Origin of the sequence: Stenotrophomonas sp. STK16_22 (genome assembly GCF_051984505.1) — a bacterium.
In the GTDB taxonomy this organism is placed as follows: domain Bacteria; phylum Pseudomonadota; class Gammaproteobacteria; order Xanthomonadales; family Xanthomonadaceae; genus Stenotrophomonas; species Stenotrophomonas maltophilia_A.
Window position 1 is genome coordinate 881,691 of record NZ_CP196972.1, and the last position, 224,100, is coordinate 1,105,790.

At 66.2% G+C, this 224,100-nt stretch carries 209 protein-coding genes, 14 tRNA genes and 1 other RNA gene (2 of these 224 running past the window's edge); 133 read left to right on the plus strand and 91 right to left on the minus strand.

Going from position 1 to position 224,100, the window contains the following annotated elements; genetic code table 11:
• The 20 genes from rplP to ACSYAO_RS04070 all read left to right on the plus strand — a co-directional run.
• Positions 1-304 carry the 3' portion of a 50S ribosomal protein L16 gene (gene rplP, locus ACSYAO_RS03975; RefSeq protein ID WP_004154486.1) on the plus strand. It extends 110 nt beyond the left edge of the window, so the window shows 304 of its 414 coding nt (coding positions 111-414); its start codon lies beyond the left edge, outside the window; the stop codon is at positions 302-304.
• Positions 304-489, plus strand: a complete 186-nt coding sequence (gene rpmC / locus ACSYAO_RS03980; protein ID WP_004154487.1) for a 50S ribosomal protein L29 — start codon at positions 304-306, stop codon at positions 487-489. The genes rplP and rpmC overlap by 1 nt, the downstream gene beginning before the upstream one ends.
• Before the next feature lie 11 nt (positions 490-500).
• A complete protein-coding gene (rpsQ, locus tag ACSYAO_RS03985; RefSeq protein ID WP_004154489.1) occupies positions 501-770 on the plus strand; it encodes a 30S ribosomal protein S17 in 270 nt (89 codons plus the stop codon).
• Between the two features lie 11 nt (positions 771-781).
• On the plus strand, positions 782-1,150 hold the full coding sequence (gene rplN, locus ACSYAO_RS03990) for a 50S ribosomal protein L14 (protein ID WP_004145357.1): 369 nt from the start codon (positions 782-784) through the stop codon (positions 1,148-1,150).
• Between the two features lie 16 nt (positions 1,151-1,166).
• Positions 1,167-1,484, plus strand: coding sequence for a 50S ribosomal protein L24 (rplX, locus tag ACSYAO_RS03995; RefSeq protein WP_004154490.1), 318 nt, complete (start codon positions 1,167-1,169; stop codon positions 1,482-1,484).
• Between the two features lie 11 nt (positions 1,485-1,495).
• A complete protein-coding gene (gene rplE, locus ACSYAO_RS04000; protein ID WP_004154491.1) occupies positions 1,496-2,038 on the plus strand; it encodes a 50S ribosomal protein L5 in 543 nt (180 codons plus the stop codon).
• Positions 2,039-2,056: 18 nt separating this feature from the next.
• Positions 2,057-2,362: a 30S ribosomal protein S14 gene (gene rpsN / locus ACSYAO_RS04005; protein WP_005408209.1), complete on the plus strand. Its 306-nt coding sequence runs from the start codon at positions 2,057-2,059 to the stop codon at positions 2,360-2,362.
• A 259-nt stretch (positions 2,363-2,621) separates the two neighbouring features.
• Entirely contained in the window at positions 2,622-3,020 is a 399-nt protein-coding gene (gene rpsH / locus ACSYAO_RS04010; protein ID WP_005408210.1) for a 30S ribosomal protein S8, read from the plus strand.
• An 18-nt stretch (positions 3,021-3,038) separates the two neighbouring features.
• Positions 3,039-3,563, plus strand: a complete 525-nt coding sequence (gene rplF / locus ACSYAO_RS04015) for a 50S ribosomal protein L6 (protein ID WP_005408211.1) — start codon at positions 3,039-3,041, stop codon at positions 3,561-3,563.
• An 80-nt stretch (positions 3,564-3,643) separates the two neighbouring features.
• Positions 3,644-4,003 (plus strand): 50S ribosomal protein L18, encoded by a 360-nt coding sequence (gene rplR, locus ACSYAO_RS04020; protein ID WP_024957318.1) that lies wholly within the window; start codon positions 3,644-3,646, stop codon positions 4,001-4,003.
• Between the two features lie 161 nt (positions 4,004-4,164).
• A complete protein-coding gene (rpsE, locus tag ACSYAO_RS04025; protein ID WP_005408213.1) occupies positions 4,165-4,707 on the plus strand; it encodes a 30S ribosomal protein S5 in 543 nt (180 codons plus the stop codon).
• The gene (gene rpmD, locus ACSYAO_RS04030) at positions 4,700-4,891 is read left to right on the plus strand and encodes a 50S ribosomal protein L30 (protein WP_005408214.1); all 192 of its coding nucleotides are present in this window, start codon (positions 4,700-4,702) and stop codon (positions 4,889-4,891) included. Before rpsE ends, rpmD begins: the two co-directional genes overlap by 8 nt.
• 6 nt (positions 4,892-4,897) lie before the next feature.
• Positions 4,898-5,341 carry a 50S ribosomal protein L15 gene (gene rplO, locus ACSYAO_RS04035; protein WP_004154498.1) on the plus strand — a complete coding sequence of 148 codons (444 nt, stop codon included), beginning with the start codon at positions 4,898-4,900 and terminating at the stop codon, positions 5,339-5,341.
• A 7-nt stretch (positions 5,342-5,348) separates the two neighbouring features.
• Positions 5,349-6,716 carry a preprotein translocase subunit SecY gene (gene secY, locus ACSYAO_RS04040; RefSeq protein WP_005408215.1) on the plus strand — a complete coding sequence of 456 codons (1,368 nt, stop codon included), beginning with the start codon at positions 5,349-5,351 and terminating at the stop codon, positions 6,714-6,716.
• A gap of 347 nt (positions 6,717-7,063) precedes the next feature.
• A complete protein-coding gene (gene rpsM, locus ACSYAO_RS04045; RefSeq protein ID WP_004154500.1) occupies positions 7,064-7,420 on the plus strand; it encodes a 30S ribosomal protein S13 in 357 nt (118 codons plus the stop codon).
• Between the two features lie 11 nt (positions 7,421-7,431).
• Positions 7,432-7,821 carry a 30S ribosomal protein S11 gene (gene rpsK, locus ACSYAO_RS04050; RefSeq protein WP_004145443.1) on the plus strand — a complete coding sequence of 130 codons (390 nt, stop codon included), beginning with the start codon at positions 7,432-7,434 and terminating at the stop codon, positions 7,819-7,821.
• Between the two features lie 15 nt (positions 7,822-7,836).
• Positions 7,837-8,466, plus strand: coding sequence for a 30S ribosomal protein S4 (gene rpsD / locus ACSYAO_RS04055; RefSeq protein ID WP_004145446.1), 630 nt, complete (start codon positions 7,837-7,839; stop codon positions 8,464-8,466).
• Positions 8,467-8,521: 55 nt separating this feature from the next.
• Entirely contained in the window at positions 8,522-9,520 is a 999-nt protein-coding gene (locus ACSYAO_RS04060; RefSeq protein WP_010483975.1) for a DNA-directed RNA polymerase subunit alpha, read from the plus strand.
• A 191-nt stretch (positions 9,521-9,711) separates the two neighbouring features.
• Complete coding sequence (gene rplQ, locus ACSYAO_RS04065) at positions 9,712-10,095, plus strand: 50S ribosomal protein L17 (protein WP_005408217.1); 384 nt, start codon at positions 9,712-9,714, stop codon at positions 10,093-10,095.
• Between the two features lie 186 nt (positions 10,096-10,281).
• Positions 10,282-10,788, plus strand: coding sequence for a disulfide bond formation protein B (locus tag ACSYAO_RS04070; RefSeq protein WP_049463317.1), 507 nt, complete (start codon positions 10,282-10,284; stop codon positions 10,786-10,788).
• A 95-nt stretch (positions 10,789-10,883) separates the two neighbouring features.
• Here the strand turns inward: ACSYAO_RS04070 and ACSYAO_RS04075 are convergent, their stop codons facing one another.
• A complete protein-coding gene (locus ACSYAO_RS04075) occupies positions 10,884-13,010 on the minus strand; it encodes a TonB-dependent receptor (RefSeq protein ID WP_049463316.1) in 2,127 nt (708 codons plus the stop codon).
• A 221-nt stretch (positions 13,011-13,231) separates the two neighbouring features.
• Between ACSYAO_RS04075 and ACSYAO_RS04080 the strand changes: the two genes are divergently transcribed.
• Positions 13,232-14,623: a class II 3-deoxy-7-phosphoheptulonate synthase gene (locus ACSYAO_RS04080; protein ID WP_049421673.1), complete on the plus strand. Its 1,392-nt coding sequence runs from the start codon at positions 13,232-13,234 to the stop codon at positions 14,621-14,623.
• A gap of 442 nt (positions 14,624-15,065) precedes the next feature.
• On the opposite strand, the gene ACSYAO_RS04085 is transcribed toward ACSYAO_RS04080, so the two are convergent.
• A protein-coding gene (locus ACSYAO_RS04085; protein ID WP_440566552.1) for an IS3-like element ISStma2 family transposase occupies positions 15,066-16,417 on the minus strand; the annotation gives its coding sequence in 2 pieces (ribosomal slippage) (positions 15,066-15,970 and positions 15,970-16,417; 1,353 coding nt in all).
• Between the two features lie 227 nt (positions 16,418-16,644).
• On the opposite strand from ACSYAO_RS04085, the gene ACSYAO_RS04090 reads away from it, so the two are divergent.
• On the plus strand, positions 16,645-17,832 hold the full coding sequence (locus tag ACSYAO_RS04090; RefSeq protein ID WP_219631326.1) for a mechanosensitive ion channel family protein: 1,188 nt from the start codon (positions 16,645-16,647) through the stop codon (positions 17,830-17,832).
• A gap of 56 nt (positions 17,833-17,888) precedes the next feature.
• Here the strand turns inward: ACSYAO_RS04090 and ACSYAO_RS04095 are convergent, their stop codons facing one another.
• From ACSYAO_RS04095 to typA, 3 genes are read right to left on the minus strand one after another with little or no spacing between them, the layout of a single operon-like run.
• Positions 17,889-19,511, minus strand: a complete 1,623-nt coding sequence (locus ACSYAO_RS04095) for an amidase (protein ID WP_049401441.1) — start codon at positions 19,509-19,511, stop codon at positions 17,889-17,891.
• Between the two features lie 41 nt (positions 19,512-19,552).
• Positions 19,553-20,020 (minus strand): DUF2127 domain-containing protein, encoded by a 468-nt coding sequence (locus ACSYAO_RS04100; RefSeq protein WP_049422416.1) that lies wholly within the window; start codon positions 20,018-20,020, stop codon positions 19,553-19,555.
• Between the two features lie 11 nt (positions 20,021-20,031).
• Positions 20,032-21,879 carry a translational GTPase TypA gene (gene typA, locus ACSYAO_RS04105; protein WP_049455386.1) on the minus strand — a complete coding sequence of 616 codons (1,848 nt, stop codon included), beginning with the start codon at positions 21,877-21,879 and terminating at the stop codon, positions 20,032-20,034.
• A 274-nt stretch (positions 21,880-22,153) separates the two neighbouring features.
• Between typA and ACSYAO_RS04110 the strand changes: the two genes are divergently transcribed.
• From ACSYAO_RS04110 to ACSYAO_RS04140, 7 genes are all read left to right on the plus strand, one after another.
• Entirely contained in the window at positions 22,154-22,645 is a 492-nt protein-coding gene (locus tag ACSYAO_RS04110; protein ID WP_004153629.1) for a peptidylprolyl isomerase, read from the plus strand.
• 118 nt (positions 22,646-22,763) lie between these two features.
• A complete protein-coding gene (locus tag ACSYAO_RS04115; RefSeq protein ID WP_004153634.1) occupies positions 22,764-23,750 on the plus strand; it encodes a malate dehydrogenase in 987 nt (328 codons plus the stop codon).
• A gap of 158 nt (positions 23,751-23,908) precedes the next feature.
• Complete coding sequence (locus ACSYAO_RS04120) at positions 23,909-24,523, plus strand: RluA family pseudouridine synthase (RefSeq protein ID WP_049463326.1); 615 nt, start codon at positions 23,909-23,911, stop codon at positions 24,521-24,523.
• A gap of 511 nt (positions 24,524-25,034) precedes the next feature.
• A protein-coding gene (locus ACSYAO_RS04125; RefSeq protein ID WP_329916253.1) for an IS3-like element ISStma2 family transposase occupies positions 25,035-26,386 on the plus strand; the annotation gives its coding sequence in 2 pieces (ribosomal slippage) (positions 25,035-25,482 and positions 25,482-26,386; 1,353 coding nt in all).
• Between the two features lie 230 nt (positions 26,387-26,616).
• On the plus strand, positions 26,617-28,497 hold the full coding sequence (gene prpE, locus ACSYAO_RS04130) for a propionate--CoA ligase (RefSeq protein ID WP_049461267.1): 1,881 nt from the start codon (positions 26,617-26,619) through the stop codon (positions 28,495-28,497).
• A gap of 216 nt (positions 28,498-28,713) precedes the next feature.
• Positions 28,714-29,217: a hypothetical protein gene (locus ACSYAO_RS04135; protein WP_049461269.1), complete on the plus strand. Its 504-nt coding sequence runs from the start codon at positions 28,714-28,716 to the stop codon at positions 29,215-29,217.
• 46 nt (positions 29,218-29,263) lie between these two features.
• The gene (locus ACSYAO_RS04140) at positions 29,264-30,319 is read left to right on the plus strand and encodes a suppressor of fused domain protein (protein ID WP_049461270.1); all 1,056 of its coding nucleotides are present in this window, start codon (positions 29,264-29,266) and stop codon (positions 30,317-30,319) included.
• A 67-nt stretch (positions 30,320-30,386) separates the two neighbouring features.
• Here ACSYAO_RS04140 and ACSYAO_RS04145 read toward each other — a convergent pair whose 3' ends face one another.
• The 5 genes from ACSYAO_RS04145 to ACSYAO_RS04165 all read right to left on the minus strand — a co-directional run bounded on the left by ACSYAO_RS04145 (position 30,387) and on the right by ACSYAO_RS04165 (position 36,098).
• Positions 30,387-30,998, minus strand: coding sequence for a glutathione S-transferase N-terminal domain-containing protein (locus ACSYAO_RS04145; RefSeq protein ID WP_014036113.1), 612 nt, complete (start codon positions 30,996-30,998; stop codon positions 30,387-30,389).
• Positions 30,999-31,082: 84 nt separating this feature from the next.
• On the minus strand, positions 31,083-31,541 hold the full coding sequence (locus ACSYAO_RS04150) for a cell wall hydrolase (protein WP_004154513.1): 459 nt from the start codon (positions 31,539-31,541) through the stop codon (positions 31,083-31,085).
• 297 nt (positions 31,542-31,838) lie between these two features.
• The gene (locus ACSYAO_RS04155; RefSeq protein WP_049461271.1) at positions 31,839-33,869 is read right to left on the minus strand and encodes an NADPH-dependent 2,4-dienoyl-CoA reductase; all 2,031 of its coding nucleotides are present in this window, start codon (positions 33,867-33,869) and stop codon (positions 31,839-31,841) included.
• Between the two features lie 376 nt (positions 33,870-34,245).
• Positions 34,246-34,875, minus strand: coding sequence for a membrane protein YczE (yczE, locus tag ACSYAO_RS04160; protein ID WP_049463677.1), 630 nt, complete (start codon positions 34,873-34,875; stop codon positions 34,246-34,248).
• A gap of 203 nt (positions 34,876-35,078) precedes the next feature.
• Positions 35,079-36,098: a zinc-binding alcohol dehydrogenase family protein gene (locus ACSYAO_RS04165; RefSeq protein ID WP_049463678.1), complete on the minus strand. Its 1,020-nt coding sequence runs from the start codon at positions 36,096-36,098 to the stop codon at positions 35,079-35,081.
• Positions 36,099-36,455: 357 nt separating this feature from the next.
• Between ACSYAO_RS04165 and ACSYAO_RS04170 the strand changes: the two genes are divergently transcribed.
• From ACSYAO_RS04170 to ACSYAO_RS04185, 4 genes are all read left to right on the plus strand, one after another.
• Entirely contained in the window at positions 36,456-37,547 is a 1,092-nt protein-coding gene (locus tag ACSYAO_RS04170; RefSeq protein WP_010483958.1) for an OmpA family protein, read from the plus strand.
• A 218-nt stretch (positions 37,548-37,765) separates the two neighbouring features.
• A complete protein-coding gene (locus tag ACSYAO_RS04175) occupies positions 37,766-38,272 on the plus strand; it encodes a hypothetical protein (protein ID WP_049463430.1) in 507 nt (168 codons plus the stop codon).
• 20 nt (positions 38,273-38,292) lie between these two features.
• Positions 38,293-39,102 carry a pseudouridine synthase gene (locus tag ACSYAO_RS04180; RefSeq protein WP_049463432.1) on the plus strand — a complete coding sequence of 270 codons (810 nt, stop codon included), beginning with the start codon at positions 38,293-38,295 and terminating at the stop codon, positions 39,100-39,102.
• Between the two features lie 84 nt (positions 39,103-39,186).
• The gene (locus tag ACSYAO_RS04185; protein ID WP_049463434.1) at positions 39,187-39,522 is read left to right on the plus strand and encodes a hypothetical protein; all 336 of its coding nucleotides are present in this window, start codon (positions 39,187-39,189) and stop codon (positions 39,520-39,522) included.
• A gap of 84 nt (positions 39,523-39,606) precedes the next feature.
• On the opposite strand, the gene kbl is transcribed toward ACSYAO_RS04185, so the two are convergent.
• Positions 39,607-40,815, minus strand: coding sequence for a glycine C-acetyltransferase (gene kbl / locus ACSYAO_RS04190; protein ID WP_049463435.1), 1,209 nt, complete (start codon positions 40,813-40,815; stop codon positions 39,607-39,609).
• A gap of 198 nt (positions 40,816-41,013) precedes the next feature.
• Between kbl and ACSYAO_RS04195 the strand changes: the two genes are divergently transcribed.
• Positions 41,014-41,709: a TorF family putative porin gene (locus ACSYAO_RS04195; protein WP_049463438.1), complete on the plus strand. Its 696-nt coding sequence runs from the start codon at positions 41,014-41,016 to the stop codon at positions 41,707-41,709.
• Positions 41,710-41,895: 186 nt separating this feature from the next.
• Here ACSYAO_RS04195 and tdh read toward each other — a convergent pair whose 3' ends face one another.
• Positions 41,896-42,918, minus strand: coding sequence for an L-threonine 3-dehydrogenase (tdh, locus tag ACSYAO_RS04200; protein ID WP_010483949.1), 1,023 nt, complete (start codon positions 42,916-42,918; stop codon positions 41,896-41,898).
• Between the two features lie 313 nt (positions 42,919-43,231).
• On the opposite strand from tdh, the gene ACSYAO_RS04205 reads away from it, so the two are divergent.
• The 7 genes from ACSYAO_RS04205 to ACSYAO_RS04235 all read left to right on the plus strand — a co-directional run bounded on the left by ACSYAO_RS04205 (position 43,232) and on the right by ACSYAO_RS04235 (position 51,867).
• Positions 43,232-45,394 carry a S46 family peptidase gene (locus ACSYAO_RS04205; RefSeq protein WP_049463439.1) on the plus strand — a complete coding sequence of 721 codons (2,163 nt, stop codon included), beginning with the start codon at positions 43,232-43,234 and terminating at the stop codon, positions 45,392-45,394.
• A gap of 248 nt (positions 45,395-45,642) precedes the next feature.
• On the plus strand, positions 45,643-46,287 hold the full coding sequence (locus ACSYAO_RS04210; RefSeq protein ID WP_010483945.1) for a histidine phosphatase family protein: 645 nt from the start codon (positions 45,643-45,645) through the stop codon (positions 46,285-46,287).
• A 41-nt stretch (positions 46,288-46,328) separates the two neighbouring features.
• On the plus strand, positions 46,329-47,600 hold the full coding sequence (gene folC, locus ACSYAO_RS04215; protein ID WP_049463441.1) for a bifunctional tetrahydrofolate synthase/dihydrofolate synthase: 1,272 nt from the start codon (positions 46,329-46,331) through the stop codon (positions 47,598-47,600).
• 81 nt (positions 47,601-47,681) lie between these two features.
• Positions 47,682-48,710 (plus strand): SPOR domain-containing protein, encoded by a 1,029-nt coding sequence (locus tag ACSYAO_RS04220; RefSeq protein ID WP_049463442.1) that lies wholly within the window; start codon positions 47,682-47,684, stop codon positions 48,708-48,710.
• 46 nt (positions 48,711-48,756) lie between these two features.
• The gene (locus ACSYAO_RS04225; protein ID WP_049463446.1) at positions 48,757-49,536 is read left to right on the plus strand and encodes a CvpA family protein; all 780 of its coding nucleotides are present in this window, start codon (positions 48,757-48,759) and stop codon (positions 49,534-49,536) included.
• 30 nt (positions 49,537-49,566) lie between these two features.
• Positions 49,567-51,033, plus strand: coding sequence for an amidophosphoribosyltransferase (gene purF / locus ACSYAO_RS04230; RefSeq protein ID WP_032129068.1), 1,467 nt, complete (start codon positions 49,567-49,569; stop codon positions 51,031-51,033).
• 9 nt (positions 51,034-51,042) lie between these two features.
• Complete coding sequence (locus tag ACSYAO_RS04235; RefSeq protein ID WP_049422611.1) at positions 51,043-51,867, plus strand: ferritin-like domain-containing protein; 825 nt, start codon at positions 51,043-51,045, stop codon at positions 51,865-51,867.
• Positions 51,868-51,934: 67 nt separating this feature from the next.
• Here the strand turns inward: ACSYAO_RS04235 and ACSYAO_RS04240 are convergent, their stop codons facing one another.
• Positions 51,935-53,392: a DUF2235 domain-containing protein gene (locus tag ACSYAO_RS04240; protein ID WP_049462830.1), complete on the minus strand. Its 1,458-nt coding sequence runs from the start codon at positions 53,390-53,392 to the stop codon at positions 51,935-51,937.
• 225 nt (positions 53,393-53,617) lie between these two features.
• Here ACSYAO_RS04240 and ACSYAO_RS04245 point away from each other — a divergent pair, with 225 nt between their 5' ends.
• Complete coding sequence (locus ACSYAO_RS04245) at positions 53,618-54,871, plus strand: zinc-dependent metalloprotease (RefSeq protein WP_032129071.1); 1,254 nt, start codon at positions 53,618-53,620, stop codon at positions 54,869-54,871.
• Positions 54,872-54,958: 87 nt separating this feature from the next.
• Here ACSYAO_RS04245 and lpxH read toward each other — a convergent pair whose 3' ends face one another.
• From lpxH to ACSYAO_RS04295, 10 genes are all read right to left on the minus strand, one after another.
• The gene (lpxH, locus tag ACSYAO_RS04250; RefSeq protein ID WP_049462831.1) at positions 54,959-55,705 is read right to left on the minus strand and encodes a UDP-2,3-diacylglucosamine diphosphatase; all 747 of its coding nucleotides are present in this window, start codon (positions 55,703-55,705) and stop codon (positions 54,959-54,961) included.
• Between the two features lie 67 nt (positions 55,706-55,772).
• Entirely contained in the window at positions 55,773-56,312 is a 540-nt protein-coding gene (locus tag ACSYAO_RS04255) for a phosphatase PAP2 family protein (protein WP_049400923.1), read from the minus strand.
• Positions 56,293-57,438, minus strand: coding sequence for a glycosyltransferase family 4 protein (locus tag ACSYAO_RS04260; protein ID WP_049462832.1), 1,146 nt, complete (start codon positions 57,436-57,438; stop codon positions 56,293-56,295). Before ACSYAO_RS04260 ends, ACSYAO_RS04255 begins: the two co-directional genes overlap by 20 nt.
• A gap of 145 nt (positions 57,439-57,583) precedes the next feature.
• Complete coding sequence (locus tag ACSYAO_RS04265; RefSeq protein ID WP_049462833.1) at positions 57,584-60,508, minus strand: TonB-dependent receptor domain-containing protein; 2,925 nt, start codon at positions 60,506-60,508, stop codon at positions 57,584-57,586.
• Between the two features lie 337 nt (positions 60,509-60,845).
• Positions 60,846-63,815, minus strand: coding sequence for a TonB-dependent receptor domain-containing protein (locus tag ACSYAO_RS04270; RefSeq protein WP_049400921.1), 2,970 nt, complete (start codon positions 63,813-63,815; stop codon positions 60,846-60,848).
• A 306-nt stretch (positions 63,816-64,121) separates the two neighbouring features.
• Positions 64,122-65,648, minus strand: coding sequence for an exopolyphosphatase (gene ppx, locus ACSYAO_RS04275; protein WP_010483920.1), 1,527 nt, complete (start codon positions 65,646-65,648; stop codon positions 64,122-64,124).
• Between the two features lie 373 nt (positions 65,649-66,021).
• Positions 66,022-68,109: a polyphosphate kinase 1 gene (gene ppk1, locus ACSYAO_RS04280; protein ID WP_049462834.1), complete on the minus strand. Its 2,088-nt coding sequence runs from the start codon at positions 68,107-68,109 to the stop codon at positions 66,022-66,024.
• Positions 68,110-68,113: 4 nt separating this feature from the next.
• Positions 68,114-69,445, minus strand: a complete 1,332-nt coding sequence (phoR, locus tag ACSYAO_RS04285; RefSeq protein WP_032129078.1) for a phosphate regulon sensor histidine kinase PhoR — start codon at positions 69,443-69,445, stop codon at positions 68,114-68,116.
• A gap of 106 nt (positions 69,446-69,551) precedes the next feature.
• Entirely contained in the window at positions 69,552-70,241 is a 690-nt protein-coding gene (phoB, locus tag ACSYAO_RS04290) for a phosphate regulon transcriptional regulator PhoB (RefSeq protein ID WP_005408258.1), read from the minus strand.
• 116 nt (positions 70,242-70,357) lie between these two features.
• On the minus strand, positions 70,358-72,058 hold the full coding sequence (locus ACSYAO_RS04295; RefSeq protein ID WP_180838317.1) for a M48 family metalloprotease: 1,701 nt from the start codon (positions 72,056-72,058) through the stop codon (positions 70,358-70,360).
• Between the two features lie 88 nt (positions 72,059-72,146).
• Between ACSYAO_RS04295 and grxC the strand changes: the two genes are divergently transcribed.
• From grxC to ACSYAO_RS04325, 6 genes are all read left to right on the plus strand, one after another.
• Positions 72,147-72,437, plus strand: coding sequence for a glutaredoxin 3 (grxC, locus tag ACSYAO_RS04300; protein ID WP_049400919.1), 291 nt, complete (start codon positions 72,147-72,149; stop codon positions 72,435-72,437).
• Positions 72,434-72,826, plus strand: coding sequence for a carboxymuconolactone decarboxylase family protein (locus ACSYAO_RS04305; protein WP_004146041.1), 393 nt, complete (start codon positions 72,434-72,436; stop codon positions 72,824-72,826). Before grxC ends, ACSYAO_RS04305 begins: the two co-directional genes overlap by 4 nt.
• Before the next feature lie 361 nt (positions 72,827-73,187).
• Positions 73,188-74,192: an isocitrate dehydrogenase gene (locus ACSYAO_RS04310; protein WP_032129081.1), complete on the plus strand. Its 1,005-nt coding sequence runs from the start codon at positions 73,188-73,190 to the stop codon at positions 74,190-74,192.
• Positions 74,193-74,437: 245 nt separating this feature from the next.
• Complete coding sequence (locus ACSYAO_RS04315) at positions 74,438-75,181, plus strand: cysteine hydrolase family protein (protein ID WP_049462835.1); 744 nt, start codon at positions 74,438-74,440, stop codon at positions 75,179-75,181.
• Between the two features lie 53 nt (positions 75,182-75,234).
• Positions 75,235-76,143, plus strand: a complete 909-nt coding sequence (locus ACSYAO_RS04320; RefSeq protein ID WP_049462836.1) for a LysR family transcriptional regulator — start codon at positions 75,235-75,237, stop codon at positions 76,141-76,143.
• A gap of 25 nt (positions 76,144-76,168) precedes the next feature.
• Complete coding sequence (locus ACSYAO_RS04325) at positions 76,169-76,918, plus strand: sulfite exporter TauE/SafE family protein (protein ID WP_032129085.1); 750 nt, start codon at positions 76,169-76,171, stop codon at positions 76,916-76,918.
• Between the two features lie 56 nt (positions 76,919-76,974).
• On the opposite strand, the gene ACSYAO_RS04330 is transcribed toward ACSYAO_RS04325, so the two are convergent.
• Both ACSYAO_RS04330 and ACSYAO_RS04335 read right to left on the minus strand, forming a co-directional pair.
• Positions 76,975-78,209 (minus strand): IS3 family transposase gene (locus ACSYAO_RS04330; RefSeq protein WP_223224739.1). Its coding sequence is split into 2 segments (ribosomal slippage): positions 76,975-77,858 and positions 77,858-78,209, totalling 1,236 coding nucleotides; the frame shifts between segments, so codons are not numbered across the junction.
• Between the two features lie 111 nt (positions 78,210-78,320).
• Positions 78,321-79,079 (minus strand): Bax inhibitor-1/YccA family protein, encoded by a 759-nt coding sequence (locus tag ACSYAO_RS04335; protein ID WP_049461430.1) that lies wholly within the window; start codon positions 79,077-79,079, stop codon positions 78,321-78,323.
• A 180-nt stretch (positions 79,080-79,259) separates the two neighbouring features.
• On the opposite strand from ACSYAO_RS04335, the gene ACSYAO_RS04340 reads away from it, so the two are divergent.
• Positions 79,260-79,336, plus strand: a tRNA-Pro gene (locus ACSYAO_RS04340).
• Positions 79,337-79,375: 39 nt separating this feature from the next.
• A tRNA-Arg gene (locus ACSYAO_RS04345) sits at positions 79,376-79,452 on the plus strand.
• Between the two features lie 326 nt (positions 79,453-79,778).
• Here the strand turns inward: ACSYAO_RS04345 and ACSYAO_RS04350 are convergent.
• Together ACSYAO_RS04350 and ACSYAO_RS04355 are read right to left on the minus strand one after the other, a co-directional pair.
• On the minus strand, positions 79,779-80,270 hold the full coding sequence (locus tag ACSYAO_RS04350) for a hypothetical protein (protein WP_162292252.1): 492 nt from the start codon (positions 80,268-80,270) through the stop codon (positions 79,779-79,781).
• A 9-nt stretch (positions 80,271-80,279) separates the two neighbouring features.
• Positions 80,280-81,200 (minus strand): hypothetical protein, encoded by a 921-nt coding sequence (locus tag ACSYAO_RS04355; protein WP_032129316.1) that lies wholly within the window; start codon positions 81,198-81,200, stop codon positions 80,280-80,282.
• 437 nt (positions 81,201-81,637) lie between these two features.
• Here ACSYAO_RS04355 and ACSYAO_RS04360 point away from each other — a divergent pair, with 437 nt between their 5' ends.
• From ACSYAO_RS04360 to ACSYAO_RS04445, 18 genes are all read left to right on the plus strand, one after another.
• Positions 81,638-81,862 (plus strand): hypothetical protein, encoded by a 225-nt coding sequence (locus ACSYAO_RS04360; RefSeq protein WP_049461432.1) that lies wholly within the window; start codon positions 81,638-81,640, stop codon positions 81,860-81,862.
• A gap of 168 nt (positions 81,863-82,030) precedes the next feature.
• Positions 82,031-82,107: transfer RNA gene (locus ACSYAO_RS04365), tRNA-His, on the plus strand.
• A gap of 79 nt (positions 82,108-82,186) precedes the next feature.
• Positions 82,187-82,262, plus strand: a tRNA-Lys gene (locus tag ACSYAO_RS04370).
• Between the two features lie 198 nt (positions 82,263-82,460).
• Positions 82,461-82,536 (plus strand) — tRNA-Lys (locus tag ACSYAO_RS04375).
• Between the two features lie 229 nt (positions 82,537-82,765).
• Positions 82,766-83,131, plus strand: a complete 366-nt coding sequence (locus tag ACSYAO_RS04380) for a hypothetical protein (RefSeq protein WP_049463492.1) — start codon at positions 82,766-82,768, stop codon at positions 83,129-83,131.
• A 139-nt stretch (positions 83,132-83,270) separates the two neighbouring features.
• Positions 83,271-83,355: transfer RNA gene (locus ACSYAO_RS04385), tRNA-Leu, on the plus strand.
• A 189-nt stretch (positions 83,356-83,544) separates the two neighbouring features.
• On the plus strand, positions 83,545-84,840 hold the full coding sequence (tig, locus tag ACSYAO_RS04390) for a trigger factor (RefSeq protein WP_049400909.1): 1,296 nt from the start codon (positions 83,545-83,547) through the stop codon (positions 84,838-84,840).
• Positions 84,841-84,916: 76 nt separating this feature from the next.
• Positions 84,917-85,543, plus strand: a complete 627-nt coding sequence (clpP, locus tag ACSYAO_RS04395; protein WP_004146318.1) for an ATP-dependent Clp endopeptidase proteolytic subunit ClpP — start codon at positions 84,917-84,919, stop codon at positions 85,541-85,543.
• A gap of 126 nt (positions 85,544-85,669) precedes the next feature.
• Positions 85,670-86,959 carry an ATP-dependent Clp protease ATP-binding subunit ClpX gene (gene clpX, locus ACSYAO_RS04400; RefSeq protein WP_049463494.1) on the plus strand — a complete coding sequence of 430 codons (1,290 nt, stop codon included), beginning with the start codon at positions 85,670-85,672 and terminating at the stop codon, positions 86,957-86,959.
• 143 nt (positions 86,960-87,102) lie between these two features.
• The gene (gene lon / locus ACSYAO_RS04405) at positions 87,103-89,553 is read left to right on the plus strand and encodes an endopeptidase La (RefSeq protein WP_049422624.1); all 2,451 of its coding nucleotides are present in this window, start codon (positions 87,103-87,105) and stop codon (positions 89,551-89,553) included.
• A gap of 217 nt (positions 89,554-89,770) precedes the next feature.
• Positions 89,771-90,043, plus strand: coding sequence for an HU family DNA-binding protein (locus tag ACSYAO_RS04410; protein ID WP_004146343.1), 273 nt, complete (start codon positions 89,771-89,773; stop codon positions 90,041-90,043).
• 11 nt (positions 90,044-90,054) lie between these two features.
• A tRNA-Val gene (locus ACSYAO_RS04415) sits at positions 90,055-90,129 on the plus strand.
• 26 nt (positions 90,130-90,155) lie between these two features.
• Positions 90,156-90,232, plus strand: a tRNA-Asp gene (locus ACSYAO_RS04420).
• Between the two features lie 85 nt (positions 90,233-90,317).
• Positions 90,318-90,394: transfer RNA gene (locus ACSYAO_RS04425), tRNA-Asp, on the plus strand.
• Between the two features lie 87 nt (positions 90,395-90,481).
• Positions 90,482-90,558, plus strand: a tRNA-Asp gene (locus tag ACSYAO_RS04430).
• Between the two features lie 106 nt (positions 90,559-90,664).
• Positions 90,665-90,741 (plus strand) — tRNA-Asp (locus tag ACSYAO_RS04435).
• Positions 90,742-90,926: 185 nt separating this feature from the next.
• A complete protein-coding gene (locus ACSYAO_RS04440) occupies positions 90,927-92,882 on the plus strand; it encodes a peptidyl-prolyl cis-trans isomerase (RefSeq protein WP_049461399.1) in 1,956 nt (651 codons plus the stop codon).
• 112 nt (positions 92,883-92,994) lie between these two features.
• Positions 92,995-94,229, plus strand: a protein-coding gene (locus ACSYAO_RS04445) for an IS3 family transposase (protein WP_223224739.1) whose coding sequence is annotated in 2 segments (ribosomal slippage) — positions 92,995-93,346 and positions 93,346-94,229 — 1,236 coding nt in all. Because the reading frame shifts where the segments join, the coding sequence is not laid out codon by codon here.
• 185 nt (positions 94,230-94,414) lie between these two features.
• Here ACSYAO_RS04445 and ACSYAO_RS04450 read toward each other — a convergent pair.
• Positions 94,415-95,614: a lytic transglycosylase domain-containing protein gene (locus ACSYAO_RS04450; RefSeq protein WP_049463741.1), complete on the minus strand. Its 1,200-nt coding sequence runs from the start codon at positions 95,612-95,614 to the stop codon at positions 94,415-94,417.
• Positions 95,611-96,375 (minus strand): hydroxyacylglutathione hydrolase, encoded by a 765-nt coding sequence (gene gloB / locus ACSYAO_RS04455; protein ID WP_049463320.1) that lies wholly within the window; start codon positions 96,373-96,375, stop codon positions 95,611-95,613. The genes ACSYAO_RS04450 and gloB overlap by 4 nt, the downstream gene beginning before the upstream one ends.
• Positions 96,376-96,386: 11 nt before the next feature.
• On the opposite strand from gloB, the gene ACSYAO_RS04460 reads away from it, so the two are divergent.
• The 3 genes from ACSYAO_RS04460 to dnaQ are packed head-to-tail and all read left to right on the plus strand — an operon-like array spanning position 96,387 to position 98,233.
• A complete protein-coding gene (locus ACSYAO_RS04460) occupies positions 96,387-97,031 on the plus strand; it encodes a hypothetical protein (protein WP_049463321.1) in 645 nt (214 codons plus the stop codon).
• A gap of 13 nt (positions 97,032-97,044) precedes the next feature.
• Complete coding sequence (gene rnhA, locus ACSYAO_RS04465) at positions 97,045-97,497, plus strand: ribonuclease HI (protein ID WP_032129326.1); 453 nt, start codon at positions 97,045-97,047, stop codon at positions 97,495-97,497.
• A 4-nt stretch (positions 97,498-97,501) separates the two neighbouring features.
• Positions 97,502-98,233 carry a DNA polymerase III subunit epsilon gene (gene dnaQ, locus ACSYAO_RS04470; RefSeq protein ID WP_032129327.1) on the plus strand — a complete coding sequence of 244 codons (732 nt, stop codon included), beginning with the start codon at positions 97,502-97,504 and terminating at the stop codon, positions 98,231-98,233.
• A 69-nt stretch (positions 98,234-98,302) separates the two neighbouring features.
• On the opposite strand, the gene ACSYAO_RS04475 is transcribed toward dnaQ, so the two are convergent.
• A complete protein-coding gene (locus ACSYAO_RS04475; protein WP_262220702.1) occupies positions 98,303-99,007 on the minus strand; it encodes a PP2C family protein-serine/threonine phosphatase in 705 nt (234 codons plus the stop codon).
• Between the two features lie 164 nt (positions 99,008-99,171).
• On the opposite strand from ACSYAO_RS04475, the gene ACSYAO_RS04480 reads away from it, so the two are divergent.
• Positions 99,172-99,262: transfer RNA gene (locus ACSYAO_RS04480), tRNA-Ser, on the plus strand.
• Positions 99,263-99,544: 282 nt separating this feature from the next.
• Positions 99,545-99,949 (plus strand): DUF6165 family protein, encoded by a 405-nt coding sequence (locus ACSYAO_RS04485; RefSeq protein WP_046982834.1) that lies wholly within the window; start codon positions 99,545-99,547, stop codon positions 99,947-99,949.
• An 18-nt stretch (positions 99,950-99,967) separates the two neighbouring features.
• On the opposite strand, the gene ACSYAO_RS04490 is transcribed toward ACSYAO_RS04485, so the two are convergent.
• A complete protein-coding gene (locus ACSYAO_RS04490; protein WP_134951056.1) occupies positions 99,968-101,014 on the minus strand; it encodes a glycosyltransferase family 9 protein in 1,047 nt (348 codons plus the stop codon).
• A 20-nt stretch (positions 101,015-101,034) separates the two neighbouring features.
• On the opposite strand from ACSYAO_RS04490, the gene ACSYAO_RS04495 reads away from it, so the two are divergent.
• The 3 genes from ACSYAO_RS04495 to ACSYAO_RS04505 are packed head-to-tail and all read left to right on the plus strand — an operon-like array spanning position 101,035 to position 102,937.
• A complete protein-coding gene (locus ACSYAO_RS04495; RefSeq protein WP_049400634.1) occupies positions 101,035-101,784 on the plus strand; it encodes a 3-deoxy-D-manno-octulosonic acid kinase in 750 nt (249 codons plus the stop codon).
• Positions 101,784-102,551, plus strand: a complete 768-nt coding sequence (locus tag ACSYAO_RS04500; RefSeq protein ID WP_134951057.1) for an MBL fold metallo-hydrolase — start codon at positions 101,784-101,786, stop codon at positions 102,549-102,551. Before ACSYAO_RS04495 ends, ACSYAO_RS04500 begins: the two co-directional genes overlap by 1 nt.
• The gene (locus ACSYAO_RS04505) at positions 102,548-102,937 is read left to right on the plus strand and encodes a nuclear transport factor 2 family protein (RefSeq protein WP_134951058.1); all 390 of its coding nucleotides are present in this window, start codon (positions 102,548-102,550) and stop codon (positions 102,935-102,937) included. The genes ACSYAO_RS04500 and ACSYAO_RS04505 overlap by 4 nt, the downstream gene beginning before the upstream one ends.
• Positions 102,938-103,015: 78 nt before the next feature.
• On the opposite strand, the gene ffs is transcribed toward ACSYAO_RS04505, so the two are convergent.
• Positions 103,016-103,112, minus strand: an RNA gene (gene ffs / locus ACSYAO_RS04510) — signal recognition particle sRNA small type.
• Positions 103,113-103,412: 300 nt separating this feature from the next.
• Here ffs and ACSYAO_RS04515 point away from each other — a divergent pair.
• Positions 103,413-103,730: a DMT family transporter gene (locus ACSYAO_RS04515; RefSeq protein WP_197655724.1), complete on the plus strand. Its 318-nt coding sequence runs from the start codon at positions 103,413-103,415 to the stop codon at positions 103,728-103,730.
• A 357-nt stretch (positions 103,731-104,087) separates the two neighbouring features.
• Positions 104,088-114,989 (plus strand): autotransporter-associated beta strand repeat-containing protein, encoded by a 10,902-nt coding sequence (locus tag ACSYAO_RS04520; RefSeq protein ID WP_262220704.1) that lies wholly within the window; start codon positions 104,088-104,090, stop codon positions 114,987-114,989.
• Positions 114,990-115,046: 57 nt separating this feature from the next.
• Here the strand turns inward: ACSYAO_RS04520 and ACSYAO_RS04525 are convergent, their stop codons facing one another.
• Entirely contained in the window at positions 115,047-115,490 is a 444-nt protein-coding gene (locus tag ACSYAO_RS04525) for a GNAT family N-acetyltransferase (RefSeq protein WP_197655726.1), read from the minus strand.
• A 75-nt stretch (positions 115,491-115,565) separates the two neighbouring features.
• Complete coding sequence (locus tag ACSYAO_RS04530; protein ID WP_440566574.1) at positions 115,566-116,753, minus strand: DUF3667 domain-containing protein; 1,188 nt, start codon at positions 116,751-116,753, stop codon at positions 115,566-115,568.
• Between the two features lie 645 nt (positions 116,754-117,398).
• Between ACSYAO_RS04530 and ACSYAO_RS04535 the strand changes: the two genes are divergently transcribed.
• The 3 genes from ACSYAO_RS04535 to ACSYAO_RS04545 all read left to right on the plus strand — a co-directional run bounded on the left by ACSYAO_RS04535 (position 117,399) and on the right by ACSYAO_RS04545 (position 120,053).
• Positions 117,399-118,433 (plus strand): Fic family protein, encoded by a 1,035-nt coding sequence (locus ACSYAO_RS04535; RefSeq protein WP_081352366.1) that lies wholly within the window; start codon positions 117,399-117,401, stop codon positions 118,431-118,433.
• Positions 118,434-118,656: 223 nt separating this feature from the next.
• Positions 118,657-119,349, plus strand: a complete 693-nt coding sequence (locus ACSYAO_RS04540; RefSeq protein ID WP_197655728.1) for a hypothetical protein — start codon at positions 118,657-118,659, stop codon at positions 119,347-119,349.
• Between the two features lie 365 nt (positions 119,350-119,714).
• Entirely contained in the window at positions 119,715-120,053 is a 339-nt protein-coding gene (locus ACSYAO_RS04545; RefSeq protein ID WP_152593484.1) for a hypothetical protein, read from the plus strand.
• Positions 120,054-121,294: 1,241 nt separating this feature from the next.
• Here ACSYAO_RS04545 and ACSYAO_RS04550 read toward each other — a convergent pair.
• Positions 121,295-121,387: transfer RNA gene (locus tag ACSYAO_RS04550), tRNA-Ser, on the minus strand.
• A gap of 162 nt (positions 121,388-121,549) precedes the next feature.
• On the opposite strand from ACSYAO_RS04550, the gene dnaX reads away from it, so the two are divergent.
• The 4 genes from dnaX (at position 121,550) to ACSYAO_RS04570 (ending at position 125,092) form a co-directional block, all read left to right on the plus strand.
• The gene (gene dnaX / locus ACSYAO_RS04555) at positions 121,550-123,598 is read left to right on the plus strand and encodes a DNA polymerase III subunit gamma/tau (RefSeq protein WP_262220705.1); all 2,049 of its coding nucleotides are present in this window, start codon (positions 121,550-121,552) and stop codon (positions 123,596-123,598) included.
• A gap of 6 nt (positions 123,599-123,604) precedes the next feature.
• Positions 123,605-123,925, plus strand: coding sequence for a YbaB/EbfC family nucleoid-associated protein (locus ACSYAO_RS04560; protein ID WP_005408298.1), 321 nt, complete (start codon positions 123,605-123,607; stop codon positions 123,923-123,925).
• Between the two features lie 141 nt (positions 123,926-124,066).
• Entirely contained in the window at positions 124,067-124,666 is a 600-nt protein-coding gene (recR, locus tag ACSYAO_RS04565) for a recombination mediator RecR (RefSeq protein WP_032127775.1), read from the plus strand.
• Positions 124,667-124,732: 66 nt separating this feature from the next.
• Positions 124,733-125,092, plus strand: a complete 360-nt coding sequence (locus ACSYAO_RS04570) for a histidine triad nucleotide-binding protein (RefSeq protein WP_014646179.1) — start codon at positions 124,733-124,735, stop codon at positions 125,090-125,092.
• 98 nt (positions 125,093-125,190) lie between these two features.
• Here ACSYAO_RS04570 and ACSYAO_RS04575 read toward each other — a convergent pair whose 3' ends face one another.
• The 4 genes from ACSYAO_RS04575 to ACSYAO_RS04590 are packed head-to-tail and all read right to left on the minus strand — an operon-like array spanning position 125,191 to position 129,557.
• Entirely contained in the window at positions 125,191-125,718 is a 528-nt protein-coding gene (locus tag ACSYAO_RS04575) for a Slp family lipoprotein (RefSeq protein WP_032127773.1), read from the minus strand.
• Positions 125,715-127,664 carry a transglutaminase TgpA family protein gene (locus tag ACSYAO_RS04580; protein ID WP_107431406.1) on the minus strand — a complete coding sequence of 650 codons (1,950 nt, stop codon included), beginning with the start codon at positions 127,662-127,664 and terminating at the stop codon, positions 125,715-125,717. Before ACSYAO_RS04580 ends, ACSYAO_RS04575 begins: the two co-directional genes overlap by 4 nt.
• A complete protein-coding gene (locus tag ACSYAO_RS04585; RefSeq protein WP_032127771.1) occupies positions 127,657-128,580 on the minus strand; it encodes a DUF58 domain-containing protein in 924 nt (307 codons plus the stop codon). Before ACSYAO_RS04585 ends, ACSYAO_RS04580 begins: the two co-directional genes overlap by 8 nt.
• A 23-nt stretch (positions 128,581-128,603) precedes the next feature.
• Positions 128,604-129,557, minus strand: coding sequence for an AAA family ATPase (locus tag ACSYAO_RS04590; RefSeq protein ID WP_032127770.1), 954 nt, complete (start codon positions 129,555-129,557; stop codon positions 128,604-128,606).
• A 42-nt stretch (positions 129,558-129,599) separates the two neighbouring features.
• Here ACSYAO_RS04590 and ACSYAO_RS04595 point away from each other — a divergent pair, with 42 nt between their 5' ends.
• Positions 129,600-131,435 carry a glycosyltransferase family 39 protein gene (locus ACSYAO_RS04595; RefSeq protein ID WP_197655730.1) on the plus strand — a complete coding sequence of 612 codons (1,836 nt, stop codon included), beginning with the start codon at positions 129,600-129,602 and terminating at the stop codon, positions 131,433-131,435.
• 98 nt (positions 131,436-131,533) lie between these two features.
• Here ACSYAO_RS04595 and ACSYAO_RS04600 read toward each other — a convergent pair whose 3' ends face one another.
• Positions 131,534-132,103 carry a Maf family protein gene (locus tag ACSYAO_RS04600; RefSeq protein ID WP_197655731.1) on the minus strand — a complete coding sequence of 190 codons (570 nt, stop codon included), beginning with the start codon at positions 132,101-132,103 and terminating at the stop codon, positions 131,534-131,536.
• A gap of 113 nt (positions 132,104-132,216) precedes the next feature.
• On the opposite strand from ACSYAO_RS04600, the gene ACSYAO_RS04605 reads away from it, so the two are divergent.
• The 14 genes from ACSYAO_RS04605 (at position 132,217) to ACSYAO_RS04670 (ending at position 143,607) form a co-directional block, all read left to right on the plus strand.
• Positions 132,217-132,726, plus strand: coding sequence for a YceD family protein (locus tag ACSYAO_RS04605; protein ID WP_197655732.1), 510 nt, complete (start codon positions 132,217-132,219; stop codon positions 132,724-132,726).
• Positions 132,727-132,833: 107 nt separating this feature from the next.
• Positions 132,834-133,028: a 50S ribosomal protein L32 gene (rpmF, locus tag ACSYAO_RS04610; protein WP_004154640.1), complete on the plus strand. Its 195-nt coding sequence runs from the start codon at positions 132,834-132,836 to the stop codon at positions 133,026-133,028.
• A gap of 91 nt (positions 133,029-133,119) precedes the next feature.
• Positions 133,120-134,097 carry a beta-ketoacyl-ACP synthase III gene (locus ACSYAO_RS04615; protein WP_032127766.1) on the plus strand — a complete coding sequence of 326 codons (978 nt, stop codon included), beginning with the start codon at positions 133,120-133,122 and terminating at the stop codon, positions 134,095-134,097.
• 77 nt (positions 134,098-134,174) lie between these two features.
• On the plus strand, positions 134,175-134,957 hold the full coding sequence (locus tag ACSYAO_RS04620) for a hypothetical protein (RefSeq protein WP_032127765.1): 783 nt from the start codon (positions 134,175-134,177) through the stop codon (positions 134,955-134,957).
• 135 nt (positions 134,958-135,092) lie between these two features.
• Positions 135,093-136,037: an ACP S-malonyltransferase gene (gene fabD / locus ACSYAO_RS04625; RefSeq protein ID WP_032127764.1), complete on the plus strand. Its 945-nt coding sequence runs from the start codon at positions 135,093-135,095 to the stop codon at positions 136,035-136,037.
• Between the two features lie 82 nt (positions 136,038-136,119).
• A complete protein-coding gene (gene fabG / locus ACSYAO_RS04630) occupies positions 136,120-136,863 on the plus strand; it encodes a 3-oxoacyl-ACP reductase FabG (RefSeq protein WP_004146899.1) in 744 nt (247 codons plus the stop codon).
• 152 nt (positions 136,864-137,015) lie between these two features.
• Complete coding sequence (gene acpP / locus ACSYAO_RS04635) at positions 137,016-137,255, plus strand: acyl carrier protein (RefSeq protein WP_005415509.1); 240 nt, start codon at positions 137,016-137,018, stop codon at positions 137,253-137,255.
• A gap of 143 nt (positions 137,256-137,398) precedes the next feature.
• On the plus strand, positions 137,399-138,661 hold the full coding sequence (gene fabF / locus ACSYAO_RS04640; RefSeq protein WP_049463472.1) for a beta-ketoacyl-ACP synthase II: 1,263 nt from the start codon (positions 137,399-137,401) through the stop codon (positions 138,659-138,661).
• Between the two features lie 134 nt (positions 138,662-138,795).
• The gene (locus ACSYAO_RS04645; RefSeq protein ID WP_197655733.1) at positions 138,796-140,160 is read left to right on the plus strand and encodes an aminodeoxychorismate synthase component I; all 1,365 of its coding nucleotides are present in this window, start codon (positions 138,796-138,798) and stop codon (positions 140,158-140,160) included.
• Positions 140,161-140,371: 211 nt separating this feature from the next.
• The gene (mltG, locus tag ACSYAO_RS04650) at positions 140,372-141,433 is read left to right on the plus strand and encodes an endolytic transglycosylase MltG (RefSeq protein ID WP_049400647.1); all 1,062 of its coding nucleotides are present in this window, start codon (positions 140,372-140,374) and stop codon (positions 141,431-141,433) included.
• Complete coding sequence (tmk, locus tag ACSYAO_RS04655; protein ID WP_197655865.1) at positions 141,430-142,095, plus strand: dTMP kinase; 666 nt, start codon at positions 141,430-141,432, stop codon at positions 142,093-142,095. The genes mltG and tmk overlap by 4 nt, the downstream gene beginning before the upstream one ends.
• On the plus strand, positions 142,092-143,048 hold the full coding sequence (locus tag ACSYAO_RS04660) for a DNA polymerase III subunit delta' (protein WP_197655864.1): 957 nt from the start codon (positions 142,092-142,094) through the stop codon (positions 143,046-143,048). The genes tmk and ACSYAO_RS04660 overlap by 4 nt, the downstream gene beginning before the upstream one ends.
• Positions 143,045-143,398 (plus strand): PilZ domain-containing protein, encoded by a 354-nt coding sequence (locus ACSYAO_RS04665; RefSeq protein WP_004146965.1) that lies wholly within the window; start codon positions 143,045-143,047, stop codon positions 143,396-143,398. The genes ACSYAO_RS04660 and ACSYAO_RS04665 overlap by 4 nt, the downstream gene beginning before the upstream one ends.
• 134 nt (positions 143,399-143,532) lie before the next feature.
• Positions 143,533-143,607 (plus strand) — tRNA-Val (locus ACSYAO_RS04670).
• An 84-nt stretch (positions 143,608-143,691) separates the two neighbouring features.
• Here the strand turns inward: ACSYAO_RS04670 and ACSYAO_RS04675 are convergent.
• Positions 143,692-144,255 (minus strand): hypothetical protein, encoded by a 564-nt coding sequence (locus ACSYAO_RS04675; protein ID WP_149908904.1) that lies wholly within the window; start codon positions 144,253-144,255, stop codon positions 143,692-143,694.
• A 288-nt stretch (positions 144,256-144,543) separates the two neighbouring features.
• Here ACSYAO_RS04675 and ACSYAO_RS04680 point away from each other — a divergent pair, with 288 nt between their 5' ends.
• The 4 genes from ACSYAO_RS04680 to ACSYAO_RS04695 all read left to right on the plus strand — a co-directional run bounded on the left by ACSYAO_RS04680 (position 144,544) and on the right by ACSYAO_RS04695 (position 149,296).
• Positions 144,544-144,924 (plus strand): tautomerase family protein, encoded by a 381-nt coding sequence (locus ACSYAO_RS04680; RefSeq protein ID WP_049463481.1) that lies wholly within the window; start codon positions 144,544-144,546, stop codon positions 144,922-144,924.
• Positions 144,925-145,115: 191 nt separating this feature from the next.
• A complete protein-coding gene (locus ACSYAO_RS04685; protein WP_149908928.1) occupies positions 145,116-145,511 on the plus strand; it encodes a DUF2946 family protein in 396 nt (131 codons plus the stop codon).
• Between the two features lie 129 nt (positions 145,512-145,640).
• Positions 145,641-147,779, plus strand: a complete 2,139-nt coding sequence (locus ACSYAO_RS04690) for a TonB-dependent receptor (RefSeq protein ID WP_197655854.1) — start codon at positions 145,641-145,643, stop codon at positions 147,777-147,779.
• Between the two features lie 11 nt (positions 147,780-147,790).
• Positions 147,791-149,296, plus strand: a complete 1,506-nt coding sequence (locus ACSYAO_RS04695) for a PepSY domain-containing protein (RefSeq protein ID WP_197655853.1) — start codon at positions 147,791-147,793, stop codon at positions 149,294-149,296.
• 9 nt (positions 149,297-149,305) lie between these two features.
• Here ACSYAO_RS04695 and ACSYAO_RS04700 read toward each other — a convergent pair whose 3' ends face one another.
• Both ACSYAO_RS04700 and ACSYAO_RS04705 read right to left on the minus strand, forming a co-directional pair.
• Positions 149,306-150,439 (minus strand): MFS transporter, encoded by a 1,134-nt coding sequence (locus ACSYAO_RS04700; protein ID WP_149908902.1) that lies wholly within the window; start codon positions 150,437-150,439, stop codon positions 149,306-149,308.
• 11 nt (positions 150,440-150,450) lie between these two features.
• A complete protein-coding gene (locus tag ACSYAO_RS04705) occupies positions 150,451-151,227 on the minus strand; it encodes a DeoR/GlpR family DNA-binding transcription regulator (RefSeq protein WP_100437429.1) in 777 nt (258 codons plus the stop codon).
• Between the two features lie 159 nt (positions 151,228-151,386).
• Between ACSYAO_RS04705 and smqnr the strand changes: the two genes are divergently transcribed.
• A complete protein-coding gene (smqnr, locus tag ACSYAO_RS04710) occupies positions 151,387-152,034 on the plus strand; it encodes a SmQnr family pentapeptide repeat protein (RefSeq protein ID WP_032127748.1) in 648 nt (215 codons plus the stop codon).
• A gap of 3 nt (positions 152,035-152,037) precedes the next feature.
• Here the strand turns inward: smqnr and ACSYAO_RS04715 are convergent, their stop codons facing one another.
• Together ACSYAO_RS04715 and ACSYAO_RS04720 are read right to left on the minus strand one after the other, a co-directional pair.
• Positions 152,038-152,712 carry a class I SAM-dependent methyltransferase gene (locus tag ACSYAO_RS04715; protein WP_100437430.1) on the minus strand — a complete coding sequence of 225 codons (675 nt, stop codon included), beginning with the start codon at positions 152,710-152,712 and terminating at the stop codon, positions 152,038-152,040.
• A gap of 87 nt (positions 152,713-152,799) precedes the next feature.
• Positions 152,800-153,498 (minus strand): glutathione S-transferase family protein, encoded by a 699-nt coding sequence (locus ACSYAO_RS04720; protein ID WP_100437431.1) that lies wholly within the window; start codon positions 153,496-153,498, stop codon positions 152,800-152,802.
• A gap of 115 nt (positions 153,499-153,613) precedes the next feature.
• On the opposite strand from ACSYAO_RS04720, the gene ACSYAO_RS04725 reads away from it, so the two are divergent.
• Positions 153,614-154,558: a LysR substrate-binding domain-containing protein gene (locus ACSYAO_RS04725; RefSeq protein WP_100437542.1), complete on the plus strand. Its 945-nt coding sequence runs from the start codon at positions 153,614-153,616 to the stop codon at positions 154,556-154,558.
• Here the strand turns inward: ACSYAO_RS04725 and ACSYAO_RS04730 are convergent.
• Positions 154,497-155,876, minus strand: coding sequence for an aminotransferase-like domain-containing protein (locus ACSYAO_RS04730; RefSeq protein ID WP_100437432.1), 1,380 nt, complete (start codon positions 155,874-155,876; stop codon positions 154,497-154,499). The two genes, ACSYAO_RS04725 and ACSYAO_RS04730, sit on opposite strands and share 62 nt — an antisense overlap.
• A 133-nt stretch (positions 155,877-156,009) precedes the next feature.
• On the opposite strand from ACSYAO_RS04730, the gene ACSYAO_RS04735 reads away from it, so the two are divergent.
• A complete protein-coding gene (locus ACSYAO_RS04735) occupies positions 156,010-156,873 on the plus strand; it encodes a DMT family transporter (protein ID WP_100437433.1) in 864 nt (287 codons plus the stop codon).
• A gap of 39 nt (positions 156,874-156,912) precedes the next feature.
• On the opposite strand, the gene ACSYAO_RS04740 is transcribed toward ACSYAO_RS04735, so the two are convergent.
• Positions 156,913-157,848 (minus strand): LysR substrate-binding domain-containing protein, encoded by a 936-nt coding sequence (locus tag ACSYAO_RS04740; protein ID WP_100437434.1) that lies wholly within the window; start codon positions 157,846-157,848, stop codon positions 156,913-156,915.
• A gap of 107 nt (positions 157,849-157,955) precedes the next feature.
• Between ACSYAO_RS04740 and ACSYAO_RS04745 the strand changes: the two genes are divergently transcribed.
• Entirely contained in the window at positions 157,956-159,473 is a 1,518-nt protein-coding gene (locus ACSYAO_RS04745) for an MFS transporter (RefSeq protein WP_197655659.1), read from the plus strand.
• Here the strand turns inward: ACSYAO_RS04745 and ACSYAO_RS04750 are convergent.
• The 3 genes from ACSYAO_RS04750 to ACSYAO_RS04760 form a co-directional block, all read right to left on the minus strand.
• Complete coding sequence (locus ACSYAO_RS04750) at positions 159,457-161,547, minus strand: TonB-dependent siderophore receptor (RefSeq protein ID WP_100437435.1); 2,091 nt, start codon at positions 161,545-161,547, stop codon at positions 159,457-159,459. The genes ACSYAO_RS04745 and ACSYAO_RS04750 overlap by 17 nt on opposite strands.
• A gap of 99 nt (positions 161,548-161,646) precedes the next feature.
• Complete coding sequence (locus tag ACSYAO_RS04755) at positions 161,647-163,032, minus strand: sensor histidine kinase (protein ID WP_100437436.1); 1,386 nt, start codon at positions 163,030-163,032, stop codon at positions 161,647-161,649.
• On the minus strand, positions 163,010-163,693 hold the full coding sequence (locus ACSYAO_RS04760) for a response regulator transcription factor (RefSeq protein WP_100437437.1): 684 nt from the start codon (positions 163,691-163,693) through the stop codon (positions 163,010-163,012). Before ACSYAO_RS04760 ends, ACSYAO_RS04755 begins: the two co-directional genes overlap by 23 nt.
• Positions 163,694-163,845: 152 nt before the next feature.
• Between ACSYAO_RS04760 and ACSYAO_RS04765 the strand changes: the two genes are divergently transcribed.
• Positions 163,846-165,030, plus strand: a complete 1,185-nt coding sequence (locus tag ACSYAO_RS04765; RefSeq protein WP_100437438.1) for an efflux RND transporter periplasmic adaptor subunit — start codon at positions 163,846-163,848, stop codon at positions 165,028-165,030.
• A gap of 4 nt (positions 165,031-165,034) precedes the next feature.
• Complete coding sequence (locus ACSYAO_RS04770) at positions 165,035-168,136, plus strand: efflux RND transporter permease subunit (RefSeq protein ID WP_100437439.1); 3,102 nt, start codon at positions 165,035-165,037, stop codon at positions 168,134-168,136.
• A gap of 270 nt (positions 168,137-168,406) precedes the next feature.
• Here the strand turns inward: ACSYAO_RS04770 and ACSYAO_RS04775 are convergent, their stop codons facing one another.
• A complete protein-coding gene (locus tag ACSYAO_RS04775) occupies positions 168,407-168,811 on the minus strand; it encodes a GFA family protein (protein ID WP_049421554.1) in 405 nt (134 codons plus the stop codon).
• A gap of 171 nt (positions 168,812-168,982) precedes the next feature.
• Between ACSYAO_RS04775 and ACSYAO_RS04780 the strand changes: the two genes are divergently transcribed.
• Both ACSYAO_RS04780 and ACSYAO_RS04785 read left to right on the plus strand, forming a co-directional pair.
• Positions 168,983-169,957 (plus strand): Lnb N-terminal periplasmic domain-containing protein, encoded by a 975-nt coding sequence (locus ACSYAO_RS04780; protein ID WP_100437440.1) that lies wholly within the window; start codon positions 168,983-168,985, stop codon positions 169,955-169,957.
• Positions 169,957-171,978 (plus strand): esterase/lipase family protein, encoded by a 2,022-nt coding sequence (locus tag ACSYAO_RS04785; protein WP_049463618.1) that lies wholly within the window; start codon positions 169,957-169,959, stop codon positions 171,976-171,978. The genes ACSYAO_RS04780 and ACSYAO_RS04785 overlap by 1 nt, the downstream gene beginning before the upstream one ends.
• Before the next feature lie 38 nt (positions 171,979-172,016).
• Here the strand turns inward: ACSYAO_RS04785 and ACSYAO_RS04790 are convergent, their stop codons facing one another.
• Complete coding sequence (locus tag ACSYAO_RS04790; protein WP_100437441.1) at positions 172,017-173,438, minus strand: MFS transporter; 1,422 nt, start codon at positions 173,436-173,438, stop codon at positions 172,017-172,019.
• 29 nt (positions 173,439-173,467) lie between these two features.
• Here ACSYAO_RS04790 and soxR point away from each other — a divergent pair, with 29 nt between their 5' ends.
• Positions 173,468-173,902 carry a redox-sensitive transcriptional activator SoxR gene (soxR, locus tag ACSYAO_RS04795; RefSeq protein ID WP_071228048.1) on the plus strand — a complete coding sequence of 145 codons (435 nt, stop codon included), beginning with the start codon at positions 173,468-173,470 and terminating at the stop codon, positions 173,900-173,902.
• A 73-nt stretch (positions 173,903-173,975) separates the two neighbouring features.
• Here the strand turns inward: soxR and ACSYAO_RS04800 are convergent, their stop codons facing one another.
• Positions 173,976-174,578 (minus strand): short chain dehydrogenase, encoded by a 603-nt coding sequence (locus ACSYAO_RS04800; protein WP_100437442.1) that lies wholly within the window; start codon positions 174,576-174,578, stop codon positions 173,976-173,978.
• 100 nt (positions 174,579-174,678) lie between these two features.
• On the opposite strand from ACSYAO_RS04800, the gene ACSYAO_RS04805 reads away from it, so the two are divergent.
• Positions 174,679-175,554, plus strand: coding sequence for a LysR family transcriptional regulator (locus ACSYAO_RS04805; protein ID WP_100437443.1), 876 nt, complete (start codon positions 174,679-174,681; stop codon positions 175,552-175,554).
• A 59-nt stretch (positions 175,555-175,613) separates the two neighbouring features.
• Here ACSYAO_RS04805 and proC read toward each other — a convergent pair whose 3' ends face one another.
• On the minus strand, positions 175,614-176,435 hold the full coding sequence (gene proC, locus ACSYAO_RS04810; protein WP_100437444.1) for a pyrroline-5-carboxylate reductase: 822 nt from the start codon (positions 176,433-176,435) through the stop codon (positions 175,614-175,616).
• Between the two features lie 18 nt (positions 176,436-176,453).
• Positions 176,454-177,131, minus strand: coding sequence for a YggS family pyridoxal phosphate-dependent enzyme (locus ACSYAO_RS04815; RefSeq protein WP_100437445.1), 678 nt, complete (start codon positions 177,129-177,131; stop codon positions 176,454-176,456).
• An 87-nt stretch (positions 177,132-177,218) separates the two neighbouring features.
• Between ACSYAO_RS04815 and ACSYAO_RS04820 the strand changes: the two genes are divergently transcribed.
• The 3 genes from ACSYAO_RS04820 (at position 177,219) to ACSYAO_RS04830 (ending at position 180,663) form a co-directional block, all read left to right on the plus strand.
• Entirely contained in the window at positions 177,219-178,256 is a 1,038-nt protein-coding gene (locus tag ACSYAO_RS04820) for a type IV pilus twitching motility protein PilT (RefSeq protein ID WP_006422551.1), read from the plus strand.
• Positions 178,257-178,335: 79 nt separating this feature from the next.
• Positions 178,336-179,499: a PilT/PilU family type 4a pilus ATPase gene (locus ACSYAO_RS04825; RefSeq protein WP_049400675.1), complete on the plus strand. Its 1,164-nt coding sequence runs from the start codon at positions 178,336-178,338 to the stop codon at positions 179,497-179,499.
• A 180-nt stretch (positions 179,500-179,679) separates the two neighbouring features.
• On the plus strand, positions 179,680-180,663 hold the full coding sequence (locus ACSYAO_RS04830) for an aldo/keto reductase (RefSeq protein ID WP_100437446.1): 984 nt from the start codon (positions 179,680-179,682) through the stop codon (positions 180,661-180,663).
• 55 nt (positions 180,664-180,718) lie between these two features.
• Here the strand turns inward: ACSYAO_RS04830 and ACSYAO_RS04835 are convergent, their stop codons facing one another.
• Positions 180,719-181,618: a LysR family transcriptional regulator gene (locus ACSYAO_RS04835; protein ID WP_049463612.1), complete on the minus strand. Its 900-nt coding sequence runs from the start codon at positions 181,616-181,618 to the stop codon at positions 180,719-180,721.
• A gap of 302 nt (positions 181,619-181,920) precedes the next feature.
• On the opposite strand from ACSYAO_RS04835, the gene ACSYAO_RS04840 reads away from it, so the two are divergent.
• The 3 genes from ACSYAO_RS04840 (at position 181,921) to ACSYAO_RS04850 (ending at position 183,480) form a co-directional block, all read left to right on the plus strand.
• Entirely contained in the window at positions 181,921-182,133 is a 213-nt protein-coding gene (locus ACSYAO_RS04840; protein WP_049400678.1) for a DUF4287 domain-containing protein, read from the plus strand.
• A gap of 96 nt (positions 182,134-182,229) precedes the next feature.
• Positions 182,230-182,679, plus strand: coding sequence for a GNAT family N-acetyltransferase (locus ACSYAO_RS04845; protein WP_100437447.1), 450 nt, complete (start codon positions 182,230-182,232; stop codon positions 182,677-182,679).
• A 93-nt stretch (positions 182,680-182,772) separates the two neighbouring features.
• A complete protein-coding gene (locus tag ACSYAO_RS04850) occupies positions 182,773-183,480 on the plus strand; it encodes a YitT family protein (RefSeq protein WP_032130182.1) in 708 nt (235 codons plus the stop codon).
• A 73-nt stretch (positions 183,481-183,553) separates the two neighbouring features.
• Here the strand turns inward: ACSYAO_RS04850 and ACSYAO_RS04855 are convergent, their stop codons facing one another.
• Together ACSYAO_RS04855 and ACSYAO_RS04860 are read right to left on the minus strand one after the other, a co-directional pair.
• On the minus strand, positions 183,554-184,096 hold the full coding sequence (locus ACSYAO_RS04855; RefSeq protein ID WP_049400680.1) for a DNA-3-methyladenine glycosylase I: 543 nt from the start codon (positions 184,094-184,096) through the stop codon (positions 183,554-183,556).
• Positions 184,093-185,880, minus strand: coding sequence for a DUF4153 domain-containing protein (locus ACSYAO_RS04860; protein WP_100437448.1), 1,788 nt, complete (start codon positions 185,878-185,880; stop codon positions 184,093-184,095). The genes ACSYAO_RS04855 and ACSYAO_RS04860 overlap by 4 nt, the downstream gene beginning before the upstream one ends.
• 91 nt (positions 185,881-185,971) lie before the next feature.
• Here ACSYAO_RS04860 and ACSYAO_RS04865 point away from each other — a divergent pair, with 91 nt between their 5' ends.
• From ACSYAO_RS04865 to ACSYAO_RS04875, 3 genes are read left to right on the plus strand one after another with little or no spacing between them, the layout of a single operon-like run.
• Entirely contained in the window at positions 185,972-186,538 is a 567-nt protein-coding gene (locus ACSYAO_RS04865) for a YqgE/AlgH family protein (protein WP_004147177.1), read from the plus strand.
• Complete coding sequence (ruvX, locus tag ACSYAO_RS04870) at positions 186,531-187,025, plus strand: Holliday junction resolvase RuvX (protein ID WP_100437449.1); 495 nt, start codon at positions 186,531-186,533, stop codon at positions 187,023-187,025. Before ACSYAO_RS04865 ends, ruvX begins: the two co-directional genes overlap by 8 nt.
• A 15-nt stretch (positions 187,026-187,040) precedes the next feature.
• Complete coding sequence (locus ACSYAO_RS04875) at positions 187,041-187,991, plus strand: aspartate carbamoyltransferase catalytic subunit (protein ID WP_032130186.1); 951 nt, start codon at positions 187,041-187,043, stop codon at positions 187,989-187,991.
• Between the two features lie 88 nt (positions 187,992-188,079).
• Here the strand turns inward: ACSYAO_RS04875 and ACSYAO_RS04880 are convergent, their stop codons facing one another.
• From ACSYAO_RS04880 to ACSYAO_RS04960, 17 genes are all read right to left on the minus strand, one after another.
• Positions 188,080-188,571: an REP-associated tyrosine transposase gene (locus tag ACSYAO_RS04880; RefSeq protein ID WP_071228058.1), complete on the minus strand. Its 492-nt coding sequence runs from the start codon at positions 188,569-188,571 to the stop codon at positions 188,080-188,082.
• Between the two features lie 172 nt (positions 188,572-188,743).
• Entirely contained in the window at positions 188,744-189,562 is an 819-nt protein-coding gene (locus tag ACSYAO_RS04885) for a prolyl oligopeptidase family serine peptidase (protein ID WP_049421538.1), read from the minus strand.
• Between the two features lie 70 nt (positions 189,563-189,632).
• Entirely contained in the window at positions 189,633-189,899 is a 267-nt protein-coding gene (locus ACSYAO_RS04890; protein WP_010483664.1) for a hypothetical protein, read from the minus strand.
• 59 nt (positions 189,900-189,958) lie between these two features.
• Complete coding sequence (mgtE, locus tag ACSYAO_RS04895; RefSeq protein ID WP_010483662.1) at positions 189,959-191,320, minus strand: magnesium transporter; 1,362 nt, start codon at positions 191,318-191,320, stop codon at positions 189,959-189,961.
• Positions 191,321-191,514: 194 nt separating this feature from the next.
• Positions 191,515-193,284 (minus strand): phosphoenolpyruvate--protein phosphotransferase, encoded by a 1,770-nt coding sequence (gene ptsP, locus ACSYAO_RS04900; RefSeq protein WP_100437450.1) that lies wholly within the window; start codon positions 193,282-193,284, stop codon positions 191,515-191,517.
• Between the two features lie 2 nt (positions 193,285-193,286).
• Positions 193,287-193,556, minus strand: coding sequence for an HPr family phosphocarrier protein (locus ACSYAO_RS04905; protein ID WP_005408385.1), 270 nt, complete (start codon positions 193,554-193,556; stop codon positions 193,287-193,289).
• Positions 193,549-193,941, minus strand: a complete 393-nt coding sequence (locus tag ACSYAO_RS04910) for a PTS sugar transporter subunit IIA (protein ID WP_049462131.1) — start codon at positions 193,939-193,941, stop codon at positions 193,549-193,551. Before ACSYAO_RS04910 ends, ACSYAO_RS04905 begins: the two co-directional genes overlap by 8 nt.
• 391 nt (positions 193,942-194,332) lie before the next feature.
• Entirely contained in the window at positions 194,333-195,217 is an 885-nt protein-coding gene (gene rapZ / locus ACSYAO_RS04915) for an RNase adapter RapZ (protein WP_032130190.1), read from the minus strand.
• Between the two features lie 27 nt (positions 195,218-195,244).
• Complete coding sequence (gene hprK, locus ACSYAO_RS04920; protein ID WP_005408388.1) at positions 195,245-196,195, minus strand: HPr(Ser) kinase/phosphatase; 951 nt, start codon at positions 196,193-196,195, stop codon at positions 195,245-195,247.
• On the minus strand, positions 196,192-196,644 hold the full coding sequence (locus ACSYAO_RS04925) for a PTS sugar transporter subunit IIA (RefSeq protein ID WP_032130191.1): 453 nt from the start codon (positions 196,642-196,644) through the stop codon (positions 196,192-196,194). Before ACSYAO_RS04925 ends, hprK begins: the two co-directional genes overlap by 4 nt.
• A 21-nt stretch (positions 196,645-196,665) precedes the next feature.
• Complete coding sequence (hpf, locus tag ACSYAO_RS04930; protein ID WP_004147311.1) at positions 196,666-196,983, minus strand: ribosome hibernation-promoting factor, HPF/YfiA family; 318 nt, start codon at positions 196,981-196,983, stop codon at positions 196,666-196,668.
• 58 nt (positions 196,984-197,041) lie between these two features.
• Positions 197,042-198,475 carry an RNA polymerase factor sigma-54 gene (locus ACSYAO_RS04935; protein WP_100437451.1) on the minus strand — a complete coding sequence of 478 codons (1,434 nt, stop codon included), beginning with the start codon at positions 198,473-198,475 and terminating at the stop codon, positions 197,042-197,044.
• 40 nt (positions 198,476-198,515) lie between these two features.
• Complete coding sequence (lptB, locus tag ACSYAO_RS04940) at positions 198,516-199,235, minus strand: LPS export ABC transporter ATP-binding protein (RefSeq protein WP_049400688.1); 720 nt, start codon at positions 199,233-199,235, stop codon at positions 198,516-198,518.
• Positions 199,235-199,786 (minus strand): lipopolysaccharide transport periplasmic protein LptA, encoded by a 552-nt coding sequence (gene lptA / locus ACSYAO_RS04945; RefSeq protein WP_071228063.1) that lies wholly within the window; start codon positions 199,784-199,786, stop codon positions 199,235-199,237. The genes lptB and lptA overlap by 1 nt, the downstream gene beginning before the upstream one ends.
• Before the next feature lie 103 nt (positions 199,787-199,889).
• A complete protein-coding gene (gene lptC, locus ACSYAO_RS04950; RefSeq protein ID WP_100437452.1) occupies positions 199,890-200,465 on the minus strand; it encodes an LPS export ABC transporter periplasmic protein LptC in 576 nt (191 codons plus the stop codon).
• Positions 200,462-201,010 (minus strand): KdsC family phosphatase, encoded by a 549-nt coding sequence (locus tag ACSYAO_RS04955; RefSeq protein ID WP_049398160.1) that lies wholly within the window; start codon positions 201,008-201,010, stop codon positions 200,462-200,464. The genes lptC and ACSYAO_RS04955 overlap by 4 nt, the downstream gene beginning before the upstream one ends.
• A gap of 66 nt (positions 201,011-201,076) precedes the next feature.
• Complete coding sequence (locus tag ACSYAO_RS04960; RefSeq protein WP_100437453.1) at positions 201,077-202,078, minus strand: KpsF/GutQ family sugar-phosphate isomerase; 1,002 nt, start codon at positions 202,076-202,078, stop codon at positions 201,077-201,079.
• Between the two features lie 54 nt (positions 202,079-202,132).
• Between ACSYAO_RS04960 and ACSYAO_RS04965 the strand changes: the two genes are divergently transcribed.
• The 3 genes from ACSYAO_RS04965 to ACSYAO_RS04975 are packed head-to-tail and all read left to right on the plus strand — an operon-like array spanning position 202,133 to position 203,982.
• On the plus strand, positions 202,133-202,363 hold the full coding sequence (locus ACSYAO_RS04965) for a BolA family protein (protein WP_005408396.1): 231 nt from the start codon (positions 202,133-202,135) through the stop codon (positions 202,361-202,363).
• 21 nt (positions 202,364-202,384) lie between these two features.
• Entirely contained in the window at positions 202,385-203,656 is a 1,272-nt protein-coding gene (gene murA / locus ACSYAO_RS04970; protein ID WP_071228066.1) for a UDP-N-acetylglucosamine 1-carboxyvinyltransferase, read from the plus strand.
• A complete protein-coding gene (locus tag ACSYAO_RS04975) occupies positions 203,653-203,982 on the plus strand; it encodes a hypothetical protein (RefSeq protein WP_032130368.1) in 330 nt (109 codons plus the stop codon). Before murA ends, ACSYAO_RS04975 begins: the two co-directional genes overlap by 4 nt.
• Positions 203,983-204,104: 122 nt before the next feature.
• Here the strand turns inward: ACSYAO_RS04975 and ACSYAO_RS04980 are convergent, their stop codons facing one another.
• From ACSYAO_RS04980 to purM, 7 genes are all read right to left on the minus strand, one after another.
• Positions 204,105-204,788 carry a DUF3108 domain-containing protein gene (locus ACSYAO_RS04980; RefSeq protein ID WP_100437454.1) on the minus strand — a complete coding sequence of 228 codons (684 nt, stop codon included), beginning with the start codon at positions 204,786-204,788 and terminating at the stop codon, positions 204,105-204,107.
• 2 nt (positions 204,789-204,790) lie between these two features.
• Complete coding sequence (locus ACSYAO_RS04985; protein ID WP_197656013.1) at positions 204,791-205,615, minus strand: DUF3108 domain-containing protein; 825 nt, start codon at positions 205,613-205,615, stop codon at positions 204,791-204,793.
• 67 nt (positions 205,616-205,682) lie between these two features.
• Complete coding sequence (gene purN / locus ACSYAO_RS04990; protein WP_100437456.1) at positions 205,683-206,342, minus strand: phosphoribosylglycinamide formyltransferase; 660 nt, start codon at positions 206,340-206,342, stop codon at positions 205,683-205,685.
• Entirely contained in the window at positions 206,339-207,001 is a 663-nt protein-coding gene (locus ACSYAO_RS04995) for a DUF2238 domain-containing protein (protein ID WP_049398166.1), read from the minus strand. The genes purN and ACSYAO_RS04995 overlap by 4 nt, the downstream gene beginning before the upstream one ends.
• A 41-nt stretch (positions 207,002-207,042) precedes the next feature.
• On the minus strand, positions 207,043-207,465 hold the full coding sequence (locus tag ACSYAO_RS05000) for a hypothetical protein (protein ID WP_032130364.1): 423 nt from the start codon (positions 207,463-207,465) through the stop codon (positions 207,043-207,045).
• Positions 207,462-207,950, minus strand: coding sequence for a hypothetical protein (locus ACSYAO_RS05005; RefSeq protein WP_100437457.1), 489 nt, complete (start codon positions 207,948-207,950; stop codon positions 207,462-207,464). The genes ACSYAO_RS05000 and ACSYAO_RS05005 overlap by 4 nt, the downstream gene beginning before the upstream one ends.
• Before the next feature lie 22 nt (positions 207,951-207,972).
• On the minus strand, positions 207,973-209,031 hold the full coding sequence (gene purM / locus ACSYAO_RS05010) for a phosphoribosylformylglycinamidine cyclo-ligase (protein WP_100437458.1): 1,059 nt from the start codon (positions 209,029-209,031) through the stop codon (positions 207,973-207,975).
• A gap of 99 nt (positions 209,032-209,130) precedes the next feature.
• On the opposite strand from purM, the gene ACSYAO_RS05015 reads away from it, so the two are divergent.
• The 3 genes from ACSYAO_RS05015 to hda are packed head-to-tail and all read left to right on the plus strand — an operon-like array spanning position 209,131 to position 212,143.
• Positions 209,131-210,270 (plus strand): DUF2066 domain-containing protein, encoded by a 1,140-nt coding sequence (locus tag ACSYAO_RS05015; protein ID WP_032130361.1) that lies wholly within the window; start codon positions 209,131-209,133, stop codon positions 210,268-210,270.
• Positions 210,267-211,436: an AI-2E family transporter gene (locus tag ACSYAO_RS05020; protein WP_032130360.1), complete on the plus strand. Its 1,170-nt coding sequence runs from the start codon at positions 210,267-210,269 to the stop codon at positions 211,434-211,436. The genes ACSYAO_RS05015 and ACSYAO_RS05020 overlap by 4 nt, the downstream gene beginning before the upstream one ends.
• Complete coding sequence (hda, locus tag ACSYAO_RS05025) at positions 211,436-212,143, plus strand: DnaA regulatory inactivator Hda (protein ID WP_032130359.1); 708 nt, start codon at positions 211,436-211,438, stop codon at positions 212,141-212,143. The genes ACSYAO_RS05020 and hda overlap by 1 nt, the downstream gene beginning before the upstream one ends.
• Positions 212,144-212,711: 568 nt before the next feature.
• Here the strand turns inward: hda and murU are convergent.
• The 4 genes from murU to ACSYAO_RS05045 form a co-directional block, all read right to left on the minus strand.
• Positions 212,712-213,422, minus strand: a complete 711-nt coding sequence (gene murU / locus ACSYAO_RS05030) for an N-acetylmuramate alpha-1-phosphate uridylyltransferase MurU (protein WP_100437459.1) — start codon at positions 213,420-213,422, stop codon at positions 212,712-212,714.
• Positions 213,419-214,444 carry an aminoglycoside phosphotransferase family protein gene (locus tag ACSYAO_RS05035; RefSeq protein ID WP_100437460.1) on the minus strand — a complete coding sequence of 342 codons (1,026 nt, stop codon included), beginning with the start codon at positions 214,442-214,444 and terminating at the stop codon, positions 213,419-213,421. Before ACSYAO_RS05035 ends, murU begins: the two co-directional genes overlap by 4 nt.
• 64 nt (positions 214,445-214,508) lie before the next feature.
• Positions 214,509-214,778: a GlsB/YeaQ/YmgE family stress response membrane protein gene (locus tag ACSYAO_RS05040; RefSeq protein WP_049398791.1), complete on the minus strand. Its 270-nt coding sequence runs from the start codon at positions 214,776-214,778 to the stop codon at positions 214,509-214,511.
• A gap of 70 nt (positions 214,779-214,848) precedes the next feature.
• Positions 214,849-216,342, minus strand: coding sequence for a M20 family metallopeptidase (locus ACSYAO_RS05045; RefSeq protein ID WP_010483606.1), 1,494 nt, complete (start codon positions 216,340-216,342; stop codon positions 214,849-214,851).
• Between the two features lie 199 nt (positions 216,343-216,541).
• Here ACSYAO_RS05045 and ACSYAO_RS05050 point away from each other — a divergent pair, with 199 nt between their 5' ends.
• The 4 genes from ACSYAO_RS05050 (at position 216,542) to ACSYAO_RS05065 (ending at position 219,692) form a co-directional block, all read left to right on the plus strand.
• Positions 216,542-216,868 carry a ComEA family DNA-binding protein gene (locus ACSYAO_RS05050; protein ID WP_012510302.1) on the plus strand — a complete coding sequence of 109 codons (327 nt, stop codon included), beginning with the start codon at positions 216,542-216,544 and terminating at the stop codon, positions 216,866-216,868.
• A 352-nt stretch (positions 216,869-217,220) separates the two neighbouring features.
• Complete coding sequence (locus tag ACSYAO_RS05055; RefSeq protein WP_049398792.1) at positions 217,221-218,306, plus strand: L,D-transpeptidase; 1,086 nt, start codon at positions 217,221-217,223, stop codon at positions 218,304-218,306.
• 17 nt (positions 218,307-218,323) lie between these two features.
• Positions 218,324-219,049 (plus strand): murein L,D-transpeptidase catalytic domain family protein, encoded by a 726-nt coding sequence (locus tag ACSYAO_RS05060; protein ID WP_004147404.1) that lies wholly within the window; start codon positions 218,324-218,326, stop codon positions 219,047-219,049.
• Between the two features lie 34 nt (positions 219,050-219,083).
• The gene (locus ACSYAO_RS05065) at positions 219,084-219,692 is read left to right on the plus strand and encodes a HutD/Ves family protein (RefSeq protein ID WP_100437461.1); all 609 of its coding nucleotides are present in this window, start codon (positions 219,084-219,086) and stop codon (positions 219,690-219,692) included.
• Positions 219,693-220,032: 340 nt separating this feature from the next.
• On the opposite strand, the gene ACSYAO_RS05070 is transcribed toward ACSYAO_RS05065, so the two are convergent.
• The 5 genes from ACSYAO_RS05070 to ACSYAO_RS05090 form a co-directional block, all read right to left on the minus strand.
• Positions 220,033-221,637: a sulfite reductase subunit alpha gene (locus tag ACSYAO_RS05070; RefSeq protein WP_100437463.1), complete on the minus strand. Its 1,605-nt coding sequence runs from the start codon at positions 221,635-221,637 to the stop codon at positions 220,033-220,035.
• Positions 221,634-222,605, minus strand: coding sequence for an FAD:protein FMN transferase (locus tag ACSYAO_RS05075; protein ID WP_100437544.1), 972 nt, complete (start codon positions 222,603-222,605; stop codon positions 221,634-221,636). Before ACSYAO_RS05075 ends, ACSYAO_RS05070 begins: the two co-directional genes overlap by 4 nt.
• A 55-nt stretch (positions 222,606-222,660) precedes the next feature.
• Positions 222,661-223,464: a DUF4198 domain-containing protein gene (locus tag ACSYAO_RS05080; RefSeq protein WP_100437464.1), complete on the minus strand. Its 804-nt coding sequence runs from the start codon at positions 223,462-223,464 to the stop codon at positions 222,661-222,663.
• Between the two features lie 76 nt (positions 223,465-223,540).
• Positions 223,541-224,059: a DUF2271 domain-containing protein gene (locus ACSYAO_RS05085; RefSeq protein WP_004147429.1), complete on the minus strand. Its 519-nt coding sequence runs from the start codon at positions 224,057-224,059 to the stop codon at positions 223,541-223,543.
• A gap of 26 nt (positions 224,060-224,085) precedes the next feature.
• Positions 224,086-224,100 carry the final stretch of a PepSY-associated TM helix domain-containing protein gene (locus tag ACSYAO_RS05090; protein ID WP_032129249.1) on the minus strand. It continues 624 nt past the right edge of the window, so only the last 15 of its 639 coding nucleotides appear in the window; the start codon falls outside the window, past its right edge; the stop codon is at positions 224,086-224,088.

The window sequence follows — 224,100 nt, forward strand, 5'->3', positions numbered from 1 at the left end:
CGCACACGGTCAGCTGACCGCGCGTCAGATCGAAGCGGCCCGCCGCTCGATCAGCCGCTACGTCAAGCGCGGCGGCAAGATGTGGATCCGCGTGTTCCCCGACAAGCCCATCACCAAGAAGCCCATCGAAGTCCGAATGGGTTCTGGTAAGGGCAACGTGGAATACTGGGTGGCCCAGATCCAGCCCGGCCGCATGATCTATGAAATCGAGGGTGTTTCCGAGGAAGTGGCTCGCGAGGCGTTCCGCCTGGCCGCCGCCAAGCTCTCGGTCACCACCACTTTCGTGACCCGTACGGTGCGCTGATGGATATCAAAACTCTCCGTGAAAAGTCGGCTGACGAACTCAAGGCCCACCTGATCGACCTGCGTAAGGAACAGTTCTCTGTCCGTATGCAGCAGGTCACCGGCCAGCTGCCGAAGACCCACGACATTCGCCGGGTCCGCCGCGAGATTGCTCGCGTCAAGACCCTGCTCGGCAGCACGAAGTAAGGATGGCCGCTATGAGCGACAATACTGAAAAGAAGACGCTGCGCACGGTCGAAGGCCGTGTCGTCAGCAACAAGATGGACAAGACGGTTACCGTCCTGGTTGAGCGTCAGGTCAAGCACGCGCTGTACGGCAAGTACATCAAGCGCTCGACGAAGCTGCACGCCCACGATGCCGACAACGCCTGCAAGGAAGGCGATGTCGTCCGCGTGACCGAGATTGCTCCGATGTCCAAGACCAAGAACTGGCGCGTGGTGGAAGTCATCACGCGCGCGGCTGAATAAGGAGCTGAATCATGATCCAGATGCAGAGCTACCTTGACGTCGCGGACAATTCGGGTGCCAAGCAGGTGATGTGCTTCAAGGTGCTGGGTGGTTCCAAGCGCCGTTACGCCGGCATCGGCGACATCATCAAGGTCACCGTGAAGGATGCGATTCCGCGCGGCAAGGTCAAGAAGGGTGAAGTGTATGACGCCGTCGTGGTGCGTACCCGCAAGGGTGTGCGTCGCGCCGACGGCTCGCTGATCCGCTTCGACGGCAACGCTGCCGTTCTGCTGAACAGCAAGCAGGAGCCGATCGGTACCCGTATCTTCGGGCCGGTGACCCGTGAACTTCGTTCGGAGAAGTTCATGAAGATCGTCTCGCTCGCTCCCGAAGTGCTGTGAGCGACAGGAGATAATCATGGCTAACCGTATCAAGAAGGGCGACCAGGTTGTCGTCAACGCTGGCAAGGACAAGGGCAAGCAGGGCGAAGTCGTCCGCGTCGACGGCGACCGTGTGGTCGTCGCCAACGTGAACATCGTCAAGCGCCACACCAAGCCGAACCCGCAGGCAGGTGTTGCCGGCGGCGTGGTCGAGCGCGAAGCTTCGATCCATATCTCCAACGTGAATGTTCTGAACCCGGCTTCGGGCAAGGGCGAACGCGTTGGCTTCAAGGTGCTGGAGGATGGACGCAAACTGCGTGTGTTCCGCTCCAGCGGTGAGGCGCTCGACGCCTGAGGAATGAGAAGATGAGTTCCCGTCTCGAAAAGTTCTACAAGGACGAAGTGGTGCCGGCGCTGATGAAGCAGTTCGGCTACACCAATCCGATGGAAGTGCCGAAGCTGGTCAAGGTCACCCTGAACATGGGTGTCGGCGAAGCGGCCACCAACAAGAAGATCCTGGAAAACGCCGTCGGCGACATGACCAAGATTTCCGGCCAGAAGCCGGTTGTCACCAAGTCGCGTGTGTCGGTTGCGTCGTTCAAGATCCGCGATGGTTGGCCGATCGGCTGCAAGACCACGCTGCGTCGCCACAAGATGTACGAGTTCCTGGATCGCCTGATCAACATCTCGCTGCCGCGCGTGCGCGACTTCCGTGGTGTTTCCGGTCGTTCCTTCGACGGCCGCGGCAACTTCAACATGGGTGTGAAGGAGCAGATCATCTTCCCGGAAATCGACTTCGACGCTGTCGACGCGATCCGCGGTATGGATATCGCCATCACCACCACTGCGAAGACCGACGCGGAAGCGAAGGCGCTGCTGGCAGCGTTCAAGTTCCCGTTCCGTAACTGATCTGTCGAGGAAACCGAAATGGCAAAGACCTCCATGGTCAACCGCGACATCAAGCGGGAAAAGCTGGCAAAGAAGTACGCTGAAAAGCGTGCAGCTCTGAAGAAGATCGTGTCCTCCGTGGACGCGACCTACGAAGAGAAGATCGACGCCGCAACCAAGCTGGCCAAGCTGCCGCGCGATTCGTCGCCGAGCCGCCAGCGCAACCGTTGCGAGCTGTCGGGTCGTCCGCGTGGCGTCTACAGCAAGTTCGGCCTGGGCCGTAACAAGCTGCGTGAAGCCACCATGCGTGGCGACGTCCCGGGTCTGCGCAAGGCCAGCTGGTAATCCCAGCCGGCCCTGCGATCAGGCGCCCCTTCGGGGGTGCCTGAACCGGGCAGGGGAGGCATTCAGCTTTCCCGACGCAAAAAAAACCGAAGAGCCCGGCGCAAGCCGGGCTCTTTTGGCGTATACTCCCGCGTCTTGCCCTGTGCAGACGGGGTTGTAGGAGTGGGCTTTCGGCCCGCTGCAACAAGGGACCTGGCCCGTTTCCAGGAGACAACAGATTTTCGCGAAAGCGGATATCGGTGCACTCAAAGGTACTCATATGAGCATGACTGATCCCATCGCCGACCTGCTGGTCCGCATCAAGAATGCGGCCGCGGTTGGCAAGCAGACGGTGAAAGCCCCGTCGTCCAAGATCAAGGTTGCGATTGCCCAGGTCCTGAAGGACGAGGGTTACATCACCGACCTGCGCGTGACCCAGCTGGAAAACAACAAGTCCGAGCTGGAAATCGTGCTGAAGTATTTCGAAGGCAAGCCGGTCATCGCGACCCTGAAGCGCTTCTCGCGTTCGGGCCTGCGCCAGTACCGCGGCAAGAGCGAACTGCCGAAGGTCATGAACGGCCTGGGTATCTCCATCATTTCCACCTCCAAGGGCATCATGACTGATGCGCAGGCGCGCCAGCTGGGCGTCGGCGGCGAAGTCCTGTGCTTCGTGGCCTAAGGCGAAAGGAGTAGAACTATGTCCCGCGTAGCCAAGAAGCCGATCGACCTGGGTAAGGTTGAACTGAACGTCCAGTCGGACAGCGTCACCGCCAAGGGCCCGAAGGGCACCCTGTCGCTGGCCAAGCCGGCCGGTATTGCCATCAACGTCGACAACGGCGTTGCCACCCTGAGCACCGAGAACGCCGACCTGGTCGCACTGACCGGTACCGTGCGTGCGATCCTGTCCAACATGGTCAAGGGCGTGTCCGAAGGCTTCGAGCGCAAGCTGGAGCTGGTCGGCGTGGGTTACCGCGCTGCCATGCAGGGCAAGGACCTGAGCCTGTCGCTGGGCTTCTCGCATCCGGTCGTGTTCGTGGCGCCGGAAGGCATCACCCTGTCGACCCCGACCCAGACCGAGATCCTGGTCCAGGGCGCTGACAAGCAGGTCGTCGGTGAAGTTGCCGCCAAGATCCGTGCGTTCCGCAAGCCGGAGCCGTACAAGGGCAAGGGCGTGAAGTACTCCGACGAAGTCATCATCCGTAAGGAAGCCAAGAAGGCGTAAGTGCGAGTCCCTCGCAAGAGCCCGCACATCCTTGTGCGGACTCCTCAGGGAAAAGCCCAACCTTCAGCTTTCAAGGAATAATCAAAATGAACAAGAACATCGCCCGCCTGCGTCGCGCCAAGTCGACCCGCGCCCACATCCGTGAGCTCGGCGTCGCCCGCCTGTCGGTGCTGCGCACCGGCCAGCACCTGTACGCCCAGGTCTTCACCGCCGACGGTTCCAAGGTGCTGGCTGCTGCCAACACCACCCAGACCGACGTCATGGAAGGCCTGAAGAACGGCAAGAACGCCGACGCCGCCGCCAAGGTCGGCCGTATCGTCGCTGAGCGCGCCAAGGCCGCCGGCGTCGAGAAGGTTGCCTTCGATCGTTCGGGCTACCGCTACCACGGCCGCATCAAGGCCCTGGCAGAAGCCGCCCGCGAAGCCGGCCTGCAGTTCTAAGGGACAAGGGCAGGGGGCCATTGGCCTCCTGCCTGCCTGCTCGCCAGCCTGAGTGAGGCTGGACGGCGCCGCTCTTCTGCAGCGGCCCACCGGAACGCCGCGTCACGCCACAACCATAAGCGGCTTCGAGCCGTACATACCCAAACAACCAAGGAATCAACATGGCAGAAGAGCGTCAGCAGCGGGGTCGCGATCGCGACCGTAACCGCGAAGAGAAGATCGACGACGGCATGATCGAAAAGCTGGTCGCGGTCAACCGCGTCAGCAAGACCGTCAAGGGTGGCCGCCAGTTCACCTTCACCGCCCTGACCGTTGTCGGCGACGGCGAAGGCAAGGTCGGTTTCGGTTATGGCAAGGCCCGCGAAGTGCCGGTCGCCATCCAGAAGTCGATGGAACAGGCCCGCAAGAACCTGGTCAGTGTTGACCTGAACAACGGCACCCTGTGGCACACCATCAAGGATGGTCACGGCGCAGCCCGCGTGTTCATGCAGCCGGCTTCGGAAGGTACCGGCGTCATCGCCGGCGGTGCCATGCGCGCCGTGCTGGAAGCGGTTGGCGTGAAGAACGTGCTGGCCAAGGCCACCGGTTCGCGCAACCCGATCAATCTGGTGCGTGCCACCGTGAAGGGCCTGTCTGCTGCGCAGTCGCCGGCCCGCATCGCGGCCAAGCGCGGCAAGAAGGTGGAGGAACTCAACCATGGCTAATGAGTCCAACAAGACTGTCAAGGTCCGCCTGGTGCGTGGCCTGCGTGGCACCCAGTCGCGTCACCGCCTGTCGGTGCGTGCCCTGGGCCTGAACAAGCTCAACGATGTGCGTGAACTGAAGGACAGCCCGCAGGTGCGCGGCCTGATCAACAAGGTTCAGTACCTCGTCCAGGTTGAGGAGTAATCGACCATGACTCTGCGTCTCAATGAACTGAGCCCGGCACCGGGCGCCCGCACCGAGCGTACCCGCGTCGGTCGCGGTATCGGCTCGGGCCTGGGCAAGACTGCCGGCCGCGGCCACAAGGGTTCGTTCGCCCGCAAGGGTGGCGGCAAGATCAAGGCTGGCTTCGAAGGCGGCCAGACCCCCATGCAGCGTCGTCTGCCGAAGATCGGCTTCCGTTCGCCGATCGCCAAGGACACCGCTGAAGTGCTGCTGTACGCGCTGGACAAGCTGCCGGCCGGTGAGATCGACTTCGCCGCCCTGCGTGCTGCCAAGCTGGTCCCGAGCACTGCAAAGAAGGCCAAGGTCGTCGTCAAGGGCGAAGTGACCAAGGCGTTCACCCTGAAGGGTATCGCTGCCACGGCGGGTGCCAAGGCTGCGATCGAAGCTGCCGGCGGCAGCGTAACGGAGTAAGAAAATCATGGCGCAAGCTGGCATCGGTAACCTCGCGGGCGGAATGGGCAAGTTCACTGAACTTCGCCAACGTTTGCTGTTCGTCGTCGGGGCTTTGATCGTCTATCGCATCGGCTGCTACGTGCCGGTGCCAGGCGTCAATCCCGATGCCATGCTTGCCATGATGCAACAGCAGGGCGGCGGCATCGTGGACATGTTCAACATGTTCTCGGGCGGCGCCCTGCACCGTTTCAGCATCTTCGCGCTGAACGTGATGCCGTACATTTCGGCATCGATCGTGATGCAGCTGGCCGTGCACATCTTCCCCGCCCTGAAGGCGATGCAGAAGGAAGGTGAGTCCGGCCGCCGCAAGATCACCCAGTATTCGCGCATCGGCGCCGTGCTGCTGGCAGTGGTGCAGGGCGGCTCGATCGCACTGGCCCTGCAGGGCCAGGTCTCGCCGTCGGGCGCTCCGGTCGTGTACGCGCCGGGCATGGGCTTCGTGCTCACCGCCGTGGTCGCGCTGACCGCCGGCACCATGTTCCTGATGTGGGTCGGTGAGCAGGTCACCGAACGCGGCATCGGCAACGGCGTGTCGCTGATCATCTTCGCCGGTATCGTCGCTGGCCTGCCGGGTGCGATCATCCACACCTTCGACGCCTACCGCGACGGCAACATCCAGTTCATCCAGCTGCTGCTGATCGCCATCGTCGTGCTCGCCTTCACCTTCTTCGTGGTGTTCGTCGAGCGTGGCCAGCGCCGGATCACGGTCAACTACGCGCGCCGCCAGGGCGGTCGTAACGCGTACATGAACCAGACCTCGTTCCTGCCGCTGAAGCTCAACATGGCCGGCGTCATCCCGGCGATCTTCGCCTCGAGCCTGCTGGCGTTCCCGGCCACCCTGGCCATGTGGTCCGGCCAGGCTGCCAACCAGAGCAGCTTCGGCCAGGTCCTGCAGAAGGTGGCCAATGCTCTCGGCCCGGGCGAGCCGCTGCACATGATCGTGTTCGCTGCGCTGATCACCGGTTTCGCGTTCTTCTATACCGCGCTGGTGTTCAACTCGCAGGAAACCGCCGACAACCTGAAGAAGTCGGGCGCGCTGATTCCGGGCATCCGTCCGGGCAAGGCCACCGCCGATTACATCGATGGCGTGCTGACCCGCCTGACCGCAGCCGGCTCGGCCTACCTGGTGATCGTCTGCCTGCTGCCGGAACTGATGCGCACGCAGCTGAACGCCTCGTTCTACTTCGGTGGTACTTCGCTGCTGATCGTGGTGGTGGTGGTGATGGACTTCATCGCCCAGGTGCAGGCGCACCTGATGTCCCACCAGTACGAGAGCCTGCTGAAGAAGGCCAACCTGAAGGGCGGCAACCGCGGCGGTTTTGCCCGCGGCTGATTGGCCTGTTATACTTTCGTCTTCCTGACGTGATGGTCCCTCCGCTTCGCGGACTCCGGCCACACAAACGAAGGGCGGTCCCCGCAGCGGTTCCGGGTGGGGGTGTGATGAGGTGGTCCCGCGCTGGAGTAGCGCGGGCGGCCCCGGGGGAAACCCCAGGTCCAACCCCATCCGGCGCCGGAGCCTGGGCACACTCCCCAGGCCGGGTTCATGAAACCAATGGTTTCACGGGCTTCCATGTAAACCGGAACCTTGTTAGTATCGCTAGTTCACTTTTTTGATCCATCCTGCCGGATTGGCGTGCCCGAGGCGCGCTGTCGGCCATCACTCAGCTGGAGAACCGCGTCATGGCGCGTATTGCAGGCGTCAACCTGCCAGCCCAGAAGCATGTCTGGGTCGGGTTGCAAAGCATTTACGGCATCGGCCGTACCCGTTCGAAGAAGGTCTGCGAAGTCGCAGGCGTTGCTTCGACCACCAAGATCCGCGATCTGTCGGAGCCGGAAATCGAGCGCCTGCGCGCCGAAGTCGGCAAGTACATCGTGGAAGGCGATCTGCGCCGTGAGATCGGCATCGCGATCAAGCGCCTGATGGACCTGGGCTGCTACCGCGGCCTGCGTCACCGTCGTGGCCTCCCGCTGCGTGGCCAGCGCACCCGTACCAACGCCCGCACCCGCAAGGGTCCGCGCAAGGCGATCAAGAAGTAAGGGACTGAGAAATGGCTAAGCCCGCTGCTAAGACCAAGAAGAAGATCAAGCGCGTCGTCACCGACGGCGTTGCCCACGTCCACGCTTCGTTCAACAACACCATCGTCACCATCACCGACCGCCAGGGCAACGCTCTGTCGTGGGCGACCTCCGGTGGCGCTGGCTTCCGCGGTTCGCGCAAGTCGACCCCGTTCGCTGCCCAGGTGGCCGCTGAAAAGGCCGGTCGTGCTGCGCTGGACTACGGCGTGAAGTCGCTGGAAGTCCGCATCAAGGGCCCGGGTCCGGGCCGTGAGTCGGCCGTGCGTTCGTTGAACAACGTCGGCTACAAGATCACCAACATCATCGACGTGACGCCTATCCCGCACAACGGGTGCCGTCCGCCGAAGAAGCGTCGCGTCTAAAGGGAGCGATAAGAAATGGCTCGTTATATCGGTCCTACCTGTAAGCTCGCCCGTCGCGAAGGCGCCGACCTGTCCCTGAAGAGCCCGGCGCGTGCGCTGGACTCGAAGTGCAAGCTGGAGCAGAAGCCCGGCCAGCACGGCGCCACTGCCCGCAAGGGCAAGCTGTCCGACTACGCCACCCAGCTGCGTGAAAAGCAGAAGGTCAAGCGTATCTACGGCCTGCTGGAGCGTCAGTTCCGCAACTACTACAAGAAGGCCTCGACCAAGAAGGGCAACACCGGCGAGAACCTGCTGCAGCTGCTGGAAACCCGCCTGGACAACGTCGTCTACCGCATGGGCTTCGCCGTGACCCGTCCGGCTGCCCGTCAGCTGGTGTCGCACCGCGGCGTCACCGTGAATGGCAAGTCGGTCAACCTGGCTTCGTACCAGGTCAAGGCTGGCGACGCCATCGCTCTGTCTGAAAAGGCTGCCAAGCAGCTGCGCGTCCAGGAAGCCCTGACCGTCGCCGCCCAGCATGACCTGAGCCCGTCGTGGGTTGAAGTGGATTCCGGCAAGTTCACCGGCATCTTCAAGGCTGTTCCGGATCGTTCGGATCTGCCTGCGGACATCAACGAAGCGCTGATCGTCGAGCTGTATTCGAAGTAATTCACATTGGAGAGCCCCCGGCGACGGCCGGGGGTTCACTAGGAGAACCCGCAACATGACGGTTACCGCCAACCAGGTTCTGCGTCCTCGCGGTCCGCAGATCGAACGCCTTACCGACACCCGTGCAAAGGTCGTTATCGAACCTTTGGAGCGGGGTTACGGGCATACGCTGGGTAATGCCCTGCGTCGCGTGCTGCTGTCGTCCATCCCGGGCTTCGCCATCACGGAAGTCGAAATCGACGGCGTGTTGCATGAGTACACCACGGTCGAAGGTCTGCAGGAGGACGTGCTCGAAGTCCTGCTGAACCTCAAGGACGTGGCCATCCGTATGCACTCCGGCGACAGCGCCACCCTGTCCCTGTCCAAGCAGGGCCCGGGCGTTGTCACCGCTGCCGACATCAAGGTCGACCACAATGTGGAGATCCTGAACGGCGAACACGTGATCTGCCACCTGACCAAGGATACGGCGATCAACATGCGTCTGAAGATCGAACGTGGTTTCGGCTACCAGCCGGCTGCCGCGCGTCGTCGTCCGGACGAAGAAACCCGTGCCATCGGCCGTCTGGTCCTGGATGCCTCGTTCTCGCCGGTCCGCCGCGTCGCCTATGCCGTGGAAGCGGCCCGCGTCGAACAGCGTACCGACCTGGACAAGCTGGTCATCGATATCGAGACCAACGGCACCATCGACGCCGAGGAAGCCGTGCGCACCGCCGCCGACATCCTCAGCGACCAGCTGTCGGTGTTCGGTGACTTCACCCACCGCGACCGCGGTGCAGCCAAGCCGGCCAACAATGGCGTGGATCCGGTGCTGCTGCGCCCGATCGACGATCTGGAGCTGACCGTGCGTTCGGCCAACTGCCTGAAGGCTGAAAGCATCTACTACATCGGCGATCTGATCCAGAAGACCGAAGTGGAGCTGCTGAAGACCCCGAACCTGGGCAAGAAGTCGCTCACCGAGATCAAGGAAGTGCTGGCTCAGCGCGGCCTGTCGCTCGGCATGAAGCTGGAGAACTGGCCGCCGGCCGGTGTCGCCAGCCACGGCATGCTGGGCTGATATCGGTAATGCCTGAAGGCTCCACCGTTCGCGGTGGGGCCTTCAACGCAACACACCATGCCATGACGAACCCCAGGTTCGCGCGGCAGGTCGCCCAGGACGGGTGGCCAGGACCAACCGCAGTCCGCGCAGCAACGCCAGGATGGCGACAACGATCCGCACAGTCTCATCATTAACCAAGGAATATCACCATGCGTCACCAGAAGTCTGGCCGTAAGTTCAGCCGTACCAGCGCCCACCGCGAAGCGATGTTCAAGAACATGGCCGCCTCGCTGTTCAAGCACGAGCTGATCAAGACCACCCTGCCGAAGGCCAAGGAACTGCGCCGCGTTGCCGAGCCGCTGATCACCCTGGCCAAGGTCGACTCCGTCGCCAACCGCCGTCTGGCCTTCGCCCGCCTGCGCGACAACGAAGCCGTGGGCAACCTGTTCACCATCCTGGGCCCGCGCTACGCGAACCGTCCGGGCGGCTACCTGCGTCTGCTGAAGTGCGGCTTCCGCGCTGGCGACAACGCGCCGATGGCCTACGTCGAGCTGGTTGACCGTCCGGTCGTGGCCGAGGAAGTGGCCGAGTAATCGGACCGCTCCAAATGCGACACAGCGAAAGCCCGGCCTCTGCCGGGCTTTTGCGTTTCCGGGGGCGGATCCCTTTCCGCAGGACAGGGCTCTGACCCACACCGTTCCGACAGGCGTCACCTGTGGCGGTTCGAATGGCGCGCACTCTCGGTTACGCTTGGCGCCTGATCCATTCGAGCGTTGACGATGAATCCACTGCGCTGGCCCTTCCGCGCCCAGTTCTTCCTGGGCTTCCTGATCTGCGCGGGCCTGCTTGGCTACGCGATCTTCCTGCAGCTGAAGATGGGCCTGGAGCCGTGTCCGCTGTGCATCTTCCAGCGCCTGGCGTTCGCCGCGCTTGGCCTGCTGTTCCTGATCGGTGCACTGCATGGTCCGTCCAACCGCCCGGGACGCGCGACCTATGGCGTGCTGGCGTTCATTGCCGCCGCAGTGGGTGTCGGCATCGCCGCGCGCCACGTCTACGTGCAGATGCTGCCGCCGGAAATGGGGTCCACCTGTGGCCCGCCGCTGGCCTTCCTGAGCGAGACCATGGGGCCGCTGGAAGTGTTCCGCACGGTGCTGACCGGCACTGGCAACTGCGGCAACATCGACTGGACCTTCCTGGGTCTGACCATGCCGATGTGGTCGGGCGTGTGGTTCGTGCTGCTGGCGCTGTGGGCGCTGGTGGTGCCGCTGCGCAAGGTCAAGCGCTGAGGCAAGGTAGTGCCGGCCGCTGGCCGGCAACCTCGTGAACGACGGCAGCTTTCCCGTAGATGCCGGCCAGCGGCCGGCACTACCACGGTCCGTTCTCAGAAATCCTGCTGCAGGCTCAGGTAGGCGCCGCGGCGCGGTCCCCATTGCGGAGCGAACACGCCGACGCCACCGCCATCGCGCAGCTGGTAGCTGCGGTCCAAAGCGTTGATCACCGCCAGCTGCACGTGCAATGGATGGCCGCTGTCGGCATTGAAATCGTGCCCGGCGCTGAGGTTCACCTGCAGGTACGACGGCAGCTCGCCGCCGTTGGGTACGCCTTCGATGTCCGAACGCAGGCCGCTGCCGAACACGTAGTTTGCACCGATCCGGTTGTGTCCGGCGAAGGCGTAGCTGAGACCACCCGATGATGTCAGCTTCTGGTCGTGGTCGGGGTGGATCCAGTGGTTGGCCACATAGGCCAGCGCCTCGGGATCGAGGTTGTACTGGCTGGTGATGACATCCGTACCGATGGCTTTGTTCAGCGCGGCATTGAAGTAGGCACTGAACGGACCGTTGCTGTAGTCGGCACTGAACTCCAGACCACGGATGTGTCCGCGGCGGTAGTTGAAGGTCGAGTAGATGTAGGCGGCGCCGAACTGGCCTTCGTCCTGCAGGCGGGCGACGCGGCGGTCGTAAGCGTCCAGGCCCAGGGTCAGGTGTTCACCCAGCTGCTGCGAGACGCCGATGTCGTAGTAGTCGCTGCGCTCGGCCAGTGGCGTGTTGTTGCCGCCACTGGGTTGCTGGTTGGTGGTGCCGTCATACAGGGCGATATCGCTGCTGGCGATCAGCTCACTGGCCGGTGGCGTGAAGTAACGCGAGTAGCCGGCGTGCACGGTGGTGCTATCGCTGGCATTCCAGACCACGCCCACGCGCGGGCTGAGCTGGCCCTCGGTGCGGCCGAAGGCCTTGTAGCGGTCACCGCGCAGACCGTAGTTGACGGTCCAGTCGTCGCCGATCTTCCATTCATCCTGCACGTACAACGCCAGCGTGCTGGCATGGAAGGCGCTGTGGTCAGGAATCAGCAGCGGCGTGGTGCTGGACTGCTGGCCGCCGTCATCAACCGGGAACACCCAGCTGTTGCTGCTGGCCCGTGCGTTCTCGTAGTTGCCGTACAAGCCGTAGCGCAGCGTGTGGTCGTTGCCCAGTGGTGTGGAGAAGTCGGCCTGCAGGGTGTTGGCACGGTTGCTGCGCTGCACCTTCGAGGCGACGCCACTGAACACCAGATCGCCGACGACGTCCGGGTTGAACGCTGCATCGCTGTAGCGCTGCCCGGCCGATAGCTGGTACGCGGTGCTGCCCAGCGTGCCCTGCAGTACCAGCATGCCGAAGCGGGTGGTCTCGCGCTGGGTCTCATCCAGCTGGCTGGAATCGAAGGTGGTGGTGTCCAGGTAACCGAACTGCGGCGTCTGCCCTGGATTGACCGGAATCTGGAAACGGTTGTTGGCGAAACCGGCGAACACACTCAGGCGGGTGTTGTCGTTGACCAGGTAGGTCAGGTCGGCGAAGGCCTTGCCCTGGTGGGTATCGTCGTGCAGCGGCTTGCGCGAGTTGGTCGGATTCTCCAGGCCGACTTCGTTCTGGTCGTAGTTGCCGGTCAGGAACCAGCTCCAGCGTCCCTGGTTGCCCCACCAGGAGGCATTCGGGTTCACCTTGCCGAACGAGCCGGTGGTCAGTCCGGCGCTGCCACCGTTGCCCAGCTCGGCGCCATTGCGGGTGGTGATGTCGACCACCGCCGCGGTGCGCTCGCCGAACTGCGCCGGCAACGCGCCGTCCATCAGACGGATGCTCTTGATGGTGCGCGCATCCAGGGTCTGGCCGAAGCCGGAGATCGATTCGGGCAGCAATACGCCGTTGATGCGGTACTGCAGGTTGGCGTGGTCGCCGCGCACGTGCACGCCGCCATAGGAATCCTGGACCACGCCGGGGGCCTGCAGCAGTACCTGGCTGAGTGGTGCGGAGGCACCCAGCGGCTGCTTCTGGATGTCCTCGGCGGTGATCTGGTACTGGCTGCTGCCGATGTCCGGCGACAGCGTGTTGCGGGCCTGGTCGAGCTGGGCGTGGACGGTGACCGCATCCAGATCCTTGACGGACGAAGAGGTGTCGTCGGCTGCCGAGGCGAGGGCGGGCAGGCTGGCCAGGGCCAGGGCGAAGGTGATGCCGGTAGCGAGGGGCGAGGGCTTCATGGTGGGAGAGGTGGCGGCTGGATGTGGAAGGGGCCGGTCCATGACATGGAAGTGTTACTCCATAACAAAGCATGCGCCTGTCCCGGGCGGCTGACCATGCAGGATCTGGCCGCTGGCGTCGGCCTTTCTCTGCCGTTCAGGCGAGCAGGTCGGCCGGACCGGCCCTTTGCGTCAGCGGCCGGCTCTGCGACCATGACCGCCCCCCATCCCGGAAGTCTGCAATGAGCCTGTCCGCCGTTCCGCCCGTGCCCGATCCCGCCGCAGCGGCCACTGGCGCCGCCTGGTCGCCGGAGAGCTGGCGTGGCAAGACCGCGCTGCAGATGCCGACCTACCCGGACCCGGTGGCGCTGGACGCCGCTCTGCACGAACTGAAGCGGCTGCCGCCGCTGGTCACCTCCTGGGAAATCCTGGCGCTGAAGCAGCAGCTGGCCGAGGCGCAGGAAGGCAAGCGCTTCCTGCTGCAGGGCGGCGACTGCGCGGAGAACTTCAGCGACTGCGAATCGGGCACCATTTCCAACCGGTTGAAAGTTCTGCTGCAGATGAGCCTGGTGCTGGTGCATGGCCTGCGCCAGCCGGTGATCCGTGTTGGGCGCTTTGCCGGCCAGTACGCCAAGCCGCGTTCGGCCGATACCGAGACCCGCGACGGCGTGACCCTGCCCAGCTATCGCGGCGATGTGATCAATGCGCCGGCGTTCACCGAGGCGGCGCGCCTGCCGGATCCGAAGCGGATGCTGCAGGCCCACGCACATTCGGCGATGACCATGAACTTCGTGCGTGCGCTGATCGATGGCGGCTTCGCCGACCTGCATCATCCGGAGTACTGGAACCTGGAGTGGGTGCGGCATTCGCCGCTGGCCGCCGAGTACCAGAAGATGGTGGCGTCGATCGGCGATGCGGTGCACTTCATGGAAACCCTGGCCGGGGCCCGCGTGCACAACCTCAACCGCATCGACTTCTACACCTCGCATGAAGCGCTGCTGCTGCCCTACGAGCAGGCGCTGACCCGGCAGGTGCCGCGCCAGCAGGGCTGGTTGAACCTGAGCACGCATTACCCGTGGATTGGCATGCGCACGGCCGCGCTCGATGGCGCGCACGTGGAATACCTGCGTGGCGTGCGCAACCCGATTGCGATCAAGGTGGGCCCGTCGGTGACGCCGGACCAGCTGCTGCGCCTGATCGATGTGCTCAACCCGCATGACGAGCCCGGTCGACTGAGCTTCATCCACCGCATGGGTGCGGCGCAGATTGCCGAGAAGCTGCCGCCGCTGCTGGACGCGGTCAAGCGCGATGGCCGTCGCGTGCTGTGGGTGTGCGACGCGATGCATGGCAATACCGAAAGCACCGCCAATGGCTTCAAGACGCGCCGCTTCGACAACGTGCGTGGCGAAGTGGAGATGTCATTCGATCTGCATGCGGCCGCAGGCACGCGACTGGGCGGTGTGCACCTGGAGCTGACCGGCGAAGACGTGACCGAATGCACCGGTGGCGCGCGCGAACTGACCGAGCGTGACCTCGAGCGTGCATACCGTTCGACCGTGGACCCGCGGTTGAACTACGAGCAGTCGCTGGAGATCGCGATGGCGATCGTGCGCAAGCAGGAGCAAGTGCGGTAAGGGGGCTTCGGCAGGGCTTGCAGCCCTGCACCTGCTGACGCAACGGCAACGGCCGAAGCAACGACAACGGCATGCATTCCGTGGGATGGCGGGGTGGTATCGGAGTGCGGGGGCGCCGCAAGTACGTCCTTGTAGGCTTGGCAGCCGCATCCATGCGGCTGACACCCCGCACTCCGACACCGCCCCGCCTCTGACAGATTCCGGCGGCTGTTGGTAGGTGTCGACCTTGGTCGACACGGTAGATCCACGCCATGCGTGGATGCATTTCGATTCCAATTCGAAATATTCGATTCCGATGGAGATTCATCCACGCATGGCGTGGATCTACTGCAGATCGCAGAGATCTGTCGAAGGCGGGGTGGGTCCGGTTGCGGGAGTGTCCGCGGCATGGATGCCGCGGCCAAGCCCCCATGGTGAAGTGACCCCCGAGACTTGGACGGGGTCAGGCGGCCGATTGGGCCTGCTCCCGGTACTTTACCGGGCTCAGACCTTTCAGTTTCAGTTTGATGCGTTCTTCGTTGTAGTACTGGATGTATTCCACCAGCCCAGCCTCCAGACTCTCGAGGCTGTCAAAGCTGTTCAGGTAGAAGAACTCCGACTTCAGCGTTCCAAAGAAGCTCTCCATCGCCGCATTGTCCAGGCAGTTGCCGCGCCGGGACATGCTTTGCTTCAACGAGTGCTTTTCCAGCATGTGCCGGTAGTTTTCATGCTGGTACTGCCAGCCCTGGTCGGAGTGGATCATGGGGCGCTCATCCGGGGAAAGCTTCTTGATGGCCTCCTCCAGCATTTGACCCACCAGATCAAATACGGGCCGACGCTTGATCTGATAAGCCACGATTTCGCCGTTGTAGAGGTCCATGATCGGCGACAGGTACAGCTTCATACCCTGCACCTTGAACTCGGTCACGTCAGTCACCCACTTCTGGTTGGGCCGCTCTGCATGGAACTGGCGATTGAGGTCATTGCCAACCACAACATTGGCCGCCCCCTTGAAGGCCTGGTAGCGCTTCACACGCACCCGCGATTTCAGCCCCATCTCCCCCATCAGGCGCTGAACCCGCTTGTGATTGGTCCGATGGCCCTGATTGGCTAATTCCAGCGTCACCGTGCGATAGCCATAGCGCCCTTGGCTTTGATCGTAGATTGCACGGATGCGCTCGCACAGGGCTGCCTCATCCTGATCCGGATGGGCCAGGACATGGTTCTGGTAATAGAACGTACTGCGTGACAGCTCAGCTGCTTCGAGCAGAAGCGACAGCGTATGAACCTGCCTCAATCCTTGGACGGCTTGCGCTTTGCGTCCTGCGCCGCCTGCTCTTCCCGGATCAAGGCATCGAGTTTTTTTAGGTAGTCGGTCTCCGCACGCAGATAGGCGACTTCCTTGAGTAGCTCATCGCGGCTCATATCTTCAGGTGGCTTGGACGAACGGGTCTTCTTCATCGGCTTTCGGGGCGGCGGCGGAGGGGGTGCCAACGCTTGGGCACCGCCTTGAGCATACAGGCGCCGCCATCGCCCCACCGCGCCAGCATCGCCAATTTGAAAGTAGGTGGTGGCCTCGCGCCCGGACAGGCCGTCCTGGCTCATCTTCTCCAGGACAGCCAGCTTGAACGGGAGGTCATAGGACCGGGCCTGGCGATGAAATCCCCGCCAACCATGCAGCCGATAGGTCGCCACCCAGCGCCTGACCATGGAGAACTCCAGGCCGTGGCGACGGGCAATGGCTTTGACCGATGTGGAGGTCTTGCAGGCCTCTTTGGCGACCTGCAGTTTGAAACGCGCGTCGTATTTGTTCATGTATCCCTCGGGGTTGGATCTAGCGTCCAACTCCCGGGGGTCACTTCATGGACGGGTTTACGGCGTCTCCCGCAACCGGACCCACCCCGCCATCCCACGGAATGCCAGCCTCTGCTGTTGCTTGTGCTTCGGCTGTTGCTGTTGCTTCGGCTCGCAGCAGGTGCAGGGCTGCAAGCCCTGCCGACCAACACCCTTCTTACGAACGACTGACGTGACACTCATGCGTCATGCGCGAGGCTGTCCGCTTGGCTGTTCGAGTGGAGGTGGCAACGGTGCACTGGCAAAGCGCACAGGCCTACGCATGGCCGTTGGGATTGGCAGCAGTAGTGGGCGGTATCGGCGCGTGGCTGATCCTCTGGATCTACCATCGATTGAAAGGGCGTGATCGCCGGCGCGCACGCATCGGTCGCGTGCTCGGGTTGCCACTGGCCACCGCATGGCCGCTGCTGTTGTTGATTCCCGCATTGCAGGCCACGCCACTGCAGGATCCGGTGCTGGGCAACCTGCAGCATGTGCTGCACATCGCGCTGACCGCGTGCTTCATCTGGTTGCTGGTACGCGCGGTGGCGGCGGGCGAGCGCGCGATCCTGCGCAGTCATCCCATCGATGTCGCCGACAATCTGGAAGCGCGCCGCATCCAGACCCAGACGCGGGTGCTCAGCCGCGTGCTGATGGGCGGCATCATCGTGCTCGGCGCATCGCTGGTGCTGTTGACCTTCCCGATGGTGCAGAAGATCGGCACCGCGCTGCTGGCATCGGCAGGCCTGATCGGCCTGGTGGCGGGTATCGCGGCCAAGCCGGTGTTCGGCAACCTGATCGCTGGCCTGCAGATTGCGGTGACGCAGCCGATCCGGCTGGATGACGTGGTGATCGTCGAGGGCGAGTGGGGCCGTATCGAGGAGATCGGCAGCAGCTACGTCGTGGTCCGTATCTGGGATGAGCGACGGATGGTGGTGCCGCTGACCTGGTTCATCGAAAACCCGTTCCAGAACTGGACGCGGCGTAGCGCCGACCTGCTCGGTACCGCGTTCCTGTGGTTGGACTACCGTGCGCCGATTGCCGCGATCCGCGCTGAGCTGGAACGCATCTGCCGTGGCGAAGCGCTGTGGGATGGCCGGGTCTGCGTGACCCAGGTGACCGAGACCAGCGAGCGTGCGATCCAGGTGCGCCTGCTGGTCAGCGCGCGAAGCTCGGGCGATGCCTTCGATCTGCGTTGCCTGGTGCGCGAGCGCATGCTCGATTTCCTCGCGAGCGAGCATCCGCAGTCGCTGCCGCAGGTGCGTGCGCGGCTGCAACACGAAGATGAGCTGGATATGCCGCGCGGTCCACGTGCACGCACCGCGGATGTGCGTTCGCCGGGTGCTGAAGATGGTGAGGCGGCGATCGTGCCGGTGGAGCCGGAACCCGAGCGGTAGCGCCGGTCGCTGGCCGGCGACCTGGGATCTGCCGGCCAGCGGCCGGCACTACCGGATCACGGCTCGCCAGCGTCGATCAGTGCGTCGGTATCGAAGTGCGGTGGTCGCCGCGCGCGCGTGCGCTGCTCATAGGCGTAGGCCATCTCGATCAGCTTCGGCTCGCTCCAGGCGGTGCCCATGAACAGCAGACCGACCGGCAGACCATCGATCTGCCCCATCGGCACGGTGAGGCTGGGATAGCCGGCCACGGCGGCGGCGCTGTAGCTTTCACCGGGGAAGTCGTCGCCTTCGCTGCGGATCGGCCATGCCACGCCGGTGGTCGGCGCCACCAGCGCATCGAGCTGGTGGGCGGCGAGGGCAGCATCGATGCCTTCCGGGCCGGCCAGCCGGCGCGCATCGCTGCGGGCGCGGATATAGGCGGGGTCGGCCAGGCCGGCGGTGGCATCGGCCTCCACCAGCAGCTCCTGGCCGAACAGGCCCAGTTCCTGCTTGCTGTGCGCCTGGTTGAAGGCGATCAGTTCGGCCAGGCTGCGCAATGGTGCGCGGTGGGTGCTGAAATAGCGCTCCAGCCCGGCCTTGAATTCGTACAGCAGCAGCGTGCGCTCGGCCTCGGCCCAGGCGCCCTGGTTGGGCAGCTCCACCGGCACCACCACGGCGCCGGCGCGGCGCAGCTCGGTTGCCGCCTGTTCGATCAGTGGCGGCATGCCACGGTACTTCAGCAGGGGCGTCTGCAGCAGGCCGATGCGCTTGCCGCGCAGGCCCTGCGGGTCCAGTCGCGCGGTGTAGTCGTAGACCGCGCGGCCGGGCATGGTCGCGGTGGCCGGATCGGCATCGTCGCGGCCGGCGATCGCGGTCAGCACGGCGGCAGCGTCGGCGACGCTGCGTGCCATCGGCCCGGCAGTGTCCTGGCTGAAGGAAATCGGGATGATGCCCTCGCGGCTGACCAGGCCGACCGTCGGCTTCAGGCCGACCACGCCGTTGATCGCCGCCGGGCAGACGATGCTGCCGTCGGTTTCGGTGCCGATCGCCACGCTGGCCAGGTTGGCGGCCACGGCCACCGCGCTGCCGCTGCTGGAACCACACGGCGAATGGCTGATGCGATAGGGGTTGCGGGTCTGGCCGCCACGCGCGCTCCAGCCGGAGATCGAATCATTGCCGCGGAAGTTGGCCCATTCGCTGAGGTTGGTCTTGCCCAGCACCACCGCACCGGCGTCGCGCAGCCGGCGCACCAGGTAGGCATCGTCCGGACGGAAGCCCTGCAGGGCCAGCGAACCCGCACTGGTGGCCATCGGCGCGGCGTTGATGTTGTCCTTCAACAGCAGGGGAATGCCATGCAGCGGGCCGCGCAGGCGGCCGTCACGGCGTTCGCGGTCGCGCGCGGCGGCTTCCTTCAGGGCATCGGGGTTGAGCTCGATCACCGCGCGCAGGCGCGGCCCGGTGCGGTCCAGCGCGGCGATGCGCTGCAGGTAGGCCTGGGTCAGGGTGGTGCTGTCCAGTTCCCCGGCGGTCATCCGCGCCTGCAGGTCGGCGACATCGGTTTCGGCGTACGGGAACGGCACGTTGCGGCTCGCAGGTTCGGCCGCATGCGCGCTGGGCGTGGCCGGGCTGCAGCCAGCCGAAAGCAGCGCCGGCAGCGCGGCGAGCAGGCAGGTCAGCAGAGGCGGCAAGGACGGGCGCATGGGGCGGCTTGGTCGGCTCCAATCCCCAGTGTAGCCGGTGCTCAGCGGTGGCGCTTGCGCAGGTCGCGGGCGAGCACGTAGACCACGATCAGGTTGATCGCCAGGATCGTCCACGACGGCCAGCCGGGGTGGCGGATGATCGCGAAGATGTCGAAAGGCAGGTACAGGGCGGCGGTCAGGCAGCCCAGCCAGGAGGCCCAGGCCTTGGCCCGCCACAGGCCCCAGGCTTCGACCAGGTGCAGCAGGCCGTAGCCGATCATCCCCGCCGCGGCCAGGTGGACCGCGTCGGGGCTGATCATGTGCAGCAGCGAGGGCAGGGTGCCATGGTCCGGATCCAGGCTGAAACGCCGGATCAGGGCCATGATGCCGTGCCGTAGCGGCTGCGGTCCGAGCACTTCCAGCCCGGTGGCGGCCAACAGCGCCAGCATCGCCTTGCTCGCTTCGAGCAGGGCGATGACATGGAGACCCGGATGCCGGTGTGGATCCGGGTTGTAGCCGCTCAGGTTCACGGGGTGCTGGCTCAGCCGCCGCGCGAAGCCTTCTTGCGGTCGCTTTCGGTCAGGAACTTCTTGCGCAGACGGATCTCCTTCGGGGTGATCTCGACCAGCTCGTCGTCTTCGATGAAGTCCAGGGCCTGTTCCAGCGAGTACTTGATCGCCGGGGTCAGCTGGATCGCATCGTCCTTGCCCGAAGCGCGCATGTTGGTCAGCGGCTTGGTCTTGATCGCGTTGACGGTCAGGTCGTTGTCCTTGGAGTGGATGCCGACCAGCTGACCTTCATACACGTTGTCGCCTTCAGCAGCGAAGAGCTTGCCGCGCTCCTGCAGCGGGCCCAGCGAGTAGGCCGGCGTGGTGCCCGGCGCATTGGCGATCATCACGCCGTTGATGCGCTTGGCGATCGCGCCCTGTTCCTTCGGGCCGTAGTGGTCGAACACGTGGAACAGCAGGCCCGAACCCTGGGTCAGGGTCTTGAACTCGTTCTGGAAACCGATCAGGCCACGGGCCGGGATCGAGTATTCCAGGCGCACACGGCCCTTGCCGTCCGATTCCATGTTCTTCAGCTGGCCCTTGCGGGTGCCCAGCTTTTCCATCACGCCGCCCTGGTGGATTTCTTCGATGTCCACCACCAGCTGCTCGATCGGCTCCATCAGCTGGCCGTCGATTTCCTTGATGATCACTTCCGGGCGCGACACGGCCAGCTCGTAGCCTTCGCGGCGCATGTTCTCGATCAGCACCGACAGGTGCAGTTCGCCACGGCCGGAGACCAGGAACTTGTCGGCGTCTTCCAGCTGCTCGACCTTCAGGGCCACGTTGTGGACCTTTTCACGGTCCAGGCGGTCCTTGATCTGGCGGCTGGTCAGGAACTTGCCACCGGACAGGTCCTTGTTGCCGGCGAACGGCGAGTTGTTGACCTGGAAGGTCATCGAGATGGTCGGCTCGTCGACGGTCAGCGCCGGCAGCGCTTCCGGGAAGTCCGGTGCGCAGATGGTGTCGGAGATGGTCAGCTCCTGGATGCCGGAGATGGCCACGATGTCGCCGGCCTCGGCCGAATCCTGCTCGATGCGCTCCAGGCCCATGAAGCCCAGCACCTGCAGCACCTTGCCGTTGCGCTTCTTGCCTTCACGGTCGATGACCGCGACCTGCATGTTCTTCTTCAGGGTGCCGCGCTGGATGCGGCCGATGCCGATCACGCCCACGAAGTTGTTGTAGTCCAGCTGGCTGATGCGCATCTGGAACGGGCCTTCCGGGTCCACTTCCGGACGCGGCGCGTGCTGCATGATCGCTTCGTACAGCGGGGTCATGTCGCCATCGCGCACGGTGTCTTCCAGGCCGGCGTAGCCGTTCAGGCCCGAGGCGTAGACGATCGGGAAGTCCAGCTGCTCGTTGGTGGCGCCGAGCTTGTCGAACAGGTCGAAGACCTGGTCGATCACCCATTCCGGACGGGCGCCCGGACGGTCGACCTTGTTGACCACGACGATCGGCTTGAAGCCCATCGCGAAGGCCTTCTGGGTCACGAAGCGGGTCTGCGGCATCGGGCCGTCCATCGCATCGACCAGGATCAGCACGGTGTCGACCATCGACAGCACGCGCTCGACCTCACCACCGAAGTCGGCGTGGCCGGGGGTGTCGACGATGTTGATCCGGTTCTTGATGCCGGTCTTCTTGTCTTCCCAGGTGATGGCGGTGTTCTTGGCCAGGATGGTGATGCCGCGTTCCTTTTCCTGGTCGTTGCTGTCCATCACGCGCTCGGCGAGGACGGTGCGCTCGGACAGGGTGCCGGACTGCTTCAGCAGCTGGTCGACCAGGGTGGTCTTGCCATGGTCGACGTGGGCGACGATGGCGATGTTGCGAAGATTTTCGATGGACATACGAAAGGGGGCCAGTCGGCGCCGGATTTGGAAAAAGAAGTCCAACATTATACGTCGAACTTGACGATTCGCGAAAAGGTGGATTTCACACCCGTCATGGGGCCCATTCAGCTGGGGGGCCGTGGCGCCGGTCGAGGCCGCCTGGCCTACACCGCGGGGCACCCCGTCCCGTGGCTGAAGCCCGGATCTGCGCCCATGGTCGAAGCCGCCGCCGCCACGAGGCAGGTGTAAACTAGGTGGCTAGACGCGTTCCCCATCTGCATCAAGGATCTTCATGTCCCTCATCGCCACTTTCGACACCACCCAGGGCCCGATCAAGGTCGAGCTGTTCGCCGACAAGGCGCCGCTGACCGTGGCCAACTTCGTGAACCTGGTCAAGCACGGTTTCTATGACGGCCTGATCTTCCACCGCGTGATCGCCGACTTCATGATCCAGGGCGGCTGCCCGCAGGGTCGTGGCACCGGCGGCCCGGGCTACAAGTTCGAAGACGAGAAGAATGGCGTGAAGCACGAGGTCGGCTCGCTGTCGATGGCCAACGCCGGCCCGAACACCAACGGCAGCCAGTTCTTCATCACCCACATCAAGACCGACTGGCTGGACGGCCGCCACACCGTCTTCGGCAAGGTCCTGGAAGGCCAGGCCATCGTCGATTCGGTCAAGCAGGGCGACGTGATCCATTCGATCACCCTGGAAGGCGACGTCGACGCCGTGCTGGCCGCCCAGGCCGAGCGCGTCGCGGAGTGGAACAAGCACCTCGCCGCCTGATCCCCCTTCGAAACGGCCACCCTCGGGTGGCCGTTTCCCTGTTCCCCGCCGCCCGCCAGGCCTGCGTGGCCACGCCCGCGGCGTCCCATCAAACGCTTGCAAGCAAGAGGAAACCCCCATGAAAGCACCCGTTCGTGTTGCCGTGACCGGCGCCGCCGGCCAGATCGGTTATGCCCTGCTGTTCCGCATCGCCTCCGGCGAAATGCTGGGCAAGGACCAGCCGGTCATCCTGCAGCTGCTGGAACTGCCGGTCGACAAGGCCCAGGCCGCCCTGAAGGGCGTGATGATGGAGCTGGAAGACTGCGCCTTCCCGCTGCTGGCCGGCATGGTCGGCACCGATGATGCCGAAGTCGCGTTCAAGGACGCCGACATCGCCCTGCTGGTTGGCGCGCGTCCGCGTGGCCCGGGCATGGAGCGCAAGGACCTGCTGCTGGAAAACGCCAAGATCTTCACCGCCCAGGGCGCGGCGCTGAACAAGGTCGCCAGCCGTGACGTGAAGGTGCTGGTGGTCGGTAACCCGGCCAACACCAACGCCTACATCGCGATGAAGTCGGCCCCGGACCTGAAGCCGGAGAACTTCACCGCCATGCTGCGCCTGGACCACAACCGCGCGCTGAGCCAGCTGTCGACCAAGCTCGGCAAGCCGGTCGGTGGCATGGAGAAGCTGGTCGTGTGGGGCAACCACAGCCCGACCATGTACCCGGACTACCGTTTCGCCACCGCCGATGGTGCGTCGATCGCCGATGCGATCAACGACCAGGAGTGGAACGCCAACACCTTCATCCCGACCGTCGGCAAGCGCGGCGCGGCGATCATCGAAGCCCGTGGCTCGTCCTCGGCTGCTTCGGCCGCCAACGCAGCCATCGACCACGTGCGTGACTGGGTGCTGGGCAGCAACGGCAAGTGGGTCACCATGGGCGTGCCGTCCGACGGTTCCTATGGCATTCCGGAAGGCGTGATCTTCGGTTTCGCGGTGACCACCGAGAACGGCAAGTACACCCTGGTCAAGGATCTGCCGATCGACGACTTCAGCCAGAAGTACATCGACAAGACCCTGGCCGAGCTGGAAGAAGAGCGCGCCGGCGTCGCCCACCTGCTGGGCTGATGCAGGCGGTACCGGCTCCGGCCGGTACGTCTTCCATCGAGGTAGGTGCCGGCCGTTGGCCGGTACGTGATCCAGAAGGTAGGTACCGACCGTTGGTCGGTACGCAGCAACGGGGAAGCTCAGGCTTCCCCGTTGCTGTTTGAGGAATACAGGAACTGATGATCCACCTGCATTACATCGACGACGCGCTGCTGGTGGCCGAGAAGCCGGCAGGCCTGCTGTCCGTGCCTGGCCGCAGCGCCGAGAACCAGGACTGCGTGGTCGCGCGCCTGCAGGCGCTGTACCCGGATGCATTGACCGTGCATCGCCTGGACCAGGTGACCTCCGGCCTGCTGCTGCATGCGCGCGGCAAGGACATGCAGGTGGCGTTGTCGATGCAGTTCGAGCAGCGCCAGGTTGGCAAGCGTTACGAAGCGATCGTGGAGGGGCTGCTTGAAGGCGATGCCGGCGAAGTAGACCTGCCGTTGATCGTGGACTGGCCGAACCGGCCGAAGCAGATGGTCGATCACGAACGCGGCAAACCGGCGCTGACACGTTGGCACGTAATGGCACGTGATGTTGAAGCGCAGCGCACCCGCGTGGCGTTGGAACCGATCACTGGCCGCAGCCATCAGCTGCGCCTGCACATGGCCAGTCTCGGCCATCCCATCGTTGGCGATGTGCTGTATGACGCCGCGCCGGCGCAGCGTGTGCATCTGCATGCGCGCAGCCTGCGGTTCACCCATCCAGTGACGGGCGAGCCGCTCGCGTTCGAGTCCGCGACTCCGTTCTAGGGGTTCGGCAGGGCTTGCAGCCCTGCACCTGCAGAATCAACGTCAACGTCAGAAGCGGGCTATCCGTGGGTTGGCGGGACGGTGTCGGAGTGCGGGGACGCCGCAAGTACGTCCCTGTAGGCTTGGCAGCCGCATCCATGCGGCTGACACCCCGCACTCCGACACCGTCCCACCTTCGACAGGTTCCCGCGGCTGTTGGTAACTGCGGCTTTGTTCCGCGCGGCTGTTGGTAGGTGTCGACCTTGGTCGACACGATTTTCCTTTCAGATATCGAATGAATCATCCACGCATGGCGTGGATCTACCGTGTCGACCAAGGTCGACACCCACCAGAGCAGTCGACCAAGGTCGACATCTACCAGAGCAATACGCCTTTCCGACAGATCGCAGGAAACTGTCGAAGGCGGGGTGGGTCCGGTTGCGGGAGTGTCCGCGGCATGGATGCCGCGGCCAAGCCCCCAAGGTGAAGTGACCCCCGGGAGTTGGACACCAGATCCAACCCCGAGGGATACATGAACAAATACGACGCGCGTTTCAAACTGCAGGTCGCCAAAGAGGCCTGCAAGACCTCCACATCGGTCAAAGCCATTGCCCGTCGCCACGGCCTGGAGTTCTCCACGGTCAGGCGCTGGGTGGCGACCTATCGGCTGCATGGTTGGCGGGGATTTCATCGCCAGGCCCGGTCCTATGACCTCCCGTTCAAGCTGGCTGTCCTGGAGAAGATGAGCCAGGACGGCCTGTCCGGGCGGGAGGCCACCACCTACTTTCAAATTGGCGATGCCGGCGCGGTGGGACGATGGCGGCGCCTGTATGCTCAAGGCGGTGCCCAAGCGTTGGCACCCCCTCCGCCGCCGCCCCGAAAGCCGATGAAAAAGACCCGTTCGTCCAAGCCACCTGAGGATATGAGCCGCGATGAGCTGCTCAAGGAAGTCGCCTATCTGCGTGCGGAGACCGACTACCTAAAAAAACTCGATGCCTTGATCCGGGAAGAGCAGGCGGCGCAGGACGCAAAGCGCAAGCCGTCCAAGGATTGAGGCAGGTTCATACGCTGTCGCTTCTGCTCGAAGCAGCTGAGCTGTCACGCAGTACGTTCTATTACCAGAACCATGTCCTGGCCCATCCGGATCAGGATGAGGCAGCCCTGTGCGAGCGCATCCGTGCAATCTACGATCAAAGCCAAGGGCGCTATGGCTATCGCACGGTGACGCTGGAATTAGCCAATCAGGGTCATCGGACCAATCACAAGCGGGTTCAGCGCCTGATGGGGGAGATGGGACTGAAATCGCGGGTGCGTGTGAAGCGCTACCAGGCCTTCAAGGGGGCGGCCAATGTTGTGGTTGGCAATGACCTCAATCGCCAGTTCCATGCCGAGCGCCCCAACCAGAAATGGGTGACTGACGTGACCGAGTTCAAGGTGCAGGGCATGAAGCTGTACCTGTCGCCGATCATGGACCTCTACAACGGCGAAATCGTGGCTTATCAGATCAAGCGTCGGCCCGTATTTGATCTGGTGGGCCAAATGCTGGAGGAGGCCATCAAGAAGCTTTCCCCGGATGAGCGCCCCATGATCCACTCCGACCAGGGCTGGCAGTACCAGCATGAAAACTACCGGCATATGCTGGAAAAGCACTCGTTGAAGCAAAGCATGTCCCGGCGCGGCAACTGCCTGGACAATGCGGCGATGGAGAGCTTCTTTGGGACGCTGAAGTCGGAATTCTTCTACCTGAACAGCTTTGACAGCATCGAGAGTCTGGAAGCTGGGCTGGTGGAATACATCCAGTACTACAACGAAGAACGCATCAAACTGAAACTGAAAGGTCTGAGCCCGATAAAGTACCGGGAGCAGGCCCAATCGGCCGCCTGACCCCGTCCAAGTCTCGGGGGTCACTTCAAGGACGGGTTTACGGCGTCTCCCGCAACCGGACCCACCCCGCCATCCCCCAGGAAACCAGCTTCTGCTGTTGCTTCGGCCTCTGCAGGTGCAGGGCTGCAAGCCCTGCAGAACAAAACCCCACCCCCTACCAAGGTAGGGCGGCCCGCGCGCCAGCGCCGGACTATCCTCGAACCCATGACTTTGTCTGGGAGGGCTGCGTCATGAACTACGAGGAAACCTACCGTCGCTCGATCGACGAGCCGGAGGCCTTCTGGGGCGAGGAAGCCAAGCGCATCCATTGGCACAAACCGCCGCAGCAGGTGCTCGACTACAGCAACCCGCCGTTCCGGCGCTGGTTCGTCGGTGGTGAAACCAATCTCTGCTACAACGCCGTCGACCGCCACCTGGCCGAGCGCGCCGACCAGCTCGCGCTGGTCGCCATCTCCACCGAAACCAACAGCACCCGCGAAATCACCTATCGCCAGCTGTATCGCGAAGTGAACGACTTCGCCGCCGCACTCAAGCACCTCGGCGTCGGTCACGGTGACCGCGTGGTGATCTACATGCCGAACATGGCCGAAGCCGTGTTCGCGATGCTGGCCTGCGCGCGCATCGGTGCGGTGCACTCGGTGGTGTTCGGTGGCTTCGCCGCGCACAACCTGGCGCTGCGCATCGACGACGCCAAGCCCAAGCTGCTGATCGCGGCAGATGCCGGCATGCGCGGTGGCAAGCTGATTCCGTACAAGCCGATGGTCGATGCAGCCTGCGCCGAAGCCACGTCGCCACCGCCGCACGTGCTGATCGTGTCGCGTGGGCTGGATGCCGCCGAACCACGCGTGCCGGGCCGCGATGTGGACTACGCCGAGCTGCGTGCGCAGATCGGTGAAGTCGACGTGCCGGTGCAGTGGCTGGAAGCGAGCGAGCCGAGCTATCTGCTGTATACCTCCGGCACCACCGGCAAGCCGAAGGGCGTGCAGCGCGATGTGGGGGGCTATGCGGTGGCGATGGCGCAGTCGATGGAAACGGTGTTCGACTGCAGGCCGGGACAGGTGATGTTCTCCACCTCCGACGTCGGCTGGGCGGTCGGCCATTCCTACAACGTGTACGGCCCGCTGATCGGCGGCTGCACCTCGCTGCTCTACGAAGGGCTGCCGACCAACCCGGATCCGGGCATCTGGTGGGCGCTGTGCGAGCAGTACAACGTGCGCACGATGTTCTCGTCGCCCACCGCCATCCGCGTGCTGAAGAAGCACGACGCGGATTTCATCCATCGCCACGACCTGGGCGCGCTGAAGTACCTGTTCCTGGCCGGCGAGCCGCTGGACGAACCGACCGCGCACTGGATCAGCGAAGCGCTCGGCAAGCCGATCATCGACAATTACTGGCAGACCGAAACCGGCTGGCCGGCACTGACCCTGCTGCCGGGCCTGGAGATGAAGCCGGTGCGTTTCGGCTCGCCCGGGTTCCCCAATCTCGGCTACCGGATGAAGGTGATCGACGAGAACACCGGCGAGGAAGTGGCACCGGGGCAGAAGGGCGTGCTGGTGGTGTCGCCGCCGCTGCCGCCGGGCTGCATGAGCACGGTGTGGAACGACGACAGCCGTTTCCTGCAGAGCTACTTCAGCCACTTCAAGGAGCTGCTGTACAGCTCGCTGGACTGGGCGATCCGTGACGACGATGGCTACACCTTCATCCTCGGCCGTACCGACGATGTGATCAACGTGGCCGGCCATCGTCTGGGCACGCGCGAGATCGAGGAGGCTATCTCCAGCCATCCGCGCGTGGCCGAGGCGGCGGTGATCGGGGTCAAGGACGAACTGAAGGGGCAGGTGCCGCTGGTGTTCGTCACCCTCAAGCAGGGGCTGGATGGCGAGGATCCGGCGCCGGTGGTGGCCGAGATGATGGCTACGGTGACCACCTCGCTCGGCGCGGTCGCACGCCCTGCGCATGTGCACGTGGTCAATGCCTTGCCCAAGACCCGCTCTGGCAAGCTGCTGCGGCGCTCGCTGCAGGCGTTGGCCGAGCAGCGCGACCCGGGTGACCTGTCGACGCTGGACGACCCCAGCGCGCTGGAGGAGATCCGCCGCGCGCTGGGACGCTGACCCGGTAGTGCCGGCCGCTGGCCGGCACCCCCCATCAATCCCGAGGTTGCCGGCCAGCGGCCGGCACTACCCGCAGCACTTGCGCTAAGCTCGGCCTGTCATCGACCTGCAATACACGGTGCGCGCCGGGGAAGGCGCGTGCCGTCCGGGGATGGCACACAGGGGAGCGTGCCCGCCAGGGCGCGCCGGCATTGCGCATCGAGGGAGGGGGAGGCAATGGCTTTGCTGCACGCCAAGACGGCTGCAGGCCGTCAGGAAATCGAAGACCGTGGTCGGCGTCTGCCGGCGGCACTGCGTTCGATCCTGCTGATGGTCGACGGCCATCGCGATGACACTGAATTGCGCGGCCTGTTCGAAGGCCTGCGGGCACCGCCGGATGCACTGGAGCAGTTGGCCGCGCTGGGCCTGATTGAAGTGATCGGCGGAAGTGTCGAAACCGCACCGACGCGCAGCATCAGCACCGGCCGTGAACAGGACCCGGCGCTGTACCAGCAGCTGTACGACGCGATGAGTGAGGCCGTGCGTCGGCATCTGGGCCTGAAGGGCTATTTCATGCAGTTGAAGATCGAACGCTGCACCGATGCGCTGGCACTGGAGCGCCTGTGCCCGGAACTGCTGGCGGCGGTGGGCAAGGCGCGTAGCCCGGCATTGGCGCAGCGCTGGTGGCAGGAGACCCAGGCGGCCGTGGTCAATGGTGGCGGCGAGGTCGTGCAGGCCTGAGCCACCGCGTAAAGTGATCGGTTCACTTCCCCACAAGGAGTCCCGCGTGCAGGACGACCACGACGATACCGATACCCCCGGCTGGGACGCGATCAATGCGGCGCTGGCGCCGCTGTATGCCGGGCAGGAACCGCGTCACTTCGGCACCGCGCTTCCGTACACGCTCGGTGGCCAGGATCCGCTCGATGGCATCAGCGTGTACTGGGCGGATGCGCCGGTACCGCATTGGCATTACATCACCTACGGCTTCTCCGAGCTGTACGCAAAGGAGAGCAGTGATGCCACCGCCAGTGGCTATGGTTTCGAGCTGACCTTCCGCCTCGCTGCCGACGCCGGTGAGAACGCCGGCAGCACGCCACCGGTGTGGCCGATGAACCTGCTGCAGAACCTGGCGCGCTATGTGTTCGGCAGTGGCAACGTGTTCGAGGATGGCCACCACCTCAACGCCAACGGCCCGATCGCGTTGGAGACCAACACGCGCTTGTGCCATCTGGCCTTCGTCGCAGATCCGCAGTTGCCCGCACGCGACACCGCCAATGGCCACCTGCAGTTCCTGCAGCTGGTCGGGTTGACCGATGAGGAGATGGAAGCGGTCAAGCGCTGGTCGACGCGCGGCGTGCTGCAGGCGCTGCAACCGGCGATGCCGCTGTGGATCAGCGACCTGCATCGCGGCAACCTGCTGGAGGGTCCGGCACTGGCTGCACAGGTGCAGACCGGCAGCGAGCGCGAGGGCTCCAGCACCGGCATGCTGTTCATCGAGACGCTGGACTGGCGCCAGGAGGCGGGCGTCACCACCCTGGTGCTCGGTGCGGGCCAGGTGGCCAGCGTGTGCGAGCTGCTGCCATTGCGCCTGCGCCACGGCAAATCACTGGAACTGGTCAGCCGCGAGCGGCAGTGGGAATTCATTCCGGCCGCGCGCGGTCAAACCGGCGAGGTATCGGCCGACAGCGCGCGCTGGGCGTTGGACGAGACGGGTCTGGAAGCCCTGGCAGGCGTGCGGGCCGAGCGCGGCATCTACCCGGTGGCGGCGGCGCTGCGCATCGAAGTGGTGCCGACCTACCTGCGCGATGCCAAGGGCGAAGTGATCCGCCAGATCGGCTGAGTGTGGCGATTGCACCGATGGGGGCAGAGCCGTCTGCTGCGCAGACGGCTCCGACCCATGGTCTGGATCAGGCCAGGCCCTCGGCCTTCAGCGCGGCCTGCACGCCGGCATCGGCGTCCATGCGTGCCTTGTAGGCGGCCAGGTTGTCCAGGCCGGACAGGTCGACCCTGGTGCCGGCGGCCCAGCGCAGGGTGATGTAGAAGTACGGGTCGGCGAAGCTGCGGAAACCGGCCAGCCAGGGCTTGTCGGCCAGCTGCTTGTCAGCGGTCTCGAACAGGCCACGCAGGCGCTTGTGTGCGGCGGCGCGGATCGCATCGAACTGGCTCTCGTCGGCGATGAACTTGCCCGGGGCGAACAGCGGCGAGAAAGCCGGATGCACGTCCGAATTGACGAAGGCCAGCCAGCGGGTGGCTTCGGCGCGCTGGCGCGGGCTGCCGTCGCCGCCGAGGCCGGCCTGCGGGAAGCTGTCGGCGATATAGCCCATGATCGCGGCGTTCTGCAGCAGCACGAAGTCGCCGTCGACCAGTGCGGGGACGGCACCGGCCGGATTGATCTTGAGGAATTCCGGGCCCTTCAGGGTGTCCTTGTTCAGCAGTTCAACCTCGAACGGCTGGCCGGTCCACTGCAGGGCGATGTGGTCGGCGGTGGAACAGGCACCGGGCTTGCTGTACAGCTTCATGGGAACTCCAGGTGATGCGGGCGGGAAACGCCCACTATCCCAGAGCTTGCCAGCGGGCGGCAACGCTGCCGCCAGCACGGATCGTTACGACTGCCGCGGCTTGAGGTTCTGCACCTTATAGAAGGTGTGATCGCCGATGGTGGCCACCTGGTAGGCATTGCGCCAGTTCGGGCTGGCAATGGACAGCGCGGCGAAGTGGCTGGCACCGGGCACGATCTCGCGGCGCTCGCCGGCCGGCAGCGCCCAGTTGCGCTCGGCGTCGAAGGCCACGTTCATCGCCTCGCTCCAGGCCGCATCATTGCCCAGCTGGGTGCCGGGCGAGACGATGGTCGGTGCGAACTGCTTGCGCGCGGTGACCACCTGGCACATGGAGTCGCCCCACAGGCCACTGTCGAGGCGGCGCAGGGCGACCTCGGCGACGGCCTGCTGGCCACGCAGGGTCTGGTCGCGGGCTTCCAGGTAAACGGTGGTGCTCAAACACAATGAATCAGCGGCCGGCTGAGGCAACAACTGCGACAGCCAGAGAATCCAGGCCAGTTTCATATAACTCCTTGCTCCGTATGGGCCGCACGCTCCGGTTCCGGCCGCGGGGGCGACAGGAGGCGGGGTACGACTTGGCGTCATGGGGAGGCGGCCATCGGGGCCGCCCCGTGGGCAGCCCCAAAAGAAACGATCAGTACCGATCGAGGGGCTGCGCCGGCTCACCGGAAACTGGCTGGTGAGCGGAAAGATGGCGCAAGGTAGGGGGGGATAGCCGAACGCATCGTGAACCGCCCGGCTTGACATTCAGGTTCGGCAGGGGTGACGGAAATCACATTCCGCCCCCCATTCAGGCGCTCATCAGAGCGCGGCGGCCACCCGGCTGCCCTGGTCGATGGCGCGCTTCGCATCCAGTTCGGCGGCCACATCGGCACCCCCGATCAGCTGCGCGTTGATGCCGGCGGCCTGCAGTTCGGCCTGCAATGCACGGTTCGGTTCCTGCCCGGCGCAGATCACCACATGGTCGACCGGCAGCAGCTGTTCGCTGCCTTCCACGCGGATGCGCAGGCCCTCGTCGTCCACGCCCAGGTACTCGACGCCACCGAGCATGCGCACGCCCTTGGCCTTCAGTGTGGCGCGGTGAATCCAGCCAGTGGTCTTGCCCAGTCGCGCGCCGGGCTTGCCCGGGCTGCGCTGCAGCAGCCAGAGCCGACGCGGTGACGCCTCGACCTCGGGCCGGCCCAGCGAGCCGCGGGCCTCGAACGCGCTGTCCACGCCCCATTCGGCCATCCAGCGTTGCGGGTCGAGGGAGGGGGACTCACCTGCGTGGCTGAGGAACTCGCCGACATCGAAGCCGATGCCGCCGGCGCCGATGATCGCCGCATTGGTGCCCACTTCAACCCGGCCCAGCAGCACGTCCAGGTAGCTGACCACCTTGGCGTGGTCGGCGCCGGGGAAGTCGACCTTGCGCGGGGTGATGCCGGTGGCCAGCACCACCTCGTCGAAGCCGGTCAGGGTGGCGGCATCGGCGCGGGTGCCGAGGCGCAGCTGCACGCCGGTTTCGGCCAGCGTGTGGCGGAAGTAGCGCAGGGTCTCGTGGAACTCTTCCTTGCCGGGGATGCGCTTGGCCACGTTGAACTGGCCGCCGATCTCCTCGTTGGCATCGAACAGGGTGACCTGGTGGCCGCGCTGGGCAGCGACGGTGGCACACGCCAGGCCTGCCGGGCCAGCACCGACCACGGCAACTTTCTTCGGCGTGGCGGTGGGGCGATAGACCAGCTCGGTCTCGTGGGCGGCGCGCGGATTGACCAGGCAGCTGGCCAGCTTGTTCTCGAACACGTGGTCCAGGCAGGCCTGGTTGCAGGCGATGCAGGTGTTGATCGCCTCGGCGCGGCCGGCACGGGCCTTGTTCGGCCATTGCGGGTCGGCCAGCAGCGGACGCGCCAGCGACACCATGTCGGCACCGCCGCTGGCGAGGATGCGCTCGGCGACGTCGGGCATGTTGATGCGGTTGGTCGCCACCAGCGGCACCTTCACATGCGGCTTGAGCTTGGCGGTGACCCCGGCGAAGGCGGCGCGCGGCACCGAGGTGGCAATGGTCGGAATACGGGCTTCGTGCCAGCCGATGCCGGAATTGATGATCGTCGCGCCGGCGGCCTCGATGGCCTGCGCCTGCTGCACGATTTCCTCCCAGTTGCTGCCGTCCTCCACCAGGTCCACCAGCGACAGGCGGTAGATGATGATGAAGTCCGGGCCACAGGCCTCGCGGATGCGGCGCACGATCTCGACCGCGAAGCGCATGCGCTGGTTGGCATCGCCGCCCCAGCGGTCGGTGCGCTTGTTGGTGCGCGGGGCGATGAACTCGTTGATGAGGTAGCCCTCCGAGCCCATCACTTCCACACCGTCGTAGCCAGCCTCGCGGGCCAGCTTCGCGCTGCGTGCGTAGTCGGCGATATGGCGCTCGACGCCGCTGGCCGACAACGCACGCGGGGTGAACGGGTTGATGGGTGCCTTCAGCTTCGACGGCGCCACCGACAGAGGGTGGTAGGCATAGCGGCCGGCATGCAGCAGCTGCAGGCATATCTTCGCGCCGTGCTGGTGCGCGGCGGCGGTGAGCTGACGGTGCGGGCGTACTTCCCAGGGCCAGGACAGCTTGCCGCCGAACGGCTTCAGCCAGCCGACCACGTTCGGCGCGAAGCCGCCGGTGACGATCAGGCCGACACCGCCCTCGGCGCGTTCGGCGAAGTAGGCCGCCAGCCGCGGGAAGTCGCGGGCGCGATCCTCCAGGCCGGTGTGCATCGAGCCCATCAATACGCGGTTGCGCAGCTGGGTGAAGCCCAGGTCCAGCGGGGCGAACAGATGGGGGTAGGCGCTTTCGTTGGCTGGCGACATTGTCGATACGCTTGCGTACGGAAGCGCGAAGCGTGCCGCGAAACGGCGGCCGGGGCAAGGGCCGGCCTTTGGGTAGTGCCGGCCGCTGGCCGGGTACGCTCGGCACATGCGTGCTGTCGCTCCCGCAATTCGCTGCGCGAACCGCGGGCCCCACTTACCGGCCTCCACGCCCCCGCGCCTGCGGCGCTGCCCCCGAACTCCGGGGGGTAGTGCCGGCCGCTGGCCGGGTACGCTCGGCACATGCGTGCTGTCGCTCCCGCAATTCGCTGCGCGAACCGCGGGCCCCACTTACCGGCCTCCACGCCCCCGCGCCTGCGGCGCTGCCCCCGAACTCCGGGGGCGGTAGTGCCGGCCGCTGGCCGGCATCCCGATCAGCTCAGGGGGACTGCGGCTGCCGGCCAGCGGCCGGCACTACCGGGGTGCGACCGATCCCGAACCAGCCCAGCGTGACACCACACAGCGGACCGATCAGCAGGGCGAAGGCGAGGGTGCCGAGCCCAACATTGCCGCCCAGCCACCAGCCCAGCAGCAATACGCTGCCTTCGATCAGGCTGCGCACTTTCCAGATCGGCCAGCCGGTGCGGGCATGCAGGCCGGTCATCAGGCCGTCGCGCGGGCCAGGGCCAAGCCTGGCGCCGATGTACAGGCCGGTGGCCAGCGCGACCAGCAGCATGCCCGCGCAGAACATCGCCAGCTGCCAGCCAAGGCCGACGGCCGGCGGCAGCAGCCATAGCCCGAACTGCGCGGAGGGGCCGATCAGCATCACGTTGAGAACGGTCCCTACACCCGGCTTCTGCCGCAGCGGCCACCACAGCAGCAACACCAGTGCGCCGATGACATTGGTCGCCAGGCCGAACGACAGCGGCGTCTGCGCGGCGATGCCCTGCGACAGCACGTCCCAGGGCGCCACGCCGATGGCCGCACGGATCATCAGCGAGGCGCCGAAGCCGTACAGGAACAGGCCGGTGATCAGTTGCAGCAGGCGCAAGGGCAGGGCGGTGGGCATGACGGTCTCGGGGGAGAGGAATCTGTTTCCACCGTAATTCCGATCCAGTCACTTCCATAGATACAGATGCCGACCAATCCGCCGCTACAGTGTCGTCGAGCATGCTCGACTGCTCCTGATGAATCAGTCGAGCACGCTCGACGCTACGATCAGACCGCACGGCCGGGCATGGGCTCGGCTTTACAGCGGCGCTCCAGCCTGGCTCAGTCGCCCCAGCCTGCCAGCGCCAGCTTGCCCACCGTGCGTCCGCTGGCCAGGCGCTGATGCGCGATGTCCAGATTTGCCGCATTGATCGGGCCCAGGCTTTCACTGAGGGTGCCGCGCAGCTGGCCGGCATCGATCATGCTGGCCGTGCGGCTGAGGATGCGGTGCTGCTCGATGCAGTCGGCAGTGGCAAAGCGCGAGCGCGCGAACATGAACTCCCAGTGGATGCCGATGCACTTGGCTTTGTAGGGATCGCCGATGCGCAGCGGCCCACGCGGCTCGACGATCAGGCCCACATGTCCCTGCGGCGCCAGCAGCAGGCCCAGTTCGTCCCAGTAGTGATCGGTGTCGGCCAGGTTGAGTGCGACCTGCACCGTGTCGATGCCCAGCGCCTGCAGTTGGGCCTGAAGTGGTTGCCGGTGGTCGATCACGTGCCGGGCACCCATCTGCCGGCACCAGTCGGCCGAGGCCTCGCGCGACGCCGTGGCGATCACCTCGAAACCCGCATGGCGGGCCAGCTGGATTGCCATCGAGCCGACCCCGCCCGCACCGCCGATCACCAGCAGGTGCTGGCCGGCGTGGCGGCGATCGTCCAGCCGCAGCGGCATGCGCTCGAACAGCAGCTCCCAGGCGGTGAGCGTGGTCAGCGGCAGCGCTGCGGCTTCAGCGAAATCCAGCGTGGTTGGCTTGCGCGCGACCAGGCGTTCATCCACCCAGTGGTACTGCGCATTGCAGCCGGGGCGGGTGACATCGCCTGCGTAATAAACCTCGTCACCGGAGGCAAACAGGCTCGCCTCGTCGCCGATTGCCTCGACCACGCCGGCAGCGTCCCAACCCAGCACGCGGGGTGCCTGGAGCGTGGCCGGATCCGTGCTGGCGCGCTGCTTGCCATCGACGGGGTTGACTGAAACCGCCTCGACCCGGACCAGCAGGTCACGGCCCCGGGGAGGCAGCGGCGGAGGCAGGTGGATATCGCACAGGGCAGTGGCGGATTCACGACTCAGGGCGACGGCTTTCATCACGGCTCCGGCTGGGTTCGTGGCTCCATCATAAGGTTCCTCACGTTTCCGCAGGCGCGCTGAACCGTTTGATGCAGCGCGCCGCGCAATATGTCGTTTTCCCCGCCTAAACCCCGTCAAACCCTTGCAGCGTGAGGGTCTTGCGGATTTTCATCATCCTGTATAGGGTTTCAACGTCGGACCGGCGGACGGTCGGGCGCAACACTTCACATGTTACGGGACTGTTAACATGGCCTTCACCCGCCTGAGCATAATGTTCGCGGCGGTGGCGTGCTGAATCGGCTGTCGTACATCGACGCACTTGTGCTGGCCCATGCCTCTACCGGTTTCATACCCCCGAAATAGGAGCTGTACTCAATGAACAAGAAGATCCTTACTGCCGCGCTGCTGGGCGGCCTGGCTTTTGCCCAGGCAGCTTCGGCGCAGGAGTTCGATGACCGCTGGTACCTGACCGGTTCGGCCGGCTTCAACTTCCAGGACAGCGACCGTCTGACCAATGACGCTCCGTTCGTGACCCTGGGCCTGGGCAAGTTCATCAGCCCGAACTGGTCGCTGGACGGTGAGCTGAACTATCAGAACCCGAACTTCGATTCGAACAAGGACCTGAACTGGTCGCAGTACGGCGTCTCGCTGGACCTGCGTCGCCACTTCATCAAGGAAGGCCGCGGCTGGAACCCGTACATCGTCGGTGGCCTGGGCTACCAGAAGTCGGAAGAAGAGTACCCGGCGCTGAATGCCAACGGTCCGCGCCAGCGTAAGGACGGCAACGTTGCCGCCAAGCTGGGCGTCGGCCTGCAGACCACCTTCGAAAAGCGCGTTGCTGTCCGCGCCGAAGTGGCTTACCGCGCTGACTTCGACGACCAGAGCGTTGCCGCTCCGAAGGAAGACTGGTTCGGTGACGTGCTGGCTTCGGTCGGCGTCGTGATCCCGCTGGGCCCGGCTCCGGTCGCGGCTGCTCCGGCTCCGGCTCCGGTTGCCCCGAGCTGCGCCGACCTGGATGACGACGGTGACGGCGTCAACAACTGCGACGACAAGTGCCCGAACTCGCAGCCGGGTCAGACCATCGGTCCGGACGGTTGCCCGGTTCCGGTCTCCATCGACCTGAAGGGCGTCAACTTCGACTTCGACAAGTCGAACCTGCGTCCGGACGCCGTGGCGATCCTGAGCGAAGCCACCGAGATCCTGAAGCGTTACCCGGATCTGCGCGTTGAAGTTGCCGGTCACACCGACTCGAAGGGTACCGACGCTTACAACCAGAAGCTGTCGGAGCGTCGCGCTACCGCCGTGTACAACTACCTGACCAAGAACGGCGTTGACGCCGGTCGCCTGGTCGGCCCGATCGGCTACGGCGAGAGCCGTCCGATTGCTCCGAACACCAACCCGGATGGTTCGGACAACCCGGAAGGTCGCGCCAAGAACCGTCGTACCGAGCTGAACGTCCAGAACTAAGTTCTGACGCTCTGCCAGTAGGACACAGCAGGACCCGGCTTCGGCCGGGTCTTGTTGTTTCTGCGGCCCGGAATCCGGTGCCTGCCGGTCCGGGGTAACCGTTCGTCGGGTTTTTGTCCGTAAAACCAATGGGTTGCCGTATTCATTGAAAGTGGCGCTTGAAAGCTGTCGCGGCATTGCTAAACTCGCCGCGTCACTTCCTTTTCTGGATGCCCTTCATGCTGCGCTCTGCATCGGCCGCCGTCCTGGCGCTGGCCCTGGTTCCCGCCGCCCACGCTGCGGTCGATTGCTCGGTCAACACCAGCGCCTCGCCGCTGCCGTTGCCGGCCACGACCATCGCGCCGGTGGCCGACGAGCTCTACATCCGTGGCAACCAGCTGGGCATGCCGGCCGGCGTGCTGAGCAGCAACTACGATCCGTCGCAGTCGCTGGACCAGGTGCTGCAGCGCCTGCGCATCGATGGCTGCCAGAACATCGCCAAGGCCATTCCGAGCGCCCCTGCAGTGAAGCCGAATGATCCGGCGGCCTACAAGCCGCAGACCGAATTCGACAACACGCCCTGGCGCTTCGACATGAGCCAGAACGGCAAGCGCATGACCGCCGAAGAGTTCGACGCCTGGATGAAGGCGCGTGGCGTGCGTGTGGTCAAGGCGCGTCCGGCTCCGGCCGCCATTCCGGCCCCGGCCGAAGCACCGGCTGAGACCAAGCCGGTCGACAAGAAGTAAGCACCGCGGGGAGCAGAGGCTTGCGCACGCGCCGCCCACCTGCCGCCCCCGCCGCCCGCTCCCACGCACCGCGTGGGCGTGCGACTCCCGCTGCCACAGCCGCCGGTGTCCGTCATGGTCTGGCGCGCGTGCTGTCCAAGGCCGGCGTGTGTTCGCGCAGCGAGGCCGCGCGCTGGATCGCCGATGGCCGCGTGCGCGTCTCCGGCCGCATCGTGCGGGATCCCGAATTCCCGATTGGGCAGCCGGCGCCGCCGATCGAGGTCGATGGCCAGCCGATGGGCGCGCCGCAGCGCCTGTACCTGATGCTCAACAAACCGCGTGGGGTGGTGACCACCGCGCAGGACGAACGTGGCCGCGACACCGTGTACCGCTGCTTCGATGGTGCCGGCCTGCCGTGGATCGCGCCGGTCGGGCGCCTGGACAAGGCCAGTGAAGGGTTGTTGCTGTTCAGCAACGATCCGCAGTGGGCCGCGCGCCTGACCGATCCAGAGACCGGCCCGCAGAAGACCTATCACGTGCAGGTGGATCGTCTGCCCGATGAGGACACCCTGGCCGCGCTGCGCGCCGGTGTCGAAGACGAGGGCGAGTTCCTCGTCGCCCAGGCTGTGCGCGTGCTGCGCAGCGGCGATAAGACCGCGTGGCTGGAGGTGGTCCTCGACGAGGGCCGCAACCGCCACATCCGCCGCCTGTTGGCGGCCTTCGACCTGCAGGTGCTGCGCCTGGTCCGGGTTGCGATCGGCGGGCTGCAGCTCGGCGATCTCGGCAAGGGCCAGTGGCGGGTGCTGGAGGTCAGTGACCAGCCGCGGCTGGGGGCCGCTGCACCGGGCTGATCATCGCCCGCGGCCGGCGGTTGCCGGCCACCGTTCCAGGCGTAGGGGGCGTCTGGCTGCTGAATTTCCCGAACGGAGCCTGCCATGTACCACCCGACCCTCAACCAAACCCTGCGCTGCGCAGGCCTGCTGCTGCCGATGGTGCTGCTGACCGCCTGTGGTGGCCACAAGAAGGTGGCCAAGGCGGAAATGCCGGCCGAGACCCCGGTGGTGGAAGTGAAGACCCCGGAGCTGGATGGTCGCGGCAGCTACCGCTTCCTGATGAGCAACGGCGACAAGAAGATGACCGCCGACGAGTTCGACGCCTGGATGAAGGCCAACGGCATCCGCGTTGCCAAGGGCAACGGCCAGGATGCTGCCGCCAAGCCGGTGGTGGTGGCCAGCAAGGACGAGCCGAAGGGCAAGAAGAAAAAGAAGTGATGCCGGGAAGGTGCCGACCTCGGTCGGCACGCCCTCACGCCTGGTAGGTGCCGACCTTGGTCGGCACGCTTTGGCCGGTGGGGATCAACCCTTGATCACGCCCAGCTCGACACCGATGCGGGTGAACGCATCGATCGCGCGGTCCAGGTGCTCGCGGCTGTGCGCAGCGCTGATCTGGGTGCGGATGCGCGCCTGGCCCTTGGGCACCACCGGGAAGAAGAAGCCGATCGCGTAGATGCCTTCTTCGAGCAGGCGCTCGGCGAACTTCTGCGCCAGCGGCGCGTCGTACAGCATCACCGGGCTGATCGGGTGCACGCCCGGCTTCACGTCGAAACCGGCGGCGACCATCTTTTCGCGGAAGTAGCGGGTGTTCTCCACCAGGGTGTCGCGCAGGTCGTCAGCGGCGGCCAGCATCTCGAACGCCTTGATGCCGGCGGCCACCACATGCGGCGGCAGCGAGTTGGAGAACAGGTACGGCCGCGAACGCTGGCGCAGCAGCTCGATCACCTCGGCGCTGGCGCAGGTGAAGCCGCCCATTGCGCCGCCCATGGCCTTGCCCAGGGTGCCGGTGATGATGTCGATCTTTTCCAGCACGCCCTTCACTTCGGCCGAGCCGCGGCCGGTGGCACCGAGGAAGCCGGTAGCGTGGCATTCGTCGATGTGCACCAGCGCGTTGTACTTCTTCGCCAGCGCGGTGATCTCGTCCAGCGGCGCAATGAAGCCGTCCATCGAGAACACGCCGTCGGTGGTGATCAGCTTGGTCTTGCAGCCGGCGGCATCGGCGGCCTGCAGCTGGGCTTCCAGGTCGGCCATGTCGCAGTTGGCGTAGCGGAAGCGCTTGGCCTTGCACAGGCGCACGCCGTCGATGATCGAGGCGTGGTTCAGTGCATCGGAAATGATCGCGTCGTTCTCACCGAGCAGCGGTTCGAACAGGCCGCCGTTGGCGTCGAAACAGGCCGCGTACAGAATGGTGTCCTGCTTGCCGAAGAAGTCGGCAATCTGCTTCTCCAGCTGCTTGTGCAGGTCCTGGGTGCCGCAGATGAAGCGCACCGAGGCCATGCCGAAGCCGTGGGTATCCAGCGCATCCTTGGCGGCCTGGATCAGGTCCGGATGGTCGGCCAGGCCCAGGTAGTTGTTGGCACAGAAGTTCAGCACCTTGCGGCCATCCTCGAGGGTGATCTCGGCCGACTGCGGGCTGGTGATGATCCGCTCGGACTTGAACAGGCCCTGGGCGCGGATGGCGTCCAGTTCCTCGGCGTAGTGGCGGGTCAGGGCGGAGGAGGCGTCGGTCATGGCGTGGGCACGGCTCTGAACGGGGAAACCGTTGATTCTACCGGGCTACGACGGCCTTCGACCGGGCCGGGCAGGGCACCGCCACGGGTGGCACATGTTGCATCGCAATAGCAAACGGGTTAAAAATTCGTGAACCGTGCCTGTCTGGCGCCGGTTGCCCGCTCCCCCTTCCCGCCCCCGCCACCCTCGGAGACGCCCATGAAGCACGCCCGTGCCTGCCTCGCCATTGCCGCTGCCCTGACCCTGGCCGCCCCGTTCGCCGCCTGCGCACAGGAAAACGAATCGCCGTACAGCTGGAACGTCACCGCTGTTTCCGATTACCTGTTCCGTGGTGTGTCGCAGACCGACGAGGATCCGACCCTGCAGGCCGGTTTCACCTACACCAGCCCGGTTGGCCTGTATGCCGGCGTGTGGGGTTCGGGCGTGGACTTCGGTGCAGGTGATCCGAAGACCGAGGTCGACTACCTGATCGGCTACGGCGTGGACGTCACCGAGCGCGTCAACGTCGACGTGCTGCTGAACCGCTACACCTACCTGAAGTCCAGCCACCAGAACTACAACGAGCTGATCACCACCACCACGCTGGATGACACCTACAAGCTGACGGTGGCCTACACCAACGATGTATGGAACAGCAGCACCGATGGCTGGTACTTCGGCCTGGGCGGCAGCTGGGGCCTGCCGAAGGACTTCACCCTGAATGCCAACGTCGGTCGCAGCACGTTTGAAGACGGCATCGCCAAGGATTACACCGACTGGAATGTCGGCGTTGAGCGCCAGTTCGGGATGGCCAAGGTCGGCCTGGGTTACTACGGCACCGACGGCAACGGCCGCGACAACTCCGGCAAGCTGGCCCACAGCCGCGTGATGCTGAGCGTCGCCGTCGGCAAGTAACGCCGCAGGCGTTACGGTAGGTGCCAGGCTTGCCTGGCACGCTTTACGAAAAAGGCGCCCAATGGGCGCCTTTTTCAATTCCAGCAGCATGCCTTACCCCGGCTGGGGGAGAGCCCCCTTGTTGTTCAAGGGGGCGCGCCGACGGCGCGGGGATAAGGAGACCTGCGGGGGAATTGACCCGAAGGGTCAATTCCAGCTGAGCACGACCTTGCCGGCCTTGCCTTCTTCCATCAGGTCGAAGCCCTTCTGGAAGTCGTCGATCGGCAGCTGGTGGGTCATCACCTTGCCGAGCGGGAAGCCGGACAGCACCAGCTGGGTCATCTTGTACCAGGTCTCGTACATCTTGCGGCCGTAGATGCCCTGCACGGTCAGGCCCTTGAAGATGATCTTGTCCCAGTCGCAGCCGGCGCCCTTGGGCATGATGCCGAGCATGGCGATCTTGCCGCCGTGGTACATGCAGTCGAGCATGTCGTTGAACGCGCGCGGGTTGCCGCTCATTTCCAGGCCGACGTCGAAGCCCTCCATGTGCAGCTCCTTCATCACGTCCTTCAGCGACTGGTTGGCCACGTTGACGACGCGGGTGGCACCCATGTCGGCGGCCAGCTTCAGACGGAAGTCGTTGACGTCGGTCACCACCACGTTGCGCGCACCGATGTGCTTGCAGATGCCGGCGGCGATGATGCCGATCGGGCCCGCGCCGGTGATCAGCACGTCTTCACCGATCACGTTGAACTCCAGCGCACAGTGCGCGGCGTTGCCGTACGGATCGAAGAACGCGGCCAGCTCGGACGGAATCTGGTCCGGGATCGGCCACAGGTTGCTGGCCGGCATCACCATGTACTCGGCGAAGGCGCCGTTGACGTTGACGCCGATGCCGACGGTGTTCGGGCACAGGTGCGGGCGGCCGCCACGGCAGTTGCGGCAGTGGCCGCAGACGATGTGGCCTTCGGCCGAGACGCGCTGGCCGATTTCATAGCCGGTCACGGCCGAGCCGAGTGCGGCGACGCGACCGACGAATTCGTGGCCGATGGTCAGGCCCGGCTTGATGGTGCGCTGGCTCCACTCGTCCCACAGGTAGATGTGCAGGTCGGTGCCGCAGATCGCGGTCTTCTCGAGCTTGATCAGGACCTCGTTCGGGCCCGGGGTCGGAACCGGAACTTCTTCCAGCCAGATGCCCTTGGCCGCTTCGCGCTTGACCAGGGCCTTCATCGTTTGCTGCGCCATCGGGGTGGAACTCATCAGGGGGAAAGCGCGGATTATAGGGTGCCGCGCGGATTTCCCATGTTGCGCTGCGGGTGCAGTGGCGGAACGAAAGGCGTGCGCCGGCGGGCGTTTCGAACGTGCTGCGAACAGCAGCGTCTCCCTGGTTCGGGGGAGGGTGACCACGCCCCCTCTGGACGATTTCCGTGTGCGCGGCCCACGTGCGCGTGGCAGAGCAAGAAGCAGGCCCATGACTTCCGGGGTTCGGGCCGGGGCAGGGCGGCGGGCTACAATCGAAGGTTCCACTACCAGGGGCCGCTCCATGCGCTCGAACCTGCTTGCATTCTCCATCGTCGCCAGCCTTGGGCTGGCCCAGGTCGCCCATGCCGCTGAAGGCATGTGGGTGCCGCAGCAGCTGCCGGAAATCGCCGGCCCGCTGCAGAAGGCCGGCCTCAAGCTGTCCCCGGAACAGCTGGCCAACCTGACCGGCGACCCGATGGGCGCCGTCGTCGCCCTCGGCGGCTGCACCGCCAGCTTCGTCTCGCCGCAGGGCCTGGTAGTCACCAACCACCACTGCGCTTATGGCGCCATCCAGCTGAATTCGACCGCGCAGAAGAACCTGATCAAGGACGGCTTCAACGCGCCGACCCTGAAGGACGAACTGAGCGCCGGCCCGAACGCCCGCGTGTTCGTGCTCGACCAGATCACCGACGTCACCGCCCAGGCCAAGGCCGCCATTGCTGGCGCCGGCAACGATCCGCTGGCCCGCAGCCGCGCGCTGGACGCCTTCGACAAGGCCCAGGTCGCCGCCTGTGAAGCCGATGCCGGCTTCCGCTGCCGCCTGTACAGCTTCTCCGGCGGCAACACCTACCGCCTGTTCCGCAACATGGAAATCAAGGACGTGCGCCTGGTCTACGCGCCCCCGGGCAGCGTCGGCAAGTTCGGCGGCGACGTCGACAACTGGATGTGGCCGCGCCACACCGGCGACTTCTCGTTCTACCGCGCCTATGTGGGCAAGGACGGCAAGCCGGCCGCCTTCGCCGCCGACAACGTGCCGTACCAGCCCAAGCACTTCCTGAAGTTCGCCGACCAGCCGCTGGGCGCCGACGACTTCGTGATGGTGGCCGGCTACCCCGGCCGCACCAACCGCTATGCACTGGCCGGTGAGTTCAACGAAACCGCCAGCTTCACCTACCCGTCCATCGCCAAGCACTACAACGCGGTGCTGAAGATGATCGCCGATGCCGGCAAGGCCGACGCCGACGTCAAGGTGAAGTACGCAGCGACCGCCGCCAGCATGAACAACGTGGCCAAGAACTACCTGGGCCAGCTGGAAGGCTTCAAGCGCATCGACGCCGCCGGCCAGAAGCAGGCTGAAGAAGCCGCCGTGCTGGCCTGGCTGAAGAAGCAGGGTGCTGCCGGCAAGCCGGCCCTGGCCGCCCACGCGCAGCTGCTCAAGCATCTGGATACCAGCAAGTCGACCCGCGAACGCGACCTGTTCGTCGGTCAGTTCAACAACACCTCGGCCGTTGGCGCGGCGATCACCCTGTACCGCCTGTCGATCGAGCGCAGCAAACCGGATGCCGAACGCGAAGCCGGTTACCAGGAACGCGACCTGACCACCATCGAAGGTGGCCTGAAGCAGATGGACCGCCGCTACGTGGCGAAGATGGATCAGCAGCTGCAGGCCTACTGGCTGGACCAGTACGTGGCCCTGCCGGCCGCACAGCGCGACAACGAAGTGCTGAACAAGTGGCTGGCCGGCAGCGATGCCGCTGCGGTGAAGTCGCTGGTGGGCAAGCTGTCGGGCACCGAGCTGGGCAGCCTGGACGCACGCCTGAAATGGTTCAAGGCCGACCGCGCCGCGTTTGAGGCCAGCAACGATCCGGCCATCCAGTACGCCGTGGCCGTCATGCCGGCGCTGCTGAAGCAGGAAGAGCAGAAGAAGATCCGCGAAGGCGAATCGCTGACCGCGCGCCCGCTGTACCTGCAGGCCGTGGCCGACTACAAGAAGAGCCAGGGTGAGTTCGTCTACCCGGACGCCAACCTGTCGCTGCGCATCACCTTCGGCAACGTCATGGGCTATGGCAAGGACGGCGTAAAGTACACCCCGTTCACCACCCTGGAAGGCGTGGCGGCGAAGGAAACCGGTGAGGATCCGTTCGATTCGCCGAAGGCGCTGCTTGATGCAGTCAAGGCCAAGCGTTACGGCGGCCTGGAAGACAAGCGCATTGGTTCGGTGCCGGTGAACTTCCTGTCCAACCTGGACATCACCGGTGGCAACTCGGGTTCGCCGGTGCTGGACGCCAACGGCAAGCTGGTCGGCCTGGCCTTCGATGGCAACTGGGAATCGGTCAGCTCCAACTGGGTGTTCGACCCGGTGATGACCCGCATGATCGCCGTCGACAGCCGCTACATGCAGTGGATCATGCAGGAAGTGGCGCCGGCGCCGCAGCTGCTGAAGGAACTGAACCTGGTCAAGTAAGGTTCGCGGTTCCGGGCGGTCCATCCACGCATGGCGTGGATCTACTGCCTGTACCGAGGGTAGTGCCGGCCGCTGGCCGGCAACCTCGACCAGATAGCCGGAGTTTCCGAAACCCCGCGACGCAGGTCGCGGGTTTTTTTCATGCCCGGCCCGGCCCGGTGCGCCGAACAGGTATCATCCCTGTTCCGCGTACTTCACAGGATGTGAACGAAACGCGGAAACCTCCTCCCCCAGGACCCCTTGCACGCATGCGCATCCTGCTTGCCCGCCACGGCGAAACGCCATGGAACGCCGAAGGCCGCTACCAGGGCCAGATCGATATTCCGCTTTCGCCGATCGGTGAAGCCCAGGCCCAGGCACTGGGTGCCCGCCTGGCCTCGGTGGACATCACCCGTGCCGTCGCCTCGCCGCTGTCGCGCGCGCAGCGCACCGCGCAGCTGGCGCTTGGCGCCGCGCGTGCCGACATGCTGCTGACCGAGCCGGAGCTGCAGGAAATCGCCCACGGTGAGTGGGAAGGCCTGCTCGCCAGCGAGATCAACGAAAAGGATCCGTCGCGCCTGCAGGCCTGGCGCGAGGAGCCCGATACCGTGCTGATGCCCGGTGGCGAATCGCTGCGGCTGGTGCTGGAACGCAGCTGGCGTGGTCTGGCCCGTGCCACCGAAGGCCTCGGCGAGCACGACACCCTGCTGGTGGTTGCGCACGATGCGGTCAACCGCGTGATCCTGTGCAAGGTGCTGGGCCTGCCGATTTCCCGCCTGTGGACCTTCCGCCAGGCACCGACCACGCTCAACCTGCTCGAAGGCGCCGACCTGGACAGCCTGGAAGTGGTGCGCCTGAACGACTGCGCCCACCACACGCCGTTCTTCGGCGAAGCCAAGCACCGCGCACTCTGACCCGCCACACCGAACCACCTGTACCTGCTGGAAGCACTGCCGTGACGAACACCCCGACCACCCTGGCCGATTGGCTGGATTACATTGAACGCCAGCACCCGGCGACCATCGACATGGGCCTGGAACGCGTGCGCGCTGTGGCCACGGCGATGGGTCTTGGCGCGCCGGCCGGGCGCACCATCGTGGTCGGTGGCACCAACGGCAAAGGCTCCACCGTGGCCTTCATCGAGGCCATCGGCCGTGCTGCCGGTTGGAAGGTGGGTGCCTACACCTCGCCGCACCTGCTGCGCTACAACGAGCGCGTGCGCATCGACGGGCAGGACGTGGACGATGCGGCGCTGGTTGCTGCGTTCAATGCCGTCGAAGCGGCACGCGGCGACACCACGCTGACCTATTTCGAGTACGGCACGCTCGCTGCTTTGCAGCTGTTCGCCGACGCCGGGCTGGACCTGGCGGTGCTGGAAGTGGGCTTGGGCGGCCGCCTGGATGCGGTCAACATCGTCGACGCCGATGTATCGGTGATCACCACCGTGGACATCGACCATGCCGAGTGGCTGGGCGAGGACCGCGAAGCGATCGGCGCCGAGAAGGCCGGCATCATCCGTGGCTGGAAGCCGGTGATCCTGGGCGAGACCGATCCGCCGTCCAGCGTGCTGGCGCGTGCCTATCTGGTCGGTGCCAACGCGATCCGCGGCGGCAGCGATTACTTCTACGAGCCGATCGACGCCCAGCGCTGGCGCTGGCGCGACGTCGGCCTGCGCATGGAGCTGCCGACCCCGGCGCTGGCCGGCCCGATCCAGCTGGCCAATGCCGGTGCTGCCATCGCCGCCCTGCGCGCGCTGGACAAGCCGGTGCCGCGTGCTGCGTGGACCGCGGGCATCGCAGCAGCGCGTATCTCCGGCCGCATGCAGGCATTCGAGCGCGACGGCGTGCAGATCCGCGTGGACGTGGGCCACAACCCACAGGCGGCGGGCCAGCTGGCGCGTGCGCTGAAGGCCGAAGTGTCAGCCGGCCGCACCCTGGCGGTGTACGCCGCGTTGCAGGACAAGGACGCGGCGGGTGTGGTGCAGGCCCTGCAGGACGTGGTGGGCGAGTGGACCCTGGCCGGGCTGGACGGTCCGCGTGGACAGAGCGCCGCTCAGCTGCAGGCACGCCTGAGCGGTACGGTGGCGGCCAAGGCACCGCTGGCCGATAGCGTCGAACAGGCCCTGGCGCAGGTGCTGGCCCAGGCTGAGCGGGGTGACCGGGTGCTGGTGTTCGGCTCCTTCCATACCGCCGCTGCGGCCCTGCAGTGGCTGCAGGGCGACGCCTGATCCGCGTTCAGCCAACGCCGACGCCGGCCGGTCCGGCACCCGTATAATCGACGGCAATCTCCGGACAGTTGCCTGCCTCACGTGGATACGCCTCTGAAACAGCGTCTGATTGGTGCCATCGTGCTGGTGGCACTGGCCGTGATTTTCCTGCCGATGCTGGTCAAGGGACCCGCACCTGACAGCGGTGTCGCCAATGTGCCGATCGCCGCGCCGGATGCGCCGGCCGATGGCCAGTTCGAAACCCGTGAGCTGCCTCTGGTCGCCCCGGCCGGTGGTGCCACCGGCCTGCAGACCGGGCAGGCCAAGCCGCTGCAGGAGGCTGCCACGCCGGCTACGCCGCCGACCGTGGACACCTCGCCGGCAGTCGCCGCCGGCAACTATGCGGTCACCTTCGGTGCCTACGGCAGCAAGGCCGACGCCGATGCGGTGATCGCCTACCTGAAGCGCTCGCAGCTGCCGGGCTTCGCTGAAGCGGCCACCATCAACGGCCGCCAGGCATGGCGCGTGCGCGTTGGACCTTACGCCGACCGTGCCCAGGCCGAAGCGGCCCGCCTGCAGGCGGTGAAGATCCGTGCGGATGTGAAGGCCGAAGTGATCACCCTGGACGCGGCGGCCGGCAGCAGTGCCCCGGTTGCGGCCACCCCGGCACCGGCTGCGCCGAGCGCCAGCACCCCGTCCGCAGCTGTTGCGCCCTCGGCCAGCGGCAACCCGGTCCGCAGCGAAAGCCTGCCGCCGAGCACGCCAACGGCGACCGCGCCGCCGGCCGCCAAGCCGGAACCGCCGAAGCCGGCGCCGAAGCCCGAACCGAAGCCGGAGGCCACCGCCAGCAAGCCGGCGACGGTGCCGACCACACCGGCAGCACCGGCTGCCAGCGGCGTCGGCTTTGCCGTGCAGCTGGGCGCGTTCGGTCAGGCCAACGATGCCAATGCCCTGCGCGACAAGGTTCGTGCCGCTGGTTTCAGCGCTTTCGTCGAGCAGGTGCGCACGGACAAGGGAACCCTGCATCGCGTCCGCGTCGGGCCGGTGGCCAACCGCGCTGACGCCGAGCAGCTGAAGGCGCAGGTCGCCGCCAAGGTCGGCGTGGCCGGCATGGTCCGACCGCACCCATGACCCACGCGCAGCCCCGTTGCCAGCGCCGCCGAAGGAGAGGGGCGCCATGATCGACGTGGTGCTGCTGATCGTGATCGCCGCCTCGACCCTGCTGGGGATGCTGCGCGGCTTCGTCGGAATCGTCATCGGCACCCTGTCGTGGCTGCTGGCCGCGTGGGCGGCCTTCGCCTTCGGTAATGACGCGGCCCACTGGTGGGCCGCGCCGGCGGCCCCCGGAGGCGAGCACTTCGTCGGTGGCTACCTGGGGGTCGGCATCGGCGTGATGATCGTGGTCGCGGTGATCGGCATGGTCATCAAGGCCCTGGTCCACCGCAGCATGCTGACCAGCCTGGACCGCCTGCTGGGCGGGGTGCTGGGCGCGGTGCGAGGCGGCCTGATCGCCGCGGTCCTGCTGCTGCTGGGCAGCTTCACCCCGCTGACCGCCGAACCCTCGTGGCAGCGCTCGGCGGTGCGTCCGTTGCTGAACCCGACCGTGGCCTGGATGAACCGCAAACTGCCGCACTGGGAGGTTCCCGGGGGCGATCTGCTGCCCAAGGCCTTGCCGACCGACGCGCTGTCCCCATCTGCATTGATGGAGTTGGGCAAGAACGCAGGCGCCGGGTTGGGAAAGCCGGGCGCGGCAGGCGATAATGGCATCCTCAACCAGGTAGTGGCAGGCAGCGGATGGCTGCGGCCTGCGAAAGCGGAACAGGGCGATTCCTACGATCCGGCCGAAGTGCGCCCGGACGCTCCTGCACTGCCGGACAGTATCGAGCCGGGCGATCCGGCCAACGTCGACCGCGCGCGCGGCGACCACCGCGGCCAGGTACGGCCACCTTCCTTGTAACTGGGCACAGCCCAGCGGAGACCTCGCACCATGTGTGGCATCGTCGGAATCGTCGGCAACCAGAACGTCGCCGGGCAGTTGTATGACGGCTTGACCGTTCTCCAGCACCGTGGCCAGGATGCGGCGGGCATCGCCACCGCCAGCGGCAGCCGCCTGCGCGTGCAGAAGGCCACCGGCCTGGTCCGCGATGTGTTCGATGCCCGCACCATGTCCACCCTGGAAGGCAGCGTCGGCATCGCCCATGTGCGCTACCCGACCGCCGGTTCGGAAGGCATGGACGAGGCACAGCCGTTCTACGTCAATTCGCCGTACGGCATCGCGCTGGCCCACAACGGCAACCTGATCAACACCGAAGCGCTGCGCCAGCAGGTGTTCGAGCAGGACCGCCGCAACGTCAACACCGATTCGGACAGCGAAGTGCTGCTGAACGTGTTCGCCTATGAACTGGAGCAGCAGCGCCAGCTCAGCCCGGAAGCGGCCATCCGCGCGGTGGCCGGCGTGCACCGCCGCTGCAAGGGTGGCTATGCGGTGGTCAGCGTGGTGCTGGGCCTGGGCCTGGTCGCCTTCCGCGACCCGCATGGCATCCGGCCGCTGGTACTGGGCAAGCGCAGCCACGCCGAAGGTGACGAGTACATCGTCGCCTCCGAGTCGGCCGCGCTGGACGTGCTGGGCTTCCAGCGCGTGCGCGACGTGCAGCCGGGCGAAGCGCTGGTGATCACCGCGCGTGGCGAGCTGTTCTCGGAGATCTGCGCCGAGCCGGCCGAGCACACCCCGTGCATCTTCGAATACGTGTACTTCGCGCGCCCGGATTCGATGATCGACAACGTCTCGGTACACAAGGCGCGCATGCGCATGGGCATCAAGCTGGGCGAGAAGATCCTGCGCCTGCGCCCGGACCACGACATCGACACCATCATCCCGATCCCGGATACCTCGCGCGATGCCGCGCTGGAGATCTCCAACGTGCTCGGGGTGAAGTACCGCGAAGGCTTCATCAAGAACCGCTACATCGGCCGCACCTTCATCATGCCGGGCCAGGGCGAACGCGTGAAGTCGGTGCGCCGCAAGCTCAACCCGATCCACCTGGAGTTCCGCAACCGCGTGGTGCTGCTGGTGGACGATTCGATCGTGCGCGGCACCACCAGCCAGCAGATCGTGCAGATGGCCCGTGATGCGGGCGCGCGCAAGGTCTACCTGGCCAGCGCGGCACCGCCGGTGCGCTACCCGAACATCTACGGCATCGACATGCCGGCGGCCGAAGAGCTGGTCGCGCACAACCGCACCGTGGAAGAGATCGAAGCCCACCTGGGCTGCGACTGGCTGATCTACCAGGACCTGGAAGACATGGAAGCGGCGGTGAGCGAGGGCAACCCGGCGCTGCGCAACTTCGATTCGTCCTGCTTCAACGGCCACTACCCGACGGGTATCGAGCCGGGCTACTTCGAGCGCATCCAGCAGCTGCGTTCGGACGACGCCAAGCACAAGCGCCGCGCCTGAGGTCCAGGCGTGGTCGATGTACCCGACGTTGGTGGCGACCTGCTGCGCGCTGCGCAGCAGTGCCTGGCCGAAGCCGACCCGCTGCGCAAGGTGGCGCTGACCCAGGCCTATGCCGCCGCGTTCCGTGCTGGCCGCCTGAAGGTGGAGGCCGATGCACCGCCGCCGGAGCCGATCCGCATGCCCGGCCGGCCGGCGCAGCTGGTGCTGGTGCATCCGCGTGAAGTGCCGCGGCGTGGACTGGGCGGTGTGGAAGGGCGTGCCGCCTTCATCCACGCCATCGCCCATATCGAACTCAACGCGATCGACCTGGCCTGGGATGCGGTATACCGCTTCCGTGGCCTGCCGCCGGCGTTCCATGCCGACTGGGTCAGCTGTGCCGACGACGAATCGCGGCACTTCATGCTGCTGCGCGAACGCCTGCAGGTGCATGGTCACGACTATGCCGATTTCCCAGCGCACAACGGCCTGTGGGAAATGTGCGAAAAGACCGCCCATGACGGCCTGGCACGCATGGCGCTGGTGCCGCGCGTGCTGGAAGCGCGCGGCCTGGACGTAACGCCCGGCATGATCGGGAAGCTGCGCAATGTCGGCGATGGCGAAACCGCCGATGTGCTGGAAGTGATCCTGCGCGAGGAAGTGGCGCACGTCGCTGCCGGTTCGCGCTGGTATCGCTGGTACTGCGACCGCGCCGCTGTCGAGCCGCGTGCGCGCTTCAAGGAACTGCTGGTGGAGTACGCCGGCGGCTACCTGCATGGGCCATTCAACATCGAAGCGCGCCTGCTGGCCGGGTTCGATGCGGATGAGTTGGCCAACCTGATTGAACAGGCCGGTTGAAGAAAAGGGGACGGAGGGGATTAAGTCGTTTGTGGCACAAACGACTTAATCCCCTCCGTCCCTTTTTTCATGCGTTTGGCAACACCACGCGCTTGCCATCCACCGTTGGCCGGTTGATGTAGAACAGGCCGGGACCCGGCCGGTACGGCAGTTCGCTGACGCCGGCATCGGCGGCGTAGGTCAGTGCGGTGTCGCCCAGTGCATCGAAGTTCCAGTGCGCCGACTGCATCAGGTAACGCCGTCGCAGCAGCGCCTCCTGTGTCTGCGTCAGCGGCTGTCCGGCAACCAGTCGGCGTGCGATCGGCTGCAGGGCGGACGGCAGCTCCCAGCCGGGAACTCCAGCGGCATTGGCGGTCCATTGCACGCCAGCATCGATGGCCTGCTGCTGCATCACCTGCAGTGCGATCAGCTGGTAACGCCAGTCGATGCGCCGACGCAGCACCACCGCGGCGGTCACATACAGCACCGGCGACAACAGCACGCTGCGGCTGCCGGCGCGACGCTGCTGCTGCCACTGGTGCCAGACATCCACCCAGATCTCCTTTTCACCCACGCCCAGCTGCTGCCGCCAGCGTTCGGCGTCGGCCTGCGTTTCGGCGTAGGCCGTGGTGGCCTGCAGCAACGCCAGTGGGGGGACCTGGTAGTCGGAAACCGGCGGGCGACGCAGCTGCTGCCGGCGTGGACGGCTGAGCAGCTTGGGCCCTTCTTCCAACTGGTTGTAGCCACCGCCGATGTTGGCGTGCACGCCGGGCAGGGCGATCTCGGTGAACGTTGGCGCGACGCTGGTCAATGGATAGTGTTGGCGATGCTCGTCACGCGCGGCCAGTTGCACGACGTGTGCCGCGATGCCACTGCGCAGGGCGAGCTGCGGGTGTTCATCGGCGCGGCCACCATTGACTGCAACCACGGTGTCGAACAGTCCGATGAAGCGCAGCACCGGCGTGACGGCGGCGAAGTCCGCAGTGCAGGGCAGGCCGGCGCCCTGCAGCAGCTGGCGCCAGCGCGCGCTGTCCCAGGCCTGCAGCTGGTTTGCGATATCACGTGCCGCGGCAGCACCGCGCGAATAGCCGAACAGATCCAGCTGCACGCCACGCAGCGGTCGCTGCCAGCGCGCGGACAGCTCGGCCAGTGCCGCCGGCAGCAGCACCTGCAGCGCGCGCTGCACTTTCGCGCGAACGCCACTGGCACCGATGCCGAAGGCCAGTCCGATCAGGTCGTCATCGGCTTCATCGCGGGTCCCCACGCCCTCGACATAGATCGACAGCCAAGGCGCGGCCATCGCATCGCGGCGGCTGTCCGGATACAGCTGCTGCAGGCGCGCGATGTTGGTCAGGCCGTTGTCGTAGCTGCTGGTCAGCCGGCTCTGGTAGGTCGAATCATCATCCGCGCGCAGCTGCGCCGGGCGTGGCTGCGGAACCTGTGGGCGACCGCGTGCCAGGTTGTGTGCGTTGTTGCGGGTGCCATCGAAGAACAGGCCGATCCGCAGCAAGCCGACATCTTCGTCCGTGTCCTGCGATGGTGCCATGTGCATTCCCCGTCGTGGCTGCGTCACGGTAGCGCGAAAGCGGTGTATTGGCGAAGTGTAGTGACGCTTTTGACCTTACTTAACGCAGATGCGGTCGATCACAGTTCCTGATTTTCATTCCCATCTTCTATTGAATTCACACGACCCGCGCAGGCCAGATGGCCAGACCCGGTAGACCCGGGCGTGCTGCATCAACGCTGTTCACATCATTCAAGGAGCGACGCAATGTTGTCCAGATCGATTGGCAAAGCGGCAGGTGGCCTGGTGTTGGGTTTGTCGGTGGCAGCGGCCGCGCATGCGGCACCGTTGTTCGAGCCGGTGACGGTCATCAGCCGCGCATCGGCAAACAGTGAGCCCGCGCTGGGCAAGCTGCTGGCCACCCCGTCCACCGCGACGGTACAGGAAGTGCGTGTCGACGCTGCTGCCACTGCGCAGCCGCAGCTGGAGTTCGAACTGCTTGGCCAGCGTGTGCAGGCGGTGCGCAGCAAGGTGGAAGCCCTGCCCGATGGCGGCAGCATCTGGTACGGCCAGTTGCGCTCGCCGTCCGATCGGCTGACTGCCGCCACTTCGAATGGCCAGGATGATCCTGGTAATTCAGTGATCCTGGTGCGTTCGGGCAACACCCTCACCGGTTCGATCCGCAAGGACGGCAAGCTGTATCGCCTGCGCCCACTGGGCAACCGCCATGTACTGGTGGAAGTGGATGAGTCGCGGATGCCGGCCGACCATCCGGCCGACTACAACCAGCTGCCGAAAATCCCGATGGGCAACAATGACCGCATCGGCATCGCGCAGGCCTCGTCCGGTACCCCGGCCACCATCCGCGTGCTGGTGGTGGCAACCAATGCAGCGGTAACGGCCTATGGCGGCAACATGCAGTCGCTGGTGCAGCTGGCGGTAGCCGAATCCAACCAGGGCTACGTCAACAGCAACGTGGGCATCACCCTGCAGCTGGCCGGCTATGAAACCACCAGCTACACCGAATCCGGCAACTTCACCACCGACCTGACCCGCTTCCGCAACACCAGCGACGGCTACATGGACAGCATCCACACCAGCCGCAACAACACTGCGGCCGATGTCGGCGTGCTGCTGATCAACAACACGAGCTACTGCGGGTTGGCCTCGGGCATCGGTTCGACGGCATCGACGGCGTTCGCGGCGGTGTACTGGGATTGCGCGACCGGCTATTACTCCTTCGCGCATGAGATCGGCCACCTGCAGAGTGCGCGGCACGATATCGCCAGTGATCCCAGCACGTCGCCCTATGCCTATGGGCACGGTTATCGCTACGAGCCGTCCTCCGGTTCGCGCTGGCGCACGATCATGGCTTATGACTGCTCGGCCGGCTGCCCGCGCCTGAACTACTGGTCCAACCCGAACATCAACTACAACGGCATCCCGATGGGCAATGCCAGCACCGCCGACAACCAGCGCGTGCTGGTCAATACCAAGGCCACCATCGCGGCCTTCCGCTGAGGCCAACCGCCGACCGAGGTCGGCGTCTACCCGGGTGCGTTCACCTGCCCTGGTAGATGCCAACCTTGGTTGGCACCCCGCGATCCATCATTCGCGCGCGAGCGTATCCAGCGACCAGCCGCCGGCATCCACGCGCAGCACCGATCCCTGTTCGTACCAGTCACCCAGCACGATGCGGTTGCAGGCGCGGCCACCGGCCTGCAGCGTGTGCACCGCCGGGCGATGGGTGTGGCCGTGGATCATGGTGTCCACGCCATGGCGCACGAAGGTGGCATCGACTTCGGCGGGTGACACGTCGGTTACCGACTCGAACTGCGCACGATCATCCTGCTTCATTTCCGTCTGGCGGGCCTGGCTGGCGTCGCGTGCCTTCTGCGCGAAGGCGATGCGTGCGGCCAGCGGCTGCGACAGGAACTGCGCCTGGAAGACCGGGTCGCGCGTCTGTGCACGGAACTGCTGGTAGGGGATGTCGTCCGTGCACAGCAGGTCGCCGTGCTGCAGCAGCACCGGGCGGCCGTACAGCTCGATCACGCACGGGTCGGGCAGGATGCGCAGGCCGGCACGGCGCGCATAGTCTTCGCCGAGCAGGAAGTCGCGGTTGCCGCGGATGAAGTACACCGGTACGCCGCTGTCGGAAAGTACCTTCAGCGCGTCGGCCACCGCATCGGCAGCAGGCGAGGGCGTGTCGTCGCCGATCCAGGCTTCGAACAGGTCGCCGAGGATGTACAGCGCATCGGCGCCGGGCGCCTGCTCGCGCAGGAAGCGCAGGAACAGGTCGGTGATCTCCGGACGGCTGGGGTCCAGGTGCAGGTCGGAAATGAACAACGTGGTCATGCAGGCATTCTAGGGCATCCACCGCCGGGCATGGCCCGGCGCTACCGAAGGGATCTGGCCCCGGGGGCTACACCGGCAGCGGCAACCAGGCCAGGCTGGCCGATGCCAGCAGGATGGCAATGCCGGTGGCGGCCAGTACATCGGACGGGTAGTGCAGGCCCAGCACCACCCGCGACAGCGCGACGCCGAAGGTGAACGGCACCAGTAGCGGCGCCAGCCACGGGTAGTAGGCCAGCGCGACGATGGTGAACGACACCGCGTGCAGGGTGTGCCCGGAGGGGAAGCTGAACTCGTCCAGCGGCGCCACCCAGGCGCGGATGCGCAGATCGGCCGCATACGGGCGAGGACGCCGGGTCCACCGCTTGAGGCCTTTGTAGAGCAGCAGGGCGGCCAGGCCGGTGGCGGCCATGTGCACCGATGCACGCAGTCCGTCGAAGCCGTCCAGCGCCACCAGCGCGCCCATCAGCACGTACCAGAACACGCCATCGCCGAGCCGGCTGATGACCGAGAACAGGCGACGCACGCGGCGACGCCGGCAGTAGTGGTTGGCCCGGCGGCAGAGCCGCGCCTCGCGGCCAGCCAGCAGCTCAAGCGGCGTGGTGCGCATGGCCGCTCCTCCGCGACTGGGCCAGCTCGGCCAGCAGGGCATCGAATTCGGCAACCACCTGCTGTGGATGCAGGCGCTTCATCGCACGCGCGGCGCTGCTGCCGAATTCGCGGCGCCGTGCATCATCGGCGGCCAGCTGCACCGCTGCCTCGATGAACTGCTCATCGTTTTCCACGGCCGCACCGTTCTCGCCATCACGCAGGTATTCGCGGGCCGCACCGTAGTCGAAAGCGACGGTGGCCAGGCCGCTGGCCATGCTTTCCAGGGTCACGTTGCCAAAGGTCTCGCTGCGGCTGGGGAACAGGAACAGGTCACCGCTGGCGAAATGCCGTGCCAGGGCTTCGCCGCGCTGGATGCCGCAGAAAATGAAATCGGGGTTTTCATGTGCCAGTTTTTCGCGGGCCGGACCATCACCCACCCAGACGAAGCGGGCTTTGGGCCGGACCTGCTGCAGGCGGCGGAAGGCTTTCACCGCCAGGCCAAGGTTTTTTTCCGCAGCGATGCGGCCGACATGGATCGCGACCAGGCCGTTGCCGTCCACGCCCCATTCCTCGCGCAGCGCCGGGTCGCGCCGGCCCGGATCGAACTGCTGGCTGTCGACCGCGCGTGCCAGCAGGCGCACGCGTTCGAAGCCCTGTTCACCGAGGAACTGCTGCAGCTCGCGGGTGGGCACCAGGGTTGCATCGGCCTGGTTGTGGAACCGGCGCATCCAGCGCATCGCGGCAGCCTGCAGCCACGCCACGCCGTAGTCGGGCAGGTACTCGTCGAAGCGGGTATGGAAACCACTGGCGACCGGAATGCCAAGGCGGCGCGCGGTGCGCAGCGCCGACCAGCCCAGCGGCCCTTCGGTGGCGATGTAGACCGCATCGGGACGCTGCTGCTGCCAGTGGCGGTTGAGCCTGATCGGTGCAGGCAGGCCAAAGCGCAGGCCGGGGTAGCGCGGCAGTGCGGCGCCCGGCACCAGCAGCGTGCCCGGTGCCGAGTCCAGTGCTTCGCTGGTCTGGCGTGGTCGGATCAGGTCGATGTCATGGCCGGAATTGCGCAGTCCCTGCTCCAGGCCCTGCACGGTGAGGGCAACGCCGTTCACTTCCGGTGGGTAGGTCTCGGTGACGATGGCATAGCGCATGGCGGGCCTCCGGGTTTCCGGCATGCTCGGGCCTGGCGATGTAGCCGATATGACCGCTTTGCGACCACGGGATGACGGTGGTCAGGTCCCTGTACGAAGCCACGGCCCCGAAGGGCCGTGGCGGTCGTGCAGGGGGCGCGGTGGATCAGAAGCGCTGCTGGTATTTCATGTAGATGAAACGACCGATGTCGAAGCCACCGTAGTAGGAGAAGTTGGCGCTCGGCTGGCTGTACATGGCCGGTCCCTGGCGGCCGAACACATTGTTGGCACCGATCGAGACGGTCGCATCCCATGGCAGGTTGTAGCGCGCCTGCACGTCGTGGAAGGTGACCGATCCGCGACGGTTGTAGTCACGGCTGCCACTGAACCACGGCGCGCGCTGGCCCGGGTGCGAGCACTCACCCGGATACGTGGCTGCATCCAGGCAACGCTCCTTGACCGCGGAGAAATAGCGCAGGCCCCAGTTAAGGCCGAAGTTGCCACGCTCCCAGCCCAACGATGCGTTGGAGCGCACACGGAAGCCGATGCCGCCGTTGCTGGCGATGCCATTGCTGGGAATGGGCGGGGCATCCGCCTCGTTGGTGGTCCGTTCTTCCGCGGCGACCACATAGGTGGTCTTCCAGTCGGCGCTCAGCGTGCCCCAGGACGTTTCGATCTTGTGGCCGATCTCCAGGTCATAGCCTTCGGCCTGGCGGAACCCGCTGTTGCGGCTGCCATAGTTGAGCGTGTTGACGATGCCCAGTTCCGGGTCGCGGGTGAAACTGCCGCAGCGCTCGGCGATGCCCAGTTCGTAGCAGTCGCGGAGGATGTCGTTGGGATGGTCGGCGACGATGGTGTTGTCGATGCGGATCTTCCACCAGTCCAACGCAATGTTCAGTCCTTCGGCAAACGTCGGGCTCCAGACCAGGCCCAGCGTGCGGCTGGTCGAGGTTTCCGGCTTCAGGTCGGGATTGGAGCCGTTGGTGAAGGGCAGGGGCGTCTGTCCACTGCTGCCGGTGATCGGCTCGTTGCCCTGGCCGAGCTGGCGGTAGCTGTCCGCGTTGGCGATGTCGGCGGCGCAGCGTGCACGTACCTCCGGGCTGCTGGCGGCGGCGCCATAGACCGTATCGCAGGGGTCACGGAAGCCGGTGGTGAAGGTCTGCGAGCCGCCACCGTACAGATTCGAGATGGTCGGTGCACGGAAACCCTGTGCCCACGTGCCACGGACCAGCAGCTGGTCGATCGGCTTCCACGAGATGCCGAACTTGCTGTTGAGGGTTCCGCCGAAGGTGGTGTAGTCCGAGTAGCGCGTTGCCATGTCCAGGGTCAGCTGGCGTGCACCAGGGAGGTCGCTCAGCACCGGCACGCTCAGCTCCAGATAGGCCTCGTCGACACGGTAGCCACCGCCGGTGGGGCCCGCCGCCAGATTGGTGGTGGCGCCGGTCTGGGCCAGCGCATCGGGAATGAAGCGACCCTCCTCGCGGCGGCTCTCCACACCCAGGGCGAAGCCCAGTTCCCCGGCGGGCAGCGTGGCAAGGCCGCCACTGAGGCTGGCGAACAGGTTGCGGGTGGTGTTGCGGCCACGGGTGAGTTCCTCGGGGAACAGCCAGTCCTGCAGTTCGCCATTGCCGGTCAGGCCGTACGGGTCATCCTGGCCATAGGGCACCAGTGGATTCCAGGGCTTGCAGCCGGCAATCGGTGCATCCGGTGTACCGCATTCCACCTTGCCGGTGGCCGGGTTGTAGAACGAAGGACCGGTGGAATCGGCAACGCGCTGCTTGTGCAGGTCGCCGGTGGCACGCTGCTCCAGCTCGCTGCGGTTGTACTGGTAGCCGGCTTCCCAATCGAAGTCGCGACCGGCGAACTGGAAGCTGCCTTCAAACGCTGCGACACCCTGCCAGGTGGTCAGTTCACTGGTGCTGACGCGTGGAATCTCCCAGGTTCGGCGGTTCCAGTGCACGTCGCTTGGGCGTTCATAGCCGTGGTGGCTGCCGAACGGATTGAACCAGCTGTCGGCGGACATCGGCGTGATGCCGGCCGCACCGGACTGGAACGGATAGCCGGCAATCTGGCGCGTGGTGGTGCGTCGGTTGTAGGCCAGCTGGGTGTTGAAGCGGATCTGGTCGTTCAGATCCATGCGTGCATCGACGAAGAGCGAATCGCGCTTGATCGGCGTCTGCACGTGCATCTGTTCATTGCTGTTGCTGACATCACCGGTGAACGGCGTGTTGTCACTGAGGTGGAAGCTGTCCGGCCCGCCCGGCTGGCTGCCGCGATCGAGCGAATAGCTGCAGCCACGGGCGCTGCTGCAGCCCGGGCCCTTGAAGCCGACGATGCGCCCCCACTGCCCGACCGTGGTCCAGCCATCGTCCGGATGACGATCGGTATAGGTGTAGGCGCTGAAGCCGCGGTCCTTCGCCCAAACGCCCTTTTCTTCGACATGCTCGGCGGCGACACTGATCGAAGCGCGGTCATTCGACCAGCCGGCAACCACGTCGTACTGGGTGCGGGCACCATCGCCTTCGCTGAACTGCCCGTGGTAGACGTTGGCGGTCACGCCCTGGACGTTGCGCCGGGTGATGATGTTGACCACGCCGGCCATCGCGTCGGAACCGTAGATGGCCGAGGCGCCGTCCTTCAGCACTTCCATGCGTTCCACGGCAGCGGCGGGAATGCTGGATATATCCTGGTAACCCGAAGTGGTCATGCCCAGGCGCTTGCCGTTGACCAGCACCAGGGTGCGCTGTGCGCCGAGGCCGCGCATGTCCACGTAGCTGCCGCCTGCGGCCTCGCCCGCACTGAGCGGGCTGGCACGGCTCAAGGCCGGGCTGCCGGTTGCGGTCAGGTTCTGCAGGATGTCGGCAACGGAATTGAAGCCCTGCCGCTCGATGTCGGCGCGGCTGATGGTCAGCACCGGCTGCGCGGTTTCCAGGTCGACCTGGCGGATGCGCGAACCGGTGATCTCGATACGGTCCAGCGTGGTGGCTTCCGGTGCGTGCTGGGCGAATGCGGGGGCGGCCAGTGCGGTGGTGGCCGTCATCGCCAGTGCACGACGGATCGCCAACCCGAGCTCGGGAATACGGATGGTCATGGGTCTCTCTCTCAGTCTTCGAAGTCTTCGGAACACAGCCAAGCGGGGCTGCGTCAACTCCACCGCGGCGGTGGATGTTCGAACCTAGTGAAGATGGATGGGGAGACGTATGGGCAAGCGACGAAAGCGCTGCAGACGGCCGTGACGCTTCTGCACAAAGCGGAAGCAAATCAATCGATTGCTCCAACCTGTGGCATCGCGGCGGACGCAGCGCAGAGGACCGTGTCCCTGATTGAACGCATCACGGTCAATGTGGAAAGCGACAGTCTGCGCGGAGGCAGAAAAAAACCACGGCCCCGAAGGGCCGTGGTCGTCGAGCTTCAACAGCGCGGATGGATCAGAAGCGCTGCTGGTACTTCATGTACATGAAACGACCGATGTCGTAGCCACCGTAGTAGGAGAACGACGAGTTCGGCTTGCTGTACATCACCGGCGCTTCCTTGCCGAACACATTGTTCGCGCCCACCGAAACGGTGGCATCCCACGGCAGGTTGTAGCGGAACTGCACGTCGTGGAAGGTCACCGCACCGCGCTCGTTGTACGCGGTCGGCGACTTCAGCCACGGAGCCAGGAAGGTCGGATCGGAGCATTCGTCCGCATAACGCGAGGCGTTGAGGCAGCGCTCCTTCACACCGGAGTAGTAGCGTGCCGTCCAGCTGACGCCGAAGTCACCCACATCCCAGCCCAGCACCAGGTTCGAGCGCACGCGGAACGCAAGGCTGGTGGCGGTGCCGATGGTGTTGGCAACGCCGTTGATCGGCGTGATCGCATCACGGACATCGTTGGTGGAGCGGTAGACGTTCTTGCTCACATAGGTGCTGGTCCAGCCTGCGCTCAGCTTGCCGTAGCTGGTGTCGACGCGATAGCTGACATCCAGGTCATAACCTTCGGTCTCCGCGAAACCGGCATTGCGGTTGCCGAACTTCAGGCCGGTGACGATGCCGTTGGACGGGTCGCGGGTGAAGCGGCTGCAGCGCGATTCGATGCCCTGCTCGTAGCAGTCCTTCAGGATCTGGTTCGGGCTGTCACCGACGATGGTGTTGTCGATGCGGATCTTCCACCAGTCCAGCGCCACGTTGAGGTTGCTGAGGAAGGTCGGGCTCCACACCAGGCCCAGCGTCTTGCTGGTCGAGGTTTCCGGAACCAGCAGCGGGTTCGAACCGGACACGAACGGCGTCGGGGTTGCATCCTGTGCCGTGGTCACCGGGGCGTTGCCCTGCTTCAGCTGGCGGAAGTTGGCAGCATCGGCGATGTCACGTGCGCAGCGCGCGCGGACTTCAGCACTGCCCTTGGCCGAGCCGAATACGGTGTCGCACGGGTCGCTGAACTGCGCGAAGGTTTCCGAACCGCCACCGTACAGATCGTTGATGGTCGGTGCGCGGAATCCTTCGGCCCAGGTACCACGGACCAGCAGCTGGTCGATCGGCTTCCACTTGAAGCCGAACTTGCTGTTGAGCGTGTTGCCGAAGGTGTTGTACTTGGAGTAGCGGGTGGCGGCACTGAAGCTCAGCTCACGCGCACCGGGCAGGTCGGCCAGCACCGGCACGCTGAGCTCCAGGTAGGCTTCCTTCACGTTGTAGCTGCCACCGGTCGGGCCTGCGGCCAGGTTGGTGGTAGCGCCGGTCTGGGCCAGGGCATCGGGGGTGTAGCGGCCATCTTCCTTGCGGCTTTCCACGCCGAAAGCGAAGCCGAGGTCGCCGGCCGGCAGGGTCATGATGCTGCCGGACAGGTTGGCGAACGCGTTCTTGGTGGTGGTCCGGCCGGTGGTGTGCTCCGCCGGGAACAGCCAGGCCATCAGTTCTTCATTGCCGGTCAGTCCGTTCGGATCGTTCTTGCCGTAGGGCACCAGCGGGTTCCACGGCGTGCAGCCGCTGATCACCGCGCCCGGACGGCCACACATCACCTTGCCGGTGGCCGGATCCAGGAACGACGGACCCACGGCGTCACGCACGCGCTTCTTGTGCAGGTTGCCGGTGGCGGTAGCGGTCAGCTCGTTGCGGTTGTACTGGTAGCCCACGTCCCAGTCGAAGTAGCGCTGGCCGATCTCGAAGCTGCCATCCAGCGACACTACCGCACGGTAGGTCTTCAGTTCGCTGGTGCTCACACGCGGGATTTCCCAGGTGCGGCGGTTCCAGGCCACGTCGGTTGGCTTGGCATAGCCGTGCTGGTTGCCGAACGGATTGAAGTAGCTGTCCTTGGACATCAGGCCGGTGGCGGTCGGGTCGCCCGAGATGGACACCGAGCTGGACTGCAGGGGGTAGCCTGCAATCTGGCGCTCGGCCGAACGCTTGTTGTAGCCGAATTCGGTGCGCAGGTTGACCTGGTCGGTGATCTTGAAGCGACCGTCGAAGTACACCGAATCACGCTTGAGCGGATACATGACGTGCATCTGTTCGTTGGCGTTGCTGACGTCGCCGGTGAACGGGGTCGCATCGGTCAGGTGGTAGTTGGCCGGGTTGGTCGGGTCAGCACCACGGTTGAGCGAGTAGCCGCAGCCGTCCTTGGTGTTGGTGCAGCCCGGGCCGCCCTTCAGGCCGGTGACCTGGCCCCACTGGCTCAGCGTGGTCCAGTTGGAGGCATCGTTCGGGTGGCGGTCGCTCACGCCGTACTTGCTGAACCAGCGGTCCTTGGCCCAGACGCTCTTTTCTTCGGAGTGTTCCAGTGCCAGGGTCAGCGACACGCGGTCATTGCTCCAGCCACCCACCACGTCGAAGCGATCGCGCGCGCCGTCACCTTCGCTGTACTGGCCGTGGTAGACGTTGGCGGTCACACCGTTGACGTTGGAACGGGTGATGATGTTGACCACGCCGGCCATCGCATCGGAACCGTAGATGGCCGACGCGCCATCCTTCAGCACTTCGATGCGCTCCACCGCCGACACCGGCAGCGAGGACACGTCCTGCAGGCCAGAGGTACTGATGCCCAGGCGCTTGCCGTTGACCAGCACCAGGGTGCGCTGCGCGCCCAGGTTGCGCATGTCGATGTAGGTGCCGCCGGTGTTTTCGCCCGAGCTCAGTGCGTTTGCACGGCTGATCGCCGGGCTGCCCATGGCGGTCACGTTCTGCAGGATGTCGGCCACCGAGCTGAAGCCCTGGCGCTCGATGTCCAACCGGCTCAGTGCCAGGACCGGCTGAGCGGTCTCCACGTCCACCTGGCGGATGCGCGAGCCAGTGATCTCGATGCGATCCAGGGTGGTCGGCGCGGCGGTGCTGCCACTCTGGGCGAACGCAGGCAGGGCGGCCAGCGTCGCAGTGGTTGCCAGGGCGTAGCGGATGGCCTGCCCCAGGGGGGTGGTACGTGAAGTCATGACGAGCTCTCTCTCTCTCAGGTCGTGCAGGGACGCCAAAAGGGGCGTCGAAGAAATCGGCCGCCCACAAGCGGACCGATGACCCGATAGTAGTCTCGTTGGTTAATGCTCTGTAAAGAGGTCGTGTCGATTTGTACCAGGCTTCATCGTCAGATTTCACGAAAGCTCAACAAAAGCAGTCGCTTAGCTGTAACGCTGAATGCGCTCCGCCGACTTGATCTGCTGCGTCGCAGCAGGTCAACCGGGGGCGCATGCGCGAACCGTAACGGTGTGTGACCTTTTTCCCCTCGCGGGAAAGCGTGAGCCTCAGGCTACGAAGGGCCGGAACTGGATGCCCAGCCCGGCGATGCCGTCGGTCTCGCCGATCAGATCGGCGCGCAGCAGTGGCCGGGCATCAATGAAGGCCTGCGGCACGATCAACGACAGGCGGTTGTCGTCGGCGGTCAGTTCCAACGCCGGCAGTGGATCGTCCTCATGGGCACGATTGAGCAGCACCGCCAGGCGCAGCAGGGCGGCCAGCCGGCGAGCGGTCAGCAGCAGGCGCTCGGGCAGGGCGTCGAAGGCGGTCTTGGTCACGCTGCGGCGATGGCTGCGCACCAGCGCGGCCAGCATCTGCTGTTCCTGCCGCGAGAAGCCGGCGATATCCGAGTGTTCCAGCACGTAGCTGCCATGCACGTGGTAGCCGCTGTGCGCGATCATCAGACCCAGCTCGTGCAGGCGCGCGGCCCAGCCGAGCATGCGCGCGTCGTCGGCATCGAGCCGCCAGCGTTCCTGCACCTGTTCCAGCAGTGACAGCGCGGTGTCCTGCACACGGTCGGCCTGCACGGTATCGATGCCGTAGCGCTGGCTGAGCGCGGACACCGATTCATCGCGCAGGTCGTTCTCGCCAGCGCGGCCGACGATGTCGTAGAGGATGCCTTCGCGCATCGCGGCCTTGCTGACCAGCAGCTTCTGCAGGCCCAGTGCCTGGAAGGCGGCCTCCAGCACCAGGATGCCGCCGGCAATGATCGGGCGGCGGTCGCTGGACAGTCCCGGCAACTGGATGTCGTCGATCTTCTTGGCCTTCAGCAGTTCGTCGCGCAGTTGCGGCAGGGCCTCGGCGGTAATCGCGCCCTTGCTCAGCTTCATCGTCGCGCAGATCTCGCTGATCGCCTTGTGCGTGCCCGAAGAACCCAGCGCTTCCTGCCAGCCCAGCGCGCGGTACTTGCTGGCGAAGGGCTGGAACTCGCGACCGATCTCGGCCAGCGCGTCCTTCCAGCGCTTCTTGCTCAGCTTGCCGCCGGGGAAGAAACGCCGGGTGCTGGCAATGCAGCCGGCCTGCAGGCTTTCGCGCTCCAGGGTCTGCATGCCCATGCCGATGATGAACTCGGTGGAGCCGCCGCCGATGTCGATGACCAGCCGGCGCTGGCCGGGCTTGGGCGGTTGTGCATGGGCCACGCCCAGGTAGATCAGGCGCGCTTCTTCGCGGCCGCTGACCACTTCGATGGCGTGCCCGAGCGCGGTTTCGGCGGGAACCAGGAACGACTGCGGTGAACGCAGCTGGCGCACGGTGTTGGTGGCCAGTGCGCGCACCCGGTGCGGCGGTACATTGCGGATGCGCTGGCCGAAGCGGGCCAGGCATTCCAGCGCGCGCTGCCGGGCAGCGGAGGAGAGCCCACCCTTGCCATCCAGCCCATCGGCCATGCGCACCGTCTCGCGCAGGCGGTCGATCACCCGCAGCTGGCCGAGCGTGTAGCGCGCGATGACCATGTGGAAACTATTGGAGCCAAGGTCGATGGCGGCCAGCAGGTCGCCATCCTGCAATGCGGGCGGAGTCGTGGTGGTGTGCGGCATGGACGAATGTTAGCCGAAGGGGCGGTGTGCTCGTCACCGCGCGACCTTCACATTTTGGAAGAGGGGAGTGCGGCAGGGCTGCGCCCTGCACCCGCAGAGGCCAGAGCAACAGCAACAGCAACAGCAACAGCAACAGCGGGCTATCCGTGGGATGGCGGGGCGGGTCCGATGGCAGGGGACGCCGTGAACCCGTCCATGGGGCTTGGTCGCCGCATCCATGCGGCTCACACCCCTGCCACCGGACCCACCCCGCCTTCGACAGATTTCTGCGATCTGATGGTGGGTGCCGACCGTTGGTCGGCACTGATCCAATCCCGACCAAAATCGGTGCCTACCGCTCCTGGTAGGTGTCGACCTTGGTCGACACACCGGGTTACAGACCCTGCATCAGTGCCATCTGCGCAGAATGCGGTGCCTCGTCGTGGGCGGGCGCACGCTTGTGGTAGATGCCGTCGGCATCCAGTTCCCAGGCGTTGAGGTTGTCGTCCAGGTAGTTCTGCAGGACCTCGCGGTAGACCCGCTTGGCCAGCTCCGGATCGAGGATCGGGAAGCAGGTCTCGACCCGGCGCAGCAGGTTGCGCTCCAGCCAGTCGGCGCTGGCGCAGTACATCTCCGGTGCGCCGTCGTTGCCGAACCAGTAGACGCGGCTGTGCTCCAGGAAGCGGCCGACGATCGAGCGCACGCGGATGTTGTCCGAGATGCCCGGCACGCCCGGGCGCAGAGTGCAGGCGCCGCGGATGATCAGGTCGATCTGCACGCCGGCCTGCGAGGCGGCGTACAGCGCGCGCACCACCTGCGGTTCGTTCAGGGCGTTCATCTTGGCGATGATCCGCGCCGGGCGACCGGCGGCGGCGATGCGCGTTTCGCGCTCGATGCGGCCGAGGATGCCGGTGTGCAGGGTGAAGGGCGACTGCAGCAGGCGCTTGAGCTTCATCTTCGAGGCCAGCCCGGACAGCTGCTGGAACAGCAGGTGCACGTCGTTACCGATGTCCGCATCGGCGGTGATCAGGCTGATGTCGGTGTACGCGCGGGCGGTGCCGCTGTGGTAGTTGCCTGTGCCCAGGTGTACATAGCGGCGCAGCTTGCGGCCCTCGCGGCGCACGATCAGCAGCATCTTGGCGTGGGTCTTGTAGCCGACCACGCCGTACACCACCTGCACGCCGGCTTCCTGCAGGCGATCGGCCAGGCCCAGGTTTGCCTCTTCGTCGAAGCGTGCGCGCAGTTCAACGACCACGGTCACGTCCTTGCCGTTGCGCGCAGCCTGGATCAGCGCATCGACAATCAGCGAATCCTTGCCGGTGCGGTACAGGGTCTGCTTGATCGCCAGCACGTTGGGGTCGATCGCCGCCTGCCGGATCAGGTCCAGCACCGCGGTGAAAGCATCGAACGGGTGGTGCAGCAGCAGGTCCTGGCGCGCCGCGGTCTCGAAGATGCCGTCGCTGTCGCGCAGCGTGCGCGGGGTCATTGGCGGGTACTTCAGGTCCGGCTGTGCGATCAGGTCGTACAACTGGATGATGCGGTTGAGGTTGACCGGGCCGTCGATGCGGTACACCGCGTTCTCGGTCAGGCCGAAGTTCTGCAGCAGGGTGCGCACGATCTCGCGCGGCATGTCCTGCGCGATTTCCAGCCGCACCGCCGGCCGGTAGCCGCGATCGACCAGTTCGTCGCGCAGTGCCAGCGCCAGGTTCTCCACCTCCTCCTCGTCCACCACCAGCTCGGAGTTGCGGGTGACGCGGAACTGGTAGGCCCCCTGGACTTCCATGCCCGGGAACAGCTCATCGACGAAGGTGGACAGCACCGAGGACAGGAACACGAAATTCTGCGACCCGCCGAGCTTCTCCGGCAGCTGGATGATGCGCGGCAGCGAGCGTGGCGCACGCACGATGGCCAGGTGGCCGGCGCGGCCGAACGCGTCGGTGCCCTTCAGCACCACCACGATGTTCAGCGACTTGTTGAGGATCTTCGGGAACGGGTGCACCGGGTCCAGGCCCAGCGGCGACAGCACCGGCATGATCTCGTTGCGGAAGTACGCACGCAGCCAGCGCTTCTGGCGATCGGTCCAGGAATGGCGGCCGAGCACGCCGATGCCGGCCTCCATCAGCGCCGGGCGCAGCGTCTCGTTCCAGCAGCGGTACTGCTGGTCCACCAGTTCCGCGGCGCGGTCATGGATGGCGTTGAGGATGGCCTGCGGGCTCATCCCGTCCGGCGCCGGCGGCAGGCCGAATTCCTGTGCGTGGCGTACGGCAGCGGCGCGGATCTCGAAGAACTCGTCGAGGTTGGTGCAGGAGATGCACATGAAGCGCAGGCGCTCCAGCAGCGGCACCTGCGGGTCCATCGCCTGGGCCAGCACGCGGAAGTTGAAATCCAGCTGCGACAGCTCGCGGTTGATGTACAGCGCCGGGTCGCGCAACGGATCGTTGTCCGGGCTCACGGGGAGGGGGAGGGATCCGAGGCTGCTCATGGAGTCATTCTTCGATGGAGGTCAGGGGGGCGGACTCGCGCGGGCGCACGTGGTCGGCATCGAAATGGCAGGAGAACACCGAGCCCTTGCCGACCTCGCTTTCAATCTCCAGCCGTGCGTGGTGCAGGCCGAGGATGTGCTTGACGATGGACAGGCCCAGGCCGGTACCGCCGCTTTCGCGGGAGCGGCTGCTGGAGACACGGTAGAAACGTTCGGTCAGGCGCGGCAGGTGGGAGGCCGGGATGCCATAGCCGGAATCGCGCACCGCCAGCACGGCACCATCGCCTTCGCGGCGGAACTCCACGGCGATGCGGCCACCGGCTGGCGTATAGCGCACCGCATTGGTGACCAGGTTGGAGAAGGCGCTATGCAGCTCCTTGGTGGAACCCTGCAGGTCGACGCCGGCCAGGTCGTCGATGCTGATCTGGTGGCGGCCCTGGCTGTGCGCTTCGGCTTCGCGGCGCAGCGTCGCCAGCATCGGCTGCATGGCCACGGTCTCTTCCTCGCTGTGTTCCTGCGATTCGAGGCGCGACAGGGTCAGCAGGTCTTCCACCAGCTGGGCCATGCGCTGGCTCTGCTTGCGCATTTCTTCCAGCATCGGTCCGGTTCCCGGGAAATCCTCCGGGTCCATCATGTCCAGATAGCCGTGCACCACGGTGAGCGGCGTGCGCAGTTCGTGTGAAACGTTGGCCACGAAATCGCGGCGCACCTGTTCCAGGCGCAGCAGCTTGCTGACGTCGCGGGCGATCAGCAGCCAGTAATCCGACGAATAGGGAATCAGGCGCAGGTTCAGGCGGATCGCCGGATCGACCGGCGAAGGCACGTCGAGGATCGGCTCGGCATTGCGGCCGCCGGCCAGCCAGTGCGCCAGCGGCATCGGCTGCAGGCGTTCGACCAGGGCTTCGCCGAGGTCGCCGGGGTGATGCAGGCCGAGCAGGGCGGTGGCCGCTTCGTTGAACCACTGCACGCGCTGGCTGTTGCGGTCCAGCACCACCACCGCATCGGGAAGTGCGGCGGCCGCAGCGCGATAGCTGCGCAGCATGTCCAGCAGGCGGCGCTTACGCACGCGCATTTCCACCTGGTTGCGGTACAGCAGGCGGTCCAGCTCGTTCCAGACGCCGGTGCCTTCTTCGGCGGTATCCCAGCGCTGGCGCGCGGTCAGGCGCCGCAGCACGCTGCGCAGGCGCCAGTAATGCCATGCCAGCGTGGCCAGCGCGCCCAACGCGATGCACAACCACAGATGGCCCGTGAACCACCCCACCAGTCCGGCGAACAGCAGTACCGCGGCAACGGTGGCCAGGGTCTTCAACCAGGCAGAGCGGATGTGGCGGGGCATTGCGATCTCGTCGTTGAGGTGCGGCGGTTCACTGGGGTGAACCGAGGGTTATAGCAGAGTTGCCGGCGCCGGCACCCGCAGGTGCGTGGCGCCGGCACGACGAGACTCAGGTAGCAGTGGAGAAGCGGTAGCCGGCGCCGCGCACGGTCTGCACCATGTTTTCGGCGTTGAACGGTTCCAGCGTCTTGCGCAGGCGGCGGATGTGCACGTCGATGGTGCGCTCCTCCACGTAGACGCTGCCGCCCCACACATGGTCCAGCAGCTGGGCGCGGGTATAGACGCGCTCCGGGTGGGTCATGAAGAAGTGCAGCAGGCGGTATTCGGTCGGGCCGATCGGCACCGGCTGGTCGTTGGCGAACACGCGATGGGCGGCGCCGTCGATTCGGATCGGGCCGACCGCCACGCTGCCGTCCTCGTCGTCCTCGCGGGCGCGGCGCATCACCGCACGGATGCGGGCCAGCAGTTCGCGCGCCGAGAACGGTTTGACCACATAGTCGTCGACGCCGGCTTCAAGGCCACCCACGCGGTCGTTTTCTTCGCCGCGGGCGGTCAGCATGATGATCGGCACTTCGCGGGTCAGGGTTTCCTTGCGCCAGCGGCGGGCCAGGTCCAGGCCGCTGGTGCCGGGCAGCATCCAGTCCAGCAGGATCAGGTCGGGGACGCGGTCGGCGATGGCGGTCTGGGCCTCACGGGCGTCGCCGGCGTGGACCGGTTCGTAATCGCCCTTGCGCAGGGCGAAGGCGACCATTTCACGGATCGCGGGCTCGTCATCGACGATCAGGATGCGTTTCTGCACGAGGACACCGTAGGGCTCGATTACTGGAGTGGTGCCAGTAGACTACGGTTTGATGACATGTTTGTGACTACCTGGCCGGAACCGGTCGGGATTGCCATCGGCCGGTCATGCAGCGCTCAGCGGCGGTCCAGGTCCGGGTCCTGCACGCCCTGCCGGCGCAGCTCCAGCACGGTGGGGGTGATCGCCTCGATGCGCGCATCCACCCGTGCCCGGCCTACGTAGTCCAGCGCCGGATTGCGCTTGAGCGCCTGCAGCTGCATCAGCGACTGTTCCGGCCGGCCGCTGAGGAAGGCCGCCTCGGCGTAGGCCTCGCTGGCACGCACGCTGTCGCCGGCCAACTCGCTGGCGCGGGCGTACCGCTGCTGGAAGACCGGATCGTTACCGCTTTGTGACAGCAGGGGCCGCAGCATGGCCTGCGCGCGTTGGCCCGCCTCGCGGCTGCCCTGTTCGTTCAGGATCTCGGCATAGGTCAGCGCCACCGGACGGCTGTTGGGGTGCTGACGTAGCAACTGCTCGAAGCGGCTGTTGGCCTGGGCGGTCTGGCCTGCACGCGATTCGGCCTCGCCCAGCCCCAGAGCCAGCCACAGGTTGTCCGGGCGGGTCTGCAGCAGGCCTGCCAGGGTCTGCCGGGCCTGGGTGGCGCCGGCGCGACCGCTGCGCATCACCGCCAGCGCCTGGCCATAGCGCTGGGCATCGTTGAGGCCGTCCTTCTGACGCTTGGCCAGATCGGCATACTCGCGTTCCAGCTCGGGGGTGGAATCCGCGCTGAGCACGCGCAGGCGCTCGCGGGCCCAGTCGAAGTCGCCACTGGCGCCGCGGCTGAGCTGGCCCATCGGGATGCGCAGCACGCTGCTGGGCAGCAGCGGGTTGGTTCCGCGCAACAGGGGTTCGGCCAGGCTGGGATCGGCCGGGTCCACGCGCTCCCTGCGCTCGCCGCTGGGGGTGCTGGTGGTCAGCAGCACCGTGTCCTTCTTCATCTGGTCGGCGCGGGCCTTGGCCTCGCTGATGCGGGTGATGTTGACCGGATGGGTGCGCAGGAACTCGGGCACGCTGTAGCCACCCTCGTTGCCGCGCATCGCCGATGCCATCCGCTCGAAGAAGCCGGCCATGGCGTCCACGTCGTAACCGCTGCGCGACAGGGTGCGGATGCCGAGGCGATCGGCCTCGGACTCGTTGGAGCGGGTGTAGTTGATCTGGCGCTGCTGCATCAGGCCCATGCCCGAGCTGATCGCGGCCATGGTCGCGTTGCCGGACGACGTGCTGTTGCTGGCCTGTGCGGCCACCACCGCCGCCAGCATGCCGAGCAGGATCGGGATCTGGTCGCGCTGGGCACGCTCGACCCCGCGCAGCACGTGCTGCTGGGTGACGTGGGCGATTTCGTGCGACAGCACCGCCGCGACCTCGTCCTCGCGCTCGGCGGTCAGCACCAGGCCAGCATTGACCCCGATGTAGCCGCCCAGCGTGGCGAAGGCGTTGATCTGGCGGTCCTTCATCACGAAGAACGTGTAGGGCTGGCGAGGCTGGTCGCTGTTGGAGCCGAGCCGGGTACCCATGGTCTGCAGCCAGTCGTTGACCAGCGGGTCATCCAGCAGGTAGCCGTAGTTGCGCAGCTCGCGCAGCATCATCGCGCCGTACTCGGCCTGGCGGGCCGGGGTCAGCAGCTCGCCGGCCGAGGAGCCGATGTCGGGCAGCTTCTCCTGGGCCTGGGCGAGCGGCATGGCCAGGGCCAGGGTGACGGCGGTAGTCAGCAGCAGGGCTCGCAAGCAGTGGGTCCTCGGGCAGGGCGCGCCAAGCGTGGCAGGGTGGGGGGCAACCATTCGTTAATCCACAGTGTTGCGGCCGTGGCGTGGAAATTCCAGCGCACCGGTACCATATGTAGACCGTCGATCCATCGTGGAGTTTCCCGTGACAGCCCAGACCGCCGGCGGTGCCCCCGCCATCACCATCTATTCCACCGCCGTCTGCCCGTACTGCGTGGCCGCCAAGAACTTCCTGAAGAGCAAGGGACAGCAGTGGACCGAGGTCCGCATCGACCTGGACCCGGTCGAGCGCGAGAAGATGATGGCACTGACCCGCCGTACCAGCGTGCCGCAGATCTTCGTCGGCGACGTCCACGTAGGCGGCTACGACGACATGATGGCCCTGCACCGTGAAGGCAAGCTCGAGCCGCTGCTGGCCGGGCAGGGCCAGGCATGAGCGCGGCCGACGACGGCAGCAAGGACCGCATCGCCGAGTTCACCGACTTCCGCAAGCGCATGAACGAGCGGATCCTGGGCGAGCCGAACCAGGTGGTGCGCCGCTTCTTCGCGCTGGACACGCAGACCTACCAGGCCGGCGCGCTGGACGTGAAGACCAAGGAACTGCTGGGCCTGGTGGCCTCGATGGTGCTGCGCTGCGACGACTGCATCAGCTATCACGTGGCCCAGTGCAAGGACGCCGGGGTGACCCGAGAAGAGTTCTTCGAGACCTTCTCGGTCGGCCTGGTGGTGGGCGGTTCCATCGTGATCCCGCACCTGCGCCGCGCGGTCGACTTCCTCGACCAGCTCGAAGGCGGCGCCGCCGCCCCGGAAGCGCACGCGCACTGAACCTGACGGGCGCCGGGAACCGGGCCCTGTGGCCCTCCCGGTAGTGCCGGCCGCTGGCCGGCATCCCGTGAACCCCACATGGCCGAGGTTGCCGGCCAGCGGCCGGCACTACCGGACGTGCGGGGCGCCTTCCCCGTGATCCCACAGCCCAGCAGCCCCCTTGTTGTTCAAGGGGGCGCGCCGACAGGCGCGGGGATAAGGTGGGGTGCGCGGGCAATTCTGCCTGAGCCGGGCACTGGGACCATGGTCTATTTGGGACCTCGGCCCCGGCTCAGGCATAATTGCCGGTGAAACTTCCTTTGCGCCGGCGTTTCCGGGCACGTCCGGACGGCGTTTTTCCCCCTGTTCGGAACATCGATCAATGACGCAGAAAATTACGGTCATCCGCGGCGACGGCATTGGCCCGGAAATCATGGACGCCACCCTGTTCGTACTCGACCAGCTCAAGACTGGCCTGGAGTACGAAGACGCCGACGCCGGCCTGGTGGCCCTGGAAAAGCACGGCGACCTGATGCCGGCGGTGACCCTGGAATCGATCGCGCGCAACAAGGTCGCGCTGAAGAGCCCGCTGACCACCCCGGTCGGTGGTGGCTTCACCTCGATCAACGTCAGCCTGCGCCGTCACTTCGACCTGTACGCCAATGTGCGTCCGGCCCACACCTTCCCGAACACCAAGTCGCGTTTCGACAACGTCGACCTGATCACCGTGCGTGAGAACACCGAAGGCGCCTACCTGGCCGAAGGCCAGGAAGTGTCGGCCGACGGCGAGACCGCCTTCTCCGGCACCCGCATCACCCGCAAGGGCTCCGAGCGCATCGTGCGCTACGCCTTCGAGCTGGCCAAGAGCACCGGCCGCAAGAAGGTCACCGCCGTACACAAGGCCAACATCATCAAGTCGACCTCGGGCCTGTTCCTGAATGTCGCCCGTGAAGTGGCTGCGCAGTACCCGGACATCGAATTCCAGGAAATGATCGTCGACAACTGCTGCATGCAGCTGGTGATGCGTCCGGAACAGTTCGACGTGATCGTCACCACCAACCTGTTCGGCGACATCATCTCCGACCTGTGCGCCGGCCTCGTCGGCGGCCTGGGCCTGGCCCCGGGTGCCAACATCGGCAAGGACGCGGCGATCTTCGAAGCCGTGCACGGCACTGCGCCGGACATCGCTGGCCAGGGCAAGGCCAATCCGTGCGCGCTGCTGCTGGCAGCGGCGCAGATGCTGGACCATGTCGGCCAGCCGGAAAATGCCGAGCGCCTGCGCAAGGCCATCGTGGCGACCATGGAAGCCAAGGATTCGCTGACCGGCGACCTGGGCGGCACCGGCACCACCATGAGCTTTGCCCAGGCCATCGCCAGCCGCCTGTAAGCGGCCGGCGTTCCTTGACGGAACCGCAGCGGGGCGCCTTCGGGCGCCTCGTTGCGTTGTGGGTCGGCTCGGTAGATCCACGCCATGCGTGGATGGCGGGGCTTTGGTCCGCAGCCACCCATGGGGCGGCTCTACAGGGGATTGTCTGTGCGAAATTCGCACAGATCATGTGCTTTTACATGGCTGGTTCGTGCGCCGTCCGCTCCGCATCATGTGCCCACTTTTCACCGCACAGGAGCTTGAACATGAACCTCACCGCCTTTGGTCTGGCCAGCCTGATCGGCATGGCCACCGTTACCCCCGTCACCGCTGCCGAACCGGCCCATCCCACCATCCGCCACATGGCTGGCGCACCCGTTGTGGCTTCGCTGGATGCGGCGAAGACCGCCGTGCTGGTGATCGACTTCCAGAACGAATACTTCGACGGCAGCGCTGCGCCGGGCTTCGCCGGTGGCCGAATGGTCATCCCCGATGGCGTGGCCGCACTGCGGCAGGCGAAGCGGATGGTCGAGTTCGCCGATGCCCACGGCATCCGCGTGATCCATGTACAGCACGTGTTGCCGGCGGGTGCGCCGCTGTTCGCGCAAGGCAGCGTCAATGCCGCCTTCCATCGCGACCTGCAGCCGCGCAAGGGCGAGACCGTGGTGCAGAAGGACAACGTCAGCGTGTTCGCCGGTGACTCGGCCGCAGTGCTCGACCAGGTGCTGAAGGATGCCGGCATCGACACCCTGATCGTCACCGGCCTGCAGACCCATGCCTGCGTGGCAGGTGCCGCCCGCGATGCCGCAGCGGCACCGCGTGGCTACCGCGTCATCGTGTCGTCCGATGCAACTGCCAGCCGTGATCTGGATCTTGCCGGAGGCCAGCGCATCGGTCATCGCGCGCTGCATGACGCCTCGCTGGCGCAGATTGAGGACACCTTCGGCGATGTCATGGCGACTGACGCGATCCTGGCACTGCCGGTGCGCAAGGCCGGCGACGGCGCTTGATAAGCTGACGGGGCCCGCACGCCGCGGGCCCCGCCACCTGGAGCCGCCCGCCGATGGACCATTTCGCCGCCCTGCGTGCGCTGCGCGCCATCGTCGATGCAGGCAGTTTCACCGCCGCCGCCGAACGACTGGGTACCACCCATTCGGCGATGTCACGGCAACTGCGGCAGCTGGAAGAACATCTGCAGGTTCGACTGCTCGATCGCAACAGCCGCCGGCTGTCACTGACCGAAGCCGGTCGCGACTACTACCGCGAGGCGGCAGCGCTGCTGGATCGCCTGCAGGAGGCGGATGACCGCGCACGCGCAGGGCAGGCACAGCCCAGCGGCACCGTGCGGATCAGCGTGCCGCAGGTGGTCGCCAGCCAGGAGCTGCCGCATTGGTTGCCGTCGTTCCTGCAGCGCTATCCACAGGTCACGCTGGATCTTTCCGCCGACGACCAGCTGGTTGATGTGGTCGGGGGCGGCTTCGACCTGGCGCTGCGCATCGCGCCTTCCTTGCCGGACAGCCAGCTGGTCGCGCGCGAGCTGGCCAGCTGCCCACGCATCCTGGTCGCCGCACCGGCCTATCTGGCGCGGCACGGTCTGCCCCGGCAGGCTTCGGACCTCGCACAGCACACGCTGCTGGGTTTCAGTCCCACAGCGGCGATGTCGCCCTGGCAGCTGCAGGGACCACGCGGTGCCGCCGCGAGCATCGAGTCGGGGCAGCGCCTGCGGGTGGATGCGACGCCAGCGTTGTATGCCGCTGCGTTGGCTGGCATGGGCATCAGCCTGTTCACTGCGCTGACCGTGCAGGAGGACCTGCGTGCCGGCCGCCTGATCCGTGTGCTGCCCGCCTGGCACGCCGGACAGCGGCGCTACTTCGCGCTGTATCCGCACGCGCGGGCGCTGGCGCCGAAGGTGCGTGCGCTGGTCGAGCACCTTGCGGCGCACTACGCTGCACAGGTGGGCGCGGCGGGGTAGTCGCGCGGCAGCAACCGAGGTGGTGATGGAGTCGGTGTATCTGCTGGTCGCGCTGGGCGCGATCGTCGCCGGATTCGTGCAGGGTCTGTCCGGCTTCGCCTTCGGCATGGTGGCGATGTCGTTCTGGGCGTGGGGACTGGAGCCGCGGCTGGCGGCGACGCTTTCGGTGTTTGGTGCGCTGGTCGGGCAGCTGGTCGCAGTGTTCACCGTGCGCCGCGGTTTCAACCTGCGCCTGCTGCTGCCGTTCGTGCTGGGTGGGCTGGCCGGCATTCCGCTGGGCGTGACGGTGCTGCCACGGCTGGACATGGACTGGTTCAAGGCGCTGCTGGGTGGCTTCCTGGCGCTGTGGTGCCCGGTGATGCTGATGGCGCGCTCGTTGCCTCCGGTCCGAGTCGGCGGCCGTATCGGTGATGCGATTGCTGGCATGGCCGGTGGCGTGCTCAGTGGCATCGGCGGCTTTGCCGGGCCGGTGCCGACGTTGTGGAGCACCCTGCGAGGCTTCGGCAAGGACGAGCAGCGCGCGGTCATCCAGAACTTCAACCTGGCGATGCTGGCGGTGACAATGGCCACCTATGTCGGCAGCGGCCTGGTGAGCCGGCAGATGTTGCCGTACTTCGCCATCGTGGCACCGGCCATGCTGGTGCCGACCCTGCTGGGCGCGCGGGTCTACATCGGCATCAGCGAGGCACGCTTCCGGCAGGTCGTGCTGGGCCTGCTGACCGCGTCAGGCATCGCGTTGCTGGCGTCGTCGCTGCCGGTACTGCTGGCGCGCTGAGGGAATGACTCGTCCTGCCATAGGTTGACACCGATGGGTGGATGGTCCGGCCGCCGTCAGGCGGCCAAAGACGCCCGATGCATCGCATCGGGCGTCTGCATTTTAAGGGACAGGTGGGGGCGCTCAGCGTTGTAGATGTCTACGGCCTCAGCCACCATCTGGCGGGCTTGCCCCAGGTCCCGTGGGCGATGAAGCAGGAACTCGCACTTGAGGATCCCGTTGACTCGCTCTGCCAGAGCGTTCTGATAGCAGTCGTAGCCGTCGGTCATCGAGCAGGTCAGGCCGTGCCGCGCATGGATCTTCTGGTAGTAATCCGAGCAGTACTGGATTCCACGATCAGAGTGATGGATCAGCTTCTGCGGTGTCTTTCTCCCTTTCAGCGCCATCTCCAGCGCCTGAGCTACCTGCTCTGTCTGTAGCGTTTCATGCACGCTCCAGCCCACGATCTTGCGCGACCAGGCATCGGTGACCAGGCTCAGATACACGAACTTCCCCTGCGTCGGCAGATAGGTGATGTCCGCCACCCACACCTGCTCGCTACCGGTTGGTATTACGCATCCTTGGCCAGGTTTGAGCAGATTCGGATGCCTGCGAAAGCGATGATGGCTGTCGGTAGTCTTGTGATAAGCCCGACGTTTCGGTACCAGCAGGCGCGCTTCCCGAAGTACGTCAAACAACCGGTCACGCCCCATGGTGATTCCCGCCGCCTGCAGCTTCGGTCCGATCAAATGGTGCAACTTGCGCGTCCCGATCCGTGGCTGCCGCACGCGGCAATCGCTCACCAGCGCCAGTGCTTTGGTCTCGCTGGCGCGTCGTCGTTGATGCCGGCACCCCGCTTGATAGAACGCCTGTCGACTGATGCCGAAATGGCGGCAAGCCCTTGCCACGCTTACGCCTTTGAGGCGCCCTTGCGTGAGGACTTGCCTGAAGGCTTTTTTACGATGCGCACCCCGTAATCCTCTTTGAGGACATCCACGATGGCTTCGAAAAGCTGTGCTTTCTCGTTGGCCTCCCGCAACTGGACCTGCAGGGCCTTGATCTGTTGTTCCGGCGTCAGCGGCGTGGCCGGTCCACTTTTGGGAGAAGTCGTCATGGGGGCAGATGATGCACCACCTGACCAATCTTGCCGACCATGGCGGCGAAGCCACTTCAGAACCGTGCTGCTACCTTGGATACCGTATCGCTCCTGAGCCTTCTTATAGGTCAGTTCTCCACGCTCGACCTGATCGACCACGGACAACTTGAAGGCCAGCGAGTAATCCCGCTGACTGCGCCTGATTGTTGATTTCATTGAACATTCCTTTTCCAGAGGGAAAAGGTGTCAACCCAATTCAGGACGGGTCAGAAGAACGAAAAAGGGCGCCACGAAGGGCGCCCTTTGTCGTCTACGGCATGTTTCGGCTCAGCGCTGCTGGATCTTCGACAGCAGGCGCAGGAATTCAACATACAGCCAGACCAGGGTCACCATCAGGCCGAATGCGCCATACCACTCCATGTACTTCGGTGCACGCTGGGCGACACCGGTTTCGATGAAGTCGAAATCCAGCACCAGGTTCAGCGCGGCCACGACCACCACGAACAGGCTGAAAGCAATGCCCAGCCAGCCGGAGTCGTGGATCACCGGCACGTCGATGTTGAAGAAGCCCAGCACGAACGAGGCGAGGTAGAGCAGGGCGATGCCGCCAGTGGCGGCGACCACGCCCATCTTGAAGTTCTCGGTGGCCTTGATCAGGCCGCTGCGGTACGCGAACAGCAGCGCGAACAGGGTGCCAAAGGTCAGCAGCACCGCCTGGAACACGATGCCCGGGAACTTGGCGTTGAACACGGCCGAGATGGCGCCCAGGAACAGGCCTTCCACCAGCGCGTACATCGGTGCGGTGACCGGCGACCACTCCTTCTTGAACACGGTGATCAGCGCCAGCACCAGGCCGCCGATGGCGCCGCCCATGGCATACAGCTTGGCTCCAGCCATGACCTGGCCGTAGTCATCGATGGTCTGGTTCCAGGCGAAAGCGGCCGTCAGTACGGTCAACAGCAGCAGGAAACCGGTCTTGTTGACGGTGCCGTTGAGGGTCATGGCCTGGTCGGGGCTGGTCACCACCGAGCCACTGGCGAGGTCGAGGAAGGTGGACTCGGAAAGAGCCGGGTTGCCGCTGCGCATACGCGTTCTCCGTGCGAATGAGGGTCAGGACGGCCATCCGGCCGATGGGCGTGAGCATAGCCGATGACTGCTTTCGGCGTTGTGGCAGGTGCCGGATCTACGCATCCTGCGTTGACAGTTCCCAATGCGCTTGGCGACAATGACCAGCTCCCCGGGCATGGCCCGAGGGGATTGCAAGACCGGGGTATAGCGCAGTCTGGTAGCGCGCCTGCTTTGGGAGCAGGATGTCGGGGGTTCGAATCCCTCTACCCCGACCAATCCCACATCACGTCGGATTGGACACCGTTCCGGTTCGGGCGCCCGTAGCTCAACTGGATAGAGCACCGGCCTTCTAAGCCGGCGGTTACAGGTTCGATTCCTGTCGGGCGCGCCATTGGAATCAATGATTTATGCGCTCACGCCCGTGAACACCGGTTCCCATTCGATGGTTGCGCAATCCTGGGTGGCGAGCATTCCACCTTCCTATTTTTCGATGAAAGATACCCTTTGTATGGGGTGCAGTCGCACGGCGTGATGTCATGCAGGTTGCGGTTGACCGGCATCTGGCGACGATCGGCTCACTCCGCAGGTGCTTGAGCAGCGCCGCCTGGGATGGGGCAATGCGCCCGGCAACGAAAAAAGGCCAGCGCTATGCGCTGGCCTTTTCCATGTCGCGATGGTCGCGATGGGTGCACTCTGGTCGAGTGCACCCCGGATGGATCACATCTGTTCCAGTTCGCCCACCCGCACCTTGCCGCCACCGCCGCAGTTGCCGTGGCAGCCGCCGCTGATCGGGCCGCTGCCGCCGCCACCACCGCCGCCACCGCCGCCGCCACCACCACCGCCGCGGGAGTTGGGCGGGAGGACGGTCGAAATCACTTCGCCGGAGTCGAAACCTGCACCTCGCCACGTGTAGTTGACGCAGGAAATACCGTTACAGACGGTCAGGACATCGCCGGTCTGGACGCGCGTCTGGGCAGTCCAGACCGTGGTCCGGCCGTCATTGAGCTTCTGGACCTCTTGGGAAAGCTGCTGGTTGGTCACCGGATCGGGATACGGGGTTGTCAGCGTGCATCCGGCGGTGCAGTTGATGACGCCAGGAAGCTTTTTCGCTTGAAGGCTCCCGGCCGCCATGAACAGCAGCACGCCTGCAATGGCGGGAATGGAGTTTCTACCAAGCGAAGGGATAATCCCAATCAGTCTAGCTTTCACAATAGGTCCTTATCGTGGGATGCAACAGTTCTTGAAGATTTCGTTCGATGAAATGCGGGCTTTCTCTTTCTCTTGGCTGCTCAGGTTTTTCTCATGGTTGGCAATGTCATTGGTGGTGGCAAAACGTGGGTCCAGCCGGTTGAGGACGCGGGTGTACGCCAGGGCCGCAACGGGATCCGCAGGAACGATGCCGCCATAGGTGTAGGCCATCGCCATGTCGCTGATGACATTGACGTTCCCTTGTGATTCCAGTTCGCGCAGATATCCGGTGGCGGTGTCCTTCCACGCCTCGAGCGCCGCGGGATCACGGATTGCGTCATCAAGCGAACCGATGACTTTCTCCGGCGATCGCGAGTAGGCGCGCATCGCTTCCTGCGAGCCCATGGCGGCGGCCTTCGAAAGCCAATCGGCGTGATAGATGTCCTGATCCAGAGCCAGCGACTCACACTCTTTGAGGATTCGTTCCGACCGCTCCAGGAACCAGTTGCCGGCCCCGACCGTGGTGGCCGAATCCGCCAGCTTGTCAGCGCGATCCGAGATGAAGGTCTGGCATTGCTCGATGGTTCGATAGATTTCGTAGGTTGCCGTGGCATCTCCGGATTCGGAGCGCAGCATCAGTTGCTTGACGTGGGCAAGCGCGTCACCGGGAGGCCGGAACTCATTGCCTCTTACGATTTCGTAGGCCTTGGGGCCCACGGCCTTGTACGAGCCCGGCGGGATCTTGTTGTCCCGCTCAAGCCTTTGCGCGGCCGCCGCACCTGACGCCGGAAGCTGCCTTCCCTGGTCAGGCCGTTCATCGAGGCTGCCACTCTTCCCGGATTCCTCTGCCGTGGCATCCGCAGTTGCCTGCTGCCGGTAGCCGGACATTGCAACGGCTGCCACTGCCAGCACGGCTGCCAGCGCGACGAATCCGATTAGCCGCTTGCTCATCTATTGATCTCACCTTCATTGCAGGAACCGGCATGGTTGCAAACGCGCGCCCTGCGTTCCATGTCCTGCAGCTAACGTTGTATGAATGGATCTCCCCCATTGCCGTTCCAGATCCATTCATGATCCATTCACTTAAAGTTCACGATCTCGGCAGCGCGTCCGACGACGGATGAGCTGTTTGCCAGCGCCTGACCTTCGGTGCGTGCGGCACGCACCTTCTGGTGCTCGGCATGAAATGCGGTTTCGAAAGACGCGGGAGATGTGGAGCAGGTGCTGGCCGAAGTGCATCAACTGCGCAGGCACCAACGGCGACCTACCCTGTACTGCGGCGGTGTCACCCGGCTGGCGTTGATTGGCCTGCTGATGGGGGCGACGGCCCAACGCAGTGTGTCGTTCGACGTGATCGAAACGATGTCGCCGATGGACAGCTGCGGCCGATGTTCTCGGCCGAAGATGAGTGCTTGCACGCGCAGGGTGTGCAAGCGATTACCCGTCGTGTGTTTCCTGGCAGGACGCAGTCGCGCAATGCGATGCTTCAGTTGCTCGACGGAGCGGGCCGGCCGCGCCTGCAGTTGCAGGTCACGCCGAAGGGGGAGGCCACGCTGTCATTCCTGGATGAGCATGGGGACACCGTGCGCGTGATCCAGGCGGAGCAGCCCTGATCTCCTGTTCCGGCCCCTGCACATCAATGTGAAGAAGTGCTTGCAATTCCTTCGCGACTCCCGGAAAATGCCGGACTCGCTTCGGGGGACGGACTTCTGGTTCCACCCGCTAGCAAAGCATCAAGGTCCAGCGTCAGCCTCATCGGCGGTGGAGCGAAAGTTTCAGTGGTGGCTGTAGCTCAGTTGGTTAGAGTACCGGATTGTGATTCCGGTGGTCGGGGGTTCGAATCCCCTCAGCCACCCCACTGATTCAACCGCATCGGCGCAGCCGAAACGGTATTGCAATAAACAGAAAGCACGCTACAATGTGCGTCTGAGTTTTACGGGCCGTTAGCTCAGTTGGTAGAGCAGTTGACTCTTAATCAATAGGTCCAAGGTTCGAATCCTTGACGGCCCACCAAGACAGAAGCCACCTGGTATCCCAGGTGGCTTTTTTCTTATAAGTGTGACTCCCATCGTTTCGATGGATGACGGGTTGCAGAGCCCCGCTTGGCCGTGGATCTGCAATGCAGCGGGACCGCAGTGCTGGTTTCAACGATGTTGAAAAAAGTGCTTGCACCCACCGAGCGGATCGGGTCATAATTCGCGCCCCGATTTCGGGCTGTTAGCTCAGTTGGTAGAGCAGTTGACTCTTAATCAATAGGTCCAAGGTTCGAATCCTTGACAGCCCACCAGACGAAAGCCACTTGGTTCGCCAAGTGGCTTTTTTCTTGTCTGCGCGCCGGGTGGCATTTCATCGACTGAAACGGCGCATGGCGTGAATCTACTGAAGCGATGCTGAAATCAGGGACATACGCGTCATCAGTGTTTTCAATGCTGTGCGCTGCTTCTCACCGCATCGCGTCCCGCATCGCACCCAATGGATCTTCCGCGCCGATGGCGCATGCACGAAGGAAGATGTTGATGGCTGATATCAATCGATTGCACCGCACGCTGTGGGTTCCCTTCGCGTTGATGGCGCTGGCGGCCTGCGCACCAGCCAATGGTCCCGCGAAGACCGTTGAACGCGATGCGGGCACGGAGAGCACTCCGGCGCGCCCGGTGGGTGACGCCATGCAGATGCAGCCAGCTCAGCCTGCGGAAGCGGAGGTCCTGCCTGACGCGGTGGATGTGCAGCGCAATGCGGACGGTTCGGTGGATGTGCGCAAGGCCATGCCGGAGTCGGTGGCTCTGCGCCGTACCGATGACGGGGGCGTGGAGATCCGCAAGGGGGAGGCGCCCGCCGAACATGCAGGCATGGCACCGGCCCGCGCTGTACCGCAGCAGTAAGCCGCAGTCGTCCTGGCGGGTGGTGCGCCCGCCGGGACGGCAGCGATGCAGGGGCCGCGCGCATCGCTGCAGATTCAGTTTTGTGCAGGCCTTCCGCTTCCAGCCCCCGCCTGCGACAATGAACGCCTGAGCCGGCCACGCGAAAGTGGCGGAATTGGTAGACGCCCTGGATTTAGGTTCCAGTGCCGCAAGGCGTGGGGGTTCGAGTCCCCCCTTTCGCACCAGTGCCGGCCTGTCCCCGCCCTGATCGGGCCATCTGCGCCCCCTTGACCGGCACGCGCTGGCAGTGCAGGCCGAATTGGGCGAAACTAAAGGGCTGCGGCAAGCAGGCGCGTCCCAGACGTCGTGTCCTTACAACCGTTTCATCCCAATCATCGAGCCGGGGGCGTGGGCCACCGGTGGCAGGAGTCAACATGCAAGCTTCGATCGAATCCACCGGCAACCTGGAACGCCGCCTGAGCTTCTCGCTGCCGGAAGAGCGTCTGCAGAGCCACATCGTCGGCCGCCTGGGCGAAATCGCCCGTACCACCCGCATCAAGGGTTTCCGTCCGGGCAAGGTGCCGGCCAAGGTGATCGAGCAGCGCTTCGGCGCGCAGGTCCGTGGCGAGGCGCTGGACGGCCTGCTGCGCGAAACCTTCGATGCCGCCGTGCGTGAGCACGACCTGCGCATCGTCGGCAGCCCGCGCATCGACAAGGGCGACGAGGGTGAATTCTCCTTCGTGGCCACCGTGGAAGTGGTGCCGGACTTCGGCGACATCGACGTCAGCAAGCTGACCGTCGTGCGCCACAGCGCCGAGATCACCGACGCCGACATCGATCAGATGATCGAGAACCTGCAGAACCAGCGTCGTACCTGGGCCCCGGTCAGCCGTGGCGCGCAGGACGGTGACCTGGTCGCGGTGGAAACCTGGTCGCAGGCCGGCGAAGAGCGCCTGCCGGCCGAGGGCACCGAGAAGGGTTCGATCGTGCTCGGCCAGGGCATGATGTTCGACACCATCGAAAAGGGCCTGGTCGGCCTGGCCAAGGGCGAAGAAAAGACCCTGGACGTCGAGTTCCCGGCTGACTGGCGCGTGCCGGTGCTGGCCGGCAAGACCGTGCAGGTGACCGTCAAGGTCGCCGAAGTGTCCGAGCCGGTCGTGCCGGCGGTCGACGAAGCCTTCATCAAGAGCTTCGGCGTGAAGGGCGGCGACGTCGAGCAGTTCCGCAGCGACATCCGCGCCAACCTGGAGCGCGAGCTGAAGGGCGCTCTGATGAACCGCCTGCGCCGCGAAGTGGGCGAGCAGCTGATCGCCGCCTACTCGTCGGTGGAAATGCCGCCGCGCCTGGTCGAGAACGAAGCCCGCGCCATGCTGGCCCAGCAGGTCGAGCAGATCCGCCGCAACGGCCAGAACGTCGGCGAGATCCCGGCCGATGCCCACGAAGGCTTCAAGGAAGCGGCCGCCAAGCGCGTGCTGGTCGGCCTGCTGGTCGGTGAAGTGGCCCGCATCAACGACCTGCGCCTGGAAGCCAAGCGCCTGAACGAAACGATGCGTCTGATCGCTTCGACCTACGAAGAGCCGGAACAGGTCATTGAGATGTACCGCAACGACCCCCAGCTGATGTCTGGCCTGCAGAACCGTGTGATGGAAGAGCAGGTGATCGACTGGATCGCCGAGCGTGCCCAGCACACCGAAGAGAAGCTGTCGTTCCAGGACGCGATCCGCCAGTAAGCCCGGGCGGATCACCGGATGCCCCGCGCCTTTGCCGGCGCGGGGTTGTTGCCCCCCAAGATAGGTACCTCACGTAATGGACAACCGAACCAAAGCCCTGAACCTGGTTCCGATGGTGGTCGAGCAGACCAGCCGCGGCGAGCGTGCCTACGACATCTATTCGCGCCTGTTGAAGGAGCGCCTGATCTTCCTCGTGGGCCCGATCGACGATCACATGGCCAACGTGGTGGTGGCGCAGTTGCTGTTCCTGGAGTCGGAGAACCCGGAAAAGGACATCAACATCTACATCAACTCGCCGGGTGGCGTGGTCACCGCCGGCATGGCGATCTACGACACCATGCAGTACATCAAGCCGAATGTGAGCACCACCTGCATCGGCCAGGCCGCCTCGATGGGCGCCCTGCTGCTGGCCGCGGGCGAAGCTGGCAAGCGCTATGCGCTGCCGAACTCGCGCGTGATGATCCACCAGCCGCTGGGTGGCTACCAGGGCCAGGCCACCGACATCGACATCCACGCGCGTGAGATCCTGACCCTGCGTTCGCGCCTGAACGAGGTGCTGGCCAAGCACACCGGCCAGTCGCTGGAGACGATCGCCCGCGACACCGAGCGCGACAACTTCAAGAGCGCCTTCGAGGCGCAGGCCTATGGTCTGGTCGACCAGGTCCTGGAGCGTCGTCCGGACGAGTCGATCCAGGCCGGCTGACCGGCCATCACGGGGCCAGGGAGGCCCCGTTCCTGCAGGGTCGGGCGGGACTGGTGTCCCCTCGGCCCTGTGCTATTCTCGAATCGAACCCCCGTTCAGCGGGTGGGGTAACTGGGTAAGCGAAGCATGAGCGAAGACCGCCAAGGTCGTTCCACGGACACCGGCAAGATCCTCTACTGCTCTTTCTGCGGCAAGAGCCAGCATGAAGTGCGCAAGCTGATTGCGGGTCCGAGCGTATTCATCTGCGATGAGTGCGTGGAGCTGTGCAACGACATCATCCGTGAGGAACTTGAGGAAAAGGCGCAGTCGGCGCGCAGTTCGCTGCCCAAGCCGCGCGAGATCCTCGAGGTCCTCGACCAGTACGTGATCGGCCAGAACCGCGCCAAGCGCACGCTGGCCGTGGCCGTGTACAACCACTACAAGCGCATCGAGAGCCGGCAGAAGAACGACGACGTCGAACTGGCGAAGTCGAACATCCTGCTGGTCGGCCCGACCGGTTCGGGCAAGACCCTGCTGGCCGAGACCCTGGCCCGCCTTCTCAACGTGCCGTTCACCATGGCCGACGCCACCACGCTGACCGAAGCCGGTTACGTGGGCGAGGACGTGGAGAACATCATCCAGAAGCTGCTGCAGAAGTGCGACTACGACGTCGAGAAGGCGCAGCAGGGCATCGTCTACATCGATGAAATCGACAAGATCTCGCGCAAGAGCGAGAACCCGTCGATCACCCGCGATGTGTCCGGCGAAGGCGTGCAGCAGGCCCTGCTGAAGCTGATCGAAGGCACCGTGGCCAGCGTTCCGCCGCAGGGCGGCCGCAAGCACCCGCAGCAGGAATTCCTGCAGGTGGACACCAAGAACATCCTGTTCATCTGCGGCGGCGCGTTCGCCGGGCTGGACAAGGTGATCCAGGCCCGTTCCACCGACGTCGGCAGCATCGGCTTCGGCGCCAAGGTGAAGAGCAGCGAGCGCAAGCAGGAAGTGGGCAAGGTGCTGGCCGAAGTCGAGCCGGAAGACCTGATCAAGTTCGGCCTGATTCCCGAGTTCGTCGGCCGCCTGCCGGTGGTGGCGACCCTGGAGGAGCTGGATGAGCCGGCCCTGATCAAGATCCTGACCGAGCCGAAGAACGCCATCACCAAGCAGTTCAAGAAGCTGTTCGAGATGGAGAACGTCGAGCTGGAGTTCCGCCCGGACGCGTTGTCGGCCATTGCCCGCAAGGCGCTCAAGCGCAAGACCGGTGCCCGCGGCCTGCGTACCATCGTCGAATCGGTCCTGCTGGACACCATGTACGACCTGCCGTCGCAGGAAAACGTCAGCAAGGTGGTGGTGGACGAGTCGGTGATCGAGCACAAGTCCGAGCCGTACCTGATCTACCAGTCCCCAGCGGCCCCTGAACAGAAGGCCGCAGGCGCCGAGTGATCCTTCCAGGTTGTTGATTGGAAAGGATTTTCAAGGAATGCCTTGCATCTGAAAGCCGATGGCCCCATAACGGGGCCATCGGCTTTTTTTGTCTCCGGAAGATGCCCTCCCGGAGGCGGTTTTCCCCCTTCCCTGGAGCCCCCATGGCCCGTTCCCCAAGTGAAACCCTCGACCTGCCGGTCCTGCCGCTGCGCGACGTAGTGGTGTTCCCGCACATGGTCATCCCGCTGTTCGTCGGCCGTGACAAGTCCATGCACGCGCTCGAACAGGCAATGGAGGCGGACAAGCGCATCCTGCTGCTGGCGCAGAAGTCGGCCGAGACCGACGACCCGCATGCGGCCGACCTCTATCAGGTCGGTACGCTGGCGCAGGTGCTGCAGTTGCTGAAGCTGCCCGACGGCACCATCAAGGTGCTGGTCGAAGGCCTGTCGCGCGTGCAGGTCACCCACGTCGACGAGCGTAACGGTTCGCTGCACGGCCAGGCCGTGGAGATCGACGCCACCGACGAGCGCGAAGCACGCGAGGTGGAGGCGATCGCCCGCTCGCTGATGTCGCTGTTCGAGCAGTACGTGAAGACCAATCGCAAGCTGCCGCCGGAGCTGCTGCAGACGTTGTCGGGCATCGATGAGCCGGCCCGCCTGGCCGACACCATCGCTGCGCACATCAGCGTGCGCCTGGCCGACAAGCAGCGCCTGCTGGAAACGCTGGCCGTCGGTGACCGCCTGGAGATGCTGGTCGGCCTGGTCGATGGCGAGATCGACGTGCAGCAGATGGAAAAGCGCATCCGCGGCCGCGTGAAGTCGCAGATGGAGAAGAGCCAGCGCGAGTACTACCTCAACGAGCAGATGAAGGCCATCCAGAAGGAACTGGGTGACCTGGACGATGCACCGGGCGAGCTGGAAGAGCTGGCCCGCAAGATCGCCGAAGCCGGCATGCCGAAGGCGGTTGAAGCCAAGGCACGCAATGAACTGAACAAGCTCAAGCAGATGTCGCCGATGTCGGCTGAAGCGGCCGTCGTGCGCAACTACCTGGAGTGGTTGCTGGGCGTGCCGTGGAAGAAGCGCAGCAAGGTGCGCAAGGACCTGAAGGCCGCACAGGACACCCTCGACGCCGACCACTACGGCCTGGAGAAGGTCAAGGAGCGCATCCTTGAATACCTGGCGGTGCAGTCGCGCGTGAAGCAGATGAAGGGCCCGATCCTGTGCCTGGTCGGGCCGCCGGGCGTGGGCAAGACCTCGCTCGGCCAGTCCATCGCCAAGGCTACCAACCGCAAGTTCGTGCGCATGTCGCTGGGCGGCGTTCGCGATGAAGCCGAGATCCGTGGCCACCGTCGTACCTACGTTGGTTCGATGCCGGGCCGCATCGTGCAGAACCTCAACAAGGTCGGCAGCAAGAACCCGCTGTTCGTGCTCGACGAGATCGACAAGATGTCGATGGACTTCCGTGGCGATCCGTCGTCGGCGCTGCTGGAAGTGCTCGACCCGGAGCAGAACAACGCGTTCAACGACCACTACCTGGAAGTGGACCTGGACCTGTCCGAAGTGATGTTCGTGGCCACCTCGAACTCGCTCAATATTCCCGGCCCGCTGCTGGACCGCATGGAAGTGATCCGCATCCCCGGCTACACCGAGGACGAGAAGCTCAACATCGCCACCCGCTACCTGGTGCCGAAGCAGATCAAGGCCAACGGCCTGCAGCCGGAAGAGCTGGAGATCGGCAGCGATGCGATCCAGGACATCGTGCGCTACTACACGCGCGAATCGGGCGTGCGCAACCTGGAACGCGAGATCGCCAAGATCTGCCGCAAGGTGGTGAAGGAGATCGCGCTGGCCGGTCCGCAGCCGGTGAAGGCGAAGAAGGGCGCGAAGAAGTCCAAGGCGCTGGTGAGCGTGTCCAGCAAGAACCTGGACAAGTACCTGGGTGTGCGTCGCTTCGATTTCGGCCGCGCCGAGGAAGAGAACGAGATCGGCCTGGTCACCGGCCTGGCGTGGACCGAAGTCGGTGGCGATCTGCTGCAGATCGAATCGACGCTGGTGCCGGGCAAGGGCCAGCTGATCCTGACCGGCCAGCTCGGCAACGTGATGAAGGAATCGGCGTCGGCGGCGTTGTCGGTGGTGCGTTCGCGCGCCGTGGGCTTTGGCATCGACAGCGACTTCCTGCAGAAGCACGACGTGCACCTGCACGTGCCCGATGGTGCCACGCCGAAGGACGGACCGAGTGCCGGTGCGGCAATGGTCACCTCGCTGGTGTCGATGCTGACCAAGGTGCCGGTGCGTGCCGACGTGGCGATGACCGGTGAGATCACCCTGCGTGGTCGTGTCACCGCCATCGGTGGCTTGAAGGAGAAACTGCTGGCCGCACTGCGCGGTGGTATCCGCACGGTCATCATTCCGGAAGAGAACCGCAAGGACCTTGCAGATATTCCGGCCAACGTCACCCGCGATCTGGAGATCGTGCCGGTGAAGTACATCGAAGAAGTCCTGGACCTGGCGCTGGAGCGCCCGCTGGCACCGAAGAAGGCGCGCAAGAGTGCGCAGCGTGTCACGGTGCGCAGCAAGGCCAAACCGAGTGGAAGCGCGCGCGTCAAGCATTGACGCGCGCTGTCCGATGGCCCGAAACCCGCGTCGTTGCTGGCTTTCCAGCTTGCGTGGGGGTAGGGCCACTGGTATAAAAGCAGCACTCGCGAATGAGTGATCGCTGTCAGCGATGACTGAATCGGCGAACCGTTTCCACATGGCGGCCGCATGCAGAAGGCGTGCGGTTGCTTCCCTGTCGAATAAGCGGAACCCACCGCCAAAGGAGTTGTAGAGAATGAACAAGACCGAATTGATCGATGCCGTTGCTGAAGCTGCCGACCTGACCAAGGCCGAGTCCAGCCGCGCTGTCGATGCCGTCGTTGCTGCCGTCACCAAGGCGCTGAAGGACGGCGATGCGGTCACCCTGGTTGGCTTCGGTACCTTCCAGGTCCGCGACCGTGCTGCGCGCACCGGCCGCAACCCGAAGACCGGCGACACCATCAAGATCGCTGCTTCGAAGAATCCGTCGTTCAAGGCTGGCAAGGCCCTGAAGGATGCTGTAAACTAAGCGGCTCGCTGGGGTGCTTAGCTCAGCGGTAGAGCGTCTCCTTTACACGGAGAGGGTCGGGGGTTCGAAACCCTCAGCACCCACCACAGCACCGCGGTAAAAGTTTGAGTGTGGAGCGGTAGTTCAGCTGGTTAGAATGCTGGCCTGTCACGCCGGAGGTCGCGGGTTCGAGTCCCGTCCGCTCCGCCATTCAACGAGGCCTCCGGCCAAAAGCTGGAGGCTTTGTTTTCTCCCCGGTCCAGGCCGGTGGGAAAACAGGAAATAGCAACAATGCGGAGCGGTAGTTCAGCTGGTTAGAATGCTGGCCTGTCACGCCGGAGGTCGCGGGTTCGAGTCCCGTCCGCTCCGCCACTACATCGAGGCCCCCGGCCTAAAGCTGGGGGCCTTGTCTTCTCACCGACAGGTTCGGAAGGAAGGCGAAAAGGTTTTTGCAAGAACGGAGCGGTAGTTCAGCTGGTTAGAATGCTGGCCTGTCACGCCGGAGGTCGCGGGTTCGAGTCCCGTCCGCTCCGCCATTGCAGAATTCTTAAGTCCCTGTGAAAAAACTTTGAAAAAAGTGTTCATCGGGCTGGGTTTCCAGGGAGTCTTCGGATATACTGGGCGCCTGCAAAGTTTCAGCGCGGAGCGGTAGTTCAGCTGGTTAGAATGCTGGCCTGTCACGCCGGAGGTCGCGGGTTCGAGTCCCGTCCGCTCCGCCAACTTTAAAAGCCCTCGGCGCAAGCCGGGGGCTTTTTCTTTGTGCCCTGCGGCAGCAGGCCTGCCGAGGTGCTGACGGCACAGGTCCGCGGAGATCGGCGCAGGCCGCGCCGGCGCTGCTTTTGGTCCCTGCGACGAAGCGGGTTACACTGCCGGGCTCGCCAATCAGGCCTTGTGATTCCTCACCATGCTGCAGAAACTCCGCGACAAGACCTCAGGCTGGATCGTCACCGTGATCCTGGGGCTGCTGATGATTCCGTTCCTGTTCGTGATCGACAACAGCTACCTCGGTGGCGTTGGCGCACAGAACGTGGCCAAGGTTTCCGCGCCGCCGACTTGGTGGCGTTCGGCACCGTCGTGGTGGCCGGTGCGCATGCTGTGGCAGCATCATGAGATCAGCGCGCAGGATTTCCGCACCCGCTTCGAGCAGGAGCGCATGCGTGAGCGCCAGCAGCAGGGCGAGAATTTCGACCCGCGCGCGTTTGAAAGCACCGAAAACAAGCTGGCCGTGCTCGATCAGCTGATCGACGAACAGGTCGTGCGCCTGGTCGGCGAGCAGGCCGGTGTCGTGATCGGCGATGGCGCGGTGCGCGAGTACATCGCCACCATCCCGGCCTTCCTCGATTCGAACGGCAAGTTCAACGAGAACAACTACCGCCTGGCTCTGGCCGGTGGCAATCCGCCGCGCACGCCGACCCAGTTCCAGGAGCTGGTGCGTGAGAGCCTGCAGCAGTCGGTGATTCCGTCGGGCCTGCAGAACTCGGGCTTCGTTACCCAGTCCGAGACCGAGCGCCTGCTGAAGCTGCTGGGTGAGACCCGCGACGTCGAACTGGCCGCGCTGCCGGAGGTTCCGGCCGATACCGCGCCGGTCACCGATGAGCAGATCAAGCAGTGGTACGACAGCCACGGCAAGGATTTCCGCCAGGCCGAAAGCGTGTCGCTGGAATACGTCGAGATCAATGGCGCCAACCTGCCGGCACCGACCGCGGCCGACGAAGCGACCCTGCGCAAGCGCTTTGAGGACGAGAAGGCGAAGTTCACTTCGCCGGAACAGCGCCAGGCCGCGCACATCCTGATCACCGGTGACGGTGCCGAAGCCAAGGCGAACAAGATCGCCACCGAAGCCAAGGCGGCGGGTGCCGACTTCGCTGCACTGGCCAAGGCCAATTCGGAAGACCCGGGTTCGAAGGACCAGGGCGGTGATCTGGGCTGGGTCGAGCGTGGCGCGATGGTCAAGCCGTTCGAAGACGCCCTGTTCGCCGCCAAGGCGGGTGACGTGATCGGCCCGGTCAAGACCGACTTCGGCTACCACGTCATCAAGGTCGCCGCGGTGCGTGGCGGCGAAGGCAAGTCGTTCGAGGAAGTGCGTGACACGCTGGCCGCCGAGCAGCTGAAGGCCGACGGCGAGCGCGGCTTCAACGAGCTGGCCGGCCACCTGGTCGATGCCATCAACAAGAGCCCGAGTGATCTGGCTGCTGCGGCCAAGGAAGTGAACCTGCCGCTGCAGACCCTGGGCCCGATCACCCGTGCCACCGCCAGCGGTATTGCCACTGATCCGGCCGTGCTGCGCGCCGCCTTCTCCGAAGTGCTGGTGCAGGATGGTACTGCCAGCGACCCGATCGCCCTGGGCGGTGCCACCAACCACAGCGTGGTCATCCGCGTTGCCGCGCATACCCCGGAACAGGCAACGCCGCTGGACAAGGCGCGTGAACAGGTGATCGCCGCGATCCGCGCCGACCGCCAGCGCCAGGCCAGCGACAAGGCCGCCGACGCCGTGCTGGCCAAGCTGAAGGCGGGCGCCACCCTGCAGTCGCTGGCCGCCAGCGAGAAGCTGCAGCTGAGCCCGATGCCGGGCCTGCCGCGCAGCCAGCCGGTGCCGACCCCGGAAATCAACCGCGCGATCTTCAGTGCGCCGGTGCCGGCGGAAGGCAAGCCGAGCTACGGCAAGGTCGACGTCAACGGCCACGCGCTGCTGTTCGCCGTGAACAAGGTCAACCCGGGCGACATCAAGGAAGTGACCGCCGAGCAGCAGAAGCAGCTCAAGGATCAGCTGAGCCAGATCGACGGCATGGCCGCAGCCAAGGCCTACGTCGAGGCGATGCGCAGGAAGTTCGTGATCCAGACCACCGAAGAGAACCTGTAAGCCTCGCGGCGGGGCAGGATCGAAGAAGGCCCGGCAATGCCGGGCCTTTTTTTATGCCTTGACCCGTCCTGAATTGGGTTGACACCTTTTCCCTCTGGAAAAGGAATGTTCAATGAAATCAACAATCAGGCGCAGTCAGCGGGATTACTCGCTGGCCTTCAAGTTGTCCGTGGTCGATCAGGTCGAGCGTGGAGAACTGACCTATAAGAAGGCTCAGGAGCGATACGGTATCCAAGGTAGCAGCACGGTTCTGAAGTGGCTTCGCCGCCATGGTCGGCAAGATTGGTCAGGTGGTGCATCATCTGCCCCCATGACGACTTCTCCCAAAAGTGGACCGGCCACGCCGCTGACGCCGGAACAACAGATCAAGGCCCTGCAGGTCCAGTTGCGGGAGGCCAACGAGAAAGCACAGCTTTTCGAAGCCATCGTGGATGTCCTCAAAGAGGATTACGGGGTGCGCATCGTAAAAAAGCCTTCAGGCAAGTCCTCACGCAAGGGCGCCTCAAAGGCGTAAGCGTGGCAAGGGCTTGCCGCCATTTCGGCATCAGTCGACAGGCGTTCTATCAAGCGGGGTGCCGGCATCAACGACGACGCGCCAGCGAGACCAAAGCACTGGCGCTGGTGAGCGATTGCCGCGTGCGGCAGCCACGGATCGGGACGCGCAAGTTGCACCATTTGATCGGACCGAAGCTGCAGGCGGCGGGAATCACCATGGGGCGTGACCGGTTGTTTGACGTACTTCGGGAAGCGCGCCTGCTGGTACCGAAACGTCGGGCTTATCACAAGACTACCGACAGCCATCATCGCTTTCGCAGGCATCCGAATCTGCTCAAACCTGGCCAAGGATGCGTAATACCAACCGGTAGCGAGCAGGTGTGGGTGGCGGACATCACCTATCTGCCGACGCAGGGGAAGTTCGTGTATCTGAGCCTGGTCACCGATGCCTGGTCGCGCAAGATCGTGGGCTGGAGCGTGCATGAAACGCTACAGACAGAGCAGGTAGCTCAGGCGCTGGAGATGGCGCTGAAAGGGAGAAAGACACCGCAGAAGCTGATCCATCACTCTGATCGTGGAATCCAGTACTGCTCGGATTACTACCAGAAGATCCATGCGCGGCACGGCCTGACCTGCTCGATGACCGACGGCTACGACTGCTATCAGAACGCTCTGGCAGAGCGAGTCAACGGGATCCTCAAGTGCGAGTTCCTGCTTCATCGCCCACGGGACCTGGGGCAAGCCCGCCAGATGGTGGCTGAGGCCGTAGACATCTACAACGCTGAGCGCCCCCACCTGTCCCTTAAAATGCAGACGCCCGATGCGATGCATCGGGCGTCTTTGGCCGCCTGACGGCGGCCGGACCATCCACCCATCGGTGTCAACCTATGGCAGGACGAGTCACCTTCGCGTCGTCTGTGGCGCGCTTGAGCTTTGGTAGTGGTCGAGCTTGCTCGACCGCCTTTTGTAGAGTCGTGCAGATGCAGTCGAGCATCGCTCGACTCTACAAAGAGCAGATACAGCGGGGTTGGAGCGCGTCAGTCCTCGACGCGCAGCACTGCGCCGGGCTTAAGCACGCTGCTGCCACTCAGGCCGTTCAGCGACAGCAGGGCCTTTACCGGCATGCCGTAGCGGCGGGCGATGGTCCAGGCCGACTCGCCATCACGCACGGTGTGGCGGCGGCTGCGCGGGCGGTCGGCGATCGCGGCCACGGTCTTGGCCATCTGCGGCGTCGGTGTGGTCGTGGCAACCGGTGCGGTGCTGGCCACCAGCGTGGTCGCGGCTTCCGTCACCGTCGCATTGGCGGCCGAGACCGGGGCCAGGACCCGAGTGGTTCCGGAGGCGCGGTTGCCGGCGGCCAGGGCCGGGTTGAGGCGGGCGATCCTGGCGGGGTCCAGGGCGCGCTGTGCGGCCCACTGCTGGACGCTGGTGCCGGCCGGCAGGGTGTGGTCCTTCAACACCGGCACGGTGCGGTCCAGCGAGGCCATCACGCGAGGCTGGTCCTCCACGTCTTCCAGCACGCAGGCCAGGGCATGCAGCTTCTCGACATAGGCATGGGTAACCGGCGACAGCCCCGGCAGGGCTGCCGGCTTGGCATTCTGCGCGTTCATGCCGGCCTTGCGCATGGACTGCAGCACCCGGTACTCGCCGGCGTTGTAGGCCATGGTGGCCAGTCGCCAGTCGCCGCCGAACATGCCGTGCAGGGTTTTCAGGTAGCGCACCGCGGCCTGGGTGGAATCAACCGCCGACAGGCGGCCGTCGTAGCCGTTGGCCATGGGTACGCGGTGGTTGCGCGCCGTGGTGGCGATGAACTGCCACAGGCCGGTCGGGCCGCTGCCGTTGCGGGCATTGGGCCGATAGCCGCTTTCCACGAATGGGATCAGCGCGAATTCGGTGGGCAGGTTCGCCTTGCGCAGCTCTTCGACCACATAGCCGAACAGCACCAGCGCATCGTCATCCTGGTTGGCCAGGCGCGAGGGGGCGTGGGCGAACTGCTTCTGCCAGCGCGGGCTGGTAGCCTCGGCATCGCAGCTGGGCTCGGCCAGGCCGTCGCGGAAGCTGGTGAAGATCTCCTGGCCATTGCGCACCGAGGGCGCAGGCAGCGCGGACGGATCCAGCGGCAGCGCCGCAGCGGCGGTCAGGTTCTGGCTGATGCCGGCGCCCAGCGACTGTGCGCCCGCGGTTCCGGCCAGCCCCAGGGCAAGGCCCAGGGCCAGCGGCAGACTTCGGCGCATCATGCGCGGAAGCCGTCTTTCCAATGCCGGAGACCGGCCATCACGTCGACGTCGTCCACGACGTCACGGCCCAGGTGTGCCGACACCGACGCACGGATCGGTGCAGCGTGCACACGCAGGAAGGGATTGCAGTCGAATTCGTTGGCCAGGGTTACCGGCAGGGTGGAACGGTCATCGCGGCGCATGGCCAAAGCCTCCTCTTGGCGCTGCCACAAGGCAGCGTTGGCGGGGTCGACATGCCGCGCGAAGACGGCATTTGACACGGTGTACTCATGAGCGCAACAAAGCAGCAGTTGCGCGGGCAGGGCACCCAGCTTGCGCATCGACGCCAGCAGCTGGGACGGCGTACCTTCGAACAGGCGTCCACAGCCCAGGCTGAACAACGAATCTCCGCTGAAAAGATGTTCAGCAGTGTGAAACGCGATGTGGCTGCGGGTATGCCCGGGCACGGATAGTACGTGGAACGTCCGGCCCAGTGCCTGAACGCGTTCACCTTCGCCGACCCGCTCGGTGGCCGTGGGAATGCGTTCCTCGACCGGCGCGATGACCCGTACGCCGGGGAAACGCGCCTGCAATGCCGGCACGCCACCGATGTGGTCGTCGTGGTGATGGGTGAGCAGGATCGTGTCCACGCGCATGCCCTGATCGGCCAGTGCGAGCACTGGCGCGGCATCGCCGGGGTCGACGACCACGGCAGCGCCCTCGTTGTCGATCAGCGTCCAGATGTAGTTATCCGCAAATGCGGGCAGGGCAGTCAGTCGCATAGAATTGGACCATGCCCGCGCTGCAGAGCACCCGTCAAGCGAGCCAGACCCCGTGGTTCGACAGCGAACCGGCGGAGGCCTTGCGTGTGCTGGAGCGGCAATTGCTGCTGCCGCAGCTGTCGGTGCTGCCGGCGCAGCCCTGGCTGTGGATCGCACCAAGTGCGGCCTGGCTGGACGATGCACAGTTGGGCGGACGCGGTCTGCGCCTGTTCCGGCAGGGGCAGGGCTATGCCGGCGACACCCGTTGTGCGCTGCCGCTGCCGCTGGCCAATGAAAGCGTCAATGCGATCGTGCTGCAGCATGTCACCACCGGCGATGCCGACCTGCTGCTCGACGAGTGCGAGCGCGTATTGATGCCGGGCGGCCATTTGTGGCTGAGCAGCCTCAATCCGTTCAGTCCGTATCGCACGCGCTGGCGCCAGCATGGGCTGGTGGTGCGCACGCCGCAGCGGATCCGCCTGCTGCTCGGCCGTCATGGGCTGGAATGCAACGATATGCGTTACCTGGGCCCGCTCTGGCGCGGTGCGGGCAGCCGTCGTCCCGGAGGTTGGGCACCGCTGCGCGCGGCCTGCCTGTTCCATGCGGAAAAACGCACGCTGGCCCTGCCTGGGCCGAAACCGCTGCCGGTGCGCTGGCACGGCACCGTAGCTACCTGATTCTGGAGTTGTATTGAAAACCATCGAAATCCACACCGACGGTTCCTGCCTTGGCAATCCCGGCCCCGGCGGCTGGGCTGCGCTGCTGCGCTACAAGGGCCACGAGCGCGAACTGAGCGGTGGCGAGGCGCACACCACCAACAACCGGATGGAGCTGATGGCGGCCATTTCCGGGCTGGAGTCGCTGACCGAGCCGTGCAACATCGTGCTCTATACCGATTCGCAGTATGTGCGGCAGGGTCTGACCCAGTGGATGCCGGGCTGGATCCGCAAGAACTGGAAGACCGCTGGCGGCGATCCGGTAAAGAACCGCGAGCTGTGGGAGCGCCTGCAGGCGGCCACGCTGCGGCATCAGATCGATTGGCGCTGGGTGAAGGGTCACTCCGGCGACCCGGACAATGAGCGGGTGGATACGCTGGCCCGCAACGCGGCGATCCAGATCCGCGACGCCAGCCCGGTAAACTGAGCCCATGCGTCAGATCATCCTCGATACCGAAACCACCGGCCTGGAGTGGAAGAAGGGCAACCGCATCGTCGAAATCGGCTGCGTGGAGCTGTTCAAGCGCCGCCCGACCGGCAACAACTATCACCAGTACATCAAGCCGGACTGCGAGTTCGAACAGGGCGCGCAGGAAGTCACCGGCCTGACCCTGGAGTTCCTCGATGACAAGCCGGACTTCGCGCAGATCGCCGACGAGTTCCTGGCCTTCATCGATGGCGCCGAGCTGATCATCCACAACGCGGCGTTCGACCTCGGCTTCCTCGACAACGAGCTGTCGCTGCTGGGGCCACAGTACGGGAAGATCACCGACCGCTGCACCGTGATCGATACCCTGGTGATGGCGCGCGAGCGCTTCCCGGGCCAGCGCAATTCGCTGGATGCGCTGTGCAAGCGGCTGGGCGTGGACAACTCGCACCGTGCGCTGCATGGCGGCCTGCTCGATGCGCAGATCCTGGGCGACGTCTATATCGCGCTGACCTCGGGCCAGGAAGAAATCGGCTTCGGTCTGGGCGATGACGATGGCGGCGCTGCCGGTGCGGCGCTGCAGGCCTTCGATACCAGCAAGCTGCTGCCGCGCCCGCGCGTGGTGGCCACGCCGTCGGAGCTGGAAGCGCATGCGGCGCGACTGGAGCGGCTGCGCAAGAAGGCTGGCCACGCGCTGTGGGATGGCCCGAAGGTGGAAGAGCCCGCCAGCGCGTAATGCCTGGAGTGGAGTAGTGCCGGCCGCTGGCCGGCAGCGTCGCATCCACGCATGGCGTGGATCTACCGGTTAGTGGCAGCGCACCAGGATCACGCTGATGTTGTCGCGGCCGCCGCCATCGAGCGCGGCGGCGACCAGCGTGTCCACGCATTCCTGTGCGCTGGCATCCTCGAAGGCGAGGGTGCGCGCGATGCTGCGGTTGTCCACTTCCTCGGTCAGGCCGTCACTGCACAGCAACAGCTGCATGCCCGGGCGCAGTTCGCCGCTGGTGGTGGCCACGTTCAGATGCGCCGGATCGGTCACGCCCAGCGCCTGGGTGACCACGTTGCGGTGCGGATGCGCACGCGCCTGTTCGGCGGTCAGGTTGCCCTGCGCGACCAGCTCCTGCACCACGCTGTGGTCCTGGCTGAGCTGGGCCAGCTGTCCGTCGCGCCACAGGTAGGCACGGCTGTCGCCGACCCATGCCACTTCATAGCGGTTGCCCTGTACCCGTGCGGCGACCACGGTGGTGCCCATCGGCAACGTGTCGTTGCGCCGGCGCGAGGCACGGATGATCTCTTCGTCGGCGGTGCGGATGGCCTGCGCCAGCGGTGCGCCGCGGCGGATCTCGCGCACGATGGTCTCGCGCGCCAGCGCGCTGGCCACTTCACCGCAGGCGTGCCCGCCCATGCCGTCGGCCACCAGCCACAGGGCCAGCTCACTGTCACCGTAGTAGGTGTCCTCGTTGAGCTCGCGGCGCATGCCGGGGTGGGTGAGGTGTCCGAATTCGATCATGGGCGCTGGGGCGGGGTGTTGCTGGGGAGACAGGCATCATCGGGTGGCTGCGCGCATCCGGCAAGGCGTGTGCTCAGGAAATTTTCACTTCGTTGGCCGGAATGACTTGTCGTCGGCCTCACTTCCTCGTATGATGCGCGTCCCCGGTCCGCCGGGGACCACCCGGAGAGGTGGCAGAGTGGTTGAATGTACCTGACTCGAAATCAGGCAGGCGTTTATAGCGCCTCGGGGGTTCGAATCCCCCCCTCTCCGCCAGATTTAAAGAAAAAGGGCTGCCGAAAGGCAGCCCTTTTTCTTTAAATCTGGCGTGGGATGCGCCGCGCGTTTCGCGCGTCGCCCCACACGTTGCCGCGCAACCTGTGGGCCCCTCCCTTTGCCGGCCTCTCCCCGCCCCTGTCGGGGCAGGTGCATCAGTAGATCCACGCCATGCGTGGATGCTGTTCCTGCTGGCAGGCTCATCCACGCATGGCGTGGATCTACCCATTCCATCGCGAGCTGCGGGTTAAACTGCCTGCATCACCTGTTGGAGCTTTCCCCATGACCGCTGAAATCCTCGTCCCCGTTTCTTTCGGCGAGCTGCTGGACAAGATCTCGATCCTGCAGATCAAGTCCGAGCGCATCAGTGACGAGGGCAAGCTGGCCAATGTGCGCAAAGAACTGTCGGCGCTGGAGCAGACCTGGATGGCACACCCGGCGGCGGTGAAGGACATCGCCAAGCTGCGTGCCGAGCTGAAGGCGGTCAACGAGCAGCTGTGGGACATCGAGGACGACATCCGCCTGAAAGAGAAGGCGCAGGCGTTCGACCAGGGTTTCATCGATCTGGCGCGCAGCGTCTACCTGCGCAATGACGAACGCGCGCGCATCAAGAAGGCGATCAACCTGGCGCTGGGTTCGGCGTACGTGGAAGAGAAGTCCTACCAGGATTACGCGCAGCGCGCGTAATCCGGGGCAGCCTGCTGCTCACCCCAGGTGGTCGGCGACGTAGCGTTCGAACGCAGCGATACCGTCTTCCACGGTGATCAGTTCCATCACATCGTCGAACTCGATCTTGGTGCCCCACTTCAGATCCGAGGCCTGCTTGGCCAGGTACTTGCGCGCGGCATCGTCGTAGCGGTCCACGCAGTAGCGGCGGTCGGAATAGGGACCGCTGCGGTTCGGGTTGCTGGCTGCATGCAGGCCCAATACCTTGGCGCCCATCGCGTTGGCGATGTGCATCGGGCCCGAGTCCGGGGTCATCACCAGATTGGCGCGGGCCAGCAGCGCCGGCAGCTGCTTCAAGGTGTCCTTGCCGACCAGGTCCAGCGCCGGTGTGTGCAGCTGTGCCTGGATGGCATCGGCCATGCTGCGCTCCAGTTCGCTGCGGCCTCCGCACAGCACCACCTGCCAACCGCGCTGTGCGGCGTGGTTGGCCACGGCGGCGTAGCGGTCTGCATACCAGTTGCGGCGCACGTGACTGGAACAGGGCGAGATCATCAACACCGGGCGGCCATCGTCCTGCCATTGCGCGGCGGCCCACTCATATGCGGACTGCGGCACCGCCAGGTCCCAGCTGACCTCGGTCTGGCGCAGGCCAAGGGGTTCACAGAAACTGCCGATGGCATCCAGCACATGGATGCCGGGGCGGTCGGGGATGCGTTCGTTGATGAAGAGACCATGCAGGTCCTTGGAGCGGCTGCGGTCATAGCCGATGCGACGCTCTGCGGGAATGAAGGCCGACAGCAGGTTGGCGCGGAACGCCACCTGCATCTGCAACAGCGCTTTGAAGCGCCCCGGCGGCAGCTGCCTGCGCAGTTCCTTGACCCCGGCCATGCCGCTCTTCTTGTCGTAGGCATGGAAGGTGACACCGGGCAGGCCGTCGAGCAGCTTGTGGCCGGCCTTGTCGATGATCCAGTGGATCGGCGTATCCGGGCGCGCAGCCTGCAGGGTGCGCACCAGGGGCACCACGTGGGTGACATCGCCAAGTGCGGACAGGCGCAGGAGGCACAAGGAGGAGGACGCTGATGCCATGTGTTGTTAGACTCAATGAAATGGTCGCATTCGACGCCAATGAAGCGCTGACGCCATGCCGCGAGGGTCGCGGCATCGGGGCCATTCTGTTCGACCGCGAGCGGCTGCGGCAAGCCGAGATCGGCCTGTTCTCGCCCCAGCACTGGGGCAGCAGGGCTCGGCCGGTGGGCGAGGGCGGTCGTGGCAGCGCCTGGTTCGTCGATGCGCCGTTCGGCGCCAGCGTGCTGCGCCACTACCTGCGCGGTGGCCTGGCGGCGAAGATCAGCCATGACCAGTACCTCTGGCGCGGCGCGGACCGGACGCGCAGCTTCGCCGAATTCCGGCTGATGCGCGCGCTGCGCGAGAAAAAGCTGCCGGTGCCCCGGCCACTGGCGGCGTTCTACATGCGCGAGGGCCTGCGCTACCGGGCTGCGATCCTGATGGAGCGGATCGAGGGTGTCCGTTCGCTGGCCGACCGTGCTCTGGTCGCGGGCCGGGGCGCACCGTGGGAGGAGACCGGGCGGCTGATCGCCCGCTTCCATCGTGCCGGCCTGGACCATGCCGACCTCAATGCGCACAACATCCTGTTCGACGGCAACGGCCACGGCTGGTTGATCGACTTCGACCGCGGGGTGATCCGCATCCCGGCGACCGCCTGGCGCGAACGCAATCTCAAGCGCCTGCTGCGCTCGCTGATCAAGCTGCGCGGCGAGCGCAGCATGGAAGACGTGCAGAAGGATTACGCGCGGCTGCGCCGCGCCTATGACATGGCCTGGAACCGGGGCACCTGATGGACTGGTCGTTGCGTTTCCTCGGCGTCGGCAATGCGTCGGCGGTCGAGCTGGGGTCGCCGATGTCGGTGATCGAACGGGACGGTCGGCCGTGGCTGACCATCGACTGTGGCGGCGAAGGCCTGACCGCGTTCAAGGCGCACTACGGGCACATGCCGCAGGCGCTGTTCGTCACCCATGTGCACCTGGACCACGTGGCCGGCTTCGAGCGCCTGTTCGTCGATACCTTCTTCAACGCGCACCGGCGCGGCAAGGTGCGCCTGTATGTGCCTGCCACCGTGGTGCCGCTACTGCACAAGCGCATCGGGGACTACCCGAACGTGCTGGCCGAGGGCGGTGCCAACTTCTGGGATGCGTTCCAGCTGATCGTGGTGGGCGATGCGTTCTGGCATGAGGGCGTACGCCTGGAAGTGTTCCCGGTGCGCCACCACTGGCCGGAGACGGCCTATGGCCTGCGCCTGCAGGGCGCGCTGACCTGGAGCGGCGATACCCGGCCGATTCCGGAGATGCTGGCCCGCTTCGCCAACGACAATGAACTGATCGCGCACGACTGCGGCCTGCACGGCAACCCGTCGCATACTGGCGTGGACGACCTGGAGCGCGAGTACAGCGCCGAACTGCAGGCGCGGATGATGCTCTACCACTATGCGAGCGCGGCCGACGGCCAGGCGCTGGCCGCGCGGGGGCACCGTGTGGCGCAGCCGGGGCAGTGCGTGCCGCTGGCCAACCCCACTGCACCGCACGTGCTGGTGCAGGATCCGCCGTGAGCGGTGCTGGCCAGCCCGCCGACGCGGCGCTGGCTGCCGAGCTGGAGGCGCTGGAACGCGCGCTGCATGCGCCGCAGGTGCGGGCCGATCGCGAGCAACTGGCGGCACTTCTGGACGAGGATTTCAGCGAGATCGGCAGTTCCGGGCAATGCTACGGCCGTGATGCGGCATTGCAGGAGATCCCGCTGGAGCGCGCGCAGGTGCTGATCGAATCGGAACAGTACGCGGTGTGGCTGTTGGCCGAGGATCTGGCCCAGGTGCGCTACCGCAGCCGCTATCACGTTGATGGCCAGGCCCAGGGCTGGGTGTTGCGCAGTTCGCTGTGGCGACGGCATGCGCAGGAATGGAGGGTGGTGTTTCACCAGGGCACGCCTGAGGCGCGGTAGCGCCGGGCCATGCCCGGCGAAAAGCGCCAACCAAGATTGGCAGCTACCAGAAGTGGGGCCACGCCCGAAAAGGCGATGGCCCCGCCGGCTGACCTCGGCGCCCGCGTCGATCGATACCGTTGCTGCCTTCCGGCCCTGGCGGGATTTTCGACCTAGCGTCGCGAGGGGCCGACGGGGCCACCATAGAGACGTTGGCCGCCCAGTGGGCGGCCGGTTCACGGATCAGGGGAAGCAGCGCGCGATGCGCCGGAGACCACAGCCGGACTGCACATCGGCTGGCCGATGGCAGACGGCAACTATAGCGCAGGCAGGTACATCGACGCCAGCTTCGTGCACTGAATCGGCTGTAACCCGCGTCTGCCGGCAACGCCCCGCGCCGACCGGCGTTGCTAGAATGCCGGCCAGGAGGAACGACCTCCCCCGCATCGGGAATCAATGACCAGGACGGCCTGGCCCTACCAAGAGGAGGGCTGTCATGGCCTGGATCTATCTGTTGTTCGCCGGCCTGCTGGAAATCGTCTGGGCCGTGTCCATGAAGCAGTCCGAAGGCTTCACCAAGCTCACCCCTACCGTGGTCACCATCATCGGCATGATCGCCAGCTTCTGGCTGCTGGCGGTGGCCATGCGCAGCCTGCCGCTGGGCACCGCCTACACGATCTGGACCGGCATCGGCGCGGTCGGTGCGTTCGTGGTCGGCATCGTCTTTCTCGGTGAGCAGGTCAGCCCGATGCGGATCGGTGCGGCGGTGCTGATCATTTCCGGCCTGGTGCTGATGAAACTCTCGAGCAGCTGAATGCATTTAGTTGGGCGGAGAAAGGAATCTCCGCCTGCTGCAGGTATATGCATTTTCGGCAAAACCATTTTGTCCGCCCGTTTTATTTGACGTGCGTCATGAAAATAACGAGCGTGATTCACATGCCGCTGGCGCCATCGGCCGCACAGTGCCGCCATTCGTCATGCGAAATCGGGGAGTTTTCGCCTTGACGGACACGTTGACCTGCCTTTTCCAGGTGCGGTCGCGTGAAGATGTGAAGATTTTCAGAAGTTAATGAAGCCAGGCCTTGTTCCCGTGTCGGGAGCCGGGGTGGGCCGCATTGTCTTCAAAAAACCTGCCTGCAGTGCCATCCGGTCTTTTCATGGAGATTTACCGATGAACCGCATTTACCGTCTGGTTTTCAATCGTGCCCTCGGCGTAATGCAGGTTGCTTCGGAGGTCGCCCAGAATCCCGGCGGAAGCGCGGTCTGCGCAGGGCGGGTGCCGCGATTGAGGGCGCACCAGCTGGCGGTCGCGCTGGCGGCCACGCTGGCCAGTGGTTCGGCGTTCGCGGCGTGCAATACCGCAGGCACCACGGTGACCTGCGCGACTGGCTCCAATACCAATTCGCTGGCCAACAGCATCAATGGCGTGACGCTGGATATCCAGACCGGCGCTGTGCTCAGCGTGCCGCCGATCGTTGGCGGAAGTGCCGTGAATTTGAGCGGTAACGGCATCACCGTGAACAACCAGGGCACGATCGATCCCACCCTCAACGGTGGCCTGAGCCTGGCGGCGTCGGGCATGGTGCTGGGTAACAACACCGTCGGTGGAAACACCATCAACGTCAACAACCAGGCGGGCGGGGCGATCAAAGGCCTGGTCAATATCGGCTCCATTCTCGGTTTCGGTGGACAGGCGCTGGTGATGCAGAACGCTTCCGGCGGTGTCAGCAACATCATCAACGCCGGCAATGTGGACATGTCGATCCTTGGCGCAGGCCTGTTGACCACGGCCGATGCGGCATCGATCGTCAGCTACGGTGGTGCGCAGACCAATCTCAACAACACCGGCACCATTACCGGCCGCATAGGGTTCCAAGGCTCGGCCACGGCGGGGGCCGGCAATACCTTCCTCAATGCGGGAACCATCAACGGCAGCGTGAACCTGGGTAGTTCGGTCACCGGCAACACCTTCACCGCCGTGTCTGGTTCCAGCGTCAATACCGCCGGTATCGGCGTCGCTGGACAGGTCGGCGTGCTTGCGGTGAATCTGGCCGCGGCCGGCATCGTCGACGGTGGTTCGGCGTCCAACAACAGCCTGGTGCTGCAGAACAGCCCAACCGGCCCGGGCAGCGGTACCGGTGGGGCGGTGACCACGCTGGGCTGGAACCAGTACATCAACTTCCAGAGGCTCACCGTCAACAGCGGTACCTGGAACCTGCAGGGTGCGTGGGCTGGCGCAGGTACGACCACGCTCAATGATGGTCTGATCAATTTCAACAATGCCGGTTCCTTCGGCACAGGGCTGTTCACCGCCAGCGGCGGTGCCATCGCCTCCTCCACGGCCGGTCTGAACCTGGCCAACGCTTTCAGCCTCGGTGGCAATCTGTCTCTGTCCGGAACCAATGCATTCGGTCTGGGCGGAGTGCTTTCAGGCGCTGGTGGGCTGACGGTCAACAACACCGGCATCGTCACCCTGGGCGGTGCGAACCTGTTCAGCGGTGGCGTCAACCTCAATGCCGGCGGCTTGGTGCTCGGCAATGCCGGTGCGCTCGGCAGCGGCAATCTGACCGTCGGTGGCAGCGCTTCGCTGGATACGACGGCGGGCTTCACCCTGGGCAACAATCTGGTGATCAATGGCGGGGGCTCGCTGAACCTGCTCGGCAGCAATGCGTTGTCATTGAACGGTTCGATCTCTGGTGCCGGCAACCTGACCAAGAATGGTGCAGGCACCCTGACGTTGAATGGCGCAAATTCGCTGAGCGGCAATTTCAACCTGGTCGGGGGGGCGTTGGCGCTGGGCGCGGGCGGCAGCCTGTCGCCCACCGGTGCGATCACGGTCGGCGTCGGCACCACCCTGGACCTGTCGGCAGCCGCCAACCAGACCATCGGTTCGCTGGCAGGCCTCGGCGGTTCGGTCAATCTGGGCAGCCACACGCTTACCCTCGCCGGGCTGGGCAATACCAGCTACAGCGGCACGTTCGCCGCAGGCACGGGTGGCCTGGTCAAGCTGGGCACCGGCGTGCAGACCTTGTCGGGCGTGAACAATCTCAGTGGCGGCGTGGCACTCAACGCCGGTGGCTTGCTGCTGGGCAGTGTTGCTGCGCTGGGTAGCGGTACGCTCTCTGTTGGGGGCAGCACCACACTCGACGGCACTACGGCGCTGGCGCTGACCAATACAGTCAACCTGGGTTCGGGTGCCAGCCTCAATCTGCTCGGGAACCAGGCATTGACCTTCAACGGCGTGATCGGTGGCTCCGGCAGCCTGGTCAAGAACGGCGCGGCCACCTTGACCCTCAACAACGCCAACACGTTTGGTGGAGGGCTGTCGCTCACGGCTGGAGGACTGGTGCTCGGCAACGGCGGTGCGCTGGGAACCGGCGCATTGAATGTCGGTGGCGCGGTGACGCTTGATGCCAGCTCGGCACTGACCGTGGGCAACGGCATCAACCTGGGGGTGGGTGGTTCGCTCAACGTGCTGGGCTCCAACGCGCTGACGCTGGGCGGCGTGATCGGTGGTACCGGCAGCCTGGTCAAGAACGGCGCCTCCACGCTCACGCTGGGTGGGGCCAACGCGTTCACCGGCGGTCTGAACGTGAACGCAGGAAAGGTGGCACTGGCCAGTGGCGGCAGTCTGGCGGCCACCGGGGCGGTGAGCCTGGCGGGGGCCGGCGCCGAACTGGACATCTCGCTCGGCGGCAACCAGACCATCGGCGCGCTGTCCGGCATCGCTGGCAGCACCGTGACGCTGGGCGGCAGCACGCTCACCTTCGGTGATGCCACCAACCAGACATTCGGCGGCGTGATCGGCGGTACCGGTGGCCTGGTCAAGCAGGGAACGGGCACGCAGACGCTCAGCGGCGCCAATACCTTCAGTGGTGGCCTGAACCTGGCGGCCGGTGGCCTGTTGCTGGGCAACGGCAGTGCACTCGGTACCGGCGCGTTGACGGTCAGCGGCAATGGCTCGCTCGACGCAACCGCAGCACTGAATCTGGGCAATGCCATCAACCTTGGCGCGGTGCTGACCCTGCCGGGCAGCCAGAACCTCACCCTGGGCGGCAACATCACCGGCACCGGCAGCCTGATCAAGAACGGTGCCTCGCTGCTGACCTTGAACGGCACCAATGCATTCAGCGGCGGCCTGAACCTCAATGCCGGCAGCCTGCTGCTGGGCAACAGCGGTGCACTCGGGACGGGCGCATTGAGCGTGGGTGGCAATGCATCGCTCGATGGCAGCACGGCGTTGAACCTGGTCAACAATGTCACTCTGGGTAGTGGGGCTGCGCTGTCGCTGCCGGGTTCGCAGGCGATCACGCTTGGCGGGGTGGTTTCCGGAGCCGGTGGCCTGGTCAAGAACGGCGCCAGCACGCTCACGCTCAACGGCGCCAACAACTTCGCCGGTGGGCTGACGCTCAACGGCGGTGGCCTGATGCTGGGCAACGCTGGCGCACTGGGAACCGGGCTGCTTGCCGTGGGCGCGAACGCGACCCTGGGCAGTACGGTGGCATTGAACCTGGGCAATGCCATCGATCTCGATGCCGGTGCGCAGCTGAGCCTGACCAGCAATGAGAATGTTGCTCTGGGCGGACTGATCACTGGCACCGGTGGCCTGATCAAGACCGGCACTGGCGTGCTGTCGTTGAACAACAGCAACACCTTCAGTGGTGGTCTGGCGCTGAACGCGGGCGGTCTGTCGGTCGGCGCCAACGGTGCGTTGGGTACCGGTGCACTGAACATCGGCGGCAATGTTTCTCTGGATGCGAGCGCCCCGGTTTCGCTGGTCAATGCAGTGAACCTGGGCGCCAACACGCTGACCCTGCCGGGCAGCAGCAATCTCACCCTGAGCGGCGTGGTGGGGGGAACCGGTGGCCTGATCAAGAACGGCGCCTCGACGCTGACCTTGTCCGGTGCCAATACCTTCCTCGGTGGCGCTACGGTCAACGCAGGTACGCTGGCACTCGGCGCGGGTGGCAGTCTTGCCGCCATCGGTGCGGTGGACCTCGCCGGTGCCGGCGCGACGCTGGACATCTCCGCAGCGGGTACCGGGCAGACCATTGGCGCGTTGAACGGCGTGGCAGGCAGCCATGTGGCATTGGGCACGCAGACCCTTACTTTCGGTGGCGCCAGCAATGGCAGCTTTGCCGGTGTCATCGATGGCAGCGGTGAGCTGATCAAGGTCGGTGCTGGCGTGCAGACGCTGTCCGGTGCCAATACCTTCAGTGGCGGTGTCGCGCTTGATGCCGGTGGCCTGATCCTCGGGAATTCGGGGGCGCTGGGCACGGGCACACTGGGCATCGGCGGCAACGTCAGCCTGGACGGAACGACGGCACTGAACCTGGCCAACGCCGTGAACTTCGGTGGGGGTACGCAGCTGACGCTGGGCGGCAGCAGCGATCTCACCCTTGCAGGCGTGGTGGCCGGCAGCGGCAGCCTGATCAAGAACGGTGCAGGCCTGCTGACGCTCAACAACACCAATACCTTCGGTGGCGGCCTGACCTTGAACGGTGGTGGCCTGGTGGTCGGCGCGAACGGCGCACTCGGTTCCGGCACGCTGGCGGTGAATGCCAGCACCACGCTGGATGCGGGTGCTGCAGCGACGCTCGGCAATGCGGTCACGCTGGGCTCGGGTGTCGCACTGACATTGCCGGGCAGCAATGCGCTGACGCTGTCGGGTGTGATCGATGGCAACGGCAGCCTGATCAAGAACGGTGCCACCACGCTGACGCTGTCCGGTGCCAACACCTATACCGGCGGTACCACCATCAACGCCGGTACGCTGGCACTGGGAACAGGTGGCAGCCTTGCCGCGGCGGGTGATGTCACGCTGGGCGCAGGCGCTGGCTTCGATATCTCCGGTGCCGGCAGCAGCCAGACCATCGGCGCGCTCAACGGTGCGGGCGGAAGCACGCTGGCGCTGGGCGGTAATTCGTTGACCTTCGGCACGGCCGGCAATGCCGCCTTCGACGGCGTGATCAGTGGTGGTGGCGGTCTGGTCAAGGTGGGCGCGGGCGTGCAGACGCTGTCCGGCGCCAACACGTTTGGCGGCGGCGTGACGCTCAACGCTGGCGGGCTGGTGCTCGGCAATGACGCGGCGCTGGGCACGGGTGCATTGACCGTCGGCGGTGCCGCCACGCTGGACACCACCGGCCTGGCAGCACTGACCAACAACATCGCGCTCAACGCAGGCCTGACCGTACTGGGCACCAATGCGCTGACGCTCAACGGGATGATTTCCGGTACCGGCAGCCTGACCAAGAATGGTGGCGCAACGCTGACCTTGAACGGTATCAACTCCTACACCGGTGGCACCAACATCAACGCCGGCACGCTGGCGCTGGGTGCCGGTGCCAGCCTGGCGGCGAGCGGTACCGTGAACCTCGCCACCGGCGCGACGCTGGATCTGTCGGCCGGCAGTGGCACGCAGGTGTTCGGCACCCTGGTCGGCAACGGTACGGTGAACCTCGGTGCCAACTCGATCGCAGTCGGTAGCGCCACCAATGGCACCTTCAGTGGCTCTATCGCAGGCACCGGGGGCCTGACCAAGGTTGGCACGGGCATCGAGACGCTGACCGGTGCCAACACCTACACCGGCGGCACCTTCATCAATGCCGGCACACTGGCGATCGGTCCGGGCGGCAGCCTGGCGGCCACCGGTGCAGTGACACTCACCGCAGCGGGAACCGGCTTCGACATCTCGACGTCCGGTGCCAGCCAGACCATTGGTTCGTTGGCCGGGGTGACCGGCTCCACGGTCACTCTGGGCGCGCAGTCGCTGATCCTCGGCGGCAACGGCAACAGCGTGTTCGACGGCGCGATTTCCGGCACCGGTGGCCTGGTCAAGAACGGCACCGGCATCCTCACGCTGGGCGGCGCCAACCTGTTCAGCGGCGGCCTGGCGCTCAATGGCGGTGGCCTGGTGATCGGCAACAGCGCCGCGCTCGGCAGCGGTGCGCTGACGGTGGGGGCCAGCGCTACGCTGGATGCTTCGACCGCGGCCAACCTGGCCAACAACATCACGCTGGCATCAGGTGCCAACCTCAACCTGCTGGGCAGCAATGCACTGACCCTGGGCGGCATGGTTTCCGGTACCGGTGGCCTGATCAAGAACGGTGCGGCCACCGTGACCCTGACCGGTGCGAATACCTACACCGGAGGCACCACCATCAACAGCGGCACGCTGGCCATCGGTGCTGGTGGCAGCCTGGCCTCGACCGGTGCGGTGAACCTGGCCGGTACCGGTACCCTGGACATCTCGGCCGGCAACCAGAGCATCGGTTCGCTTGCCGGTGTGGCCGGCAGCACCGTGGCGCTGGGGGGCAGTGCGCTGACCCTGGGCGGCACGGTAGACAGCACGTTCAACGGTGCGATCACCGGTAATGGTGGCCTCGTCAAGAACGGCGCAGGCGTGCAGACCCTCAACGGCGCCAGCACCTTCAGTGGCGGTGTAACGCTCAATGCAGGCGGCCTGGTGGTCGGCAACGATGCCGCTCTCGGCACTGGGGCGGTAACGGTGGGTGGCAACGGTACGCTCGATTCGAACACTGCGGTGACGTTGGCCAACAACTTCGTCCTCAATGCCGGGCTGACCGTGCTCGGCAGCAACAACCTCACCCTCAACGGCAACCTGAGTGGCACCGGCTCGCTGACCAAGGAGGGCGCGGCAACGCTGACCTTGAACGGTGCCAATACCTATACCGGTGGCACCTTCATCAATGCCGGTACGTTGGCATTGGGTGCCGGCGCGAGCTTGAATGCCAGTGGCATCGTCAACCTGGCCAGTGGAGCGACCTTCGATCTGTCGGCGGGCAGCGGCACGCAGCAGTTCGGTACCCTGATCGGCAACGGCACGGTGAACCTGGGCGGCAACACCTTGACCATTGGTGGTCCCGTCAATGGCACGTTCAGTGGTTCGGTGGGGGGTACCGGTGGGCTGATCAAGGAAGGCACTGGCACCCAGACCCTGACCGGTGCCAATACCTTCACTGGTGGCACCACCATCAATGCGGGCACGCTGGCGATTGGCGCCGGAGGAAGCCTGGCAGCGAATGGCGCGGTGACACTGGCCAACGCCGGAACAGCGTTCGATATTTCTGCCGGTGGCGCGCAGAGCATCGGATCACTGGCGGGTGTTACCGGCAGTACGGTTGCGCTCGGCGGCAGCACGCTGACCCTCAATGGCGCAGGAAACACGACCTTCGCTGGTGACATTACCGGTACCGGTGGCCTGGTGAAGAATGGTGCGGGCATCCAGGGCCTGACCGGCAGCAATACCTTCAGCGGTGGCGTGGCACTCAACGCCGGTGGCCTTGCCTTGGGTAACAACAATGCACTGGGAACCGGCACGCTGACCGTGGGCGGCAATGCCAGCCTGGACGGCACCAGCGCGCTGACGCTGGCCAATACCGTGCAGCTGGCCGGCGGCACGCTGACCCTTGCCGGCAGCAACGCGCTGACCTTGAACGGCCCGATCAGCGGCGCTGGCGGCCTGCTCAAGGATGGCGCAGCAACGGTCACCCTGGGCGGTGCCAGCACCTACACCGGTAACACCACCATCAACAGCGGCACGCTGGCGGTGGCCGCCGGTGGCACCCTGTCGGGTGCGAGCACGGTCAATCTGACCGGTGCCGGTACGCTGGACATCAGTGCCGGTGGCAACCAGAGCATCGGAGGCCTGGCCGGCGTAACCGGATCCAGCGTGGTGCTGGGCGGTGCGACCCTGACCACCGGCGGCAACAACGGCAGCACCACCTTCGGCGGTGTGCTCAGTGGCACCGGTGGCCTGGTGCAGAGCGGCACCGGCACGCTGACCCTGAGCGGCGACAACGTCTATACCGGTGGCACCACCATCAACGGTGGCAGCACGCTGCAGATCGGCAATGGTGGCAGCTCCGGTTCGGTGCTGGGCGACATCACCAACAACGGCAACCTGGTCTACAACCTGGGCAGCACCGCAACCGTGGGCGGTGTGGTCAGCGGTAGCGGTGGCCTGACCCAGGCCGGCAGCGGCACGCTGGTGCTGACCGGCAACAACACCTATACCGGCGGTACCACCATCAATGCCGGCGGCACGTTGCAGGTGGGCAACGGTGGTGCGACCGGCGCGATCGTCGGCGACATCACCAACAACGGCGCGCTGGTGTCCAACGTGGCGGGCAACACCACGCTGGGCGGCACCATCAGCGGCAGTGGTGGCCTGACCCAGGCCGGCGCTGGCACGCTGGTGCTGACCGGCAACAACACCTATACCGGCGGCACCGCCATCAATGCCGGTGGCACGCTGCAGGTCGGCAATGGCGGTGCGACCGGTGCGATCACCGGCAACGTCGCCAACAACGGCAGCCTGGTGTTCGACGTGGCGGGCAACACCACGGTCGGTGGCGCGATCAGTGGCAGTGGTGGCCTGACCCAGGCCGGTGCCGGCGTGCTGACGCTGGTCGGCAACAACACCTATACCGGCGGTACCATCATCAATACCGGTGGCACGCTGCAGGTGGGCAATGGTGGAGCGACCGGTTCGATCGCTGGCGACATCACCAACAATGGTTCGCTGATCTCCAACGTCGCTGGCAACACCCTGCTGGGAGGCACCATCAGTGGTACGGGTGGCCTGACCCAGGCGGGCAGTGGCTCGCTGGTGCTGACCGGCACCAACACCTACACCGGCGGTACCACCATCAATGCCGGCGGCACGCTGCAGCTGGGCAATGGTGGTGCGACCGGCTCGATCGTCGGCGACATCACCAACAACGGCACGCTTGTGTCCAACGTCGCGGGCAACACCACGCTGGGCGGCACCATCAGCGGCAGCGGTGGCCTGACCCAGGCCGGCAGCGGCACACTGACCGTGACCGGCAACAACACCTACACCGGCCCGACCACCATCACTGCCGGTGGCACCCTGCAGGTGGGCAATGGCGGCGCGACCGGTGCGATTGGCGGCAGCGTCACCAACAACGGCAGCCTGATCTTCAACGTGGGTGGCAACACCACCGTCGGCGGCGCCATCAGCGGCAGCGGTGGCCTGACCCAGGCCGGCAGCGGCACGCTGATCCTGGGCGGCAACAACACCTATACCGGCGGCACCACCATCAACACCGGCGGCACGCTGCAGGTCGGCAACGGCGGCGCGAGCGGGTCGATTGCCGGCAACGTCAGCAACAACGGCAGCCTGGTGTTCAACGTCGGTGGCAACACCACCGTCGGTGGCACCATCAGCGGCAGCGGTGGCCTGACCCAGGCCGGTGCTGGCACCATCACCCTGACCGGCAACAACACCTACACCGGCGGCACCACCATCAACGCCGGTGGCACCGTGCAGGTTGGCAATGGCGGCGCCAGTGGCTCGATCACCGGCAACATCACCAACAACGGTGGGCTGATCATCAACACCGGTGGCAGCACCACGCTGGGCGGCAGCATCAGCGGTGGCGGCAGCATCGTGCAGGCCGGTCCGGGGGGCCTGAACCTTGGCGGCAACAGCGGTGGTTTCAGCGGTACCGGCCAGGTCACCGGCGGTGGCCTGAATGTCACCGGCAACATCGGCGGCCAGTGGACCATCGGCAGCGGTACCACGCTGTCCGGCACCGGCACCATCGGGGGTACCGGTGGTGGCGTGACGGTATCCAGTGGCGGCGTGCTGTCGCCGGGTAATGGCCCAGGCAATGGCAGCGGTGCGGGCAATGGCACCGGCACGATCACGGTGGGTGGCAACCTGACCTTGTCGCCGGGCAGCACGCTGGGCATCGATCTGGGTGCCACCGGCAGCGACACGGTGCAGGTGGGTGGCAGTGCCAACGTGGGTGGCAGCAGCGTGCAGGTGAATACCATCTCGCCGAGCACCAGCTACCAGCAGGGCCAGCAGTACACCGTGGTCAATGCCGGCGGTGGCGTGAGCGGGCAGTTCGCTTCGGCGAAGACGCCGTCGGCCTTCCTGACCATCACCCCGGTCTACACGGCGAACACGGCCAATCTGCAGATCGATGTGGCGCAGACCGCAGCCTTCACCACGGCGGCGAAGACGCGCAACCAGTACAACACCGCCGCAGCGCTGGACAGCCTGCCGCAGAGTGGTCCGGCGCTGGGCCTGTACAACACGCTGCTGATGTATGACGCGGGTACCGCGCGCGCGGCATTCGACCAGCTGTCCGGTGAAGTGCATGCGGCCAGCCGTGCGGTGCTGTTGTACGACAATTACCTGGAAGAGGGTATCCGCCAGCGTCTGGGCAGTGAGCTGCCGACCGTGCGCGGTGAGCGTGCCTCGGCCTGGCTGGCCGGCAGCGGCAAGGTGTTCAGGCAGGATGGTGATGGCAACGGCGACGACATCCGCTCCAACCGCAATGCGCTGATGGCCGGCGTGGACTGGCAGCTGGGCGAGCACGTGGTGCTGGGTGCAGCGGCCGGCAACGAACGGCTGGATACGCGCCTGTACGATCGCAGCTCGCGCGCCCGCCTGCGTGGCAACACCTTCGGCCTGTATGCGCAGGGCCAATGGAACAACGGCTTTGCGGTCGGTGGCAGCGTGTCGCGCGGCGACTACCGCACGCGTACCACACGTGAGGTGCCGCTGCTGGGCCAGACCCTGTACAGCCGCCAGGACTCGGATGTGACCATCGCCCAGGTGGAAGGCAGCTGGACCTGGAGCCACGGCAGGACCCAGCTGCAGCCGTATGTTCAGTTCACCAAGCACTGGGTCGACAGCGATCGTGCGGTGGAACAAGGCGGTAGCGCTGCGCTGGAGCTGGAAGGCGGCAAGGACACGCTCAATGTCAGCACCGTGGGTGTGCGGGGCCGCTGGGACGTGGGCAGCGGCGAGCGCTTCCCTGCACAGCTGACGGTCGGCCTCGGCTGGCAGCATGCTTCGGGTGACACCGACGTGGCCAGCCGCAACCGCTTCGCGGTCGGTGGCAATTCCTTCGACGTCTATAGCGCGGTGATGGCACGCAATGCGTTGGTCAGCCAGCTGGGCGTGGCGGTTGGGCTCGGCCGCAACAGCCAGCTGTCGATGTTCGTGCAGGGCCAGCACGGCGACGGTCGCCGCGATGTCGGCGGGCAGATCAACCTGCGCGTGGGCTTCTGAGGGGAGCGGGCCAGCGGTAGAACCACGGCGGGCGTGGATGGGACCGGGGCGGGAGCGCTAGAGCTCCCGCTCCATTTCCACGGCGTCGATCCCGGCACCGTGGCCATCGGGCACGATCCGCGTCACCTGGAAGCCCAGGCCGGCATAGAAGCCCTGGGTGTGCTGGCTGGTACTGAGCGCGATGCGCTTGATTGTGGGATCCACTTCGGCCTGGCGCAGGCGCGCCAGCGCCAGTTCGCGGCCCAGCCCCTGCCGGTGCAGCGCGCGCTGCACCATGCCCCAGCAGAAACCGGCACTACCATCGCCGCGTCGCGACAGGCCGCCGCAGGCCACGATGCTGCCATCGCGCTCGATGACCTGGAATGCATAGTCCATGGCCTGCTCACGCAGGAAGCGTTCGAAGTCGCTCCGCTCTTCCGGTGCGAAGTAGGTGGGCACGTTGCTGTCGAAGATCGACAGGCAGGCGCTGGCATCTGCGGGTCGGTAGAGGCGGAGGTTCATGGGCCCACGATAGACGATCGTCAGTAGATCCACGCTACACGTGGATTCATGGGCCGGATGCCGTGCGTGTATCCCTCAGGCCGAGATTCCCGCCAGCACCGCATACATCACCACGAAGCTCACCAGGAACAGGTAGACGCCGCCGATGGCAAGGTAGCGCAACACGGTCAGCGCCTTGTTGCCGCCATACACGCGTTGCTGCATCCACAGCAGATAGACCGGGACCGCCAGCCACAGCAGGGCATACAGCCATTGGCTGGCGGCGGCGAAGGCGGGGGATGCGAGCGCGCTGCTGATGCCGGCGATGAGGAAGGTTGCCAGCAGCACCATCATCAACCAGCAGTGGCTGTACAGCGCCACCACCAGATGTTCCAGATACCCCATCTGCCGTGGCACGTAGGCGATGCGCAGAACCAGCGCGAACACCGGCATCAGGAAGAACAGGGCACCGGGCAATGCGGTCAGGATCGCCTGCATGTACAGATCGGTCTTGCCCCCCATGCGCTGGATGTTGGCGTTGCCGTTGTGCAGGCGCTTGTTGAGCCAGTTGTTGGCGAACCGGGGCCAGCCGGCCACCACGATGGGGTTGGTGTCAGCGTCCCACGGTTTGCCGTTGACGGTGTGGTTGAAGAAGGTGCCGGGCTCGGTTGTGGCGACCTCCTTGCTGGTGCCGGTGAGCTCGGCTTTGCGCTGTGCGGCTGCCGCATTCACCGCCGCTCTGGCCATGGCGAAGCCGGCGTTGCCGGTAGCGGGTGAGTTGGCCTGCTGGCGATCGATCGTCGCGAGCTGTTTCGCGCGTGCGGCCTCGACCTGTTCAACGGTGTTGGACTTGGCATACAGCGAATCGCCTCCGCCCATGCGGATGTCGTCGACGTGCACGAACAGTTTGCCGATGAAGAACGTAAACAGGGTGAGGATGACGAACAGCCGCAAAGGCTGCACGTATCCGACCCGGCGGCCCTTGAGGTAGTTTTGCGTGATGCGGCCGGGAACCCAAAGATCGCGCAGCGTGCGGAAGATGCGCCCGTCCAGGTGCCAGAAGGATTCGAACACTTCTTCGATGGCATGGCCCACGTGCTTGAGCGGGTTGTGCGCCGATTGCCCGCAGCGATGGCAGTAGTGGCCCTGCAGGGCGGTGTTGCAGTTCTCGCAGTCGGCGTGAGCGCTGTCGGTCGAACTCATGGGCAATGGGCCAGGCGTCGGATGAAGGCGTCTACGATAGCGAATTTTCAGGTTTCGTTCAGCTTTGTTTTGGAGTGCCAACGAGCGTGCGTAAGGCGATCAAAAGCATCCACGCGTGGCGTGGATCTACTGATGGATCTGGAGGAACAAGTCCCTCTGTTGAGGGGCTGCCACGACAGGGGCGGGGAGAGGCAGGCGAAGGGAGGGGCCCAATGGTTGCACAGCAACGTTTGGGGCGAAGCGCGCGCAGCGCACTTCGCGTCCCGCGCCAGATAACTGAAAAAGGCCACCCCTTGAGGCAGCCTTTTTCAGTTATCTGGCGGAGAGGGGGGATCCAGTTGAGTCGGATCCAACCCCTTGAACCGCTTGGCATTCACAAACCGGGAGTGCCCTGTTTTGTGCCCGGCGCATTGTAGGACTATCCAAGCATGCACGGATAGCTCCGGGGCTCCTCCGTGTGCCTTTAGAGAATGCCGCCTGGATCGCCGAGGGCTGGTCGCGGGATAGCTACTCCAATTGGTCCTACCCGCTGGACCCGACTGCTCAATGAGCCATCTCAGGGCCTCCTAGTGGCTAACCACTTCACTGCGAACAACGGGCACCCGGCGAGGGGAGAGGATCTTCTCCCAATCACCGGGGGTGATCATGCCACTTCTACGTTAGTACGTATCGGGACGACTCATAAGCGCCGCCCAAGCTCTCAATTCGCTATCGGGGACATGAAGAATGCCGTCGGCTGTTGAAATCCATCCGGGCTGCCTATTCACACCGCTGCCGTTGATCAAGGAAGCGGCCGATCCCCGCATATGGGAAGACCATGGAGTCGTTGTCTCCAGTCCCCAGCCACTGTCAGGGCACTCATTTTCCTCAGTGACGCACACTGACTGGCGGATGGACATGAAAGCGGCTCGGGCACTGCTGCTGATTACAGCCCGATTCAATCGTGTCCACAGAGTCCACGTGGCTGAGAGCTATTCACTTTCACCCAGTGCCAAGGACGGAATCATTCAAAGCATCCGACCGCTGGCAACTAGCGATGTTCAGGATTGGAGGAGTTTTCTGGAGCAGATGGCTCAGTGCTCCGGAATTGCACCGTTCCAACTTCGCTCGGATCGCTCCTGGGTCGGGGCAGCATCGCCCTTAGAGGCAAGTCTTGTTTGCCCCGCAATGGCAAGAGTGCCGCAACAGATGGCGGATCTAGTGTCATTCCTCGCAGATCATCTCGACAACCCCAATGAGGAGATTGACGAAGCCGCGGCATTTCAGTTCTTGACGATCCATCCGTTGCATGACGGCAACGGCAGAGTGGCCCGAACCCTCTTGATCAAAATGGCCTCCAGGAAACGTAGCTTGTATCCGCTTTACATTGCGTGGCGGCTCATGTTCGACAAGATTGGCCTAACTAGATCATGGCGGGAGCGATCCCTGGACGGTGGAACCTTATTCGATGTGAACCACTACATCCAATGGCGTCATACCAGCTCTAACATCGGGAAGGCCTATCTCGATGCAGCAGCGGCAGGGTGCGATACCCGCGTTCTGGATTGTCTAGCAGCCTTTGGACAGATTTCCCCAGCCGGCATCTGTGCACTCAACAGTACGGTCAACCAAGGGCTTTCCGCAAGAATGGTCTCCAAACACGAGGACTGCCGCCACACCAATTTCTATAGCGAAACGCTTCGCACCCTTCTCCAGAAGATCTGCAAGGACAGTACTTCGGGCGAAGATTTACCCCTTCAAACGATGAAAGCACAAGGATGAAATGAGAAAAATGCGACACGTGCACCGCTCAAACAACTCGACAACACGGGGCTCGGATCTGAGAGCCGCAATACGGCATAGCATTAGGTTGAGCTTGGTGGTTGCAGGATGCTTCTTTGCCGTTCAGCCCGGCTTCGCAGACACCTCGACGGACAGGGGCACTACCAATCTTCCTCCGGTGGACGCAACCCCTCCTCCCTACGTTCCTCCATACACTCCTCCGATGGAACCGCCGGCTCGCCCGCCTGACCTAGGATATGATCCCGGCGATTCAAGTGGTGGGGGCGGTGGCGGGGCTGGTAGTGACCAGCAACAATCTTGTGAATTCCTGCTTGCCACTCGTCCCGCCGCCTGCCCTAATCCTATTCCCATGCCAACGGATCCGCTGTTTGGGGATGATCGAATACCCGCGGGACAACGCTCTTCCATGCGGATGGCTCATTCGTTCGTCAATGGCAAGGCCTATTGGGAAGGAACGCCGATCCAGATGGATTCCCTAGCCATCTGGTTCCTTCAAGTAGCTTTGCAGGAACAGGTCAACAGTTTCGCCTCAGGCGCCAGCCTTGTGGAGACCAATGCTCGCATGCGGATTCAGCTTGGTTTGACATGTGACATTCAGCTCGATGCGTCGAGTCAGTATCGCGTCGGGGGAACGCTGACCAAGCCGGAAAAGTATTGTATCGAGATGCTGAAAGCATTCGATGCTGAGGCCAACGACAATCAGAATTTCATGATTTGGTTCATTGAACATCAACGAAAGGTTGGCGTACCCCTCGAAAACTACGTTCCGTATGGGATCGTCGAGCTCGTTGACACGCGAAACTCTATCGGCGAGAAATGGCGTGCAGTGACGGAAGACGCATCCTGCTCAAAATGGTGGACACAGGTCCAGAAAAACATGTGCGGGGTAAAGTAATGCACGCGAGATCGATTCTGTTTACGGCCATTTTGGCAGTCATCGCCACGGCTTGTTCAGAACAACCCGCCCCAGACAAGGGCGCAGTGGCACCGGCGGCAGAAGGCGCCGAGTCGTCCCACTCTGTTCCGGGACAGACACCACGCGCTACCACGTCCCAGCTCTCGACGGGTGGTGAATCCCATAGCTTTGACGCGGCCGTGGTTGCGCAGCGCTTGTGCACTGGAGACTGCCGTGACGCCGGCCCTCTGCAAGCAAGATCTCAAGAAGAGGCTGAATGGCTAATTCGGCATCAATATCCTTCGCAGGCGGAACTCGAGCGGCTTCGATCAGAGTCGCTGGATGTATTGCAGCAAAAGGCGTCAGTGGGCGACTCCACCGCAGCCGCGGTGCTGGGAAAACGGATTGCCTTGGAGAAGAACTTCATGGACGGCCAAGTCATGCTCCGAAATCAGGTGCTATCGGGCAACTTCTATGCGCTTTACGCGATCTCAGAGTCGTATCGCGAATCGAAAGTGCCAAACGCGGTAGATGGTGCAGCATATCTCCGTCTGGCTTACATCATGGGCGACCACAAAGCAGCGACCGAGATTGCGAAGATGGGTCTCAGCTCTGCGGAGCTGGCGGCTGCCGACAGGAGAGCGTCTTTGCTCTACAAGGGATTCGCAGGAGACCAGGTGCCTGATCCGCGCCCACAAGGGTAGTCGTATATGGTGCAGCAGGGTGCCCTCTTAAGGGCACCCTGACTTCGCAGGCATGGGCAATAATGCAGTGCTGGTCGATGTAAGCCATCGACCAGCGCGCCAGAGCTCTCCGCATTGTTCCCTTCTTCTTCCCTTGCTTGGCGGCATTGGCTGCTTTTCGCTTTTTCTTCATGGTTCGGCGCAAGCTTCGCCGCTCGTGTCGTAACCAGCGGCTTTCAGGAGTTTGTCGGCGGCGCGTGCCGCTGCTAGGACGTTTGCCCACCCCTAGTGCATAACGCGTTTTCGCCGTTGCGCAAGCCCGGCGGCGCAGGAGCGCCGCCATTACCGTTTTGCCGAGAGGGGGCCGAGCGGCAGCGAGGCCAGTCGATTTGCTAGTGCTCGGTCACCGTCCCGTCTGCCGCCTTGGTCCGGTTCAAGATCAACTGCTGTAGCGGGTCGCCATCGGTCAGGTGCTTGGAAGCGCGCCGATGTCCTCTTCCTTGATTCCCATGCGTTGCTCTCTCAGCGCCTCGAAAGCCCGAGCATAGCGCGCCGTCAGTTGCAGGGCGCAGCTGGGCCACGGCCAGCTCGGTCTTGCGCAGTCGGCGTTTGAAGACGCGATGGCCTGGAGATCGGCGGGACCCGTTGCCGGAACGACCAGAGCCCAGAGGGCGCGCGAACAAGATGGTTTGGGGTGTGCATCGTCAGATGTGTCCCGATTCGTGTCCCGCCGAAGGTTATCTCAGAAAAGCAAAAACCCCTGCGTAAACAGAGGCTTGCGTAATCTGGCGGAGAGAGGGGGATTGTCGTGTGCATCCATGCACCCGATCCCGATGCGCGTTGCGCCTCGGGACCCGCCTGCGGTGATCTGTCCGTGCATGTCGCGCATCTGGAGGAACAAGCCCCTCTGTTGAGGGGCTGCCCCGACAGGGGCGGGGAGAGGCCGGCAAAGGGAGGGGCCCAAAGGTTGCGCAGCAACGTTTGGGGCGAAGTGCGCGCAGCGCACTTCGCGTCCCGCGCCAGATAACTGAAAAAGGCCGCCCCTGGGGGCAGCCTTTTTCAGTTATCTGGCGGAGAGAGGGGGATTGTCGTGTGCATCCATGCACCCGATCCCGATGCGCGTTGCGCCTCGGGACCCGCCTGCGGCGGTCCGGTTCTGCTCCTGCAGAACCGTCGAACCCCGGCGTGGCTTCTCACCACCCATCCCATCCGCCAGACAAACGCAAAAGGGCCACCCTGTGGGCGGCCCTTTTGCGTTTGTCTGGCGGAGAGAGGGGGATTCGAACCCCCGAAGCGCGGTTTAGACGCTTACACACTTTCCAGGCGTGCTCCTTCAACCACTCGGACACCTCTCCGGATCCCTGCCATCGGCAAACGCCTCAGCAGGGGCGCAGATTCTAGCGGGCCGCGCGGCACTTCACAAGCACCCCGGTCAGGAACCTGCGAAGGACGTGCCGGAGGCGAGGGGGCTGGACAGGCATGGCACAATGGAACATCCGATGGAAAACGGTGGCCTGATGTCCTATCTCGTCCTTGCCCGCAAGTGGCGTCCGAAGCGTTTTGCCGAGCTGGTGGGCCAGGAACACGTGGTCCGTGCGCTCAGCAACGCGCTGGACAGCGGCCGGGTCCACCATGCGTTCCTGTTCACCGGTACCCGCGGCGTGGGCAAGACCACGATCGCGCGCATCTTCGCCAAGTCGCTCAACTGCGAGCAGGGCACCAGCGCAGACCCATGCGGCCAGTGCGCGGCCTGCCTGGACATCGACGCTGGCCGCTACATCGACCTGCTGGAAATCGACGCCGCGTCCAACACCGGCGTGGATGACGTGCGCGAGGTGATCGAGAACGCGCAGTACATGCCCTCGCGTGGCAAGTTCAAGGTCTACCTGATCGACGAAGTGCACATGCTGTCCAAGGCGGCGTTCAACGCGCTGCTGAAGACGCTGGAGGAGCCGCCGGAGCACGTGAAGTTCCTGCTGGCCACCACCGACCCGCAGAAGCTGCCGGTCACCGTGCTCAGCCGCTGCCTGCAGTTCAACCTCAAGCGCCTGGACGAGGATCAGATCCAGGGCCAGATGACCCGCATCCTGGCGGCTGAGGAAATCGAGGCCGACGGCAGCGCCATCGTGCAGCTGGCCAAGGCCGCCGACGGCAGCCTGCGTGACGGCCTGTCGCTGCTGGACCAGGCGATCGCCTACGCCGGCGGCGCGCTGCGCGAGGACGTGGTGCGCACCATGCTGGGCACGGTCGACCGCACCCAGGTGGCAGCGATGCTCGATGCGCTGGCCGAAGGCGATGGTCCGCGCCTGTTGCAGGTGGTGGCTGCGCTGGCGGAGTTCTCGCCGGACTGGAGCGGCGTACTGGAAGCGCTGGCCGAAGGCCTGCATCGCATCCAGGTGCAGCAGCTGGTACCGGGTGCCGCAGCGGCTGCCGAAGGCCTGGATGCGACGGTGTTCGCCGAACGCCTGCGTCCGGAAGTGGTGCAGCTCTGGTATCAGATGGCCTTGAACGGCCGTCGTGACCTGCCGCTGGCGCCTAGCCCGCGCGCGGGCTTTGAAATGGCTGTGCTGCGCATGCTGGCGTTCCGCCCGGCCGCGGCGGTCCCGCCGGTGCCGAAGTCGGTGGATGGTGCAGGCAATGCGCCGGGTGGCAATGCTGCCGGTGGTGGCACCGGTGCGGGTACCCACGAAGCGACGCCGGCGACTGCCGCCGCTTCGGCAAGCCCGGCCGTGGTGGCGCAGGTGGCCGCTCCGGTGCAGGCCGCGCCGCGCGAACCTGAACCCGAACCTGAGCCGGCCCCACGACCCGAACCGGACCCGACGCCGGAGCCCGAGCCGGTTCCGGTGGAAGAGCCGGTGTCACCGCCGCCGGTGAAGGCCGAAGCAGCGACGCCGCCGTCCGTTGAAACAGAAGTGGGCGACGACCTGCCGCCGTGGGCCACCGACGAAGCCGAGGCACGTGACGAGGCACGTGACGAGGCGCTGGCGGCCGAGATGGCTGGGCCGGAAGCTGCCATGGTGGCGCCCTGGCATGAGCCGCCGGCTCCCGTCGCGGCTCCCAGCGAGCCTGCACCGCCCGAGCGCCCGTTCCGCACTGAAGGCATTGCCATCGCGCCGGTCGAGCCGGCGCCAGTGCAGGAGAATGCGCCGCTGGAAGGTGTGAGCGATCTGGCCAGCGCCGAGGATTGGCTGGATCTGGTCGCCAACAGTGGCCTGAGCGGCCCGTCGCGGCAGCTGGCCGCCAACGCTGCCTTCATCAGTTGCCAGCACGGGACCTTGAAACTGGGTCTTTCGCCCGGATTTGAATATCTGCGCTCGGAGCGCGCGCTGGCCGCCCTGGGCGAGATGCTGGAGAAGGCCCTCGGCCAGGCGCCGAAGATCGTGGTCGAGACCGTGGAAACCGAACACGTTCCGGCCGAGACCCTGCACCAGCGTGCCGATCGCCAGCGTGGCGAGCGGCAGCAGGTGGCAGAGGCTGTTTTCATGGACGATCCGGAAGTGCAGGTGCTGATCCAACAGCACGGCGCCCGGGTTGTTTCCGATTCCATCCGTTCTTTTGACGAGTAGGACACTATGCGCGGCAACATCGCCCAACTGATGCAGCAGGCCCAGAAGATGCAGGAAAACCTGCAGAAGGCCCAGGAAGAAATCGCCAAGATCGAAGTGACCGGCAGCGCCGGCGGCGGCATGGTCAGCGTGACCCTGACCGGTGCCAAGGAATGCCGCAAGGTGCGCATCGACCCGTCGCTGACCAGCGACCCGGAGATGCTGGAAGACCTGATCGCCGCCGCCTTCAACGATGCCTCGAACAAGATCGATGCCGAGTCGAAGTCGAAGATGGGGTCGGCCACCGCCGGCATGCAGCTGCCGCCGGGCATGAAGCTGCCGTTCTGATTTTCAGCGTGGCACCCGTGTAACCGGGTGCCACGGATCCCGTAGAGTCGAGCTTGCTCGACTGTTCCAACCTTCAGTCGAGCATGGCTCGACTCTACAAACAGCCGTCGAGCCTGCTCGACGCAATGAAAGCCTGCCGCCGTGTCCGCACCCCTGCTTGAACAATTGATCGACGCACTGCGGGTGCTGCCTGGCGTGGGCCAGAAGACGGCGCAGCGCATGGCCTACCACCTGCTCGAGCGCGAGCGCGAAGGTGGTCAGCGCCTGGCCGAAACCCTGGCGCTGGCGGTGGAACGCATTGGCCACTGCGCGCAGTGCCGCGACTTCAGCGAAACCGAGTTGTGCCCGACCTGTGCCAACAGCAGCCGCGAGCGCAGCCAGCTGTGCGTGGTCGAATCACCGGCCGACCGCCTGGCCATCGAGAACGCCACCGGCTTCCGCGGTGTCTACTTCGTGCTGCAGGGGCGGCTGTCGCCGCTCGATGGCATCGGCCCGCGCGAGCTGGGCCTGGAGCAATTGGAGCGACGGTTGGCCGAAGGCGAGGTGCAGGAGCTGATCATCGCCACCAGCGCCACTGTGGAGGGGGAGGCCACCGCGCATTACCTGGCGCAGCTGGCGCGCGCACGCAAGGTGCAGCCCAGCCGCCTGGCGCAGGGCCTGCCGCTGGGCGGCGAACTGGAATACGTCGATCGTGGCACGCTGTCGCACGCGTTCGGGACGCGCAGCGAATTCCGCGATTGAGCAACGGCCGGCATGGCCGGGCGCGGGCGGCCTACAATGCGGGAGACATCCCCGCCGAGGCCGATCATGAGCAACGAAACCCTCTTCAGCAAGATCATCCGTCGCGAGATCCCGGCCACCATCGTCTACGAGGATGACGAGGTGCTGGGCTTCAAGGACATCGCACCGCAGGCGCCGGTGCACGTGCTGTTCATTCCGAAGAACGAGATCATTCCGACCCTGGATGACCTGCAGCCGTCGCAGGCGCACCTGATCGGCAAGCTGGCGCTGGCTGCCGCCGAGTACGCGCGCCGCGAGGGCTTTGCTCAGGACGGCTACCGCATCGTGATGAACTGCCGCGAGGATGCCGGGCAGACCGTGTTCCATATCCACATGCACCTGCTGGCCGGTGCGCCGCTGGGGCACTTCGGTACCCCGGGGCGTTGAAGCCCCTATCCACGCATGGCGTGGATCTACCGTATCCCGGCGTGGATGGAAAAGGCCGCCCGAGGGCGGCCTTTTCCGTCATGCCTGTGCGGTGACGATCACCACCAGCCCCAGCGACCATAGCCGCCCCAGTACGGGCCATACGGGCTCGGGCCCCACGGGCCATAGGGGTAGGGCACCACGTCGACCTGACGCTGTTCCGGCCACAGGTAGATCACATCAGCCGACAGCTTCGGCAGGCGGTAGTCGTATTCGCCGATGCGGGTGTTCTGGTAGCCGTCGATCTTGCCGATGAAGGTCACGTCACGACCGGCTTCGAACACCGCCGGGTCGTAGAAGCCGGCACGGCAGGCGATGAAACGACCGTCGCTGGCATCGGACGAAGTGGTGTTCGGGCGGCCACTGCCATTGAGCGGGCGCGAGATGATCTGGAAGCAGGTCTCGCCCTGGCCGGGCTTGGTTTCGATGATGCGACCGCCCCAACGGACCGGCGTGCCGACCTGCTGGGTAGCGACCGAATCGCGAGGGGAGACCAGGCTGAACTGTCCCTGCAGCGGCTTGGGGGCCGTGGCGCAGGCCGACAGGGCCAGCGTGGCCACAGCGGTGAGAAGGAACTTGGTGTTCATGGGGAGGCTCCGGAAGTCGGGCGATGCCTGCGCAGGTCCCGCAATAATGAAGCGAGGTCGGTGCAAGTTCCAGCGTAACGCGCATCAGCGAAACGCTGGCTGAGCGCGAGCAGGGCCGGGTCAGGACGCTGCCGGTGTACGCGCTGTGCCCAGTCCTGGGCGGTTTCGTGCGGTTCACGGGCCAGGCCGAGGCGGGCGTAGCGCCGTCCGAGCCGGTGCCAGGCGCGCAGCAGCGGGTCGCGTTCGCGCTCGCCACGGGCCAGCAGCCAGGCCATCCACGCCAGCGCCAGCAGTGCGGCCACCACGAAGCCAGCGACCAGCTGCCCAGGGCCCAGATCGTCCAGCCCGAACGGCTTGAGCAGCTGTTGCTGGCGGCGCGCATCGAACGACAGCACCAGGTCGTTCCAGCCGCGGCGCAGCCAGTCGCCCAGCTGGCCCAGCTGCAGCCAACGCTGCTGCAGTGGCGTGTCCGTGCCGGCCTGCAGGCGGTCATCCAGTGTGTCCAGGATGCGTTCCGGTGCCACGGCTGCGGTCGGGTCCACCCGGACCCAGCCGCGCTGCGGCAGCCACACCTCGGCCCAGGCGTGGGCATCCATTCGCCGCACTACCCAGTAGTCGCCGATGCGGTTGCGGGTGCCGCCGGCGAAACCGGTCACCACCCGCGCCGGGAGGCCGGCGTTGCGCATCAGCACCACGAAGGCCGAGCTGAAGTGTTCACAGAAGCCGGCCTTGTAGCCGAACAGGAACTCGTCGATCGGGTCGCGTCCCGCCGCAGGGGTGTCCAGCGTGTACGAGAAGTCGGTGGTGATCCACTGCAGCGCGCGGCGCACGATGGCCTCGTCATCGCTGCCAGCCTCCTGTCGCCATTGCTGCGCCAACGTGGCAGTGCGCGGGTTGAAGCCGGTCGGCAGCTGCAGCGTCGCGCGGCGCAGATAGGGCGACAGCGTGCTGTCGAAACGCAGGGGAGGGGCCGAATGCAACCGCCAGCGGCTGAGCGAGGCCAGCGGGCGTTCGCTGCTCAGGCTCATGTCCGCATCCAGCATGCTGCCTGCAGGCGCGCGGCTGGGCAGGTCCAGCGCCACCAGCTGGCGGCGGTCGGTCGGCTCGTAGTCGATCTGGTAATCCCAGCCCTGTGTACTTGCTTCAACCACGGCAGCAGGCCGCCGCGCGCTGGCGCGGTCGCGTGTCCAGCGCCGTCCATCGAAGGCTGTCAGTACAGGGCCGCGCCAGTAACGCTGCGCCGGCTCGGGTGGAGTGCCGAAGAATTGCACGCGCAGCGCCGGGCTGTCGTCGGCCATCAGGTCCAACCACTGGCCGGGCTCCATGCTGTCGGACAACCCCGGTGTACCCACGGCGCGCTCGGGAACACCCCACAGTGGTGTGGCCAGGCGCGGGAACAGCCAGAAGCAGGCCAATGCCAGCGGCAGGCCGATCGCCAACAGGCGGCCGACACCATGCAGCTGCCCGCGCAGTGGCAGGCGGCCAGCATGACCTTCATCCTGGGCCAGGCGTTGCAGCGCGATCAGTGCGCTGCCCCCGGCCAGCGCGGCCAGCGCGGTTGTCAGCGGCCCCTGGTCGAGCAGGAATGCTGCAAAGGGCGAGAACAGCGCGAAGCCGAGCAGGCTGCGGGCATCACGCAGGCTGCGCAGCTCGCTGGACTTGATCGCCAGCATCGCGGCCAGCAGTGCGCAACCGGTATCGCGCCCGGGGCGCACCATGCCCATCTGCCAGACGATGGCGCCGAGCATGCCCAGCACCAGCAGCAGGCGTACCGGCATCGGCAACACTGTCCGCCACGACAGGGCGGCGGTGATGATCGCCGCCAGCGCGATCACACCAGCCAGCAGTGGCGGCAGCTGCAGCAGTAACGGCAACAAGGCCAGCGCCGCGCTGGCCAGGGTCCAGTTGCGGGCATTGCGGTCGAGCAGGGCCGGGGTCTCAGTCATGCGGCATCAGCGCCAGCGCGCGCAGGCACAGGTGATGGTGGCTGGCGCCCTGACCGGGCCCGAACGGCGGGTGTGCAGGCAGCAGCAGGGTGTAGCGGCGGCCCTCGCGCTCGGCCACATCCACCCAGCGCGCCAATCGAGCGATGCGTGCTTCATGGCCCAACGGCGCCAACGAGCGCCAGTCGAGGATCACTTCGATGCCGACCGGCTTTTCGTACTCGCGCACCAGCAGGCTGTCGCGGCGAGCCGAGTGCTTCCAGGAAATGCTGCGCGGCGCATCGCCAGCCCGGTAGGGGCGCAGCTGATGCAGTTCCTCGCCGCTGGCATGGGCGCGGGTGTGCAGCGGATCGCTGCCGCTCTCCGGCAGTGCAGGCGCCACGGCTTCGGCCAGCGGGTAGACCAGCAGCGGCTGTTCCGGCCACACCCACGACCACGCCCGCACCAGGCCCAGCGGCTGGGTGGTGGACAGTCGGATGCGCGGCAGTTCCAGCCAGCCACGGCGTTCGCTGGGAACGTCCAGTTCCACTTCGCCACGGCCGTGCGCAGGCAGCGAGGTCCAGGCGTTGCTGTCACCCAGCTGCAGATGAAGGCCGTGCCGCGCACGCGGGTCACGCAGTGAGAGGTCCACGCGCAGACGCAACGGTTGCCCGGCCGCTACCGGCTCGGCGGAGATCGCATCGATCTGCACGCCGGACAACTGGAGATGCGCGGCAATGGCACTGGCGATTGCTGCTGCCGCGAGCAGCAGGGCCAGCAGCAGCGCCGGGTTGTTGTTGTAGTTCAGTGCGCCCAGCAGCATGGCCGCCAGCAGGGTGGCAACGAACAGGCCGAAGCGGGTGGGCAGCACATAGATGCGATGGCGGTCCAGCCGCCTCGGCAAGGCTTCGGGCCTGCGTGGCCGAGCCAGCAGCTGCATGCGTGCCCAGCGTGTGGCCACGCTCAGTCCACCGCGACGGTCTGCAGGATCGCGCGCGCCAGTGCCGGACCCGAACTGGATTCGGCTTCCGCCACCAGTCGGTGACCGGCCACCGCCACGAACAGGGTCTGCACGTCTTCGGGCACCACATGGCCGCGCCCCAGCAGCAGGGCATGTGCCTTGGCCGCGCGCAGCAGCGCCAGGCCCGCACGTGGCGACAGGCCCACGCGCACACCGGCATGCTGGCGGCTGCGGGTCAGCAGCGCCTGCACATAGTCGATCAGCGCGTCGCTGGCATGCACCTGGTTCACCGCGTCGCGCAGCGCGCGCACCTGGGTGTCATCCAGTTTCGGTACGGCACGCGCGATCAGGTCGCGGCGATCGCTGCCGCGCAGCAGCTCGCGCTCGGCCTGCGCGCTGGGGTAACCCATCGCCAGTCGCAGCAGGAAGCGGTCCAGCTGCGAATCCGGCAGCGGGAACGTGCCGGACAGATCCACCGGGTTCTGCGTGGCGATCACGAAGAAAGGATCGGGCAGGGCATGGGTCTGTCCATCCAGGGTGACCTGTTGCTCGGCCATCGCTTCCAGCAACGCGCTCTGCGTGCGCGGTGGTGCGCGGTTGATCTCGTCGGCCAGCAGTACGTGGGTGAACACCGGGCCGGGGTGGAACTGGAACTGACGGCTGCCGGCTTCATACACCGACACGCCCAGCACATCGGCGGGCAACAGATCGGAGGTGAACTGCACGCGCTGGAAGCTGAGGCCGAGGCTGCTGGCCAGCGCATGCGCCAGCGTGGTCTTGCCCAGGCCGGGCAGATCTTCAATCAGCAGGTGACCGCCGGACAGCAATGCGACGAACGCCAGCCTGACTTCCGGCACCTTGCCCAGTACCAGTGCGTTCACCTGATCCTGTGCCTCCCGCAGGGCCTGACGCAATTGATCGGTTAGCATGCTGGGGTTGGGGGACGAAGCTGGCATGATCGTCTCAGATCTGGAATCCACTCGATTATCCATAGAGCAATGCAAGGCGAACAGCGCGCACGGACGATATTTCTCTGGTTATGGACGCTGGTCACAGCGGCCAAGCTGATCGTTGCCGCGCGCTTGCCGCTGTTCGTCGACGAAGCGTTCTATTGGCAGGAAGGCCAGCATCTGGCCGCGGCCTATTCGGATCTGCCCGGGTTGACCGCCTGGCTGGCCCGCCTGGGCGTGGAGCTCGGCGGTCATCACGTGCTTGCGCTGCGCCTGCCGTTCCTGGCCATCGGTGCGCTGTTGCCGCTGCTGGTGGTGCGCACGGCCACGCGCTGGTTCGGCAATGTGGCGGGTTGGCAGGCGGGCAGCCTCACGCTGTTGATGCCGTTGTCGGCGACGCTGGGCCTGCTGGCGGTACCCGACGTGCCGATGGCGCTGGCGGCGGTGATCTGCCTGCACGCCGGTGCGCGCCTGCTGCACAACGTGGATGCCTCCTCGGCGATGAAGCTGGCGCTGGGCCTGCTGATCGGTGCACTCAGCCACTACCGTTTCATCGGTGTCATCGGCGTCGGTTTCATCGCGCTGCTGGCATTGCCGCAGGGGCGGCGCATGCTGGCCGATCCGCGCGTATGGGTCGCACTGGCGGTGGGCGTGCTGGCATGGCTGCCACTGCTGGCGTGGAATGCGGACAACCACGATGCCGGTCTGAAATTCCAGGTGGTCGAGCGTCATCCCTGGGCCTTTGAATGGGGCGGGCTGTGGTTCCTGGTGATCCAGCCGATGCTGGTGACGCCGATCCTGTGCATGGCGATGTGGAAGGTGGCGCTGGCAGGAACCCGGAGCGGTGGCGGTGCGCGCGTGCAGTGGCGCTATTTCGGCCTGGTGGGCGGCGTATCCACGTTGGGCATTTTCGTGCTTGGCTTCTTCACTGACGTCGAGCGGATCAGTTTCCATTGGCCGCTGCCGGGCTACCTCGCACTGCTGGTGGCGGTGCCGGTAGTGCTCAACGGCTGGCCGCGCTGGCTGCGCCGCACCGGCTGGTGGCTGGCAGGCGCGGGCATGGTGCTGGCGTTCGGCTACTACCTGATGGCATCCACGCCGGCACTGCGCGAGCAGATGGCCGGCAGCAAGTACTACCCGCGCAATTTCGCTGGCTGGCAACCACTGGCCGTAGCGGTCCATGAAGAGCTGCGGCAGATGCCGGAAGGGACGCGCGTGCTGGCCGGCAACTTCAAGGTTGGCGCCGAGCTGGGCTTCCAGCTGGGCAATGGCAACATCAAGGTGCTGCCGCATCCGCTCAATGACAAGCATGGCCGCACCGCGCAGCTGGCACAGTGGGGCCTGCTGCATGAGGGCGAGCGCACGGCGCCGATGCTGCTGGTGCTGTCACCCAGTGACCAGCGCTATCGCGAACTGCTGGAGCGCTATCACGCCATCTGCGATCAGGTGGGGCCGATGCCTGCGCCACGCGTGGTCAGCAGTGATCACGGGTTCCAGCGCTTCCTGTTGTTCCGCCTGCCGGTGCAGCGCGCGGAAGGGCCGTGCGTGACGCCGGCGATGGCGTGGCTGGATGCGCCGTCCAATGGCGAGAAGGTGTCCGGCACGTTCGCGATCAAGGGCTGGGCGTTCAAGGATGGCGTCGGCCTGGCACGCGTCGAAGTGCTGGTCGATGGCCGTTCCATCGGTGACGCCCGCTATGGGCGTGTGTTCGACGTGCGCCCCGTGTGGCCGGACAGCACCGATCCGCAGCACCCGGCGGTGGGCTTCGACGCATCGCTGGATACCACCACGCTGGCGCCGGGCAGGCATTGGCTGGGCCTGCGCCTGTATGGCCGCGATGGCAGCGTGGAGCAATGGCAGGAGCAGCCGTTCGAGGTCCGTTGAGGCTTCTGCTTTTGTAGGGGCGAGCCATGCTCGACTGCTTTTTCCGGGCCGCCTGCCATCTACAGCAGAAGCAGTCGGGCAGGGCTCGACGCTACAGTTCAGGGCACCGCGAAACCGGCCCTGCGCAGTAGTCCGCACACCGCGATCAACGGCAGGCCGACCAGCGCGGTCGGGTCGCGGTTGTCGATGGCGTCGAACAGGCTGATGCCCAGGCCCTCGCATTTGAAGCTGCCGGCGCAGTCCAGTGGCTGCTCGGTGGTCACGTAGCGGGCGATCTCGTCCGGTTTCAGTGCGCGGAAGCAGACTTCGGTCAGATCGACGGCCGTGAATGATTCTCCATCACGGCTGAGACAGACGGCGGTATGGAAGCGTACCGTCTGCCCGGACATCGCTGCCAGCTGCGCACAGGCGGCCTCGACCGTACCGGGTTTGCCCAGCGGCTGGCCGTTCAGGTCCGCGACCTGGTCCGAGCCGATTACCCAGGCGCCCGGATGGCGGGCAGCCACCTCGGCGGCCTTGGCCGCAGCCAGGCGCGTGGCCAGAGCCGGCGGCGCTTCGCCATTCAACGGGGTTTCATCCACCTCCGGGCGCGCGCAGTCGAAGGCAAGGCCCAATCGCTGCAGCAGCTCGCGGCGGTAGCGGGAGGTGGAGGCCAGGACCAGTGACATGCGAGAATACCGGGGCAGGGCGCGGCAGTCTGGCGTGTCCGCAGCGCCAGCGGCAAGTCCTGTATGGCGGGCATTTGACAGCCGCCGCCCCGATCCTTACTATTCAGCGGCTTATGTCCGCGAACGTGCCCGAAACGCTGGATGCCTGGCGGATGGTTGTAGCGCGAAGGCGCTTCGACGGTCAGGTGTCCCTGGCTGAATTGACCCGCCTGCAGGGGTTGGTCGCAGATACCGACGGTGAGTGCAATTACTCGCTTGAATTCGGTCGCGACGACGTCTTGCGGGTATCCTATGTGGAATTGACCATCGACACCGCGTTGCCGCTGACCTGTCAGCGCAGCATGCAGCGATTCCTGTTGCCGGTGAAGGTGACCCAGAGGCTTGGCCTGATCCGCGACGAGGACGAGGAATCGTCCCTGCCGGAGGAGTACGAGGCGTTGCTGGTGCCGGAAGACGGCCAGCTGCGTCCGCTGGACCTGGTCGAGGACGAGCTGGTGCTGGCGGTGCCTGTGGTGCCGCTGTCGCCCGACGGTGAAGCAGTCGACAAGGACTGGGCGCCGAGCGAAGAAGAAACAAAGCAGGCCAACCCGTTCGCGGCGTTGGCGGCACTGAAGAAACAATAGCAGCCGGATTGTCGTCGGCGGCTGCGGCGAAAGCGAAAGTGTGCTGGGCGCTGGCGTCCTGCGCGACGATACGACGAAGCAAAACGAACCGAGTTTGGAGCAATCCCATGGCTGTGCAGAAATCCCGTGTCACCCCGTCCCGCCGCGGCATGCGTCGTGCGCATGACGCCCTGAGCGCCAAGCAGCTGTCGACCGACCCGACCACCGGCGAAGTGCACCTGCGTCATCACATCACTGCCGATGGTTTCTACCGCGGCAAGAAGGTCATCCAGACCAAGACCTCGGCCGTCGAAGAAGATTGATGTGCCGGGAAGGCCGCTGCCTCCGGGCAGCGGCCTTTGCCTTCTTTCCCGGGTGTGCCGGTGATCGGCGGCCCGCGCAACAGGAAACATGATGAGCAAGCGGATCTACTCGAGGATCGCGGGCACCGGTAGCTATTTGCCGGAAAAAGTCCTGACCAACGCCGACCTGGAAAAAATGGTCGAAACCTCGGATGAGTGGATCCAGTCGCGCACCGGCATTCGTGAGCGGCACATCGCGGCCGAAGGCGAAACCACCAGCGACCTTGGCTACAACGCCGCACTGCGCGCGCTTGAGGCCGCAGGCATCGACGCCTCGCAGCTCGACATGATCGTGGTCGGCACGACCACCCCTGATCTCATTTTCCCGTCCACCGCGTGCCTGATCCAGGCAAAGCTCGGTGTGGCCGGGTGCCCCGCCTTCGACGTCAACGCCGCCTGCTCGGGCTTCGTGTTCGCGTTGGGCGTGGCCGACAAGTTCATCCGCTCCGGCGACTGCAGGCACGTGCTGGTGATCGGCACCGAAACGCTGACCCGCATGGTCGACTGGAACGATCGCACCACCTGCGTGCTGTTCGGCGATGGCGCCGGTGCTGTCGTGCTCAAGGCCGACGAAGACACCGGCATCCTCAGCACCCACCTGCATGCCGATGGCAGCAAGAAGGAGCTGCTGTGGAACCCGGTTGGCGTTTCGACCGGCTTCAAGGACGGCGCCAATGGTGGCGGCACCATCAACATGAAGGGCAACGACGTGTTCAAGTACGCCGTCAAGGCGCTGGACTCGGTCGTGGACGAGACTCTGGCTGCCAACGGCCTGGACAAGTCCGACCTGGATTGGCTGATTCCGCACCAGGCCAACCTGCGCATCATCGAAGCCACCGCCAAGCGCCTGGACATGTCGATGGACCAGGTCGTGGTCACCGTCGACAAGCACGGCAATACCTCGTCCGGCTCGGTGCCGCTGGCGCTGGACGCCGCCGTGCGCTCGGGCAAGGTCGAACGTGGCCAGCTGCTGCTGCTGGAAGCCTTCGGCGGCGGCTTCACGTGGGGTTCGGCTCTGCTGCGCTATTGATAGTGCAAGTTACGACAACGTGAAGCTTTGTCGTTGCGGCCCCTTTGGGGCCGTAACGCGTTTAAGGAGGACCTGTCATGGTTGAGCCCATCGTCATAGAAGGGCAACGTGCCTGGCTGAAGCAGTACGGCAAGGGAAGCCGCGCGCTGGCCCTTGGCCTGCTCAATTTTGTTGCCCGTCGTTTCCATCTGGATGCCCTGCGCCCGCCGCCGCACCGTGGCGGTGACGCCGCGCGCGAAACCGAAGCCCGTCGCCTTGCAGAACTGCAGGCGCAGGGCGTGAACGTGCCCGATGTGCTGGGCACCGGCCATGCTGCGCTGGTGATCGGCGACAACGGCAGTTCGTTCAATACCTGCCTGCGCGAAGCCGACGAGGCCGGTCGCGACCGCCTGGTGATGGCGGCCATGCTGGCCATTGCCGCAGCGCATGCGCGCGGCGCCTATTTCGGTCAGCCGTTGCCGCGCAATCTCACCTGGGATGGCGAGAAGGTCGGTTTCATCGACTTCGAGGAAGATCCGCTGGAAGTGATGGATCTGTCCGAAGCGCAGGCCCGCGACTGGCTGATGTTCGGCTATGGCGTGGCCAAGTACTACGCCGACCGCCCCGAGCACCTGCAGGCGATGATGGCCGAGGCGATGGGCGATGCGCAGGCGCCGGTGCGCGAGCACGTGCACGCGGTCACTGGCCGCCTGCGCAGCCTGGCCCGGGTCTGCATGAAGCTGGGCCGCTCGGCGCGCGCGCTGGCCCACTCCATCTTCATCGCCCATGGCGCCAGCACCGCTGGCGTGCTGATGCTGGTGGGCCTGTGCGTGGATTTCCTCGCCGACGGCGATCTGGACGTCCTGCAGCTGTTCTGCTGACTGTGCGTCCGCCGGGCCATGCCCGGCGGCGTTCCGCGGCTGGCCCACCATACGCGTGCATACGCGCACGTACAGACGACACGGCATGTTCCCCCTTATCATGGCCCGCTTCGATTGCAACAAGCGGATGACCGCGTGACCGTATCCACCCTCGCTTTTGTCTTCCCCGGCCAGGGCTCGCAGTCTGTGGGCATGGTGGCCGAGCTGGCTGAACTGCACCCGCAGGTGCGTGAAGCCTTCACCGAGGCATCCGATGGTGCCGGCGTCGACCTGTGGGCGCTGTCCCAGGGTGGCCCGGAGGAAATGCTCAACCGCACCGAATACACCCAGCCGGCCCTGCTGGCCGCAAGCATCGGCGTGTGGCGCGCCTGGAACGCCGTGGGCGGTCCGCGCCCGTCGGTGCTGGCCGGTCACAGCCTGGGCGAGTACACCGCCCTGGTTGCCGCTGGCGCGCTGAGCCTGCATGACGGTGCGCACCTGGTGCGCCTGCGCGGCCAGCTGATGCAGGAAGCCGCACCGGCCGGCGTCGGTGCCATGGCCGCCGTGCTCGGCGCCGAAGACCAGCTGGTGCTGGACGTCTGCGCCGAAGCCGCAGGCAGCCAGGTGGTGGTGCCGGCCAACTTCAATTCGCCGGGCCAGATCGTGATCGGTGGCGACGCCGACGCGGTCGACCGTGCGCTGGCGCTGCTGGCCGAGAAGGGCGTGCGCAAGGCGGTCAAGCTGGCCGTGAGCGTGCCCTCGCACACCCCGTTGATGCGCGAAGCCGCCAACCGCCTGGCCGAAGTGATGGCCGGCCTGGCCTGGCAGGCGCCGCAGCTGCCGGTGGTGCAGAACGTCGACGCCAAGGTGCATGACGGCATTGACGCGATCCGTACCGCGCTGGTCCAGCAGCTGTACCAGCCGGTGCAGTGGACCGGGTGCGTGCAGGCGCTGGCTGGCCGTGGCGTCACCCGGATCGCCGAGTGCGGCCCGGGCAAGGTGCTGACCGGTCTGGTCAAGCGTATCGACAAGGCCATCGACGGCCGTTCGCTGGCCACGCCAGGCGACTTCGAAGCCGCCCGCGAGGCATGGTCGGCCTGATCCCCCTTGTTCCTGCCGACCGTACCGGTGGCCGCTGCAAGCGGTACGGGAACGGCGGCCGTCCCAGCCTGAGGAAAACATCATGAGCAAGCCCCTGCAGGGTGAAATCGCACTGGTCACCGGCGCCAGCCGTGGCATTGGTGCCGCCATCGCCGATCTGCTGGCCGCCCAGGGCGCCACAGTCATCGGCACCGCCACCACTGAATCCGGCGCCGCCGCGATCGGTGAGCGCCTGGCCGCCCACGGTGGCCACGGCCGCGCGCTGAACGTCACCGACGCCGCCGCGCTGGACAGCGTGCTCGATGGCATTGCCAAGGAATTCGGCCCGATCTCGATCCTGGTGAACAATGCCGGCATCACCCGCGACAACCTGCTGATGCGCATGAAGGACGAGGACTGGGCGTCGATCATCGACACCAACCTGACCAGCGTGTTCCGCACCAGCAAGGCGGTGATGCGCGGCATGATGAAGGCGCGCAAGGGCCGCATCATCAACATCGCATCGGTGGTGGGCGTGACCGGCAATGCCGGCCAGGCCAACTACGCTGCCGCCAAGGCCGGCATCATCGGCTTCAGCAAGTCGCTGGCCAAGGAAATCGGTTCGCGCGGTGTCACCGTCAATGTTGTCGCACCCGGCTTCATCGACACCGACATGACCAAGGCGTTGCCGGAAGAAGCGCGTACCGCGCTGATCAACGACATCGCCCTCGAACGCCTGGGTTCGCCGGAAGACATCGCTCATGCGGTGGCCTTCCTGGCCGGCCCGGCTGCCGGTTACATCACCGGCGAAACCCTCCATGTGAACGGTGGCATGTACATGCCGTAAGCAAGGGGCGCAGGGATTGCGCCGCAAGTGGTTGATCTGCGGAGGTTTTTGCTGCGATGCAAGGCTGCGCCGGTTTCCACTACACTATCCCACGGCCATCGCCTTTGATGGCGACCACTTTTGAACCACAACTCCATCTGGAGCGAGATCCCATGAGCACCATCGAAGAACGCGTCAAGAAAATCGTCGTCGAACAGCTTGGCGTCAAGGAAGAAGAAGTCACCAACAGCGCATCGTTCGTCGATGACCTGGGCGCTGACTCGCTGGACACCGTCGAGCTGGTGATGGCCCTGGAAGAAGAATTCGAGTGCGAGATCCCGGACGAAGAAGCCGAGAAGATCAGCACCGTGCAGGCCGCCATCGACTACATCAAGGCCCACGTCAAGGCCTGATGTCAGACGGCAGTGCGCGCGCGGGCTCACGCTCGCCGCGCACCGCACCCCATGGGGCCGCTGTTGCGGCCCCGTGTGTTTGAGCATCACACCGAAGCAAACCGAGTTGCCCGTTGAAATCATCCGGGCCAGGAGAATCAGCAATGAAGCGTCGCGTCGTCGTAACCGGCCTGGGTATCGTCTCGCCGTTGGGCAATGATCTGGCCAGCAGCTGGGAAGGCATCACCCAGGGTCGTTCGGGCATCGGTCCGCTGACCAACGTTTCTGATGCCTATCTGGATCGGTTCACCACCAAGATTGCAGGTGAGGTCAAGGGATTCGACATCACCGCCGACAATGAACTGTTCGGCAAATTCCGGGTCAGCGGCAAGGATGCCAAGAAGATGGACCCGTTCATCCATTACGGCCTCGGTGCCTCGTTCATGGCCCTGCATGACTCGGGCCTTGAGATCACCGACGCCAATGCCGAGCGCATCGGCGCCATCGTCGGCGCCGGCATCGGCGGCCTGCTCGGCATCGAAGAGCAGACCATCGAGTTCCATGAGGGCAAGAAGATCTCGCCCTTCTACGTGCCCAAGACCATCATCAACATGCTGCCGGGCCAGCTGAGCATCATCACCGGCCTGAAGGGCCCGTCGTTCTCGGCGGTGTCTGCGTGCGCGACCTCGAACCATTCGATCGGCACCGCCATGCGCATGATCCAGTACGGCGATGCCGACGTGATGGTGGTCGGTGGTGCCGAGCGTGGCTCGTCGCCGACCGCACTGGGCGGCTTCTGCGCGATGAAGGCCATGAGCACTCGCAACGACGCCCCGGAACAGGCCTCGCGCCCGTGGGACAAGGACCGTGACGGCTTCGTGCTGGGCGACGGCGCCGGCATCCTGATCCTGGAAGAGTATGAGCACGCCAAGGCACGTGGCGCGAAGATCTACTGCGAACTGGCCGGCTTCGGCGCCAGCTCCGACGCGTACCACATGACCGCACCGAGCGAGAACGGCGAAGGCGCCGCCCGCTGCATGGTCATGGCCATGAAGGACGCCGGCGTGACCCCGGAACAGGTGGGCTACCTCAACGCGCACGGCACCTCCACGCCGCTGGGCGACCTGGGCGAGACCATGGCGATGAAGACCGCCTTCGGCGACCACGCCTACAAGATGATGGTCAGCTCCACCAAGTCGATGACCGGCCACCTGCTGGGCGCTGCCGGCGGCGTGGAAGCGATCTTCTCGGTGATGGCGCTGCAGGACAATGTCATTCCGCCGACCATCAACCTGCAGCAGCCGGGCGAAGGCTGCGATCTGGACTACGTGCCCAACGAAGCGCGCCAGGCCAAGGTCGACGTGGTGATGTCCAATGGCTTTGGCTTCGGCGGCACCAACGGCACGCTGATCTTCAAGCGCGTCTGACCGAGTTGTAGCGTCGGGCCACGCTCGACTCCGCCCTTGTGTAGAGTCGAGCCATGCTCGACTGAACGTGCGTTACGCACGAGGAGGCCGCCGCAAGGCGGCTTCCGTGCATCTGAATCCCCGAACTGGCCGCCATGACCCACGCACCGCTGATCCACCCGCTGCCGCACCCGATCGATCTGCTGGCTCTGCAGCAGCACGACCCGGCACGCTTCCCGCTGCTGATGGAATCCACCGCCTCGGGCACCGCCCAGGGCCGCTGGAGCCTGCTGCTGGCGGCGCAGGGCGATAGCCTGCGGCTGGATGCCGATGGCCAGGTGCGCGACCAGCATGATGCGGTGCAGGCCGGCAGCTTCCTGCAGGTGCTGGACCGCGCCTGGCAGCACGAACGCCTGCCGCATGACGGCAGCCACAGCCTGCCGTTCCGCGGTGGTTGGGCGTTGATGCTGGACTACGAAGTGGCCAGCCAGATAGAACCGGTGCTGCCGGCGCGTGCGCGCGAGGACGGCCGCCCGACCGCACTGGCACTGCGCTGCCCGGCCGCGGTGCTGCACGACCATCACAACGAGGCCAGCTTCGTCATCGCCGAAGCCGGCGAGCAGGCGTTGCTGGATGCGCTGGTGGCACTGACCTCGGCCACGCTGCCCGAAGCCGGGCAGGGCTGGCAGCCGCCACAGTCGGTGGGCGAGGATGCACCGCAGCGCTTCACCGATGGCGTGCGCCGGGTGATCGAGTACCTGCGTGCCGGCGATGTGTTCCAGGTGAACCTGTCGCGGCGCTGGAGCGCGCAGTTTGCCGCACCGGTCAGCCCGCAGGCGCTGTACGCGCAGCTGCGCCGTGCCAACCCGGCACCGTTCGCCGGCCTGTTCAGCGCGCACGGCCGCCATGTGGTCAGTTCCTCGCCGGAGCGGCTGGTGTCGGTGCATGCCGGCCACGCGCAGACCCGGCCGATTGCCGGTACGCGTCCGCGCTTCGAGGGGGACGATGATGCTGCGCGCATCCAGGAACTGGTCGGTCACCCGAAGGAGCGTGCCGAGCACGTGATGCTGATCGACCTGGAGCGCAACGACCTGGGCCGCATCTGCCTGCCTGGTACCGTGGTGGTCGATGAGCTGATGACCGTGGAGAGCTACGCGCACGTGCATCACATCGTCAGCAACGTCAGCGGCCATCTGCGCCCGGAGGTCACCCCCGGCGAGGTGATCGCCGCCACGTTCCCGGGTGGCACCATCACCGGCTGCCCGAAGGTGCGCTGCATGCAGATCATCAGCGAGCTGGAGCAGGTGCCGCGTGGTGCCTACACCGGCGCGTTCGGCTGGCTGAACCGCGATGGCGACCTGGACCTGAACATCCTGATCCGCACCGCCGAAGTGGATGGCCACGAGGTGAGCTTCCGCACCGGCGCCGGCATCGTGGTTGACTCGGACCCGGACAAGGAACTGGACGAGACCCGCGCCAAGGCCCGCGGCCTGCTGCGCGCGCTCGGCCAGCAGGGGTAGGCGTATTCCGGTAGTGCCGGCCGCTGGCCGGCAACCTCATGCACCCATGATCCGCGCGATTGCCGGCCAGCGGCCGGCACTACCGGTACCGATGGGTGCCATTGTTCGGGTGGGTGCCGACCGTCGGTCGGCACAGGCGCATGCCCCCGGTCATGACCCCAATCCACCGGCACGGTATCCTGCACGACGGAATCGAGTTCAGAGGTAGTCCATGGCGGGAGCCAAGCGCGGGTGTCTGTTCGTGGTAACGCTGGTGGTGGTGCTGGCCGCCGTCGTGGCCGGCGCGGGCGCATGGTTCTTCTACCAGCAGACCCGGTTCGCCGACGCCCCGATCACCCCGTCCGCCGAGAGCGTGGTCATCGCCAGCGGCGATGGCATGAACAGCGTGCTGCGCAAGCTGCGCGACGCCGGCGTGGACGAGGGCCAGGACGCGCAGTGGCAGCTGCTGGCGCGCCAGCTCGATGCGGCCGGCAAGCTGAAGGTGGGTGAGTACGCGCTCAGCAGCGACCTGACCCCGCGTGATCTGCTGCTGCGCATGCGCGCCGGCAAGGTGCTGCAGCACCGCGTCACGATCATTGAAGGCTGGAACATCCGCCAGTTGCGTGCCGCGCTCAAGCGCGCCGAGCCGCTGCTGCACACCACCGACAACCTCGATGACGCCGCGTTGATGCAGCGCCTCGGCTTCGGTGGCCAGCATCCGGAAGGCCGCTTCCTGCCGGAGACCTACGTCTACCAGCGTGGCGACAGCGATCTGGATGTGCTCAAGCGTGCTCACGCTGCAATGCAGGACGCACTGGATGAAGCCTGGGAAAGCCGTGCGCCGGACCTGCCGATCAACACGCCCTACGAGCTGCTGACGATGGCCTCGATCATCGAGAAGGAAACCGCGCTGGCCAGCGAGCGCCCGCAGATTGCCGGCGTGTTCATGCGCCGCCTGAAGATCGGCATGCGCCTGCAGACCGACCCGACCGTGATCTACGGCATCGGTGCTGCGTATGACGGCAACATCCGCCGCCGCGACCTGACCACCGATACGCCCTACAACACCTACACCCGCGCCGGCCTGACCCCGACCCCGATCGCCATGCCCAGCCGCGATGCGCTGATGGCGGCCGCGCAACCTGCAGCGGGCGACGCGCTGTACTTCGTCGCCGTCGGCGATGGCAGTGGCGCGCACGTGTTCTCGCCCAGCCTGGACCAGCACAACGCCGCAGTGGCCCGCTACCTGCAGCAGCTGCGCCAGCAACGTACCAAGGAGACCCCGGCGCAATGAGTCCCGCGCTGCTTCGCCACCCGCGTTTCGTCAGCCTGGAAGGCGGCGAGGGCGCAGGCAAGACCACCGCCATCAATGCCATCCGTGACTGCCTGCGCAGCCACGGCCACGAGGTGGTGCTGACCCGCGAGCCGGGCGGTACGCCGCTGGCCGAGCGCATCCGTGGCCTGGTGCTGAAACCCGATGCCGAGATCGCCGCCGAGCCGCTCAGCGCCGAAGCCGAGCTGCTGCTGGTGTTCGCTGCACGCGCGCAGCATGTGCGCCAGGTGATCCATCCGGCACTGCAGCGCGGCGCCTATGTGCTGAGTGATCGCTTCACCGATTCCAGCTATGCCTACCAGGGCGGTGGCCGCGGCCTCGATCCGCAGTGGATTGCCGATCTGGAACGACGCGCGGTGGGCCTGCTGCCGGGCCTGACCCTGCTGCTGGACGTGGACGTGGCAGTAGGCCGCGCGCGCGCCAATGGCCGCGACCTGTGGCCAGACCGCATCGAGAGCGAACAGGATGATTTCTTCCAGCGCGTGCGCGAAGTGTTCCGCAGCCGCGCGCAGCAGGACCCGCAGCGCTTCGCGCTGATCGACGCCGGCCAGGTGCAGGCGCGTGTAGCGGCTGATGTGGTCGCGCAGGTCGAGCGCTGGCTGCAGGACGGGGAGGGCGCATGAGCACATTCTCGCCGTGGCAGCAGCGCGCCTTCGATCAGACCGTGGCAGCGCTCGATGCCGACCGCCTTGGTCATGGCCTGCTGATCTGCGGCCCGGCCGGGCTGGGCAAACGCGAGGTGGCACTGGCGCTGGCCGACCACGTGCTGGCGCGCGGCGATGCCGCGCATGCCATGCGCACGCGCCAGCTGATCGCCGCCGGCACCCATCCTGACCTGCAGCTGGTCAGCTTCATTCCGAACAAGAGCGGCGACAAGCTGCGCACCGAGATCGTCATCGAGCAGGTGCGCGAGATCACCGACAAGCTGGCGCTGACCCCGCAGTACGGCGTGGCGCAGGTGGTGATCGTCGACCCGGCCGATGCGATCAACCGCTCGGCGGCCAACGCGCTGCTGAAGACGCTGGAAGAGCCGCAGCCCGGCCGCTACCTGTGGTTGATCAGCAGCGACCCGGCGCGCCTGCCGCAGACCATCCGCAGCCGTTGCCAGCGTCTGGAATTCAAGTTGCCGCCGCAGCACGAAGCGCTGGCCTGGCTGCAGCAGCAGGGCCACAGCGAAGCGGCCGCGCGCGAAGCGCTGGACGCGGCGCGCGGCCACCCCGGCCAGGCCGACAACTGGCTGCGCGAAGATGGCCTGAGCCTGCGCCGCGAAGTGGGCCGCGAGCTGGAACAGCTGGCCGCCGGCAAGACCGGCGCGGTGGAGCTGGCGCAGAAGTGGTGCGGTGATGACAACGCGGCGCTGCGCCTGCGCTTCGCTGCCGACCTGGCGCTGGCCCAGGCCAGCACCGATGCCTTGACCACGCCGGAGCGATTGCACAAGCTTGCAGCCTGGTTCGATGCGGCCAACCGCACCCGCGACCTGCTGCGCACCACGGTGCGTGCAGACCTTGCCGTCGTCGAGTTGCTGCTGGCCTGGAACAAGGTGAACGAGCGGCCTGCCGCAAGGGGAAATCGATGAGTGCCAGCAACGCCCGCCAGGGCATCCTGTCCCTGGCCGTGAAGGACAAAGCCGCGCTGTACAGCGCGTATATGCCATTCGTGAAGAACGGCGGCATCTTCGTGCCCACGCCCAAGCGCTACTTCCTGGGCGACGAGGTGTTCCTGCTGCTGACCCTGCCCGATTCCAGCGAGCGCCTGCCGGTGGCCGGCAAGGTGATCTGGGTGACCCCGGCCGGCGCGCAGGGTAACCGCACCGCCGGCATCGGCGTGCAGCTGGCCGACGGTGCCGAAGGCGAGGGCGTGCGCCACAAGATCGAGACCCTGCTGGCCGGCCTGACCAGTTCGGACAAGCCGACGCATACGATGTAACGGCGCGCGGATTGCCGCCCTCGATAGCGCCGGGCATGCTCGGTTGCATGCCCCGAAACGCCTGTGAACACGAATGTGAAAAACTGTTGACGGCCTCTGAAAAGCCCCTATAATGAGCGGCTCAGCAACACACCGGGCGGTTAGCTCAGCGGTAGAGCATTGCCTTCACACGGCAAGGGTCACAGGTTCGATCCCTGTACCGCCCACCATGTTGCAGAACGAAAGAAGCCTCCAGCAATGGGGGCTTTTTTGTTGCCTGTGATTCCGTAGTGCCCGCCGAAGCGATCACCGTTTCAGCCGAGGTCCTCCAGCAGCTCGCGCGCGATCATCGCGGTTGCATCCAGCAGGTCGTGACCGCTGCCGGCCCGCACCACCACCGCCAGCAGGCTACGGCCCACATCGGCATTGCCGCCGCTCAGTTCCATCTCGCCTTCAAAGCACAGATCGGCCAACCATTCATGGGCCTGCTGCAGTCCGCGCTTGCGGACGCGGCGGAATTCCGCGAGCAGCTTCGCCTGGCCGGCCTCCTGCTCACCATCGGCAAGCAGGCCGATGGCACCGCCGTGCGCCGCGCGCCAGATGGCCGGTAGCGGGCGACCGTTCGCGTCCACCACGTCCACCGAGAACTGCGCGCAGTACATTTCGTAGCGCTTGCCCGCTGTGCTGCAGGACACGATGCCGGCCTCGGCCAGCAGGCGTTCGGCTTCATCCAGTTTGCTGAACTTCAAGCGCAGCAGTGCAGGACGGCTCAGGTGTTGTGCCAGCGCCTGCTGGTTGGCGGTGAACCAGACGTTCCAGCCCACGCTTGCGCGGCCTTCCAGTGCGGCCTTGAAGTACTCCAGGTGTTCGGCGTCCATTGCGGTCTCCTGCGCTCCCTGCTCGATTGTAGCGGGCGCATATCCGGGCCGGTCAGGCGTCGTCGCCGGAGAGGCAATGATGTGCCTCGCGTACCAGCTGTCGCGCGGCCACGATCAGCCCGTCGGTGTGGAAGGCGCCCAACTGTTCGTCCGGGTCGCCTTCGTTACGCACGTGGGCGGGCCCGTGCCACGAATGGAAGCAGAGGGTTCCATTCCTGCGCTGTCCCACCGCCCCGGGCAGGCGTAGTCTCAGCCCGTTGCCGTGCCCATCCACTCTGGAGTGCCACCATGCCGCTCGCCCGTATCGATCTTCGCAAAGGTAAATCCGCCGACTACCTGCAACGCGTCGGCGAAACCATCTACCAGGCCATGCGCGCGGTGGGCGTGCCGGAGAACGATCGCTTCCAGATCTTCCAGCAACACGAGCCGGGCACGTTGATCTACGACCCCGGTTACCTGGGCGTGGACCGCACCGACGATTTCATCTGCATCCAGATCACCTGGAACGAGGGACGCACGCTGGAGCAGAAAAAAGCGTTGTACCTGGGCATTGCCGATGGCCTGCATGCGGCGGTGGGTATCCGCCGAGAGGATGTGTTCATCAACCTGGTGGAAGTGAAGCGGGAAAACTGGTCGTTCGGTAATGGTGTGGCCCAGTACGTGAGTTGATGCGCGAAAAGCATCCACGCATGGCGTGGATCTACTGAATGGAGGGCGTGCGCGGGGGAGGGCAGCCCTGCGTCACCGTGTCGCAGGGGGCAAACCCTGAACCTGGTCCAAGGTTGGTCAGGGCCCCGTAGAATGGCGGCGTGCGCCGTTCTGCTCTCCACCGCCGGTTCCAGGCCCTGGCATGGCTTGCCATGCTGCTGGTGCTGCTCGCCCCGCTGGTGAGCCGCTGGCTGGCGCACGGTCACGTGGCTGCTGCAGCACCGGTGGCCGCCATGGACCACGCGATGCACGCAGAGCATGCGCAGCACGCGATGGAAGGCCATCATGACCACCACGCGATGGCGATGCCGCACGGCGAGGCCGCAAAGAAGCCACCTGCCGATCCACACGCCGATCATGAGATGGGTGTGGACTGCGATTACTGCCTGATCGCTGCACGGCTGATCACCCTGCTGGTGGCGGCAGTGCTGCTGTTGGCGCCGATGGCACCGGTGTGCCGCGCACTGCGCGGTGCGGTGCAGACGTTGCCGCAACGGATCAGCGGCACATTGGGAGCGCGTGGGCCGCCAGCCATGATGGCCGCCTGAGCCGCACGCGCGTTGCATTGAGCATTTTTCCATGAGGTTGCCGGCCACGGCCGGTGCCCGCACGCGCGTGTTTGTCCCTTTCTGATTGCTGCCCTGCCATTGCGGGGTGGCCTTGCATGCCGTGAACAAATGAAAACGAACCCCAACTCCGCGCACCTGCGCCGGGCGACGCTGCCTGTCCTGTGCGCGTTGCTCATGCACGCCGCGCCCCTGCTTGCCGCCGATGCGGCACCACCGACCACGCTGGATACCGTGCGGGTGGTCGATACCCGCAGCGGTGAGCTGTCGTCCACCGCCAACGCCGGTTCCGCGCTGGGCCTGAGCGTGCTGCAGACACCGGCCAGCCTGACGGTGATTTCGCGCGAACAACTGGAACAGCGTGGCGACAGCAACCTCAACGATGCGATCAGCCGGGCAGGTGCGATCAGTGCGATGCCGCACCCCGGCAACGGCCTGAGCGCGCTGTCCAGCCGCGGCTTCACCGATGGCGCTTCGGTGATGCGCCTGTACGACGGGCTGCGCCAGTACGGCGGCGTGGGCATCACCTTCCCGTTCGATACCTGGTCGATCGAGCGCATCGAAGTGCTGCGTGGGCCGGCGTCGGTCATCCATGGCGACGGTGCGATCGGCGGCGTGATCAACATCGTGCCGAAGAAGCCCACGCGTGGTGCGATCGAGAACGAGATCAGCGTAACCGTGGGCAGCGAGGACACCGCGCGCCTGGGCTTCGGCAGCGGTGGCGCGCTGACGCCCGAGCTGGCCTACCGGCTGGACGTGAGTGGCAACTACAGCGGTGGTTGGGTCGATCGTGGGCGCAACAGTGACGCGACATTCTCCGGCGCGTTGCTGTGGCAGCCGCGCGCGGACCTGCAGCTGACCCTCACCCATGCGCAGGGCTACCAGCAACCGATGCGCTACTTCGGCACGCCGCTGGTCGAGGGCCGCCAGCTGGAGGCGTTGCGCCACCGCAACTACAACGTGGACGACAGCCAGATCCGCTATCGCGACCGCTGGACCCAGCTTGATGCGCTGTGGACACCGAACGCGAACGTGGAATGGCGCACGCGCCTCTACCAGATCGACAGCCAGCGCGATTGGCGCAATGCCGAGGCCTATGTCTACAACCGCGCTACCGGCTTGATCGATCGATCTGGCAATACCGAGATCACCCACAACCAGGACCAGACCGGACTGACCTCGACGCTGCGCGTGCAGGGAACGGCGGGTGGCCTGCAGAACAACTTCGCGGTGGGCCTGGACGCCAACCGCGCGCACTTCAAGCACACCAACAACACCTATGCCGGCAGCTCGGGCCCGGTCGATCCGTTCGATCCGGTGCCGGGCCAGTTCGCCAGCGACGCGCCGAACCTGCCGCGCTACCGCAATCGTGCCGAGCAGTACGCGCTGTTCGCGGAAGACCGGTTGGCGCTGAGCGAGCGCTGGTCGGTGCTGGGTGGGCTGCGCCACGACCGCGCGCGCATCGACCGTACCGATCTGATCAGCGGCCAGAATGCGTTCTCGAAGACCTACAGTAGCACCGGCTGGCGTGCAGGCACGGTATTCGCGCTGCAGCCGACGCTGAGCCTGTATGCGCAGTACTCGCAGGCGGCGGACCCGGTCAGTGGCCTGCTGATGATCAGCCCGGCCAACGGTGCCTTCGACCTGGCCAAGGGGCGGCAGATCGAGGTGGGCCTGAAGCAGGCCTTCGATGGCGGCGAGTGGACGCTGGCGGCGTATCGCATCCGCAAGACCGGGCTGCTCAGCCGCGATCCGCTGGTGCCGGACCGCCGCGTGCAGGTGGGCGCGCAGACCTCGCGTGGTATCGAGGCGTCGTTGAACTGGAACGTCGCGCCGCACTGGACGTTGGATGCCAACGCCACGGTGCTGAAGGCCGAGTTCGAGGACTTCCTGGAGACCACAGGTTCGCCGCCGATGCTGGTCTCGCGCGATGGCAACGTGCCGCCGAACGTGGCCGAACGCCTGGCCGATGTGTGGTTGAGCTGGCAGTTCGCACCGGACTGGAGCGCGGCGGGTGGCGTTCGCTATGTCGGCAAGCGCTACGCAGACAATGCCAACACGCTGGAGTTGCCCAGCTACAGCACCACTGATCTGGCGCTGACCTGGCAGGCAGCACCGCGCACGCGATTGTCAGCGCTCCTGTTCAACGTATTCGACAAGGCGTACTACGCCACCGCGTACTACACCAGCACGCAGTGGCTGCTGGGCGCGGATCGTCGCGTCGAGTTCACCGTCGACCATCGCTTCTGAGGACACGCACCATGTCGCTGCGATCCACTGCCAAGCGCTGGACCTACCTGGTGCACCGTTGGCTCGGCATCGGCGGATGCCTGCTGATGCTGTTGTGGTTCGTCAGCGGCATGGTGATGTTGTGCATTGGCTACCCGAAGCTGACGCCCGGTGAACGTCTGGCGGCATTGCCGGTGCTGCCGGAGGCCCGCGATCTGCGCGGGCTGTCGGTGCTGCCTGCAGCCGTGCAGGCCGAGCCGGAGGCCGTGGCGCTGACCACGCTGCGTGGCGAGCCTGCGTATGTGGTGCGCACGGGAAGCAACGTGGGGGCGTGGTCAGCCGTCACCGGCCAGGCCCTGCTGCCAGTGTCGGCACAGCGCGCCGAAGCGTCAGCGGCACAGTTTGCTGGCGGCCCGGCCTTTGTCGGTGCAATGCGCGTGGAAGAGGACCGTTGGACGCATTCGCGCGCGCTGGACGCGCACCGGCCGCTGTACCGGGTGGAGGTGGGGGGCGCACAGCCCGGTGACCTGTATGTGTCCTCGCGCACCGGTGAAGTGGTGCTGGACGCACCGCATGTGCAGCAGCGCTGGAACTATGTGGGGGCCTGGCTGCACTGGCTGTATTTCCTGCGCATGCAGTCGGTGGATCCGGTCTGGACGTGGGTGGTGATCGTGCTGTCCGCGCTGTGCACGGTGGCGGCGGTCAGCGGCATCGTGGTGGGTGTGTGGCGCTGGCGTTTCCGCGGGCGCTACCGCTCCGGTGCGAAGACGCCGTACGTCGAACCGTGGATGCGCTGGCACCATCTGATCGGACTGATGGCTGCGGCCTTCGTGTTCACCTGGATCTTCAGCGGGCTGATGTCGATGAATCCATTGGGGGTCTTCAGCAGCACGCGCGAGGCGATCGATGTTGAACGCTATCGTGGCAGCGCGGTAACGGTGGATGGCGCGTTGGGTGAGCCGGCGAAGCTTCTGGCGGTGGCCGATGCTGAGCGCTTCCAACCAGTCGAGATCCAGTGGCGCCGCATCGGAGGCGAGCTGTTCGCAGTGCTGCTGGACGGGCGGGGCGAGACCCGCATCGTGTCCAGCGGCAATGGGCACTTGCAGGTTGCGCGGTTGCTGCCGGCCGCGTGGCTGCAGCAGAAGGTGCGTGCGCTGTCCGCTGCGCCGATGCAGGTCTTCGTGGTGCAGCAGGCCGCGGATGCCTACTTCTATCCGCGTGCGCCCGAGGCCATGAATGGTGCAGCGGTACGCCGCTTCCCGGTGGCAGTGGTGGACTTCGGCGATGCCGAGGCGACGCGCGTCTATCTCGATCTGGCCACGGGTGATCCGTTGCTGACGATGGGGCATCGCGAGCGCGTGGGGCGCTGGCTGTTCTACTTCCTGCACAGCTGGGACCTGCCGGCGATGCTGCGCCAGGAAGGTGCCCGGCTGGCGGTGTTGCTGCTGCTGAGCGCTGCTGGCACCGCGCTGTGTGCCACGGCGACGGTGATCGGCTATCGGCGATTGCGGATGAAGCTGCGGCACAGGCGGCGCTGAGGCCCTGGGCTACATCCGCAGCCAACGTGTGGACACGGCCACCAGCAACAAGGCCGTGGCCACGCCGATGAACGCAGCGATCAGGCCGAAGTGGTTGGCAGCAAAACCGATCAGTGCTGGGCCAGCAAGGATGCCGGCAAAGCCCAGCGTGGAAACGGCGGTGATTGCCAGTGCGCCGGGCATGCGGGTCTGGTGGCCGGCCAGCGAGAACAGTGCCGGTGCGATGTTGGCGCAACCGAGGCCGACCAGCACATAGCCCACCAGCGACGCCTGCCACGGGGTGACCAGGGTCAGCACCAGCACTCCCGCGGCGGCGAGCAGCGCACCGAACACGATCGCGCGCTCACGGCCTACGCGTGCCACCAGTGCGTCGCCGAACAGGCGCGCCACGGTCATGGTCAGGGTGAAGGTTACATAGCCGATACCGGCGAGGCTGGCATCGACGCGACGCACATCGCTGAGGAAGACCGCGCTCCAGTCCAGCATCGCGCCTTCAACGAGGAAGGCGACGAACGCCAGCACGCCGATGAACAGCACGATGCCGTGCGGCAGGGCCAACATCGGTGTGTCGTGCGGCATGCGTTCGCTGTGCCAGTACGCCGCCGACAGCAGCATCACCAGCAGCATGGCGCCAACGCCGATCAGCACCGATGCCAGTGGCGGCAGCTGTGCGGACAACAGCACGGTCATGGTGGCCGCGCCAAGGAAGCCGCCGATGCTGAAGAAGGCATGGAAGCCGGACATCATCACCCGCCGCGCTTCGCGCTCGACGATGACGGCCTGCACGTTCATCGTGCAGTCCATCGCGCCCACGGCGGCGCCGAACACGAACAGCACCAGCCCCAGTGACCAGGCCGAACCGGCCAGCGCCAGGCCGGGCACGGTCAGGCAGATCAGCAGGCTGCTGGCCACCATCACCCGCCGGCAGCCCAGGCGTGCGGCCAGTACACCGGACAGCGGCATGGCCAGCAGCGAACCGGCACCGAGGCAGAGCAGCACCAGGCCCAGCGTAGCGTCGTTGATGTCGGTGCGCGCTTTGGCGAATGGCACCAGGGTGGCCCACAGCGCAGTGGCGAAGCCGGGAATGAAGAACGCAGCGCGGGTCGCGTGCTGTTCGGCACGCGCGCGGTTGGCAAGGGACATGAGCGGTACGGTCAGGGCGGAGTGGGGTGTACCGCGATGCCTGCGGCGCGGAAGCGCGCCGCCAATGCGGGGGGCGCGGTGGTGGTCAGCACCAGGTCGTCGATCTCGTCGAGGCTGGCGATCTGCCAGTTACCGCGGGCACCGAGCTTTTCAGTGGTGGCGGCGACGATGACGCGGCTGCTGCAGGCCACCATCGCGCGTTTCAGCGTGGCTTCTTCCGAATCCATTGCCCACACGCCGGTGTCGCCGTCCACCGCGCAGGGGCCGGGCAGGTATACGTCGGCGCGCAGGCGCTGCACCTGCGCCAACGCTTCAGCGCCGACCGCACCGCCACCGCTGGCCAGGCGACCGCCGATCAGCTGCACCGAGGTGCCTTCAAGCATGCTGGCGGCGGTGGCGATCTGCGGGGCATTGGTGATCACCGTCAGGCCGAGAGCGGTCGGTAGCTGCTGGGCGATCGCCAGGTTGGTCGACCCGGCGTCGAGCAGTACGACCTGGCCGGGCTGCAGCAGCGCGCAGACGCGGGCGGCCAGCTCGGCCTTGTCGCCGCGGTCGCGGGTCAGGCGCTCGCGCAGCGGCCGTTCCTTTGGCGGCGGCAGCACGGCGCCTCCGTAGACACGCTGGCACAGGCCTTGGGCGGCCAGCTCGCGCAGATCGCGGCGGATCGAATCTTCGGAGACGGCATAGCGGCGCGCCAGTTCGGCGGCGACCACGCGGCCCTGCTGGCGTAGTTCCTCGAGGATCTGCAGGGTGCGCTGGGCGGGGAGGGGGCTGGGATCGGAGCTCATGACGCAAGTCTGCACGTTCGTGCATTAACGTGCAACAACGTGCATTGGGCGGGCGTGGCCACAGATCGGCTGGACTGTCGGTGAACCCAACCGCGCCAGCGTCTATGGATCGCCCTCACGGCCCGGCATCATGGCGGGGCACCTGGCATGGAATCCACGATGTCCCCCACCGTTCACCGCAAGCTGCGCATCGGCGCGGACCAGTACACCGGCCAGAAAGTGGTCGACCAGCAGTTCTACGAATGCGATTTCTCCGGCGCGGACCTGACCGCCACCGAGTTCATCAACTGCAGCTTCTACGACGCTGAAAACCGCGCCGGTTGCCGCTTCAACGGCGCCACATTGAAGGAAGCCAGCTTCCGTAGTTGCGACATCAGCATGTGCCACTTCAGTTTCATCAAGGCGCTGGGCCTGGAGATCAGCGAGTGCCGTGCGCAGGGCGCGGATTTCAGCAACGCCAGCTTCATGAACCAGATCACCACGCGCAGCTGGTTCTGCAGCGCGTTCATCAAGAAGTCGAACCTGCGCTATGCCAATTTCTCGCGGGTGACATTGGAAAAGTGCGAACTGTGGGAGAACCGCTGGGATGGCGCGAACGTGAGCGGTGCCAGTTTCGCCGGTTCGGATCTGTCCGGTGGCCAGTTCGAGGGGATCGACTGGAACAGTGCCAACTTCACAGACTGCAACCTGACCAACTCCGAGCTGGGCGAGCTGGACCTGCGCAGCACCAACCTGCGTGGCGCCACGCTGGATGTGCAGCAGGTGGCGCTGTTGATGCAGCGTATCGGCATCACGGTGGTGCCGTAGGCATCACCCGGTGTACGCCACCCAGCCCTTGAAGCTGAAGCCGGCGTAGAACAGCTCCACACCGTCGAAGCCGGCCTCCTGCAGCAGTGCGACCTCCTGCTCGGGTGCCAGCAGCGGCAACCGTTCGGTAATGGCGTCGATCGCGCGCTGCGCATCGGCGTGGGCAACCCCCGAGGCTTCGGCGAACGCTGCGTAGCGCTGTAACCAGCGCAGCTTGCCGGCCGGGTCCTGCGGCACGCTGTGGTGCGCCACCACCAGTGGCGCGCCGGGTTGCAGGCGCCGGTGCAGTTCGCGCAGCGTGTGCAGGCGCTGCGCGGCATCGAGGAAGTGCAGGGTCAGCAGGCAGCTGGCGCCGTCGAAGCGCGCATCCGGTGCATCGTCGATATAGCCTTCCAGCAGCTGCACGCGCGACATCAGCGGACCCAGTGTCTGCTCGGCCAGGGCCAGCATCGGCGCGGCCGGGTCGACCCCCAGCAGCTGCCAGCCCGGCTGCGCCTCGGCGAAGGCCTTCAGTTCCAACCCGCCACCGGCACCCAGCACCAGCACGCGGCCCTGCGCAGGGACACGTTCGGCCAGCAGCAGCCGGCTCATCTGCTGCAGGGCGAGGAAGCCGGGCACCTGGCGCAGCGGCGCTTCGGCATAGCGGGCCACCGCCTGCGGATCGGAGAACGTGGACATGCGCGGATTCCTGCAGCGGGGGACATACCACTGTAGCGCGGCGCGCAAGAGGCATTGCGCGCCGCTGCCGCACGGGCAGGACAGGGCTCAGGCCGCTGCGGCCTCAAGCACGTCTTCCATCCGCACCTCGCCGAGGAATCCACCGCCGCTGGTTGCCGGCTGCTGCGCTTCGATGGCGTGGGCGAACTGCACGCCGGCGTCGTCCTGCAGGCGCTCGAACAGCTGCTGCACCCTTGGGAACTCGCGTCGATCGACCACCTGGTGATAGTCGTTCCAGCGCGCGATGCCTGCGAAGTAGGCGTCGGCAAAGCTGCGCTGTTCGCCCAGCAGCCACGGGCCCGTGCCGATCATCTGCTCCAGCGCCTGGTGGGCGTGGCGTACCTTGGTCGTGCCATAGGCGCGCAGCGCCTCGCCTTCATCGCCTTCCGCATGCTCCAGTGCGTGCCAGAGCGGCGCGTAGGCACCGAAGAAACTGGTGTTGAGATAGGCCAGCCGATGGTTGAGGCGATCGAAGCCGGAGGTGCCCTGTGCGAAGCCCAGGCCCTGTGCGATGCCCTTCGCGGCCAGGTGGTTGAGGATGGCCAGGCTCTCGCTGAGCAGCTCGCCCTGTGTGGTTCGCAGGGTCGGGGTTTCGCCCAGTGGATTGAGGCGGCGGTAGTCTTCGCCCTGCACCTGGCCGGGCATCTCGATGCGGCACAGGTGATACGGCTGGCGCAGCCACTCCAGCGCGATGATGGAGCCGAACGAGCAGCCCGAGGGCACGCCGTAGAAGAGGATCGGGGTCATGGCAGGTTTCCGGTTCGAGCCGCGATGCGGCGGGTGAGGAAAGCGTGCCCGCGTGGACATTGCTCCGGAAGCCGTCCGAATGGCATCCTGAAGTCTACATATGTGGACGTTGCGCATGCTCAACCTCAACGATCTGGCCCTGTTCGTGACTGCGGTGGAGCAGGGCGGTTTCGCCGCAGGCGGGCGCCATCTGGGCCTGCCGCGCTCGACCCTGAGCAAGCGCGTGGCGCTGCTGGAAGAACAGCTCCAGGTACGGCTGCTGCAACGCAGTTCGCGCCGCTTCGCATTGACCGAGGTCGGCCAGGAGTTCTTCGAGCGCGCACGCGCAGCGTTGTCTGAGGTCGAGGCCGCCGAGGCCATCGTCCGCGACCGCCAGGCCGAACCCAGCGGCACCGTACGCATCAGCGCTTCGATTCCGGTGGTGCAGGGCGAGCTCGCCGCGTGCCTGCCTGCACTGGCCCGCCGCTATCCACGGCTGCGCATCGAAGTTGAAGTGAGTGATCGTTTCATCGATCTGGCTCAGGAGGGCATCGACATCGCTCTGCGCAGTCACTTCGGTCCGCTGCCGGATTCCGGGTTGGTGCAGCGAATGCTCGGCAGCGAGCGCATCGTGCTGGTGGCGTCCCCTGGCTATCTGGCAGCCGCGCCGGCAGTGGATACGCCCGAGCAGCTACGTGCGCATGCCGGCCTGCTGACCGCGCGTCATGCAACGCGCTGGACGCTGCACGGCCCCGACGCCCGCACCGTGCAGGTGGAGCCGAAGGTGGCGCTGGTCGGCAATGAATCGCAGCTGCTGATCGCGGCGGCCGAAGCGGGTCTTGGCATCACCGTGTTGCCACACAGCCTGTGTGCCGCAGCCCTTGCCGCCGGCCGCCTGCAGCAGGTGCTGCCGGCGTGGCATGCCGGCGAAGTGACCACCAGCGTGCTGCTGCCGCATCGTCGCGGCCAGTTGCCGGGCGTGCGTGTGGTGGTGGATGCGCTGGCCGCGCATTACCAGCTCAACGCAGCGCGCGCGCCAGTACTTGCCAGATCCTCGGGTCCTGGCACTGCGAAACGTTGAAACGTACATAGTCAGCCGCGCGCTGCGACTGGCTGAACGCGTTGCCCGGTGCCAGCACGATGCCCTCGCGCAGGCATTGCCGGGCCAGTGCGGCGGCATCGCGGCCATCGGGCAGCTGGCACCACAGGAACAGCCCGGCCTCCGGCTGCAGCCACGGCGTGATGCCCAGCGTCTGCAGCTTGCGCAGCGTGTGCCGGCGCGCATCGGCCAGGCGCGAACGTACCGACTGCATATGGCGGCGGTAGCCACTGTCGGTCAGCGCGATGTGCATCAACTGCATCGCCAGATGGCCGCCGCCGAAGCTGGTGGCCAGCTTCAGGTCGGTCAACGCTTCGATCCAGTCGTGGCGCGCAGCGATGTAGCCACAGCGCGAAGCCGCCGACAGCGTCTTGGAGAAGCTGCCGACGTGGATCACCCGCGACAGTCCATCGAGCGCGGCCAGCCGCGGCGCAGGCTGCAGTTCGAAGTCGGCGAAGATGTCGTCCTCGACGATGATCAGTTCATTGCGTTCGGCCAGGCCCAGCAGGCGGTGCGCGGTGCTGGCGGAAAGCACCGCGCCCGTCGGGTTGTGCAGGCCCGAGTTGGTGATGTACAGCCGCGGCGTATGCGCCTGAACTGCCTGCGCGAACGCCTCCAGGTCCGGGCCGCTGTGCGTGTACGGCACGCCGATGGCCTGCACCTGGTGCGCCTTCAGCAACGCGTGGTAGTTGAAGTAGCTCGGGTCATCCACCAGCACGCAGTCGCCGGGTTTGAGCAGGAAACGGCAGAGCAGATCGACCGCGTGCGTACCGGATTCGGTCAGCAGGATCTGCTCCATCGGTGCATCAATGCCCAGCGCGGCGCTGCGTCGTTGCAGCAGCTGGCGCAGTGCGGGCAGCCCGAGCGGGCCGGCGTAGTCGACCAGCTGTAGGGCATCGGCACGCGCCAGCCGACGCAGGCCGCGGCGCACGCCATCGTGGTACAGCCAATCGCTGGGCATCCAGCCACAACCCGGCTTGAGGTGGCCCGCGGGCGTTTCCAGCGATTGCCGCGACACCCACAGCGGGTCCACGGCGCGATCCAGCCGGGGTTCCATTTCAGCCAGCGCCAGCGGTGCGGTCGGCCCACTGACGTAGAAGCCGGATCCTGCGCGCGCACTGATCAGGCCTTCGGCGGCCAGGCGCTCGTAGGCCTCGACCACGGTCGAGACCGACACCCCCATCGCCGCCGCCTGCGCACGTACCGAAGGCAGGCGCGAGCCGGGGCCATCCACCCGCGCACCGATGCGGGCGCGGACGGTCTGGATGACCGATTCAATGCGGGTGAGCGAACGTGGCATGGCGGAACCGTAGTGGAAGTGTGGGCAGTACAGTTACTTGTGACTGTACTGGATTGTAGCTGGGGTCGTTCCGCGCTGGATGCTTCCATACAGGTCCAGCCGGGCATCGTCCGGCATCTTCAGGAGTACAGGCGTGGAACGGTCGGCGAGTGGTTGGATCAATGGCTTCATCGGTGTAGTGATCTTCGCGGGCTCCCTGCCGGCCACCCGCTTGGCGGTGCTGCAGCTTGACGCCGGATTCGTCACTGCTGCACGCGCGACCATTGCCGCTGTGCTCGGCCTTGGCCTGCTCCTTCTGCTGCGCCAGCCGTGGCCGCGGCGCAATGACCTGCCAGGCCTGGCGGTGGTCAGTCTGGGGGTGGTGGTCGGCTTTCCGCTGTTGACCGCGCTCGCGCTGCGGCATGCGTCATCGGCACACACCATCGTGTTCCTCGGCCTGCTGCCACTGAGCACTGCGGTGTTCGGCGTGCTGCGCGGCGGCGATCGACCGCGCCCGGCGTTCTGGTTGTTCTCGCTGCTGGGCAGTGCCTGCGTGGTCGGCTATGCGGTGCGCAACGGCATCGAGGCCTCGCTGCAGGCTGACCTGCTGATGCTGGCGGCGATCGTGGTGTGTGGGCTCGGCTATGCCGAAGGTGGTCGACTTGCCCGCCACCTTGGCGGTTGGCAGGTGATCAGCTGGGCGCTGCTGCTGGCGTTGCCGGTGATGCTGCCGCTGACAGTGCTGATGCGCCCGGCCTCGTTCACCGCGGTCGGTGCGTCGGCGTGGTGGGCGCTGGGCTACGTGGCGGTGTTCAGCATGCTGATCGGCTTCCTGTTCTGGTACCGCGGGCTGGCGCAGGGCGGCATTGCGGCCGTCGGCCAACTGCAGCTGCTGCAACCGTTCTTTGGCCTGGCCCTGGCCGCGCTGCTGCTGCACGAATCGGTCAGCCTCAGCATGGTGCTGGTGACCGTGGTCGCGGTGATCTGCGTGGCAGGCGCCCGCCGCTTCAGCTGCTGAGCGAAAAAGGGGACGGAGGGGATTAAGTCGTAATCGGCCCTACTGTGCCTGAAACGACTTAATCCCCTCCGTCCCCTTTTCCGGGTGGCCGCGGAACAGATGCGCAACGGCATAGTCGATGAACACCCGCAGGCGTGCACTGGGATGGCGCCCACCGGGCCATAGCAACGAGAACTGCCCCTGGTGCGTGGGCAGTGCTGGCAGTACCCGCTGCAGGCGGCCATCGGCCAGCGCGTCGGCTGCGAGGAAGTCAGGCATCCAGGCCAGGCCCATGCAACCGATCGCAGCGGCCAGCACGGCCTCCATGTTGTTGCAGGTCATCGCCGTGGGAAGGCGCGCTCCAGCATCGCCTTCGATGCCCGGCAGCTGCCACGGGTGCAGCTTTCCGGTGGTGGGGTAACGGAAGCGCAGCGCGGTATGCAGGCGCAGCTCGCTCACATTACCGGGCGTGCCATGGGCCTGCAGATAGCCCGGCGCCGCACAGAGGATGAAACGGAAGCCGCCCAGCCGCCGTGCGGTCAGGCTGGAATCGGCCAGTTCACCGCTGCGTATCACCGCGTCGAGGCCTTCGCTGACCACGTCGACGATGCGATCGTTGAAGTCCAGCTCCAGCTGCACCTGCGGGTAGCGCTGCTGGAACCCCGGCAGTACCGGCAACAGGAAGCGGTAGCCGATGGTGGGCAGGCCGATGCGCAGCAGTCCACTCGGGGCGTGCTGTCGCTGCGCCAGATCCGCCTGCGCTTCGGAAAGTTCATCCAGTGCCCGCCGGCAGCGCTGCAGCAGCAGTTCGCCTTCGTCGGTGAGGTGCACGCGGCGGGTGGTGCGCTGGAACAGGCGGGTGCCGAGTTCCTGTTCAAGGCGGGCGATGCGCTTGCCCACGGCCGACGCGGACAGGCCGAGGACGCGAGCGGCGCCGACGATGCTGCCTGCTTCGGCGGTACGGACGAAGGCCAGCAGGGCAGAGATGGAATCCATGCGGGGCATGATTACGGAACATCGGGCCGCAATCAACGTCCATCGAGCCTGTTTTTCTGGAATAGCGGCCTGTCCATCATCAATGCCCCTGATGGATGGAGGCCCGCATGGCCCCGGTTTCGATGCTTCCCGTACCTTCCCACACGCATCAGCGCTGGGCCCTGCTTGCCGTCTGCCTGGCTGCACTGGCGCTGCCGTTGTCCTTCTCGGCCGGTGCCGTCGCGGTGCCGGCGCTGGCCCGTTCCGCGGCGTCGTCGCCGACTGCGCTGGCCTGGGTGACCAACGCCTTCATGCTCACCTTCGGAAGCCTGTTGCTCGCTGCCGGTGGCCTGGCCGATCGTTATGGTCGGCGGCGGCTGTTCCTGCTGGGTACGGCGGGCTTCAGCATCGCCACTGCCGTCGTCTGCCTTGCGCCCACGCTGCTGTGGCTGGATCTGGCGCGCGGGCTGCAGGGCGTTGCCGCTGCAGCGGCGCTGGCGTCCGGCACCGCTGCGCTGGCGCATGCCTGGCAGGGCCCGGTGCGTGCCCGTGTGTTCGCGCTGCTGGGCACCACATTCGGTGCGGGGCTGGCGCTGGGGCCGCTGCTCGCGGGTCTGCTGCTGCAGGCATTGGGATGGCGCAGTGTGTTCGCCGCGGGCGGTGTACTGACGCTGGCGGCGTTCGCCGTGGGCGCGCGCGCGTTGTCCGAAAGCCATGGCGAACGCGGGCGGCTGGATGTCGGCGGCATGCTGGGTTTCAGCCTGATGCTGGCGGCGTTGACCCTGGCCCTGCCGTGGCTGGGTGAATTCGGCCTGCATGCCATGCGCGTGCAACTGGCGCTGTTGGCGACGCTGGTGCTGGGCGGGGTATTCGTCTGCATCGAACGACTGCACCGCTCACCGTTGCTGGACCTCTCGCTGTTCTCGCAACCGGCGTTCCTCGGTGTCCAGCTGCTGCCGGTCGCAACCTGCTTCGGCTACGTGGTGCTGCTGGTGGTGTTGCCTCTGCAGCTGCTGGGCGTGCATGCACAGAGCGCGACATTGGTCGGGCTGCAGATGCTGGCCCTGTCCGCGCCGATGCTGGTGCTGCCGATGCTGGCCGCGCGCTGGGCGGAACGCGTTGGAAGTACGCGGCTGTGTACGCTGGGCCTGCTGGTCTGTGCCTCTGGGTTGTACCTGTTGTCGCGCCATGCATCGCATCCGTCGCCGTCGCAGTGGGTGCCGTTGCTGATGCTGATCGGCGCTGGAACGGCCTTGCCTTGGGGCTTGATGGATGGGCTGTCGGTCAGCGTGGTGCCGGTGCAGCGTGCGGGCATGGCCGCCGGCATCTTTGGAACCGTGCGGGTGGCCGGTGAAGGCATCGCATTGGCCGCAGTCACTGCCTTGCTTGCGCTGCTGATCGGCTACCAGCTGCAGGGAGCATCGCCTGCATCGCTGGCGCGTGCCGGTGCCTATCTGGCCACGGGGGCGCAGGCACAGGCGCAGGCACTGCTTCCGGCGATGAGCGGCGCACAGCTGCAGCAGGCCAGTGCCGAGGCGCTGGCGATACTGCTGCGTGTCCTGGCGCTGCTGACTGCCGCATGCGCTGTGCTGTTGCACCTGCTGCTGCGGCGGCCAGCGTTGGCCGTGATCAGAACCGATAGCTGATGGTGCCGGTCACCACGCGCGGGTAGCCGGCGAAGCAGTCGCCAAAGGTGCGGCACGGCGCGTAGTAGCGCTTGCCGGTGAGGTTGGTGATGTTCAACGCCATCGTCCAGTCGGTCACCTGCACTTCCAGCAATGCATCGGCCAGCGTGTAGCTGGGCGTGACGATGCGCCCGCCATTGCCCAGCGACACCGTGTTGCCGACATGGCGCACGCCCAGGCCCAGGCGCAGGCGTGCGGCATCGTCCAGTTGGAAGCCCTTCGAAACCCAGGCCGAGGCGAGGTCCTGCGGGGTGTCGTTGAGGCGCTGGCCCACTTCCAGTGCGAAGTTGCTGCGGCTGACCTCAGCCTCGTTGCGCGCAACGGCAGCGGTGATTGTGAGGTCGTTGGCGAACTGGAACTGCCCTTCCAGCTCCACGCCCTTGGAGCGGATCTGCCCGGTCTGCACCACGTTCAATACGTTGTCCGGGTCGTTGGTCTGCCGGTTGGTTTCGGTGATGCGGTACGCCGCCAGCGTCAGCAGCAGGTTGCGCGCCGGTTGCCACTTGATGCCGGCCTCGGATTGGCGGCCGCGCATCGGCTTGAAGGCGCTGCCGAACAGATCCTGGCCGGACACAGGCAGGAACGATTCGCTGTAGCTCAGGTAGGGCGAAACGCCCGCACCCAGTTCGCCGATCAGCCCGGCGCGGTAGGTGGTGGCATTGTCGGTCTGGCTGGGCTGGCCTTCGGTCTTCGAGCGTGCATGGTCGCGGCGCGCGCCCAGCACCAGCGAGATGCGGTCGGCCCAGCGGATCTGGTCCTGCACATAGACACCCAGCTGGGTGGAGGTCTGGTCCGGCTGACGATCCCAGCCACGCACGATCGGTGCGACCGATACCGGGGTGTAGATGTCGATCGGCGTGCCGGTGGCGTCCAGCCGCTGCAGCTGCTCCTTGTATTGGCTGTAGTCCACGCCGGCCAGCAGCAGATGCTGGAAGGCACCGGTGGCGAAGTCGAACTGCAGCGCATTGTCGGCGCTGAAGATCTGCACGTCGGGGCGGGTGCCATAGGCCGTGCGGTTGACCACGCGCCGATCGGCGTCGATGAAGGGATCGGCCGGATTGCTGTAGCTGTCCACGTACATCTGCTGCAGAGTGGTCCTGCCATCGATGTAACGCACTGCCGAGCGCAGGCTGAGCGTGTCGTTGAAGCTGTGGTCGAACAGCGCGGTCAGGCTGTAGACGCGCGAGTCGATGCGGTCGAAGTCGGGATCGCCGATGAAGGTGGACGGGTCGAGGCGGCGTCCGGGCGGTGCAAGCAGGGTCGCGGCCAGCGGCAGGAACTGCTGGCTGGAGCCGGTCTTGTCATGCTGATAGCTGGCCAGCAGGGTCAAGGTGCTGCGTTCACCGCGCCAGCTGATCGACGGTGCCAGATAGACGCGGTCATCCTTCAATACATCGGTCTGCATGTTCGATTCACGCACCAGCCCGACGAAGCGGCCGGCAAGCGTACCGGTATCGTTCAATGCGCCGCCGATGTCACCCTGCAGCTGCCTGCGGTCGAAACTGCCGAGCTGCACGCCGACCTCGCCGTTGAGGGTGCCGAAGGTCGGGCGCTTGCTCATTGCATTGATGATGCCGCCGGTGGCGCCGGCACCGTACAGCACCGAGGACGGGCCGCGCAGCACTTCCACCCGCTCCAGGCCATAGATTTCCGGGCGGGCGAGGGGGCTGAAACCGTAGCTGCGGCGCAGGCCATCCTGGTACTGCACCGGGTCCAGCCCGCGCACCGAGGTCGCATCGTTGCGGGTATCCAGCCCCCACGCATCGGCGGTGACGCCGGCGCTGTAGCGCAGCACTTCCTGCAGGTTGTGCGCGCCGCGATCGGTGAACAGCTGCTGGGTGACCACGCTGATCGCCTGCGGCGTCTCGGTCAGGGCGGTGTCGGTCTTGGTCGCGGTGCTGGCCCGCTCGGCCACCACCGTTACCTTGTCCAGGGTGCGCGCCGCCGGGGTGTCCTGGGCCTGGGCGATGGCCGAGGCCAGCAGGGTGGGCAGGGCGAGCGTGTACAGCAGCGGACGCGACGGCAGAGCGGTCATCGGGAGTGATCCGGGAAGGGCGGTGACGGCGGATTATCCGGATGCCCGCCCTCAAATACAAATGATTCCCAAGTGCGATTGGGGCGCCCTGGCCCGGCGTCAGGGCAGGCCGTCCGTCGCGCCGCGGATGCTCATCCAGGCGCCGCCGCCGGGGGCGCTGCCGGCGCGGACACGGAAGCCGTGCAGTCCGGCAATGGCGGCCACGATCGACAGGCCCAGGCCAAATCCCGGTCCCTGGCCGGCACTGCTGCTGCCGCGGAAGAAGCGCTGGTAGATCAGCGTGCGGTCCTGTGGCGGAATGCCCGGCCCGTTGTCGATCACATCGATCCTCGGGGCGCCGTGATCATCGACCGCACGTAGCAGGATGCGGCCGTGTGCAGGGGTGAACTGCAGGGCATTGGACAGCAGGTTGGCCAGCGCTTCGAACAGCAGCTCGCGGTCGCCACGCAGCGGGCCCACCTTCGGGTCCACCTGCAGCTCCAGCAACTGCTGCTTCTCTTCGGCCAGCGGCAGGTAGAACTGGTGCAGTTCCTGCAGCAGCTCGGTGACGTCGACCGCGTCGAAGGCTGAACGTCGCTGGTGGCTCTCCAGTTCCGACACCCGCAGCAGCGCGGCGAAGCGCGCCATCAGCATGTCAGTCTCGGCCAGCGCCTTGTCCAGTGGATCGGCATGCGGGTCCCGTTCGTCCAGGCCCACGCGCATGCGGTAAAGATGCGCGCGCAGGCGGGTCAGCGGCGTGCGCAGATCGTGGGCGATGCTGTCGCACACGCCTTTGACCTCGGTCATCAGCTGTTCGATGCGTTCCAGCATGGCGTTGACGATGCTCGACAGCCGATCGATCTCGTCGCGACGGCTGGACACCGGCAGGCGCTGGCCGAGGTCGCCGGCAACGATGCGGTTGGTGGCCGCTTCGATCTGCTGGATCCGTTTCAACGGGCGCCGGCGCAGCAGATGCCAGCCCACCAGGCCGGGAATGACGGTCAGCGACACGCCCCACAGCAGTGCATCAAGGATGATGCTGTTGACCGCCATGAGCTTGCCGTTCTGGCGCACGAATACCAGCGTGCGGCCATCGCGGGTTACCACGCCGAGCGCACTGCCGCCGTTGTCGTGGCGGCCATCGGCCAGCGTCCAACCGTCCACCGCATGCGAGTTGCCATCCAGCGGCAGCCCCTCGGGGATCGCTGTCAGCGGGCCCGCCATCGGCATGCCGCCCTTGTCGAACAACCCATAGGTATAGACCTGGTGCAGATCGAAGCGCTGGCTGTCGCGCAATGCTTCATCCAGTGCCGGCCCGTCGAAGCTCATGAACAGGTGGGCGCGCTGCTGCAGGCCTGATTCGGTCAGGTCACTCAGGTAATCCGAGATGCGCCAGTACATCACGCCCAGCAGCAGGCTCGACCACGCCACGAACAGGATGCAGTACAGGCCCAGCAGTCTGCTGCTGGAAGAGCGCCAGTGGTCAGGATTGCGCGTCGAAGACATAGCCGGTTCCACGTACGGTCATGATCGGCTGCGGTCGGCCGGGTTGTTCGATGCGTTTGCGCACGCGGCCGATATGCACGTCGATCAGGTTGGTGCCCGGATCGAAGTGGTAGCCCCAGACTTCCTGGAACAGCATGCTGCGGGTGACCACCTGGCCGGCGTTGCGGACCAGGAATTCGAGCAGCTTGAACTCGGTCGGCAACAGCGCGATTTCATGCCCGCCGCGTCGCGCCGAACGGGTCATCAGGTCCAGTTCCAGGTCACCGGCGCGCAGCACGTTGTCGATGGCAGCGGCCTGGCCCTGGCGCCGGATCAGCACTTCCACGCGTGCGGCCATCTCATCGGAGGCGAAGGGCTTGGTCAGGTAGTCGTCGCCACCGGCGCGCAGGCCACGCACGCGTTCATCCACGTCCGACAGTGCGCTGATCATCAGCACCGGCGTGGTGATGCCTTCACGGCGCAAGGCGGTGACCAGGGCCAGCCCGTCGATGCCGGGCAGCATGCGGTCCAGGGTGATCACCGCGTAGTCGCCTGCACGTGCCAGCGCCAGGCCGTTGCTGCCGTCGCTGGCCAGGTCCACGTCGAAGCCGTGGCTGCGCAGTTCGGTGGCGATCTCCTCGGCGGTGACAAGATCGTCCTCGATGGTGAGTACGCGCGGCATGGGCCAGTGTGCAGAGTGGGACAGGGGCATCCTCGCAATCGTGGGCAGCGACTGCAAATGAAAAATGTTTCATGCGCCATTTAGCAGGATCGTGCCGCCACGTCTTCTATATTCGGCGCCGAACGCTCCCCCACGCGTGGAACCTGCAGCCGATGATCCTTCCGAACCCCTCCCGTCCGTACCGTGCTTGGCGGCTGCCGCGAACCGCGGGCCTGCCGCTGCTGGCGCTCGCCCTGGCCGGCCTGCTCAGCGCCTGCGGCAAGGACGCGCCCAAGCCCGGCGCGACGACGCCTGAGGTGACGGTGCTGACCCTGCGCAGCCAGCCGCTGGCACTGCAGCAGGAACTGCCTGGGCGCAGCGTTGCCTCGCAGGAATCGGACGTGCGTCCGCAGGTGGATGGCGTGCTGGTGAAGCGGTTGTTCGAGCAGGGCCAGTGGGTGAAGGCCGGGCAGCCACTGTTCCAGATCGAGCCCGCGCTGTACCAGGCTGCGCTGAACGAGGCGCAGGCCAACCTGAAGACCGCCGAGGCCGCTGCGGTGACCGCGCGCCTGCGGGCGCAGCGCATGCAGGCGTTGGGCAAGGACCAGCTGGCCGCGCGCCAGGACGTGGACGATGCGATCGCCAGCGACCAGCAGGCTGCCGCCGCGGCGCAGGCCGCACAGGCCGCGCGTGACACGGCCAGCACACGGCTGGGGTTCGCCACGGTGACCTCGCCGATTGCCGGGCGCATCGGCCGCGCGCTGTTCACGCCGGGGGCGCTGGTCACCTCGGGCCAGGCCGATCCACTGGCACGGGTGCAGCAGATGGACCCGATGAACGTGGACATCACCCAGTCCAGCAATGAGTACCTGGCACTGCGCCGCGCCATCGCCGACGGTGGCGTGCAGGCCGACACAGCACCGGTGCGGCTGCGCTTGTCCGATGGCACCGACTACCCGCTGCCCGGCACGCTGGAATTCGCCGACGTGGACGTGCAGCAGGAGACCGGCAGCATCACCCTGCGGGCGCGTTTCCCCAACCCGGATGGGCAGCTGCTGCCAGGCATGTACGTGCGCGCGCTGGTGGGGCAGGGAACCCGCCAGCAGGCGCTGCTGGTGCCACAGGCTGCGGTCGACCGCAGCCCCAAGGGCGAGGCACAGGCGTGGCTGGTGGACAAGGACGGCAAGGCGCGGCTGCGCCTGTTCCGCACCGCGCGTGCGGTGGGCGATCAGTGGCTGGTGCTCGATGGCCTGGCCGCCGGTGAGCAGGTGGTGGTAGCCGGCGCGCAGGGCCTGGCCGATGGCATGACGGTACGGGTGAAGCCGGCACCGGCACCGGCACCGGCCGGGAAGGACTGAGCAGATGCTGCCGCGCTTCTTCATCCATCGCCCGGTATTCGCCTGGGTCCTGGCGATCTGCATCATGGCCTTCGGCACCATCGCGGTGACCCAGCTGCCGGTGGAGCAGTACCCGGACATCGCGCCGCCGCAGGTCAACATCACCGCCAACTACACCGGTGCCTCGGCGCAGACGGTGGAAGACAGCGTCACCCAGGTGATCGAGCAGCAGATCAAAGGCATCGATCACCTGTTGTATTTCTCCTCCACCAGTTCGTCATCGGGGCAGGCGCGCATCACGGTCACCTTCGACCAGAGCGCCAACCCGGATATCGTCCAGGTGCAGGTGCAGAACAGCGTCAACCAGGCCATCAACCGGCTGCCGCAGGAAGTGCAGCAGCAGGGCGTGACGGTCGCCAAGTCGCAGGGCGACTCGCTGATGGTGGTCTCGCTGTACGACACCAGCCGGCGCATGGAACGGGTGGATGTTTCCGACTTCCTGGTCAGCAACGTGCAGGACCCGATCAGCCGCATACCCGGTGTCGGCGAGATCAACGTGTTCGGCTCGGCTTACGCAATGCGCGTGTGGTTGGACCCGCACAAGCTGCGCGCCTATGACCTGATGCCGTCGGACGTGCGCGCTGCGATCCAGGCGCAGAACACCCAGGTGACGGCGGGTGAGCTGGGCGCGATGCCGTCCAGCCCGACGCAGAGCCTCAACGCCACGGTCACCGCGCAGTCGCGCCTGCAGACCCCCGAGCAGTTCCGCGCGATCATCCTGCGTACCCTGCCCAATGGCGCGGCGGTGTTGCTGGGCGACGTCGCGCGGGTCGAGATTGGCGCGGAGAACTACCAGACCAGCAGCTATCTCAACGGCTATCCGGCGGCCGGCTTCTCAGTCACCCTGGCCTCCGGCGCCAACGCATTGGCCACGGCCGACGCGGTCCGCGCGGAGATCGAACGGCTGCGACCGACTTTCCCGCCGGGGTTGCAGGTGGCCTATCCGCGTGACAGCACGCCGTTCGTGCGGGTCTCGATCGAGGGGGTCATCCATACCCTCATCGAAGCCATCGTTCTGGTCGTGGTGGTGATGTTCCTGTTCCTGCAGAACCTGCGCGCCACGCTGATTCCGGCGATCACGGTGCCTGTGGTGCTGCTGGGCACGTTCGGCGTGCTGGCCGTTGCCGGATTCACCATCAACACACTGACCCTGTTCGCGATGGTGCTGGCGATCGGCCTGCTGGTCGACGATGCGATCGTGGTGGTGGAGAACGTGGAGCGCATCATCCACGACGAGCATCTGCCACCGCGCGAAGCGACCGAAAAATCGATGGGTGAGATCACCGGCGCGTTGATCGGCATCACCGTGGTGCTGGGCGCGGTGTTCCTGCCGATGGCGCTGTTCGGTGGTTCCACCGGCATCATCTACCGGCAGTTCTCGATCACGATTGCGTCTGCCATGGCATTGTCGGCGCTGGTGGCGCTGACGCTGACCCCGGCGCTGTGCGCGACCCTGCTCAAGCCGTCTTCGGCGCAGAAGCCGCAGGGCGGCTTCTTCCGGGCGTTCAACCGGGGCGTCGAGCGCAGCCAGTTGGCCTACCAGGGAAAGCTCGGTGGCGTCGTTACCCGGCCGCGGCGTTGGATGGCGTTCTACCTGCTGCTGGTGGTCGCCATGGTCGCGCTGTACGCGCGCATGCCGACCGGCTTCCTGCCGGTGGAAGACCAGGGCCAGGTAACCTTCCAGTTCTCCACGCCGGAAGGTACGCCGATGGCGCGTACCGAAGCATTGGGCGAGCAGATCAGCCGCTACTTCATGGAGCACGAGAAGCAGAACCTGGATGTGGTGTTCGTGGTGGTCGGCCGCAACAATGCCGGCACTGGCCAGAACGCCGGGCAGGGCTTCCTCGCCCTGAAGCCCTGGGATGAGCGCACGGGCGACAACACCGCCGCGGCGATCATCACGCGTGCCAATGCCTACTTCCGCAGCTTGCCGGATGCCAAGGTCAATGTACTGGCACCGCCGGCGGTGCGTGGACTGGGCCAGTCCAGCGGCTTCGAACTGTGGCTGCAGGACACCAGCGCGGCCGGGCGCGTGGCCCTGCAGGCGGCGCAGGAACAGGTGGTGCGTGCGGCCGGCGAAGACGACGGGCTCACCTCGGTGCGCCTGAACGGTCTGGGCGACAAGGCCGAGCTGCGGCTGGACATCGACCATGCCCAGGCCAGCGCACTGGGCCTGGCCCAGGCCGACATGAATTCAACGTTGTCCGCGGCCTGGGGCGGCAGTTACATCAACGATTTCCTCGACCGTGGCCGGGTCAAGCGGGTCTACATGCAGGGCGACCAGCCCTACCGCAGCGTGCCCGACGACATCGGCCAGTGGTATGTGCGCGGTGGCAACGGCCAGATGGCGTCGTTCGCCAGTTTCGCCAGCAGCCACTGGGCACGCGGGCCGCAGCTGCAGCAGCGCTTCAATGGCCTGCCGGCGATGCAGATCCAGGGCAGCGCCGCCGAAGGCCGCAGCTCGGGCGAGGCGATGCAGCGCATGCAGGCGCTGGTTGCCGATCAACCCGGGTTCGACCTGCAGTGGAGTGGCCTGTCCTACCAGGAACAACTGGCCAGCAACCAGACGTTGTGGCTGTACATCGCCTCCATTGCCTTCATCTTCCTGTGTCTGGCAGCGCTCTATGAGAGCTGGACGGTGCCGGTGGCAGTGGTGCTGGTGATCCCATTGGGCGTGATTGGTACGGTGCTGGCGACTACCGCGGCCGGGTTCGTCAACGACATCTACTTCCAGGTCGGTCTGCTGACGACCATCGGCCTGTCGGCCAAGAACGCGATCCTGATCGTGGAGTTTGCCGAGGCCCGCTATCGTGCCGGCAGTTCAGCGGTGGAAGCGGCCCTGCAGGGCGCACGCCTGCGCCTGCGCCCGATCGTGATGACGTCGTTGGCCTTCGTGGCCGGTGTGATCCCGTTGGCGTTGGCCACCGGCGCGGGCGCAGTCAGCCGCCGTGAAATCGGCATGAGCGTGATCGGCGGCATGGTCTCCGGCACGGTGCTGGCAGTGGTGCTGGTGCCGTTGTTCTTCGTGCTGGTGCGCCGCCTGGGCCGGTCACGGCCGCAGGACTGAGGGGGGGCGCGGCTGTCATCTGGCTGCCGCAGCACCCTCACCCGTTCTTTGCCCAGGTGCCGCTAGCGTAGGTCGTCCCCGTCCCCCACGGAGACCTGCCATGTGGCTGCTCGATCATCTCTGGCCCGGCCGCAGACCTGTTCCTCCCCCGGTCGCCACCGAACCGCAGGCGACGCCCCGCCGGCCCTGGCTGAAGCGCCCGGTGCGGGCAGGCCGCAGCGGCATGGCCCCCTGGCAGAAGGTTGCCGCACCGCCACGGCGCACGCGCCACTAACCGGTGCGGTCGGCGGGATGGTTGACCCCATCGTTGACCGGGATCACACCCAGCGCGAACGGGTCGATGCCTTCCAGGCAGGCCACGTTGTAGCCGTACTGTTCCGGGTTGGAGCGGCGCCGGTGATGGGTGTAGATGCCGCACACGCCACAGAAATAGTGCTCGGCCACATGGGTGTTGAACTGGTACCGCTGCAGGTGGTTCTGCCCGCGCACCACCTGCAGGCCCGCGCGGCTGACGCTGGCGGCAATGGCCCCCCGGCGCCGGCACATCGAGCAGTCGCAGCGTCGGGGTTCGACAATACCGTCCGGCAGGTCCAGCAGCAGTTCGACCGTGCCGCAGTGGCAGGTGGCTCGGTGCCGGGGTTGGACCGGAACGCCGGCCACGGAAGTGATGCCCATCGTTGCTCCTGTGAAGTGAACCTGGCCGCAGAGGCCGCCGCCGACGGTGCGCCGCCCAGCCTGAACGGTCCGTAGATGCCACGGTGAACCCGCTTGTGGCTAACTATGCGGCTTCGAGACCGCGACAGGATGCCAGTGAACGCCGCAGGACGTTGGATGACAGGGAGTGCCATGGCGCTGGCGGCGCTGTGGGTGAGCGGGCTGCTGGCCTACCAGCTGCCGGGACCGGGTTGGCTGGCCACCGGCGTGGCCGTGCTGTGGCTGCTGGTGGCGCTGTGGGCGTCGTGGCGGGTCGCGCGCGGGCGTGCCTCGCGCCGCCTGGGCACGGCCTTCGGTGTGGCGCTGGCGTTGGCCGGCCTGTGGTGGCTGCTGCTGACCCCGCGCCAGGACCGCGTATGGGCCGACGACGTGGCCCAGCGCCTGCATGTGGTGTCCTTCGACGGGCGCCACGTGGTGCTGGACAACGTGCGCGACTTCAGCTGGCGCAGTGAAACCGACTACGACGCGCACTGGGTGCGCCGCGAATACGACCTGGACCAGCTGCGCTCGGCCGACCTGGTGCTGTCGTACTGGATGGGCCCGGCGATCGCCCACACGCTGATCTCGTTCGGTTTCGAGGATGGTCGCCACGTGGTGTTCTCGCTGGAGATCCGCAAGGAGCGCGGTGAGTCGTTCTCCGCGCTGGGCGGCTTCTTCCGCAAGTTCGAGATGACCCTGGTGGCTTCGGAGGAGACCGACATCATCCGCACCCGCACCAACGCGCGTGGCGAAGATGTCTACCTGTACCGCCTGCATGGCATGGACCGCGCGCAGCTGAAGGAACTGTTCGCCGCGTACATCGAACAGGCGCGTGAACTGGATGCCAAGCCGGGCTTCTACAACACGCTGACCAGCAACTGCACGACCATCGTCTTCGACCTGGCCCGCCACATCGCACCGCGCCTGCCGTTGGACTATCGGCTGCTGCTGTCCGGCTATCTGGCCGAGTACGCGCAGGAGGTCGGTGCACTCACGCCGGGCGTGCCGTACGCCGAGCTGCACGACAAGGGCCGCATCACCCAGCGCGCATTGGACCTGGGTGATGGCGAGCATTTCTCCACCGTGATCCGCCAGGGCGTGCCCGGCACCGAGCAGGACCCGCAGTAATGACCCAACTCTTTCTGACCCGCTGGCAGCGCCTGCTGCCGGTGTTGTTCGCCGCCTTCCTGCTGCTGGGCAGCAGCGGCTGCGCGATGGTCACCGTCAAGCAGGTCAAGTCCAGCGATTCGCTGGTCAACAAGCGTGCGGACGTGCTCAACACTGGCAAGCTCAGCCCCGCCGCGCGTGAAACGCTCAGCGCAGCGGGCCTGGACGAATCGCAGTGCGAGAAGGACTTCCTGGTCTGCCGCAGCACGTTGCTGATGACCGACGACCTCAATGTCGAGCAGCGGCTGTCGGCGCTGTCCGAACTGTGGGTGAAGGCTGCATTGGCGATGACGCCGAAGAAGACCGCCGCAGGCGACCCGCCGATGAGCGATGCGGCATTGGATGCCTGGCTGGAAGCCGCGCGCTATGCCTATGCCTACCTGTTCTACAGTGGCCGCTCACCGTCCGACCGGGCCTTCGAGGACCGCCAGACGCAGGTGCGCGACTACTACAACTACGCGGCCGAGAAGGCGGCGGTGGTGCTGTTCGTGCGCGCACGTGCCGCTGCGCTGGCCGGCGAGGACTACACGAAGCCGCTCACGGTCGGTAGCTGGTCGCTGGCCTCCAACTACCAGCAGCTGGGTCTGAAGAGCATTCCGGCGCAGCTGGTGCCAGCGGGAACGGTCAGCTTCGTTGGCCTGCGCAGCACCTATCGCCGCGATGGTTTCGGTGCCGAGCTGGTGATGGTGATGGACCCGCCGAAACTGGTCGCGCCAGTGATCGCGCCCGACGGCCCGAAGGCTGAAACCGCGCAGGACGACGAGGACGACGAGCGTCGTGGCCGCCGCCACCGCCATGACGATTCGGTGCCCGAGTTCAGTGAGATGTCCTCGATCAACGTCACCGCACTGCTGCGGTTCGAGGGCAGCAGCCTGGAAGACGTGATGCGCACGCGCCGGGTCGAGCTGGATGCCTATTCGCCGGAAGCGACCGAGCGCATCACTCTGCACGGTGAGCAGGTACCGCTGGCCGGCAACTTCACTGCCGCCTACGGCCTGTGGCTGGCGCAGAGTGGCTTCGCCCGGCAGTCGCTGCGTACCCTGTTCGGCATGAGCGAGGGCATCGGCGAGCCGCACATCTACCTGATGCAGCCGTGGGACCCGAACCGCCGCATCATCTTCATGCTGCACGGCCTGGCCAGCAGCCCGGAAGCGTGGGTGAACCTGGCCAACGAGATCATGGGTGACCCCGAGCTGCGCCAGCAGTTCCAGGTGTGGCAGGTCTATTACCCGACCAATGCGCCGATCGCGCTGAACCGCTACGAGATCGCCAATGCATTCAACGACACGCTGAAGCATTTCGATCCCAACGGCAGCACGCGTGCGTCGAAGGACATGGTCTACATCGGTCACAGCATGGGCGGCGTGCTGGCGCGCCTGCTGGTGAGCGATTCCGGCGATGTACTGTGGAACGACCTGCTGGCCAACTACGACCTGAAGGGGGAACGGCTGAAGCGGGTGCAGAACAAGCTGGGTCCGCTGCTGCATTTCAAGGCACAGCCGAACGTGGAGCGTGCGATCTTCATCGCCGCGCCGCACCAGGGCACCGACATTGCCGGCAACAAGGTCGGTCGCCTGATTGGTCGCTTGGTACGCCTGCCGCTGACAATCCTCGGCAAGTTCGAGGACGTGTTCATGGCGCTGGCGCAGGCCGAGCAGCAGGTCGATGGCACCGCCAAGCCGAAGATCCCGAACAGCATCGACAACCTCAAGGCCAGCGATCCGTTCGTGAAGGCCGCCGCACAGCTGCCGATTGAGGCGGGCCTGAAGTACCACTCGATCATCGCCCAGCGCAAGCCGGAGCTGCCGGTGGAAAAATCCGATGATGGGCTGGTGCCGTACTGGAGCGCACATCTGCCGGGCGCGCTGTCGGAGAAGGTGATCATCTCCGGCCACAGCGTGCAGGAAACCCCGCAGGCGGTGCTGGAGGTGAGGCGCATCCTGCACCGGGATATCGATGACATGGGGACGGGTACCCGGTAGCGCCGGCCGCTGGCCGGCAATCCCGCAATGCGCCGGTGCTACACCCGCCGCGCGATTACCGTGGCCAGCAGCGCCAGGCCGAAGGTGATCGCCAGGCACAGCACGTAGCCGGTGTGGGGTGCGCTTTGCACGAACAGCGCGAACAGTGCACCGGAAACCGCCAGTGCGGTGGTCACCGACAGCGCCTCGCTCAGCTGCAGTGCCGAGGTGTTGGCACCCTGCTCGTGCGGTGCGGACAACGACAGCGTCAGCACCGACAGGCTGGCGTAGATCATGCCCATGCCGAAGCCGGTCATGGCCCAGCCGACCAGGGCCACCGGCAGCGGCACTGCGTTGAACAGCACGGCCAGTGTGGCGGCGATACCGATCGTCATCAGCGGTGTGCCAACGCGCAGCAGCTGCTGGCGTGACCAGCCGCGCTGCTGGTGGCCCTGCAGCCATGAACCGGCGAACCAGCCCAGTGCACCGAGGCTGAGCACCGCGCCGGCCCAGCTGGGCGAGAGCCCGCGTTCGCGCTGCAACAGCAGTGGCAGGTAGGCCTCACAGGCGAAGAATGCGGCCGCCGCGACGCCGCGCAGCGCGATCACGCTGGGCAACCCGCGGCGCAGCAGCAACGTGCCGGCTGGCAACAGGCGGTGCACGCAGAACAGCAGCGCCAGCATGGCCACGCCGATGCAGAGCAGCGCAGGCAGGCCCTGCTGCTGGCCGCCGAAGTAGAGCAGCAGCGCCGCCAACGAAGCACCGCTGGCCCAGCGCACCACGTTGCCGCGTCCATCGTCGCTGCTGGCAGCATCAGTGGGCTGCATGCGTGCCAGTGCAGGGCGCAGCAGCAGCGCGGCCGGGACCGCCAGTAGCGGCACCGCCAGGAACACCCAGCGCCAGCCGAGATGCTGCACGATCAGCCCGCTCAGCGCGGGACCGATCATCGACGGCACCACCCAGCCGGCGGAGAACGCGGCGAATACCTTCGGGCGCAGGTGTTCGGGATAGCTGCGGCCAACCATCACGTACAGCGAGACCGAGATCGCGCCTGCGCCCAGGCCCTGTAGCAGGCGCCCGGCCACCAGCATGCCCATGCGCATGGCGAAGCCGGCCAGCAGCAGGCCCAGCACGAAGCAGCCCAGGCCATACCACAGCGGCCGAGCTGGTCCCTGGCGGTCGGCCCAGCGTCCGGCCAGGGTCATGCCGATGACACTGGTGGCCAGGGTGCCGCCAAAGGCCAGCGCATACAGGCGCAGGCCATCCAGCGCCTCGGCCACGGTCGGCATGGCGGCCGCCACCGCCAGGGCCTCGAAGGCATGCAGCGCCACCAGTGCCACCATGCCGATGGTGGTGGCGCGATAGCGGGGAGACAGGATCGACGTATCAGCCGGCGCACGGGCGTCGGCGGGCGAAAGAGTGGGGGACATACGAGTCAGATGCGGGCCGCGCTTGTCAACTGGCGGCGAAGATAGCAGCATGCCACCTCAACTGCAGTTTAGGTCAAGCAATGGTTTCCCAGGAACTCAGCGTTGGTGAAGTCTCCCAGCGCAGTGGCGTGGCGGTTTCCGCGCTGCATTTCTACGAGCGCAAGGGGCTGATCAGCAGCCTGCGCACCTCGGGCAACCAGCGGCGCTACAGCCGTGACGTGCTGCGACGGTTGGCCGTGATCCGCGTCGCGCAACGGGTGGGCATGCCACTGGAAGCTGTCGGCCGTGCCTTCGAAAGCCTGCCCGAGGGCCGCGCGCCGACCAAGGCCGACTGGGCCAAGCTGTCCGCGCGCTGGCGCACCGAGCTGGAGGAGCGCATCCGCATGCTGGAACTGCTGCGCGATGAACTGACCGGCTGCATCGGCTGCGGCTGCCTGTCGCTGCAGCGCTGCCGCCTGGCCAACCCCGAAGACGTCCTCGGCGAACGCGGCGACGGCCCGATGCGCTGGGAGTGATCCGCGAAAAGGGGACGGAGGGGATTATGTCGTTTGTGCATTAACGACTTAATCCCCTCCGTCCCCTTTTTTCTTACCAGACCGTGATCGTCTCGCCGCTCTGGATGCCTTCCACCGCGCGCTGGAAGGCCAGCGCCGCGCGCTGCGCGCTCACCGCTTCGAAGCCTGGGAAATAGGGGCCGTAAGCCGCCATCGATTCGATCAGCACGTTCGGGCTGACCACGTTGATGCGCAGGCCACGGGGCAGCAGCTCCAACGCGGCGGCACGCACGAAGCCTTCCAGTGCGGCATTCACCGAGGTGGCGTTGACGCCATCGCGGATCGGCTGTGCGCTGACGATGCCGCTGGTCAGGGTGATCGAGCCGCCGGCGTTGAGGTGGTGCTGGGCGACCAGTGCCAGCCGCACCTGGCCCAGTAGCTTGTCCTGCAGGCCGAGGTTGAACTGCTCGGGTGTCATGTCCTTCAGCGGACCGAAGTGCAGCTTGCCAGCGGTGGAGATCACTGCATCGACCGGACCGGTGCGCGCGAAAAGTTCGGCGACGCTGGCGTCGTCTGTCAGGTCGACGCGCAGCTCACCGCTGTTGCGGCCGGCGGCGAGGATCTGATGCTGCTGGCCGAGCTGGTGGGCGACTGCCTGGCCGAGGGTGCCGCTGGCACCGACGAGGAGGATCTTCATGGCCGTTCCTTGCGAGAGGGGGAATGGGCGCAGTCTGCGCCCTCACAGTGGGGTTAGGTAAGCGGCGTATGCTTCGCAGATTCCTAACTCTGGATTAGCAATGGATACCCTTCGCTGCATGCAGGCCTTCGTCGCCGTGGCCGAGTCCGGGAGCTTTGCAGGAGCTGCCGAACAGCTGCAGGTGTCGGCGGTGATGGTCGGCAAGTACATCCAGCAGCTGGAGGCGCACCTGGGTACCGCGCTGCTGCAACGGAACACCCGCCGCCAGCGCCTGACCGAAGCCGGCGGCGCCTACCTGGCCGGGTGCCGGCAGGTGCTGGAGCAGGTGCAGCAGGCGGAGGCGGACGTGGCCGGCCTGCAGGTTCAACCTCGCGGGCTGCTGCGGGTCAGCGCGCCAACCACCTGGGGCAGCTGCGTGCTGGCGCCACAACTGGCCGGCCTGCTGCGCGCGCAGCCGCAGTTGAACATCGAGCTGGACCTGAGCAACCGCCGCGTGGACCTGATCGAGGATGGCTTCGACGTGGCGATCCGGGTCGGGCCGCTGCCATCGCAGGAGGTGGTGGCGCGGCCGCTGCCGCCGTATGCAATGAGCCTGTGTGCGGCACCGTCCTACCTGCGCCGGCGCGGCACGCCGCGCACGCCCGCGGATCTGCAGGGGCATGATTGCCTGAGCCACCTGGCCTGGCGCGGCGGCCATGGCTGGCAGCTGGCCAACGGCGAACAGGTGGACTGGGAAGCGCGCCTGACCTGCAATGATGGTGTCGCGTTGCGCGAGGCCGCCGTGGCCGGCGCAGGGCTGGTGCTGCAGCCGACCGCGCTGCTGGCCGGCGAAATCGCGGCCGGGCGGTTGAAGCCGCTGCTGCGCGACTACCTGCCCGAACCGCGGCCGATGCATCTGATCTACCTGCCGGATCGACGGCCGCGCCCGCGGTTGCAGTGCTTCGTCGATTTCGTCATGGCCACATTGGGGCAATGAACATCCACGCCATGCGTGGATGATGGTAGGTGCCGACCGTTGGTCGACACACATCGGGATCAATCATTCGCCGCAGACAGTTCCTGCCCACGCACCTGCGCGGCGCGCAGCGCCGTATCCACCAGCGCCTCGAAACCACCGGCCTGGAAGCTCTCGATCGCGGCCTGGGTGGTGCCGTTCGGCGAGGTCACGCGGCGACGCAGTTCGGCCGGGCTTTCGCCGGCTTCATCGAGCATGCGCGAGGCTCCCAGCAGGGTCTGCACCACCAGCGTGCGCGCCGCTTCTGCAGGCAGGCCCTGTGCGATACCCGCCGCTTCCATCGCTTCGGCCAGCAGGAACACATAGGCCGGCCCACTGCCGGAGACCGCGGTGACCGAATCCATCAGCGACTCGCTGTCGATCCACACCGTGCGCCCGGCACTGGCAAGCACCTGTTCGGCGCGTGCGTGCTGCTGCGCGTCCACCGACGCGGTGGCGTACAGGCCGGTCACGCCGGCGCCGAGCAGGGCCGGCGTGTTCGGCATCGCGCGCACCACAGGCAGGTTCCCGCCCAGCCAGCGTTCAAGCTGCGTGCTGGTGATGCCGGCGGCAATCGACACCACCAGCGGTCGGTTCGCCTGTGCCAGCGCCTGCAGCGACTGGCATACATCGCGCAGTACCTGCGGCTTCACCGCCAGCAGCCAGGTATTGCCCTGTGCGGCGGCATCGGCGGCGTTGTCGTGCACCTGCACGCCGAAGTCGGCAGCCAGTGACTCGCGCAGTGCGGCCACCGGTTCGGCCACGTGGATGTGCGCGGCAGGCACGCCCTGGCGGATCAGGCCGGCGATCAGGCTGCGGGCCATGTTGCCGCCGCCGATGAAGGTGATGGAATCAGCTGCCATGGAAGTCTCCTTGGAAAATCAGGCCGGGCCCGGGCGGGCGCCGAACAGGGCGGTGCCGATGCGCACCAGGGTGGCACCCTCGGCGATGGCTTCGGCGTAGTCGCTGCTCATGCCCATCGACAGCGTATCGACCTGCGCGTACTGGGCGGCCAGTGACTGGAAAAGGGCGCGCATGCGCACGAATGCATCCCGACGACGCTCGGCCTCCGGCCACGGTGCGGGAATCGCCATCAGGCCGCGCAGGCGCAGCTGGGGTTCGGCGGCGATCGTGGCGGCCAATGCGTCCACGGCCTCCGGCGCACAGCCGTGCTTGCTGGACTCATCGTCGATGTTGACCTGGATCAGCACGTTCAGCGGGCCGCGCGCGGCCGGGCGATGGCGTGCCAGCGCGGTCACCAGCTTGGAACGGTCCACGCTCTGCACCCAGTCGAAATGGCTGGCCACGGCATCGGCCTTGTTCGACTGCAGGTGGCCGATCAGGTGCCATTCCAGCGCCAGGTGCTGCAGCGCCTGCATCTTGGCCAGTGCTTCCTGCACGTAGTTCTCGCCGAAGGCGTGCTGGCCCTGTGCGGCCAGCGCGGCCACGGCCTCGGCCGGCTGGGTCTTGGACACCGCCAGCAGGCGTGGGTCGGGCCTGCCAGCGGCCTCGGCGGCGGCGTGCAGGTTGCTCAGGATCTGGGGCAGGGGAGTGGCCACGTAACGCGTTCCGTTGAATCAGGAGGCTATACTGCCGCCCGGGGAAAGATCCTTCCAGTCGAAGCCGTTATTGGGGAGTAGCCGCTCATGGATATCGCCGAGCTGTTGGCGTTTTCCGTAAAGAACAAAGCGTCCGACCTGCACCTGTCCGCAGGCCTGCCGCCGATGATCCGCGTGGACGGCGACGTGCGCCGGATCAACATCCCAGCCCTGGACCACAAGCAGGTCCACGCGCTGGTGTACGACATCATGTCCGACAAGCAGCGCCGCGATTACGAGGAATTCCTCGAAGTGGACTTCTCCTTCGAGATCCCGTCGCTGGCGCGCTTCCGTGTCAACGCGTTCAACCAGAACCGCGGTGCCGGTGCGGTGTTCCGTACCATTCCGTCCGAGGTGCTCACCCTCGAGGACCTGGCCTGCCCGCCGCTGTTCCGCGAAGTGATCCAGCAGCCGCAGGGCCTGATCCTGGTGACCGGCCCGACCGGCTCGGGCAAGTCGACCACGCTGGCGGCGATGATCGACTACATCAACAAAAACGAATACGGCCACATCCTCACCGTCGAGGATCCGATCGAATTCGTGCACACCTCGCAGAAGTGCCTGATCAACCAGCGCGAAGTGCACCGCGATACGCATGGCTTCAACGAAGCGCTGCGCTCGGCACTGCGTGAGGACCCGGACATCATCCTGGTCGGCGAACTGCGCGACCTGGAAACCATCCGCCTGGCGCTGACCGCCGCGGAAACCGGCCACCTGGTGTTCGGCACCCTGCACACCAGCTCGGCGGCCAAGACCATCGACCGTATCATCGACGTGTTCCCGGCCGGCGAAAAGCCGATGGTGCGTTCGATGCTGTCCGAGTCGCTGCGTGCGGTGATCTCGCAGGCACTGCTGAAGAAGGTCGGCGGCGGCCGTACCGCTGCATGGGAAATCATGGTCGGCACCCCGGCCATCCGCAACCTGATCCGCGAGGACAAGGTGGCGCAGATGTATTCGGCCATCCAGACCGGCCAGCAGTACGGCATGATGACCCTGGACCAGCACCTGCAGGACCTGGTCAAGCGCAGCCTGATCACCCGCAACCAGGCCCGCGACTACGCCAAGGACAAGCGCCTGTTCGAGTAAGGCGGGGCCGCAACGGGACGGCGTGCGCCAGTGCGCCGCCGTTTCCGCGCCGTTTCCGCCTCCGACCGTTTCCTGGTACATGCCCCATTGGGAGCCCGCCGTGAACACCACCGCGACCACCATCGATTTCACTTCGTTCCTCAAGCTGATGGCGCACCAGCGCGCCTCGGACCTGTTCATCACCGCCGGCATGCCGCCGGCGATGAAGGTCAACGGCAAGATCTCGCCGATCACGCAGACCCCGCTCACGCCGCAGCAGAGCCGCGACCTGGTCCTCAACGTGATGACCCCGGCGCAGCGCGAGGAATTCGAGAAGACCCACGAGTGCAACTTCGCCATCGGCCTGTCCGGCGTCGGCCGCTTCCGCGTCAGCTGCTTCTACCAGCGCAACCAGGTCGGCATGGTGCTGCGTCGCATCGAGACGCGCATTCCGACCGTGGAAGAGCTGAGCCTGCCGCCGATCATCAAGACGCTGGCGATGACCAAGCGCGGCATCATCCTGTTCGTCGGTGCCACCGGTACCGGTAAATCGACCTCGCTGGCGGCGATGATCGGTTACCGCAACCAGAACTCGACTGGCCACATCATCACCATCGAAGACCCGATCGAATTCGTGCACAAGCACGAGGGCTGCATCATCACCCAGCGCGAAGTCGGCATCGATACCGACAGCTGGGAAGCCGCGTTGAAGAACACCCTGCGCCAGGCGCCGGACGTGATCATGATCGGCGAGGTGCGTACCCGCGAAGGCATGGACCACGCCATCGCGTTCGCCGAAACCGGCCACCTGGTGCTGTGCACCCTGCATGCCAACAACGCCAACCAGGCGATGGACCGCATCGTCAACTTCTTCCCGGAAGACCGCCGCAACCAGCTGCTGATGGACCTGTCGCTGAACCTCAAGGGCGTGGTCGCGCAGCAGCTGGTGCCGTCGCCCGATGGCCGCTCGCGCAAGGTGGCGATGGAGATCCTGCTGGGCACGCCGCTGGTGCAGGACTACATCCGCGACGGCGAGATCCACAAGCTGAAGGAAGTGATGAAGGACTCGGTCCAGCTGGGCATGAAGACCTTCGACCAGAGCCTGTTCGAGCTGTACCAGGCGGGCGAGATCAGCTACGAGGACGCGCTGCGCTACGCCGATTCGCAGAACGAAGTGCGCCTGCGCATCAAGCTCAGCCAGGGCGGCGACGCCCGCACCCTGTCGCAGGGGCTGGATGGCGTGGAGATTTCCGAGATCCGGTGACCTGGGTGTTCCGTAGCGTCGAGCCTGCTCGACTGTTCTTGTCGAGTCGAGCAAGCTCGACGCTACGGGCGGGCGGCTGCGCGTATTGATGAATTCCAGTCATGACCAACTGCAATGCTGCCCATTCAATCCGTGGGCTCTGCAGGCGTATCGTCAGCGCTCCCCCTTTGGAGCACGACGATGCAGACACGTGAACTCGGCCGCGGTGGCCTGAAGGTTTCCGCCCTCGGCCTGGGCTGCATGGGCCTGAGCCATGGCTACGGCCAACCGGTGGAGCGCAGTCAGGGCATCGCCCTGCTGCAGGCCGCCGTCGAGCGTGGCGTGACCTTCTTCGACACCGCCGAAGTGTATGGCCCCTACACCAACGAAGACCTGCTCGGCGAGGCGCTGGCGCCGTACCGCGACAGGCTGGTGATCGCCACCAAGTTCGGCTTCAAGGATGCGCGCGTCGATACCGGGCTGGACAGCCGTCCCGAGAACATCCGCGCGGTGGCGGAGGCCAGCCTCAAGCGCCTGCGCACCGACCATATCGACCTGTTCTACCAGCACCGCGTCGACCCCAACGTGCCGATCGAGGATGTGGCCGGTACCGTGCGCGACCTGATCGCCGAAGGCAAGGTCGGCCACTTCGGCCTGTCCGAGGCCAGTGCCGCCACCGTGCGTCGCGCCCATGCAGTGCAGCCGGTGGCCGCCGTGCAGAGCGAGTACTCGCTGTGGTGGCGTGAGCCGGAGCGCGAACTGTTGCCGACGTTGCAGGAACTGGGCATTGGTTTCGTGCCGTTCAGCCCGCTCGGCCGTGGCTTCCTGACCGGCGCGATCAACGCCGATACCACCTTCGACGCCAACGACTTCCGCAACACCGTACCGCGTTTTGAAGTGGAGGCGCGTCGTGCCAACCAGGCGCTGGTTGACCGCATCAGCACGATCGCTGCCGCACGTGGCGCGACGCCGGCGCAGGTAGCGCTGGCCTGGCTGCTGGCGCAGGCACCGTGGATCGTGCCGATTCCGGGCACCACCAAGATCCATCGCCTGGAAGAAAACCTGGGCGCGGCCGACCTGCAGTTGGCGCCGGAGGAACTGCAACGCATCGCGCAGGCGCTGGATGAAGTGTCGATTGTCGGTGAGCGCTACAACGTGCAGCGCGCCGCGCAGGCCAAGGGCTGATCACCAGGTGGGTGCGGACCGTTGGTGGTGGGTGCGGACCGTTGGTCCGCACTCCTCAACTCCCCATCGGCCCGCGCAACGCATCGAGCACCGTGCGCATCGCCACGGTGACGTGGCGGCGTGACGGGTAATACGCGTAGTAGCCATCGAAGTGCGGGCACCAATCGTCCAGCACCGACTGCAGCCGGCCATCGTCCAGCATCGGCTGCACCTGGTCTTCCGGCAGCCAGGCCAGCCCGCTGCCGGCCAGTGCAGCCGCGCGGGTCATGCCCATGGTGTTGAAGGTCCACTGACCGGTCACGCGCACGCTCAGTTCGTTGCCGTCCTGGCCGAAATCCCACGGCATCAGTCCGCCATGCGTAGGCAGGCGCAGGGTGATGCAGTTGTGGTTGGCCAGGTCGTGCGGATGCCGTGGCACCACATGCTGGCGGAAGTAGCTGGGCGCACCGACCACGCGCATGCGCAGCGGTGGGCTGACCGGTACCGCGATCATGTCGCGCGCCAGCCGTTCGCCGAGGCGGATACCGATGTCGTAGCGCTCGGCGACGATGTCGGCCAGCCCGTAGTCGGCAGCCAGTTCCACCTTCAGGTCCGGATACTGCTGCAGCAATGGCGCCAGCCGCGGCCAGGCGATGTATTCGGCGGCATGGCCGGTGGCATTGATGCGGATGGTGCCGGCCGGGCGTTCGCGGTACTCGGCCAGTGCGGCCAGTTCGTCCTCGATCTCGGCCAGGCGCGGGGCGAGGGTCTCGAGCAGGCGCGCACCGGCTTCGGTGGTGGACACGCTGCGGGTGGTGCGGGTCAGCAGGCGCACGCCGAGGCGCTCTTCCAGGCCGCGCATGGCATGGCTGAGCGCGGACTGGGAGACACCCAGCTGGGCGGCGGCCCTGGTGAAACTGCCCTCGCGGGCAACGTGGACGAAGGCCTGCAGGTCGTTGAGGTTTTCACGGGGCATGACGGGATGATACGGCCGGGCTGCGCCCGGCACCCGCCGAAACAACGTCAATGGCAACGTCAAAAGCTGGCTTCCCGTGGGAGGCGGGGGGGCTCAGGTTGCGGGGGACGGCGCAAGTACGTCCATGTAGCCTCGGTCGCGCCATCCATGGCGCTCACGCCCCCGCAACCTGAGCCGCCCCGCCTTCGACAATTTCCCGCGAGCTGTTGGAACGGCTCCGACCCCATTCTGTGTAGGCGTGTGGGGATGTCGATTTCAGGGACTGTGGTTCGTCGAATGAATGACTTCAACAGGAGCTGCACATGAGCACTGACACCAAGCCGAAGGGCCCGGCCTCGTACTTCCCCTCCATCGAGAAGACCTACGGGCAGCCGGTGACGCACTGGTTCGGGCTGCTGGCGGGCAAGAAGGGCCTGAAACACATGGAACTGGTCAGCTTCCTGAAAAGCGAGCATGGGGTGGGCCACGGCCATGCCAATGCGTTGGTGGCGCACCATCTGGCCGGAAAGGGCTGAGCAGGCAACCCGGCGCTGAACGGTCGTGTGGGGGTCAGGCTACACGGCCTCCGGGGTCAGGCAGACTGGGCGTTCATCCCGAGGCAGGACGCCCTCATGCAGGTCACGCTGGACGCGATCACCGTCGACAACTACGAAGCCGTGTGCGATCTCGACGTCAGCGAGGCGCAGCAGGACTTCGTGGCCGGCAATACCTGGTCGCTGGTGCAGGCAGCATTCCATCCCGGCTACCAGACCCGCGCCATCCAGGCCGATGGCGAGCTGGTCGGGTTCTTCATGTGGGTGCCGGAGACGCCGCAGCGCATCTCGATCTGGCGCTTCATGGTCGATCAGCGCTGGCAGGGGCGTGGCATCGGGCGGCGCGCGCTGGAAGTGGCGCTGGCGCAGATCCGGGACACGCCCGGCCTGGCAGAGATCGAGATCTGCTACAACCCGCGCAATCCGGTGGCGGGCGCCTTCTATGGCAGCTTCGGTTTCGTCGAGACCGGCATGGACGATGATGGCGAGGACATGCTGGCCGTGCTGCCGGTGATGCCTCCGGAATAACCTGAATGGGCGAGCGCAGCTGAACGATTTCATCTGCAACTGTCATGCAGATCGTGTCTAATATCGCTCCCCACCTGCTGTTCCCCCACCCGTATGTCCCTTCCCGCCCATGGCCCCGCGCCGTGCGACGACGCTGACGGCCACCTGGTCACCGCCGGTCCGCTGACCCCGCCGCCCGACAGTGCCGGCACCACCGCCGACGAAAAAGCGCTGCGCCACTCGATCGCCGAGGACGTGCAGGGCATGGTGCTGGCCACGATGGTGGCCTCGCTGGGCCTGGCCATCTTCGCCAAGGGTGGGCTGATGATCGGCGGCATGGCCGGCATGGCCTTCCTGCTGCACTACTCGATGGGCTGGAACTTCGGCCTGGTGTTCGTGCTGGTCAATCTGCCGTTCTACTGGGTGGCACTGCGGCGCATGGGCTGGGAATTCACCCTGAAAACCTTTGCTGCGGTCACCGCCTGTGGCGTGCTGACCGACCTGCTGCCGCGCTGGATCGATTTCTCGCACATCAACCCGCTGTATTCGGCGATCGTGGGCGGTGCGTTGTCCGGCCTGGGCATCCTGTTCTTCATCCGGCACCGTGCCAGCCTCGGTGGTATCGGCATCCTGGCGGTGTACCTGCAGCGCACCCGCGGCTGGAGCGCGGGCAAGGTGCAGATGTCCTACGACGCCTGCCTGATGGTGGCCGCGTTCTTCGTGTTGTCGCCGTCGAAGGTGCTGTACTCGGCGATCGGCGCGGTGGTGCTCAGCCTGGTGCTGATGTTCAACCACCGCCCGGGCCGTTACATGGGCGTGTGACGATTCGACGGAAGTGCCGGCCGCTGGCCGGCAACACCTGCAGCATTCCGAGGCTGCCGGCCAGCGGCCGGCACTACCGGGAGGCCTGCAACCACGGCGGCGACAGCGTCAGCAGCCGCGCATGCACCGGGCAGTCCTCGGCGTGCGCACCGGGCAGGTAGCCCAGGCTCATCAGGAATTCGCCGGTGATCTCGCCGCCGGTGAAGCGGAACGTCTTCTTGAACAGCTTCACCCAGTCGGCCTTGCTGCGCGGATGGTGCGCGTCCAGCCACGCCGCGAAGCTGCCGTGGCTGGCCCGCAGCTGCTGGATCACCTGTGCGTTGTGGATCGCCGCCAGCACCTTCAGCCGGTTGCGGATGATGCCCGCGTCCGACAGCAGCCGTTCGATGTCCTGCTCGGCGTAGGCTGCAACCCGATCCACATCGAAGCCGTCATAGGCCGCGCGGAAGCCCTCGCGCTTCTTCAGGATGGTCTCCCAGCTCAGCCCGGCCTGGTTGATCTCCAGCACCAGCCGCTCGAACAGCTCGCGCTCGTCACGCTGCGGGAAGCCGTACTCGTTGGCGTGGTAGTAGTCGTGCACCGGATGGCCCGGGGCGATGAGGCAGTAACCGCTCATGGGGAAGACTCGTTGGATTCGGGTTCGGGATCGATGGCCAGCGCGGGGCGTCCGCCGATGGACAGCATCGGCCAGCGCGGTGGCACAAGCGTGAGTTTGCCGTCACGCAGGGCCTGGTTGATCGCCTCGGCCTGGCCGCTGACGGTGCCGAACAGCGAACCGGCCCGTCGCCACTGGGCATCCCTGCCACGTGCGTACAGCACGCAGTCCGGCCCACGGTGGGTGTACAGCTCGCACAGCAGCACCTCGGTGCTGCCGTCGCCATCCAGGTCGCGATGCACGATCAGGCAGTCGCGCTCGCTCTGGGCGCAGGATTCGCCATTGATCGCGCGGGTGGCCAGTGCCTGCCACCAATCGTCCGGTGGCGAGCTGGATCCCTTGGCCAGCTTCAGCGCGCGCTGCAGGGCGGCGACGTCCTGCAGACCCTTGTCCAGGCGCTGTCCATCGTCCCAGCGCGAGGTACGTGCCAGCGCGGCAGCGATCACCTGTGGCGCGTTGGCATCGGCGGTGATGGCCGGATCACGCTGCAGCTCGCGCAGCGCCTGCACGCCACGGCGCCCAAGATCGAAGCGCAGCACGTTGACGTCACTGCTGGTGATCGCTGGCGGGTCCGCACCTAGGCGCGCCAACTGGCTGGACAGGGTCAGCCGCACCGGGTCCAGCAGCGGCGAGTTGCCTAGCAAGGCCAGTGCCAGCACCGCCCAGCACATCCATCGGTTGACCGGCTCCAGCATCTGCAACCAGCGGCTCTGCCGGCGCAGCACCGCCAGCGCGTAGCCCACGGCATAGCCGGCCACGGCCAACGCGACGAGTACTGCCCAGAACCGGTCCATGGTCCAGCCGTACTGCACCACGCGCAGGCCCAGTGCGTACAGCGCCAGTGCGGCGTAGACCGGCAGTGCCAGCAGGCTGGCTTCAACCAGCCGGCGCAGCAGCAGGGGGTAGGGAGCGCGGTCTTCCCCCTGCTGGTAGACCGCATTGGTGAACGTCACCAACAGCAGCGACAGCACCAGCAGCAGGCTGGCGGCCGAGCGGGTCTTCCACAGCGGTTCCAGCCCGGTCAGCGGCAGGCTCAGCACGAACAGCACGGCGATGAACGACAGCAGCGGCAGCAGTCCGCGGCAGATCGCGAACAGCACCTGGCGGGTGATCTGGATCGCGCGGTGCTGGGTGCGCCCGATCAGCACGCCGAACCCGGCCAGGCTGCCGGTGGCCAGTGCGATGAACGCGTCCTGCCGGAACAGGTCGCGGAAGATGGTCACGTCGAGCAGCTGGAACAGCGCCGCCCACAGCCACAGCAGCAGCCAGGTCAGCCCGGTGAACAGCGCGGCGAGGGCCAGGGTCAAACCATTCTGCCAGGCGCGCTCGAACAGCTCCGGGTAGCTGGCGCGCCAATGCCCGTGCTGCAACTGGAACTGCCACCAGGGCAGGGCCACGAACACTGCCACGGCCATGCCCAGGGTCAGCGGGAACTGCAGCGCGCCCGATTCCAGTGCGGTCTCGCCGTTGAGGTTCCAGCCGATCCAGGCGGCCAGCGCCAGCACCACCGCCGAGCCGAGCGCGGCCTGCAGCCACAGGCGGCGCTGGCCCAGCTCGACCAGGCTCAGCGCCACCGCGCTGGGAATGGCCAGCACCCAGGCATACCAGCAGTAGCGCCAGCCGATATCGCGGAACGGCCACGCATCGGACAGTTCCTGCGCGGCATACAGCATCAGGCCCTGCAGCAGCGCGATCAGGACGATGGCGCTGCGTGCCGGCAGGGTCAGGGGCGATGAAGACTGCATCGACGACCTTCCATGGCAAAGCACCATCCTAGCCCATCGCGGTTCGGCGCCATCGCGCGACCATCCCGCCCCCAGCAGGTAGAATGGGCCCATGCCTGTTACGCCGACTTCCCTTGCCGATCACCTGCTCGTCGCGCTGCCGTCGCTGCTCGACGCGACATTCGCCCGCAGCGTTGCGCTGATCTGCCAGCACGACGAGAACGGGGCGATGGGTGTGCTGGTCAACCAGCCTTCCGAATACACGCTGGGCGAAGTGCTGGCTCAGATGGACATCACCACCGGTGATGGCGACCTCCAGGCGCGCATGGTGCTCAACGGTGGCCCGGTGCATCCCGAACGTGGCTTCGTCATCCATGACGACGCACGCGCATGGGATTCCAGCCTGATCGTGGGTGAAGGCCTGTACCTGACCACCTCGCGCGACATCCTCGAAGCGATGGCACGTGGCGAAGGCCCGGCCAATGCCGTGGTCACGCTGGGCTGTGCGGGCTGGGGCGCGGGGCAGCTGGAAAGCGAGCTGTCCGAGAACAGCTGGCTGACCGTACCGGCCGACGCCGAGCTGGTGTTCCAGCTGCCGCTGGAGCAGCGCTGGCAGGGTGCAGCCTCGCGTATCGGTGTGGACCTGTTCCGGCTGACCGACTACAGCGGCCATGTCTGAGCCCATCACGCCCGCGCCGGATTCTGCTGCCTCGGCCATCCGCCGTGATGGCACCGTTCTGGGGTTCGATGTCGGCTCGCGCCGCATCGGCGTGGCCATCGGCAGTGCCTTCGCTGCGCATGCGCGCGCGGTGGCGGTGGTCGATGTGCATGGCAACGGCCCGGACTGGACCGCGATCGAACGCCTGCTCAAGGAATGGAAGCCCGACGGCCTGGTGGTCGGCGACCCGCTGACCCTGGACGGCCAGGACCAGCCCAACCGCAAGCGCGCGCAGGGCTTTGCCCGCCAGCTGCGGGAACGTTTCAAGCTGCCGGTGGTGATGATCGACGAGCGTTCCAGCTCGGTCGAGGCCGCCCGCCGCTTCGCTGTCGAGCGCGCCGAAGGGCGCAAGCGCCGCCGTGATGCGGCCGCCCTCGATGCCGTTGCCGCGGCGGTGATCATCGACCGTTGGCTGTCGTCGCCGGACGACGCCACCCCCATTCCCTGACTGCCCGACACCGCCATGACCGCCCAGCAACTCGATGCCTCCGGCCGCCTGCGCCACCTGCTGACCCTCGAAGGCCTTCCGCGCGACACCCTGCTGCAGCTGCTTGACCGGGCAGGGCAGATCCGCGACGCCGCGGTCGGTCGTGTCGGCAACAAGCGCCACGTGCTGGCCGGTTCGGCGGTGTGCACGCTGTTCTTCGAACCGTCCACACGCACCCGCAGCTCGTTCCAGCTGGCCGCGCAGCGCCTGGGCGCCGACGTACTGAACTTCGATGCCTCGACCTCGTCCACGCGCAAGGGCGAAACCGCCTGCGACACGCTGCGCAACCTGGAAGCGATGGGCGTGCGCGGCTTCGTGGTGCGCCACCCGGATGATGGCGCCGTGGCCGCACTGGCCGAAGCGGCGGGCGAGGGCACCGCGCTGATCAATGCCGGTGACGGCCGCAGCGCGCACCCGACCCAGGGCCTGCTGGACATGCTGACCCTGCGCCAGGCCAAGGGCCCGGATTTCTCGAAGATGAAGGTGGTGATCGTCGGCGACGTGAAGCATTCGCGCGTGGCCCGCACCGACCTGCATGCGCTGCGTACGCTGGGCGTGGGCGAGATCCGCGTGTGCGGCCCGCAGTCGCTGCTGCCGGACGACGAGACCCTGAAGGGCTGCGTGGTCGGCGATGATTTCGACGCGATGCTGGAAGGCGTCGACGCGCTGATGATGCTGCGCCTGCAGCGCGAGCGCATGGAAGAAGGCCTGGTGCCGTCGCTGGAGCAGTACCACGCGCAGTACGGCCTGACCAACGAACGCCTGGCCCGCGCCGGCAAGGATGCCGCGGTGCTGCATCCAGGCCCGATCAACCGCGGCGTGGAAGTGACCGATGAGGTGGCCGACGGCCCGCAGTCGTGGGTGCTGCGCCAGGTCGCCAACGGCGTCGCCGTGCGCATGGCCGTGCTGGAAACGCTGCTGGGCTGACCACTTTGGTGGGTGCCAACCATGGTTGGCACACTCACCGCTCGGCTTGTCCGCGCACCGCTTTGGTAGATGCCAACCTTGGTTGGCACTATCCACCGGAGCTCATGTCATCGGGTAGATCACATGATGCCCCAAGCTCCCATTCGCACCAGGCATGGGGATATTGCCCCAACCGCGTCGTCAGCCCGGCCCTGATCGGATTTCCCATCAGGTACATCGCATGTCGGTGCAACGATTCGTCCGAGCGGATCGCATGATCGTGATAGCAGGCCTGCCAGAAGCGCCCGACTCGCCCCAGCAGCCGGTTTGCCTGCTGGGCTGTGCGCGACTTGAAACGCTTCATGACGGTTTCCAGTGACCCGGCGCGCAGTTCGACCAGCCAGTGAATGTGGTCGGGCATGACCACGTAGGCAATCGAGCGGGTGAAGCCTTCCTGATCAAGTCGCTGGAATTCGCGCACTGCCAAGGCGGCCACTGCGGCGTTGGTGAAGAGCGGTGCGCGGTCATGGACGACTGTGGTGAGGATATAGCTGAGGCCGACGCTGGAGCGACGACCGAGCAGGAGACGTGTGTTCTGCATGGAGCAAGCATGGATGGGCCTGCTTCCAGTGAACATCGGGGAATGGCTTGGTTTCAGGTAGGCCAGTGCCAACCAAGGTTGGCAACTACCAGAGCAGTCAATGCCAACCAAGGTTGGCAACTACCAGAGCAGTCAGTGCCAACCCAGGTTGGCAGCTACGAGAAACTGCGGTTCAGCGCTTCTGCGCGAACAGCCACGCCCACATGGCCGGGTCGGCGTAGGTAGCGTCCCAGGCATTGTGATTGCCTTCCGGGTACTCGGTGTAGCGCACATCGCGTGCGTTGGCGCTCTGGAATGCGGCATGCAGCCTGCGGTCGTCATCCGGAGGCACCACGTCGTCCAGCGCGCCGTGGAAGATCCAGATCGGCGTGTGCTGCAGGCGCTGCGCGATCACGGCATACGGATCGGTTTCCTGGGCGACCTGCTCGACGAACAGGGTCGGACGCTTTGCGCGTGGTGCAAGTACTGCGCCGCACACGGGGACGATCGCGGCAAAGCGGCGCGGGTCGTCAAGGGCGATGTTCCAGCTGCCGTAGCCGCCCATCGACATGCCGGTCAGGTACTGCCGTGCCGGGTCGGCGCCGAATTCGGCGATCGTCGCGTCCAGCGCGGCAACGGCTGCACGGTTGTTGCGGCCGCTCCATTCCTCATGGCCCGGTACCTGTGGGAACACCACCAGGGCAGGGAAGTCGGGATGCTCGCGCAGATAAGGCCCCAGCCCGGCGTGGGTCTGCTTGATGCCATCGGCGCCGCGCTCGCCCGAACCGTGCAGGAACAGGATGACCGGGACGTTGGAGGTTGCGCGCGTCTGCCCACCAGGGCTGCGGGCCTGCAGGCCCGCGGGAATGAACACCTGGTAGTAAGCCGTGTGCCCATCCACCTTCACCGCACGTGCTTCGAAGCGACCGCGCGCACTGTCCGGCAGCGAAGTGCAACCGCTCATCATCAGAAGGGCCAGCAGTGGCAGCCAGCGCGACAGCAGACGGACCATGGGGTTTTCCGAAGCGGCGAGAACGCCTGCATCGTAGTCCGCCAACGTCGGCCCGGCATCATGCGCCGCGTCACTGCGGGCGCGGGAAGCTGGCGATGATGTCCAGCTGCTCCTGTGCCTCGGCATTGCCTTCGGCGGCTGCAGCCTGCACCTGCGCCATATCCGGGTGCAGCACCACCAGCAGCGGGTTCTCGCAGACCGGGCAGTCGTACTCGGTGGCGTCCTCGTCCAGCTCCATCTCCATGGCACGCGAGCTGCCCTTCCATTCGCAGGCCGGGCAGGTGTGCTGCTGGTCGCGCCAGCCGGGCTGGAAGTAGTTTTCTATCGTTGTTGCCATGGGTGTTCCCGTTGAGTGGGGTCCGAGCCCCGCTTGGCGGGCCCCGATCCTTGATGCGGTCAGTGCAGCAGCACCAGGGTGGCCAGGCCGAGGAAGGTGAAGAAGCCCATCGAGTCGGTCACGGCGGTCAGGAAGATGCCGCTGGCCAGCGCCGGGTCGAAGCCGAAGCGTTTCAGGGTCAGTGGCACCAGCACGCCGGCCAACGCGGCGAACAGCAGGTTGCAGGTCAGCGCGATGGCGATCACCGCCGACAGTCCGGGTGAATGGAACCAGGCCAATACGATCAGGCCCAGTACCGAGCCCAGCATCACGCCGTTCAACAAGGCGACCCGCACTTCCTTCCACAGCAGCGTGCGCGCGTTGGAGGCGCCCACCTGGCCCAGCGCCAGGCCGCGCACCATCAGCGCCAGCACCTGGGTGCCGGCGTTGCCGCCGAGGCCGGCGACGATCGGCATCAGCACCGCCAGCGCCACCAGCTTGTCGATGGTGCCCTCGAAGTGGCCGACCACGCTGGACGCCAGGAAGGCGGTGCACAGGTTCACCGACAGCCACATCAGGCGGCGGCGCATGGCGCGCCAGACCGGGCTGAACAGATCCTCGTCCTCGTCCAGGCCGGCGGCGCCAAGCGCCTGGTGCTCGGCCTGTCCACGGATGATGTCGACCACGTCATCGATGGTGATGCGGCCGACCAGGATGTTGTTGTCGTCCACCACCGGCGCGGAGATCCAGTCATGGTCGGAGAACTGGCGGGCGACCTCCTGGTCGCTTTCGCCGACATCGATCGCCGGTTGCTCGTCGTCGATCAGGCGGTTGATCGGGGTGGTGTCCTCGTGGGTCACCAGTGCCGCCAGCGACACCCGGCCGAGGTACTGATGGCGACGGCTGACCACGAACAGGTGGTCGGTGTGGTCGGGTAGTTCGCCACGCAGGCGCAGGTAGCGCAGCACCACGTCAACGTTGACGTCGGCGCGCACGGTCACCACGTCCGGGTTCATCAGGCGGCCGGCGCTGTCCTCGGGGTAGGACAGCACCTGCTCCAGGCGCTCGCGGTTCTCGCGGTCCATCGACTTGAGGACTTCGTCGATGACCGTGTCCGGCAGATCTTCGACCAGGTCGGCCAGATCGTCGATGTCCAGGTCTTCGACCGCGGCGATGATCTCGTCCGGGTCCATGTCGGCGAGCAGGCTCTCGCGCACGTCGTCGCCGACGTGGACCAGCACCTCACCGTCATCTTCCGGATCGACCAGGCCCCAGACCACCTCGCGCTTGCCCGGCGGCAGCGATTCGAGCAGGTTGCCGATCTCGGCCGGGGCCAGGGTGTTGACCAGGCGGCGCACCGGGCCCAGCCGACCGCTGTCCAGTGCGTCGGACAGCATCCGCAGTTGGCGCGCAGTCTTGTCGTGGCGTACAGCTTCAGCCATCGCAGCTCCCGCGGGATAAGAAAAGCCGCGATCCCGGCAAGGATGCGGCAACAGGGGTGTTCAGCGCGTCATTATCGCAAGGGGATGTTTCAACGCATAGCCGCCGGGCGGTGGTAGTGCCGGCCGCTGGCCGGCAAGCGGCCCCATCGAAGGCCATGAGGTTGCCGGCCAGCGGCCGGCACTACCCTTGGCGCTCAGGGCGTATCCGCCACCAGCGCCAGCCAGCGCTCGATCGCGCGGCGGTCGCGTGCGGCCAGCAGCTTCGGTGCGCGCGCGCGCAGCGCGGCCAGGTCGGCCTCGCGGATCGCGCGGCGCACCTCCAGCAGTGTGCCGGGGTGCAGGCTGAATTCGCTCAGGCCCAGCGCCAGCAGCAGCGGAGTCATCCGTGCATCACCGGCCATCTCACCGCAGACCGCCACCGGAATGCGATGCCGCGCGCCGGTCTCGATCACCATCTGCAGCAACCGCAGCACGGCCGGATGCAGCGGCGAATACAGCTCGCCCAGTGCCTCGTTGTTGCGGTCAGCGGCCAGCAGGTACTGCACCAGGTCGTTGGTGCCGATCGACAGGAAGTCGACCAGGTCGATGAAGCTCTCCAGCGCCAACGCCGCAGCGGGCACCTCGATCATCGCGCCCAGCGGCACATGGTCGGACACCATGTGGCCTTCGCTGCGCAGCTGTTCGGTCAGCTTGAGCATGCGCCGGCGCACCGCCAGCAGTTCCTCGCGGGTGCTGACCATCGGCACCAGCACGCGCAGCTTGCCGTAGGCCGAGGCGCGCAGGATCGCGCGCAGCTGGGTGTCGGCCACCTTGGGCCGTGCCAGCGACAGGCGTACGCCGCGCAGTCCCAGGGCCGGGTTTTCTTCGTTGCTCAGGGTCAGGCCGGTGCGGTCGGCCTTGTCCGCGCCCAGATCGAGCGTGCGGATGGTGACCGGTCGCCCGCTCATGCCCAACGCGGCATCGCGGTAGGTCTGGAACTGTTCTTCTTCGTCCGGCAGCTCGTTGCGCTGCAGGAACAGGAATTCGGTGCGGTACAGGCCCAGCCCCTGCGCGCCCAGCGCATGCGCCTGGGTGACGTCCTCCAGCGATTCGGCATTGGCCAGCAGGGCGATGTCGACCTGGTCGCGGGTACGGCTGGGTTTGCTGCGCAGGCGGCCGAGCTCGCGCTGCTCGCGCGCATGTTCTTTCAGGCGCGCGCGGTAGTCACGCAGGTTGTCGGCCTGCGGGTTGGCGGTGATGCTGCCGTCGGCGCCATCGATGATCAGCACGTCGCCATCGGCGATGCGGCTGAGCAGCTGCGGCACGTTGACGATCAAGGGCAGGTGCAGGCTGCGCGCCAGGATCGCACTGTGCGACAGCGCGCTGCCGGCGGCGGTGACGATGCCGACCACGCCCTGCGCCTGCAACTGGGCAAGCTCGGAGGGCGCGATGTTGTCGCAGACCAGGATTTCACCGGCCAGGCCTTTCATCACCGGCGGGCGTTCGGGCTGCAGGAAGGCGTGGATGCGGCCGATCACATGGTCGAGGTCGTCCATGCGGCTCTTCAGATAGGCATCGTCCATGCCATCGAAGACCTTGGCCAGGCGGTCACGCTGCAGGCGCAACGCATAGCCGGCGCTGTAGGGGCCGCTGCGGATCAGTTCGTCCAGCCCGAACAACAGCTCGGGGTCGTCCAGCAGCAGGGCATGCAGGTCGAGGAACTCGCCCACCTCCTGGTTCAGGGCGCCATGCAGGCGCTGCCGCAGTTCGTGCATTTCCGTGCGCGCGGCATCCACCGCGCGGTGCAGGCGGGCCAGCTCGGCCTCGACCTGATGGGCGGCGACGCGCTGCTCGGCCACTTCCAGCGCATGTGGCAGGCGCACCCGCGCCCGGCCCATCGCTGCGCCACGGGCAGCACCGTGCCCGGCCAGCAGCTGTACCGGCCGCTGGCCGGAGGGGACCTGGCCGGCGCGCGCGCGTGGCACGCTCAGCTGTCCTCGTCGAAGCGGCGTTCGAACAGGCCGACCACCGCTTCCATCGCGGCGGCTTCGTCCTCGCCGTTGATGCGCACCGTGACCGGGGTACCCTGGCCGGCGGCCAGCAGCATCACGCCCATGATGCTCTTGGCGTTGATCTCACGGCCCTTGGCGGCCATGGTCACGTTGCAGCGGAACGGCGCCAGGGTCTGCACCAGCTTGGCGGTGGCCCGGGCGTGCAGGCCCAGGCGGTTGCTCACGGTGAGTTCTCGTTCAAGCATCGTCGACTATCGCTCCATTACGGGTACCCGCCGCGGCTGTGGCGGGCAGTTGATCCAGTCCCTGTTCCGGATAATTCATCACCCGCAGCAACATCGGCAGGCTCAGCGCCGACACCCGGCGAACCGGGGTCCCCAGCCGGGCCAGCTGCCCGGCAAGGTTGGCGGGGCTGGCGCCGTACAGGTCGGTCAGGATCAGCACGCCTTCACCATTGTCGACCCGCCGCAGAGCGGCCGAGGCGAGCGGGAGCAGGGCGTCCAGGTCTGCGTCGAACGGTACTTCGAAAGCTTCGGTTTTCAGCGGCAATTGCCGCAGGAGCCGGGTCGCCACGTCAAGCAGGGCGGTCCCGACCCCGGGATGTGTTACGAGGAGAATGCCACAGGTCATTACTGCACGTTAACAGGTCAAGGTGAATTGGCGATAGCAGCAGATGAGGGGCACTGTGTCCCGTATTCAGCGTTGCTCGGGTCAGAGCCCATTTCCGTTGGAAAAGGATCCGACCCCATCCGTTTTTCGGTGCCTGACCGGGATTCATCCACGCATGGCGTGGATCTACCGTGTCGACCAAGGTCGACACCTACCAACAGCACACGGAATCTGTCAGAGGTGGGGCGGTGTGGGTCTGCAGGACCGTTGGCGCCATGGATGGCGCCATCGAGCCCCCATGGACGGGTTTACGGCGTGTCCTGCAGACCCACGCCGCCCCGCCATCCCACGTAATCCCGCTCTTGCCGTTGACGTGGCCTCTGCGGGTGCCGGGCGCAGCCCGGCCGACCCCTCAATCCTGTTCGCGGTGGTAGGTCGCCACGTCTTCCCAGCCCATCTCGCGGGCATGCCGGGCCAGGCGCTCGGCCAGGAACACCGAACGGTGCTTGCCGCCGGTGCAGCCGAAGGCCACGGTCACATAGCTGCGGGTGCCATCCCCCAGCTTCGGCAGCCAGGTATCGAGGAAATCCATCAGCTGGGTCAGGTAGCGCTGCACGTCCGGCTGCGCTTCCAGGTAGTCGCGCACGCCTGGTTCGCGGCCACTCAGCGCACGCAGATCCGGGTCCCAGTGTGGATTGGGCAGCACCCGCGCATCGAACACGAAGTCTGCCTCGGCTGGCACGCCGCGCTTGTAGGCGAACGATTCGAACAGCAGCGACAGGCCGGTGGCATGGTCCATCGTGAACTCGGTGATGATCCGCCGCCGCAGCTGATGCACGTTGAGATTGCTGGTATCGATCACCGCATCGGCCTCGCGGCGCAGCGGTGCGGTCAATTCACGCTCACGCGCGATCGCTTCGGGCAGCGACAGGCCCAGCTGGCTCAGTGGATGGCGGCGGCGGGTGTCGGCGTAGCGTTTGAGCACGGCCTCGTCGCTGGCCTCGAAGAACAGCACCTTCACTTCCACGCCGGCATCGGTGGCCAGCTGCCGCCAGTCGCCCAGCTGGCTCAGGTCGGCCTGGCCGCGCACGTCGATGCCTACGGCCAGGCGGCGTGGTGCGCTGCCGTCGTGGTTGGCCAGCAGGCTGCGCACGAAGTCGGGCAGCAGATTGATCGGCAGGTTGTCCGAGCAGTAGTAGTCCTGGTCCTCGAAGGTCTTCAGGGCGACGGATTTACCCGAGCCGGACAGGCCGCTGACGATGATCAGGGTCGGGGCGGAGGGGGTGACGGTGCTCATGGACAGGCTCTTCGAAGGACAGGGGAATCAGGGTGTTCGCCGTTCCAGCAGGTTGCTGTGGCGGGCGATGAACATGGCCGCCGGGTCGATGCCCTTGGTGCGCAGGATGTGCAGGCGGGTCGCGGCCTCGGTCAGCACGGCCAGGTTGCGGCCGGGCATCACCGGCAGGGTGATCAGCGGTACATCCAGGTCCAGCACATGGCGGGTGCCCGAGTCGCCGGTCAGGCGCTCGTAGCCATGCGGGGTGGGTTCGGTCATCGGCTTGGTCAGGTGGACGATCAGCCGAAGGTACTTGTTCTTCTTTACAGCCGTGTCGCCGAACATCTCGCGCACGTTCAGCACGCCCAGGCCGCGCACTTCCAGCAGGTCCTGCAGCAGTTCGGGGCAGGTGCCATCGAGCACGTCGGGCGCGATCTGGGTGAATTCGGGCGCATCATCGGCGACCAGGCGGTGCCCGCGGCTGAGCAGTTCCAGCGCCAGCTCGCTTTTGCCCGATCCGGCCTCACCGGTGATCAGCACGCCGATGGAGTAGATCTCCATGAACACGCCATGCAGGATCACCCGCGGCGCCAGCGTGCGCGCCAGGTGGTAGGACAGGTGGTTGAGCAGTTCGTGGCCGCGCTTGGGCGACAGCCACAGCGGCGTGCCGGATTCATCAGCGGCGGCACGCAGGTCTTCCGGGCAAGCCTGGTTGCGGGTCAGCACCAGCGCCAGCGGGTGCGACTGCATGATCTTTTCGATGGTCTCCCAACGCTGGCGCGGTTCCAGCGCATCCAGCCAGGACAGTTCCTCGGTACCCAGGATCTGCACCTTGTTGGGGTAGATCGCATTGAGGTAGCCGGCCAGCGACGGACGCCGCGAGACCGTGTTGCCGGCCTCCAGCTCGCGCTTCTCGCCGGACTTGCCGGCAGCCCAGCGCAGCCCCAGCCGCTCGCGCTGCTGTTCGAACAGTTCACGGGCGGTGATGCTGGTATTCATGCGGCACTCGCAGGTGGGGTCATGTCCAGCGCCTCGCGCAGCGCCCGGGCATCGCCCGCTTCGCGCAGGGCCTGGCGGATGTCGGGCGCCGAAAACAGCTCGGCCAGCTCGGACAGCAGCATCAGGTGCTGGTGGGTGTAGTGGGCGGGGACGGCCATGGCGAACACCAGGTCCACCGGCTCGTCGCCACCGAAGTCGACCGGGGTGGCCAACCGCAGCAGGGCGCCGCGGGGGCGGTCCAGGGTTGGCGCGCGGCCGTGGGGAATGGCGATGCCGTGACCGATCGCGGTGCTGCCCAGCGCTTCGCGCTGGCACAGGTTCAGATAGATCTGTTCGGCGTTGGCCTGGCGGCAGGCCAGCAACCCGGCGGCGGCCTGCAGGACGCTGTCGCGGTCGGTGGCCGTGCAGAGCTGGGTCTGCACGGCCGCCAGGAGGTCAGTCAGGGGCATGTCTGCGGGGAACGGTGGCGATCAACCACCATTGTCGCCCACCGGCAGCGGTGCGTGCTGCTGTTTTTTCTCCTTGTGCTTGATCACCAGACGGTCAAGCTTGTCCGCAAGCAGGTCGATCGCGGCATACATGGTCTGGGCATTGGCCTCGGCGTGCAGGGTCTGGCCGGGAATGTTGAGGCTGGCGTCGACGTGGTGTTCGGTCTTCTGCAGCTTGAGGGTCACCCGCGCTTCGCAGTGCTGGTCGAAGTGTTTGCCGATCCGGGCCAGCTTCTCCTCTACATAGGACTGCAGGGCCGGGGTGACTTCGACATCTTTGCCAAACGTTTCGATGCGCATCGGGTTTCTCCTGTGTTCGGATGTGCCAATGAACCTCTCCGCCGGGCGCGGCGGCGCGTCAAGCGATTCTGACCCTTTCGTGCGAGGCGGAAATGTTCATGGCTTCACGATACTTCGCCACGGTGCGTCGCGCTACTGGAATTCCCGACGATTTGAGCAGGTCAGCCAGCTTGGCGTCAGAAAGCGGCTTGCGCGGGTTCTCGTCGTCGATCAGGCGCCGGATCATCGCCTGGATGGCCGTGCTGGACGCCTCGCCACCGCCCTCGGTATCGATGCCCGAGGCGAAGAAGGCGCGCAGCGGCAGGGTGCCGCGCGGGGTACGCACGTGCTTGCGGGCGATCGCACGCGAGACCGTGGATTCGTGCAGGCCGAGCTCGGTGGCGATCTCGCGCAGGGTCAGTGGACGCAGCGCCTGCTCGCCGAATTCGAGGAAGCTGGCCTGCTGCAGGATCAGGCTGCGTACCACCCGCAGCAGGGTTTCGCCACGCTGCTGCAGCCCTTTCAGCAGCCAGCGCGCTTCCTGCAGCTGGGCACGCAGGTAGCCGGCATCGGCGTCGCCACAACGTCGGATCAGCTGTTCGTAGCCGCGGTGGATCACCACCTTCGGCCCGGCATGCGCGGCCAGCGCTGCGCGCCATACGCCGTTCTGCCGCCACACCACCACATCCGGCACCACGTAGGTGTCCTGCGACAGCGGTGCGATCTGCGTGCCCGGGCGCGGGTCCAGCGAGCGCAGCAGGGTGACTGCGGTCTCGACCTCGTCCAGGGGCTGTTTCAGTTCATGGGCCAGCCCGGCGACGCCGCTGCGCGGCAGCCGTTCCAGCGGGCCTGCGGCAATCTGTCGCGCCAGCACCAGGCCGGGCGTGTCACCGGCCAGCACATCCAGCTGCAGCAGCAGGCATTCGCCCAGCGTGCGTGCAGCCACACCGACCGGATCGAAACGCTGGATGCGATGCAGCACGGCGAGGATCTCGTCCTCGTCGGCGTGGATCGCCGGCAACAGGGTTTCGGCGATGGTGGCCAGCGGCTCGCGCAGGTAACCGTCGTCGTCCAGCGCATCGATCAGTGCGGCACCGATACTGCGATCACGCGAGGACAGATGCGACAGATGCAGCTGCCACAGCAGATGGTCGGCCAGTGTTTCGGTTTCGGCTACGCGCTCGGCGGCGCTGCCGGTGTCGTCGTCATCGTCGAAGCTGCCGCCGTTGCCGGCCGCGCTCCAGTCCAGTTCGGCCGGTGCCCAGTCGTCACCGGCATCGGTACGTTCTGCGGGCGCATCACCGTCGTTGCCATCGTTGCCATCGCTGCCTTCGTTGCTGGCGCTGCTGCTGTCACTGCTATCGGCCCAGTCCAGCAGCGGATTGCTTTCCACCGCCTGGGCGATCTCCAGCTCCAGCTCGGTGGTGGACATCTGCAGCAGCTTGATCGCCTGCTGCAACTGGGGCGTGAGCACCAGCTGCTGTCCCAACGATGTCTGCAGCCGAGTCTTCATGCCTGTGCCGAAAGGAAGGAGAGGGACCCGGCGCTTGCCGTCACAGCTTGAAGGAATCCCCAAGGTAGACGCGACGCACGTCGGCATTGTCCAGGATCGCTTCCGGCGAGCCCTGGGCCAGCACGCTGCCCTCAGCGAGAATATACGCGCGGTCGCAGATTCCCAAGGTCTCGCGCACGTTGTGGTCGGTGATCAGCACGCCGATGCCACGCTGCTTGAGATGGGTGACGATGCGCTGGATCTCGCCGACGGAAATCGGGTCGACGCCGGCGAACGGTTCGTCGAGCAGGATCAGGCGCGGCTGCGCGGCCAGGGCACGGGCGATCTCGCAGCGGCGACGTTCGCCACCGGACAGGCTGGCGCCGAGCTGGTCGGCGACGTGGCCCAGCTGCAGTTCGTCGAGCAGGCTGTTCAATTCACGCTCGCGGCCAGCCGAATCCAGGCCCTCGCGCAGCTCCAGCACCAGGCGGATGTTGTCGGCCACGGTCAGCTTGCGGAACACCGACGGCTCCTGCGGCAGGTAACCCACGCCCTGCTTGGCCCGGGTATACATCGGGTCGCCGGTGATGTCCTTGCCGTCGAGCACGATGCTGCCAGCATCGGCGGCAACCAGGCCGACGATCATGTAGAAGCAGGTGGTCTTGCCGGCGCCGTTGGGGCCGAGCAGGCCGACCACTTCACCGGCGTCGAGGGTCAGCCCGAAGTCCTTGACGACTTCGCGTTGCTTGTACTTCTTGCGCAGGCCCTTGGCGACGAGCATTACTTCCTGCTCCCGGCCGGCTGTGCCGGCGTGGTGGCCTTGGGCTGTGCCGCAGGTGCGGCCGGGGTCTTGTTCTTCGGCGGGATGACGGTGCGCACGCGGCTGCCGTCACCACCGGAGTTCATTTCGCCGGTGCGGGTGTTGTAGATCATGCGCTGGCCGGCATTGGTGCCGCGCGCGCTGGTGACCTTGTAGTTGCCGGTCAGGGTGATGATCTCGGTCTTGATGTCGTAGTCGATGCGATCGGCCAGCGCGTCCATCCAGGTGCCATCATCGAGCTGCTGCTTCATCTTGGCCTGCTTGCCGGTGAACACCACACGCACCGCTTCGCCGTCCTTGAGGTAGATCTCGGCCTCGGACGAGCGCAGGTCCAGCGTGCCCTGGGTGATGATCACGCCCTGCGACAGCACGGTCTTGCCGTCGCCGGTGAGCGTGCCCGACTGGGCGCCGGAATCGATGTGCATGTCTTCGTTGCGGTCGGTGGACTTGGCGAAGGCGGCGCTGGGGACAAGAAGACCGAGCGCGAGTACGGCGGCAAAGGGAATCTTCATCGGGGTCCGTTCTACCGGTGGGGGCCTGCCGGGCGGGCCGGGGGCGGAGGGTGGGGCTGCCGGCCCTGCGCCTGTCCGGAGACGTCGCAGGCTGGCGGCGGAATCAGCGTTTGGGCGTGTAACGGCCCTTGGACTGGCTGACGAAATGATACGTGTTGTTCTTCGAATCCACTTCGAAGCCGACGCCGGACTGTTCCATGCCCGGGCGGGTCATGGTCACCAGGGCGTCGGTACGGGCGCGGTTCTCCTTCGGGAACACGTCCAGGTGGTCGGTGCGGAAGGTGGTCGGCACCGTGCCCGGGCCGACCGGGCTGTCGCCGGCGACATTGCCGCGCAGCTTCATCTCGTCGCCCTTGGCGCTGAGCCAGCCGGTTTCGGCACGCAGGGTCCAGTGCCTGCCATCCTTGTCCGGCATCTCGAACAACGGCGTGGCGATGTTGATGGTCTGGTCACCGCGCTGGCGTTCCAGCAACGGTGCGCGCAGCGTGGTCGATTCCTTGCCGTGCTCATCCAGGGCGACGATCTGGAAGTCGTGCAGGATGTAATCCACGCCCACTTCCTGGCCGCCACTGGCTGGTCCCTTGTCGCGGTTGCGCAGCGCCGCCCAGCTGCTCAGCAGGGCCGCCAGCAGCAGGCCGATGCCGAGCAGGGTGCGCCAGTTCACGGTCGGCAGGTTCATGCGCCGAACCTCGCCAGTACGGCGTCCACATGCCCCTGCGCGGCCAGCAGGATGTCGCACAGCTCGCGCGCGGCGCCACGCCCGCCATCGGCACGGGTCTGCCAGTGCACGCGCTCGGCGATCCACGGATGGGCGTTGGCCGGCGCCACGGCCAGGCCGACCGCGCCCAGCGGCGCCAGGTCGGGCAGGTCATCGCCCATGAAGGCCACCTGTTCCAGGCCGATGCCATGCTGCGCGCACAGCGCCTGCACGCTGGCCAGCTTGTCGCCCACGGCGATCTGGGTGTCGATGCCGAGGTCGGCGCCGCGCTTGAGCGCGGACTGGCTGTTGCGCGCGGTGATCAGCACGGGGTGGATGCCGTGCTGCTGCAGCAGTTTCAGGCCCAGGCCATCCTGCACGAAGTACGCCTTGCTCTCGTTGCCGTCCTTGTCGTAGTACAGCCGACCGTCGGTGAGGGTGCCGTCCACGTCGAAGCAGGCCAGGCGGATACGGGCCGCGGCGGCATGCAGGTGGGCAGGGAAGGCGGGCAAGGGGGACCAGGGCATCAGGGCGGCAGGCTCGGTGGGTTCGGGTGGGGCAGTACAGACTGAATGGGGTCTACGGACTGTCGGTTAAACCACCCGGGCCCGCAACAGGTCATGAATGTTCAGGGCGCCGACCGCACGGCCCTGGCCATCGACCACGATCAGGCCGGTGATCTTGTGGGTCTCCATCAGCCGGGCCGCCTCCACCGCCAGCTGGTCGGCGCCGATGGTGCGTGGGTTGCGCGTCATCACATCGGCGATCTTCGCGGTGCGCACGTCCAGCGCGCTGTCCAACGCGCGGCGCAGGTCGCCGTCGGTGAACAGGCCGATCAGCACGCCGCCGGCATCGACCACGGCGGTCATGCCCAGCCGTTTGCGGCTCATCTCCATCAGCGCTTCACTGAGACTGGCGTCGGCGCCCACGCTGGGCAGGTCGTCGCCGGTGTGCATCACGTCGGTGATGTGCAGCAGCAGGCGGCGGCCGAGGCTGCCGGCCGGGTGTGAACGGGCGAAATCGTCGGCGGTGAAGCCGCGCGCATCGAGCAGGGCCACCGCCAGCGCGTCGCCCATCGCCAGCGAGGCGGTGGTGCTGGAGGTCGGCGCCAGCGCCAGCGGACAGGCCTCGGCCGGCACGCTCACGTCCAGGTGTATGTCGGCGGCGGTGGCCAGGCTGGACTGTGGGCGCCCGGTCATGGAAATCAGCACGTTGCCCTGGCGCTTGAGCACCGGCAGCAGCATCAGCACCTCGTCTGACTCGCCCGAATAGGACAGGGCCAGCACCACGTCGTCCTCGGTGATCATGCCCAGGTCGCCGTGGCCGGCTTCACCCGGGTGCACGTAGAACGCCGGCGTACCGGTGGACGCCAGGGTGGCGGCGATCTTGCGGGCGATGTGCCCGGACTTGCCCATGCCGGTGGCGACCACCCGGCCGCGGCTGCCCAGGATCGCCTGGCAGGCCTGCTGGAACGCCTCGCCAAGGCGGTCGGCCACGGCGTCCAGCGCCTGCCGCTCGATCTCGAAGACGCGGCGGCCGCTGGCGACCAGGCCGGCAGGGTCGACGGAACGGGGGGGCAACAGGGATTCGGCCATGCGGACGCCACGCAGCGGAAGTAGAATGGAGGCACATTTTATTAGGAAAGCCCGTTGGACGCCGACACCATCCGCAATCTGATCGAAACCGGCCTGCCCGGCGCCCGCGCCGACGTGCAGGGCGACGATGGCGTGCATTTCGAAGCGACCGTGGTCTGCGAGGCCTTCGCCGGCAAGATGCCGCTGGCCCGCCACCGCATGGTGTATGCCACGCTGGGCGACCTGATGGGCGGCGCGATCCACGCGCTGGCGCTGAAAACCGTGACCCCGGCCGAAGCCGGCTGAACCGCAGAAGATCCCGAATACATGGCCAAGATCGTTGTGACCGGCGGCGCTGCGCTGCACGGTGAAGTGAGCATCTCCGGCGCCAAGAACGCCGTCCTCCCCATTCTCTGCGCGACCCTGCTGGCCGATGCGCCGGTGGAGATCACCAACGTGCCGCACCTGCACGACGTGGTCACCACGGTGAAGCTGCTGGGCGAGCTGGGCGCCAAGGTCACCATCGACCAGGGCACGCTGTCGCGCGGCAGTGCGATCGTGGTCGACCCGCGTTCGGTCAACCAGCACGTGGCACCGTACGAGCTGGTCAAGACCATGCGCGCCTCGATCCTGGTGCTGGGCCCGCTGCTGGCCCGCTTCGGCGCGGCCGAAGTATCGCTGCCGGGCGGCTGCGCGATCGGTTCGCGTCCGGTCGACCAGCACATCAAGGGCCTGCAGGCGCTGGGTGCCGAGATCGTGGTCGAGAACGGCTTCATCAAGGCCACCGCCAAGCGGCTGAAGGGGGGGCACTTCACCTTCGACATGGTCAGCGTCACCGGCACCGAGAACGTGCTGATGGGCGCGGTGCTGGCCGAAGGCACCACCATCCTCGACAACTGCGCGATGGAACCGGAAGTGACCGATCTGGCGCACTGCCTGATCGCGCTGGGCGCGAAGATCGAAGGCCTGGGCACTGCCCGCCTGGTGATCGAAGGCGTCGAGCGCCTGTCCGGCGGCCGCCATGAAGTGCTGCCCGACCGCATCGAGACCGGCACCTTCCTGGTGGCCGCAGCGATGACCGGTGGCAAGGTCACGGTCAACCGTGCGCGCCCGAACACCATGGACGCGGTGCTGTCCAAGCTGGTCGAAGCCGGTGCGAAGATCGAGACCACCGAAGACACCATCACCCTGGACATGCAGGGCAAGCGGCCGAAGGCGGTCAACCTGACCACCGCGCCGTACCCGGCATTCCCGACCGACATGCAGGCGCAGTTCATGGCGCTCAACTGCGTGGCCGACGGCGTGGGCGTGATCAACGAAACGATCTTCGAGAACCGTTTCATGCACGTCAACGAACTGCTGCGCCTGGGCGCGGACATCCAGGTCGAAGGGCATACCGCCATCGTGCGTGGCAACGAGCACCTGAGCGGCGCGCCGGTGATGGCCACCGACCTGCGCGCCTCGGCATCGCTGATCCTGGCCGGCCTGATGGCCAGCGGCGATACCACCATCGACCGCATCTACCACCTTGATCGTGGCTACGAGAACATCGAAGAGAAGCTGTCTTCGCTCGGCGCCACCATCCGGCGCGTGCCATGATCCTGCGCGGCAAGTTCAGCCCGCGTCGCAAGGCGCTGCTGGCTCTGGTGCTGATCGTGCTGGCGTGGCTGGGCTATGCCTGGTACGCCAACATCGCCATCACCCAGGGCATCGAGCAGAAGGACATGGACTGGAACGGCGATGGCACGGTCTCGCGCGACGAGATCATCGAGTCGTTCTATGCCGTTGCGGTGAATGACAGCCAGGATGGCAACCGTCATTGCCGCACTTTCGTCTGGCGCAGCACCGGCGAGCAGATCCGCGTGGACTGCCGCACCGAGTTCAAGCCGGCCGAGGAACAGAAACCGGCTGAAGCGAAGAAATAAGAAAACGCCCGCGAAAGCGGGCGTTTTCTTTTCGGTAGTGCCGGCCGCTGGCCGGCAACCCCATCAACCTCGTGGAGCATCGCGAGAATGCCGGGCAGTGGCCGGCACTACCGGTTCGCGCGTCAGTTCATCGCCTTGATGGTCAGGTCCAGCGCATCGCGGCCGCTCTCACGCTGCAGCATGCGCGCCGGTACCGGGAATTCCGGCACGATCCACGCGATCAGCTCCTTGTTGCCGTCGGCGCGCGAGACCTTGGTGGCTTCGTAGCTCTTGCCGCCCACGGTGATCGACTCCTTGCCGATCACGCGGTAGGTCATGTTCTTGATGCGGCCTTCGTCGACCATGCGATAGGTCAGCGGCTTGCCGGCGGCCAGGTCGCGGGCGATCGCCAGGTTGATCAGCAGTGCATCCATGTCACCGGACTTCAGTGCGATCGGGCCGGCGCGGTCCGGCTTGATGTCGCCGGTCCAGGTGGCCTGGTTGCTGGTCCAGTTGTAGTTGGCCTGCACGTTGCGCTTCTTCACCAGCAGCGCCGAACGGTCCTGGCTGCTGAGCGGGCGCAGCTGGCCGCGCACCTCTTCGAACACGGTGCTCTGGCTCAGGTCGGCCAGCTGGTTCTTCACCTGCAGGCTGTAGCGCCACTTGTTGCTGCCTTCGCTGGCCAGGGTCATGGTGCCGTTGGCCTGCATGCCCATGTAGCTGGCCAGGTAATCGGCCTTGAACGGTTCCAGCGCCATGGCCGGCAGGCTGGCCACGGTCAGGGCAGCGGCTGCGATCCAGGTGAGGGGGCGGGTCAGGGTATTCATGCTCAGACTCCTTGGTATTCGATCAGGCGCAGATCGACGCGGTCTTCGCCGTCTTCGCGTTGCAGGATGCGCACCGGGGTGGGGACACCGTTGGCGATCCAGAGAATGGTTTCGTTTCTGCCACCGTTGGTCCGGTAGACCCGCAGTGCGTTGTAGGACAGGTCGCCGACCTCGACGTTCTCGGTGTGCGGCGCGGCCTGGTAGTCGTGTTCGCGGACCTTGCCCATGTCCACGTAGCGGTAATGCATGGAGGCGCCTGGACGCGCATCGCGCATGATCGCCAGGTTGATCAGCAGCGCGCTCTGGTCGCCTGCCTGCAGCGGGATCGGTTGCGCGCGTTCCTTCTTGACGTCACCGGTCCATTGCGCGGTGCCGGCCTGCCAGTTGTAGGTGCCGACCGCCTTCTTGCCCAGGAACAGGCCCTTGCGCACCGTGCTCTGGCTGAGCGGCGCATACACGCCGCTGCGCTCCTCGAACACTGTGCTCTGTTCGATGTTCAGGCCCAGCACGCTGGCAAAGCCGCGGCGGCCGACCACCTGCATGTCCACCCGCCACTGGCTGCCGCCGGTGTGGGTGACCTGCATGCTGGCATCGCCCGCTTCCTTGCCCTTGTAGAAGGCCTGGTAGGTGGCGCTGAACGGTTGCAGCGGCGGTGGCTCCCAGGCCAGTGCCGGTGGCATCGGTACGGCCGGCGCATCGGCTGGCGGCTGAGCTGCGGGCACCGGTGCCGGCGGGGCGGCGGGCGCCTGTGCCTGGCCCCAGCCCACGCCGGGGAACACGGCAAGCGACAACAGCAATGGAGTGGACAGCAGGGTCGTGGTCTTCATGGAGGACAGGGACCGCAGGAGGGGGCAGGATGCCAGCCCCGCAGTCAGCGGGGCGTGTGCATGGGGGCTACCGGTTCAGGTTCCCGGCGGAATCTAGGGCCAACGGGCTAAACAGGGGGTGACCGTCCAGTTGCGGCTGGCCCTCCCGTTCAGCCAGGCGGCCGGCGCACAACAGCTGCAGGGTGGCGATCAGCAGCGGATGCTCCACCGCCAGCACGCGCGCGGCCAGGCTCTCGGCGTCATCGCCGGGCAGCACCGGCACCCGCACCTGCGCCAGCACGGCGCCCGCATCCAGCTCGGGCACGACCAGATGCACGCTGGCACCGTGCTCGGCGTCGCCCGCCTGCAGCGCCCGGGCGTGGGTGTCCAGGCCCTTGTGCAGCGGCAGCAGCGATGGATGGATGTTGACCAGCCGGCCATTGAAGCGCTGTACGAAGGCCGCGCCGAGGATGCGCATGTAGCCGGCGCAGACGATCCAGTCCGGTTGTACTGCGGCCAGCGCATCGCCGAGCGCCTGCTCGTAGCTGGCGCGGTCGCTGAAGGACTTCGGTGCATGCGCCCAGCGCAGGTTCGGTGCGACGCGCTGCAGGGCCTCTGCGGCGGGGCGGTCGGAAAACACGCCGACCACCTCGGCGGGCAGTCGGCCGTCGGCAATGGCATCGAGGATGGCCTGCAGGTTGCTGCCGCGGCCGGAGGCGAGCACGGCAATGCGGGTGGTCGCGGTCACTGCTGGGCGCTCCGGCGGATCAGCGGCCAGATCAGCAGGCTGCCGAGGGTGGCCATCAGCATGTCGGCGTGCGCGTCCCACATGTCGCCCTGCTGCCCGTTGTAGGCCTCGGCAGCATCCGGTGACAGCGCCAGCGCGATGGCCCACTCGAACCATTCGTAGACCAGGCTGGCACACATCACCGTCATCACCGCCAGGGTGAAGGCCTGGCCCAGGCGCAGCGCCGGCCACGCATGACGGGCAAGCTGCAGCAGCGCAGGAGTGAAGCAGACGCCGAACAGGAAGTGGATGAGGCGATCAAAATGGTTGCGCTGCCAACCGAAGGCCGCATTCGGCGACCAGCCGCTCAGCGTCTGCGCCCAGGCGTCGTAGGGCACGTTGGAATACAGCCAGCGCGCGGCCACGCAGTGCAGGGCGATGAAGCCGCAGATCGCGATGAAGGCACCATTGCCCAGCCAGCCGCCGCGACGGTCGACCCACAGCAGCGCGGCCAGCCCGATCACGGTCAGGGTGCTGTGCAGGGCCTGTTCGGTAGGCCACAGCGGGTGGACCCAGCTGATTGCGAACACCGCCAGCACGGCGGCAAAGGCCAGCTTCTTGGGGCCCGAGAAACGGTGGGTGGTGGGCGAAGCGGACGTCGGGAGGGCAGGCGCGGACATGGGAAATCGATCAGGAAAGGACGGGGCGTCTGCCGGCAGGTTCAGACACTGAGGTGGTCGCCGCGGTCGAACAGCGCGGCCATGTCAGGTTTGGACAGGAACACCCAGGCATAGGCGGCCAAGGCCATGCCCAGCGGGCCGGCCAGTACGCCCAGCCACGCCGCGCGCCGGCACCAGGCCAGCCCGGTGCGATGTGACAGCTGGCGCGCGGTATACAACTGCACGAACCCCAGCACGGCCGCCAGCACGGCGATGGACGCATAGACCGTGGTCAGCATCCAGGCGTCGTCCAGCCCGCGCGAGTGGGCCACCCATCCGCTGAGGCCAAGGAACGCCACTGTGGCGAACCAATGGAAGCCGGCCAACGCGTAGAACAGCACTTTCAGCGTCTGCAGATGGCTGGTCAGCTGCAGCTGCGCCAGGGTCTGATGCGGCAGCGGCGGCGGATTGCCGGAGGCGGTCATGCGGGCGTGGTGGGAAGGTCGAAGGCGGCCTTCACCTGCGGGCGCAGCAGGGTGATCAGGCCGAACACCCCCAGCACCGTGCCGATGGGGGTGAACAGGCAGGCCAGGCCGGCCGCGATCAGGCACAGCAGGTAGCGGCGTCTCTGGGCCAGGCAGCGGCCGGCATAGGCGACGAACGCGCCCAGGCTGACGCCACCGAATACGGCGATGCAACCGATGAGGGTGAACATCCAGCCGAACAGGCGCTGTTCGGCCGGCGACGACGGCTGGCCGCCGGAATTCATCGGCAGGTTGCCGGTGAGCGCGGTGATGCCCAGCACGATGTGGATGATGAAGATCAGCGAGAACAGCACGATCAGGCCGCCGACCACGTAGTGCGCGATGGCCAGCATGCGCAGGTGGTCGGCATCCTGCGCGTTGAACACCGGTACCGTCGCCAGCGGCGGCGGCACGGGGGCGGGCGACAAGGGGGGCGTTGCGTCCATGCGGGCTCCTGGGTTGTCGGGATCAGGCGATGTGGACGCGCTCGGCGCCTTCGGCGGTGACCACCTGGCCGATGGTCCAGTGCTCCAGGCCCTGCGCCTTGACCGCATCGGATACCGCGGCCACCTGGTCCGGCGCCACGATCAGCACGAAGCCGATACCGCAGTTGAAGGTACGCCACATCTCGCTGTCGGCGACCGCGCCTTCCTTCTGCAGCCACTGGAACACCGGCGGCAGGGTCCAGGACGAGGCCTGGATGTCCAGGCCGAGGCCTTCGGGCACCACGCGGATGATGTTCTCGGTCAGGCCACCACCGGTGATGTGGGCCATGCCGTGGATGGCCGCGCCGTGCGACTTCAGCAGCGACAGGATCGGCTTCACGTACAGGCGGGTCGGCGCCATCAGCGCATCGACCAGCTTCACGCCGCCTTCCAGCTCCAGCTCGGCCGGGCGGCCGGCGCGGTCGTAGATGCGGCGCACCAGCGAGTAGCCGTTGGAATGCGGGCCGGACGAAGCGATGCCGATCAGCACATCGCCGGCAGCCACGCTGGCGCCATCCTTCAGCTCGCTCTTCTCGACGGCGGCGACGGTGAAGCCGGCCAGGTCGTACTCGCCCGGGGCATACATGTCGGGCATTTCAGCGGTTTCGCCGCCGATCAGCGCGCAGCCGGCCTCGGTGCAGCCGTTGGCGATGCCGCCCACGACCGCCGCGGCGGTGTCGATGTCCAGCTTGCCGGTGGCGAAGTAGTCCAGGAAGAACAGCGGTTCGGCACCCTGCACCAGCACGTCGTTCACGCACATGGCGACCAGATCGATGCCGATCGTATCGTGGCGGTTCAGCTGGTGGGCCAGCTTCAGCTTGGTGCCCACGCCGTCGGTGCCCGACACCAGCACCGGCTCGCGGTACTTGTTGGACAGGTCGAACAGGGCGCCGAAGCCGCCCAGGCCGCCCATCACTTCCGGGCGGAAGCTGCGCTTGACCAGGGGCTTGATCCGCTCGACCAGTTCGTTGCCGGCGTCGATGTCGACACCCGCGTCACGGTAGGTGAGGGGGGAGGGGGCGGAAGACGGGGTGTTGGTCACGGGCGTCGGCGCTGGCAGGGGTTGAACGGGCGATTTTAACAGGCCGCATTGGCGCAAAGGCCGTATTCGGGCAACAATTCCCCCGGATACGTCGAGCCAATGGATGTCCTGATGCGCCGCAGCCTGATTCTGACCCTGCTCCTTGCGCTGAGCCTGCCGGTGGCCACGATGGCCCAGAGCGGCCTGCGCACCGAGGGTGATGTTGCCACCGCCACTGGCGCGTACGAGGCCGAAGTGCCCGTCAACAGCCAGGCCGAAGCCGACCGCAACGGTGCGCTGGCCCGCGCCTTGAGCGTTGTACTGGGCAAGTTGTCCGGCGATCGCAGCGTGATGTCGCGCCCTGGCGTGGCGCAGGCGCTGCGCAATGCCAAGGATTACGTGGCCAGCTACGACTACAAGCAGGACCAGAGCGTGAGCGCCAGTGGCGCCCCCAGCTTCCGCACCCTGCTGGTGGCCCGCTTCCGCGAGGACGATGTCGATTCGCTGGTGTCGGCGCTGGGCCTGCCGCTGTGGCCGCAGCCCCGACCGAAGCCGGTGCTGTGGCTGGCCGTCGATGACGGCAGCGGTCCGCGCCTGGTCAGCGTGCAGCAGGCCAACGCCGCCCGCCCGTTGCTGAACCGCGCCATTGAACGCGGCTACAAGCTGGGCCTGCCCAGCGGTGGTGCCGCCGAACAGGCGCTGGCCGGTGCCATCTGGCGCCAGGACAGTGCCGCCGTGGCCCGTGCCTCTTCGCGCTACTCGCCGCCGATGCAGCTGATCGGCAAGCTGTACCGCGCCAATGGCGGCTGGCAGGCGGACTGGGTGTTCGTTGACAACGGCCGTGAGCTGAACAAGTGGACCAGCAAGGACGCCAACGCCATGCGCGCGATGGCCGCCGGTGCCGATGGTGCCGCCGATGCGCTGGTCAAGCGCTATGCCAAGGCCGGCGCGGCCGTCGGCCAGGCCGGCACCTACCGGGTGGTGGTGACCGGCATCAACAGTGCCGACGACTACCTGCGCCTGGCTGCGGGCCTGCGTGAGGTGCCGGTGGTGCGCAACGTCACCCCGCTGCACGCTTCGGCCGGCCAGCTGGAGCTGAGCCTGGAGATGACCACCGGCCTGGCCGGCTTCAACCGCATGCTGGGCGACAACGGCGTGCTGGTGCCGAGCGCACCGCTGCCGGCCCTGCCGACGCCGATCGACGACACCACCGGTGCCCCGGTCGCTGCGCCGGTCAGCAACGAGTACCGCCTGCGATGAACCTGACCCCGGAAGCGGAAATCGCGCAGTTTCTGCGCCGCCTGAAGTACATCCTGTTCGCCGGCCTGATCGGCTGGGTGGTGTGGTTGCTGGCGCCGATCCTGACCCCGTTCGTGCTGGCGCTGGCGCTGGCCTGGCTGGGCGATCCGCTGGTGGACCGCATCGAGGCCACCGGCCGTTCGCGCATGACCGGCGTGGTGCTGGTGTTCGCGGCGATGGTGCTGGTGATCGTGGCGCTGCTGCTGGTGCTGGTGCCGATGATCGAGCGCCAGATCACCACCCTGATTGCGGTCGCGCCGCAGGCACAGGCGTGGCTGATGGAAAAGGGCATTCCCTGGTTCGAGCAGAAGACCGGCCTGGAAGTGATGCAGTGGCTGGACCCGGACCGCCTGATCGAATGGGTGCGCAGCCACTGGCAGCAGGCCGGCGGCTTCGCCACCACGTTCATGGGCTACGTCTCGCGTTCGGGCTTTGCGATGGTGACCTGGGTGGTCAACATCCTGCTGCTGCCGATCCTGGCGTTCTACTTCCTGCGTGACTGGGACAAGCTGGTCGAGCGCGTGGCGTCGGTGATTCCGCGCAACCAGATCGGCACCATCTCCGCGCTGGCACGCGAATCCAACGAAGTGCTCGGTGCGTTCATCCGCGGGCAGTTCCTGGTGATGCTGGCGCTGGGCGTGATCTATGCCGGCGGCCTGTCGCTGGTCGGCCTCAAGCTGGGTCTGCTGATCGGCCTGATTGCCGGCCTGATCAGCTTCATTCCCTACCTGGGCGCGACCACCGGCATCCTGATGGCGGTGGTCGCCGCACTGGTGCAGGCACAGGGCTTCGACCTGAAGCTGCTGATCCTGGTCGGCGTGGTGTTCACCGTGGGCCAGCTGCTGGAAAGCTACGTACTGACCCCGCGCATCGTCGGCGACAAGATCGGCCTGCACCCGGTGGCAGTGATCTTCGCGGTGATGGCCGGCGGCCAGTTGTTCGGCTTCCTCGGCATGCTGCTGGCGCTGCCGGTGGCAGCGGTGACCAACGTGCTGCTGCGCTACGCGCACCAGCGTTATCGCCAGAGCGAGCTGTACGTGGGTGAGAAGCCGGCGATCGTGCTTGATGGCGTGGTCGATGCCCCCCATATCATCATTCCGAACGACAAGGGCCCCGACCTGAAGTGATGGGTGTGCCGCAACTGCCGCTGGCCCTGCATTACCCGCGGGACCAGCGCCTGGAGACCTTCATCGGCGCGCCGGACGGCGCGCTGGCGCAGCTGCGCGCGATCGCGGTGGGTGCCAGCCACGATTGGGTTTATCTGGAAGGTGCGGCGGGCACGGGCAAGACCCACCAGGCACTGGCGATGTGCTCCAGCGCCGAGCAGGCCGGGCGACTGCCGACCTACGTACCGCTGGCCAGCGCCGCCGGCCGCGTACGCGCGGCGCTCGATGGGCTGGAAGCGCGCGAACTGGTGGCGCTGGACGGCCTGGACGAGGTTGCCGGCAACCGCGAGGACGAGATCGCGCTGTTCGATTTCCACAACCGCGCGCGCGCTGCGGGCGTGACCGTGCTGTACACGGCGCAGAAGGCGCCGGAAGAACTGGGCCTGGTACTGCCCGATCTGCGCTCGCGGTTGGGCCAGTGCGTGCGCGTGCTGCTGCAGCCGCTGGATGAGGAAGGGCGGGCAGCGGTGCTGCGTGAGCGCGCGCTGCGGCGTGGGCTGGCGATCGACGAGGCCTCGATCGAGTGGCTGCTGTCGCACACCGGTCGCGAGCTGGGTGGATTGATCACGCTGCTGGACTGGCTGGACCGCGAGTCGCTGGCGGCGAAGCGGCGGATCACCGTGCCGTTCCTGCGCCAGGTGCTGGAAGAAGGCCGGCCGCGTTACTGAGGGTGGGGTTTGCTTTGCAGGGCTGCGCCCTGCACCCGCCGTAGTGCCGGCCGCTGGCCGGCAACAGCAAGAGCCGAAGCAACAGCAGAAGCTGGCTTCCTGAGGGGAGGCGGGGTGGCTCAGGTTGCGGGGGACGGCGCAAGTACGTCCATGTAGCCTCGGTCGCGCCATCCATGGCGCTCACGCCCCCGCAACCTGAGCCACCCCGCCTTCGACAGGTTCCCGCGATCTGCCGGGACTGCATACTGCACTGCTGTTGGTGGGTGTCGACCTTGGTCGACACGTGTCTTGCTTGTGGTGGGTGACGACCGTTGGTCGTCACCAGAGCAAGCGCAGCGACGCGACCCGCTTTTGCTTTTCTTTTTTCTTTTCCGTGGCTGGTCGCCCACGGAAACTGTCAGAGGCCGGGCGGGATGGGTACGCGGGGGTGTCTGCGGCATGGATGCCGCGGACAAGCCTCCATGGATGGATTCACGGCGTCCCCCGCGTACCCATCCCGCCCGGCCAAGCACGGCTTTGCAGTCGAGCAAGCTCGACTCTACTGATTAGGCATCCAGCCACGAGGGGCTCAGCCGTTCGCGGCCAACTCAACATCCAGCGCGCGCAGGCGATCTACCGTCCCGACATCGGTCCAGCGCCCGCGATGGTGCTGCCCCGTCATCAACCCCTGTGCCATGAAGTGCTTCTGCAGCGGCACCACCGAGAACTTCGGTGGGAGCCGCTCGCTGCCCGGTGCATCACCGATCACCGTGTGCCAGTCGGCCACGATGGAAGGGCGATACACGCCGATGCCGGCATAGGTCAGGCACGGTCCTTCGCGGTCGTGGTGCAGCAACCCCTGCGCATCGAGGCGGTAGTCACCGTTCGGGTGCTGAACCGGATTGTCGACCAGCACCAGATGCGCCTGGCCCTGCGGCTCGCGCGGCAGCGTGGTGAAATCGAAATCGGTCCAGATGTCGCCGTTCACCACCAGGAACGGGGCGTCGCCCAGCACCGGTAGTGCATTGAGGATGCCGCCGCCGGTTTCCAGCGGGGTCTGCCCTTCGTACATGAAATGCAGGCGCAGGCCCCATTGGCTGCCATCGCCCAGCGTCGCTGGAAACTGTTCGGCCAGCCATGCGGTGTTGACCACCACCTCGCGCACGCCGAGTGCGGCCAGGCGTTCCAGGTGCCAGACGATCAGCGGTTTGCCGGCCACTTCCAGCAGCGGCTTGGGCGTGTGCAGTGTCAGCGGGCGCATGCGCTCGCCGAGGCCGGCAGCAAAGACCAGCGCCTTCATCGGGCCACGCGCATCGGTGCGGCCAGGTCGGTCAGCGCCGGCTTGATGCGGTGTTCCAGCAGCTGCTGCAGCGGTGCCAGCTCGCGGTAGCGCGGCAGCACTTCATCCAGATAGGTGATGAAGCGCGGCGCGTCGTCGAGGTAATGGCCCTTGTTGTCGCGGTAGCGCAGGCGGCAGAACAGGCCGAGGATCTTCACGTGGCGCTGGATGCCCATCCAGTCGGCATCGCGCAGGAAGGTGGCGCGGTCGGGCACCGGCAGGCCGGCGTTGCGGGCGCGCTCGTGATACTGCGCCAGCCACTCGTCCACACGCTGCAGCGGCCAGCTCAGGAACGCGTCCTTGAACAGGCTCATCGCATCGTAGGCGATCGGGCCGCGCACCAGGTCCTGGAAATCCAGCACTGCCGGACCATTCTCGACCGGCATCAGATTGCGCGGCATGTAGTCGCGATGGGTCATCAGCTGGGCCTGGCCCAGCGCGTTGTCCATCAACCTGCGGTGCACCAGCTGCAGCCCTTCAATCTCACCGCAGTCCAGTTCCAGGTTCAGGTGGCGCTGCAGGAACCATTCGTCGAACAGGCCGGCATCGCGCTGCAGCAGCGCTTCGCCAAACTGGCCGAAGTCGGCCGGCACCGGGATCGCCTGCAGGCGCAGCAGCTGTTCGATCGAGCGGCCGAACCATTCGTCCGCGTTGCGCTCGTCGAGGATCTTCGCCAGGGTCGGGCCGCCGAGATCTTCCAGCAGCAGGAAGCCGGCATCCAGATCCTGTGCCAGCAGCGCGGGCACACGCAGGCCGTTGTCATCCAGCAGGCCGCGCATGCGCAGCCACGGGCGCGGATCTTCCAGCCCCGGCGGGGCATCCATCACGATGTGGCTGCCGCGCGTGCTGGTGGTGCGCCAGTAGCTGCGCATGCCGGCATCGACCGAGGCGCGTTCGACCACCGCACTGGAATCATCGAGCTGGGTACGGGCCCACTGCAGGCGCTGCGCGCTGCGCTGGGGATCAGAGGCGGGTTCGGTCATGCAGGCATATCCGGGCGCGCCGGGCGCGCCTACGTCGGGAACAGGAAGGGAAGAGGGTGCGGGATCAGCGGCGACCGCTGAACAGACGCAGGACGGCCAGCACGGCCACCGCGCCCAGCACCGCACCGAGGAAGCCGGCCGGCTCACCGGGGGCGTACCAGCCCATGTACTGGCCGAACCACCCGGCCAGCAGCGCGCCGATGATGCCCAGCACGATGGTCAGCAGGCAGCCCATGCGGTTGTTGCCGGGCATGAAGAATCGCCCGAGCAGGCCGACGAAGAAGCCGACCAGGATGATGTAGAGCCAGCTGCTGCTGCCGAACAGACCATTCATGCGCGCGATTTCCACCAAGGGTGGACGCAGCCTAGCAAGGCCAGGCTGCGTCCGTCACGGTGTGCCGGATTCAGCAGCAGCCGTGGTCGCCGTGGCGGGTGCCACTGTCGGCAGCCACCGGCGAACCGCTGGTCTCGCCGCGCAGGCTGGCGGCGTAGTGCTCGCTGATCACCTTGGACACGCAGGCGGTGACCTTCTTGCCCATCGGAATGTGCAGGAACTCGTTCGGGCCGTGTGCATTGGAGTGCGGACCGAGCACGCCGGTGATCATGAACTGGGCGCCCGGGAACTTCTCACCCAGCATGCCCATGAACGGAATCGAGCCACCTTCGCCCATGTACATCGCCGGCTTGCCGAAGAAGGCCTGGCTGGCGTCGTCGATGGCCTGGGTCAGCCACGGCGCCATGGCCGGGGCGTTCCAGCCGGTGGAGGCCTTTTCCAGATCCAGAGTGACCTGCGCGCCGTTCGGCGGATCGCGCAGCAGCGCTTCCTTCAGCAGCTCACCGCAGGTCTTGCCATCGGCGGTCGGCGGCAGGCGCAGCGACAGCTTCACCGAGGTCTGCGGGCGCAGCACGTTGCCGGCCGATTCCAGCGCCGGCATGCCACCGACGCCGGTGACCGACAGTGCCGGGCGCCAGGTGCGGTTGAGCACCAGTTCGGTCAGGTCCTCGTTCATCGGACGCAGACCGTCGACCATCGGGAACTTCTCGAAGATCTCGGTATCGACCACTTCGGCGGCGCGCTTGGCCTGTTCCTGGCGCTCGGCCGGGATCTCAACGTTCATGCCGTCGATCAGGATGCGGCCGGTGTCCTGGTCCTCGATGCGCGACAGCAGCTGGCGCAGCAGGCGGAAGCTGGACGGCACCACGCCGGAGGCATCGCCGGAGTGCACGCCTTCGTTGAGCACCTTCACGGTGAAGTTGCCGCCGGTCAGGCCGCGCAGCGAGGTGGTGCACCACAGCTGGTCGTAGTTGGCGCAGCCCGAATCCAGGCAGACCACCAGCGACGGCTTGCCGATGCGGTCGGCGAGGTGGTCGACGTAGGCCGGCAGGTCATAGCTGCCCGACTCTTCACAGGCTTCGATCAGCACCACGCAGCGGGCGTGCGGCAGGCCCTGGGCCTGTAGTGCCAGCACCGCGGCCAGCGAGCCGAAGATGGCGTAGCCGTCGTCCGCACCGCCGCGGCCATACAGCTTGTCACCGCGCAGGACCGGGGTCCACGGGCCGAGGTCGTCGTCCCAGCCGGTCATTTCCGGCTGCTTGTCGAGGTGGCCGTAGAGCAGGATGGTGTCGTCGCCGGTTTCGGCGCCGGTAGCCGGAATTTCCAGGAAGATCAGCGGGGTACGGCCTTCCAGGCGCACCACTTCAACCTTCAGGCCGGGCAGCTGCTGGGCCTTGGCCCAGTTCTCCATCAGGGTGACCGCCTGTTCCATGTAGCCGTTCTGCACCCAATTGGCGTCGAACATCGGCGACTTGTTGGGAATGCGGATGTAGTCGACCAACTGCGGGACGATTTCGCTGTCCCACTTGTCATTGACGAATTGGCCGAGCTTGGCGCTGTCCATCTGAAACTCCGGTTGCATGGGCTGATCCGGCCATTCTACGCCTGTGCCGCGGGTAGGGTTTTTCCTACATCACGTCGGGTATTTGGCTGGCTTTTAGAAATCCAGGAAACCGATAGGCTGTGTGCATGTGGTGACGGACACTGTTCCTACCGACGGGATTGCCGGTCGGGACGGCCAGAATCACAAGGAGATACACGTCGTGCCTTGGAGTGTCGTGTTGAGGGCACTGGTGCTGGTCGTGTGGATCGCTGGGGCGCATGCCGCCGAACCGATCGACATCAACCGCGCCGATGCCCAGGCGCTGCAGCAGGGATTGACGATGGTCGGAGCCGCCAAGGCCGAGGCGATCGTCGAGCACCGGCGCAGACACGGCCCGTTTCATCGCGTCGAGGACCTGACGCAGGTGAAGGGGATAGGGAAAGCAATCGTCGAACGGAATCGACAGCGGATCACCGTAGGCAACAGGTTGTTGCCGGCGGATCCGGTACCCGGATCGGTACCGGTGCGAACCGTACCGAGGCGCTGACAGCAGGAATCGTCGGAACCGGCAGGAGGCTGGTTCACCGGACACGGACAGGAAGGCCGTGACCACCGACCGCCGCAGGACGCGGCACCAATCACCAGGATGGTGGCATCACAGACCTGTGGAAGGGGCTGAGATACAAACAGGACAGACGCGGCCGCGTGCAGGATGCAACGCTACCCCCACAGCGCAGGATGCGAGGGGGCGGCAGCAGGCCGACAAGGACGTAACGATTGCCCGGTACGACACATGGCTGTGTCGCCGGGCAGTTTCATTTCCGGCGCCTGGTTTTGCCGCGGCCACCACGGGTCGATGGTGTACGGTGGCCGCACCGCATGGAAAGGACCCCCGCTGGATGCTTCTGCACCGCCCCACTACCCTGATGCTCGCCCTTGCACTGGCCCTGCCGCTGCTGGGCCATGCCGCTGCGCCGACGCCGGCTGCCAAGCCTGCCGCTGCCGCAGCCAGCACCGCCGAAGTGCGCGGACCGACCGACCTCAAGCCGGGCGAATACCTGTGGCATCCGGAAATCTCGCCGACCGGCCCGATCGTGCTGGTGGTCAGCCTCGATGAACAGCGCGCCTATGTGTACCGCAACGGCATTGCCATCGGACTGACCACGATCAGCTCGGGCAAGGCTGGGCATGAGACGCCGACCGGCGTGTTCACCATCCTGCAGAAGGACAAGGACCACAAGTCCAACCTCTACAACAGCGCGCCGATGCCCTACATGCAGCGGCTGACCTGGGACGGCATCGCCCTGCATGGCGGCAGCCTGCCTGGTCATCCGGCCTCGCATGGCTGCGTGCGGCTGCCGCAGGCCTTCGCGCAGAAGCTGTTCAGTGAAACCCAGCGTGGCGACACCGTGGTCGTGGCCGATGCCAAGAGCTCGCCGATGACCCTGGCCTATCCGTCGGTGCTGGCACCGGTCAACGCGCGCGGCCAGGCCCTTCCGGAGACCGAGGGTGGGGCCCCGGCGCAGGCCTGGTGGGATGACGCCGCGGCGCCGGCCGGGCAGGTCGGCATCCTGGTCAGTCTGCACGACCAGCGCCTGTACGTGCTGCGCGATGGCGTGATGATCGGCGAGTCGCCGCTGAAGGCCGACGCCCTGCCGGCGTTCCAGGGCACCACCCTGTTCGTGATGGGGCAGGGCTACAGCGATACGCCCAGCCCGTTGGACGCGAACCAGCGCCTGCACCAGTGGACGGCCTATCCGCTGCTGGGCCAGGACCGTGCCCAGGCCACGCCGGACCTGCTGGCCACGCCCTCGCTGCCGATGGCGTTGCCGGCCGATTTCGCCCGTCAGCTGTACCAGGTGCTGGTACCGGGCACGACCCTGCTGGTGACCTCGCTGCCGGCGGTCCGCCCAAGCCCGGCTGAATCCGGAATGCAGCCGGTCTTGGAATCCGAGCCGCCAGGGTCCACCCTCAAGAGCAACTGAGTCCCTTCGTTGTGCCCATGACTGCATCCCGCCTGTGCCGGCTGGCCGCGTTCGGCCTGCTGGCGACCTCGGCCAGTGCTCCGGCGCTGGCACAGACGCCCGCCCTTGCCACCAGTGCCGATGATCTGGCCGCCTTGCTGTCGCGCAGTGCGCCCAAGGCCGACCGCCACGTATTGCAGCTGGCGGCGCACGCCATGCGCTGCGCGCTGCAGCGGCCGGAGCTGGGCATCAATGGTGATCGCCTCAGCGTGATCGATTATTCGCGGCCGTCCACCGAGCCGCGCCTGTGGGTGTTCGACCTGGCCCACCAGCGCCTGCTGTTCGAGGAATGGGTGGCGCATGGCCGCAACAGCGGTGAGAACCGCACCGAACACTTCTCCAACCGCGATGGCAGCTTCATGTCCAGTCTTGGCGCGTTCACCGCGCAGGAGACCTACATGGGCGGCAATGGGTACTCGCTGCGCCTGGCCGGGCTGGAACCGGGCTTCAACGACCGCGCGCGCGAACGCGCCATCGTCATCCACGGCGCCCCCTACGTGAACCCGGCGACCGCGCAGCTGCAGGGACGGCTCGGCCGCAGCCTGGGCTGCCCTGCGGTACGCCTGTCGGTGGCCAAGCCGCTGATCGACGCATTGCGTGGCGGCACGATGGTGTTCGCCTACTACCCCGACCAGGACTGGCTGAAGCACTCGCAGCTGCTGGGCGGTGAGTGTGGTGGCCAGGGCACGCTCGCCACGCGGTGATGCATGACGGCGCGCGGCATGATGCAATGCGCCGATGAACATCGACTCCCTGTTGCACACTCCGAGCCAGGTGATCTCCCGCCTGGACTATCGCCGCGAACGCTGGCGCAACGGCTTGGGCTGGACCCGCGAGATCCTGCGACTGCCGGCGCAGGGTGATGACTGGGCGCTACGCCTGTCGGTGGCCGAGATCGAGCAGGATGCCGCGTTCTCCGCCTTCCCCGGCGTGGAGCGCGAGCTGGTGCTGCTGCAGGGCAATGGCGTGCGCCTGCGTTTCGAGGATGGCCGTGTGGCCGAGGTCCTGCCGCCGCACGGACGCGTGCGTTTTGCCGGTGAGGAAGCGCTGCACGGCGAACTGGTCGATGGCACCACCCACGACTTCAACCTGATGTGGAAGCGCGAGCTGCTGCAGGCCGAACTGCTGCACCGGCCGCTGGTGGGCACGATGTTCTTCTTCTGCGAACCGGGCGTTGCCTGGGCGCTGCATCTGCTGGCCGGTCAGGCGGAGTTTGGTGCAGATAGTGGCCTGCCGGCGTTGCAGGCGGGAGACACTGCGTGGTTGGCGGCCGGTGAACGGCAGCGTCATGCGGTGCAGGGCGGTGGCGAATTGCTGGCGATCCGGATCAGTGCGGCGGCGGGATGATTCCTGGGCGCCGGTCGGCACTATCCACGCATGGCGTGGATCTACTGGGGTGCGGTTGCCACCATGCCTGGACACGCCGTTGTAGATCCACGCCATGCGTGGATGCGGCCGCCGATACCGCGTCATGGTGCGAACCAAGGTTCGCACCCACCAGGAATCGGTTCGCGCCAGCCGAATCTGTTCAGTAGATCCACGCCATGCGTGGATGCGGCCACCGACACCGCGTCATGGTGCGAACCGAGGTTCGCACCCACCAGAAAGCGGTTCGCACCCACCAGAAGGCGATTCGCATCCGCCGAAGTGGAGCAGTACATCCACGCCATGCGTGGATGCGGTGGCCTCAATACACATCGCGCCGGTAACGACCGGCCAGCAACAGCGCTTCCTTGCCCGCGGTACCCAGCACCTGCTCGATCACTGCATCCACCGCCGGGGCCATGCCCTGCAGGCTGCCGCAGACCAGGATCGTGGCGCCTTCATCCACCCACTGGCGCAGCGTTGCCGCTTCGGCCAGCAGCCGGTCCTGCACATAGCGGTGCGCACCGCCATCGCGGCTGAACACTGCATCCAACCGCGCCAGCGTGCCGTCGGCCAGCATCGCCTGCAGTTCTTCACCGAAGTGGAAGTCATGCGCGGCGGTGCGCTCACCGAACAGCAGCCAGGTGCGGCGTGCGCCACTGCGTACGCGTTCGTGCAGATGCGCGCGCAGGCCGGCGATGCCGGTGCCGTTGCCGATCAGCAGCAGCGGCACATCGGCGGGCGCGCCATGGAAATTGTCGTTGCGGCGCAGACGCAGCTGTACCGGTTCGCCGATGGCAGCGTGGTCGCACAGCCAGCCGCTGCCGATGCCGGGTGTACCGTCAGCGCGCAGCTGGCGGCGCAGCAGCAGCTCAACCGCACCGTCGGCCATGACCGAGGCGATCGAGTACTCGCGATGCGGCAGCGATTGCAAGGTCGCCAGCAGCGCAGGCAGATCACCCGGGGGAACCAATGAGGGCAGGTGCGAGCGCGCGACGCGTGCCAGCAACGTCTGCCCGTCATCCAGCACGGTGTCCGCGTCGAAGCGTTGTGCATCCAGCCAGGCACGCACGGTGTGCGATGCGTGCTGCGGGCCGATCTCGGCGATGTCACCGGCCTGCCACTGCGCATTTGCATCGGCCGGGGGCTGCAGGCGCAACCAGTACACCGGACCACCGGGGCTGCCCGGGTTCAGATGCTCGCGTTGCAGCAGCGTCCACGGCTGGTACTCGGCCGGGCTCCAGTCGGGCAGTTCGCTGGCGTTACCGCCGAGTTGTCCCAGCAACTGTTGCCAATGACGCAGCGCTGCCGGATCGGCGTTGTCGACCTCGATGGCGTCGAACAGCGGATGCGCGCCGTGTTGGCGCAGCCAAGTGTCCAGCTGGTGGCCGAATCCGCAGAAGTGGCCATAGCTGCGGTCGCCCAGCGCGAGCACCCCGTAGTGCAGGTGCTGCAGCGGGGGCGGGGTGGCCATCACCCCGCGCAGGAACGGCAGGGCGTGGTCGGGTGGATCGCCTTCGCCGGTGGTGCTGGCAATAAACAGCGCGCGCTGGCTGGAAGCCAGCAGTGCTGCATCCACCTCATGCAGTCCGCGCACGCGCACTGGCACGCTGGCACCGCGCAGGGCCTCGGCGCTGCGTTCGGCCAGTTCGCGGGCGAAGCCGGTCTGGCTGGACCAGACCAGCAGGATGGGCGCGGTGTCTCCGGTTGCGGCGTCGTCGCGCGGGCGCCCACGCCACCACAGGGCCGCGCAGGCCAGCGCATACAGCACCGTGGCGAGCACCGCGATCTGCGAGTGCCGCACCGGTGGTGCGCCCCGCCACCACGCTTCGCCGAGATGCAGGCGAAGCAGTGCCCAGCCGATCGCTGCCAGCAGGAGCAGAACCAGTGCGTTGCCGAGCCAGGCGCGCGATGGACGTGCGCTCATGCGTCCTGCTCGTCGAGCAGGCGCTGGAAGGCGCTGCTGAGGAATTCGCGGGGGCCATCCGCTGCGCGTTGCAGGTAGCGCGCGGCCAATCCTTCGCGCTCGGCCAGTGCCATGCCCTGTTCGTGACCGAGTACGGTCAGTGCGGTGGCCCAGGCATCGGCGTGCATGGCGTCATCGGCCACCACGGTTACTGCCGCGGCAACTTGCCGCACCGGTCTGCCGGAGCGCGGGTCCAGGCTGTGGCTGTAGGCCTCGCCATCGGCCTGGTACTGGTGCCAGCGATCACCGGAGGTGGCCACCGCCTTGCCGTCAAGTGCGAGCACGCGTGGCGGGGTATCGGTGTGCGCGTCTTCTTCGGGTGCGGATTCCACCAGCACGCGCCACGGCTGGCCGTCCGGTTTGCGGCCGTAGCCGGCCAGTTCGCCGCCGACTTCGATCAGCGCGGCAGTGATGCCTTGTCCACGCAACCAGGCGGCCACGTGATCGACGCCGAAGCCCTTGGCGATCGCAGAGAGATCCAGTTCCAGTCCACCCGGTTGCAGCAGCGCATCGTCCTGCCACTGCAGGCGCTGCCAACCGCAGCGATCACGCGTGGCCTGCAGGGTAGCGTCGTCGGGCTGGCGGCGTTCGCCGGCATGTGCCCCGAAGCCCCACAGTGCAACCAGCGGACCGATGGTGGGATCGAAGGCGCCGCCACTGGCGGAAGCGATGGCCTGTGCGCAGGCCAGAACGTGACGGGTCTCGGCCGGCAACGCGCACCATTGGCCGGCGTCGGCGCGGTTGTAGCGGCTCAGATCCGAACCACGCTCCCAGGTGCTCATCTGCGCGACCACCTCGTCCAGCCGCGCCTGGATGCCAGCGTGCAGCGGGCGCAGGTCGCGCTGGCGCGATGCGACCAGCGACACGCTCCAGGTGGTGCCCATGGTGGTGCCGCCGAGGCGGGCGATGTCGAGCAGGGAATCGGTCATGGTGGTGTGCTGCAGGCGCGATGCCGGGGCGTGCCCGGCATCGCGGTCCACGTCATTACTGCGGCAGCACTTCCAGCGTGGCGACGTAGCTCAGGCGGCGCTTGGCGGCCTGCTTCACCGAGGTCTTGTTGTCTTCGGTGCCGGTCTCCAGCCAGTACATGCCGGCTTCCGGCCAGGTCACCTTGATCTCACCCTTGGCATCACTGGTGACCTTCAGCTCGTCCTGCGCGTTGCGGTAGCGGGTGGCGCCACGCACGATCTCGAACTCCAGGCCGGCGGTCGGCTTGCCGTCGACCAGCACGCGGAAGGTGGCTTCCTCGCCGGCGAACAGATCGTTCGGGTGGCCGACGGCGACCAGCTCGATGCCACGGTTGGTCGGCTTCAGCGCGGTGTCGTTCGGGGCGCCGTTGGTGACGAAGGTCTCCACGCGGCCGACCGACTGGCTCACTTCCAGCTTCTTCGCATCCTTGGGCAGTTCGCCGAAGGTGGCGACGCTGCCGCGCCAGCGCTTGCGCTCGCCGTTCTGCTCGTAGGTGGCGAACAGGCCGTCATTGACCGACGCGATGCGGTAGGTGCCCTGCTGCTTCAGCTCGACATCGAACACGCTGCGGTACTTGCCGGTGGCGGCGTTCTGCGCCTGCACGGTGCTGCCGTCCGGCGCGGTGATCACCACCGATTCCAGGCGCAGCGGAACGTGATTGAAATAGAACAGGTCATTGGAGACCGCACCGTCGACGGTGATCCACGGCGCATTGCCGGCGATCACGGTCTGCGAGGGCAGCAGCCAGGCCTTGTGGGCCAGGGCGGAGAAGGGAAGGGCAGCGGCCAGAGCGGCGGCGAGGACGAGCGTGCGCTTCATGCGGAAGACTCCAGGTGGATGCAGGGTGGTGCGGCGAGGGGAGGGGAATTACGACTTAATCCCCTCCGTCCCCTTTTCAGGGTTTGACGGCGAGGGTGACCTGGCCCAGTTCGGTGGCGCCCTGCGCCTTGCCGTTCTGCGCGGCGGTGGCCGGCCAGGTGAAGGGGATCTTCAGCAGCTCGCGGCCGCCGACTTCGCGCACCGCTTCCACCACCAGGGTGTAGTTGCCCGGAGCCAGCTGCTTCAGCGCCGGCTGCTTGTCGTTGAACGACAGCGCGTGCTTGCCGGCCGGGCGGGTCGGGCCGGTCACGCCGTCCACCGGCACCTGCAGGGTGCGGCCGCTCTTGCGCCACCACTGGCGCAGGTCCGGCAGCCACTTGGTGCCGTGGCCTTCGCTGTTGCTGGTCTGCTGGTACCAGACCGACAGGTTGGCCGCGACCTTCTGGTCGGCGCCTTCCAGCCACACCGCCACGTACGGGCGGTGGTACTCGGCCACGTTGAGCTTGGGCACTTCGACGTTGATGTCGAGGGTGGTGGCATAGGCCGGCGAGGTGGCCAGCAGGCCGCTGAGGGCGATGGTCAGGGTGACGCGCATGGGGCGGCTCCGGAAACGAAGGAAAGTCAGTGGATCAGCAG

Coding starts and splice junctions, on each gene's coding strand:
- rpmC (WP_004154487.1), top strand. CDS start 304: ATGGATATCAAAACTCTCCGTGAAAAGTCGGCTGACGAACTCAAGGCC.
- rpsQ (WP_004154489.1), top strand. CDS start 501: ATGAGCGACAATACTGAAAAGAAGACGCTGCGCACGGTCGAAGGCCGT.
- rplN (WP_004145357.1), top strand. CDS start 782: ATGATCCAGATGCAGAGCTACCTTGACGTCGCGGACAATTCGGGTGCC.
- rplX (WP_004154490.1), top strand. CDS start 1,167: ATGGCTAACCGTATCAAGAAGGGCGACCAGGTTGTCGTCAACGCTGGC.
- rplE (WP_004154491.1), top strand. CDS start 1,496: ATGAGTTCCCGTCTCGAAAAGTTCTACAAGGACGAAGTGGTGCCGGCG.
- rpsN (WP_005408209.1), top strand. CDS start 2,057: ATGGCAAAGACCTCCATGGTCAACCGCGACATCAAGCGGGAAAAGCTG.
- rpsH (WP_005408210.1), top strand. CDS start 2,622: ATGAGCATGACTGATCCCATCGCCGACCTGCTGGTCCGCATCAAGAAT.
- rplF (WP_005408211.1), top strand. CDS start 3,039: ATGTCCCGCGTAGCCAAGAAGCCGATCGACCTGGGTAAGGTTGAACTG.
- rpsE (WP_005408213.1), top strand. CDS start 4,165: ATGGCAGAAGAGCGTCAGCAGCGGGGTCGCGATCGCGACCGTAACCGC.
- rpmD (WP_005408214.1), top strand. CDS start 4,700: ATGGCTAATGAGTCCAACAAGACTGTCAAGGTCCGCCTGGTGCGTGGC.
- rplO (WP_004154498.1), top strand. CDS start 4,898: ATGACTCTGCGTCTCAATGAACTGAGCCCGGCACCGGGCGCCCGCACC.
- secY (WP_005408215.1), top strand. CDS start 5,349: ATGGCGCAAGCTGGCATCGGTAACCTCGCGGGCGGAATGGGCAAGTTC.
- rpsM (WP_004154500.1), top strand. CDS start 7,064: ATGGCGCGTATTGCAGGCGTCAACCTGCCAGCCCAGAAGCATGTCTGG.
- rpsK (WP_004145443.1), top strand. CDS start 7,432: ATGGCTAAGCCCGCTGCTAAGACCAAGAAGAAGATCAAGCGCGTCGTC.
- rpsD (WP_004145446.1), top strand. CDS start 7,837: ATGGCTCGTTATATCGGTCCTACCTGTAAGCTCGCCCGTCGCGAAGGC.
- ACSYAO_RS04060 (WP_010483975.1), top strand. CDS start 8,522: ATGACGGTTACCGCCAACCAGGTTCTGCGTCCTCGCGGTCCGCAGATC.
- rplQ (WP_005408217.1), top strand. CDS start 9,712: ATGCGTCACCAGAAGTCTGGCCGTAAGTTCAGCCGTACCAGCGCCCAC.
- ACSYAO_RS04070 (WP_049463317.1), top strand. CDS start 10,282: ATGAATCCACTGCGCTGGCCCTTCCGCGCCCAGTTCTTCCTGGGCTTC.
- ACSYAO_RS04075 (WP_049463316.1), bottom strand. CDS start 13,010: ATGAAGCCCTCGCCCCTCGCTACCGGCATCACCTTCGCCCTGGCCCTG.
- ACSYAO_RS04080 (WP_049421673.1), top strand. CDS start 13,232: ATGAGCCTGTCCGCCGTTCCGCCCGTGCCCGATCCCGCCGCAGCGGCC.
- ACSYAO_RS04090 (WP_219631326.1), top strand. CDS start 16,645: ATGCGCGAGGCTGTCCGCTTGGCTGTTCGAGTGGAGGTGGCAACGGTG.
- ACSYAO_RS04095 (WP_049401441.1), bottom strand. CDS start 19,511: ATGCGCCCGTCCTTGCCGCCTCTGCTGACCTGCCTGCTCGCCGCGCTG.
- typA (WP_049455386.1), bottom strand. CDS start 21,879: ATGTCCATCGAAAATCTTCGCAACATCGCCATCGTCGCCCACGTCGAC.
- ACSYAO_RS04110 (WP_004153629.1), top strand. CDS start 22,154: ATGTCCCTCATCGCCACTTTCGACACCACCCAGGGCCCGATCAAGGTC.
- ACSYAO_RS04115 (WP_004153634.1), top strand. CDS start 22,764: ATGAAAGCACCCGTTCGTGTTGCCGTGACCGGCGCCGCCGGCCAGATC.
- ACSYAO_RS04120 (WP_049463326.1), top strand. CDS start 23,909: ATGATCCACCTGCATTACATCGACGACGCGCTGCTGGTGGCCGAGAAG.
- prpE (WP_049461267.1), top strand. CDS start 26,617: ATGAACTACGAGGAAACCTACCGTCGCTCGATCGACGAGCCGGAGGCC.
- ACSYAO_RS04135 (WP_049461269.1), top strand. CDS start 28,714: ATGGCTTTGCTGCACGCCAAGACGGCTGCAGGCCGTCAGGAAATCGAA.
- ACSYAO_RS04145 (WP_014036113.1), bottom strand. CDS start 30,998: ATGAAGCTGTACAGCAAGCCCGGTGCCTGTTCCACCGCCGACCACATC.
- ACSYAO_RS04150 (WP_004154513.1), bottom strand. CDS start 31,541: ATGAAACTGGCCTGGATTCTCTGGCTGTCGCAGTTGTTGCCTCAGCCG.
- ACSYAO_RS04155 (WP_049461271.1), bottom strand. CDS start 33,869: ATGTCGCCAGCCAACGAAAGCGCCTACCCCCATCTGTTCGCCCCGCTG.
- yczE (WP_049463677.1), bottom strand. CDS start 34,875: ATGCCCACCGCCCTGCCCTTGCGCCTGCTGCAACTGATCACCGGCCTG.
- ACSYAO_RS04165 (WP_049463678.1), bottom strand. CDS start 36,098: ATGAAAGCCGTCGCCCTGAGTCGTGAATCCGCCACTGCCCTGTGCGAT.
- ACSYAO_RS04170 (WP_010483958.1), top strand. CDS start 36,456: ATGAACAAGAAGATCCTTACTGCCGCGCTGCTGGGCGGCCTGGCTTTT.
- ACSYAO_RS04175 (WP_049463430.1), top strand. CDS start 37,766: ATGCTGCGCTCTGCATCGGCCGCCGTCCTGGCGCTGGCCCTGGTTCCC.
- ACSYAO_RS04185 (WP_049463434.1), top strand. CDS start 39,187: ATGTACCACCCGACCCTCAACCAAACCCTGCGCTGCGCAGGCCTGCTG.
- kbl (WP_049463435.1), bottom strand. CDS start 40,815: ATGACCGACGCCTCCTCCGCCCTGACCCGCCACTACGCCGAGGAACTG.
- ACSYAO_RS04195 (WP_049463438.1), top strand. CDS start 41,014: ATGAAGCACGCCCGTGCCTGCCTCGCCATTGCCGCTGCCCTGACCCTG.
- tdh (WP_010483949.1), bottom strand. CDS start 42,918: ATGAAGGCCCTGGTCAAGCGCGAAGCGGCCAAGGGCATCTGGCTGGAA.
- ACSYAO_RS04205 (WP_049463439.1), top strand. CDS start 43,232: ATGCGCTCGAACCTGCTTGCATTCTCCATCGTCGCCAGCCTTGGGCTG.
- ACSYAO_RS04210 (WP_010483945.1), top strand. CDS start 45,643: ATGCGCATCCTGCTTGCCCGCCACGGCGAAACGCCATGGAACGCCGAA.
- ACSYAO_RS04225 (WP_049463446.1), top strand. CDS start 48,757: ATGATCGACGTGGTGCTGCTGATCGTGATCGCCGCCTCGACCCTGCTG.
- purF (WP_032129068.1), top strand. CDS start 49,567: ATGTGTGGCATCGTCGGAATCGTCGGCAACCAGAACGTCGCCGGGCAG.
- ACSYAO_RS04240 (WP_049462830.1), bottom strand. CDS start 53,392: ATGGCACCATCGCAGGACACGGACGAAGATGTCGGCTTGCTGCGGATC.
- ACSYAO_RS04245 (WP_032129071.1), top strand. CDS start 53,618: ATGTTGTCCAGATCGATTGGCAAAGCGGCAGGTGGCCTGGTGTTGGGT.
- lpxH (WP_049462831.1), bottom strand. CDS start 55,705: ATGACCACGTTGTTCATTTCCGACCTGCACCTGGACCCCAGCCGTCCG.
- ACSYAO_RS04255 (WP_049400923.1), bottom strand. CDS start 56,312: ATGCGCACCACGCCGCTTGAGCTGCTGGCTGGCCGCGAGGCGCGGCTC.
- ACSYAO_RS04260 (WP_049462832.1), bottom strand. CDS start 57,438: ATGCGCTATGCCATCGTCACCGAGACCTACCCACCGGAAGTGAACGGC.
- ACSYAO_RS04265 (WP_049462833.1), bottom strand. CDS start 60,508: ATGACCATCCGTATTCCCGAGCTCGGGTTGGCGATCCGTCGTGCACTG.
- ACSYAO_RS04270 (WP_049400921.1), bottom strand. CDS start 63,815: ATGACTTCACGTACCACCCCCCTGGGGCAGGCCATCCGCTACGCCCTG.
- ppx (WP_010483920.1), bottom strand. CDS start 65,648: ATGCCGCACACCACCACGACTCCGCCCGCATTGCAGGATGGCGACCTG.
- ppk1 (WP_049462834.1), bottom strand. CDS start 68,109: ATGAGCAGCCTCGGATCCCTCCCCCTCCCCGTGAGCCCGGACAACGAT.
- phoR (WP_032129078.1), bottom strand. CDS start 69,445: ATGCCCCGCCACATCCGCTCTGCCTGGTTGAAGACCCTGGCCACCGTT.
- ACSYAO_RS04295 (WP_180838317.1), bottom strand. CDS start 72,058: ATGGTTGCCCCCCACCCTGCCACGCTTGGCGCGCCCTGCCCGAGGACC.
- ACSYAO_RS04305 (WP_004146041.1), top strand. CDS start 72,434: ATGAGCGCGGCCGACGACGGCAGCAAGGACCGCATCGCCGAGTTCACC.
- ACSYAO_RS04310 (WP_032129081.1), top strand. CDS start 73,188: ATGACGCAGAAAATTACGGTCATCCGCGGCGACGGCATTGGCCCGGAA.
- ACSYAO_RS04315 (WP_049462835.1), top strand. CDS start 74,438: ATGAACCTCACCGCCTTTGGTCTGGCCAGCCTGATCGGCATGGCCACC.
- ACSYAO_RS04320 (WP_049462836.1), top strand. CDS start 75,235: ATGGACCATTTCGCCGCCCTGCGTGCGCTGCGCGCCATCGTCGATGCA.
- ACSYAO_RS04325 (WP_032129085.1), top strand. CDS start 76,169: ATGGAGTCGGTGTATCTGCTGGTCGCGCTGGGCGCGATCGTCGCCGGA.
- ACSYAO_RS04335 (WP_049461430.1), bottom strand. CDS start 79,079: ATGCGCAGCGGCAACCCGGCTCTTTCCGAGTCCACCTTCCTCGACCTC.
- ACSYAO_RS04355 (WP_032129316.1), bottom strand. CDS start 81,200: ATGAGCAAGCGGCTAATCGGATTCGTCGCGCTGGCAGCCGTGCTGGCA.
- ACSYAO_RS04360 (WP_049461432.1), top strand. CDS start 81,638: ATGTTCTCGGCCGAAGATGAGTGCTTGCACGCGCAGGGTGTGCAAGCG.
- ACSYAO_RS04380 (WP_049463492.1), top strand. CDS start 82,766: ATGGCTGATATCAATCGATTGCACCGCACGCTGTGGGTTCCCTTCGCG.
- tig (WP_049400909.1), top strand. CDS start 83,545: ATGCAAGCTTCGATCGAATCCACCGGCAACCTGGAACGCCGCCTGAGC.
- clpP (WP_004146318.1), top strand. CDS start 84,917: ATGGACAACCGAACCAAAGCCCTGAACCTGGTTCCGATGGTGGTCGAG.
- clpX (WP_049463494.1), top strand. CDS start 85,670: ATGAGCGAAGACCGCCAAGGTCGTTCCACGGACACCGGCAAGATCCTC.
- lon (WP_049422624.1), top strand. CDS start 87,103: ATGGCCCGTTCCCCAAGTGAAACCCTCGACCTGCCGGTCCTGCCGCTG.
- ACSYAO_RS04410 (WP_004146343.1), top strand. CDS start 89,771: ATGAACAAGACCGAATTGATCGATGCCGTTGCTGAAGCTGCCGACCTG.
- ACSYAO_RS04440 (WP_049461399.1), top strand. CDS start 90,927: ATGCTGCAGAAACTCCGCGACAAGACCTCAGGCTGGATCGTCACCGTG.
- ACSYAO_RS04450 (WP_049463741.1), bottom strand. CDS start 95,614: ATGATGCGCCGAAGTCTGCCGCTGGCCCTGGGCCTTGCCCTGGGGCTG.
- gloB (WP_049463320.1), bottom strand. CDS start 96,375: ATGCGACTGACTGCCCTGCCCGCATTTGCGGATAACTACATCTGGACG.
- ACSYAO_RS04460 (WP_049463321.1), top strand. CDS start 96,387: ATGCCCGCGCTGCAGAGCACCCGTCAAGCGAGCCAGACCCCGTGGTTC.
- dnaQ (WP_032129327.1), top strand. CDS start 97,502: ATGCGTCAGATCATCCTCGATACCGAAACCACCGGCCTGGAGTGGAAG.
- ACSYAO_RS04475 (WP_262220702.1), bottom strand. CDS start 99,007: ATGATCGAATTCGGACACCTCACCCACCCCGGCATGCGCCGCGAGCTC.
- ACSYAO_RS04485 (WP_046982834.1), top strand. CDS start 99,545: ATGACCGCTGAAATCCTCGTCCCCGTTTCTTTCGGCGAGCTGCTGGAC.
- ACSYAO_RS04490 (WP_134951056.1), bottom strand. CDS start 101,014: ATGGCATCAGCGTCCTCCTCCTTGTGCCTCCTGCGCCTGTCCGCACTT.
- ACSYAO_RS04495 (WP_049400634.1), top strand. CDS start 101,035: ATGGTCGCATTCGACGCCAATGAAGCGCTGACGCCATGCCGCGAGGGT.
- ACSYAO_RS04500 (WP_134951057.1), top strand. CDS start 101,784: ATGGACTGGTCGTTGCGTTTCCTCGGCGTCGGCAATGCGTCGGCGGTC.
- ACSYAO_RS04515 (WP_197655724.1), top strand. CDS start 103,413: ATGGCCTGGATCTATCTGTTGTTCGCCGGCCTGCTGGAAATCGTCTGG.
- ACSYAO_RS04520 (WP_262220704.1), top strand. CDS start 104,088: ATGAACCGCATTTACCGTCTGGTTTTCAATCGTGCCCTCGGCGTAATG.
- ACSYAO_RS04525 (WP_197655726.1), bottom strand. CDS start 115,490: ATGAACCTCCGCCTCTACCGACCCGCAGATGCCAGCGCCTGCCTGTCG.
- ACSYAO_RS04535 (WP_081352366.1), top strand. CDS start 117,399: ATGCCGTCGGCTGTTGAAATCCATCCGGGCTGCCTATTCACACCGCTG.
- ACSYAO_RS04540 (WP_197655728.1), top strand. CDS start 118,657: ATGGAACCGCCGGCTCGCCCGCCTGACCTAGGATATGATCCCGGCGAT.
- dnaX (WP_262220705.1), top strand. CDS start 121,550: ATGTCCTATCTCGTCCTTGCCCGCAAGTGGCGTCCGAAGCGTTTTGCC.
- ACSYAO_RS04560 (WP_005408298.1), top strand. CDS start 123,605: ATGCGCGGCAACATCGCCCAACTGATGCAGCAGGCCCAGAAGATGCAG.
- ACSYAO_RS04570 (WP_014646179.1), top strand. CDS start 124,733: ATGAGCAACGAAACCCTCTTCAGCAAGATCATCCGTCGCGAGATCCCG.
- ACSYAO_RS04575 (WP_032127773.1), bottom strand. CDS start 125,718: ATGAACACCAAGTTCCTTCTCACCGCTGTGGCCACGCTGGCCCTGTCG.
- ACSYAO_RS04580 (WP_107431406.1), bottom strand. CDS start 127,664: ATGACTGAGACCCCGGCCCTGCTCGACCGCAATGCCCGCAACTGGACC.
- ACSYAO_RS04585 (WP_032127771.1), bottom strand. CDS start 128,580: ATGCAGCTGCTGGCTCGGCCACGCAGGCCCGAAGCCTTGCCGAGGCGG.
- ACSYAO_RS04590 (WP_032127770.1), bottom strand. CDS start 129,557: ATGCCAGCTTCGTCCCCCAACCCCAGCATGCTAACCGATCAATTGCGT.
- ACSYAO_RS04595 (WP_197655730.1), top strand. CDS start 129,600: ATGCAAGGCGAACAGCGCGCACGGACGATATTTCTCTGGTTATGGACG.
- ACSYAO_RS04600 (WP_197655731.1), bottom strand. CDS start 132,103: ATGTCACTGGTCCTGGCCTCCACCTCCCGCTACCGCCGCGAGCTGCTG.
- ACSYAO_RS04605 (WP_197655732.1), top strand. CDS start 132,217: ATGTCCGCGAACGTGCCCGAAACGCTGGATGCCTGGCGGATGGTTGTA.
- rpmF (WP_004154640.1), top strand. CDS start 132,834: ATGGCTGTGCAGAAATCCCGTGTCACCCCGTCCCGCCGCGGCATGCGT.
- ACSYAO_RS04615 (WP_032127766.1), top strand. CDS start 133,120: ATGAGCAAGCGGATCTACTCGAGGATCGCGGGCACCGGTAGCTATTTG.
- ACSYAO_RS04620 (WP_032127765.1), top strand. CDS start 134,175: ATGGTTGAGCCCATCGTCATAGAAGGGCAACGTGCCTGGCTGAAGCAG.
- fabG (WP_004146899.1), top strand. CDS start 136,120: ATGAGCAAGCCCCTGCAGGGTGAAATCGCACTGGTCACCGGCGCCAGC.
- acpP (WP_005415509.1), top strand. CDS start 137,016: ATGAGCACCATCGAAGAACGCGTCAAGAAAATCGTCGTCGAACAGCTT.
- fabF (WP_049463472.1), top strand. CDS start 137,399: ATGAAGCGTCGCGTCGTCGTAACCGGCCTGGGTATCGTCTCGCCGTTG.
- ACSYAO_RS04645 (WP_197655733.1), top strand. CDS start 138,796: ATGACCCACGCACCGCTGATCCACCCGCTGCCGCACCCGATCGATCTG.
- mltG (WP_049400647.1), top strand. CDS start 140,372: ATGGCGGGAGCCAAGCGCGGGTGTCTGTTCGTGGTAACGCTGGTGGTG.
- tmk (WP_197655865.1), top strand. CDS start 141,430: ATGAGTCCCGCGCTGCTTCGCCACCCGCGTTTCGTCAGCCTGGAAGGC.
- ACSYAO_RS04660 (WP_197655864.1), top strand. CDS start 142,092: ATGAGCACATTCTCGCCGTGGCAGCAGCGCGCCTTCGATCAGACCGTG.
- ACSYAO_RS04665 (WP_004146965.1), top strand. CDS start 143,045: ATGAGTGCCAGCAACGCCCGCCAGGGCATCCTGTCCCTGGCCGTGAAG.
- ACSYAO_RS04675 (WP_149908904.1), bottom strand. CDS start 144,255: ATGGACGCCGAACACCTGGAGTACTTCAAGGCCGCACTGGAAGGCCGC.
- ACSYAO_RS04680 (WP_049463481.1), top strand. CDS start 144,544: ATGCCGCTCGCCCGTATCGATCTTCGCAAAGGTAAATCCGCCGACTAC.
- ACSYAO_RS04685 (WP_149908928.1), top strand. CDS start 145,116: ATGCTGCTGGTGCTGCTCGCCCCGCTGGTGAGCCGCTGGCTGGCGCAC.
- ACSYAO_RS04690 (WP_197655854.1), top strand. CDS start 145,641: ATGAAAACGAACCCCAACTCCGCGCACCTGCGCCGGGCGACGCTGCCT.
- ACSYAO_RS04695 (WP_197655853.1), top strand. CDS start 147,791: ATGTCGCTGCGATCCACTGCCAAGCGCTGGACCTACCTGGTGCACCGT.
- ACSYAO_RS04700 (WP_149908902.1), bottom strand. CDS start 150,439: ATGTCCCTTGCCAACCGCGCGCGTGCCGAACAGCACGCGACCCGCGCT.
- ACSYAO_RS04705 (WP_100437429.1), bottom strand. CDS start 151,227: ATGAGCTCCGATCCCAGCCCCCTCCCCGCCCAGCGCACCCTGCAGATC.
- smqnr (WP_032127748.1), top strand. CDS start 151,387: ATGTCCCCCACCGTTCACCGCAAGCTGCGCATCGGCGCGGACCAGTAC.
- ACSYAO_RS04715 (WP_100437430.1), bottom strand. CDS start 152,712: ATGTCCACGTTCTCCGATCCGCAGGCGGTGGCCCGCTATGCCGAAGCG.
- ACSYAO_RS04720 (WP_100437431.1), bottom strand. CDS start 153,498: ATGACCCCGATCCTCTTCTACGGCGTGCCCTCGGGCTGCTCGTTCGGC.
- ACSYAO_RS04725 (WP_100437542.1), top strand. CDS start 153,614: ATGCTCAACCTCAACGATCTGGCCCTGTTCGTGACTGCGGTGGAGCAG.
- ACSYAO_RS04730 (WP_100437432.1), bottom strand. CDS start 155,876: ATGCCACGTTCGCTCACCCGCATTGAATCGGTCATCCAGACCGTCCGC.
- ACSYAO_RS04740 (WP_100437434.1), bottom strand. CDS start 157,848: ATGGATTCCATCTCTGCCCTGCTGGCCTTCGTCCGTACCGCCGAAGCA.
- ACSYAO_RS04745 (WP_197655659.1), top strand. CDS start 157,956: ATGGCCCCGGTTTCGATGCTTCCCGTACCTTCCCACACGCATCAGCGC.
- ACSYAO_RS04750 (WP_100437435.1), bottom strand. CDS start 161,547: ATGACCGCTCTGCCGTCGCGTCCGCTGCTGTACACGCTCGCCCTGCCC.
- ACSYAO_RS04755 (WP_100437436.1), bottom strand. CDS start 163,032: ATGTCTTCGACGCGCAATCCTGACCACTGGCGCTCTTCCAGCAGCAGA.
- ACSYAO_RS04760 (WP_100437437.1), bottom strand. CDS start 163,693: ATGCCGCGCGTACTCACCATCGAGGACGATCTTGTCACCGCCGAGGAG.
- ACSYAO_RS04765 (WP_100437438.1), top strand. CDS start 163,846: ATGATCCTTCCGAACCCCTCCCGTCCGTACCGTGCTTGGCGGCTGCCG.
- ACSYAO_RS04770 (WP_100437439.1), top strand. CDS start 165,035: ATGCTGCCGCGCTTCTTCATCCATCGCCCGGTATTCGCCTGGGTCCTG.
- ACSYAO_RS04775 (WP_049421554.1), bottom strand. CDS start 168,811: ATGGGCATCACTTCCGTGGCCGGCGTTCCGGTCCAACCCCGGCACCGA.
- ACSYAO_RS04780 (WP_100437440.1), top strand. CDS start 168,983: ATGGCGCTGGCGGCGCTGTGGGTGAGCGGGCTGCTGGCCTACCAGCTG.
- ACSYAO_RS04785 (WP_049463618.1), top strand. CDS start 169,957: ATGACCCAACTCTTTCTGACCCGCTGGCAGCGCCTGCTGCCGGTGTTG.
- ACSYAO_RS04790 (WP_100437441.1), bottom strand. CDS start 173,438: ATGCTGCTATCTTCGCCGCCAGTTGACAAGCGCGGCCCGCATCTGACT.
- soxR (WP_071228048.1), top strand. CDS start 173,468: ATGGTTTCCCAGGAACTCAGCGTTGGTGAAGTCTCCCAGCGCAGTGGC.
- ACSYAO_RS04800 (WP_100437442.1), bottom strand. CDS start 174,578: ATGAAGATCCTCCTCGTCGGTGCCAGCGGCACCCTCGGCCAGGCAGTC.
- ACSYAO_RS04805 (WP_100437443.1), top strand. CDS start 174,679: ATGGATACCCTTCGCTGCATGCAGGCCTTCGTCGCCGTGGCCGAGTCC.
- proC (WP_100437444.1), bottom strand. CDS start 176,435: ATGGCAGCTGATTCCATCACCTTCATCGGCGGCGGCAACATGGCCCGC.
- ACSYAO_RS04820 (WP_006422551.1), top strand. CDS start 177,219: ATGGATATCGCCGAGCTGTTGGCGTTTTCCGTAAAGAACAAAGCGTCC.
- ACSYAO_RS04825 (WP_049400675.1), top strand. CDS start 178,336: ATGCCCCATTGGGAGCCCGCCGTGAACACCACCGCGACCACCATCGAT.
- ACSYAO_RS04830 (WP_100437446.1), top strand. CDS start 179,680: ATGCAGACACGTGAACTCGGCCGCGGTGGCCTGAAGGTTTCCGCCCTC.
- ACSYAO_RS04835 (WP_049463612.1), bottom strand. CDS start 181,618: ATGCCCCGTGAAAACCTCAACGACCTGCAGGCCTTCGTCCACGTTGCC.
- ACSYAO_RS04840 (WP_049400678.1), top strand. CDS start 181,921: ATGAGCACTGACACCAAGCCGAAGGGCCCGGCCTCGTACTTCCCCTCC.
- ACSYAO_RS04845 (WP_100437447.1), top strand. CDS start 182,230: ATGCAGGTCACGCTGGACGCGATCACCGTCGACAACTACGAAGCCGTG.
- ACSYAO_RS04850 (WP_032130182.1), top strand. CDS start 182,773: ATGTCCCTTCCCGCCCATGGCCCCGCGCCGTGCGACGACGCTGACGGC.
- ACSYAO_RS04855 (WP_049400680.1), bottom strand. CDS start 184,096: ATGAGCGGTTACTGCCTCATCGCCCCGGGCCATCCGGTGCACGACTAC.
- ACSYAO_RS04860 (WP_100437448.1), bottom strand. CDS start 185,880: ATGCAGTCTTCATCGCCCCTGACCCTGCCGGCACGCAGCGCCATCGTC.
- ACSYAO_RS04865 (WP_004147177.1), top strand. CDS start 185,972: ATGCCTGTTACGCCGACTTCCCTTGCCGATCACCTGCTCGTCGCGCTG.
- ruvX (WP_100437449.1), top strand. CDS start 186,531: ATGTCTGAGCCCATCACGCCCGCGCCGGATTCTGCTGCCTCGGCCATC.
- ACSYAO_RS04875 (WP_032130186.1), top strand. CDS start 187,041: ATGACCGCCCAGCAACTCGATGCCTCCGGCCGCCTGCGCCACCTGCTG.
- ACSYAO_RS04880 (WP_071228058.1), bottom strand. CDS start 188,571: ATGCAGAACACACGTCTCCTGCTCGGTCGTCGCTCCAGCGTCGGCCTC.
- ACSYAO_RS04885 (WP_049421538.1), bottom strand. CDS start 189,562: ATGGTCCGTCTGCTGTCGCGCTGGCTGCCACTGCTGGCCCTTCTGATG.
- ACSYAO_RS04890 (WP_010483664.1), bottom strand. CDS start 189,899: ATGGCAACAACGATAGAAAACTACTTCCAGCCCGGCTGGCGCGACCAG.
- mgtE (WP_010483662.1), bottom strand. CDS start 191,320: ATGGCTGAAGCTGTACGCCACGACAAGACTGCGCGCCAACTGCGGATG.
- ACSYAO_RS04905 (WP_005408385.1), bottom strand. CDS start 193,556: ATGCTTGAACGAGAACTCACCGTGAGCAACCGCCTGGGCCTGCACGCC.
- ACSYAO_RS04910 (WP_049462131.1), bottom strand. CDS start 193,941: ATGACCTGTGGCATTCTCCTCGTAACACATCCCGGGGTCGGGACCGCC.
- rapZ (WP_032130190.1), bottom strand. CDS start 195,217: ATGAGCACCGTCACCCCCTCCGCCCCGACCCTGATCATCGTCAGCGGC.
- hprK (WP_005408388.1), bottom strand. CDS start 196,195: ATGAATACCAGCATCACCGCCCGTGAACTGTTCGAACAGCAGCGCGAG.
- ACSYAO_RS04925 (WP_032130191.1), bottom strand. CDS start 196,644: ATGCCCCTGACTGACCTCCTGGCGGCCGTGCAGACCCAGCTCTGCACG.
- hpf (WP_004147311.1), bottom strand. CDS start 196,983: ATGCGCATCGAAACGTTTGGCAAAGATGTCGAAGTCACCCCGGCCCTG.
- ACSYAO_RS04935 (WP_100437451.1), bottom strand. CDS start 198,475: ATGAAGACTCGGCTGCAGACATCGTTGGGACAGCAGCTGGTGCTCACG.
- lptB (WP_049400688.1), bottom strand. CDS start 199,235: ATGCTCGTCGCCAAGGGCCTGCGCAAGAAGTACAAGCAACGCGAAGTC.
- lptA (WP_071228063.1), bottom strand. CDS start 199,786: ATGAAGATTCCCTTTGCCGCCGTACTCGCGCTCGGTCTTCTTGTCCCC.
- lptC (WP_100437452.1), bottom strand. CDS start 200,465: ATGAACCTGCCGACCGTGAACTGGCGCACCCTGCTCGGCATCGGCCTG.
- ACSYAO_RS04955 (WP_049398160.1), bottom strand. CDS start 201,010: ATGCCCTGGTCCCCCTTGCCCGCCTTCCCTGCCCACCTGCATGCCGCC.
- ACSYAO_RS04960 (WP_100437453.1), bottom strand. CDS start 202,078: ATGGCCGAATCCCTGTTGCCCCCCCGTTCCGTCGACCCTGCCGGCCTG.
- murA (WP_071228066.1), top strand. CDS start 202,385: ATGGCCAAGATCGTTGTGACCGGCGGCGCTGCGCTGCACGGTGAAGTG.
- ACSYAO_RS04975 (WP_032130368.1), top strand. CDS start 203,653: ATGATCCTGCGCGGCAAGTTCAGCCCGCGTCGCAAGGCGCTGCTGGCT.
- ACSYAO_RS04980 (WP_100437454.1), bottom strand. CDS start 204,788: ATGAATACCCTGACCCGCCCCCTCACCTGGATCGCAGCCGCTGCCCTG.
- ACSYAO_RS04985 (WP_197656013.1), bottom strand. CDS start 205,615: ATGAAGACCACGACCCTGCTGTCCACTCCATTGCTGTTGTCGCTTGCC.
- ACSYAO_RS04995 (WP_049398166.1), bottom strand. CDS start 207,001: ATGTCCGCGCCTGCCCTCCCGACGTCCGCTTCGCCCACCACCCACCGT.
- ACSYAO_RS05000 (WP_032130364.1), bottom strand. CDS start 207,465: ATGACCGCCTCCGGCAATCCGCCGCCGCTGCCGCATCAGACCCTGGCG.
- ACSYAO_RS05005 (WP_100437457.1), bottom strand. CDS start 207,950: ATGGACGCAACGCCCCCCTTGTCGCCCGCCCCCGTGCCGCCGCCGCTG.
- ACSYAO_RS05015 (WP_032130361.1), top strand. CDS start 209,131: ATGGATGTCCTGATGCGCCGCAGCCTGATTCTGACCCTGCTCCTTGCG.
- ACSYAO_RS05020 (WP_032130360.1), top strand. CDS start 210,267: ATGAACCTGACCCCGGAAGCGGAAATCGCGCAGTTTCTGCGCCGCCTG.
- hda (WP_032130359.1), top strand. CDS start 211,436: ATGGGTGTGCCGCAACTGCCGCTGGCCCTGCATTACCCGCGGGACCAG.
- murU (WP_100437459.1), bottom strand. CDS start 213,422: ATGAAGGCGCTGGTCTTTGCTGCCGGCCTCGGCGAGCGCATGCGCCCG.
- ACSYAO_RS05035 (WP_100437460.1), bottom strand. CDS start 214,444: ATGACCGAACCCGCCTCTGATCCCCAGCGCAGCGCGCAGCGCCTGCAG.
- ACSYAO_RS05040 (WP_049398791.1), bottom strand. CDS start 214,778: ATGAATGGTCTGTTCGGCAGCAGCAGCTGGCTCTACATCATCCTGGTC.
- ACSYAO_RS05045 (WP_010483606.1), bottom strand. CDS start 216,342: ATGGACAGCGCCAAGCTCGGCCAATTCGTCAATGACAAGTGGGACAGC.
- ACSYAO_RS05055 (WP_049398792.1), top strand. CDS start 217,221: ATGCTTCTGCACCGCCCCACTACCCTGATGCTCGCCCTTGCACTGGCC.
- ACSYAO_RS05060 (WP_004147404.1), top strand. CDS start 218,324: ATGACTGCATCCCGCCTGTGCCGGCTGGCCGCGTTCGGCCTGCTGGCG.
- ACSYAO_RS05065 (WP_100437461.1), top strand. CDS start 219,084: ATGAACATCGACTCCCTGTTGCACACTCCGAGCCAGGTGATCTCCCGC.
- ACSYAO_RS05070 (WP_100437463.1), bottom strand. CDS start 221,637: ATGAGCGCACGTCCATCGCGCGCCTGGCTCGGCAACGCACTGGTTCTG.
- ACSYAO_RS05075 (WP_100437544.1), bottom strand. CDS start 222,605: ATGACCGATTCCCTGCTCGACATCGCCCGCCTCGGCGGCACCACCATG.
- ACSYAO_RS05080 (WP_100437464.1), bottom strand. CDS start 223,464: ATGAAGCGCACGCTCGTCCTCGCCGCCGCTCTGGCCGCTGCCCTTCCC.
- ACSYAO_RS05085 (WP_004147429.1), bottom strand. CDS start 224,059: ATGCGCGTCACCCTGACCATCGCCCTCAGCGGCCTGCTGGCCACCTCG.